The organism is Pseudoalteromonas luteoviolacea (genome assembly GCF_000814765.1).
GTDB classification, from domain to species: domain Bacteria; phylum Pseudomonadota; class Gammaproteobacteria; order Enterobacterales; family Alteromonadaceae; genus Pseudoalteromonas; species Pseudoalteromonas luteoviolacea_H.
Window position 1 is genome coordinate 298,358 of record NZ_JWIC01000010.1, and the last position, 230,686, is coordinate 529,043.

At 42.6% G+C, this 230,686-nt stretch carries 215 protein-coding genes, 19 tRNA genes and 1 riboswitch (1 of these 235 only partly in view); of the genes, 81 read left to right on the plus strand and 153 right to left on the minus strand.

From position 1 onward, the window contains the following. A protein-coding gene (locus JF50_RS22710) for a VOC family protein (RefSeq protein WP_039611609.1) crosses the window boundary here: on the minus strand, nucleotides 1-292 show its 5' portion. Its footprint begins 182 nt before the window's first position; only the first 292 of its 474 coding nucleotides appear in the window; its start codon is at nucleotides 290-292; the stop codon falls past the left edge of the window. A gap of 165 nt (nucleotides 293-457) precedes the next feature. On the opposite strand from JF50_RS22710, the gene JF50_RS22715 reads away from it, so the two are divergent. Together JF50_RS22715 and JF50_RS22720 are read left to right on the plus strand one after the other, a co-directional pair. Beyond that, nucleotides 458-1,213: a Nif3-like dinuclear metal center hexameric protein gene (locus JF50_RS22715; RefSeq protein ID WP_039611610.1), complete on the plus strand. Its 756-nt coding sequence runs from the start codon at nucleotides 458-460 to the stop codon at nucleotides 1,211-1,213. 4 nt (nucleotides 1,214-1,217) lie between these two features. Beyond that, on the plus strand, nucleotides 1,218-2,018 hold the full coding sequence (locus JF50_RS22720) for a methyltransferase domain-containing protein (RefSeq protein ID WP_039611611.1): 801 nt from the start codon (nucleotides 1,218-1,220) through the stop codon (nucleotides 2,016-2,018). Between the two features lie 170 nt (nucleotides 2,019-2,188). Here JF50_RS22720 and JF50_RS26505 read toward each other — a convergent pair whose 3' ends face one another. Both JF50_RS26505 and JF50_RS22730 read right to left on the minus strand, forming a co-directional pair. Continuing rightward, nucleotides 2,189-3,058 (minus strand): winged helix-turn-helix domain-containing protein, encoded by an 870-nt coding sequence (locus JF50_RS26505; protein ID WP_052262712.1) that lies wholly within the window; start codon nucleotides 3,056-3,058, stop codon nucleotides 2,189-2,191. A gap of 136 nt (nucleotides 3,059-3,194) precedes the next feature. Further along, the gene (locus JF50_RS22730; protein ID WP_039611612.1) at nucleotides 3,195-3,776 is read right to left on the minus strand and encodes a TetR/AcrR family transcriptional regulator; all 582 of its coding nucleotides are present in this window, start codon (nucleotides 3,774-3,776) and stop codon (nucleotides 3,195-3,197) included. Nucleotides 3,777-3,905: 129 nt separating this feature from the next. Here JF50_RS22730 and JF50_RS22735 point away from each other — a divergent pair, with 129 nt between their 5' ends. Next, on the plus strand, nucleotides 3,906-4,949 hold the full coding sequence (locus tag JF50_RS22735) for an alkene reductase (protein ID WP_039611613.1): 1,044 nt from the start codon (nucleotides 3,906-3,908) through the stop codon (nucleotides 4,947-4,949). 16 nt (nucleotides 4,950-4,965) lie between these two features. Here JF50_RS22735 and JF50_RS22740 read toward each other — a convergent pair whose 3' ends face one another. Next, on the minus strand, nucleotides 4,966-5,370 hold the full coding sequence (locus JF50_RS22740) for a rhodanese-like domain-containing protein (RefSeq protein WP_235423521.1): 405 nt from the start codon (nucleotides 5,368-5,370) through the stop codon (nucleotides 4,966-4,968). A 519-nt stretch (nucleotides 5,371-5,889) separates the two neighbouring features. Here JF50_RS22740 and JF50_RS22745 point away from each other — a divergent pair. The 3 genes from JF50_RS22745 (at nucleotide 5,890) to phaC (ending at nucleotide 9,081) form a co-directional block, all read left to right on the plus strand. Continuing rightward, nucleotides 5,890-6,639 (plus strand): SDR family oxidoreductase, encoded by a 750-nt coding sequence (locus JF50_RS22745; protein WP_039611614.1) that lies wholly within the window; start codon nucleotides 5,890-5,892, stop codon nucleotides 6,637-6,639. A 90-nt stretch (nucleotides 6,640-6,729) separates the two neighbouring features. Next, complete coding sequence (locus JF50_RS22750) at nucleotides 6,730-7,074, plus strand: phasin family protein (protein WP_039611615.1); 345 nt, start codon at nucleotides 6,730-6,732, stop codon at nucleotides 7,072-7,074. Between the two features lie 237 nt (nucleotides 7,075-7,311). Continuing rightward, entirely contained in the window at nucleotides 7,312-9,081 is a 1,770-nt protein-coding gene (phaC, locus tag JF50_RS22755) for a class I poly(R)-hydroxyalkanoic acid synthase (RefSeq protein ID WP_039611616.1), read from the plus strand. 44 nt (nucleotides 9,082-9,125) lie between these two features. Here phaC and JF50_RS22760 read toward each other — a convergent pair whose 3' ends face one another. Both JF50_RS22760 and JF50_RS22765 read right to left on the minus strand, forming a co-directional pair. Further along, a complete protein-coding gene (locus tag JF50_RS22760; protein WP_052262714.1) occupies nucleotides 9,126-9,905 on the minus strand; it encodes a hypothetical protein in 780 nt (259 codons plus the stop codon). Nucleotides 9,906-10,022: 117 nt separating this feature from the next. Further along, nucleotides 10,023-11,000, minus strand: a complete 978-nt coding sequence (locus JF50_RS22765; RefSeq protein WP_039612146.1) for an FHA domain-containing protein — start codon at nucleotides 10,998-11,000, stop codon at nucleotides 10,023-10,025. Nucleotides 11,001-11,237: 237 nt separating this feature from the next. Between JF50_RS22765 and JF50_RS22770 the strand changes: the two genes are divergently transcribed. Further along, nucleotides 11,238-12,020, plus strand: a complete 783-nt coding sequence (locus JF50_RS22770; RefSeq protein ID WP_235423501.1) for a substrate-binding periplasmic protein — start codon at nucleotides 11,238-11,240, stop codon at nucleotides 12,018-12,020. A gap of 93 nt (nucleotides 12,021-12,113) precedes the next feature. Here JF50_RS22770 and JF50_RS22775 read toward each other — a convergent pair whose 3' ends face one another. The 14 genes from JF50_RS22775 to JF50_RS22840 form a co-directional block, all read right to left on the minus strand. Beyond that, complete coding sequence (locus tag JF50_RS22775) at nucleotides 12,114-15,191, minus strand: ligand-binding sensor domain-containing diguanylate cyclase (RefSeq protein ID WP_039611618.1); 3,078 nt, start codon at nucleotides 15,189-15,191, stop codon at nucleotides 12,114-12,116. Between the two features lie 25 nt (nucleotides 15,192-15,216). Further along, entirely contained in the window at nucleotides 15,217-15,702 is a 486-nt protein-coding gene (locus tag JF50_RS22780; protein ID WP_039611619.1) for a phosphatidylglycerophosphatase A, read from the minus strand. 8 nt (nucleotides 15,703-15,710) lie between these two features. Further along, nucleotides 15,711-16,676, minus strand: coding sequence for a thiamine-phosphate kinase (thiL, locus tag JF50_RS22785; RefSeq protein ID WP_039611620.1), 966 nt, complete (start codon nucleotides 16,674-16,676; stop codon nucleotides 15,711-15,713). 44 nt (nucleotides 16,677-16,720) lie between these two features. After that, entirely contained in the window at nucleotides 16,721-17,131 is a 411-nt protein-coding gene (gene nusB / locus JF50_RS22790) for a transcription antitermination factor NusB (RefSeq protein WP_039611621.1), read from the minus strand. An 11-nt stretch (nucleotides 17,132-17,142) separates the two neighbouring features. After that, nucleotides 17,143-17,607, minus strand: a complete 465-nt coding sequence (gene ribE / locus JF50_RS22795; protein ID WP_039611622.1) for a 6,7-dimethyl-8-ribityllumazine synthase — start codon at nucleotides 17,605-17,607, stop codon at nucleotides 17,143-17,145. 115 nt (nucleotides 17,608-17,722) lie between these two features. Then, on the minus strand, nucleotides 17,723-18,835 hold the full coding sequence (gene ribBA, locus JF50_RS22800; protein ID WP_039611623.1) for a bifunctional 3,4-dihydroxy-2-butanone-4-phosphate synthase/GTP cyclohydrolase II: 1,113 nt from the start codon (nucleotides 18,833-18,835) through the stop codon (nucleotides 17,723-17,725). A 35-nt stretch (nucleotides 18,836-18,870) separates the two neighbouring features. After that, nucleotides 18,871-19,527, minus strand: coding sequence for a riboflavin synthase (locus JF50_RS22805; RefSeq protein ID WP_039611624.1), 657 nt, complete (start codon nucleotides 19,525-19,527; stop codon nucleotides 18,871-18,873). A gap of 8 nt (nucleotides 19,528-19,535) precedes the next feature. Next, nucleotides 19,536-20,651: a bifunctional diaminohydroxyphosphoribosylaminopyrimidine deaminase/5-amino-6-(5-phosphoribosylamino)uracil reductase RibD gene (ribD, locus tag JF50_RS22810; RefSeq protein WP_039611625.1), complete on the minus strand. Its 1,116-nt coding sequence runs from the start codon at nucleotides 20,649-20,651 to the stop codon at nucleotides 19,536-19,538. Beyond that, entirely contained in the window at nucleotides 20,651-21,100 is a 450-nt protein-coding gene (gene nrdR, locus JF50_RS22815; protein WP_039611626.1) for a transcriptional regulator NrdR, read from the minus strand. Before nrdR ends, ribD begins: the two co-directional genes overlap by 1 nt. Nucleotides 21,101-21,262: 162 nt before the next feature. Then, nucleotides 21,263-22,519 (minus strand): serine hydroxymethyltransferase, encoded by a 1,257-nt coding sequence (gene glyA / locus JF50_RS22820; RefSeq protein ID WP_023398518.1) that lies wholly within the window; start codon nucleotides 22,517-22,519, stop codon nucleotides 21,263-21,265. 257 nt (nucleotides 22,520-22,776) lie between these two features. Then, nucleotides 22,777-24,060 carry a threonine synthase gene (gene thrC, locus JF50_RS22825; protein WP_039611627.1) on the minus strand — a complete coding sequence of 428 codons (1,284 nt, stop codon included), beginning with the start codon at nucleotides 24,058-24,060 and terminating at the stop codon, nucleotides 22,777-22,779. A 10-nt stretch (nucleotides 24,061-24,070) separates the two neighbouring features. Further along, nucleotides 24,071-25,000, minus strand: a complete 930-nt coding sequence (gene thrB, locus JF50_RS22830) for a homoserine kinase (RefSeq protein ID WP_039611628.1) — start codon at nucleotides 24,998-25,000, stop codon at nucleotides 24,071-24,073. 9 nt (nucleotides 25,001-25,009) lie between these two features. Next, on the minus strand, nucleotides 25,010-27,427 hold the full coding sequence (gene thrA, locus JF50_RS22835; protein ID WP_039611629.1) for a bifunctional aspartate kinase/homoserine dehydrogenase I: 2,418 nt from the start codon (nucleotides 27,425-27,427) through the stop codon (nucleotides 25,010-25,012). Between the two features lie 291 nt (nucleotides 27,428-27,718). Further along, complete coding sequence (locus JF50_RS22840) at nucleotides 27,719-28,084, minus strand: response regulator (RefSeq protein ID WP_039611630.1); 366 nt, start codon at nucleotides 28,082-28,084, stop codon at nucleotides 27,719-27,721. Nucleotides 28,085-28,293: 209 nt separating this feature from the next. On the opposite strand from JF50_RS22840, the gene JF50_RS22845 reads away from it, so the two are divergent. Together JF50_RS22845 and rdgC are read left to right on the plus strand one after the other, a co-directional pair. Then, the gene (locus JF50_RS22845; RefSeq protein WP_039611631.1) at nucleotides 28,294-30,054 is read left to right on the plus strand and encodes a sensor histidine kinase; all 1,761 of its coding nucleotides are present in this window, start codon (nucleotides 28,294-28,296) and stop codon (nucleotides 30,052-30,054) included. A gap of 147 nt (nucleotides 30,055-30,201) precedes the next feature. Continuing rightward, on the plus strand, nucleotides 30,202-31,110 hold the full coding sequence (gene rdgC, locus JF50_RS22850) for a recombination-associated protein RdgC (RefSeq protein WP_039611632.1): 909 nt from the start codon (nucleotides 30,202-30,204) through the stop codon (nucleotides 31,108-31,110). 48 nt (nucleotides 31,111-31,158) lie between these two features. On the opposite strand, the gene JF50_RS22855 is transcribed toward rdgC, so the two are convergent. Next, a complete protein-coding gene (locus JF50_RS22855) occupies nucleotides 31,159-31,998 on the minus strand; it encodes an HDOD domain-containing protein (protein WP_039611633.1) in 840 nt (279 codons plus the stop codon). Nucleotides 31,999-32,217: 219 nt separating this feature from the next. On the opposite strand from JF50_RS22855, the gene JF50_RS22860 reads away from it, so the two are divergent. Continuing rightward, entirely contained in the window at nucleotides 32,218-33,903 is a 1,686-nt protein-coding gene (locus JF50_RS22860) for a dipeptidyl-peptidase 3 family protein (RefSeq protein WP_039611634.1), read from the plus strand. A gap of 12 nt (nucleotides 33,904-33,915) precedes the next feature. On the opposite strand, the gene JF50_RS22865 is transcribed toward JF50_RS22860, so the two are convergent. The 5 genes from JF50_RS22865 to JF50_RS22885 all read right to left on the minus strand — a co-directional run bounded on the left by JF50_RS22865 (nucleotide 33,916) and on the right by JF50_RS22885 (nucleotide 39,459). Then, nucleotides 33,916-34,311: an HIT domain-containing protein gene (locus tag JF50_RS22865; RefSeq protein WP_039611635.1), complete on the minus strand. Its 396-nt coding sequence runs from the start codon at nucleotides 34,309-34,311 to the stop codon at nucleotides 33,916-33,918. 87 nt (nucleotides 34,312-34,398) lie between these two features. Further along, entirely contained in the window at nucleotides 34,399-35,931 is a 1,533-nt protein-coding gene (locus tag JF50_RS22870; RefSeq protein WP_039611636.1) for a M17 family metallopeptidase, read from the minus strand. A 64-nt stretch (nucleotides 35,932-35,995) separates the two neighbouring features. Further along, nucleotides 35,996-37,693 carry a carbon starvation protein A gene (locus JF50_RS22875; RefSeq protein WP_039611637.1) on the minus strand — a complete coding sequence of 566 codons (1,698 nt, stop codon included), beginning with the start codon at nucleotides 37,691-37,693 and terminating at the stop codon, nucleotides 35,996-35,998. Between the two features lie 112 nt (nucleotides 37,694-37,805). Continuing rightward, complete coding sequence (dinB, locus tag JF50_RS22880) at nucleotides 37,806-38,861, minus strand: DNA polymerase IV (RefSeq protein WP_080760336.1); 1,056 nt, start codon at nucleotides 38,859-38,861, stop codon at nucleotides 37,806-37,808. A gap of 58 nt (nucleotides 38,862-38,919) precedes the next feature. Then, nucleotides 38,920-39,459 (minus strand): hypothetical protein, encoded by a 540-nt coding sequence (locus JF50_RS22885; RefSeq protein ID WP_039611639.1) that lies wholly within the window; start codon nucleotides 39,457-39,459, stop codon nucleotides 38,920-38,922. Between the two features lie 281 nt (nucleotides 39,460-39,740). On the opposite strand from JF50_RS22885, the gene JF50_RS22890 reads away from it, so the two are divergent. From JF50_RS22890 to JF50_RS22910, 5 genes are all read left to right on the plus strand, one after another. Continuing rightward, on the plus strand, nucleotides 39,741-40,793 hold the full coding sequence (locus JF50_RS22890) for an aldo/keto reductase (protein WP_039611640.1): 1,053 nt from the start codon (nucleotides 39,741-39,743) through the stop codon (nucleotides 40,791-40,793). Nucleotides 40,794-40,868: 75 nt separating this feature from the next. Continuing rightward, a complete protein-coding gene (locus JF50_RS22895) occupies nucleotides 40,869-41,390 on the plus strand; it encodes an NUDIX hydrolase (RefSeq protein ID WP_039612148.1) in 522 nt (173 codons plus the stop codon). 393 nt (nucleotides 41,391-41,783) lie between these two features. After that, entirely contained in the window at nucleotides 41,784-43,625 is a 1,842-nt protein-coding gene (locus JF50_RS22900; RefSeq protein ID WP_039611641.1) for a methyl-accepting chemotaxis protein, read from the plus strand. Between the two features lie 150 nt (nucleotides 43,626-43,775). Further along, nucleotides 43,776-46,454, plus strand: a complete 2,679-nt coding sequence (locus tag JF50_RS22905; protein WP_039611642.1) for a bifunctional acetate--CoA ligase family protein/GNAT family N-acetyltransferase — start codon at nucleotides 43,776-43,778, stop codon at nucleotides 46,452-46,454. 13 nt (nucleotides 46,455-46,467) lie between these two features. Beyond that, on the plus strand, nucleotides 46,468-47,415 hold the full coding sequence (locus JF50_RS22910) for an ion transporter (protein WP_039611643.1): 948 nt from the start codon (nucleotides 46,468-46,470) through the stop codon (nucleotides 47,413-47,415). Here JF50_RS22910 and JF50_RS22915 read toward each other — a convergent pair. From JF50_RS22915 to JF50_RS22925, 3 genes are read right to left on the minus strand one after another with little or no spacing between them, the layout of a single operon-like run. Next, nucleotides 47,412-51,866, minus strand: a complete 4,455-nt coding sequence (locus tag JF50_RS22915) for an EAL domain-containing protein (RefSeq protein WP_200890435.1) — start codon at nucleotides 51,864-51,866, stop codon at nucleotides 47,412-47,414. The two genes, JF50_RS22910 and JF50_RS22915, sit on opposite strands and share 4 nt — an antisense overlap. Then, on the minus strand, nucleotides 51,863-52,288 hold the full coding sequence (locus JF50_RS22920; RefSeq protein WP_039611644.1) for a GNAT family N-acetyltransferase: 426 nt from the start codon (nucleotides 52,286-52,288) through the stop codon (nucleotides 51,863-51,865). Before JF50_RS22920 ends, JF50_RS22915 begins: the two co-directional genes overlap by 4 nt. A gap of 2 nt (nucleotides 52,289-52,290) precedes the next feature. Then, a complete protein-coding gene (locus JF50_RS22925; RefSeq protein ID WP_023398497.1) occupies nucleotides 52,291-52,494 on the minus strand; it encodes a DUF3283 family protein in 204 nt (67 codons plus the stop codon). A 157-nt stretch (nucleotides 52,495-52,651) separates the two neighbouring features. On the opposite strand from JF50_RS22925, the gene JF50_RS22930 reads away from it, so the two are divergent. Further along, nucleotides 52,652-53,332 carry a substrate-binding periplasmic protein gene (locus tag JF50_RS22930; RefSeq protein WP_039611645.1) on the plus strand — a complete coding sequence of 227 codons (681 nt, stop codon included), beginning with the start codon at nucleotides 52,652-52,654 and terminating at the stop codon, nucleotides 53,330-53,332. Here JF50_RS22930 and JF50_RS26845 read toward each other — a convergent pair. The 12 genes from JF50_RS26845 to JF50_RS22985 all read right to left on the minus strand — a co-directional run bounded on the left by JF50_RS26845 (nucleotide 53,316) and on the right by JF50_RS22985 (nucleotide 55,496). After that, nucleotides 53,316-53,585, minus strand: a complete 270-nt coding sequence (locus JF50_RS26845) for a DUF1289 domain-containing protein (RefSeq protein ID WP_080760337.1) — start codon at nucleotides 53,583-53,585, stop codon at nucleotides 53,316-53,318. The two genes, JF50_RS22930 and JF50_RS26845, sit on opposite strands and share 17 nt — an antisense overlap. A gap of 355 nt (nucleotides 53,586-53,940) precedes the next feature. Continuing rightward, a tRNA-Thr gene (locus JF50_RS22935) sits at nucleotides 53,941-54,016 on the minus strand. Nucleotides 54,017-54,028: 12 nt separating this feature from the next. Then, nucleotides 54,029-54,104, minus strand: a tRNA-Phe gene (locus JF50_RS22940). Nucleotides 54,105-54,346: 242 nt separating this feature from the next. Beyond that, nucleotides 54,347-54,422 (minus strand) — tRNA-Thr (locus JF50_RS22945). Nucleotides 54,423-54,433: 11 nt separating this feature from the next. Further along, nucleotides 54,434-54,509: transfer RNA gene (locus tag JF50_RS22950), tRNA-Phe, on the minus strand. Between the two features lie 80 nt (nucleotides 54,510-54,589). Continuing rightward, nucleotides 54,590-54,665: transfer RNA gene (locus JF50_RS22955), tRNA-Thr, on the minus strand. Nucleotides 54,666-54,676: 11 nt separating this feature from the next. Then, a tRNA-Phe gene (locus tag JF50_RS22960) sits at nucleotides 54,677-54,752 on the minus strand. Nucleotides 54,753-54,863: 111 nt separating this feature from the next. Continuing rightward, nucleotides 54,864-54,939, minus strand: a tRNA-Thr gene (locus JF50_RS22965). 11 nt (nucleotides 54,940-54,950) lie between these two features. Continuing rightward, nucleotides 54,951-55,026, minus strand: a tRNA-Phe gene (locus tag JF50_RS22970). Between the two features lie 183 nt (nucleotides 55,027-55,209). After that, nucleotides 55,210-55,285, minus strand: a tRNA-Phe gene (locus tag JF50_RS22975). A gap of 48 nt (nucleotides 55,286-55,333) precedes the next feature. After that, nucleotides 55,334-55,409, minus strand: a tRNA-Thr gene (locus tag JF50_RS22980). 11 nt (nucleotides 55,410-55,420) lie between these two features. Further along, a tRNA-Phe gene (locus tag JF50_RS22985) sits at nucleotides 55,421-55,496 on the minus strand. Between the two features lie 253 nt (nucleotides 55,497-55,749). Here JF50_RS22985 and JF50_RS22990 point away from each other — a divergent pair. Next, nucleotides 55,750-58,758, plus strand: a complete 3,009-nt coding sequence (locus JF50_RS22990) for a hybrid sensor histidine kinase/response regulator (protein ID WP_039611646.1) — start codon at nucleotides 55,750-55,752, stop codon at nucleotides 58,756-58,758. Between the two features lie 56 nt (nucleotides 58,759-58,814). On the opposite strand, the gene JF50_RS22995 is transcribed toward JF50_RS22990, so the two are convergent. The 4 genes from JF50_RS22995 to JF50_RS23010 all read right to left on the minus strand — a co-directional run bounded on the left by JF50_RS22995 (nucleotide 58,815) and on the right by JF50_RS23010 (nucleotide 62,350). Then, on the minus strand, nucleotides 58,815-58,994 hold the full coding sequence (locus JF50_RS22995; RefSeq protein ID WP_039611647.1) for a hypothetical protein: 180 nt from the start codon (nucleotides 58,992-58,994) through the stop codon (nucleotides 58,815-58,817). Nucleotides 58,995-59,170: 176 nt separating this feature from the next. Beyond that, complete coding sequence (locus JF50_RS23000) at nucleotides 59,171-60,301, minus strand: sodium ion-translocating decarboxylase subunit beta (protein ID WP_039611648.1); 1,131 nt, start codon at nucleotides 60,299-60,301, stop codon at nucleotides 59,171-59,173. A gap of 11 nt (nucleotides 60,302-60,312) precedes the next feature. Then, entirely contained in the window at nucleotides 60,313-62,097 is a 1,785-nt protein-coding gene (gene oadA / locus JF50_RS23005) for a sodium-extruding oxaloacetate decarboxylase subunit alpha (RefSeq protein ID WP_039611649.1), read from the minus strand. Between the two features lie 10 nt (nucleotides 62,098-62,107). Continuing rightward, complete coding sequence (locus JF50_RS23010; RefSeq protein ID WP_039611650.1) at nucleotides 62,108-62,350, minus strand: OadG family protein; 243 nt, start codon at nucleotides 62,348-62,350, stop codon at nucleotides 62,108-62,110. Nucleotides 62,351-62,848: 498 nt separating this feature from the next. On the opposite strand from JF50_RS23010, the gene JF50_RS23015 reads away from it, so the two are divergent. After that, nucleotides 62,849-63,313: a YcxB family protein gene (locus JF50_RS23015; protein WP_235423502.1), complete on the plus strand. Its 465-nt coding sequence runs from the start codon at nucleotides 62,849-62,851 to the stop codon at nucleotides 63,311-63,313. A 45-nt stretch (nucleotides 63,314-63,358) separates the two neighbouring features. Here the strand turns inward: JF50_RS23015 and csrA are convergent, their stop codons facing one another. From csrA to JF50_RS23045, 6 genes are all read right to left on the minus strand, one after another. Then, nucleotides 63,359-63,547 (minus strand): carbon storage regulator CsrA, encoded by a 189-nt coding sequence (gene csrA / locus JF50_RS23020; RefSeq protein WP_023399613.1) that lies wholly within the window; start codon nucleotides 63,545-63,547, stop codon nucleotides 63,359-63,361. Nucleotides 63,548-63,637: 90 nt separating this feature from the next. Next, nucleotides 63,638-64,858 carry an aspartate kinase gene (locus JF50_RS23025; RefSeq protein WP_039611652.1) on the minus strand — a complete coding sequence of 407 codons (1,221 nt, stop codon included), beginning with the start codon at nucleotides 64,856-64,858 and terminating at the stop codon, nucleotides 63,638-63,640. A 3-nt stretch (nucleotides 64,859-64,861) separates the two neighbouring features. Then, nucleotides 64,862-67,465 carry an alanine--tRNA ligase gene (gene alaS / locus JF50_RS23030; protein WP_039611653.1) on the minus strand — a complete coding sequence of 868 codons (2,604 nt, stop codon included), beginning with the start codon at nucleotides 67,463-67,465 and terminating at the stop codon, nucleotides 64,862-64,864. Between the two features lie 59 nt (nucleotides 67,466-67,524). Then, nucleotides 67,525-67,986 carry a regulatory protein RecX gene (locus JF50_RS23035; protein ID WP_039611654.1) on the minus strand — a complete coding sequence of 154 codons (462 nt, stop codon included), beginning with the start codon at nucleotides 67,984-67,986 and terminating at the stop codon, nucleotides 67,525-67,527. Next, nucleotides 67,986-68,810, minus strand: a complete 825-nt coding sequence (locus JF50_RS23040; protein ID WP_039611655.1) for a BPSS1780 family membrane protein — start codon at nucleotides 68,808-68,810, stop codon at nucleotides 67,986-67,988. The genes JF50_RS23035 and JF50_RS23040 overlap by 1 nt, the downstream gene beginning before the upstream one ends. A gap of 186 nt (nucleotides 68,811-68,996) precedes the next feature. After that, a complete protein-coding gene (locus JF50_RS23045; RefSeq protein WP_039611656.1) occupies nucleotides 68,997-69,623 on the minus strand; it encodes a GTP cyclohydrolase II in 627 nt (208 codons plus the stop codon). Nucleotides 69,624-69,798: 175 nt separating this feature from the next. On the opposite strand from JF50_RS23045, the gene JF50_RS23050 reads away from it, so the two are divergent. The 3 genes from JF50_RS23050 to JF50_RS23060 are packed head-to-tail and all read left to right on the plus strand — an operon-like array spanning nucleotide 69,799 to nucleotide 72,999. Next, nucleotides 69,799-71,016 carry a hypothetical protein gene (locus JF50_RS23050; RefSeq protein WP_039611657.1) on the plus strand — a complete coding sequence of 406 codons (1,218 nt, stop codon included), beginning with the start codon at nucleotides 69,799-69,801 and terminating at the stop codon, nucleotides 71,014-71,016. Next, nucleotides 71,016-71,450, plus strand: a complete 435-nt coding sequence (locus tag JF50_RS23055) for a hypothetical protein (RefSeq protein WP_039611658.1) — start codon at nucleotides 71,016-71,018, stop codon at nucleotides 71,448-71,450. Before JF50_RS23050 ends, JF50_RS23055 begins: the two co-directional genes overlap by 1 nt. A gap of 22 nt (nucleotides 71,451-71,472) precedes the next feature. Then, nucleotides 71,473-72,999, plus strand: a complete 1,527-nt coding sequence (locus tag JF50_RS23060; RefSeq protein WP_039611659.1) for a sensor domain-containing diguanylate cyclase — start codon at nucleotides 71,473-71,475, stop codon at nucleotides 72,997-72,999. On the opposite strand, the gene JF50_RS23065 is transcribed toward JF50_RS23060, so the two are convergent. Beyond that, the gene (locus tag JF50_RS23065) at nucleotides 72,996-73,502 is read right to left on the minus strand and encodes a DUF3087 domain-containing protein (RefSeq protein ID WP_039611660.1); all 507 of its coding nucleotides are present in this window, start codon (nucleotides 73,500-73,502) and stop codon (nucleotides 72,996-72,998) included. The genes JF50_RS23060 and JF50_RS23065 overlap by 4 nt on opposite strands. A 115-nt stretch (nucleotides 73,503-73,617) precedes the next feature. Between JF50_RS23065 and JF50_RS23070 the strand changes: the two genes are divergently transcribed. The 3 genes from JF50_RS23070 (at nucleotide 73,618) to JF50_RS23080 (ending at nucleotide 75,533) form a co-directional block, all read left to right on the plus strand. Next, nucleotides 73,618-74,262, plus strand: a complete 645-nt coding sequence (locus JF50_RS23070) for an energy transducer TonB (RefSeq protein WP_052262716.1) — start codon at nucleotides 73,618-73,620, stop codon at nucleotides 74,260-74,262. Between the two features lie 87 nt (nucleotides 74,263-74,349). Next, nucleotides 74,350-74,907 carry a sigma-70 family RNA polymerase sigma factor gene (locus JF50_RS23075; RefSeq protein WP_039611661.1) on the plus strand — a complete coding sequence of 186 codons (558 nt, stop codon included), beginning with the start codon at nucleotides 74,350-74,352 and terminating at the stop codon, nucleotides 74,905-74,907. Further along, nucleotides 74,904-75,533: a hypothetical protein gene (locus JF50_RS23080; protein WP_039611662.1), complete on the plus strand. Its 630-nt coding sequence runs from the start codon at nucleotides 74,904-74,906 to the stop codon at nucleotides 75,531-75,533. The genes JF50_RS23075 and JF50_RS23080 overlap by 4 nt, the downstream gene beginning before the upstream one ends. Here the strand turns inward: JF50_RS23080 and JF50_RS23085 are convergent. Then, nucleotides 75,530-76,906, minus strand: a complete 1,377-nt coding sequence (locus JF50_RS23085) for a Na+/H+ antiporter NhaC family protein (protein WP_039611663.1) — start codon at nucleotides 76,904-76,906, stop codon at nucleotides 75,530-75,532. The two genes, JF50_RS23080 and JF50_RS23085, sit on opposite strands and share 4 nt — an antisense overlap. A gap of 295 nt (nucleotides 76,907-77,201) precedes the next feature. On the opposite strand from JF50_RS23085, the gene JF50_RS23090 reads away from it, so the two are divergent. Further along, nucleotides 77,202-78,050 carry a MurR/RpiR family transcriptional regulator gene (locus JF50_RS23090; protein ID WP_039611664.1) on the plus strand — a complete coding sequence of 283 codons (849 nt, stop codon included), beginning with the start codon at nucleotides 77,202-77,204 and terminating at the stop codon, nucleotides 78,048-78,050. An 18-nt stretch (nucleotides 78,051-78,068) separates the two neighbouring features. Here the strand turns inward: JF50_RS23090 and JF50_RS23095 are convergent, their stop codons facing one another. The 14 genes from JF50_RS23095 to xerD all read right to left on the minus strand — a co-directional run bounded on the left by JF50_RS23095 (nucleotide 78,069) and on the right by xerD (nucleotide 88,367). Continuing rightward, nucleotides 78,069-79,226 carry an exo-beta-N-acetylmuramidase NamZ domain-containing protein gene (locus tag JF50_RS23095; RefSeq protein WP_039612151.1) on the minus strand — a complete coding sequence of 386 codons (1,158 nt, stop codon included), beginning with the start codon at nucleotides 79,224-79,226 and terminating at the stop codon, nucleotides 78,069-78,071. A gap of 48 nt (nucleotides 79,227-79,274) precedes the next feature. Then, complete coding sequence (locus JF50_RS23100) at nucleotides 79,275-79,529, minus strand: hypothetical protein (RefSeq protein ID WP_039611665.1); 255 nt, start codon at nucleotides 79,527-79,529, stop codon at nucleotides 79,275-79,277. Between the two features lie 963 nt (nucleotides 79,530-80,492). After that, nucleotides 80,493-80,569: transfer RNA gene (locus tag JF50_RS23105), tRNA-Arg, on the minus strand. Nucleotides 80,570-80,627: 58 nt separating this feature from the next. Next, a tRNA-Arg gene (locus JF50_RS23110) sits at nucleotides 80,628-80,704 on the minus strand. Between the two features lie 58 nt (nucleotides 80,705-80,762). Then, a tRNA-Arg gene (locus JF50_RS23115) sits at nucleotides 80,763-80,839 on the minus strand. 58 nt (nucleotides 80,840-80,897) lie between these two features. Further along, nucleotides 80,898-80,974, minus strand: a tRNA-Arg gene (locus JF50_RS23120). Nucleotides 80,975-81,032: 58 nt separating this feature from the next. After that, a tRNA-Arg gene (locus JF50_RS23125) sits at nucleotides 81,033-81,109 on the minus strand. 58 nt (nucleotides 81,110-81,167) lie between these two features. Then, nucleotides 81,168-81,244 (minus strand) — tRNA-Arg (locus JF50_RS23130). 24 nt (nucleotides 81,245-81,268) lie between these two features. Beyond that, a tRNA-Ser gene (locus JF50_RS23135) sits at nucleotides 81,269-81,361 on the minus strand. A gap of 547 nt (nucleotides 81,362-81,908) precedes the next feature. Continuing rightward, a complete protein-coding gene (gene lysS, locus JF50_RS23145) occupies nucleotides 81,909-83,450 on the minus strand; it encodes a lysine--tRNA ligase (RefSeq protein WP_039611667.1) in 1,542 nt (513 codons plus the stop codon). Between the two features lie 27 nt (nucleotides 83,451-83,477). Beyond that, nucleotides 83,478-84,576, minus strand: a protein-coding gene (prfB, locus tag JF50_RS23150; protein ID WP_152614627.1) for a peptide chain release factor 2 whose coding sequence is annotated in 2 segments (ribosomal slippage) — nucleotides 83,478-84,500 and nucleotides 84,502-84,576 — 1,098 coding nt in all. Because the reading frame shifts where the segments join, the coding sequence is not laid out codon by codon here. A 205-nt stretch (nucleotides 84,577-84,781) separates the two neighbouring features. Further along, nucleotides 84,782-86,512 carry a single-stranded-DNA-specific exonuclease RecJ gene (recJ, locus tag JF50_RS23160; protein ID WP_039611669.1) on the minus strand — a complete coding sequence of 577 codons (1,731 nt, stop codon included), beginning with the start codon at nucleotides 86,510-86,512 and terminating at the stop codon, nucleotides 84,782-84,784. Nucleotides 86,513-86,645: 133 nt separating this feature from the next. Then, nucleotides 86,646-87,377, minus strand: coding sequence for a bifunctional protein-disulfide isomerase/oxidoreductase DsbC (gene dsbC, locus JF50_RS23165; RefSeq protein WP_039612153.1), 732 nt, complete (start codon nucleotides 87,375-87,377; stop codon nucleotides 86,646-86,648). 63 nt (nucleotides 87,378-87,440) lie between these two features. Next, a complete protein-coding gene (gene xerD, locus JF50_RS23170) occupies nucleotides 87,441-88,367 on the minus strand; it encodes a site-specific tyrosine recombinase XerD (RefSeq protein ID WP_052262718.1) in 927 nt (308 codons plus the stop codon). Between the two features lie 77 nt (nucleotides 88,368-88,444). On the opposite strand from xerD, the gene fldB reads away from it, so the two are divergent. Then, a complete protein-coding gene (gene fldB / locus JF50_RS23175; protein ID WP_039611670.1) occupies nucleotides 88,445-88,966 on the plus strand; it encodes a flavodoxin FldB in 522 nt (173 codons plus the stop codon). A 31-nt stretch (nucleotides 88,967-88,997) separates the two neighbouring features. Here fldB and JF50_RS23180 read toward each other — a convergent pair whose 3' ends face one another. Then, on the minus strand, nucleotides 88,998-89,507 hold the full coding sequence (locus tag JF50_RS23180; RefSeq protein ID WP_235423503.1) for a hypothetical protein: 510 nt from the start codon (nucleotides 89,505-89,507) through the stop codon (nucleotides 88,998-89,000). Nucleotides 89,508-89,547: 40 nt separating this feature from the next. Further along, the gene (locus JF50_RS23185) at nucleotides 89,548-90,246 is read right to left on the minus strand and encodes a tRNA1(Val) (adenine(37)-N6)-methyltransferase (RefSeq protein ID WP_039611671.1); all 699 of its coding nucleotides are present in this window, start codon (nucleotides 90,244-90,246) and stop codon (nucleotides 89,548-89,550) included. A gap of 67 nt (nucleotides 90,247-90,313) precedes the next feature. Between JF50_RS23185 and srmB the strand changes: the two genes are divergently transcribed. Further along, nucleotides 90,314-91,546 (plus strand): ATP-dependent RNA helicase SrmB, encoded by a 1,233-nt coding sequence (srmB, locus tag JF50_RS23190; RefSeq protein WP_039611672.1) that lies wholly within the window; start codon nucleotides 90,314-90,316, stop codon nucleotides 91,544-91,546. 155 nt (nucleotides 91,547-91,701) lie between these two features. Continuing rightward, on the plus strand, nucleotides 91,702-92,496 hold the full coding sequence (locus JF50_RS23195) for a hypothetical protein (protein WP_039611673.1): 795 nt from the start codon (nucleotides 91,702-91,704) through the stop codon (nucleotides 92,494-92,496). Here the strand turns inward: JF50_RS23195 and JF50_RS23200 are convergent. Continuing rightward, nucleotides 92,453-93,628 (minus strand): MFS transporter, encoded by a 1,176-nt coding sequence (locus JF50_RS23200; RefSeq protein WP_039611674.1) that lies wholly within the window; start codon nucleotides 93,626-93,628, stop codon nucleotides 92,453-92,455. The genes JF50_RS23195 and JF50_RS23200 overlap by 44 nt on opposite strands. A 203-nt stretch (nucleotides 93,629-93,831) precedes the next feature. Beyond that, nucleotides 93,832-94,611, minus strand: a complete 780-nt coding sequence (gene yaaA / locus JF50_RS23205; RefSeq protein ID WP_039611675.1) for a peroxide stress protein YaaA — start codon at nucleotides 94,609-94,611, stop codon at nucleotides 93,832-93,834. Nucleotides 94,612-94,901: 290 nt separating this feature from the next. Between yaaA and tal the strand changes: the two genes are divergently transcribed. Both tal and JF50_RS23215 read left to right on the plus strand, forming a co-directional pair. Then, entirely contained in the window at nucleotides 94,902-95,852 is a 951-nt protein-coding gene (gene tal, locus JF50_RS23210) for a transaldolase (protein ID WP_039611676.1), read from the plus strand. 455 nt (nucleotides 95,853-96,307) lie between these two features. Next, entirely contained in the window at nucleotides 96,308-96,499 is a 192-nt protein-coding gene (locus JF50_RS23215) for a DUF3545 family protein (RefSeq protein WP_039611677.1), read from the plus strand. A 79-nt stretch (nucleotides 96,500-96,578) separates the two neighbouring features. Here the strand turns inward: JF50_RS23215 and ung are convergent, their stop codons facing one another. The 21 genes from ung to JF50_RS23320 form a co-directional block, all read right to left on the minus strand. Continuing rightward, nucleotides 96,579-97,238 carry a uracil-DNA glycosylase gene (gene ung, locus JF50_RS23220; RefSeq protein ID WP_039611678.1) on the minus strand — a complete coding sequence of 220 codons (660 nt, stop codon included), beginning with the start codon at nucleotides 97,236-97,238 and terminating at the stop codon, nucleotides 96,579-96,581. After that, nucleotides 97,235-98,089: a cobalamin-binding protein gene (locus tag JF50_RS23225; RefSeq protein ID WP_039611679.1), complete on the minus strand. Its 855-nt coding sequence runs from the start codon at nucleotides 98,087-98,089 to the stop codon at nucleotides 97,235-97,237. Before JF50_RS23225 ends, ung begins: the two co-directional genes overlap by 4 nt. Further along, nucleotides 98,089-98,688 (minus strand): cob(I)yrinic acid a,c-diamide adenosyltransferase, encoded by a 600-nt coding sequence (gene cobO, locus JF50_RS23230; RefSeq protein ID WP_039611680.1) that lies wholly within the window; start codon nucleotides 98,686-98,688, stop codon nucleotides 98,089-98,091. The genes JF50_RS23225 and cobO overlap by 1 nt, the downstream gene beginning before the upstream one ends. A gap of 9 nt (nucleotides 98,689-98,697) precedes the next feature. Beyond that, nucleotides 98,698-100,167 (minus strand): cobyric acid synthase, encoded by a 1,470-nt coding sequence (locus JF50_RS23235; protein ID WP_039611681.1) that lies wholly within the window; start codon nucleotides 100,165-100,167, stop codon nucleotides 98,698-98,700. 2 nt (nucleotides 100,168-100,169) lie between these two features. After that, complete coding sequence (gene cobU, locus JF50_RS23240; protein ID WP_039611682.1) at nucleotides 100,170-100,706, minus strand: bifunctional adenosylcobinamide kinase/adenosylcobinamide-phosphate guanylyltransferase; 537 nt, start codon at nucleotides 100,704-100,706, stop codon at nucleotides 100,170-100,172. After that, nucleotides 100,703-101,479: an adenosylcobinamide-GDP ribazoletransferase gene (locus JF50_RS23245; protein WP_039611683.1), complete on the minus strand. Its 777-nt coding sequence runs from the start codon at nucleotides 101,477-101,479 to the stop codon at nucleotides 100,703-100,705. The genes cobU and JF50_RS23245 overlap by 4 nt, the downstream gene beginning before the upstream one ends. Nucleotide 101,480: 1 nt before the next feature. Next, nucleotides 101,481-102,536 carry a nicotinate-nucleotide--dimethylbenzimidazole phosphoribosyltransferase gene (cobT, locus tag JF50_RS23250; RefSeq protein WP_052262719.1) on the minus strand — a complete coding sequence of 352 codons (1,056 nt, stop codon included), beginning with the start codon at nucleotides 102,534-102,536 and terminating at the stop codon, nucleotides 101,481-101,483. Nucleotides 102,537-102,547: 11 nt separating this feature from the next. Next, nucleotides 102,548-103,540 carry a FecCD family ABC transporter permease gene (locus tag JF50_RS23255; RefSeq protein ID WP_039611684.1) on the minus strand — a complete coding sequence of 331 codons (993 nt, stop codon included), beginning with the start codon at nucleotides 103,538-103,540 and terminating at the stop codon, nucleotides 102,548-102,550. Beyond that, nucleotides 103,537-104,361, minus strand: a complete 825-nt coding sequence (locus tag JF50_RS23260; RefSeq protein WP_052262725.1) for an ABC transporter ATP-binding protein — start codon at nucleotides 104,359-104,361, stop codon at nucleotides 103,537-103,539. Before JF50_RS23260 ends, JF50_RS23255 begins: the two co-directional genes overlap by 4 nt. A gap of 83 nt (nucleotides 104,362-104,444) precedes the next feature. Then, a riboswitch (cobalamin riboswitch) is annotated at nucleotides 104,445-104,581 on the minus strand. A gap of 6 nt (nucleotides 104,582-104,587) precedes the next feature. Continuing rightward, the gene (locus JF50_RS23265) at nucleotides 104,588-105,187 is read right to left on the minus strand and encodes a histidine phosphatase family protein (protein ID WP_039611685.1); all 600 of its coding nucleotides are present in this window, start codon (nucleotides 105,185-105,187) and stop codon (nucleotides 104,588-104,590) included. Between the two features lie 47 nt (nucleotides 105,188-105,234). Continuing rightward, on the minus strand, nucleotides 105,235-105,447 hold the full coding sequence (nqrM, locus tag JF50_RS23270; protein WP_039611686.1) for a (Na+)-NQR maturation NqrM: 213 nt from the start codon (nucleotides 105,445-105,447) through the stop codon (nucleotides 105,235-105,237). 139 nt (nucleotides 105,448-105,586) lie between these two features. Continuing rightward, on the minus strand, nucleotides 105,587-106,618 hold the full coding sequence (locus tag JF50_RS23275; protein WP_039611687.1) for an FAD:protein FMN transferase: 1,032 nt from the start codon (nucleotides 106,616-106,618) through the stop codon (nucleotides 105,587-105,589). Between the two features lie 99 nt (nucleotides 106,619-106,717). Continuing rightward, on the minus strand, nucleotides 106,718-107,944 hold the full coding sequence (nqrF, locus tag JF50_RS23280; protein ID WP_039611688.1) for an NADH:ubiquinone reductase (Na(+)-transporting) subunit F: 1,227 nt from the start codon (nucleotides 107,942-107,944) through the stop codon (nucleotides 106,718-106,720). A gap of 19 nt (nucleotides 107,945-107,963) precedes the next feature. Continuing rightward, nucleotides 107,964-108,572: an NADH:ubiquinone reductase (Na(+)-transporting) subunit E gene (gene nqrE, locus JF50_RS23285; protein WP_039611689.1), complete on the minus strand. Its 609-nt coding sequence runs from the start codon at nucleotides 108,570-108,572 to the stop codon at nucleotides 107,964-107,966. A 10-nt stretch (nucleotides 108,573-108,582) separates the two neighbouring features. Further along, nucleotides 108,583-109,215, minus strand: coding sequence for an NADH:ubiquinone reductase (Na(+)-transporting) subunit D (locus JF50_RS23290; protein WP_039611690.1), 633 nt, complete (start codon nucleotides 109,213-109,215; stop codon nucleotides 108,583-108,585). Then, entirely contained in the window at nucleotides 109,215-109,961 is a 747-nt protein-coding gene (locus JF50_RS23295; protein WP_039611691.1) for a Na(+)-translocating NADH-quinone reductase subunit C, read from the minus strand. The genes JF50_RS23290 and JF50_RS23295 overlap by 1 nt, the downstream gene beginning before the upstream one ends. Then, nucleotides 109,954-111,153 (minus strand): NADH:ubiquinone reductase (Na(+)-transporting) subunit B, encoded by a 1,200-nt coding sequence (locus JF50_RS23300; RefSeq protein WP_039611692.1) that lies wholly within the window; start codon nucleotides 111,151-111,153, stop codon nucleotides 109,954-109,956. The genes JF50_RS23295 and JF50_RS23300 overlap by 8 nt, the downstream gene beginning before the upstream one ends. A 2-nt stretch (nucleotides 111,154-111,155) precedes the next feature. Next, nucleotides 111,156-112,499, minus strand: a complete 1,344-nt coding sequence (locus JF50_RS23305; RefSeq protein ID WP_039612158.1) for a Na(+)-translocating NADH-quinone reductase subunit A — start codon at nucleotides 112,497-112,499, stop codon at nucleotides 111,156-111,158. Nucleotides 112,500-112,866: 367 nt separating this feature from the next. After that, complete coding sequence (gene fabV / locus JF50_RS23310; protein WP_039611693.1) at nucleotides 112,867-114,057, minus strand: enoyl-ACP reductase FabV; 1,191 nt, start codon at nucleotides 114,055-114,057, stop codon at nucleotides 112,867-112,869. Between the two features lie 143 nt (nucleotides 114,058-114,200). Next, nucleotides 114,201-114,512 (minus strand): BolA family protein, encoded by a 312-nt coding sequence (locus JF50_RS23315; RefSeq protein WP_039611694.1) that lies wholly within the window; start codon nucleotides 114,510-114,512, stop codon nucleotides 114,201-114,203. 59 nt (nucleotides 114,513-114,571) lie between these two features. After that, nucleotides 114,572-115,153, minus strand: coding sequence for an alpha-ketoglutarate-dependent dioxygenase AlkB family protein (locus tag JF50_RS23320; RefSeq protein ID WP_039611695.1), 582 nt, complete (start codon nucleotides 115,151-115,153; stop codon nucleotides 114,572-114,574). Nucleotides 115,154-115,193: 40 nt separating this feature from the next. On the opposite strand from JF50_RS23320, the gene JF50_RS23325 reads away from it, so the two are divergent. Genes JF50_RS23325 through JF50_RS23340 form a run of 4 tightly spaced genes read left to right on the plus strand, consistent with a single transcriptional unit; the run spans nucleotide 115,194 to nucleotide 118,943 of the window. Continuing rightward, nucleotides 115,194-116,348 (plus strand): methyltransferase, encoded by a 1,155-nt coding sequence (locus JF50_RS23325; protein ID WP_039611696.1) that lies wholly within the window; start codon nucleotides 115,194-115,196, stop codon nucleotides 116,346-116,348. A 2-nt stretch (nucleotides 116,349-116,350) separates the two neighbouring features. Further along, on the plus strand, nucleotides 116,351-116,917 hold the full coding sequence (locus tag JF50_RS23330) for a YajG family lipoprotein (RefSeq protein ID WP_052262726.1): 567 nt from the start codon (nucleotides 116,351-116,353) through the stop codon (nucleotides 116,915-116,917). A gap of 15 nt (nucleotides 116,918-116,932) precedes the next feature. Then, nucleotides 116,933-117,556, plus strand: coding sequence for a peptidylprolyl isomerase (locus JF50_RS23335; RefSeq protein WP_039611697.1), 624 nt, complete (start codon nucleotides 116,933-116,935; stop codon nucleotides 117,554-117,556). 7 nt (nucleotides 117,557-117,563) lie between these two features. Further along, entirely contained in the window at nucleotides 117,564-118,943 is a 1,380-nt protein-coding gene (locus JF50_RS23340; RefSeq protein ID WP_039611698.1) for an AmpG family muropeptide MFS transporter, read from the plus strand. Nucleotides 118,944-118,985: 42 nt separating this feature from the next. Here the strand turns inward: JF50_RS23340 and JF50_RS23345 are convergent, their stop codons facing one another. Together JF50_RS23345 and erpA are read right to left on the minus strand one after the other, a co-directional pair. Further along, the gene (locus tag JF50_RS23345) at nucleotides 118,986-119,231 is read right to left on the minus strand and encodes a helix-turn-helix domain-containing protein (protein WP_023399554.1); all 246 of its coding nucleotides are present in this window, start codon (nucleotides 119,229-119,231) and stop codon (nucleotides 118,986-118,988) included. Nucleotides 119,232-119,815: 584 nt separating this feature from the next. Continuing rightward, nucleotides 119,816-120,154, minus strand: coding sequence for an iron-sulfur cluster insertion protein ErpA (gene erpA / locus JF50_RS23350; RefSeq protein WP_039611699.1), 339 nt, complete (start codon nucleotides 120,152-120,154; stop codon nucleotides 119,816-119,818). 214 nt (nucleotides 120,155-120,368) lie between these two features. Between erpA and JF50_RS23355 the strand changes: the two genes are divergently transcribed. The 5 genes from JF50_RS23355 to JF50_RS23375 all read left to right on the plus strand — a co-directional run bounded on the left by JF50_RS23355 (nucleotide 120,369) and on the right by JF50_RS23375 (nucleotide 126,934). Beyond that, on the plus strand, nucleotides 120,369-122,051 hold the full coding sequence (locus JF50_RS23355) for a chloride channel protein (RefSeq protein ID WP_039611700.1): 1,683 nt from the start codon (nucleotides 120,369-120,371) through the stop codon (nucleotides 122,049-122,051). Between the two features lie 21 nt (nucleotides 122,052-122,072). Next, complete coding sequence (locus JF50_RS23360) at nucleotides 122,073-122,507, plus strand: CopD family protein (RefSeq protein WP_039611701.1); 435 nt, start codon at nucleotides 122,073-122,075, stop codon at nucleotides 122,505-122,507. Between the two features lie 148 nt (nucleotides 122,508-122,655). Then, entirely contained in the window at nucleotides 122,656-123,672 is a 1,017-nt protein-coding gene (locus JF50_RS23365; RefSeq protein ID WP_039611702.1) for an aspartate carbamoyltransferase, read from the plus strand. Between the two features lie 16 nt (nucleotides 123,673-123,688). Next, complete coding sequence (hemL, locus tag JF50_RS23370; protein ID WP_039611703.1) at nucleotides 123,689-124,975, plus strand: glutamate-1-semialdehyde 2,1-aminomutase; 1,287 nt, start codon at nucleotides 123,689-123,691, stop codon at nucleotides 124,973-124,975. A gap of 117 nt (nucleotides 124,976-125,092) precedes the next feature. Next, a complete protein-coding gene (locus JF50_RS23375) occupies nucleotides 125,093-126,934 on the plus strand; it encodes a methyl-accepting chemotaxis protein (protein WP_039611704.1) in 1,842 nt (613 codons plus the stop codon). Nucleotides 126,935-126,937: 3 nt separating this feature from the next. On the opposite strand, the gene mrcB is transcribed toward JF50_RS23375, so the two are convergent. The 4 genes from mrcB to JF50_RS23395 all read right to left on the minus strand — a co-directional run bounded on the left by mrcB (nucleotide 126,938) and on the right by JF50_RS23395 (nucleotide 132,350). Further along, a complete protein-coding gene (gene mrcB / locus JF50_RS23380; RefSeq protein WP_419177527.1) occupies nucleotides 126,938-129,184 on the minus strand; it encodes a penicillin-binding protein 1B in 2,247 nt (748 codons plus the stop codon). A 187-nt stretch (nucleotides 129,185-129,371) separates the two neighbouring features. After that, nucleotides 129,372-130,601 carry an ammonium transporter gene (locus tag JF50_RS23385; RefSeq protein WP_039611706.1) on the minus strand — a complete coding sequence of 410 codons (1,230 nt, stop codon included), beginning with the start codon at nucleotides 130,599-130,601 and terminating at the stop codon, nucleotides 129,372-129,374. Between the two features lie 10 nt (nucleotides 130,602-130,611). Beyond that, entirely contained in the window at nucleotides 130,612-130,950 is a 339-nt protein-coding gene (locus JF50_RS23390; RefSeq protein ID WP_039611707.1) for a P-II family nitrogen regulator, read from the minus strand. A gap of 131 nt (nucleotides 130,951-131,081) precedes the next feature. Further along, complete coding sequence (locus tag JF50_RS23395; RefSeq protein ID WP_052262728.1) at nucleotides 131,082-132,350, minus strand: diguanylate cyclase; 1,269 nt, start codon at nucleotides 132,348-132,350, stop codon at nucleotides 131,082-131,084. A 246-nt stretch (nucleotides 132,351-132,596) separates the two neighbouring features. On the opposite strand from JF50_RS23395, the gene JF50_RS23400 reads away from it, so the two are divergent. From JF50_RS23400 to serA, 5 genes are all read left to right on the plus strand, one after another. After that, nucleotides 132,597-134,120 (plus strand): S10 family peptidase, encoded by a 1,524-nt coding sequence (locus tag JF50_RS23400; RefSeq protein ID WP_039611708.1) that lies wholly within the window; start codon nucleotides 132,597-132,599, stop codon nucleotides 134,118-134,120. A gap of 197 nt (nucleotides 134,121-134,317) precedes the next feature. Beyond that, nucleotides 134,318-134,860 carry a hypothetical protein gene (locus JF50_RS23405; protein ID WP_039611709.1) on the plus strand — a complete coding sequence of 181 codons (543 nt, stop codon included), beginning with the start codon at nucleotides 134,318-134,320 and terminating at the stop codon, nucleotides 134,858-134,860. After that, nucleotides 134,860-135,480 (plus strand): 5-formyltetrahydrofolate cyclo-ligase, encoded by a 621-nt coding sequence (locus JF50_RS23410; protein ID WP_052262730.1) that lies wholly within the window; start codon nucleotides 134,860-134,862, stop codon nucleotides 135,478-135,480. The genes JF50_RS23405 and JF50_RS23410 overlap by 1 nt, the downstream gene beginning before the upstream one ends. A 109-nt stretch (nucleotides 135,481-135,589) precedes the next feature. Beyond that, nucleotides 135,590-136,243 (plus strand): ribose-5-phosphate isomerase RpiA, encoded by a 654-nt coding sequence (rpiA, locus tag JF50_RS23415; RefSeq protein ID WP_039611710.1) that lies wholly within the window; start codon nucleotides 135,590-135,592, stop codon nucleotides 136,241-136,243. 12 nt (nucleotides 136,244-136,255) lie between these two features. After that, the gene (gene serA, locus JF50_RS23420; RefSeq protein WP_039611711.1) at nucleotides 136,256-137,485 is read left to right on the plus strand and encodes a phosphoglycerate dehydrogenase; all 1,230 of its coding nucleotides are present in this window, start codon (nucleotides 136,256-136,258) and stop codon (nucleotides 137,483-137,485) included. Between the two features lie 123 nt (nucleotides 137,486-137,608). On the opposite strand, the gene mdh is transcribed toward serA, so the two are convergent. Next, nucleotides 137,609-138,544 carry a malate dehydrogenase gene (mdh, locus tag JF50_RS23425; RefSeq protein WP_039611712.1) on the minus strand — a complete coding sequence of 312 codons (936 nt, stop codon included), beginning with the start codon at nucleotides 138,542-138,544 and terminating at the stop codon, nucleotides 137,609-137,611. A 241-nt stretch (nucleotides 138,545-138,785) separates the two neighbouring features. Between mdh and argR the strand changes: the two genes are divergently transcribed. Then, entirely contained in the window at nucleotides 138,786-139,253 is a 468-nt protein-coding gene (argR, locus tag JF50_RS23430; RefSeq protein ID WP_039611713.1) for a transcriptional regulator ArgR, read from the plus strand. Between the two features lie 2 nt (nucleotides 139,254-139,255). Here argR and JF50_RS23435 read toward each other — a convergent pair whose 3' ends face one another. The 5 genes from JF50_RS23435 to JF50_RS23455 form a co-directional block, all read right to left on the minus strand. After that, entirely contained in the window at nucleotides 139,256-140,185 is a 930-nt protein-coding gene (locus JF50_RS23435; RefSeq protein WP_039611714.1) for a Dyp-type peroxidase, read from the minus strand. 24 nt (nucleotides 140,186-140,209) lie between these two features. Then, a complete protein-coding gene (locus JF50_RS23440) occupies nucleotides 140,210-141,241 on the minus strand; it encodes an ABC transporter ATP-binding protein (RefSeq protein ID WP_039611715.1) in 1,032 nt (343 codons plus the stop codon). Continuing rightward, nucleotides 141,241-142,872: an ABC transporter permease gene (locus JF50_RS23445; protein ID WP_039611716.1), complete on the minus strand. Its 1,632-nt coding sequence runs from the start codon at nucleotides 142,870-142,872 to the stop codon at nucleotides 141,241-141,243. Before JF50_RS23445 ends, JF50_RS23440 begins: the two co-directional genes overlap by 1 nt. Beyond that, nucleotides 142,872-143,876 carry a Fe(3+) ABC transporter substrate-binding protein gene (locus JF50_RS23450; protein ID WP_039611717.1) on the minus strand — a complete coding sequence of 335 codons (1,005 nt, stop codon included), beginning with the start codon at nucleotides 143,874-143,876 and terminating at the stop codon, nucleotides 142,872-142,874. The genes JF50_RS23445 and JF50_RS23450 overlap by 1 nt, the downstream gene beginning before the upstream one ends. A gap of 708 nt (nucleotides 143,877-144,584) precedes the next feature. Beyond that, complete coding sequence (locus JF50_RS23455) at nucleotides 144,585-145,259, minus strand: tRNA-uridine aminocarboxypropyltransferase (RefSeq protein ID WP_039611718.1); 675 nt, start codon at nucleotides 145,257-145,259, stop codon at nucleotides 144,585-144,587. Between the two features lie 68 nt (nucleotides 145,260-145,327). On the opposite strand from JF50_RS23455, the gene JF50_RS23460 reads away from it, so the two are divergent. Then, nucleotides 145,328-145,867, plus strand: a complete 540-nt coding sequence (locus JF50_RS23460) for a GNAT family N-acetyltransferase (protein ID WP_039611719.1) — start codon at nucleotides 145,328-145,330, stop codon at nucleotides 145,865-145,867. Between the two features lie 37 nt (nucleotides 145,868-145,904). On the opposite strand, the gene JF50_RS23465 is transcribed toward JF50_RS23460, so the two are convergent. Genes JF50_RS23465 through folB form a run of 3 tightly spaced genes read right to left on the minus strand, consistent with a single transcriptional unit; the run spans nucleotide 145,905 to nucleotide 147,545 of the window. Then, nucleotides 145,905-146,708, minus strand: coding sequence for an undecaprenyl-diphosphate phosphatase (locus tag JF50_RS23465; RefSeq protein ID WP_039611720.1), 804 nt, complete (start codon nucleotides 146,706-146,708; stop codon nucleotides 145,905-145,907). 5 nt (nucleotides 146,709-146,713) lie between these two features. Continuing rightward, nucleotides 146,714-147,193, minus strand: coding sequence for a 2-amino-4-hydroxy-6-hydroxymethyldihydropteridine diphosphokinase (folK, locus tag JF50_RS23470; protein ID WP_039611721.1), 480 nt, complete (start codon nucleotides 147,191-147,193; stop codon nucleotides 146,714-146,716). A 1-nt stretch (nucleotide 147,194) separates the two neighbouring features. Then, nucleotides 147,195-147,545: a dihydroneopterin aldolase gene (gene folB, locus JF50_RS23475; protein WP_039611722.1), complete on the minus strand. Its 351-nt coding sequence runs from the start codon at nucleotides 147,543-147,545 to the stop codon at nucleotides 147,195-147,197. A gap of 105 nt (nucleotides 147,546-147,650) precedes the next feature. On the opposite strand from folB, the gene plsY reads away from it, so the two are divergent. Further along, complete coding sequence (gene plsY / locus JF50_RS23480) at nucleotides 147,651-148,247, plus strand: glycerol-3-phosphate 1-O-acyltransferase PlsY (protein WP_152614628.1); 597 nt, start codon at nucleotides 147,651-147,653, stop codon at nucleotides 148,245-148,247. Here plsY and tsaD read toward each other — a convergent pair. Genes tsaD through JF50_RS23495 form a run of 3 tightly spaced genes read right to left on the minus strand, consistent with a single transcriptional unit; the run spans nucleotide 148,244 to nucleotide 150,225 of the window. Beyond that, on the minus strand, nucleotides 148,244-149,260 hold the full coding sequence (gene tsaD, locus JF50_RS23485) for a tRNA (adenosine(37)-N6)-threonylcarbamoyltransferase complex transferase subunit TsaD (protein WP_039611724.1): 1,017 nt from the start codon (nucleotides 149,258-149,260) through the stop codon (nucleotides 148,244-148,246). The two genes, plsY and tsaD, sit on opposite strands and share 4 nt — an antisense overlap. Before the next feature lie 25 nt (nucleotides 149,261-149,285). Beyond that, nucleotides 149,286-149,885: a YjaG family protein gene (locus JF50_RS23490; RefSeq protein WP_039611725.1), complete on the minus strand. Its 600-nt coding sequence runs from the start codon at nucleotides 149,883-149,885 to the stop codon at nucleotides 149,286-149,288. Continuing rightward, a complete protein-coding gene (locus tag JF50_RS23495; protein ID WP_235423504.1) occupies nucleotides 149,878-150,225 on the minus strand; it encodes a putative signal transducing protein in 348 nt (115 codons plus the stop codon). The genes JF50_RS23490 and JF50_RS23495 overlap by 8 nt, the downstream gene beginning before the upstream one ends. A 35-nt stretch (nucleotides 150,226-150,260) precedes the next feature. Here JF50_RS23495 and JF50_RS23500 point away from each other — a divergent pair, with 35 nt between their 5' ends. The 3 genes from JF50_RS23500 to JF50_RS23510 all read left to right on the plus strand — a co-directional run bounded on the left by JF50_RS23500 (nucleotide 150,261) and on the right by JF50_RS23510 (nucleotide 153,262). Beyond that, a complete protein-coding gene (locus JF50_RS23500) occupies nucleotides 150,261-150,659 on the plus strand; it encodes a DUF2721 domain-containing protein (protein WP_023399523.1) in 399 nt (132 codons plus the stop codon). Nucleotides 150,660-150,716: 57 nt separating this feature from the next. Next, nucleotides 150,717-152,243: a DUF3369 domain-containing protein gene (locus JF50_RS23505; RefSeq protein ID WP_039611726.1), complete on the plus strand. Its 1,527-nt coding sequence runs from the start codon at nucleotides 150,717-150,719 to the stop codon at nucleotides 152,241-152,243. A 110-nt stretch (nucleotides 152,244-152,353) separates the two neighbouring features. Continuing rightward, complete coding sequence (locus JF50_RS23510; protein WP_039611727.1) at nucleotides 152,354-153,262, plus strand: LysR family transcriptional regulator; 909 nt, start codon at nucleotides 152,354-152,356, stop codon at nucleotides 153,260-153,262. Between the two features lie 55 nt (nucleotides 153,263-153,317). Here JF50_RS23510 and ubiA read toward each other — a convergent pair whose 3' ends face one another. Then, nucleotides 153,318-154,181, minus strand: coding sequence for a 4-hydroxybenzoate octaprenyltransferase (gene ubiA / locus JF50_RS23515; RefSeq protein ID WP_039611728.1), 864 nt, complete (start codon nucleotides 154,179-154,181; stop codon nucleotides 153,318-153,320). Continuing rightward, on the minus strand, nucleotides 154,178-154,717 hold the full coding sequence (locus JF50_RS23520; RefSeq protein ID WP_052262731.1) for a chorismate--pyruvate lyase family protein: 540 nt from the start codon (nucleotides 154,715-154,717) through the stop codon (nucleotides 154,178-154,180). Before JF50_RS23520 ends, ubiA begins: the two co-directional genes overlap by 4 nt. Before the next feature lie 155 nt (nucleotides 154,718-154,872). On the opposite strand from JF50_RS23520, the gene JF50_RS23525 reads away from it, so the two are divergent. Then, nucleotides 154,873-155,268, plus strand: a complete 396-nt coding sequence (locus JF50_RS23525) for a flagellar basal body-associated protein FliL (RefSeq protein ID WP_039611729.1) — start codon at nucleotides 154,873-154,875, stop codon at nucleotides 155,266-155,268. Here the strand turns inward: JF50_RS23525 and glpG are convergent. The 6 genes from glpG to JF50_RS23555 form a co-directional block, all read right to left on the minus strand. Continuing rightward, complete coding sequence (gene glpG / locus JF50_RS23530; RefSeq protein ID WP_419177525.1) at nucleotides 155,246-156,103, minus strand: rhomboid family intramembrane serine protease GlpG; 858 nt, start codon at nucleotides 156,101-156,103, stop codon at nucleotides 155,246-155,248. The two genes, JF50_RS23525 and glpG, sit on opposite strands and share 23 nt — an antisense overlap. Beyond that, nucleotides 156,067-156,384 (minus strand): thiosulfate sulfurtransferase GlpE, encoded by a 318-nt coding sequence (glpE, locus tag JF50_RS23535; RefSeq protein ID WP_039611731.1) that lies wholly within the window; start codon nucleotides 156,382-156,384, stop codon nucleotides 156,067-156,069. Before glpE ends, glpG begins: the two co-directional genes overlap by 37 nt. An 85-nt stretch (nucleotides 156,385-156,469) precedes the next feature. Next, the gene (gene tdh, locus JF50_RS23540) at nucleotides 156,470-157,498 is read right to left on the minus strand and encodes an L-threonine 3-dehydrogenase (RefSeq protein ID WP_039611732.1); all 1,029 of its coding nucleotides are present in this window, start codon (nucleotides 157,496-157,498) and stop codon (nucleotides 156,470-156,472) included. 42 nt (nucleotides 157,499-157,540) lie between these two features. Next, nucleotides 157,541-158,737 (minus strand): glycine C-acetyltransferase, encoded by a 1,197-nt coding sequence (locus tag JF50_RS23545; protein ID WP_039611733.1) that lies wholly within the window; start codon nucleotides 158,735-158,737, stop codon nucleotides 157,541-157,543. 309 nt (nucleotides 158,738-159,046) lie between these two features. Further along, the gene (gmhB, locus tag JF50_RS23550; protein ID WP_039611734.1) at nucleotides 159,047-159,595 is read right to left on the minus strand and encodes a D-glycero-beta-D-manno-heptose 1,7-bisphosphate 7-phosphatase; all 549 of its coding nucleotides are present in this window, start codon (nucleotides 159,593-159,595) and stop codon (nucleotides 159,047-159,049) included. Continuing rightward, nucleotides 159,592-160,635: a glycosyltransferase family 9 protein gene (locus tag JF50_RS23555; protein WP_039611735.1), complete on the minus strand. Its 1,044-nt coding sequence runs from the start codon at nucleotides 160,633-160,635 to the stop codon at nucleotides 159,592-159,594. The genes gmhB and JF50_RS23555 overlap by 4 nt, the downstream gene beginning before the upstream one ends. Before the next feature lie 128 nt (nucleotides 160,636-160,763). Between JF50_RS23555 and JF50_RS23560 the strand changes: the two genes are divergently transcribed. Continuing rightward, a complete protein-coding gene (locus tag JF50_RS23560) occupies nucleotides 160,764-161,489 on the plus strand; it encodes a 3-deoxy-D-manno-octulosonic acid kinase (RefSeq protein WP_039611736.1) in 726 nt (241 codons plus the stop codon). On the opposite strand, the gene hldE is transcribed toward JF50_RS23560, so the two are convergent. From hldE to JF50_RS23575, 3 genes are all read right to left on the minus strand, one after another. Beyond that, nucleotides 161,486-162,934, minus strand: coding sequence for a bifunctional D-glycero-beta-D-manno-heptose-7-phosphate kinase/D-glycero-beta-D-manno-heptose 1-phosphate adenylyltransferase HldE (hldE, locus tag JF50_RS23565; RefSeq protein ID WP_039611737.1), 1,449 nt, complete (start codon nucleotides 162,932-162,934; stop codon nucleotides 161,486-161,488). The two genes, JF50_RS23560 and hldE, sit on opposite strands and share 4 nt — an antisense overlap. Beyond that, entirely contained in the window at nucleotides 162,931-163,524 is a 594-nt protein-coding gene (locus JF50_RS23570; RefSeq protein ID WP_039611738.1) for a D-sedoheptulose-7-phosphate isomerase, read from the minus strand. Before JF50_RS23570 ends, hldE begins: the two co-directional genes overlap by 4 nt. Before the next feature lie 62 nt (nucleotides 163,525-163,586). Further along, nucleotides 163,587-165,026 (minus strand): capsule assembly Wzi family protein, encoded by a 1,440-nt coding sequence (locus JF50_RS23575; protein WP_235423505.1) that lies wholly within the window; start codon nucleotides 165,024-165,026, stop codon nucleotides 163,587-163,589. A 145-nt stretch (nucleotides 165,027-165,171) separates the two neighbouring features. Between JF50_RS23575 and waaA the strand changes: the two genes are divergently transcribed. Beyond that, nucleotides 165,172-166,434 carry a lipid IV(A) 3-deoxy-D-manno-octulosonic acid transferase gene (gene waaA, locus JF50_RS23580; RefSeq protein WP_039611739.1) on the plus strand — a complete coding sequence of 421 codons (1,263 nt, stop codon included), beginning with the start codon at nucleotides 165,172-165,174 and terminating at the stop codon, nucleotides 166,432-166,434. Further along, a complete protein-coding gene (locus JF50_RS23585; protein WP_039611740.1) occupies nucleotides 166,435-166,980 on the plus strand; it encodes a DUF1415 domain-containing protein in 546 nt (181 codons plus the stop codon). Between the two features lie 51 nt (nucleotides 166,981-167,031). Here the strand turns inward: JF50_RS23585 and JF50_RS23590 are convergent, their stop codons facing one another. The 4 genes from JF50_RS23590 to JF50_RS23605 all read right to left on the minus strand — a co-directional run bounded on the left by JF50_RS23590 (nucleotide 167,032) and on the right by JF50_RS23605 (nucleotide 171,666). After that, nucleotides 167,032-167,352, minus strand: a complete 321-nt coding sequence (locus JF50_RS23590; protein ID WP_039611741.1) for a YdbL family protein — start codon at nucleotides 167,350-167,352, stop codon at nucleotides 167,032-167,034. A gap of 11 nt (nucleotides 167,353-167,363) precedes the next feature. Continuing rightward, nucleotides 167,364-167,543: a YnbE family lipoprotein gene (locus JF50_RS23595; RefSeq protein ID WP_023399504.1), complete on the minus strand. Its 180-nt coding sequence runs from the start codon at nucleotides 167,541-167,543 to the stop codon at nucleotides 167,364-167,366. 15 nt (nucleotides 167,544-167,558) lie between these two features. Then, nucleotides 167,559-170,111 carry an intermembrane phospholipid transport protein YdbH family protein gene (locus tag JF50_RS23600; protein WP_039611742.1) on the minus strand — a complete coding sequence of 851 codons (2,553 nt, stop codon included), beginning with the start codon at nucleotides 170,109-170,111 and terminating at the stop codon, nucleotides 167,559-167,561. Between the two features lie 220 nt (nucleotides 170,112-170,331). Continuing rightward, a complete protein-coding gene (locus tag JF50_RS23605; protein WP_039611743.1) occupies nucleotides 170,332-171,666 on the minus strand; it encodes a hypothetical protein in 1,335 nt (444 codons plus the stop codon). A 560-nt stretch (nucleotides 171,667-172,226) separates the two neighbouring features. Between JF50_RS23605 and JF50_RS23610 the strand changes: the two genes are divergently transcribed. Continuing rightward, nucleotides 172,227-173,033, plus strand: a complete 807-nt coding sequence (locus JF50_RS23610; protein ID WP_039611744.1) for a DUF5694 domain-containing protein — start codon at nucleotides 172,227-172,229, stop codon at nucleotides 173,031-173,033. 593 nt (nucleotides 173,034-173,626) lie between these two features. Here the strand turns inward: JF50_RS23610 and purL are convergent. Next, complete coding sequence (purL, locus tag JF50_RS23615) at nucleotides 173,627-177,511, minus strand: phosphoribosylformylglycinamidine synthase (protein WP_039611745.1); 3,885 nt, start codon at nucleotides 177,509-177,511, stop codon at nucleotides 173,627-173,629. Between the two features lie 245 nt (nucleotides 177,512-177,756). Between purL and mltF the strand changes: the two genes are divergently transcribed. Continuing rightward, nucleotides 177,757-179,139 carry a membrane-bound lytic murein transglycosylase MltF gene (gene mltF, locus JF50_RS23620; protein WP_052262733.1) on the plus strand — a complete coding sequence of 461 codons (1,383 nt, stop codon included), beginning with the start codon at nucleotides 177,757-177,759 and terminating at the stop codon, nucleotides 179,137-179,139. Between the two features lie 91 nt (nucleotides 179,140-179,230). Continuing rightward, nucleotides 179,231-179,395, plus strand: coding sequence for a hypothetical protein (locus JF50_RS27460; RefSeq protein WP_023399498.1), 165 nt, complete (start codon nucleotides 179,231-179,233; stop codon nucleotides 179,393-179,395). On the opposite strand, the gene tadA is transcribed toward JF50_RS27460, so the two are convergent. Then, nucleotides 179,386-179,904: a tRNA adenosine(34) deaminase TadA gene (gene tadA / locus JF50_RS23625; protein ID WP_039611746.1), complete on the minus strand. Its 519-nt coding sequence runs from the start codon at nucleotides 179,902-179,904 to the stop codon at nucleotides 179,386-179,388. The two genes, JF50_RS27460 and tadA, sit on opposite strands and share 10 nt — an antisense overlap. Before the next feature lie 172 nt (nucleotides 179,905-180,076). On the opposite strand from tadA, the gene JF50_RS23630 reads away from it, so the two are divergent. After that, on the plus strand, nucleotides 180,077-181,381 hold the full coding sequence (locus JF50_RS23630) for an inosine/guanosine kinase (protein WP_039611747.1): 1,305 nt from the start codon (nucleotides 180,077-180,079) through the stop codon (nucleotides 181,379-181,381). Nucleotides 181,382-181,421: 40 nt separating this feature from the next. Here JF50_RS23630 and glsB read toward each other — a convergent pair whose 3' ends face one another. From glsB to JF50_RS23670, 8 genes are all read right to left on the minus strand, one after another. Continuing rightward, the gene (glsB, locus tag JF50_RS23635; protein ID WP_039611748.1) at nucleotides 181,422-182,339 is read right to left on the minus strand and encodes a glutaminase B; all 918 of its coding nucleotides are present in this window, start codon (nucleotides 182,337-182,339) and stop codon (nucleotides 181,422-181,424) included. 114 nt (nucleotides 182,340-182,453) lie between these two features. Then, the gene (locus JF50_RS23640) at nucleotides 182,454-183,017 is read right to left on the minus strand and encodes a phosphoribosyltransferase (RefSeq protein WP_039611749.1); all 564 of its coding nucleotides are present in this window, start codon (nucleotides 183,015-183,017) and stop codon (nucleotides 182,454-182,456) included. Nucleotides 183,018-183,238: 221 nt separating this feature from the next. Next, nucleotides 183,239-185,527: a DNA topoisomerase IV subunit A gene (gene parC / locus JF50_RS23645; protein WP_039611750.1), complete on the minus strand. Its 2,289-nt coding sequence runs from the start codon at nucleotides 185,525-185,527 to the stop codon at nucleotides 183,239-183,241. A gap of 18 nt (nucleotides 185,528-185,545) precedes the next feature. Next, the gene (gene parE, locus JF50_RS23650) at nucleotides 185,546-187,435 is read right to left on the minus strand and encodes a DNA topoisomerase IV subunit B (protein WP_039611751.1); all 1,890 of its coding nucleotides are present in this window, start codon (nucleotides 187,433-187,435) and stop codon (nucleotides 185,546-185,548) included. 33 nt (nucleotides 187,436-187,468) lie between these two features. Further along, entirely contained in the window at nucleotides 187,469-188,026 is a 558-nt protein-coding gene (locus JF50_RS23655) for a YqiA/YcfP family alpha/beta fold hydrolase (RefSeq protein ID WP_039611752.1), read from the minus strand. After that, entirely contained in the window at nucleotides 188,011-188,775 is a 765-nt protein-coding gene (locus tag JF50_RS23660; protein ID WP_039611753.1) for a metallophosphoesterase family protein, read from the minus strand. Before JF50_RS23660 ends, JF50_RS23655 begins: the two co-directional genes overlap by 16 nt. After that, nucleotides 188,762-189,199, minus strand: a complete 438-nt coding sequence (locus tag JF50_RS23665; protein ID WP_039612166.1) for a DUF1249 domain-containing protein — start codon at nucleotides 189,197-189,199, stop codon at nucleotides 188,762-188,764. Before JF50_RS23665 ends, JF50_RS23660 begins: the two co-directional genes overlap by 14 nt. Nucleotides 189,200-189,259: 60 nt before the next feature. Further along, nucleotides 189,260-189,880 carry an NUDIX domain-containing protein gene (locus JF50_RS23670; protein ID WP_039611754.1) on the minus strand — a complete coding sequence of 207 codons (621 nt, stop codon included), beginning with the start codon at nucleotides 189,878-189,880 and terminating at the stop codon, nucleotides 189,260-189,262. A gap of 211 nt (nucleotides 189,881-190,091) precedes the next feature. Between JF50_RS23670 and tolC the strand changes: the two genes are divergently transcribed. The 3 genes from tolC (at nucleotide 190,092) to JF50_RS23685 (ending at nucleotide 193,130) form a co-directional block, all read left to right on the plus strand. Then, nucleotides 190,092-191,441, plus strand: a complete 1,350-nt coding sequence (tolC, locus tag JF50_RS23675; protein ID WP_039611755.1) for an outer membrane channel protein TolC — start codon at nucleotides 190,092-190,094, stop codon at nucleotides 191,439-191,441. Nucleotides 191,442-191,566: 125 nt separating this feature from the next. Next, nucleotides 191,567-192,490, plus strand: a complete 924-nt coding sequence (gene lpxL / locus JF50_RS23680) for an LpxL/LpxP family Kdo(2)-lipid IV(A) lauroyl/palmitoleoyl acyltransferase (protein ID WP_039611756.1) — start codon at nucleotides 191,567-191,569, stop codon at nucleotides 192,488-192,490. A gap of 31 nt (nucleotides 192,491-192,521) precedes the next feature. Further along, nucleotides 192,522-193,130: a TcpQ domain-containing protein gene (locus JF50_RS23685; protein ID WP_039611757.1), complete on the plus strand. Its 609-nt coding sequence runs from the start codon at nucleotides 192,522-192,524 to the stop codon at nucleotides 193,128-193,130. Nucleotides 193,131-193,145: 15 nt separating this feature from the next. Here JF50_RS23685 and glnE read toward each other — a convergent pair whose 3' ends face one another. Beyond that, nucleotides 193,146-195,941: a bifunctional [glutamate--ammonia ligase]-adenylyl-L-tyrosine phosphorylase/[glutamate--ammonia-ligase] adenylyltransferase gene (glnE, locus tag JF50_RS23690; protein WP_039611758.1), complete on the minus strand. Its 2,796-nt coding sequence runs from the start codon at nucleotides 195,939-195,941 to the stop codon at nucleotides 193,146-193,148. Between the two features lie 80 nt (nucleotides 195,942-196,021). Here glnE and JF50_RS23695 point away from each other — a divergent pair, with 80 nt between their 5' ends. The 6 genes from JF50_RS23695 to ruvX all read left to right on the plus strand — a co-directional run bounded on the left by JF50_RS23695 (nucleotide 196,022) and on the right by ruvX (nucleotide 200,373). After that, nucleotides 196,022-196,915 (plus strand): hypothetical protein, encoded by an 894-nt coding sequence (locus tag JF50_RS23695; protein WP_039611759.1) that lies wholly within the window; start codon nucleotides 196,022-196,024, stop codon nucleotides 196,913-196,915. Nucleotides 196,916-196,954: 39 nt separating this feature from the next. Next, entirely contained in the window at nucleotides 196,955-197,437 is a 483-nt protein-coding gene (locus JF50_RS23700; RefSeq protein WP_039611760.1) for a hypothetical protein, read from the plus strand. Nucleotides 197,438-197,533: 96 nt separating this feature from the next. Beyond that, nucleotides 197,534-198,268 (plus strand): 16S rRNA (uracil(1498)-N(3))-methyltransferase, encoded by a 735-nt coding sequence (rsmE, locus tag JF50_RS23705; RefSeq protein WP_039612167.1) that lies wholly within the window; start codon nucleotides 197,534-197,536, stop codon nucleotides 198,266-198,268. Nucleotides 198,269-198,376: 108 nt separating this feature from the next. Next, nucleotides 198,377-199,336, plus strand: coding sequence for a glutathione synthase (gene gshB, locus JF50_RS23710; RefSeq protein ID WP_039611761.1), 960 nt, complete (start codon nucleotides 198,377-198,379; stop codon nucleotides 199,334-199,336). A gap of 19 nt (nucleotides 199,337-199,355) precedes the next feature. After that, the gene (locus JF50_RS23715) at nucleotides 199,356-199,913 is read left to right on the plus strand and encodes a YqgE/AlgH family protein (RefSeq protein ID WP_039611762.1); all 558 of its coding nucleotides are present in this window, start codon (nucleotides 199,356-199,358) and stop codon (nucleotides 199,911-199,913) included. A gap of 4 nt (nucleotides 199,914-199,917) precedes the next feature. Beyond that, nucleotides 199,918-200,373, plus strand: coding sequence for a Holliday junction resolvase RuvX (gene ruvX, locus JF50_RS23720; RefSeq protein ID WP_039612168.1), 456 nt, complete (start codon nucleotides 199,918-199,920; stop codon nucleotides 200,371-200,373). A 1-nt stretch (nucleotide 200,374) separates the two neighbouring features. Here ruvX and JF50_RS23725 read toward each other — a convergent pair whose 3' ends face one another. The 3 genes from JF50_RS23725 to JF50_RS23735 all read right to left on the minus strand — a co-directional run bounded on the left by JF50_RS23725 (nucleotide 200,375) and on the right by JF50_RS23735 (nucleotide 203,435). Then, a complete protein-coding gene (locus tag JF50_RS23725) occupies nucleotides 200,375-201,148 on the minus strand; it encodes a hypothetical protein (protein WP_235423506.1) in 774 nt (257 codons plus the stop codon). Nucleotides 201,149-201,245: 97 nt separating this feature from the next. Beyond that, entirely contained in the window at nucleotides 201,246-202,370 is a 1,125-nt protein-coding gene (locus JF50_RS23730; RefSeq protein ID WP_039611764.1) for a PilT/PilU family type 4a pilus ATPase, read from the minus strand. A 15-nt stretch (nucleotides 202,371-202,385) separates the two neighbouring features. Next, nucleotides 202,386-203,435, minus strand: a complete 1,050-nt coding sequence (locus JF50_RS23735) for a type IV pilus twitching motility protein PilT (RefSeq protein WP_039611765.1) — start codon at nucleotides 203,433-203,435, stop codon at nucleotides 202,386-202,388. A gap of 2 nt (nucleotides 203,436-203,437) precedes the next feature. On the opposite strand from JF50_RS23735, the gene JF50_RS23740 reads away from it, so the two are divergent. The 7 genes from JF50_RS23740 (at nucleotide 203,438) to JF50_RS23770 (ending at nucleotide 209,710) form a co-directional block, all read left to right on the plus strand. After that, entirely contained in the window at nucleotides 203,438-204,148 is a 711-nt protein-coding gene (locus tag JF50_RS23740) for a YggS family pyridoxal phosphate-dependent enzyme (protein ID WP_039611766.1), read from the plus strand. 16 nt (nucleotides 204,149-204,164) lie between these two features. Further along, nucleotides 204,165-204,986 carry a pyrroline-5-carboxylate reductase gene (gene proC / locus JF50_RS23745; protein ID WP_039612169.1) on the plus strand — a complete coding sequence of 274 codons (822 nt, stop codon included), beginning with the start codon at nucleotides 204,165-204,167 and terminating at the stop codon, nucleotides 204,984-204,986. A gap of 11 nt (nucleotides 204,987-204,997) precedes the next feature. After that, a complete protein-coding gene (locus JF50_RS23750) occupies nucleotides 204,998-205,531 on the plus strand; it encodes a YggT family protein (protein ID WP_039611767.1) in 534 nt (177 codons plus the stop codon). A 20-nt stretch (nucleotides 205,532-205,551) separates the two neighbouring features. After that, on the plus strand, nucleotides 205,552-205,992 hold the full coding sequence (locus JF50_RS23755; RefSeq protein WP_039611768.1) for a DUF4426 domain-containing protein: 441 nt from the start codon (nucleotides 205,552-205,554) through the stop codon (nucleotides 205,990-205,992). Nucleotides 205,993-205,996: 4 nt separating this feature from the next. Beyond that, entirely contained in the window at nucleotides 205,997-206,590 is a 594-nt protein-coding gene (locus JF50_RS23760) for an XTP/dITP diphosphatase (protein WP_039611769.1), read from the plus strand. Further along, a complete protein-coding gene (hemW, locus tag JF50_RS23765) occupies nucleotides 206,587-207,723 on the plus strand; it encodes a radical SAM family heme chaperone HemW (RefSeq protein ID WP_039611770.1) in 1,137 nt (378 codons plus the stop codon). The genes JF50_RS23760 and hemW overlap by 4 nt, the downstream gene beginning before the upstream one ends. 157 nt (nucleotides 207,724-207,880) lie before the next feature. Beyond that, complete coding sequence (locus JF50_RS23770; RefSeq protein WP_039611771.1) at nucleotides 207,881-209,710, plus strand: DUF885 domain-containing protein; 1,830 nt, start codon at nucleotides 207,881-207,883, stop codon at nucleotides 209,708-209,710. On the opposite strand, the gene JF50_RS23775 is transcribed toward JF50_RS23770, so the two are convergent. Both JF50_RS23775 and JF50_RS23785 read right to left on the minus strand, forming a co-directional pair. Further along, nucleotides 209,707-211,527 (minus strand): sensor histidine kinase, encoded by a 1,821-nt coding sequence (locus JF50_RS23775; RefSeq protein WP_235423507.1) that lies wholly within the window; start codon nucleotides 211,525-211,527, stop codon nucleotides 209,707-209,709. The genes JF50_RS23770 and JF50_RS23775 overlap by 4 nt on opposite strands. A gap of 543 nt (nucleotides 211,528-212,070) precedes the next feature. Further along, nucleotides 212,071-212,155, minus strand: a tRNA-Leu gene (locus tag JF50_RS23785). 248 nt (nucleotides 212,156-212,403) lie between these two features. On the opposite strand from JF50_RS23785, the gene JF50_RS23790 reads away from it, so the two are divergent. Then, nucleotides 212,404-212,901, plus strand: a complete 498-nt coding sequence (locus JF50_RS23790; RefSeq protein ID WP_039611773.1) for an RDD family protein — start codon at nucleotides 212,404-212,406, stop codon at nucleotides 212,899-212,901. 36 nt (nucleotides 212,902-212,937) lie between these two features. On the opposite strand, the gene lptG is transcribed toward JF50_RS23790, so the two are convergent. Beyond that, nucleotides 212,938-214,005, minus strand: coding sequence for an LPS export ABC transporter permease LptG (gene lptG / locus JF50_RS23795; protein WP_039611774.1), 1,068 nt, complete (start codon nucleotides 214,003-214,005; stop codon nucleotides 212,938-212,940). Next, on the minus strand, nucleotides 214,002-215,114 hold the full coding sequence (lptF, locus tag JF50_RS23800) for an LPS export ABC transporter permease LptF (RefSeq protein WP_039611775.1): 1,113 nt from the start codon (nucleotides 215,112-215,114) through the stop codon (nucleotides 214,002-214,004). Before lptF ends, lptG begins: the two co-directional genes overlap by 4 nt. A 195-nt stretch (nucleotides 215,115-215,309) precedes the next feature. Between lptF and pepA the strand changes: the two genes are divergently transcribed. The 3 genes from pepA (at nucleotide 215,310) to JF50_RS23815 (ending at nucleotide 220,317) form a co-directional block, all read left to right on the plus strand. Further along, nucleotides 215,310-216,821: a leucyl aminopeptidase gene (gene pepA / locus JF50_RS23805; protein ID WP_039611776.1), complete on the plus strand. Its 1,512-nt coding sequence runs from the start codon at nucleotides 215,310-215,312 to the stop codon at nucleotides 216,819-216,821. Between the two features lie 179 nt (nucleotides 216,822-217,000). Further along, nucleotides 217,001-217,447, plus strand: coding sequence for a DNA polymerase III subunit chi (locus JF50_RS23810; RefSeq protein WP_039612171.1), 447 nt, complete (start codon nucleotides 217,001-217,003; stop codon nucleotides 217,445-217,447). Between the two features lie 23 nt (nucleotides 217,448-217,470). Beyond that, nucleotides 217,471-220,317 carry a valine--tRNA ligase gene (locus tag JF50_RS23815; RefSeq protein WP_039611777.1) on the plus strand — a complete coding sequence of 949 codons (2,847 nt, stop codon included), beginning with the start codon at nucleotides 217,471-217,473 and terminating at the stop codon, nucleotides 220,315-220,317. 628 nt (nucleotides 220,318-220,945) lie between these two features. Here the strand turns inward: JF50_RS23815 and rpoS are convergent. The 10 genes from rpoS to JF50_RS23865 all read right to left on the minus strand — a co-directional run bounded on the left by rpoS (nucleotide 220,946) and on the right by JF50_RS23865 (nucleotide 228,046). Then, nucleotides 220,946-221,929: an RNA polymerase sigma factor RpoS gene (gene rpoS / locus JF50_RS23820; protein ID WP_039612172.1), complete on the minus strand. Its 984-nt coding sequence runs from the start codon at nucleotides 221,927-221,929 to the stop codon at nucleotides 220,946-220,948. Nucleotides 221,930-221,981: 52 nt separating this feature from the next. Further along, nucleotides 221,982-222,809, minus strand: coding sequence for a peptidoglycan DD-metalloendopeptidase family protein (locus tag JF50_RS23825; protein WP_052262734.1), 828 nt, complete (start codon nucleotides 222,807-222,809; stop codon nucleotides 221,982-221,984). Nucleotides 222,810-222,907: 98 nt separating this feature from the next. Next, nucleotides 222,908-223,546, minus strand: coding sequence for a protein-L-isoaspartate(D-aspartate) O-methyltransferase (locus tag JF50_RS23830; RefSeq protein ID WP_039612174.1), 639 nt, complete (start codon nucleotides 223,544-223,546; stop codon nucleotides 222,908-222,910). 5 nt (nucleotides 223,547-223,551) lie between these two features. After that, a complete protein-coding gene (gene surE / locus JF50_RS23835; protein WP_039611778.1) occupies nucleotides 223,552-224,301 on the minus strand; it encodes a 5'/3'-nucleotidase SurE in 750 nt (249 codons plus the stop codon). A 2-nt stretch (nucleotides 224,302-224,303) separates the two neighbouring features. Next, on the minus strand, nucleotides 224,304-225,335 hold the full coding sequence (truD, locus tag JF50_RS23840) for a tRNA pseudouridine(13) synthase TruD (RefSeq protein ID WP_039612175.1): 1,032 nt from the start codon (nucleotides 225,333-225,335) through the stop codon (nucleotides 224,304-224,306). A 16-nt stretch (nucleotides 225,336-225,351) separates the two neighbouring features. Further along, nucleotides 225,352-225,828 (minus strand): 2-C-methyl-D-erythritol 2,4-cyclodiphosphate synthase, encoded by a 477-nt coding sequence (gene ispF / locus JF50_RS23845; protein WP_039611779.1) that lies wholly within the window; start codon nucleotides 225,826-225,828, stop codon nucleotides 225,352-225,354. After that, nucleotides 225,821-226,525, minus strand: coding sequence for a 2-C-methyl-D-erythritol 4-phosphate cytidylyltransferase (gene ispD, locus JF50_RS23850; protein WP_039611780.1), 705 nt, complete (start codon nucleotides 226,523-226,525; stop codon nucleotides 225,821-225,823). The genes ispF and ispD overlap by 8 nt, the downstream gene beginning before the upstream one ends. Beyond that, nucleotides 226,518-226,802 carry a cell division protein FtsB gene (gene ftsB / locus JF50_RS23855; protein WP_039611781.1) on the minus strand — a complete coding sequence of 95 codons (285 nt, stop codon included), beginning with the start codon at nucleotides 226,800-226,802 and terminating at the stop codon, nucleotides 226,518-226,520. The genes ispD and ftsB overlap by 8 nt, the downstream gene beginning before the upstream one ends. 53 nt (nucleotides 226,803-226,855) lie before the next feature. Continuing rightward, the gene (locus JF50_RS23860; protein ID WP_235423509.1) at nucleotides 226,856-227,485 is read right to left on the minus strand and encodes a hypothetical protein; all 630 of its coding nucleotides are present in this window, start codon (nucleotides 227,483-227,485) and stop codon (nucleotides 226,856-226,858) included. 84 nt (nucleotides 227,486-227,569) lie between these two features. Then, nucleotides 227,570-228,046 carry a DUF2947 family protein gene (locus JF50_RS23865; RefSeq protein WP_039611783.1) on the minus strand — a complete coding sequence of 159 codons (477 nt, stop codon included), beginning with the start codon at nucleotides 228,044-228,046 and terminating at the stop codon, nucleotides 227,570-227,572. A gap of 87 nt (nucleotides 228,047-228,133) precedes the next feature. Here JF50_RS23865 and JF50_RS23870 point away from each other — a divergent pair, with 87 nt between their 5' ends. From JF50_RS23870 to JF50_RS23880, 3 genes are all read left to right on the plus strand, one after another. After that, on the plus strand, nucleotides 228,134-228,355 hold the full coding sequence (locus JF50_RS23870; RefSeq protein ID WP_200890437.1) for a DUF1653 domain-containing protein: 222 nt from the start codon (nucleotides 228,134-228,136) through the stop codon (nucleotides 228,353-228,355). Between the two features lie 65 nt (nucleotides 228,356-228,420). Continuing rightward, nucleotides 228,421-229,254 (plus strand): AAA family ATPase, encoded by an 834-nt coding sequence (locus JF50_RS23875; protein ID WP_039611784.1) that lies wholly within the window; start codon nucleotides 228,421-228,423, stop codon nucleotides 229,252-229,254. Beyond that, nucleotides 229,254-230,438: a vWA domain-containing protein gene (locus tag JF50_RS23880; RefSeq protein ID WP_039611785.1), complete on the plus strand. Its 1,185-nt coding sequence runs from the start codon at nucleotides 229,254-229,256 to the stop codon at nucleotides 230,436-230,438. Before JF50_RS23875 ends, JF50_RS23880 begins: the two co-directional genes overlap by 1 nt. Nucleotides 230,439-230,686 lie beyond the last annotated feature (248 nt).

Here is a 230,686-nt window from a genome sequence, read left to right on the forward strand (position 1 = left end):
CTTGTGAAAACACGAAATCCACATCGTCAACATAATGCATTAAGGAGACTGCTGTGCCACCCAACTGCTTTGGCCCCTTGAAATGCATATCAGGACATTCGTCACTGATCATAATATGAGAATCTCCAATTTTCAGTTCAGCATGTGCAATTAACCCATCAGGCATATTTAATTGCATAACGAGACTTGCGCTGAAGACTTTTTGGTAAAACTGGATAGCCTCACTTGCGCCTTGCACGATAAGATAAGGCGTTATTGCGTGGTATCCTTGGGGAATTGCTTTGACCGCCATTATTTCACTCTCCTGAGATATGATATGCCACTAAAGCTAGCTTAATATGACTAAAGTACAACTTTCTACTTAGCGTGCTCTTTGACTAAATAGATCTCAATATCCTGCTTTCCTTCCGCAAAAAAAACGCTAAACTATGCGTTTTTATCGCATTTTGGGGTCACTATGCAGCGCAAAAAATTAGTCAATCAACTTACAGAGTTACTTAAACCCTTTCAGATAAATGACTTTTGTCCTAATGGTTTACAAGTTGAGGGGAAATCAGAGATTAAAAAGGTCATTACTGGTGTGACTGCCAGCCAAGCTTTAATCGATGCTGCAATAGAGAAACAAGCCGACGCGATTTTAGTTCATCACGGTTATTTTTGGAAAGGTGAAGATCAACCAATAACAGGCATGAAAAAACGCCGGATCCAAAGTCTTTTAGCTCATGATATCAACTTATTGGCCTACCACTTGCCGCTTGATGTCCACCCAGAGCTTGGTAACAATGCCCAACTGGGAGAGTTACTAGATCTCGTTGTAGAACGTCCACTAGAGCCTTGGAATAAAAACAGTGTCGCCGTTAAAGGAAAGTTAAAAACGCCAATGACAGTCAGCGAATTTACGCAATTAATAGAAAACAAACTAGAGAGAACCCCCCTAGTAAACCAAGCTGGTGATCATGAGATTAAGACAATTGCATGGTGCACTGGTGGGGGACAAAGTTTTATTGATCTCGCAGCCAGCCAAGGTATTGATGCTTACCTAACCGGGGAAGCCTCTGAGCAAACAATTCATAGCTCAAACGAGCAGAGTATTCACTTTTTTGCCGCAGGCCACCACGCGACAGAACGATACGGTGTTAAAGCTCTGGGTGAATATTTAGCTGATAAATATGACCTCGATGTTGAGTTTATCGATATTAATAACCCGGTTTAACTTCATGGCAAAAAAGCAAGGCAAGCCAGTTGCCCAAGATCGTCACTTTTGTGATATCGCGGGTAAGTTCAAAAATAACATCTACGGCACGACCAAAGGTCAGATCCGAGAAGCCGTATTAAAGCGCGATTTAGATGATCTGATCCACGGTTATTTTGCCAACACGCCGCTAAAAATACTCGATGTAGGAGGTGGCCAAGGACAACTGGCACTCTATCTTGCTGACTGTGGGCATCAGGTCACCTTGCTTGATGTCTCCGCCCCTATGTTAGAACTTGCTCAAGAGCGAGCCGAGTCCAGTAACTTGTCAGAAAGTATGACTTTTATCCATGCACAGCTACAAGACCTACCAGCTTTGGATATTGGACAGTTTGATCTGGTACTGTGTCATGCCGTTTTAGAATGGATTGTCGAACAACAGCACGCTTTAGCCATATTAAAAAGCTGCTTAACCCCTCAAGGGGTTCTATCACTGATGTATTTTAACAAGGCTGCACAGCGTCTAGCCAACATGGTTTATGGCAACTTTGATTACGTATCAAATGGATTAAAAGTAAAACAAAAAGTTGGACTTAGTCCAAACCAGCCATTAGAAAGTGAAGATGTTGAACGTTGGCTCAATACGTTATCGCTACAAACCCTCAGTAAAACCGGCGTTCGCTGCTTCCATGATTATTTACGTGAATTAGATAAAGCACAAGATCAATTCGAAGCACTATTATCTCTTGAGCTTAAATATAATAAATCGGAGCCTTATGCATCGATTGGTAGGTATACACATTTGCTCTTGCAGATAAAAGAATGAGAGGAAAACGGCCTTAACAACCCAATACCCACCACAGTACGAATGTTAAGGCCAAGACATTTGCTGTAAGAGAGCAGCCATTAAACGTTGACATAGTTGCATGAATTTGTCCCTTGAATCGCTTTGAAAAAAAATGAAAAGCAAAATAATCAAAAACTTATAATTAACCTTTAAATTTTTTCATCATCAAAATGCAGTAATACATAGTCATATAAATCTTGTTTTTTAGTTGCGACGCCCTGCCCGCCTGCCGACAAAATCACTTCTTGCTGTTTTTTTGACTCGACCCAGGTGTAAACATAAAACGGCGTATCATCACCTGCCGCTCGCATTGCTCTGAGCAGCTTTAACCCAGCCAATGGTTCACCACTGCGTCCCATATCTGAAATAACGACGGTATAGTCATACATACTCAGGAGCAATAACGCTTCTTGCGTCGACGTTGTGTTATAAATGCCGATCTTTTGCTTTAAAAAGTATCCTTGCTCTTTTATGTTATTTTTAGGATTATCATCCACCCATAAGATGCGCCCTTTTGCATCTGTTGGCTCACTGGCCTTGAAACTTACATTTTGTTCGTGGACAAAAGCATGGTTAATTATCAGCCATATACAAGCACAACACATCACTAGGGTAACCCCTATCCAAAATTTAAGATGGGCGCCATCCGAATGATGCTCTGCTTTTAGCATTGCTAATTGTATCTGCACGGCATTTGTAGCTTGAGGGCAATGTACTTTCACTTCAGGATTAAACTTATACCCTTGGCCTCTTACAGTAAATATTAAGTCATGCTTTACGCCAATGCGCCTCAGCAGACTTCTAGTATCAGATATTAAACGGGGTAAAGACCATGAAGAAACGACAGAATCAGGCCACAAAAATGCAACCAGTTCATCTTGGGTACAAACTTTTGGGTGGGTATCAATTAAGTAGGCAAGTAGTTTAAAAGCGCGCTCTTCAAGTACCACTCTTTTCCCATCGACTTTGAAGCTTTGCTCTCTACTATTTAACACTGCATTGGAAAATTGATATTCCATATCTCTATGATTTCCATTTAATTAACTAACAACCATAAGAATTCATAGACTATACCAAACTCTTCAACAGAGCTAGACTCACTTGCTAGTAATAATGTCTAATAGTCTGCCAACTTACATTTCTGAATGCGTTAAATTAGCGGCAAACATCAATTAACAACTGATTTGCGATGCCTGAAATGACATCAGGATCTTTTTGTGCTTGAGAAAACGTTCTGAGACCATAAATACCCACAATTAAACTTTGAGCTCGCTGCTGAGGCGACCGTGGGCCAGTTATCACACCTTGTTGGCTTGCTTGGGAAAACACCTCTTTCATAAAACCTTGCCACATCACACACTGTTGGCTCAATACCGCTTGCGCTTGCTCATCTGTTTGTGCAATTTCGTTAATTGCTTTTTGGCTTAAACAAGATTGAGTTGGATCTCCACTTACGCACTCTGAAACGATACTGTCTAAATATGCCCTCAACCCACTAAGCGCATCACTTTGACCATTAAATATTGATTTAAGCTCTTCACTCCGGTCCAAATTGTACTGCTCCAATGATGCCAATAATAATCCTTTTTTATTTTCGAATGCACAGTAAATGGAGCCCGGATGCAATCCTGTGGCGAGCTTTAGATCTTGCATACTGGTTTTGTTATACCCTTTTTCCATAAATGCATTCATAGCCGCTCTTAGAACAACTTCTCTATCAAACTCTGCGCTTCTCATAAATAAACTCAGCTAAATACTTTATGAGTATCTTAAACAAATTTGAACAAATGTTCAAAAATACTATTGAATGATCGTTCAAATAAAGCTATCTTGAATAAACATTCAAAATAAAGAGAACGACAACCCATGACAGACATACTATTTCAGCCTTATAAACTCAATTCAACTATCTCATTGCAAAATCGCGTATTGATGGCGCCACTCACTCGATGTATGGCAGACGATGATCTCGTTCCGACTGATGATATGGCAGCCTATTATGCAAAACGCGCAGATACAGGATTAATCATTTCTGAAGCAACGATAATTCGTCCAGACGGACAAGGCTACCCAAATACGCCTGGGTTATTCACACCAGAGCAAATTACTGGGTGGAGAAAAGTCACAGATGCAGTGCACAATAACGGCGGTAAGATTTTTGCTCAATTGTGGCATACTGGACGAGTAGCACACCCACATTTCTATGCGGGAGACACTGTAATAGCCCCCAGTGCGCAGGGGGTAGAAGGCACTGTGCCCCGCATGAGAGAACTGACCTATCAAATACCTACACCAGCAACAACAGAACAAATTCAAGCGCTTGTTAATGACTATGCCCAAGCAGCTGCGAATGCTATTGATGCAGGTTTTGATGGCGTAGAGATCCATGGAGCAAATGGTTACCTCATCGACCAGTTTTTGCATTTTGACAGCAATAAACGCACAGATAATTACGGTGAAACCCCTGAAAATATGAGCCGCTTCGCATTAGAAGTAGTTGATGCAATTGTGGATCGTATCGGGCAAGATAAAACAGCATTGCGCCTTTCTCCAGGTGCCTATTTTAATATGGCTTCCGATCCTCGTGACAAGCAAGTATTTGATTACCTTTTACCTGAATTAGAAAAACGTGATTTAGCCTTTTTACATATTGGTATATTTGATGATGAAATGGCATTTGAACACTTAGGTGGAAGAGCGTCTGATTATGTCAGATCAAGATACAAAAAAACCTTAGTCGGGGTTGGTGGATTTACCCCGCAGACTGGGGCTGCTGCCATCGATGCAAATCGATTTGACCTACTAGCAATCGGCAGACCTTTAATTGCAAACCCCGATTACATTGCAAAAGTCAAAAATAAACAGCCATTAGTCGAATACGATGAACAGATGCTGGCGTCTCTCATTTAATCATTGTAGAGGGCTGCTACTTTATTAGTGGTAGCCCTTGTGCTTGCCAGCCCAACATATCACCTTCTAAATGCAATAATGTAAAACCGCGTTTACTTAACGCACTTTCAAAAATATGCGCCCGCCTTCCTGAACGGCAGTAGACGACCAATGTTTTATCTTTGAGTTCATTGAGTAGAAACGACTGTGCTTCTATTTGGTCATAGGGAATGTTTATCGCCCCTTTGATATGACCGCCAGTATATTCCTCTACTGTACGAACATCTATGATGGTATACGGTGTATCAGACATCTGATTGACCAACAGCTCACTGGCCTTAACACCCTGCACATTTGCACTCGCCCCAGGACTCAAAAATAACGACAACACAACCAAATACATTACAAAAGTGACTTTCAACGTGCGTCCTGACATTATCATAATCACATTCTCTCCCAAAACAGTAGCCAAAATAGCCTATATAACCAGCCTACCTGAAAACATAATTCAATACGAACAAAGTTGGTTGATTAAGATATAACCAAAAAAAATTATCGATTTAAAAATAAGCCAACAAATTGATTTTTAGGTAAAATTCATATTCTTTATCGAAAAAAATGCGTCTACTATCCTTTAGTCTAATACCGAAAACCCCAATACCGACTATTACTTACTGCACGCACGATTGGACAATTGGTTAGACAACTTATATTTGTTAAATATTGAGTTTTTAGTCTAAAGTTAAATTATATTGTGACTAAGTCGATCATCAATCGTGCCTGAAACACATACAAAATAATGAGTATTTGTCTTTTATATTAAACAAATTAGTTATTATTTCGTCACAATAGACATGAACAATAACGTTAGTTTTAACCCATCACTGACAGTAAACCACTTCAGTGATACGTGGCTTAGTTGTGCGGTCGTTTTGCCACTTTATGTTCGGAACAGCACATTATGGAAAATAAAAAAATAGCAGTAGTAACAGGCGCTTTAGGTGGGATAGGTACAGCTATTGCCCAAAAGCTTGTTGAAAACAATTACTTTGTTATTGCAGTCGCAAGCCCCAGACGTACCGAAGCAGACTTTGATACTTGGTGTAATGAATCCAATATCAACCCAAAATTTGTTTCACCCTTATTTTTAGATGTGACTGATGCGCAAGCATGTAGTGACAGCCTCGAAGCAATTATCGACAATCATGGAAAAATTGATGTGCTGGTAAACAACGCCGGTATTACTCGTGATGCTTCATTCAAAAAGATGAATGCACAGCAATGGCACGATGTCATCGATACAAACTTGAATTCGATGTTCAATATGACTCAACCACTTTTTGCCCATATGTGTGGCAACAAGTCGGGGCGTATCATCAACATCTCTAGTGTTAATGGTCAAAAAGGCCAATTTGGTCAAGCAAACTATGCAGCAGCCAAAGCAGGCATGATTGGCTTTAGCAAATCTCTCGCGTATGAAGGTGCAAGAGCCGGTGTGACCGTTAATGTTGTGGCACCTGGTTATACGGAAACACCTATGGTTGCCAAAATGCGTGAAGACGTATTGGAAAGCATTAAGGCACAAGTACCTATGCAGCGACTGGCGACGCCTTTAGAAGTTGCTGAAACAGTTAGCTTTTTAGCTTCTGATGGTGCGGCATACATCACAGGTGAAACACTTGCCTTAAATGGCGGCCTGTATATGAACTAAGAACTCACGATACCATTTAGAAAAGGCAACTTTTCTGTAGTAGATGGGTATTGCATTTTAAACGGATTATCTCTCAATAGGAAGCAAGCCATGTACAACGACTTTTTTAAATCAATCACAGAGCAAAGCGAAAAGTTTTTTTCACCTGCTATTCAGTTCAACCAACTTGTTGCAAAAAATATTGAGCAACTTGCTAAGATTCAACTAGATGCAGCGCATTCGTTCACAGAAACATCTGTTGAGCAACTTAAAACAGCGGCAGAAGTAAAAGACGTTAAGTCTTTTATCGACTTCAACGCAAGTCAACTAAGCGCTGTTAATAAGCTAAGCCAACAGCTTATCGAAGATGGTCAAAAGCTAACTCAACTAGGTCAAGAGTTCAAAGATAACCTAGAGACTATCTCAAACGAGACTGTTAAAGCGGCAAAAGTATAACGCGTTTATCAGCCTAGCCAAATTCACTTTGTGCTAGGCTGATCTGCATTATTCAATGCAAAAACCACTGACAAGCTTAATTATTTCGTCATCAAGACCGTGAGAATGAGTACTCGAATACATGTGTGCCAATAAACAACGTCGACTCAAACTCTCTTTTAAAAGTTTGTTCAGCACATGCAGCGCACCTTTTAAAGCAATGACTCGTCTGTCACACCTCCGACTAGGAAGCATAAAATGGATACCGACAATAAAGATTTTACTCAGACCATGACCGCTTGGTGGCAGTATAATCAAGATCTCTACAGTATTTTTTCACAAAATCTTTTTAATAATAGTCCGGTTCAAAAAGCGCTCAACGAACAAAGCGCCGAGGATTTTGGCCAGTGGGCTAAAGAGATCACCAAACAACCAGAACTATTCGCAAAACAACAAATTAACTGGTGGCAAGAACAATTAAAAATTGTTCAACAAACTTGGGAACAAACGCTCAACGCGTCTAGCGAAGAGGTTATTTCTACAGAGCGTGGCGACAAACGCTTTCTCGCCGACGAATGGCAAGATAACCCCTGGTTCAGCTATATCAAACAAAGCTACTTACTTTTTGGCCAATCATTGTTAGACTCAATTCGCCAGACACCTGGGTTAGATGAGAAGCTCAAGGAACGGCTTGAATTCTTTGCAAGACAGGTTATCAACTCAATTTCTCCCAGTAACTTTATTACCACCAACCCTGAATTGCTGAAATTAACCATCGAGTCCGAAGGACAAAACCTGATTAACGGCCTTGAATTATTCAAAAAAGATATGGCAAAAAGTGGGGACATGCTCCGGATCAGCATGACCAATGAAAATGCTTACGAGTTGGGTAAAGATCTCGCGACAACACCAGGCAGAGTCGTTTTCCAAAACCATTTATTCGAGCTGATCCAATACACAGCAACGACCAAACAAGTACACAAAACACCACTTCTATTTGTACCTCCTTACGTAAATAAATATTACATCTTGGACTTAAAGGAAGAGAATTCTTACGTGAAATGGGCCGTCGATAACGGTCATACCGTATTTATGATCTCATGGAAAAACCCCGATCCAAGTATGGCTGAAGTCGGTTTTGAGGATTACGTTGTCGATGGCGTCATCGCAGCTTTAGATGAAATAGAAAAGCAAACTGGCGAAGCCTATGTCAATGCCATTGGCTATTGTATCGCAGGCACACTGGTTGCAACCGCCATGGCGTATTTTACGTCTAAACGCATGAAACAAAAGATTAAAAGTGCGACACTGCTCACAACCTTACTAGATTTCTCACAGCCTGGCGAGTTAGGCGTATTTGTTAACGAAGGCACCATATCAGCACTGGAAGCTTACAACCTCCAAAATGGTGTCATGCACGGACATTTGTTAGGCGTCTCGTTCAGCATGCTTAGAGAAAATAGCCTTTATTGGAATTATTATGTAAATAACTACCTCAAAGGCCAACCTCCAATGGATTTAGATCTATTGTACTGGAACGGTGATAGCACAAACTTAACGGCTAAATGTCATAATTTTATGTTGCGAGATCTGTATCTTGAAAATAAATTGATCGCGACAAAAGAAGTAGAGGTCCGGGGTACAAAGATAGACTTAGCCAAGGTCAAGCAGCCTATCTACGCTCTATCAACACGAGATGACCACATTGCACTATGGCAGGCTACTTTCAAAGGCTTCCAATACACTAGCTCTAAAACCACATTTGTGTTGGGTGAGTCAGGCCATATTGCAGGGGTTATCAACCCGCCTAAAGCAAACAAATACGGGTTTTGGTCTGGTCCGGCGCCACAAGGCGACGCCAATGCATGGCTTGAAAAAGCAGATCATACCAAAGGCTCTTGGTGGGGTCATTGGGGCAAATGGATCACCCAATTCACCGACGAAAAAGTGCCCGCTCGCGCTGTTAAGACTAAAGCTAATCCTGGGATCTATGATGCTCCTGGAGAGTACGTAAAAGCGAGATTGTAACAACGACAATAGGTAAAGAGATGACTCTTTACCTATTACTCTTCCTATCGAGCGTATTGGTTGGATAAATAACGAATTTGTCGTTGTGAAATATTAGGGAAATCACCTCTTACACGATATGTCAGATAAAGAGGTATAAATACGTCAGCTTTCGCTAAATTATCTAATGCTGCTAAAAATTTAACTGCAGCATGGTTCGTGTTTGGCATGGTGCTTTTTTTACAACAAGTTTGATAGCGCGCTAAAAGCGCAGTCAAGTTATACTTGCTTCCCACGGCTTTTAGCTGTGCTTCTGACTCAATAAAAAATGCTGTGCCGCTCCAATACACTCGCTGATACGCACCCAACTGCCACATATTTTCAGACACTGTTGACAACTTGCCCTTGAATGTTTCCGTGGCGGCTTCACCGCGAGTAAGGCCAGCACGAATACGTTGTGTAAAGTCATCTTTGGAGATCATACCAGCCTGCAGCATAACGACATTTTGTAGGTAGGTTGCCAGCCCTTCACCAAGCCAACTATCACCATAGTCAAACAAAGGATGATACAAATGTGCAAGCTCATGATACAGCGTCCAATCTGCTTTTAGCTGAGCCAAAGATGCATGTTTATGAATATGAAGAGTAATACCATCTAAATCACCACGAACTACCTCACCCCAAGGTACAGGCTCATTGGCATATTCGTTAAGATGAATAGATACAGGTATAGAGGGCTGTTGCAAGTCTGTCAGTGTCGAAGTCACTTGCGCTAGACCATACTCTAGCCAATTCGACACTTTTTCAACGGTATGTCGCTCAGGTGGTCGACCATTTTGCCACATAACCTCAATGTCGGCGCTAATGGTTGTAAAGCTGAAGCTCGAAAGACATATTCCTATGATACAGCGGCACAATTGCCCCATATTATCGCTTTGCCACTATGAATTGAACTTACCCAATTATAGCGCCATTTGCATGCCATCGTAGGAAGCTTCTGTATGTGAGCCCTTTTTAATTGTAAAATGCTTACCACCAAAGCGGACTCGACCTCTCTTGCGTTCAATGATCTGCTCAGCTAGGCCTTTGTCATTGACCAAATCAACAAACTGCTTGCGGGCGCGATGTATCTGTATATTAATGTGACTCTCACTGATCCCCAAATCTTTCGAGAGCTGTGACACACTCACCCAACCTCGTTCGTTTTCCTCATCAACCGCCGCTTCATCACGGGCTTTATATCGCGCTAATAACGCCGTTAAATAATGGTGCGTCCTGATATCAAAATCTAACAATGCACCATTGTGATTCACCTTCAGCTCAGTAATTTCCTCATCTAAGCTGATGTCAAATACAAACTCAAGACTCGATTGATGTGTGTTATCAATTGGCATCGTGGCTTCCTGTGAGGCGGCCTCAACTTGGAATAAGTACCATAACTCATTAGCAACACAAAGATTATCACTGTCCGTCAAAGGCACAATTTTGCCACTTTCCAAGTGTTCATAACACCAGCAAAGCTTTTCATTGTCGTAAAATACAACCAGTTCAGGGTTCGTTTCTGACGGTAAGAAATGATATTTTTCCAATGGAATCACTTCATCAGGTTGTTCCTTACAAGATGGGATTAATAAGTCTTTAGGTGGTGAAATTGAGTCGACAATAAATGTTTTCGGGTGCATTTCAGAAAAGGTTATCTCATCATCTACTTTGAGATGTATCGCCTGATTGTAAGCAATGCGTTGACCATTTAACCATACGCCATTTTTGCTTAGATCACGAAGCTCCCAATCTTGACCATTATGTTCAATCACTGCATGAATGCGCGAGATTTCAACGCCACTGACATGAGTATCAACAGAGTAAGTTAATCTTCCAAAGCGGTGAAACGCTTTTAAGTAGATAACATCTGAACAATCCTTTACTTTAAGCTTAGCCATGGGTTCACCTATTCCTCTTTTGATACTCTGTATTGCGAAAATGATGAGAGAGGGATCACCTCTTGAATCACCCTCATAGTGTAACCTTAATAGTCCAACAAATAAATTACGCTTCATTACACGCTGTATACTCCTATCACACTTAGCGCACGTTTCAATATCACGCTCTCTGGTAATCTCAATCAAAATTGCCTAAAGTTATCAATGGCTGCCTTCAAATAAACTATTATATAAACTATGACGCGTCCCACGTTTGTACTGCTTGTGTTATTCATTGCTTTGTATCTACTTGTACCAGCCAGTGCAAATGGGGACACAAAACCGCGTGTGACAATTTTAGTCGACGATAGCTATCCACCATACTCCTATGAAAGTAATGGATATTTGTATGGGATTTATATTGAGCAAGTCAGGCTCGCAGCAAGACGTATATCCGATCATTATCAAGTAATTCTAGAACCTATCCCTTGGAAACGTGGCGTTGCAGCAATGGAAAATGGCGAGGCGTTTGCATTACTGCCTCCCTATATACACAAGGATAAACGGCCTTATATTTGGCCTTATTCCACTTCTCTCGGGGAAGAAGCGGTTGTTGCGTTTTGCAACCCGGATATCACGTTAGACAACATTCTTGCTCGCTCACCAAATCGTCCCCCTATTAATATCGGCATAAATGCTGGCTTTTTAATTCTTGATAAAGAACTTCTGACAGCGAAACAGAAGGGATTGATAAAAATTTGGGAAAATAAAGATACACTCACAAATATCAAAAAACTCTCTAAGTTTCGTCTAGATTGCTACGTTAACGATAGACTATCGACACTCATGGGGTTTGAGTCGGTAAAACGAGAGCTTAAAGAGTTAGATCTTAAACAATTCAAAGAAGACCGAGTTGTTTTAAGCCGGACCGCACATATAGGCTACACCAAAGATAACGGTGAGAAATTCCCATATAAATACGACTTTATTAAAAGAATGAATGAAGCATTGTTAAGTGTACAGCAGCAGATGAATGAATAGGTCGTGTTTAGGCGAAACCAGACTAAACATCATCAGAGGTTACCCCAAAGGGCACCTCTTTATGATGTTATTATCTCACTGGGAAAGTTGGTCTTAGCGCATCCATACTTTAATATCAGCTAAACCATTTGACTGTAGCAACTGCAGCTGAGACTCGACATTTTGACTTTGCTCAAACTCAAATGCATCTAATTCATCGTCAAATACCACCGTACCAGCCCCATCACCACCGCTACGTTTCACTTGGTGCAGCGCAATGTCTGCAAGGTTAACAGAGGCTTCCCAGCCAATCACATGACCGCCTAGCATTTGCAATGGATAGAATGACCATCCCACAGACACCGTCATCTTAGTCGATTTACCATTTGGCAGAGTAAAGTCGAATTCACCGACTGCTTTACACAGCTCTTTAACATATTGATCGACATCCGCACATTGAAAGTCTCGTAAGAGGAGCAAAAACTCATCACCACTCCAACGTGCAACATAGTCAGACCCTTGTGTTCGTGTATTAAGTAACGTCGCCAATTGTTGTAGGCAGCTATCACCGCCTATAGGGCCATTGGCGTCATTTATTTTACTGAACTTATCAATATTCAGGATCATCAACACTAGACTTTTACCCTGCGCTTTTAAAGAGTTTGCATTGCGCTGGTAATGTTCAATGTCTTTAGGCAATTGATCAAATAAGAACCTGCGGCTTTTCAGTCCGGTTAATTCATCTGAATGACTCACCAATTTTAATTGCGTATTGACCTTGTTGAGTTTTTCATTCGCTTTTCTCAATTCAGTCGTGCGCTCAGTAACCAGCTCTTCCAGTGCTGCTTGCTTGCGCCTTTCTTGTGCTCTAAACACCCAAAATACTAGGTAGAATAAGAATATAAATCCACAGGTGATAATCAGCCTAAAAAACACAGTTTCATCAAAGCGACGAGGTAAAGTGAGCTTTACCGTTTTAGAGTGTGCTTCTTGCCAATCTTCACCACGGCGTTTAACTTCCAATTTAAAGGTAAATTCGCCGGGCGGTAAGTTGGTGTAGATTGCCTCGCGGCGCGCTAATGCGTCTCGCCACTGCTCATCATGCCCTTCAAGTTTATACCGAAACTCAATACTTTGTGGAGCATAAAAATCAATCGCAGTGTAGCGTATAGTCAAGTCTCTTTCGTTGGTATCCAGTACAATACTTTCAACTATTTTATTCGGCGTAAGCTCTCTCGTTGGCGTAGTGATCCCTTCAAAGCGAGGTTCAAGTTCGCTGTCGCTGAACAACTTAACACTTTTCGGAATACGGACTACACCTTGTAAACTGGGATACAGTAATACGTCGTCGACTTCCACCACCGAGTCATGTCCAAGGCCTGTACAACACTGGCTCGGCATGCCATCAAGCTGGCGATCGAAGGGGTTGATAACTTGCTCAACCTTCAGGTTCTCAATTTCTTGAGTGAACTGCTCGATCGACATACGATAAACACCCTTCATAGAACTGACCCATATAAAGTTCTGTTCTTTATCAAAGTGTAAGGACAAGATTGGACCATAAGGTAAGCCATGAGAGGCATCTAATTGGAACCAATCACCAGACTCCGTGCGGTAGTAAAGCCCATCATAAAAAGTACCAACCAAAGTAGTATAATTTTCTACATGTAGGATACTGGTAACATAGGCAGTTTCTAATGATGTTTGTCCGCCAATTTTTTCGATGCCTCGTTCGTTATATTTGTAGGCACCTTTATCAGTCCCAATAAACCCATACCGCGGAAAATCCACAACATAAGTAACAAACTGGCTACCGAGAAACGCATTGTATGTAAAAGGCGTCAACCCATTGTAATCAAGGCGATATAACCCCCTACCAGTGCCTATCCACAACCCACCTTGATTAGAAGGGCTAATCGTAAATACTTGTGTCTGTCGGAATTCACGATTGGGTATGGCCAACAATTGACCATTGTCATAAATAACAACACCACGACCGGTACCTAGGTATAGGCGACCATCCAAAAACTCCATATCATGGACTTCAACACCTTTAAGCTGGGCTGGTGTAATAACGGGTTGGTAATTATCATCCTGATCAAGCATTCCCACCCCTTCGCGGGTAGCAACCCAAACATTACCTCGAGGGCCCATAGTCATCGCTGATATCGCTTGTTTGCCGCGAAGACCTGCCTGAAAACGCTCTACCCGACCTGAATGGGCGAGCCACAAACCTTCGTTAATACTTGCCAGCCATACATTATTGCTTTTATCTATGAATAAGTCGGTAAACCAAATCCCCTGATCCAATTGTACTAGATCAACTGATTGCCATTCACCACCACTTTCTTTATATAATAAGCGGCCGTAAGTAGAGACCCATAAGCCCCCTTGTTCATCACTTAAGAATTTATATACGGCACTATTGCCAATTTCATCAAATCGACGCAGTACTTCATCAAAGTCGAGGAAAAAAGCACCTAATTGAGATGCCAAAAAGAGCTTACCATCTACCCATGCAAGATCGTGGATATTAGTTTGTGCAAGCTGCCTTGGTAAGGAAATTTTGCTAGACAACTCCAGCCGCATACCATTAGAGCCAACAAATTGGGCTTCTCCGATACGTAATAAATGACGTTCGTTTACCACCCAAATGCCATCGGGGGATGGCGCCATTTTTGTCACAGCACCGACTATTTGGCTGATATGAGTAAGCGACAATTTGCTGTCATCTAAGTTGTTTTTATCCAACATTAAACGTTTTGCAGAGATGTAATAGAGTCCATTGGCCGCGACCCAAATATTACCGCTATTGTCTTCAATGATGTCCTTGACATCGGCTTGAATTTTGAACTTCTGCGCTTTCATGGTTTGAGGATCTATGCGCAATACACCTCGTCGCGTCCCTACCCACAACATGCCAAAGCGATCAACCACAAGCTTATTGATCGCATTACTCACAAGAAAATTGGTATTTTGAGTATTAAAGTTAACGAACTGGTGCCCATCGAACCGACTCAAACCAAATTGTGTGCCAAGCCAAATATAGCCCTGCTGATCTTGCACCACACTTTTAATACTTTGTGATGGTAAATCATTTTGCATATTCCACTGCTTTACAACATAGTCGTTAATCGCTGCATTCACATTGAATACGACCGCCATAATGAACAGTAGGAAAAACTTGTGCATAGACTCCCTCTTTCTCAACTTTAATTTAGCCGCCAAGGACCCCTGTTTTAAACAAAGCCTGAATACAAATCAATGAAAAAATGCCTGCCAATACATCATCGGCCATAATCCCACGACCACCATGTAACTTCTTATCTAACATCCTGATAGGACCTGGCTTCGCAATATCAAAAAAGCGAAACAGCAAAAAACCGACTAACAAGGATTGCCAATTAATTGCAGCGCCTATCATAGTAATGTAGAAACCAACGACTTCATCCCAAACAATAGCAGGATGATCATGGACATTAACGTCGCGTGCAGTTTTACCACAGACCCACACGCCAAATATTGTCATCAAAACCGCGAGACTAACCTGAAACCAAATTGGCAACGTCATCGTAGCAAATATGAAAGGTAGTGCTGCTAAGGTCCCAACAGTACCAGGGGCTTTAGGCGCAAGGCCCGTACCAAATCCCAATGCAAATAATTGATGTGGGCGTTTGAGATTGAATTTTAACGACTTATCCAAGCTCGCTCCTAATTAAAGTGTTCATAGCCAGCTTGCTCTAAAATAGAGTACTTCTCGCCATCTTTGTAAAGCTCTATGGAGCCAAGTGTATTTGTTACTTGCCCTATGCATGTTGCTTCAACACCATATTGCATTAATCTTGCTTCGACGGCACTTCTGTTGTTGTCATTGACAGTAAACAGCAATTGATAATCATCACCGTATGACAAACTCAGCATCTCTCTCAGAGCTGTGTCCTCTAACGCGCGTAAATCATCAGAGATGGGTACCTTGTTGATATCGATATCAGCCCCGACCATTGAGCGATCTACAATATGTTGCAAATCCGCAAGTAAGCCGTCAGAAATATCAATACAGGAAGTTGCAAGGCCTCTTAGAACTTGTCCTGCCGCAACGTGAGGTTTTGGATAGTGCAGTTTTTCTACTACGCGCTTGTGTTGATCGGGACTTAATTCAATGCCACGTTTACGAGACTCAATCGCTAAAGCAGCGTCGCCTAGAGGACCAGTAATATAAATCCAATCACCCACGTTAGCACCAGAACGTGTTAAAGATTTACCCTTTGGAATAATGCCTTTGGCGCAAATCGTGATAGTTAAAGGCCCCTGCGTCGTGTCTCCACCTATCAGCTGCACATTGTAGTACTCAGCAATTTCGTGCAACCCTTCAGTAAACTCTTCTAACCAAGCCATATCTACATTAGGTAATGTGAGTCCGATAGATATCCATGTAGGCTCAGCACCCATCGCAGCAAGATCACTCAGGTTTACCGCTAACACGCGGTGACCTAACGCTCTGGCAGGAATGTCGGGGAAAAAGTGTACACCTTCAACTAAGGTGTCTGTGGTTACTGCAAGTTGACAGTTCTCTGGAATATCAACAACAGCACAATCATCACCAATACCAACGGCAACATCACGGCGAGTTATGCCTCTGCCTTTGAAGTAATGATTAATTAACTCAAATTCCTTCATACATTAAAAAAGCCGGCCAACGCCGGCTCTCCTCATGATTCTGATTATTGGCGGATTTTCTTAACTGCTTTGTCCAACACGCCATTTACAAATTTATGGCTGTCTTCTGCACCAAACATTTTGGCCAGTTCAATCCCTTCGTTGATAGCCACTTTATATGGCACATCTTCACGGAACTTAAGCTCATACGCACTGACGCGTAAAGTCGCTAATTCAACCATGTCTAAGTCGTCAAATGGACGAGATAGGTGAGGCTGAATCGCTTCATCCAACTGTTTATGGTTTACTGCAACACCGCGTGCTAAATCTTTAAAATACTCCACATCTACTTTTGATACGTCGTTCTCGATTAGCATTTGCTGTTCAATATCAGCAATAGGGTTGCCACTTAACTGCCATGAGTAGACAGCTTGCAATGCAAGCACACGCGCTTTACGTCTAGCTGCTGGTTTCACTTAGATTCCTCTTAAATTTGCTCAAGTACGTTAACCATTTCTAGAGCACCAAGTGCAGCTTCGCCACCCTTGTTACCCATTTTAGTTCCCGCACGTTCGATAGCTTGCTCAATACTTTCTGTCGTCAATACACCAAAAGCAACTGGAATATCGTAGTCTAATGAAACGCATGCTAGTCCTTTATTTGATTCGTTAGCAACCAAATCAAAGTGTGGTGTACCACCACGAATAATAACGCCTAGCGCGATAATAGCATCATGCTCTTTTTTCATTGCAACACGTTTAGCTGCAAGAGGTAACTCAACTGCGCCTGGTACATAAACCACTGTGATGTCTTCATCTTTCACGCCACCAGTGCGCTTAAGCTCATCTACTGCACCTTCTAGTAAGCTGCTGCCGATGAAATCGTTAAAACGAGAAATGACAATGGCAAATTTTTTACCTGGTGCGAACTTGTTACCTTCAATTATTTTCATTAGATGATTCCTGATCAGTATTAGCAATAGCCAAATTGACGCGCATAATAGCACATCTTAAAGAAAAACACCTACTGTCCAACTAGACAGTAGGTGTAAAAAGTGATGACCGAAATTATTTCGGCTCTACATAATCGACAACTTCTAAGTGGAAGCCCGAAAGTGCGTGGTATTTCTTCGGCAAACTCATAAGGCGCATTTTCTGAATGCCTAAGTCCGCTAAAATTTGAGAACCCACCCCAACAGTACGAGAAGTACCTTGGAACTTACGATAATTGATTTTTTCGCCTTGATCTTCAGCAGCAAATGCCTTAACTAGCTGTTCTAAATCTTCGGTTTGCTCACTCTTGCCCAAAATAACCAGCGCGCCTTCATTTTCGGCAATGTGCTTCATTGCACCATGAAGTGTCCAGCTACGGTCTGCGCTTCTATCAGACAATAAGATGTCATTAAACGTACTTTGCAAATGCACACGCACTAATGTCGGTTCGTCTTCTTTAACTTCACCTTTAAGCAATACGTAATGAAGCTGATTATCAATAGTATCTTTATAAGTAACTAGGTCAAATTCACCAAATTCTGTTGGTAGTTTACACTTCGCCACTCTTTCTATCGTCGTTTCGTTTAAATTTCTATATTCAATTAAATCGGCAATTGTACCGATTTTAATATTATGTTCTTTTGCGAACACTTCCAGTTCAGGACGTCTTGCCATCGTGCCATCAGGATTCAAGATTTCGACAATCACCGATGAAGGCTCAAGACCCGCTAAACGTGCTAAGTCACAACCCGCTTCAGTATGGCCCGCACGAGTCAATACACCACCAGGCTGCGCCATAATAGGGAAAATATGACCCGGCTGAACAATGTCTTCTGGCACCGCGCCTTTAGCAACCGCAGCTTGCACAGTTCTTGATCTATCCGCCGCTGAAATACCCGTTGTGACACCTTTAGCCGCTTCAATTGACATCGTAAAGTTAGTAGAAAACTGAGCGCCGTTATTTCTAACCATCAGCGGAAGATCGAGTTGCTGACATCTCTCTTGCGTCATAGTTAGGCATATAAGACCACGGCCATAGGTCGCCATAAAGTTAATCGCTTCGGGCGTAATATGCTCTGCCGCGATGATTAAGTCGCCTTCATTTTCTCGATCTTCATCATCCATCAAGATAACCATTTTGCCGGCTTTAATGTCTTCGATGATTTCTTTTGCGCTGTTTAAGCTCATAATTTTCCCATTAATTACTTTGTTTGAATGGCCAATTACTTAATAAAGCCAGCTTGCGCCAACAAACTGGTTGTGAGAGTCGATTCACTTGGCGCGCTTTGATTACCTTGCACTAAACGCTCCAAATATCTAGCAATTTGATCAACTTCTAGATTCACCAATGTGCCCACTTTAAAATCAGCTATTGTTGTTTCTTGTGCTGTATGAGGCACTATGGTGAGTTTAAACTTATTTTCTTCAACGGCATTGACGGTCAAACTGATCCCATCAATAGCCACCGAACCTTTATACGGAATATACTTTAATAATGCATGTGGCACCGACAACCAATAATCGGTTGCGCGAGCATTTGCCTCTACAGCGACAATGCTTGCAACACCATCTACATGGCCTGATACTAAGTGTCCACCTAGGCGAGATGTTGGCTGCAGCGCTTTTTCTAAATTAACCTTTTGGCCAACTTTATATTCGCCAAATCGCGTAAGCGACAAAGTTTCATTTGATACGTCAGCTCTGAAGCCATCGTTGAACTTTTCTACCACAGTCAAACAAACACCATTGGTTGCGATACTATCCCCAAGCGCTACATCAGCCATATCCAAATTATGCGATTGCACTTTAACGCTCAAATCGCCTTGTTTTAAGGTCAGTTCGGTTAATGTGCCAGTTGCTTCAATGATACCTGTAAACATATTTACTCTTATTTATTGATTGCACTAATGCGGATATCTGTGCCAACTTGGACACACTCAGTTATTTCTAGTTCGGGGATCTGATCCATCTCAGTCAATACCGAGCTGTTAAACAACCCTCTCCCCCCTTCGCCAATAATTTTGGGCGCCATGTAAATGATATATTCATCAATTAAATTTTGCTGATGCATAGCGCCACACAAGGTCGCACCGGCTTCCAACCATACTTGGTTAATATTTTGCGCCGCTAAAAACGCCATCGCAGCATGTAAATCTAACTTACCTGACACCTCAGGTAAGCAGACTTGCTCTACAAAATGAGGCCATTGATGCTGATTATCAAGTTTGGTACGTAAAATAATGACTTTAGAATCATGACAAAATAAATTTAGATCCGGATGCAAGCGATTTTGAGTATCAATAATGACACGTACTGGCTGTCGCAATTTAGCCATTGACTCCACTTTACCAAAGTCACTGAATTCATTTGCCCGCACATTAAGTTTAGCATCGTCAATCAGAACCGTATCTGCACCGGATAAGATTGCACAGCTTTGTGCCCGAAAACGCTGAACATCTTGTCTAGCTTGCGGTCCAGTGATCCATTTACTCTGCCCATTGTGTAATGCTGTTTTTCCATCCAAACTTGCTGCTAGCTTTGCAATCACGTAGGGCTTACCTGTTTCCATTCTTTTGAGAAACCCTTTATTCAGAGCTCGTGCAGCGCCTTCCATTAAACCAGAAGCCGTTTCAATGCCCGCTTCTTCGAGCATCTTTAACCCGTTACCAGCAACTTGTGGATTTGGATCAACCATGGCACACACAACTCTTGCGACACCAGCATCAATCAAGCCTTTAGCGCAAGGTGGTGTTCGGCCATAATGGCTGCATGGCTCCAGCGTCACGTAAGCTGTCGCACCTTGAGTATTGCCAGCAGCTTCTCTGAGTGCATGCACCTCTGCATGAGGACCACCCGCTTGGATATGAAATCCCTGTCCAATGACTTCGCCCTCTTTAACAATGACGCAGCCTACGTTGGGATTTGGTGTTGTTGTGTATTGCCCTTGCTGTGCAAGTTCAATGGCCATTGCCATATAGTTATGATCAGCCTGCGTAAAGCCCATTAATCACCCAACCTTGCGATTTCTTCACCAAACTCTTTAATGTCTTCAAAACTGCGATAAACAGAGGCAAATCGAACGTAAGCCACTTTATCGAGTTTTTTAAGCGCCTCCATGATGCATTCGCCGATCATTTTACTGTCTACTTCACGCTCACCAGTTGCCCGGATCTGTGATTTGATTTGATGCACAACCTCTTCGACTTGTTCTGTACTGACTGGACGCTTTTCTAATGCTCTATGCAAACCATTAAGTAACTTATCTTCGTTAAAAGGCTCTCGCGTACCATCTTGTTTTATCACTCTGGGCATTAATAGTTCCGCCCCTTCAAACGTGGTGAAGCGCTCATGACATACTATACACTCGCGACGGCGTCGTACTTGATGACCCGATGCCACCAAACGCGAATCAATAACTTTAGTATCTTTTGCCGTACAAAAAGGACAATGCATATATTCTCACTGTTGGGTAATATTCTTAATGCAGCGTTTAAATATCTTCAATACCAAAACATAACTGGTTTATGCGTTTACAACGCGAAAATTAGAGATAACAAAAAGGCCGCATAAATGCGGCCCTTATAATATCAAAATTAACGCAAATTGTGAGTTTAATTATGCGTAAACAGGTAATTTAGCACAGATAGCTTTAACCTTTTCTTTCACTTCTGCCTGAACAGATTCATCGTTGATATTATCAAGCACATCACAGATCCAACCTGCTAACTCACCTGCTTCAGCTTCTTTAAAGCCACGACGTGTGATAGCCGGAGAACCAATACGAAGACCTGACGTTACAAACGGTGAACGTGGATCATTTGGTACAGAGTTTTTATTAACCGTGATGTTTGCGCGACCAAGTGCGGCATCCGCATCTTTACCTGTGATGTCTTTATCAATTAGGTCAAGCAAGAATAGGTGATTGTCTGTTTTACCAGATACAACTTTATATCCACGCTCTTGAAGTACCGCAACCATTGCTTGTGCATTTTTAACAACTTGAGTTTGGTATGTTTTGAACTCAGGTTCTAGTGCTTCTTTGAAAGCAACCGCTTTTGCAGCGATCACGTGACATAAAGGACCACCTTGACCACCAGGGAATACGGCACTGTTTAGCTTTTTATAAACATCTTCATCACCACATGCTGATACAATCAAACCACCACGAGGACCCGCCAGTGTTTTGTGCGTTGTTGTTGTTACAACGTGTGCATGAGGAACAGGGTTAGGGTATACACCAGCCGCTACTAGACCTGCTACGTGAGCCATGTCCACGAGTAAGTAGGCGCCAACTTTATCTGCGATTTCACGGAACTTCGCCCAATCAACGATGCCTGAATATGCAGAGAAACCACCAATGATCATTTTTGGTTTGTGCTCTAGCGCTAAAGCTTCTACTTGCGCGTAATCAATTTCGCCTGTTTCTTCATTTAAACCATACTGGATTGCATTGTAAGTCTTACCAGAGAAGTTAACGTGAGAACCATGAGTTAAGTGACCACCATGTGCCAGGCTCATACCCAGTACAGTGTCATGCGGCTGAAGTAGCGCCTGAAAAACAGCAGCATTTGCTTGTGAGCCAGCGTGCGGCTGTACGTTTGCATAATCGGCACCGAATAGTTCACATGCGCGATCAATAGCAAGCTGTTCAACCACATCTACGTGCTCACAACCGCCATAATAACGCTTGCCAGGGTAACCTTCTGCGTACTTATTTGTAAGTTGTGACCCTTGAGCCTCTAAAACACGCGGGCTACAGTAGTTTTCAGATGCGATAAGCTCAATGTGCTCTTCTTGACGAGTCGTTTCAGACTGGATCGCGTTAAATAATTCAGGGTCAAAATCTGCAATATTCATGTTACGTTCTAACATGGTTTCTCCTAGGTGCACGTATGATTAAATTTACCGAATGCAATTGTACGCAATTTACATCCAATTGCCTACGAAATCTGCGTGGCTCTATTTAAGCAAGGATTGAATTTATTTCACAGTGTTTCTGGGATGATATTTTTTTATTTAAATATAAAAAATATTTATATGAATTGACCATATCATTTAAAATTAAAATGTGCATACATTAAGCCACATTGGAAGAATGTATGCACGAACATAATAAACGCGAAATTAAACTAGCCTAATTTTTCAAATAGGCGCTGTTTTAGTCCGTCATAGTCTGCTTGAATAAATTCAGCTAGGCATGGCTTATTCAATGCATCTGAAAGTACCTGAGGCATGTCAAGTTGTTGTTCTAAAACACCTTCAACTGACTCTTTGAATTTAGCCGGATGCGCTGTTGCTAAAAAGATCCCAGTTTCATGCTCAGATTTATTGATTTGCAAACCTTCATAAGCAATTGCGGTATGCGGCTCTGCCACGTAACCTAGCTTGTTGACTTGTTTCATCACTTCTTGAGTACGAGATTCAGACACAGAACATGAATAAAAATCATCTTTACTAAATATTCCACTATTCAACATGCTTTCAACACGAGGCCAGTTATTAGGTTTACTCACATCCATCGCATTAGATAGAGACTCTAAAGTTGCGTTTGGAGACCAATCCCCTGTCGCCATATAACGAGGCACCGTATCATTCTGATTGGTCGTGGCGCTGAGTTTTCGAATCGGCAAACCAATTGCAGCTGCTATCATCGCAGCACAGACATTGCCAAAATTGCCACTGGGTACGGATACATGTACTTGCTCACGTTGAGACTGAGATAATTGTGCAATTGCTTCGAAGTAATAGCACACTTGAGCCAGTAAACGACTGATGTTGATTGAATTAGCCGAGTTTAAACCCAGCTTAGACTTAACTTCATCATCTAAAAAAGCGTGCTTTACAAGGGCTTGACAGTCATCAAAGCTGCCTTCTACAGCATAGCAATGAATATTGTTACCAAGCGTTGTGAATAACTTCTGTTGAGCCAATGAAATTTTGCCCTTGGGATACAAAATAACAACATCTACGTTTTCTTTGCCATAAAAGGCATGCGCCACAGCGGCACCAGTATCTCCACTGGTCGCTGTTAAAATCGTAACTCGCTCGCCTTGATTAAATAAACCGATGCACTCAGACATAAACCGACCGCCAAAGTCTTTAAAGGCAAGAGTCGGACCATGAAATAACTCTAAACAATAGGTATTTTGTTCAACTTCAACGATGGGGGCTGGAAAATCAAACGCGCGATTTACCATGTCATCCAGCGTATCACTTGGTAGCTCATCACCGATTAGATGCTGTAAAATTTTACTACTGCGGGCTTTAAATGGCATTGCTAGCAACGCATCAACATCTTTAATGGCCGCTAAATTTTCAGGAAAAAAAACACCTTGATTGCGCCCTAGGCCAATTTTCACCGCTTCTGAAAATGAAACCTGCTGCTCAGGCTCCATAAGATTAACTAAATTCATTTTTAATTCCTTAAACCAATTCTCTGGTACCCATGCTGTCTAATTGACAGATGTGACTAAAACCTTGCTCGTTCAGATAGTGTGATTGCAGCCAATTTTGACACTGTTGAGCAATCTCTAATGAATCGCATAACGCAAAAAGCGTCGGCCCTGCCCCAGATATACTGACCACGCGGGCCCCCAATTCTGGTAAACTCAGATTTGCCTCTTTGAAGCCTTCAATGAGCGGCGAACGACTTGGTTCTGCCACATTGTCTTGCATCAATGCAACCGCCTCATCAAATCGATTTAATTGCAACAAAGTACAAAATGAGGACATTCTCTGGGCAAACTCAACACTATCACTTAATGGGAGCGTCGCAGGTAAAACCGCCCTCGCCTTGGCTGTATTTAATGTAAATCCAGGATATGCCACCACAATATACCAGCTCGGGTCGACGGGTAATGCCAGTGCTCTGTCTGGTACTAATTCCGCTGTGAGCTGTAACCCTCCTAAATAACATGGCGTTATATTGTCATAATGACGCGCACCGCTCACTTTCGCTTCAAAGTCCGCCATCAGTTCAATCATTTGTGACTGAGACAATGCAGTGCTAGCAAAGGCGTTAAGCGCAGCAAAAGTCGCCACAACAGAACATGCACTGGACCCGAGTCCTGAGCCAACTGGCAGTTTTTTCTCTAATTTCAAAAAAACACTAGGCATATCAGGCTTAACATGCGCTCGAAAATGCGTTAAGCATTGAAACGCTAAGTTTTCTTGTGGATCTGCCGGGAGCTTGTGCGCGTATTCGCCAATGCACTCAAAACCGTCTGTATCGGCTTCTTGAATATGAACAACATCTCCTAATAATTGGCCATCAATCGGCGTGATTGCCGCGCCAAGCGAGTCAAAACCAACACAGAAATTACCAATAGATGCAGGAGCATAAAATTTTCTCATAGTGCCCCCCTAACGAGACAGTGTTTTCAAAATATCAGCAAATACACCTGCCGCTGTCACCTCAGCACCCGCACCGTAACCACGGATAACAAAAGGTTTCGGCTGATAATATTGACTCAAAATTGCCAAGGCATTTTCTCCATCGCGAATATCATATAGCGCATGGTCAACATCGACCGCTTCAATACCCACACGGCATACTCCATCTTTAATGCTGCCGACGTAACGTAATTTCTTACCTTCACTCGCCGCGCTTTGCACTCGATCGGCAAAGGCTGCATCTAATTCAGGCAATTGCGCCATAAAATCTTCGACAGAAGTACCTGCTGCAAACTGCTCAGGTACCACAGGTTCAACTTGAATATCGCTCAACTCCAGCTCCAATCCTGCCTCACGAGCAATGATCAGCAGCTTCCTAGCAACATCGGTACCAGATAAATCATCTCTTGGGTCAGGCTCAGTAAAACCATTTTGTTTCGCTTGAGTTGTGGCCTCTGAAAGACTTAAGCCATCCTCTATCGCGCCAAACATGTACGATAAAGAGCCAGACAAAATGCCACTGAAAGACAATAACTCATCTCCAGCCCCGAATAACAACTGCAAATTATCTAAAACAGGTAAACCCGCCCCCACGTTTGTTTCATATAAGAATTTACGTCCTGATGACTGAGCTGCCTGCTGTAATGCTCGATAGTAGGCCATATCGCCGGTGTTCGCTTTTTTATTCGCAGCGACCACATGAAAACCCGCCTTCAGAAAATCTGCATATTGATCCGCCAATTGCTCCGATGAGCTGCAATCAACAATGACCGGGTTGATTAGATGATTACGTTTTACAAACTGTTCAAGTTGATTAAGAGAAAATGCCGAGTTTGATTGCGAAAGCGCACTTTCCCATTGGTCAAATACCACTCCTTCTCTACTTAGAACACACTGCCTCGAGTTAGCAACGCCATATAAATTAAGCTTTATATTGCGGTTTGCTAGCCACGTCTGCTGTTTTTCTAACTGTTTAATCAACTCTTTGCCTACCAAGCCACAGCCCAGTAAGAAGACATCGATTGATGGCACATGAGTGAAAAAGTTCTCATGGCATACCTTCATCGCATCTTTACATAGATCGCCAGATATCACCGCAGAAATTGCACTCTCTGTTGAGTCTTGTGCGATTGCAACAACATTGACCTGCGCCTGCGCCAGTGACGCGAAAAATTTAGCGGCAAGGCCTTTATGCGACTTCATGTTGTCACCCACCAAAGTCACAATGGCGAGTTCTTTTCTCACTTCTACTGGCTCAATCAACCCAGCTTGCGTTTCTAATTCGAAAGCAGCTTCTAAAGCGTTCAACGCGAGTGACAAGTCCTGTTCATAGACACAAAAGCTAATACTAAATTCACAGGAAGACTGAGTAATCAGGACAATTGAGACATTATCATTGGCCAGCGCCCCAAATACCCTTGCTGCCATACCTACTTTCCCCTTCATGCCAGGGCCTGAAACGGTCAACATAGCAAGGTCGTCTAAACTAGATAAAGCTTTGACAGGGGCGTCACCTGTTCCGTTAGAAGAAATCAATGAGCCGGGTACGTCTGGATCATGAGTATTTTTAATTTCACACGGCACATTTGCTTTTGCACACGGCAAAATAGTTTTTGGGTGGAGCACTTTTGCACCAAAATAAGCGAGCTCCATCGCTTCTTTATACGAAAGGCGGTCAACTTTTGTTGCTTTTTTAATTAGCCTTGGGTCCGCACTATAAACACCATCAACGTCTGTCCATATTTGGCAAATATCTGCATTCAGACTTGCAGCTATGACTGCTGCAGAATAATCAGAGCCATTGCGACCTAGTGTCGTTAATTCATTTAATGCATTGCTACCAGTAAAGCCAGCCATGATATAAATACCGGCTTCTGCAATATCTACTTGTTTGTTTACAGCGTCTCGCGTGCTCTCCAGATCAACTTCAGAGTCTAAATACTCGGCACGCGTTTTAATACACTCTGTTGCTTCTAATGCTGTCGCGCCACACGCTTTTAACATAGTGACCATTAAAGATACGCTGATCCTTTCACCAAAGCTGATGGCGAACGCATTCACCGACGCAGGACATTGTTTCAACAGCTTCACGCCTTCTAATTTATCGCGAAGTAAATTTAACGACGGCCAATTAATTACTTCACCATATTGCGCTTCAACCTCATGCCTAAGCGCGACACTGCGAGATGCAAAAGCATCCCATTGCTGGCTAAAGTCTTCACCTTTTTGTGCGTGCTCGACCAATGATACCAAGTTGTCCGTCATGCCACCCGGCGCAGATAACACCACCACGGCTTTCTCACTGCCATAATTGAGAATGAGAGACCGAACTCGCTCCAAACATGCCATATCAGCAAGTGATGAGCCTCCAAACTTTAATACTCGCATAATTACTTTTCCTCATTCCAAAACCAAAAAAGGCCTGTGCTCTCAGTGAGCACAGGCCTTTTTAAATATGCACGGACCTATGCCACTATCCAGTAAGGATGGTGGTCGTAATAATAATTGTCGCGTTACATGTAATTGGGTTCATGGTTTATACGTTAACCTAAATAAAATTTGCTTATAAATTGTCTTCGTGAATTAGATTGCCCGATTTACAGTCAACCTGTCAAGACGATAAATGAAAATTAAATATGCAAAATGTTCAAGATACGTACAGGAAAGTGCAAAGCTTATCTAACGGATACCGTATTCACTGAGTAGAGAGAGTAATTGCTCAGGCTTGACTGGTTTTTCGAGAAACTTCAACGCTCCCAGCTGCGAAACCCTTAGCTTCATTTGATCTTGAATATCCGCCGAAATAACCACTACATAGGTTTCAATTTTTTTTGATTTAATCGCTTCAAGTACACCGATACCGTCCAGAATGGGCATGGTAAGGTCCAAACACAGTAAATCAACTTGCGAATTTTGCAATATTTCAACAGCTTCTTGGCCGTTTTTAGCCTGACTGATCTCAACATCTAGGTTGGAGCTCAAGCAACGCACAACTTGTTTACGTGCAACAGTAGAATCGTCACACACTAACACGGAATAGCTCATAAGAAGGTAAATCTTTATTGTTCTAGTAACAAATAAACGTTATTGTTGTCCTAATCTTATAACACAATAATCAACATCCAGTAAGTTTTTTATATTCGCTTATATGTTGTAAAGATAGCAAGATAAACATTTATTTTTAGCCATTTATTGGCTAACTTTAAGTTTAATACGCGTGCTATAACATGGTTGTCAGGAGCTAAGAACACTCCATGCTACAGAAAAGTCTGTCGAAAAAACTACTTACAAACGTTCTGTCAGTTTACTTTTTACTTACGTTCGTCGTCACTTGTGGACAAGTTGTCGCTGAGTATGTCAATACTAAAGACTATATCCGTAACGAACTGACTATGCTACAAAAAACATTTAGCCGAAGCCTGACTCGTGCAATTTGGGAGTTAAACACCAAACAGACAGTCACAACGGCGGAAGGTTTACTTGCGATCCCCATGATAGAGGGGATAATTGTACGAGACGACAGCGGTGAAATCATCTCCCAACTTGGTCGTTCCCTCAACATTCATGAATTATATAGCCAACAGCTCGTGCAAGAAGAAGCCTTAATTGAAGATACACCATCGGGGCTATTTGGTTACACTTTTCCTTTGATTTTCGAGTTTTCAGGTCGTGCCACCCAAGTGGGTGATGTCACGCTGTTTTCAAGCCGAGAGGTGGTTTTTAGCCGGATCATGATCTCTATCTACTTTTTGATAGGGAATGCGATGGTCAAAACGACATTCTTGATTATCTTATTTTTACTCGCTTTTAGAAAGCTCCTGACTGAGCCCTTAACTGATTTGACCGAACAAATTGAAGATTTCGAAGTAGACAACGTTGATGGCCATAAGATAGATATTGATACGACCGAACGCAACGAGCTCAAAGTAATGGAAGAAGCGTTCAACAAATTAATCGATAAAGTAGCAGAATATCGAAAGCAGTTAGATCAGACTCAAAAAGAACTCATTATTAGTAATGAGAAGCTAGATCAGCACAATATTCAACTCGAGCAAGAAGTCGCAAGAAAAACCTCCAATCTCAGCCAAGCTATGATGGATCTGCAACAACAAAAATATGAACTTGAGAAGCAAAAACTCACGTTAACAGAAGAAATCGACCTGAGGCGTCAAACAGAAGAAGAGTTATTAACTAAGCAAAATGAGTTAGAGAAGTATGTTGAAGAACTAAACATGGCACAAGAACGCTTGGTTGGCTCTGAAAAAATGGCCGCGTTAGGTGGCCTAGTAGCAGGTATAACACATGATATTAATACCCCTGTTGGAATAGGTGTGACTGCCACATCTTTTTTGCAAGAACGCTTAGACCAATTAGAAGCCGCTTACAAAGAAAAAACGCTATCACCAAAAGCGTTAGAAGAGTTTATGCATGAAGCGAAGCAAAGTGCAAGCTTGCTCACCAACAACTTGGCACGCGCTTCTGAGCTGGTGGCCAGTTTCAAACAAATTGCCGTAGACCAAGCAAGTGAAGCTGTTCGGACCATTAATTTTCAGCAATATTTAGAGGAAGTACTGCGTTCATTGCATCCCAAACTGAAAAAAACAGCACACGAGGTTAACATAGACTGCCCTGCTGATCTTACCCTCAACTTACCAGCGGGTGCCATCAGCCAAATATTTACCAACCTCATCATGAACTCGTTGATCCATGGATTTGAAGGCGTCAATAAAGGCACCATAGATATTCAGATCACAGATGACAACGACGATGTGAAAATCGTGTACAAAGACAATGGTAAAGGCGTATCAGCTGCGCAGCTAGAAAAACTGTTTGACCCGTTCTTCACCACCAAACGAGATCAAGGCGGTAGCGGTTTAGGAACGCACATAACATTCAATCTTGTGAAGCAAACCCTCAATGGCGATATTGAAGTCAGTTCCGAAGAAGGCCAAGGGCTTACTTACCACATTCGTTTTCCAAAAGAAATGAAAGCGCAACAGGCTATGTTTAGCTAACCGCATTCTCTTGGAGGGGAATAAGCCGCTTTATTCCCCCCAATAACCAGTCGCTTTTTAAAATAACCAGCTAGATAATTTTCGTTTTGCCCAGCCCAATAGGTTTGCTATGATGCAAGTCGATTTTTAACTTGGATATTTGAATATATGTGGTTCAGCAACCTGATCTGTTACCGTTTTAAACAAGATGTTTCGTACACACAAGAAGACTTTGAAAAAGCACTAGAGCAAGACATATTTCGCGCTTGTGGTAGCCAAGATATGAGCACCTTTGGTTGGGTAAACGCATTAGGGAAACACGGTCAAACCCTGTCTCACTTTTCACAAAGTAGCATTCTTTTGTGTGCTAAACGCGAAGAAAAAGTACTACCAGCAGCTGTTATCAATGACATGGTTGCAGAAAAAGTAGAGCAAATCGAGCGCGAAGAAAACCGCCCAGTTAAGAAAAAAGAAAAAGACGAGCTCAAAGAAAATATCTTAGCAACATTGCTCCCTCAAGCATTTAAAAAGTCCAGCTTACAATTTGCTTTTATCGACCAAGAAAGTGGTTGGGTGATCGTAAATAGCGCAAGCTTTAACAAAGCGGAAGAAATGATGGCTTTACTGCGCAAATCTTTGGGTACCTTGCCTATCGTGCCAGCATTTGCAAACTATGACTTAGATGTATTTTTAACTGATTGGTTAACTAAATTTGAGGCACCTGAGGGGTTTGCCATTGGCAATGATGCAGAGCTGCAAGATGCTGCCGATGAAGGCGCACAAGTTAAGCTAAAACAACATGACCTTGCTAGCGATGAAATTAAGCTTCACTTAGAAAATGGCAAGCGTGTTACAAAACTGGCGCTTGACTGGAAAGAACGCGTTCAGTTTTTATTGCAAAATGACGGGTCAATCAAGCGCGTCAGCTACAATGATGCACTAAAAGAGCAAAATGCTGACATTCCAAAGGAAGATTTGGCAATCAAACTAGATGCTGACTTTATCCTAGTTTCTGAAGAGGTCAAAGAGCTACTAGAAGATCTTACCAGAGAACTTGGTGACAAAGACGACCTATAAAAAGAAAAAGGGCCTTATTCAATTGGCCCTTTTTACTCCTATTTTCTATTAAGCAAACATCGACTTCACATCTGTCAGTAAGTCTAAATAGGCATCATCAGTAAACATATCTATGGAGCGGAGCACGCCTTTCTCTTCGTAAACTCCCAGCGCAGCGGCCTTGTCTGATACTTGTAAAATGCCCTCAACAATGGCACCAGCACGAATAAAATCAACGTAGCAAACATGCTCTGGCTTATAATTAGGGTTAGCCCAACTCTCTGCCACTTCAACAAAATCATCGGTAAATCCCCACTCGCGCATAATCGCACCGCCAATACGTCCAGCTAACTTCTGTATTGCATGTGCTAGAAAACTTGGATTAGCAAACACTTCAGGGTGTTTTTCAGCCTCTGTTAAAATCGGCAGCACGCCAATATTAAAAACCAAAGAAGCAAGTGTAATGGTGTCTTTATTCAGCGAAGTATGTTTATTTAAACGCAGATAAAACTCCATTGTTGAAATAGCCTGACACGCAACTTTTAGCGTCTTCTGCCACGCTTTATCCATATAGGTTTTGATCAATTTATTGTTTGAAACGAACAGCTGTTCCATCGCCATCGCTGTCGCGATATTTTTTATTTGCCTTAAACCAATCCGCGTCACAGCTTGGTTTAGCGTATTTACCTTAATCGAACGTCCCATAAAACCACTGTTCGCGACTTTTATCATCCGCGCGGCGAGTGCTGGATCATGTGAAATAACATCCGCCATTTGTAACAAGTTGACTTCAGGATCGTCAGCTGCTTGACGAACTCGAACTGCGACCTCTGGGAGCGTAGGCAAGACAAGTGTGTCATTATTGATTTTATCGACAAGAATCGTAAGTAATGCGTTTTCTGTAGACATATGGTCAAAGTCCTTTAAATTCGCCACTTAACTATGGCCTTATAATTTTTACTACTTTAAGTATTGTCTAACTTCTCGATAAAGTTAAGAAAAGTATAAAAATTATTCTGATCATTTCTGTACAAGAAAATACTTTGTTTGAACAGTTTGCTCAATTGATATTTTTTGAGCATCATAGGTACCTCACAATCATAATAACTAAAATCTCAAGGGTAAATGATGAAACTTTCTAAACTGTCCAGTGCAATTTTGGTCTCCTCTGGCCTGCTAGTAAGTGCATGCTCTCAACAAGCATCAGACACACCAAAAACCAATCAAGCAGAAACGCAAGCACCAGCGGTATATACTCTTCAGAATATCGACAAGCAGCATCTCAATATATATACGCCAGTTACCTTAACAAGTGACTTGAGTCACCTTAATGACAACCAAAAGAAGATGATTTCTCTGCTGATTGATGCATCGAAAATCATGGATGATTTATTTTGGAAACAAGCATTCGGCCAAAGCAAAGACAGCTTTCTTGCTGGTATAAAAAACGAACAAGTACGTCAATTTGCCGACATAAACTACGGTCCTTGGGATCGTTTAAATGGCGACCAAGTATTTCTTAGCGGGTTTTCTGAAAAAACGCCTGGTGCACAATTTTACCCACACGACATCACCAAAGAAGAGCTAAATCAGTCAGAGTTCAAAGACAGACAAGGCCTATACTCTATGGTGAAACGAGATGAACAAGGTCGATTATATGCTGTGCCCTACGCAACTGAGTTTAGAGCAGAGCTCGAACAAGCAGCGCAGCTTCTCAGAGAAGCCAGTTCATTGGCCGTTGATAAGCAATTTTCTCACTACCTAAATTTGCGTGCCGATGCTCTATTGAATAATAGTTATCAACCATCTGATTTTGCATGGATGGATATGAAGAATAACCCCATTGATGTCGTTATAGGCCCTATAGAAACATACGAAGACCAATTATTTGGTTATCGCAGTGCATTTGAGTCATATGTTTTAATTAAAGATCTGGCTTGGAGTGAACGTTTGGCCAAATTCGCTGCGTTTTTACCAGAATTACAAACAGGTCTGCCTGTTGCACAACAATACAAGCAAGAGGTGCCGGGCTCTGATGCAGATCTCAACGCGTACGATGTAGTTTACTACGCAGGACACTCAAACGCAGGCAGCAAAACCATTGCCATTAACCTACCTAACGATGAACAGGTTCAGTTAGAAAAAGGGACGCGCCGACTCCAACTTAAAAATGCGATGCGCGCGAAGTTTGACAAAATTTTAGTTCCTATCGCAGATGAATTAATTGTACCGGAACAACGTAAACACATTACCTTTAACGCATTTTTTGCCAATACCATGTTTCACGAAGTGGCCCATGGTCTAGGCATCAAAAATACCATCACAGGGAAAGGCACGGTGCGTCAATCTTTACAAGAACATGCCAGTGCGATAGAAGAAGGCAAAGCCGATATCCTAGGCTTGTATATGGTTGAACAGCTTTTGAAAAAAGGTGAAATTACAGAGGGTACATTAGAAGACTATTACGTCACCTTTATGGCTGGGATTTTCCGCTCAGTGCGTTTTGGTGCCTCAAGTGCTCACGGAAAAGCAAATATGATCCGATTTAATTTCTTTGAACAAGAGGGGGCGTTCTCTAAAAACGAGCAAGGCCTTTATCAAGTAAATATGGATAAGATGGGCGCAGCAATGGAAAAACTATCAAACCTTATTCTTACACTGCAAGGGGATGGTGATTACCAAAAAGTCGACCAGCTCATTGCAACCCATGGTGACATAAAAGCCGCCCTACAAGCCGATTTAGATAAACTTGCCAATGCAAATATTCCAGTAGATGTGACATTTAAACAAGGTAAAGCCGTATTGGGCCTTTAATGGCTAGAGGCGCTACAGTGCGAGCGCCTTTTTCAATTCTATGAGCTGCTCATCTGTATACGGTATTGCAGGATACAGACCCCAAACAGGTTTTGGCCACGCGACATCATGCGTAAAGCGCGCAATATGGTGTACGTGTAGTTGCGGCACCATATTACCTAACGCAGCAACATTGAGTTTATCTGGTGAAAATACCTCTATCAGCAGTTCACTTAGCTGCTTTGACTCCTGCCAAAACTGCTGTTGCTGATGCTCATTTAAATCAATGATCTCACGCGCACCGTCAACTTTAGGCACCAAAATAAACCAAGGGTATTGGCTATCATTCATTAAAAGCACCGTACTCAAAGGCCACTGCGCTAATTCAATACAATCTCTTTGTAATTCTGGGGCAAGTTCGAATGCCATGTTTTCTACTCCGATAAAAAAGCAGATAACGAGTATCTGCTTTAGGGTAATTTTATTTAGTTAGGGCACAAAAGACTCTATCAATGCTTACAGGCAATAACGTGCAAACAAACTGCTCACAGTGGCAGCCGTTGGCTTACCATGCTGCCAATCGCCGCCTTCGACACCGCTACCTGCAATATCCATATGTACATACGGTAAAGGTAGCTCAGAATCACAGCCATGTTTATCCAAGCCGCCAACAATCGCCAAAAACGCCATTGGGAACTGGTGACCACGCGCTGTTACAGCAGATGGCGCATTGTTACTTGAAAGCACATCATCCGCCAGTGTGCGAGGCTGGACAAAATCATAATCTTCACGGCGGCTACGCGATACTTCTGCGCAATCAGCCCAAATGTCGCCTTGATCAGCAATTTGGCGTGAAACCGCATTAGCTCGTGCCGGACCGTTTTCAACAAACGCACTGTATGGACCCATTGCTCGTGCCGCATGACCAGTCAACGTAGCAACGGTGAACAGCTCAGGGTTAACTTCTGATTTAGCTAAATCTTTCATTTCACTTAGCAAATCGCCCATCGCTAAACGCCCTTCTGCGTCGGTATTACCAATGCGCACGCGCACGCCCTCACGAGTTTCAATGATTTCATCTGGTACAAAACAATCAGAGCCAATTGAGTTTCGTACCACAGCCAAGTAAGCGATCACTTTCACGCCCTTAGGCTGATACTCAGCGACTGATTTCATGAAACCCGCCACTGAAGCTGCACCACCTTTGTCGCGGCTCATTCCTGCCATAAAGCCGCCTACTTTTAGGTCTGCACCACCCGTGTCATAAACAAGGCCTTTACCGACAAACATCAAGGTACGCTCAATATCACCTTCAGGTACGTATTCCATCTTAACTACACGTGGGTGATGGCGCTCAACGGCATACGATGCACGCGCCACAGTGCCAAGCATTGGGTAGTCTTTATCAATGGCATTGATGTCTGAGATCACCTCAACTTTGACTGAAGTGTTTTCAAATAATGAGACACAGTAGTCAGCAAAACGAGGCGGGGCCATGCGCTCTGGCTCAGTACCACATAAATCGCGTGCTGCATACTGACCCGCAGCAATTGCGTTGATCTGTGCGCAAGTCGCCTCATCAGCACCAACGAGGAAAATGCTTTCAACAGGCTCTATCTGCTCACCACGATATTCACGGGCTTCAAGCGGTTGCCAAAGTGTTTGACAAGCGCCTAAAAAAGCAACCTGTAGTGCATTTTGGTAACGCGTATCACTTGGTACACCCGCTAAAACGATCACAGGTTTCACAGCACCTGAGGCTTTTGCTTGCGCGATGCCAGCTTGGCCGGCAGCAAAAAAGCGGCGAACGTCATCATAATCACGATTAAGCGGACCTGTTGGCGCGATGATTAAACGTTGCCCTGGCACCTGAGGTGCTAACAAAACATTCGCTTGAGTGGCCAAACGCGCGTCAACGGCAATATACGGTGCGGCTATGTCATTAAGTTGCTGATCGCCTAAGTCGTTTACATCAGATGTGATGACAATTACCGCGTCAGCGTCGCTTTGCTGCCAATTCGATACTGGCAATGAGAGAGGAAAAGACATAAAAATGGCCCTTGTTCTTGTAATTTAAGGGCCAATTATCGGTTATTTAAACTCAAGAGCCAAGTTAGCTACTCGATTCTTCACTGTCCGGAGCAGCTTCCGCTGTACTTTTGAGTTTACTGACAACACTCCATGCTTCTAACATAACAAGAACACTCACCACTAAAACCACAATATCCAGACCAACCAGTAGCCAATTACCTTTTTCGTAGTACTCACCTAACTTAATAAGACCAGCAAAAAAGGCCATTAAAATAACGAATATCATAGGGATAAGGGTAAATTTTGCAGGCCTGCCAAGCTTGATTAAATACACAGAAATCACCAACAAGGTCAAACTTGCTAAGATCTGATTGGTAGAACCAAATAAGGGCCAAATGATCATGCCACCGCTTCCAGAAGCCCCACCGGCTCCAAACGCAAGCAATAAACAACACCCTACTGCAACCAAAGTAGCAATAATGCCATTTTTCAAAATAGGGAGTTTATAAATATCCCCCCACTCTTGAATTATATAGCGTTGTAAACGCACCCCTGAGTCCATCGTTGTGCCTGCAAACAACACCACCATCACCGCCAGTAAGGTAGAAGCTATCTCAGCAGACAACCCCCAACCTGTACTTATTAAGTTTGACCCACCTTGAATAAACGCCCCCACAGAGCCTGCGCCTAAATGACTATATATCTCATGCCACTCTTCTGGAGAAACCGCCAACATAACACCACTGACCGCCACCAGCGTGATCAGTGCCAAGGAACCTTCACCAATTGCACCTAGATATCCAACAAACCGTCCATCGGTTTCTTTATTGAGCTGCTTTGAACTTGTGCCAGAGGATACAATGCCATGAAAGCCAGAGACAGCACCACATGCAATCGTGACAAATAGGAGTGGGATAATACTTGGTGTATCTATTGCGGTTTGCGTGTTAAAAGCAGGTGCCGTGATATCCGGCATAACAACAAATACCGCACCATATAAAAGAACAAGACCAACGAGTAACTGCATCCCATTGATGAAATCGCGAGGCTGAAGCAACATCCAAACTGGCAACAATGAAGCAACCGCTGCATAGACAAATAAAATCAATATCCAGCTTGCTTTATCTGTTAGCCCAAACACATCACTTGGCAGCGCAATTGGCATCCCACTCCCCGCATAAATCGTTGCATACAGCACGACAACACCGACCAAACAGAGTGGAATTAAAGGCACTTTACGCTTTAACAACTGGCCGATGATAAGCGCCACAACAATAGCAGCCCAAGCTGGGAAAACCGCATTCGGGTTGGCTACAAATGAGTTTGCAATGACCACACCAAATACTGCATTAACCATCAGCAACACCAAAAACACCACTATCATAAAGAGTGAGCGAGTGCGCTTACCAATGACGGACTCAGACAACGCTCCCATCGACCTGCCTTTATGACGGGCACTGGCCCACAGTGCGCCCATGTCATGCACACCGGCAAAAAAGATAGTACCAAACACCACCCATAAAACAGCTGGTACCCAACCCCAATATACAGCGATGGCTGGGCCAACAATAGGGGCTGCCCCCGCTACAGATGTAAAATGATGCCCCCAAAGCACCACTTTGTTCGTAGGAACATAATCGACACCGTCATTCAATTCGTGGGCAGGTGTGACGAAATTATCGTCCATCTTAAAGATCTTCGTTGCGATAAACTTGGAGTACACAAACCAGCCAAACAGCATCCCCAAGATACCAAACAATACTATCATGATAGATTGCATGGGTTGTCCTCTGTGTTATTGTTGTATTAACACTACTCTAACACGGGAGATTGCAATTTCAGTTATATTTTAGTCGCACAAATGCCCTACAGTAGAAGTAACACCCCGATACTCAATTAAATAAGCCCATTTGGACCTGGTTGTTCGGCGTATCGCCCAGTCCAATTTGTACACCGACTAACCGAACAGGTTTATTACCATGGCGAGCAATAGCTTGCTCTAAAAGTGTGCACAGAATATCTTGATCAATGTGGCTACACTGGCATTCTTTCGTGGTTTGAGAAAAGTCGTAAAACTTCACTTTTACACCCAGCTTAGTAAAAGCTCTATCAGCTTGGTAACCTGCACTTCGACGAGTCAGTTCAGGCACCAGCTTGTCACATAAAATTGCCTTCAATTGACTTATATCTTTGATATCTTTTTCGAATGTAGTTTCTACTCCAACGGATTTGCGTATGCGCTCCGTTTCAACACCTCGTTCATCAATTCCTTGACAACGACGCCACAAAACCCGACCAAATTTACCAAACCGATGTGCCATTTCATCAAGACTTAAGCCTTTCACATCTTGACCATGCACTAAACCACACGCCAGTAGTTTTTCATGTGTTACTTTGCCAACACCTGGAATTTTGCGAAGTGGTAACTTATCAATAAAGGCATCGACACGATCGGGAGTGATCACGCATTGTCCATTCGGTTTGTTCTCATCACTGGCTATTTTTGCTAAAAACTTAATCGGTGCAATACCTGCTGATGCAGTAAGCCCAGTCTCATTAAAAATATCTTTTCGGATCTGTTGGGCAATTAACGTGGCGCTGCCGTGGCATTCATCACAATCAGTCACATCGAGATAAGCTTCATCCAATGATAAAGGCTCTATCAAATGCGTATATCGCGAAAAAATAGCACGAATTTGTTGGGAAACTTCTTTATAAACCTGCATACGCCCAGGCACAATCACAAGCTGAGGACAGAGTTGCTTGGCCTTATAATTAGACATGGCTGAACGCACACCGTATTGGCGTGCAATGTAATTGGAGGTTGAGAGTACACCTCGGTGGCTTCTGCCCCCGATTGCCATTGGTACATTAGCCAATGAAGGATCGTCACGCATTTCTACCGCTGCATAAAAGCAATCCATATCGATATGAATGAACTTTTTCATGAACGCCCCAAAGCACTGTTTACTTATACAGTATTTTGGCAGTTTTTTTCACGCTTGTCTAACGATGCACTTTTTTTATCTGAGATTTAGAAATAAATGTATAAAAAGAATAAGAATACATCGCCGCCAGTGTCACTAAATGTACGGACACCATGTAGTAATCTCTGAAATGAAACTTGATATAAACGTAATCAATAATCCAATATTTATAACAAATCACCTCAATCCACGTAATGAAATTAACCACTGCTGTTGAAGCCATTAACCAAAGTATTATCACTTCATATTTAGAAAGACCCTGCCTATTACCAACAATAGCAAAATACTCTCTCCCTGTTTTTCGGAAAATAAAAAGTGCAATCGGACGTCTTAACAGGATAGGAAACATAAACACAATAATGATCAGGGAGTTCATAATATAAAAGTGCGTTAACCAACTTCTGATCTCAAGATGTATGAGGTGATCAAGGGTTTCTAAAATTCCATAACTAATCAGTAACCATCTAGCATAGTAGCCGTGCCAAGCAATCATTAGACCCAAAATGATGATAATAAAGGGAGCATGATCTACTGCTTTTATTAAATATTGATACTCCAATCGAAAATCCCAATTCCCCTCACGTCAATTCGTATCAATATACAAAAATTATCGCTACAAATATATCTATTGAAAAGCTTTCATTACGGCACACTAAACCGACACTATAAATTTAAGTAAACTACAGTAAGCCTCTATGAACATGGCTTATCACCTTTGTTTATCTATAACAACAAACACCTGCACAATAAGAAGAAATGCTCTACACTGCTGTTAGTCGATATAAATCTTAGCGCTGCAAATTAGCAGTGTGAAATTGTCAGATTTTGCAAGGAGTATCTATGAAGTACAGCCAATTAGGCCACTCACCATTAAAGGTTTCGCGAGTTTGTTTAGGAAGTATGACTTGGGGTTTGCAAAACAATCAGCATGATGCGGATGAACAGATTAATTATGCTTTGAGTCAAGGTATTAATTTCATTGATACTGCCGAGATGTACGCAGTGCCTCCATCGCCTGATACCTACGGAAAAACCGAGCAAATCATAGGTGACTGGTTAAAACGTCATGAAGAGAAAAGATCAGAAATTGTTTTAGCTACAAAAATAGCCGGAGCTGGGCTAAGTTGGGTGCGAGATGGTAAACCCATAAACAAGCAAGCGGTAATCGAAGCTGTAGAACGCTCTCTCAAGCGATTAAATACAGATTATATTGATGTATACCAATTGCATTGGCCAAATAGAACATCACCTCACTTTGGCAAGCATTGGCATGGTATGTTGGACCTTCATGCTGTAAGCAAAGCGCAACAACTAGAAGAAATGAGTGACATACTCGAAGGTTTAAAAATATGTTTAGACCAAGGTAAGATCCGCCATTGGGGACTGTCCAATGAAACACCTTGGGGCATCCATACCTACCTTAGCTTGTGTGAGCAGCATAATATTGAAAAGCCTGTATCCATTCAAAATGAGTTTAATTTACTGCACGAAAAGGATTGGCCGTATCTACTAGAAAACTGTGTCAATGAAGATATCGCTTATCTGCCTTGGTCACCCTTAGCTGGTGGATTGTTATCTGGGAAATATTTAGGCGGTGCTAGACCTGAAGGTAGTCGCTGGACACTCATGCAGCGCCATGGCCTTTTCAGAGACACGCAGTATTCACAACAAGCAACAGCCGCATATCAAGAAGTCGCGCATGAACACCACCTCTCTACCGCACAACTGGCGTTGGCATGGTGTGATCAAGTTGATGGGGTAACGTCTACAATTATTGGGGCGACGTCTATGGCACAATTAAAAGAAAATATCACTGCCTTTGATAAGCCACTGCCCCCAGAAGCGTTGGCAGAAATCGATACCATACTGAAAACTTACCCTGTGCCTTTCTAAGCGAAAGGCCTTCATTCCATGAGAATGTAAATGTGGTACACTGCCAATTTGCATTCTTTATCAATACAACTATTTATGAAGCAACTCAATATTGAACCTGCTAAGCCACTGTCAGGTAGTCACTTTATCAGACATACCGCACGCGCTATCGTGACACGACAACAAGACATTTTACTGCTCTACACCGCAAGATATGACGACTATACACTTCCGGGCGGGGGTGTAGATGAAGGGGAAGAGATAGAAGTTGCCCTAGAAAGAGAGCTGTTGGAAGAGACAGGTGCAAAATCCATCACACACATAAAACCATTTGGTATTTATGAAGAGTTCCAGCGTTGGCACAAACCTGAGTTTGATAATGTACATATTATTTCACACTGTTTTGAAGTCGAGATTTGCGGTGCGTTCACAGCTCCTCAAATGGAGTCCTATGAACAAGCCAATGGCATGCGCCCTGTTTGGGTAAACATTCAAAAAGCCATTGCACATAACCGTGACACGCTGGCCAACAGTGATAAGAAAGGACAGTCTATTCAACGAGAACTAACCATTTTAAAGACTGTTGCGACAGATATTATGGGCTTGAGCTGTGACTAAACAGACAAGTCTCAAAATAAGCGCACTGAATTCATTTACCCGAATAAATATAAATAGTAACAGGACGAAATGCATAGTCCTGTTGCACAACAATCCAGGTATTAAACACATCGACTAGCGCCTTCTAATCTGGTGCAAAAAAGTCAACCGGTTGATACATCATCAAAACAGCCGATAACTCAGCCTATACCTCACTAACACCTTAGCCATACTACTCAAACACATGGGCACCGCTTAGGTATATATGTAATATAAATGTAACAAAAAGTGCATCTTACGTTGCGATGTAAAAGTGGTTGGACAAATAATCTCAATAAATTTCTTCACAGATTGGTAATTTTAAAATTCTGTTCTAAGTTTTGTGATGGGAGTATCGAAGCTAAGGAGTAGACTATGACCATCCGTCACACTTTCATTTTACTTTCTTCTCTAGTCATGATCGCACTGTTTTGTATGGTGGGCGTTTTGTGGTACGAAACAAGCCATATCGCCAATTTGGGACAGCGTCTGGCGACCAGCAAAGAAATTAGCAATGATCTGTTGATGCTCAGACGTCATGAAAAAGACTTTTTACTTCGCAAACAACAAAAATATATCGACAAGTTTGATACACGCATCAAACTCATGAGGCAGAACATATTACAATTAAGCGCCGAGCTTCCCACAGATCTGCAACAGGCGCTGATTGTTGCCGAAAAAGACTTAAGTAACTATGAGTTAAATTTACGTAATTTAGTTGCGCTGGACAAAAAAATTGGCTTAACCCCCAATCAAGGGTTGCGCGGAGAGTTCAACCAGGCAGAAATTGCATTGCATGAGTCACTCACCAATATTGGCGATATTACCGCCATGAGTAAAGCATTGAGGCTAGTGCTCCTTGAAAATGATTTCCAGACCAATTTAAACATGTCGACTAAAAATGAAGTGACAGAGCAACTCGCGGTCATGAAAGTCTATTTCAATGACCAATTTAGTGGCGGACAAAATGATCTCACCCTATTTGAGAGTACCGCACGTGCACTCACAAATGCACTTGTAGAACGAGGGTTAGATGCCAGTTCTGGCTTAAGAGGCGAGCTAAGAAGCAGTATCCATAAAGTTGAAGGGACCGTAAACCAACTTTCCACAGATATAGACCAAGGGATCCAACATGAACTTATTCATGCCAAAAACCAAGGCATGATACTCGCCGGTATACTGACTGTGATCATTGCCGGCTTACTCCTTTGGAAAGGTGCCCACATTGTTCAGAGGCTCAAAATTGCCAATGCCAATATGGCGACGATAAGTCATGGTGAAGGTGACTTGACTCACCATATTGAGCTGACTGGTCGTGATGAGGTCACCGAATTTGCAGGCTCCGTTAATCAATTTATAGATACAACCGCGGATATCGTTCGAGAGATAAAACATACTGGGGAAACCGTAGAGAGCGGTGCTCATCAGTCCGTGGAAGTGACGAAACGTTCACAGCAAGCCATTGAAGAGCAAAAAAATAATACACACGCCGTTAAAGTAGCTGTGAGTGAGTTAGTGCAGGCGGTGTCATTAATTGCCGAGAACAGTGTCGCTGTGCAAAATAATGTCAACGAAGCAGATGAAAATATGGCGCGTGGCTCTGAGATCATGCACAAAGCCCATCACAATATGTCTGAGTTGACAGGGCATATCAATGAAAACAGTCAACTGATGCAACAACTGTCCTCAGCCAGCAGTGAGATTGAGAGTGTCACGTCTGTTATACGGGGCATTACTGAGCAAACGAACTTACTTGCACTCAATGCTGCTATCGAAGCCGCCCGCGCCGGAGAAAGCGGCAGAGGATTCGCCGTGGTTGCAGATGAAGTGCGTACGCTGGCTAAACGCACTCAGAACTCCACCGTTGAGATAGAACGTATGATCCATGGCCTTCAGAGCTTAGTTCACGACTCAGAGCAAGCAATGCAAACCAGCTTGTCGCTGAGTGAGCAGATGTACGAAGGGATCACAGATGCACAACAAAGTATGGATGATAACAAACAAGCCATGGACAAAATCCGCGATATGGTTATTCAAATCGCAGGAGCAACGGAAGAGCAAATGGCAACAGTACAAGGGGTGGAAAATGCTGCTGCCAACATTTCAGTATCGGCAGAGCAGCTCTATGTCGACTCCTGCCAAAACTGTAAGAACTGTGAGGCGCTTGAATTTGATGCACATAAAATGCAAGAAGATGTCTCTCGATTTAAAGTATAAACATACGGCCCTTTTACCAACAGGCACTTTTGTATTGGCAAAAAGTGCCTGTGAGATCAAAGTTATTCTCTAATCTGCTCAAATTCCAATGTAAACATGTTACAGTCTGTGCAAGCAGCTAGCTTGATATAAGTAACCAAAGGAGTAGGCATGAGTGTTAAACGTATAGGTCAGTTTTTTAACCCCAAATCTGTCGCGGTCATCGGTGCCTCTAATAATCCGAATCGAGCTGGCAATGTGGTGATGAGAAACTTACTACAAGGCGGTTTCAAAGGCCCCATTATGCCTGTCACACCCAAATATACCGCTGTCAATGGCGTATTAGCCTACCAAGATATTGAACACTTACCCTGCACCCCAGATCTGGCCATTATATGCACCAATAAAAAGACACTTTGTCAGCTTATACAAGAACTCGGGTCACTCGGCTGCAAGCACGCAATTGTCGTTGCAGCAGGATTAAATAATGCGGAGAAACAAGCACTCAATCAATGTGCACAGCAAGCGGAAGTCACCTTGTTAGGGAGCAATAGTTTAGGGCTTATTTTGCCGCACATAGGCCTCAATGCAAGCTTCTCACACACCATTGCCAAACCTGGTAAATTAGCGTTTTTGTCGCAATCCGCTGCTGTATGTTCCACGATATTAGACTGGGCACAAAATAAGCATATAGGATTTTCACACTTTGTTTCTGTCGGTGATTGTCTAGACATCGACTTTGACGAGCTGCTCGATTATTTAGCTCGAGATAGCAAAACATCCGCCATCTTACTCTATATCGATAACATTAAAGATGTCAGACGATTTATATCAGCAGCCCGCGCTGCAGCGTTTAGTAAACCGGTGATCGCCATAAAAACAGGTCGAACCGTTGCAGGCGCCCGCGCTGCATACCACCATACTGGCGGTAAAACATCTGATGATGCTGTCTATGATGCAATGTTTCAGCGTGCTGGTATGCTGAGAGTGAATGATTTAAGAGAGTTATTTGCTGCAACGCAAACTTTGGCACTGCACCCAAAACTTCTCAAAGTAGAGCACCTGACGATTCTAACCAATGGGGGTGGTCCGGGCATTATGGCCGTAGATACACTCTTAATGCGCTCGGGCAAGCTCGCGCAATTGAGTGATAAAACCATTGCCGCGTTAAATGACATCGTTCCGCAATCGTCACAAACCGACAATCCGGTAGACATCTTTGGGGACTCATCACCCGAACGATATCAGCGAGCTTTAGAGGTGCTATTAAAAGCCGATGAAGTTAAAAACCTGCTCATCATCCACACTCCTTCAGCGCTGGCACCGAGCTCCGCTTATGCCAAAATCATTGCTCAGACATTAGATAAGATTCCTAAAATGGCACGACCTTTCGTCATGACCAATTTTATGGGTGAAGAAGCCGCGCGATCAGCACGAGATATTTGCGTACTGAGCAATATCCCAACCTATAGAACGCCTGAAGGGGCTGTCAGTGCATTTATGCACTTAATTACTTATCGTCGTAACCAAAAGCATTTAACTCAGACACCTGAGTCTATCATTCAAGATGAATTAATAAACAGCAGTGCAGCAAAACAGCAAATCGGCACCTTTTTACGTGCGGGGCATAAATACCTATCGACCCACTCTGCCAGTCAGATCCTTGCATGTTATGGTATAGACTGTATTAAAACTGAAGTCGCACTCACACCCAGTGAAGCCAAGGAACAGGCAGAAGCAATTGGTTTTCCTGTTGCGTTGAAATTAATCAGTGCCGCCATCCCGTCAAAATCAGAAGTCGGTGGTGTCGTACTCAACCTTAATGATGGAAATGAAGTTGAGCAAACGGCTTTTTCTATGTTACTGCGAATTAAAAAGTCCTACCCAGATGCAGAAATAGAAGGATTTTCTCTGCAAAAAATGGCTTCTCGAGCAGGCACTCAAGAATTGCGTATTGCAATTAAAACGGAGCCCGATGTTGGACCTGTCATTTTATTAGGTGAAGCCGGTACTGGGTTAAACTTTTCCCAAGCCGCCGTAGCCTTACCACCTCTAAACATGAACTTGGCCAAGTATTTAATTGCCGCAGCTCATGACAAGGGCGTGTTAAAAGAACGTACACTGCCTGATAAGGTAGATAAATATCGTTTATGTGCACTCCTTACGCGAGTTTCTCAAATGGTTATCGAGCAACCCGATATTCATAGCCTAGAGCTTAACCCTATTCTAGCAAGCTCTGGACAATTCTTAGTGTTAGATGCTCAAATTGGTCTGTCTCCATACCAGCCTAAAGCACACCGTAAACGTTTGGCCATTAAGCCTTACCCAAAAGAGCTGGAACGCGCAATCACACTCAAAAACGGCCAACAAGTGACTTTAAGGCCAATTAGACCTGAAGATGAACGAAACCATCAAGAGTTTGACCAATCACTCACCAAAGAAGATCGGTATAAGCGCTTCTTTGGTCAACTTCCCCAGTTCACGCATGATCAATTAGCCAAAATGACGCAAATTGATTACGATCGTGAAATGGCATTTATTATCAGTGAACGCCATAAAAGCGCATACCGAACGTTAGGGGTTTCACGCGTACTAATGGATCCAGATAATACACAGGCAGAATTTTCGGTCATTGTCCGATCAGACTCTCAAGGCTTGGGGCTAGGAAAAATCTTAATGAGTGCAGCGATTGATTACTGCCGAGAAAAAGGAGTGAATACCATTGAAGGCATTACCTTATTTGAAAACACTGGCATGATAAATCTAGCGAAACATCTAGGCTTTGATGTAAAACGAGATTTCGAAGAAGGGGCTGCCATTATGACCATGCCACTTCAAAATACGCATTGATAGCACGTATATTATGAGCTTAACGCTAAGACAAAAAGTAGCCGCCATTTTAGAAGGCAGCGGTAAATATCGAAAAGTAGCACACAGTTTAGATATCTTTTTAATTGCTTTAATTGTATTTAATGTCGTTGCGATTGTTTTAGAATCTGTTCCGACATTAACACAGCAGTACTACCAGACCTTTTTTTATATTGAAGTCATCTCCGTAGGCATATTTTGTATTGAGTATTTGCTTCGCCTTTGGTGTTGTGTTGATAAGCTGAATTTTAAAGACAAATCTAAAAGCAACTTCTACATTCGCTTAAAGTACATTCGCTCCCCACTCGCTGTTATCGACTTAATCGCCATTTTACCCACACTGCTGATGGTATTTTTTACATTCGACCTGAGATTTTTGCGCGTAGTGCGTCTGATGCGTATCTTTAAGCTCACCCGATACTCACGAGCAATGCAACTTCTATTAGCCGCCTTTAAAGAAGAAGCCAGCTCATTGATGGCTGCTTTTTTTATTATGTCTTTGGTCTTAATCGTTGCATCTTGTGGCATTTATCTTATTGAGCATGATGTGCAACCGGATAAATTTGGTTCTATCCCTGCTGCTATGTGGTGGGCCATGGCCACTTTAACAACAGTCGGTTATGGCGATGTTGTGCCAATCACTCCGCTCGGGCGGTTTTTTGGGGGGGTGATCACTTTGCTGAGCATGGGTATGGTGGCAATCCCAACTGGATTATTGGCATCCAGCTTTGCAGATCAACTTCGCAAACGTAGAGACGCATTTCATGAAGCGGTGCATCACGCTTTGGTCGATGGCGAGTTGGATGAGAACGAAGCTGAGCACCTTGAAGCGCTTAGGATAGAGCTTGGTCTAAGTGCGACAGAGGCCAATCAAGCGATTAAGCTGATGACCTCTGAGCGAGCACAAAGCCTTTATTGCCGACACTGCGGGGAAAAGCTCTAGCTTTTAAACATATCTTCCCAAGTATTGGCCATAAGATGAGCAATCATATCACCAGGTAAAGGTGGACTAAACAAATAGCCTTGAAAACGCTCACAACCAAGCATGCGTAAAAACCTCAGCTGCTCTATATTTTCCACACCCTGAGCGATGCATAACTTGCCTAAACTATGCGCTAATGACAATGTTGAGTGAATAATGCTTTCATGATCTTTATTTTTACCAATATCAACGATGAAGCCTTCATCTATTTTTAATGTCGTCACTGGGAATTGCGTCAGATACATCAGAGAAGAATATCCAGTCCCAAAGTCATCCATGAACACACGGCAACCCAGCGAGTTTAAAGCGTGCATTCGCGCAATAGACTGAGTCACATTGTGCATAATCACGGACTCTGATATTTCAAATACAAGACAACTCGCGGGTAGGTTGGTTTTTTTCAGTGTCGACTGTATACCTTCTACTAGACCTTCGAAATGCAAGACGTGCGCCGACAGGTTCACTGAAATATATAAATCAGGCCAAGTTAAATGCCATACCTTCAGTTCAATTAACGCCCGCTCAATTGTTTGTAAAACGACTTCAATACCAAGTCCCGTTTTTTCAGCTGCTTTTGCAAATTCATCCGCGCTAACAAGTGGATCATCAGGCCACTTCAGAATCACTTCAAACCCTTCAATATGCTCTCGAGTGGCATTTAATATTGGCTGATAATAATTGTACAGTAGCTCTTCGTTATACACGGCGGTGAGGCGACGCTCAATCTCAATATTGCGTTTTACCTGCTGATTAATATCGTGATGGTAAAACTGGTAGTGGCTCTTTGTGCTTTTCTTAGCATGGCTCAGCGCAATTTGTGCAGCTTGATTTAGCTCAAACGCGTCGCTAGCATCATCCGGATACAGTGAAATCCCCACATGGACATCAACATGCACATCTTGTTCATGCACTCGCATACCATCTTCAAAACGTGCGATTAAACAATGGATATATCGAGTCACAGCATCCACATTTTCGAGGTGTTCCATCAAGATATAAAAATCTCGTTCTTGACCAATCGCCAAGCTATCAACTTCTCTGAAGCAACACTGCAATGTTTTAGCCCCTTGACGTATTACAGCTAAGACAAAATCATCGCCAAAGGTATCTGCCAGCCGCTGTAAACGGCCAAACTTAATCGCCAAAATAGCCAAGGATTGCTCATTTTCTTCGCACTGTTCAATGCCATGCTGCACTCTATCCATAAACAGCACTTTATTTGGTAACTTGGTCAATGCATCATAATTGGCGAGTTGATAAAGCTCTTTCTCAGTGCGCTTTTGCTTGCTGATGTCCGTCAACACAATGATATAGTTTTGCCCATGCGTCGCCGTCACTTTAACCAACACGTGTCTCACTTCACCGCTGGGTAAACGTAGAACCTCTTCCGCACTATGATACTCCCCTTCAGCTAACTTGCTCATGGTGCGAAGGTAATGCATTCGAACGTGGCGCTCTAGCCCCAAACTCACGCTGGTACTCGAGAGCGGATTTGCTTCAACTGCAAACGCATCCTGCAATGCTTTGTTGCACGCCAAGATCCGAAAACGTCTATCAAATATCATAACCCAATCACGCGTTTGTTCGAATGCCTCCCCAAACAGGGCTGCCCGCTCTTCGAACACACGCTCCCTGGTCAAGTTGGTATAAGTACCCGCTACGCGCATTGGTATCGCCTCTCGCCAAGCCATCACCTTACCGTAGTCTTTATACCATCGCCATTGGCCCACTCTATTGCGTAATCGATACGTACAATCAATATATCCTTTTGCGGTGGAGACAAACTCCAACCACTCTATACGAAATAATGCGCGGTCTTGCGGGTGGATCAGTTCTAAGTAGTCATCTAAATTAATGTACTCATTTTTATAGCCAAGCTCATTCACCAACCTTGGTTGATAGACTAAATTGGAACCAGACTGCCAATCCCAAACACCTGAATTACTGCCTTCGAGGGCCATTTTAAGTCGCGTTTCACTATTTCGCGTCTCCTTGTGCGCTTCCATCAATAATTGTGCGACTTTATTTTTTCGATGAACCCAAAGCGCAAATAGCGCACTGGCTAAAACGAGATAGCATGCCAAAGCTAAAGGCGAGCGCCAAATGGGGTATTTGACGCGAATATTAAGCTCTGCAGGCTGAGTATAGTCCCCTGTCAGCGGATCTTTTGCCCATACTTTTAAGCGATAGTGGCCAGGGTTAAGTTTTGGAAATACGACTCGATTACTATTTCGACTCAGTATTCTCTGTTCACCTGAGAGTTGATATTCATAAACAATGCGCTCTTGCGCAGTAAATGCCATCGCAGAAAATGACACCTCCAAGCCTATATCGTCGTGATTAAGCTCTATTGAGGAGAATGATTTGAGTCCGGCGGGTTTAAGATCTCTAGACATTAAATCTACATTGGTGATATTAACACGTGTTAGTAACGGTCTGTTTGGCCTGTTAACCTCGGGATCAAATATGGTGATCCCCTGTAATGACCCATAAGCAATATGGCCGTTTTCTAATTTTACAGACGACCCACTATTAAATTCATTGCTCATCAAACCGTCATTTATGGTAAACCCTTGTAGGTGAAAGTTATCTGGATCCAACCGCCATATGCCTTGATGAGATGACATCCAGATCATGCCCGCGTTATCCTGCTGCATTTCATACAAGATAAAATTAGTAACGGATAAAGAATCTGTAGGTAACGGCAAAGGGTTATATCCATCAGCAGTTAGTCGTACCAATCCATGGGTCGCAAAAGACAGCCACAACACGTTATTTTTATCTATGGTATAACTCAGCAAGTCTACCGCTGATTGCTTATGTGCTTTGGGTACTTGGTAAATCTGCGTTAATTGTTGTCTTGGCCGATCATATCTAAATAAACGGCCTTCACTATAAAACACAGGCTGGGTAGGATGGCTAGATAACGGCGGAAAAAAGCCATAACTTAAGAACGGATCAAACTGATCGAAACTCGGACCAAGCGGCTCTAAAATGCCATTGTTCATATTAAATAAATAAAAACCTGAGTTACCATCAACAAAGTATAAAAAACCTGGCTCAACCAAAACGGCTCCTTTGACAAACCCCGAGAGTATCTCAGTTGACTCTGGGTTTTGCGCTTGCGGTCGAGAAATTGTTTCAGTTACAGGGTCAAAAACGAATAAACCTCGGTTACTTATCAGCCAAAGCTTATCTTGAAATGCGAACAGCTCAAATATCGAGTACTCTGGTAAAAAGCTCTCTCCCATATAACCTTGGAGTAACGGCTTGGCTTCACGAGTTTTTGGGTCGTATCGTGTTAAGCCATCTCGAGTTGCAGCCCAAATATACCCTTGAAATTCGACAAGCCCCCACACAGCACCATGAGAGAATTCCCCTTCAATTGACTCGTTTTGCACATTGTCAAAAATATGGTTATCTGGCGGCAAGTAAAATGCGCCATCCGTGCGAGTAGCAGCCCACACTCCGCCATTATTATCCTCGTTTAAATGAATAATGCTGCTATCAGAAATAGAAAAACGACTACTCAAAAGTCGCTTATCTGGTTCAACATTACCCGTGTGTGGTTCCAAGCGCATAAGTCCTTTGTCTGTGCCAAGCAGCAAATAAGCCTGCTGCTTTAGCATATGCCAGATATTAAACTCTTCTAATAATGTTTTATAAGCGGGCGTTGCATCAAAGTTGGTTTGTAACTCACTAATATCAAGCTCATACAGCCCCAGCACCGCCCCAACTAACAACGTCGAGTCATTCAACAACAATAACGATTTAGTATTGTGTTGAAACGGGTGCTCTGGATTGTCGATATGCTTAATCGGTTTAAGTCGTTTAGTGGGAATATGATACGCAAATAAATGCTCTGTCGTTGCGATGTAAAGTATGTCTTCAAATTGCAGGAGCGATCTGACCAAACTGCGATCATTCATACCTGGTATCGGAATGACTTCCGTTATTTCCCCTGTCTCTTTATTTAATACAGAGACATTTTTCGTACGACCCAACCACAACTCGTTAGCACTTTTCTCCAGCATTTGAAAAACACTATTTTGGATATAATCCTGCTCTGATGAAGGCGCTTGAATATACTGTCGGTAATGGTCTTTTTCGGGGTGATAACTAAACAGCCCAGCTCGACCTGAGGCTATCCAAATTTTGCCTGCTGGATCTTGATAAATACGATCAATCTGCATTTTATCAAGCGCTTTATTTGGGCCCATGACTTCAAGGACTTGATACCCATCATATCGATTTAAGCCCCCTTCCGTAGATAGCCAAAGATATCCTTTTTTATCAAATAGCAAAGTATTGACATAACTTTGTGATAAGCCTTCAGCAGGAGAAATACGAGAGACTTGTGCTGAACAAAAAGCACTAAAGGCAAATATCACTAAAACAATAAGATACTTCATGCATTTACATCCCTTTGAAAACACATCGCTGTTATCTCTCGGCCTTGCTTCGTATAGTTGACGAACATATTCCGTAATTTTTCTGGCAACGCATCTTGGCTTACGTTTATAAAGTCGAGTTGCAAATACAATGAAACAACATCTTGATAAGCAAAGGTATAAACAAGGTCTTCAGCTTCAATGGCTGAGGCTAATAACTGCGTCGCAACCCCCTTCCCTCTATATTCAGGGTCGACAAAAACGGTAGATAGAAATGCATCTTGTTCCACTTTTTGAACCCTGCACGCTGCAATCAGTTCCGTAAGTTTAACAACCCAAACTAGATCTTGCTTGGTCGCTCGGCCACGTACTCTGTTAGCCTGATAAAACTTATTAACTAATGGGGTTTGAATCGCAGGCAAACAAAAACAACTCAACTGCATAACTAAACTAACATAAGCCCCAAGTATTGCTCAAACTTAGCCTTTAACGTATCCCGTTCAGACAAGGGACGGCTATTAATCGCATCATAAATCGCTTCTCGCGTATTTTTACCACGCTTTATCTGATAAGCCCAAAAAGACGCTTCATACTCTAGTTGAACTTGATATTTTTCTGCTCTAGAAAGGTTACACAGATTATAAGACATCATACTGTACAATTATTGAAAATTATAAAAACAGTGTATCATATATGTACTCAGCAACGGCAGTATTGAATGATAAAGTTAAATATTACAGTGTATTTATTAATATTTTAAAATTGAGAAGACACGAGCTTCATTCACTGTAAACTAGGAGGACTATGTGAGAAATATCAAAATATTATGGATTCTTTTATTGTCACACTGCTCTCTAGCCCAAGCCAAAACGCTGTATTTCAATCGTCCTGCCGACACCCCGCAAGCCAGATATGTCGTCGAGTTATTGAGCCTGGCATATAAAGACATCGGCCACAGCTTAGAGCTAATAGATTTCGATCAACAAACAGCACTTATCGCTGCCAATGCTGGCGAACTTGATGGTCAACTTGGGCGGATTGCAGGTGTCACTGACAGCTATGCAAATCTCCTTTATGTCGACTTCCCTCTCTATTCATTCAACCTACAACTCATTAGCCACTGCACCTCCTGTTCATTTAATCAGATTGAATCAATGGCAGTGCAAAGCGGATACCTCGTTGCCTATCAATACATGATGGATAATCGCTATCGAGGTGAACTTGTCGAAGTAAAAAGTAGTGCAGCTCAACTCAACTTACTGATCCAGAAAAAAGTACAGGGGGCGCTAATCATTGATTTTCATTTACGTAAGCACTTGCCATACATGGATGTTGATACGATAAAAATTGAAGACCTAATGACCATAGACAGTTTTCATTATTTACACCAGAAACACGCTGCACTCATTCCTAAATTAAAAAATACTTTAAAAAAGCTAGAGCAAAAGGGCATAATTGAGGTATTAAAGGCTAAATATCGAATTTAAACAAATCATTTTGTGTTTGAGCTAGTTCATCACTTGTTGCTGTGGCTTTTTGTGATTGCTGTTTGCTGGCCATTACACGCTTTTTACGACGCTGGCACAGATCTATCACCATTTTTTTTTGATGCTCTGTCATTTGATTCCAACAAAAGCGCTCCTCTCGGCTGCGAAAACAGCCCTTGCAATAACCGCGATTGTTCACTTCACATATCCCCTGACACGGACTTGGGATCGTAAATATCTCTATTTGTTCCATACTAAGGGTCAATGATCAAACCTGCACATAAAATGGCCACTTCAATCAAAATACTACCTAACTTGGCCTCTTAATAAAATACTAGTTGAAATATCGTAAAGTCGCTAAAGCTTATAAGTATGAAGGAAAGTAAAATAGAGTAATCCAACCATCTAGGCGCTGAAAAACACTTAGAAAATTAAGCGAAAAAAAGATACAAAAAAGCCCAGCTAATACTGAGATTATATGATCAATGTTACCCAGAGGCGAAAGCGAACCACCGACACGAGAATTTTCAATATAATTCCAAATAATGTATACAAAAAGATATCTGAAAAGTATTTAAGTGCTGGTGTTTTTGGCTTTTATAGATGAGTGGTGCCGACTATCCGAGTCGAACGGATGACCTACTGATTACAAGTCAGTTGCTCTACCAACTGAGCTAAGTCGGCACACTATAAGAATGGTGCCCAGAGGCGGAATCGAACCACCGACACGAGGATTTTCAATCCTCTGCTCTACCGACTGAGCTATCTGGGCAAACAAGATTTTACGTGTATTAAAACTCTCTAGGGATTTTCAATACAATTCCAAAAAGCTCTACCGAATGAGCTATTTAGGCAAATAAATTTTTATCTGTATTAAAACTCTCTAGGGATTTTCAATACAATTCCAAAAAGCTCTACCGAATGAGCTATCTGGGAAAATAGAATCTTATGTATCAAAACTATCTAAATACTTTTAATACATTAGATACAGCAATTCGCTGATTTAAAATTAAATGGTGCCGACTATCCGAGTCGAACGGATGACCTACTGATTACAAGTCAGTTGCTCTACCAACTGAGCTAAGTCGGCACACTTAATAATGGTGCCCAGAGGCGGAATCGAACCACCGACACGAGGATTTTCAATCCTCTGCTCTACCGACTGAGCTATCTGGGCAAATAAATTTTTATGCGTATTAAAACTCGATAAGGATTTTCAATACCTTAGATACAGTAATTCACTGCTTTAAAATTAAATGGTGCCGACTATCCGAGTCGAACGGATGACCTACTGATTACAAGTCAGTTGCTCTACCAACTGAGCTAAGTCGGCACACTTAATAATGGTGCCCAGAGGCGGAATCGAACCACCGACACGAGGATTTTCAATCCTCTGCTCTACCGACTGAGCTATCTGGGCAAATAATTTTCACGTGTATTAAAACTCTCTGGGGATTTTCAATACAATTCCACACAGCTCTACCGAATGAGCTAATTGGAAAATATTATATCGTGTCACAAATTTTATAAATGGTGCCGACTATCCGAGTCGAACGGATGACCTACTGATTACAAGTCAGTTGCTCTACCAACTGAGCTAAGTCGGCACACTTAATAGTGGTGCCCAGAGGCGGAATCGAACCACCGACACGAGGATTTTCAATCCTCTGCTCTACCGACTGAGCTATCTGGGCAAATAATTTTTACGTGTATTAAAACTCTCTAGGGATTTTCAATACAATTCCACACAGCTCTACCGATTGAGCCACCTGGGTAAATACTAAACACATTTGAAATTAACTTGACACATTTCAAAAAATCTAAACCGCTTTTATAAGGCGTTTTAGTAAAATTCTTTATTTTACATCTTTAAGAGATGGTGCCCAGAGGCGGAATCGAACCACCGACACGAGGATTTTCAATCCTCTGCTCTACCGACTGAGCTATCTGGGCAACTAATTAGCATGGGATTTAATTCCAATGCAAAACCAACTTTATAAATGGTGCCGACTATCCGAGTCGAACGGATGACCTACTGATTACAAGTCAGTTGCTCTACCAACTGAGCTAAGTCGGCGCACCTAAAAATGGTGCCCAGAGGCGGAATCGAACCACCGACACGAGGATTTTCAATCCTCTGCTCTACCGACTGAGCTATCTGGGCGTGCGGCGTATTAAACGGGTTTTACCCTTTCAAGTCAACTATTTTTTTGCAATATAATTTGTTTGCGCACAATTCATGCAAAATTGACACAAATAGGCTACTAAAGGCTGATTTTTATACTTAAATCTCTCACTATGATCTTCTACAAACAATAATAAAGAAGTAAAAACGTAGAGAAATCATCCATTATAGGTGTTAGGATGTGAAGTTATTATAAAGCTCGATTTGAAAGTTACTTGTTCGGACTATTTCAATGGAAAAATCTTCACAAGCACAGATCAAAGGTTTCGTGCCCCTGTTTGTATTTGTCACACTAATCATTACCAGTATTGCTTCACTGGGTGCCTATCTTTGGCCCAAACAAGAAGTGAATACTACTTATAGTCAACCAGACCTCGCTTTACAGGCTCAGGATTTAGCTGCACCGCTAAGTAATACCATGATGAAGTTAGGTTATAACTACGCCAAGCAGATGCTCACATCCGTCAAAGCAGGCAACCCAAATATAGATGCCTACTTATATGCAGATAGTGGAATGGGCAAGCCTAGTCTGGTATTTCAATCGAGTGATAATCCTGTTGCGCCAATCAAGCAGCGCACCAAATTAACACTCAACGGACAAGTCATCGTTCACCAACCATTGACTCTCGATGACATTCCTGTCGGCGAGTTAGTGCTTGTATACAGCGAACCAACCATCACAGTGGCGACAAGCAACCCTCTGAGCTATGCATTGGCAGCGATTGCTCTGCTTCTCACGCTTGGCTTTGCAATATTTCTTAAGAAACAAATCGTAGGTAAGCTGGCCAAAGAGCTCAACTTATTAAATTCAGAGCTTGAGCATCTAATTAAGAAAAAAGATTATGATGTCCACGTCACAGAACAATTGAGTTTCGGCCTCTCCTCAACCGCCATCGGCATAAACTCCTTAATCAATCAGATCCGTGACATTATTAAAGGTAATAAAGCATCTCAGAACGAATTGAGGCAGTTGCAAACTAGCCTTGAAACTGAAGTTCAAGCTCGTACCTTGGCACTAGAAAAAGCAACGCTTAATGCCGAACGTGCATCTGAAGCTAAAACTACCTTTTTAGCAACCATGAGCCATGAAATTAGAACGCCGATGAATGGGGTTATCGGTACCATTGATTTACTTCGCCAAACTGAATTAGACGGAGCACAGCACAGGTTAACCACCATCATTCGCGATTCAGCCTTCTCTTTACTTGGCATATTGGATGACATATTAGACTTCTCTAAAATAGAAGCAGGTAAATTACAGATAGACAGCAGTGCTTTTTCTGTGTCAGAAACCATAGAAGAAGTCGCACGTGTACTTTCTTCTGTCGCCAAAAAACGTAAACTGGACCTCCAGTTAGCCATTGCTCCAGATATTCCTAGCAACTTGGTGGGAGACGCCGTGCGCGTGCGCCAAGTACTTTACAATCTGTGTAGTAACGCCATTAAATTCACTACAACCGATGAAAGTAGACAAGGCTTTGTAAAAATCTCTGTTGAAGTGGCCCAAAATACCTCTGAACACTATACCTTGCGTTTTAAAGTCACTGACAATGGTAAAGGGATGACTCAGGCCCAGCTGAGAGAGATATTTAATCCATTTATTCAAGCTGAAGGATCAATTACACGAGAATACGGCGGCACAGGTTTAGGTTTGTCGATTTGTAAGAGTCTTGTTGAGTTAATGCTAGGCTCAATTAATGTCAATTCAGATATCGGTATGGGCAGCGAGTTTATTGTCGAACTACCTTTCAGTATCAGTGGCAAAGTTGAATATGCCAATAAAGGTGTATTAGCTGGGCGAAAAGTGGTGACGTTCACGCATAACCCAAATAGGCGCGCTATTTTGGCTCGTTACTTATCATTTATGGGTGCAAACTCGGCCATTGTTGTCGACCCAAGTGAAATTGACGAACATCAATATGATCAAGATGTCGTTTGGGTACTCGATGGTCTCGATGGCATGGATAAAGTAAATCAGCAACTAAGAGATCTACTTTACTCTATCGAGCACAACAACCAGCAAGTCATTGTGCTCAGCACGATGGATGAATCGGCACTCAATCACGGCCACATATTCTATTTAAATGCAGCGCCTTTATGTAAAACAAGCTTTATGACCGCGGTGCTGGTCGCTGTAGGCCTGCATAAACCCAAACAGCTCAAGCCATCTCGTACAATGAACAGCTACTTGAATATTGAAGATGCTAAGGCTGAAAATAAATTAGTGTTGCTGGTCGAAGACAATGTATTAAACCAGCAAGTGCTTACCGATCAGCTTCATTTACTTGGTTATGGTGTTGAAGTAGCTGAAAACGGCGAAGAAGGCTTAAAAATGTGGCAACAAGGCCATTACGCAGTAGTGTTAACTGACCTACATATGCCTAAAATGTCTGGTTATGACATGGTTACCAAAATCAGAGATATCGCAGAACAATCACCTGACATCAATGCACAGCCATATATTATTGCTATCACAGCGAATGCACTCAAAGGTGAACGAGACCGTTGCCTCGCTTCTGGTATGAATGATTACATTACCAAGCCTGTAGAGTTGAATGTCCTAGAAGCGACATTGGAAAAATGGCAGAACGCCTCTGGACATAACGCCAAACCAGCGACGCAGCAACCTGAAACGAGTGCTAATACAGAGCACAAGACTGTATCAAAGGCTGATGTTGAACCTGAGACCACCATAATCCTTGATGAAAATATAAACGCCACAGATTCAAACGCATGCGTTGAAGCCATGCCAGTTTCTTCGGAAAGTGCCGCTCTGCCTAGCTTTACAGCAATGGACAATGCGTCTGTCGTTGAAGACGAAGCGCCTGTGACTGAAGTAATTGAGCCAGATGAAGTGAGTATCGCACCCGTAAAAGAAGAGCCAGCTGATGAACTTCCCATCAACATGGATCAACTCAATAAATACGTCAACGACGATAGTGCTAAACGACTTCGCTTCTTTAGAATGTACCTAGAACAGAGTAGCGAATTAGCCCGTGACATTAATGGCGCTGTTATTTCATCGAGTCAAAGTGAAATTATTGAGGCATGTCACCAGCTTAAATCCATCTCTCGTACCATTGGTGCGGAGCAAGTTGCTTTGATTTCTGAAAAGTTTGAATCAAGGTGTAAAACGGAAGAAATGAGCAGTGATCAATTGATTCAGTTACGAGATGAACTTGAAGAGTCATATATGAAAGCCACCGAGTTCATCCAAAAATACTTACAATCAGCCAATTAATATATGACTGAGTTTGCGCAAAGCCATTTCGATGGCTTTGCTTCATAACCACTTATTTAGCTTTGCATCATAGAGTGAATGATGTTAACAACCACCCCAAGCATAGCCAAAGGCAGTATATATTTACCGTACTTTTGCGCTTTATCTAGTCCCATTTTACCTTGATACTTTTCTAAAAGTGGAATAAGGATCAGCAACGCAGCGACTAAGCAAACTAATATCACAATAATATGCATGGTATTCCTTAACTTTGATCAGTTTATTTCTTTATAACACGAACACCGTCACTTGACCCGTTATTTATACAAGCGTGAACAAAGCCAAACGGCAAAAAAGTGAGCTGTACTTAGCTCACTATTGAAAAGAAAGAAAAGTGTGGGGCAAATGCCCCACTAAAGGTTGGAGAGTGTAGTTAATTCACTAAAGCAAGCAAGATACCTGCTGCAACTGCGCTACCGAGCACCCCTGCAACATTTGGCCCCATAGCATGCATTAATAAGAAGTTATGCGGGTTAGACTCTAATCCCACTTTATTTACGACACGAGCAGCCATCGGTACTGCTGATACTCCTGCCGCCCCCACGAGTGGGTTTATTGGATTTGACGATAAGCGATTCATGACTTTTGCCATGTAAACACCTGATGCAGTTCCGATACTAAACGCCAACGCGCCCAGTACTAAAATACCCAATGTTTCCACTGTCAAAAACTGGTCAGCGGCTAATTTCGACCCGACGGCTAAACCAAGGAAAATGGTTGTGATATTAATTAATTCGTTTTGCGCCGTATTACTCAACCTATCTACAACGCCTGATTCACGCATTAAATTGCCCAAACAGAACATACCTACCAAAGGCGCTGCGGCTGGCAAGAACAGCAAAGTTAAAGCCAATACCATCAATGGAAACAGAATTTTTTCTCGTTTAGAAACAACTCTCAGCTGCGGCATAGCAATACTACGCTCTTCATCAGTCGTCAATAAGCGCATAATAGGCGGTTGGATAATTGGCACCAATGCCATGTATGAATAAGCCGCAACTGCAATTGCCCCTAACAACTCTGGTGATAATTTTGAGGCCAAAAAGATGGCTGTCGGGCCATCAGCCCCGCCAATTATCGCAATAGCAGATGCATCTTGTAACGTAAACTCGAACCCAGGAATGAAATTGAGCAGAATAGCCCCAAACAGGGTCGCAAATATCCCAAACTGTGCTGCGGCACCTAACAATAGCATGCGGGGGTTCGCGATGAGCGCACTGAAATCAGTTAGCGCCCCTACGCCCATAAATATCAACAAAGGGAAAATACCACTATCAATCCCAATATAATAAACGTAGTACAGCAATCCACCCGGTTCAGACAGGGCTGCGACAGGAATATTCGTTAATATCGCGCCAAAACCAATCGGTACTAGCAACAGCGGTTCGAACTTTTTGGCGATGGCCAAGTACAACAGACCACAGCCCACGGCTATCATAGACAAAGCGGGAAACGTCAAATTTGCTACGCCCGTTGCATGCCATAAATTTAGCAATCCTTCCATCTCAAACGCTCCTAAGCCATTTCTATAATGGCATCGCCAGCGGAGACTGAGTCACCCTCGGAGACCAAAATATCTGCGATTTTGCCAGTTGAAGTAGCGCGCACTTCAGTTTCCATTTTCATCGCTTCCATGATCAGAACAACATCTCCTTGCACTACATCGTCACCAGGCCTTGCATGAACTTTGAAAATATTACCAGCCAGTGGCGCATTCAATGTTTCACCTGAGCTAACAGATGCCGATTGTGGCATCAGTTCACTGTCCTTAACGGCAATCTCTTGTAATTGGCCGCCTGAAGAGACCTCAACATCATAAACCTTGCCATCCACTCTCACGCTGTAGCGTTCATTTCCTTGCTTTTTAGCTGGAGCAGGTCTATTCGCCGCTTTATCAACAGCGGTATTCACCACTAAACTTGGGTTTGGCTCAAACGCTTCAGGGTTATACCTATTTTTCAAGAACTTTAAGCCAATTTGAGGGAACAATGCATAGGTCAAAACATCATCGACCACCTGCTCAGCTAATTCAATACCTTCCGCTTTTGCCTTAGACAACAAATCTGCTTCTAAGCTGTCCATTTCAGGTTTAATGAGATCTGCGGGTCTACAAGTTACCGGCTCAGCACCATCCAGTACTCGTGCTCGAAGCTGCTCATCAACAGGGGCCGGTGTTGCACCGTATTCGCCCTTTAATACACCCGAAGTTTCTTTCGTAATGGTCTTATATCGTTCACCGGTAAGCACATTCAGTACTGCTTGAGTACCTACTATCTGCGATGTGGGGGTAACCAATGGAATGTACCCTAGATCTTTACGGACATGAGGAATTTCACTCAAAACTTCATCAAGTTTATCGCCTGCCCCTTGTTCTTTAAGTTGGTTTTCCATATTGGTCAGCATGCCGCCAGGTACTTGCGCAGATAAAATTCGTCCATCGACTCCTTTTAGACTCCCCTCAAATGCTGCATACTTTTTGCGTACATCTCTGAAATACGCCGCTATGGACTCTAACTGTCCCAAATCAAGCCCAGTATCCCTTTTAGTACCCTCGACAATCGAAACAAGCGTTTCTGTCGCGCTATGACCATACGTCATACTCATTGACGAAATAGCGGTATCCAACATATCAATACCCGCATCAATGGCTTTTTGGTAGGTTGCGGTACTTAAACCGGTAGTCGCATGGCACTGCATTGCGATTGGCAAAGACACTGTACGTTTGAGCTCAGAAATTAATGTCTCTGCGTCATATGGGTTGAGTAACCCAGCCATATCTTTAATACAGATTGAATGACATCCCATTTCTTCAAGCTGCTTTGCCTGCTTAAGCCAACTTTCCAGGTTATGTACTGGGCTGACAGTATATGAAATGGTCCCTTGCGCATGTGCACCTACTTTGATGGCTGCGCGGATAGCTGTTTCTAAATTACGAACATCATTCATGGCATCGAAGATCCTAAATACATCAACACCATTTTGATGCGCACGGGTCACAAATTTTTCAACCACATCATCAGCATAATGACGGTAGCCTAGCAAGTTTTGACCTCGCAGCAACATCTGCTGCTTAGTATTTGGCATGGCTTCTTTGAGGGCACGGATCCGATACCAAGGATCTTCACCTAAATAGCGAATACACGCATCAAAGGTTGCGCCGCCCCATGACTCTACTGACCAGTACCCAATCTTATCGAGCTCTTCTGCGATTGGTAGCATATCTTCAAGGCGCATACGAGTGGCAAGTAAAGATTGATGAGCATCTCTTAGGACTAATTCCGTAAGTTTTAGTTTTGACATGAGATACCCCTTAATTATTTTGTCTAAATTGAGAAACCGCAGCACTTATTGCTGCAACATGTGCTGGTGGCACACCTGTAGATACTGCTTTTGATGATTTTTTATTTGCAGGTTGCTGTGGTTCTTGCTCCGTTGCAGCAAGCTTGGACAACCCCTTCACTGCAAAGATAAGAATTGATAAAAACAAAAATACCCCAATCATGCCTGTTAACATAAGATTGGCAGCCTGCGCTAGCAATTCGCTGATTTCCATTTCCGCCCCCTTAGTTGTTATTTATTTGTTTAAACCTACCCATACAAGGAAATAGATAGGCAACTTTTGTAAATATTTATTCAACCATCATATCAAACAAATCCTTCATGTAAAGGTGGTTGTAAATTGGTATTACCAATAAGTGTTTTTGTTGTTATTTCACACACTTAATCAACAATAATGGTAAATAAAAGTGAAAAACACCAAATAAATATGAAAAATACTCAAGATATAAAGGCGAAATATCGCTAATTACGAGGATGTAAATATGAGAAAAGTACTACACACCAAATAAAAACAATTGGTCTTACCTATAATGACATCTTAAATTTCGCAACAAGAGTAAATACTCAATAAATTAAGGTAGAACACCAGAAATAGTGACTTAAGTACGAATATAGGGGCAGCCCACAGTAAAAAGACATAGGGCACATTTTGAGATTTAAACGCCTTAGTGAAGATCGTATAATTAGGTATTAATCAACTTGAGGAATACTCGTGTTTCAAAGTGAATTCACCTTAGACAAGCAATATTTTCAGGAGTGCTTTGATGAATCGGTGGCACTGAGCCAGCATCATAAACCAAAATATGGCCTGATTGGCTTTCTATTGATATTAGGTGCTTTATCTCACTATTTAATCAATCAAGCTTATCTTGGAAACTTTTTATTTGTACTTGCGGCTATCGAAGGTATTTCTTTTTACTATCGTCGCCCATGGTGGGTCGCTCGCCAAATGGTCAGTAGAGCAAGTGGTTCAAAAGTCTCTCTTGAGATCGATGAGGAGGGCATTAAAGCACAAAACCCATATCGTGCATTTGAGCTGCGCTGGTTGGAAATCAATCAGGTAATAGAAACAAATAAAGGCTTGTTAATTGAGCACGCTAAATACCGACAATACATATCGCGACAAGCGTTATCCCAAGAAGCATATGACTTCATCTTACAGCAGACAAAAAAATAGCCACTCTTAGTGGCCATTTCTCGAACATAGATAACATCAAGTCTATTACATGTTACCTGTCGGATTAGACTTTTCCGCTTGAATTCGCATGTAGATTTCTTCACGGTGTACCGAAACATCCTTTGGTGCATTAACACCGATACGTACTTGGTTACCTTTAACACCAAGTACAGTCACTGTCACTTCATCACCAATCATCAGAGTTTCGCCTACACGACGAGTTAGAATTAGCATTCTCTTGCTCCTGTTATTCCAAAATTTAAAAGATTCCGCGTCAAATTCATTTTAATTAAAAGTTCATGTAAAAGTAAGCAAAATTATCGCTTATTCACCACTTTCTAAGCTAAATGCACTATGAAGTGTTCGAACTGCCAGCTCTAAGTAACGCTCTTCGACTAAAACAGAAATTTTTATCTCTGAGGTCGACACTAAAAGTGTATGAATATTTTCTTTAGCTAACGCATCAAAAAACGTACCCGCAACACCAGAGTGAGACTTCATGCCAACTCCCACTGCAGAGATTTTAGCAACTTGTTGATCACCCTCTACATTTGAAGCATCTAATTCAGATAAGTTGGTGGTCAATACGTCTAGCGCTTGTGCATACTCATTACTGTGTACAGTTAAAGCATAGTCTATTTTACCGCCTTGATGATTAATTTGGCTTATCATGTCCACTTCGATGTCATAATCAGCAAGTAGGCAAAGTATTTTCGCTAAAGAATGAGGATTTTCAGGTAATTGACGTACAAGCAACAAGGCTTCATCTTTTTGATAAGCAATACCAGATACGGTTTTAGTTGCCACTTTCGGCTCCTCATAGCTAATTAACGTGCCAGAATCTGGCTTAAAGGTAGATAAAACCCTTAAAGGGATATTGTACTTCCCTGCCGCTTCTACGGATCTGATCTGTAGTACTTTTGCACCTAAGCTTGATAACTCTAACATCTCTTCAAAGGTAATTTGCGCCATTCGCCGAGCGCGAGGCTCCACCCTCGGATCAGTGGTGTATACACCATCTACATCAGTGTAAATTTGGCACTCATCAGCACGAATTGCCGCCGCAATTTCCACCGCCGATGTATCCGTTCCTCCACGCCCCAAAGTTGTAATATTGCCTTCAATATCGCGACCTTGAAATCCTGCAACAATCGCTATCCTGTTATGTTCAAGCTCTTGTTGCAAACGGTTAACGTCAATACTCTGTATACGCGCTTTGCCAAAGACGTTATCTGTTTTTATACCTATTTGGTCAGCCAAGAGACTCACCGCTGAGTGGCCGCGTTTCACAATGGCCATGGCCAATAAAGCAATTGAAACCTGCTCTCCGGCAGTTAAAAGCACATCAAGCTCTCGCGCACTGGGCCTATCATCAATCTGCTTTGCCAACGACAACAAACGATTTGTTTCTCCTGACATCGCAGAGACAACCACAACAACTTGATGACCCTGCTGCTTAGCCCTAATAACCAAATCGGCGACCGCCTCAATTCGCTCTATCGAGCCAACCGAGGTGCCGCCAAATTTTTTTACAATTAAAGCCACAAGTTATTGCGTTTTATCATTCAACCACACAGGAACGCTTGCCAAAGCAGCTTCCAAGTTTTCAGGTTGTGAGCCACCAGCCTGTGCCATATCTGGGCGACCGCCGCCTTTACCACCAACTTGTGCTGCCATGTGGTTAACCAGCTCGCCCGCTTTAACTTGACCAGTCAGGTCTTTAGTCACACCGGCAATTAAGCTGACTTTATCACCATTAGCAACACCCAATGCAATCACACCTGAGCCCATCTTATTCTTTAAGTCGTCGACCATGCCGCGAAGTGCTTTAGACTCAGTGCCTGCAACGTTTGCAACTAGTAACTTAATCCCGTTAATATCGACCGCAGACTCAAGTAAAGATGCACCCGCCGCGCTTGCTAGTTTGTCATTCAACTGACCGACTTGCTTTTCTAGACCTTTAGCTTTTTCAATCAATGCAGCCACTTTTTCCAAGGCACTTGCACTGTCACCTTTTACCAGTGCTGCGATATCTGCAAGCGCTTGCTCTTGCTCGGCAACGTAATTTACTGCATCTTCACCAGTCACAGCTTCAATACGACGCACCCCCGCAGCAATACCGCTTTCAGAGACAATTTTTAAGAAGCCGATGTCGCCGGCACGTTCTACGTGTGTACCACCACATAACTCAATTGAGTAATCGCCAATTGAAACAACGCGTACTTCATCATCATACTTTTCACCAAACAGCGCCATGGCACCTTTGGATTTTGCATCTTCAATATCCATTAGCTGGGTATTTAACGCAAAGTTAGCACGGATCTCATTGTTAACCGTTGTTTCAATCTCTCTCAATTGCTCTTTTGTCACGCCCTCAAAATGTGAGAAGTCAAAACGCAACTTATCAGGCATGACCAATGAACCTTTCTGCGCAACATGCTCACCTAAAATTTGACGAAGCGCCTCGTGTAAAATATGCGTTGCAGTGTGATTTTTCTTGATACGTTCACGGCGTTGGGCATCAATTTGCGCATCAACTTTATCATTGATACCAATGCGCCCTGCCACATAACCGTGATGTGCAAACGCATTACCCAGCTTTTGCGTATCTGTGACAATAAATTCGCCACCCGCTACTTTTAAAACACCCGTGTCACCAACCTGACCACCTGATTCTGCGTAGAATGGAGTACGGTCAAGTACCACAATGCCTTTTTGCTGTTCTGTTAGCTCTGAGACACTTTCACCCTCTGCGAATAGCTCAACTACAGTGCCACTGTATTGAACAGCATCATAGCCTTTAAAATCAGTGACTTTTTCAGACTTCAGCTGTTCGTTGTAATCAGCACCAAACTTACCCGCTTGTTGTGCTTGCTTGCGCTGCGCTTCCATTGCCGCTTTAAAACCGCGCTCATCAATGGTCATGAACCGTTCACGGGCAACATCGGCAGTTAAATCTGCTGGGAAACCATAAGTATCGTATAGCTTAAATACTAAGTCACCAGGGATAACGTCCCCTTCCAGACCTGCTAAGTTTTCTTCTAAGATAGCCAAACCACGGTCAAGTGTTTTGCCAAACTGCTCTTCTTCAATACGAAGTACTTTTTCAATGATCGCTTGCTGTTTAATAAGCTCAGGGTATGCTTCACCCATTTGCTCAGCTAATGCACCCACTAGTTTGTGGAAAAACGCACCTTGCGCGCCCAATTTATTACCATGTCTTACAGCACGACGAATAATACGGCGTAATACATAACCACGACCTTCATTTGACGGCATAACACCATCAGCAATCAAAAACGCACATGAGCGAATATGATCTGCCACAACACGTAACGACTTATCTTCCAAATCTTGCGCACCTGTTACGGCTGCTGTTGCTTTGATCAAGGCCTGGAAAAGGTCAATTTCATAGTTTGAGTGCACCCCCTGCATGATGGCAGAAATACGCTCAAGACCCATACCGGTATCAACTGACTGATTAGGTAATGGCTCCATCGTGCCATCAGCGTGGCGATTGTATTGCATAAATACAAGATTCCAGATCTCAATAAAGCGATCGCCATCTTCTTCTGGGCTTCCAGGAGGACCACCCCAAATGTGTTCACCATGGTCGAAAAAGATTTCAGAGCACGGTCCACAAGGGCCTGTATCACCCATAGACCAGAAGTTATCAGACGTATCAATGCGAATAATGCGCTCTGCAGGTACTCCAACCTGATTTGCCCAAATGTCATAGGCCTCTTCATCAGTGTGATAAACAGTGACTAGCAGCTTCTCTTTTGGTAGCTGAATTACATCTGTCAAAAACGCCCATGCAAATTTAATGGCATCTTGCTTAAAGTAATCACCAAAGCTGAAATTACCTAACATTTCGAAAAATGTATGGTGTCTAGCTGTGTAGCCAACGTTTTCTAAATCATTGTGCTTACCACCAGCACGTACACAACGCTGTGAACTCGTCGCGCGGTTATATGGACGTTTTTCAGCGCCTAAGAAAACATCCTTAAACTGCACCATACCTGCATTTGTAAACAGTAGTGTGGCATCGTTCCCTGGTACCAGAGAACTTGATGGCACCACTTGGTGGTGTTGTTTAGCAAAGAAGTCTAAAAAGCTTTGCCTAATCTGTGCGGTAGTCATGTGCTGCATGTGATTATTCACCCTTTATTGCTGCTATATGCTCTCAATCACAAAGTAAGTTATCAATATTAACGGTCACTTTGAGATTGTATTGCAAAATCTATTTGGTCATAGCTAAAGCCTCGATACATCATGTACCTTACGCGCTTTGACCTTTCTTGATAGTCTAACTGTTTTGACGAGTAGCCGTATTTTTTCTCATAAGTTTGCTGAGCTACTGCGTACCAATCTATTTCTCTTTCTTCGATGAGCTGAGTCAAGTGCGTACGCTCTACGCCCTTATTCATAGCATCCATCAGTACCCGTTTTTCCCCAAGTCCTTTCGCAAGCTGGCGATTAAGGTAGCTTTCACAGTGCCTTAAATCATCTAGGTAGCCAATATCGCACAACCATTCAATCAATGAATCAGCATACTCATCTGATGCACCCTTTTGTCGTAACTTTTGACCAAGTAGCTTACGTGAATACTCTTGCCTAGATAACAACCAAACGGCGTAATTTTTTAACTTCTGTTTTTCTTTTTCATCCATCACGCGTCAAATCGGCCCGTTTGACCAGTTTCCTCTCGAGCGCTTTGAGTGTTGTTGTCTTCTGGCCCCGCCTTTTGTTCATTTTCCGGACTCTGATTTGCAAAAATCGCCTGGAAAGATACAAAAAAGCCAATATAAATGATGGGCATGATAAATATAAGCGGCACTAAGGATAATGGGGTTGACGCTATCATCAATAGCGCAGCAATGCCGCCAAATACAGACAATGGTGCCATATTGTAATAAAACACTTTAAGGGACTGTTTCATCGCACCAAAAATATTGGCCTGCTCTTTGAAGTAAACCAATGGTAATGCATAGGCAAAAGCCATCATTGCAAGTGACTGCAAGGCAATAAAAATCGCAATATCCGCTAGGCTAATCGCAGCGGCAATTTCCGCCATCACTACCTGTATATCTTGTTCTTGGGTATGGTTTTGCAACGCGCTAGTAACGGGCTCAAATAGCAGGCTCATGACCACCCCTAAAAGCAAGGCTACGCCGAGTTGATACAAACCCAAACGAAAAATGTTTAAACGGCGGCCCTTAGCCGAAAATGGTTTCAATATATCGGCAAGCATGATTGATTTACCGGCTTGTATATTCAGGGCGGCACTGTAAAAGCCAACAGTTAAAAATGGGCCAGCAAGTGCACATAACATCTGTACGATTGGATTAGGTAAGACAAAAGGAAACAGTCCCACTATCACAATAAAGATGTACATCATCATAAAAGTCAAAGGCTGCACTTTAAAGACCGCCCAACCGGCTTTAAACCAACTCACCCCAAAACTTGCTTTAAATGTTCGAAAATCTGCAGACATAAATGACTAACTTAGTTATAAAACAGGTTAATTATACTGATTCAAAAGAGTACTTGAAAGGCGCTTTGTGAGGCTAATCGCTAGTAAACGCAACAAAATGACCAAATACTAAGAAAATTATTGGTCAACATTGCGATTTGCCCTATCCATGAATCTACTCAATAGAGCAATTCGACGTCAACTCATCTATTTTGGCTTATTTATTTTTTCCATATCCAACATATGAGAACCATGCTTCACCTTAGTCTCTAAGTAACTACGATTACCCGAGTCTCCAGCTTTTACATGAGCTTGCGTGCCGACAACACTTTCAACCTCAATACCCGCAAGGCGGAGTGCGTTTAATTTACGTGGATTGTTTGTCATTAATTTTACATGGCTCAAGCCCAGCGCTTTTAACATCAGCACCGCATCAGAAAAATCGCGTAAATCATCATCAAAGCCCAAATGATTATTCGCTTCGTAGGTATTCATGCCTTGAGACTGCAGTACGTATGCATCAATTTTATTATATAAGCCGATGCCTCTGCCTTCTTGTCGAAGGTATAGCAGTACACCACCACTTTGATGCATTTCTTCGATACACTCGTTAAGCTGCTCACCACAATCACATCTTGATGAATGAAAAACATCGCCGGTCAGACACTCAGAGTGCATCCTTATCAATGGCACTTCTTGTTTGGTATCAGCACCGTTAAACACTAATGCCACATGCTCTTCACCATCTTTCAATCCTTCAAAAGATACAATCTCTGCGGGAATATGACTACGCTGCCCTACATTCAGCTCAACTCTTGCTCTAACTTCAGCCACGGCTTGAAAATACCTAATAAAAAAATGTGATAATATCACAAATATGGATATATCTGTTTATATGGTGACAAACAATCCAATTTACAAGTCAAAATACACAAAACTGGTAAATGTGTACATTAACGCTAGTCTTTATCTACAGACATAAATTATACATGGCAACAGCGGGTCATCAATGAGGCTGTTAAGCTTACTTTTTTTATTACTCTCTTTTTATAGTCTTGGTGAACAACTCAAGTTGGACGGCTTTGCTACCGTTGGCTTAGTTGTCACTGATTCTGACACCGCCGGAATAAGGCAACATATCTCCCAACCACATGCTACCTATAAAAGCGAGTTAGGACTCACGAACTCCTCGATTGGTGGCCAGATTGAGTGGCAAGCTAATAGTGCTACGCAATTAGTAGGGCAAGTATTACTTAAAGATAATGAAGAGCAAAACATAGATAACATTGTACAGATGGCTTTCTTACGTCATTCATTTAATGCAAACTGGCAAGTAAGAGTGGGCAGGACTGGCCTTGACTTGTTTATGATGACTGAACATCGAGATATCGGCTACACCTATACCTATGATCATCCCCCTACAGAATTTTATGCCATTGTTCCTCATCAAAATTTAGACGGCATCGATATCAAATATACTCACCCCCTACCTCATGGTCTGTTCAGTAGTAAGTTTTTTGCGGGTAAATCCACGGCTCCCATTGTCAGTGACGACAGTTTTTTTTGGGATGTCGAGTTAAAATCTCTTTATGGCCTTGTGCTCGAATGGCAATCCTATGACTGGACACTCAGAGCGAACTATACAGCGACGCAATCAGGTAATGAAAACGAACAGCAGAAACAGCTTCAGTCGGCATTAGCCCTTGTGCCTGACGCAGTTTGGCCACAAAAGGCCTCTTTACTTGATTCACTTAATATCATAGGTAAACGCTTCAATTACTCAGCCATTGGGGCACGTTACGACGACAGCCATTGGTTTTGGCAAAGCGAGATTTCTTATATTGATTCAAATTCACAGGTACTAAAAGCACTCACCGCAGGGTATATCAGTGCGGGCTTTTATATGGACAACCACACATTTATGGCGACCTTTGCACAGGCTAAATCAAATAATAGAACACCACAACGGCCGCTTATATCAACACCAGAGCTTGACCTTTTATACAATACGCTGATCAGACATACTAATTTTTATCTAGTTGACCAAAATACATTTTCATTAACGATGCGCTCTGAGCTCAGTCATTCATTAGCACTTAAAGTTCAGTTAGAGCATACCGCTGTGGATAGCTTACCCTCTGCTTTTTACTTGCATCGAAATTTAACAAGCGGAGACATTGACAATTCATTTAACACGCTGGGTATCAGCCTTAATTGGGTGTTCTAATGAATAAAGTTCTCCCAAGCCTAGCATCATTACTGATATTTATTTGGTGTAATTTGGTATCCGCAGACAATGATATTGTCATCGTAGTGAATAAACATAACCCGATTGAACATATTGATAAACGTCAGCTCATTGATATGTATATGGGTAAATATCTTGCGTTTCCTAACGGACATCTTGCGGTGACCTTAGATTACACTAAAGGGCACAACCTACGCAGTATATTCTTTGAGGCTCTAACAGGACGAAGCATCACCCAAATAAACGCGTATTGGTCTCGCGTTAAATTTAGCGGTAAAGCTTCTCCTCCTCAGGCGTATCCTACAATTGACGCTATAATTGATAAAGTAGTGACAACCCCAAGTGCAATTGCTTACATCCCTGCAACTGCAGTGACTAACGAACTTAAAGTAGTGTACCGTTTTGCTAAGTAGACAAAGCTTGATAATTAGGTTGATGATAATTTTAAGTTTTTCAACTTTTATTTTTTCTGCTGTCTACGCGTATATTTATTATAACTACATCTATGAGACCGAGTTAAAACACTCCGACGAAGCGGTATTACAAATTAGCCAAACAATCTCATCAACGGCATCTATAGCGGCATATTTAGAAGACAAAGACTTAGCAAATGAGGTGGTGAATGGCCTCGTGAGTAATGACATCATTCAGTCTGCAGCACTGACTAACCAGCAAACGGTATTGGCAAAGAGTATCTTGTTCACAGAGCGCGAAGCTCAATCCTTTGATTTACCTAACCCGTTCATATTGCATGAGAGTATAGGCTTTATTTACGTTGTACCTAACACACAATTTATTCGCCAAAACGCCCGTGAAATTGCACTTTCCTCAGTGCAAACCTTACTTATTGTGATAGTCCCAATGCTATTACTCTTTGCAATCTTGTCATTTTTTTTGATTTCAAAACCACTTGGACAGCTAAGCCAGCAACTCACGAGTATCATCCCTGGCAGCGCACACCGAATCGAAATCAATGAAGACCATGAATTTACAGAAATAGGTAAGATTGGGAAAAATATCAACGCAATGTTGAGCAATACTGAAATGCTTTTCGAACAAGAGCGCAGCTTGCGACTCGAAATAGAGCAACTTGAAAAAAGGTTTCGCTTGATGTTTGAGAGAAGTTCATCCCCCACTCTGCTTGTACGAGAGCAAGGGGATGTGACCTTAGTTAACGATGCCGCCAAAGATTTACTGGCAGGTATGGGGATAGATTGTGAAGAACGTTTCCCTGATAACTTAGGACAATACTGCAAAACCCCAGATATTTTATACACGTTTACCGAAAACAGCATACAGCAAAAACAAGTTATGCAGGCAGAGTTTGAATTTACGAATCCACTCACGTTATCATCGGTCTGGTTAAGTATCATTATCCTTAATACTGAAAGTGACGGACAATGGTATTTCCAAGTGTTCTTGGCAGACATTACTTCCCGTAAAACCATGCTCAATCAACTCAGTCATCGTGCACAAAGAGACAGTTTGACCAGCTTATATAATCGCTATGGCGCAGAGCTTACACTGGTAGATTGGATTGATACGCACACTGAGTTTAGTTTGTTGTTGCTCGATCTTGATGAATTCAAACCGATAAACGATATTTATGGCCATAATGCCGGTGATGAAGTACTGAAACATGTGGCACAAAGCATTTCTTATATTGTTTCTAACAGCGATTTGGTTTGCCGTTGGGGCGGCGATGAGTTTGTCGTCGCAATTAAAACCTCTGACAAACATACAATCAACAACATTGCCCAACAGCTTCTTGAAGCAATTAATACGCCGATACGATATGAGCGAGATGGACACCAGATAAATTTGCACGTTGGCGTCAGTATTGGTATCTCACACTTTCCTACACATGCTAATACTTTAAAAGGCTTGGTCGAGTGTGCCGATGTCGCCATGTACTCAATTAAAAAGACCTCCAAAAATCAGTTTACTTTTTATTCAACCTAAAAGTTTTTCAATATGTGTGCACTGTATTGTTTAACATCTAACGTTGTATTGTACTTCTTTGCCAGGTTATCGAGCTCAGCTTGCCACATGGCCAGCTCTTCCATGGTAATTGTATTGTCATCGAGGCCCCACAACTGCCGAGAACCGGTATAACTAAACTGCATGGCAAGCATGGCGTTCACGTCCCCTTGCTGAGCCGCCTTTTTTAATTTAGGCATTTTTCGTGTTACTTGGTTCAGCGCTTGTTTTAACTCCCACACATATACAACCTCAGTCATAAATGGGTGATGCTTAATTTTTTTCAGAAAAAGCGCGATGACCCCACATGTTATGATCACCCCAAGTAAGTTCCAGTGAAAATGACTGCCATCTGCATCCGGCAACAGATAGATCAAAAATTGTGCAAAACCTAAACTGCCAGCCGTTAAACTCACAATGCATACACCAATCACCCAATTGAGATGTTGTCTGTATCTTGATTTATCGATGTCTTGTAGCTGCATGACTTTTCCTATTAAGCGACTTAAGAGCATTTTAATGACTAATAAAAGAAAATAAAAAATATATCACCCCTTTTTTTGACCTAGTCCGTTTTACTAGCAAAAAGAGGGGAAAATTATGACGACTACCATCACAAATATGCAATTACCGGCTCCATACAAAGCCCTTAATAAACTCGTTTTATCATTTATTGGCGCACTGGTTGTGACGTTCTCTTTATTTGCGTTCATGCATCAATTAATTAGTCAGGACAAAGTATTTATCGCTGAACCTGCACCTATTATTGATGTTGTAATCTCACAGGATATTGAGGATAGTCCAGTAGAAGTACGTCGGGTACTTCCTCCTCCACCAAAGCCAGTGCAAAAGGCACCGCCTAAACCAAATACACCTCCGGCTGAGACCACTGGTGTGAACGTCGAGTTCAATATCACATCTGGCGTAAAATCGGCTCCAATTCAAATGCAAAATACATTACCAATGGGTGATACACACGCAGCCCCGATTGTGCGCATTGAGCCAACATACCCAGCAGTAGCGGCAAGAGATGGCATAGAAGGTTGGGTTCAATTGGCGTTTAGTATCTCACCTAACGGACAAGTGATCGATGCCCAAGTTGTCGACGCAAAACCTAAACGGGTATTTAACCGCGCAGCACTCAAAGCACTGAAACGTTGGAAATACCGCCCTAAAATGATTAATGGTAAGCCAGTAGTTCAACCAGGACAGTCTGTTGTGTTAGAGTTTAATTTAAACCAGTAAGCAAACAGCAAAAACCGCTGGGTAAAAACTCAGCGGTCAAAATATATGAATCTGTAAAAAAATAGAAAAATTAATCGCGGAGAGGCTATGCTACTTGCCATAAAAAATTGGTTTATCCAAGACAAAACAGACGCACATGATCCTCTGCATGAATTTAAACGCAGTGGTGAAAACCGTTATTTAGAACAGGCAATTGATAATTTTAATCCTGACCTTTATCACTACTTATGCACGCAAAGCGATCCGGAAACCGCCGAAGATATATGCCAGAAAACCTGGCTCTCAATTGTTGAAAAACGTCAATATTATCAAAGTAACCACACACCTAAAGCGTATATTTTTAAAATCGCACGTAACGCACTCATTGATGAATTCAGAAAGCAGAACAAACATATATGTGATAGCGCGGATACAGATATATGCACACAAGATGACGACAGCAGTTTCAACTCAGCCTGCTGCGAGCAGCTATACAGTGCAATTAAAGAATTACCTCAAGCCCAAAAAGAAGCCATCAGCCTTCAACTTGAAGGGTTTTCGCTGAAGCAGATTGCGCAGATCACCACGACTAACCAAGAAACAGTTAAAACACGCTTAAGATACGCAAAGCAACAATTGAAACACATTTTAGGAGATCTGACATGAACGACTCACAGCCGAAAATAAATGAACTCCAACAAGCGTATAGAGCAGCTAAAAGGCATCAAAAAATGTCGCCCAAGCAAGTGCGTAAATTGAAAAGACTAAGCCGACTTGAAAACCGTAAACACACAAGACAATTTTGGTTAAGAACGAGCCTATGGGCCAGCTCTTGCTGTCTAGTTGCGCTGATTGGCAGTTTGTCGTTGCAGAGTATTCTCAGTGACTTTGAAACTTTTCTTACACACCTTGAACCTCACTCATTTTCACCACAGCAGTACGATACTGTTGAAACACATACTATTATAGCGGGGAGTTACCAGACAACGATAGCACAACAAAAAACGCAATTAGACGATGCCCTGGCAGGCTCACAGGAAAAACTTAGAGAAGTCAGCCAGTTCTATGGAAAGTTGGTACACTCAGAAGAGGGAGTGTGGTTTATCGCTGACTGCAACAACCAGACTTTAATTGAAGTAAGAGAAAGCTTGCTCAATGAGCTAGTCGTGCCATCTGAGCGTGCATTTGACTACCAGCAAGGTCAGCTTTTAGCTTTAAGTAAAAATCAATCAGGGCAGCTAGTTAACATTACTGCCCCACCTTCAGAGGCCCCGCTTTACGCATGCCCTTAGAGCAAGATCATGCTCACTAAAAGATACCCGGCTAGCGCCAGTGCTCCCCCCGTCAGTGCGTAGGGGAGCTGAGTTTTTACATGAGTCAATAAATCACAGCCGGACGCTAACGCTGAAACCGCAGTGGTATCGGAAATGGGCGAGCAATGATCACCAAATACACCGCCACTCAAAATCGCTCCGATAACCAACGAGGGAGGCAGCCCCAAAGTTTGAATAAGCGGTACCCCAATAGGTATTAAGATGGCAAATGTTCCCCAAGACGTTCCCGTTGTAAAGGACACAATGGCCCCAGTTAAAAATATGGCAGGCACAATCAAATAAATGGGAAGATACGCCCCCACTAACTGCGCCACGAATACACCAGTTCCTAATTCTTTTAAACTGGCACCTAACGTTAACGACAAGAGCACAATACTCACTAAAGGTAACAACTCTCCCATCCCTTTAAACCCGATATCAACCAGCTGGTGATGGGTAAACTGTCGTTCTTTTAAAAGTAGAAAATAAGCAACCGTACACGCTAAAATGGTTGCATAAAGCACGGATTTAGATCCACTACCATGAGCAAGCTCGCCATTCCCTGTCCAATACATAAAACCGACCATACCAAAGATAAGCGTGCCCAAAGGAGCCAACATAAAACGCGCCTTAGAAGCCTGTGGGCCTGAATCCACCTCAAGCTGTTCTTGTTTGAGCTCCGATTCTGCAACTTTCATCGGGCCATGCACTTTATCGAACACAATTGTATAAAGTACAATCAATAAGGCGATAATCGCATAGAAGTTGAAGGCGACACTGCCCCATAAAATACTGACCGCAGATTGTTCCAAGTCATAGTTACTCAACAAGCCAAGTACATAAGCGCCCCAACCATTGAGTAGTATCAAAATACATACTGGCGCACTTGTACTGTCGATAATATAAGCAAGTCGGGCACGACTCATTTTAAATTTATCAAATAAACCTCGAGAAACAATCCCGGCGGTGAGTACGCTCATGTTCGATTCTATAAACACGGCAGTGCCCGTAAACATGGTGAGTAAACCTACTTGCTTTTTACTTTGTGCAACGCCTATATTCATCAATTTTTGCACTGTCGCAGACACCCCTCCTGACTCTCTGATAAAAGCCAGCAAAGCACCAATTACAATGCTAAAGATCAATATTCGACTATTCCCTGATGAGGTTACTACCCCAATTATTCGTTCAATACTATTAATAAATGTAACGAAAATAGACTGCGTTTCCCCTGTAATAACCAGTAAAAACTCTGATGAAATTAAAGCTAAGATTAATGCTAAAATGACTTCTTTTCGCCAAAAAACAACGACAATGGCTATCAAGGGTGGCAAAATAGAATACCAAGACATAGCTTTCCTTTTTTGTTTTAATTAGGTGAAAAGCACTGAAAACAGTAGCTAATTAAGGTTGCAAGAGGTAAAACCCCAACGACAACTGAACAAATTATCATCATGGTAGCTTAAACGCTTTGGTAAAAAAACCAAGTATTTCGGGCACATAATTTCACAAATGCAACAATAGTACCTTAACTAGAGCCGCATAAATCAAAAAACGCAATAATATTCCGAAACAATCTATCGCAACGTTCCAATTGAACCTATAATATGGACAGTTTAAGTTAGTTTTAGTTACCAGGTGATCCTCATGTCTACTTTTGTAAAAATAAAGGCTTTGAAGCCTTCACTGTCACAAAGTGAAGCAAAGTTAGCAGACTTTACGTTAAAGTCAGGTTCAAAAATTCGAGGCCTATCTTCGATAGAGCTTGCAAAATCAGCAGGTGTTAGTCAGTCAAGTGTTGTAAAGTTTGCTCAGAAACTAGGTTATAAAGGGTTTCCAGCATTCAAATTAGCTGTCGTCGATGCGCTAAATGAACAAACACAAGAAGATACGCCGCTATCAAATGAAATTGATCAGAATGACTCTATTGCCCATATCTCTGAAAAGTTGATTGCTAATCAGCAAGCAACTCTCGTTGCTACCAGCAAATTAAATACACCAGAGTTATTTGAGCAAGCGGTTCAGGCAATCAAAGGGGCAAAAAAAGTAATGGTATGTGCGATTGGTTCAACGCATACCATGGCACAAGATTTAACGTTAAAATTACAAAAACTAGGCGTGTGTGCTGTTACACATGTTGATGAGTTGAGTGCAGCCAGCTATGTGGCTACCATGGGCAAAGATGACCTATTCATTTGTTTGAGTAATTCTGGCGCGGTCAAAAGCATTGTTAAGCTTGCACAGCAGGCCAAAACAAATGAGTGCCAAATCTTAGCTTTGACACGTTATGGTCATAGTGAGTTAGCCAATTATGCCGATAACTGCCTATACTGCATTCAGGAAACAGAAGCTGTTAAACACTCAGCAGTGTTAACACGTGCATCGCTAGGATATTTAATTGACGTTCTATTTATCTCTTTAGCTCAGTCAAACCTACACTGGCAACGCCGTGCAGACCGCTCAAATGAATATATGAGCGATATGCTAAATATCTAGTAATTAATGCTATGTGCCTTATCTCTGATATAACAGATAAGGCACTCTTTTCTTTTCAAACTCTGCTATCTCTTGGCGCCAAATCGCTTCTATTTGATGTGCTTTCAAGCCTTGCTCTAATGCCAGCCTGATAATATTCGTGCCTGCTAATTTATCCAAAAACTTAGGTGATGTAAAAAAGCGCTGATTTTGTTGTTCAAACGCGGTGTATGCTTCGACAAACCAAGTGAGATCAAAACCTGTGTGAACGCTCTTGCGCAAATCCTGCCCCCAGACTTGCTCCCCTTCTAATTTTGGAAAGCGAGCAGCACCTATGATTGAACGAGGTGAAAAGCCAAATTCTCCAAGTCTAACTTGGTGATGCCCAAATACTTGGAAGGGAAAATCAGTTCCCCGCCCGATAGACACAGCCGTCGCTTCAAAAAAACACAATGAAGGATATAAATAAATCGCTTGCTGATTAGGCAAATTTGGGCTGGGTGCGACAGGCAAAATGTAGTGATCTAACGCGTCGTATTGAGCAACAGGAATAACATGCAGGTCCAGCTTGCTTGAGCCCGTTAACCACCCCTCTCCTTCAATCATTTGCGCAAGTTCTCCAACCGTCATACCATGCAAAACTGGAATGGGGTGCATACCTACAAATGAACGAAATGCTGTATCAAGCACAGGGCCACCAATATATTGAATGTTTGGATTAGGCCTATCTAGCACAATAAATGATTTTTGATGCTCCTTGGCAGCTTGCATCATATAGTGCATGGTACTGATATAAGTATAAAAACGCACACCAACATCTTGAATATCAAAAACGAGTACATCTACATCAATCAACATCTCACTGGTAGGGCGTTTTTGCTTTCCATACAAAGAGACAATAGGTAGACCTGTTTTTACATCAATACTGTTTTCAATATGCGCGCCTGCATCTTGATCCCCTCTAAAGCCATGTTCGGGAGAAAAAATTTTCACAACATGTACCTGATTATTAATCAAGAAATCAACTAAATGCGAATCTCTGACCTGTGAGGATTGATTAACTATCAACCCAACACGTTTTCCTTCTAATAAAGGTAGATACCTATTTGATTGCTGAGCGCCCACTTCTATCGCAACCGCTAGTTTTGTCTGTAATATAAGCAAGAGGATAAAAAATTTGACGTTGAAAGAGCGAATAGACACAGCAGTTCCTTAGGTAAATTAATGCCTTGAGAATATGCCTGATCATAAACCAAAAAAGAATCTTTTTTTGATTTTTACGTGCGCTTCAATTTGAATATTTTTTAGTAAAAAGAATGGTTTCACAATTTCCAATTGTGCTTTAGTAAGACACTTCTTTTTAAGTGCGACTAAAATTTCCTCTTGTGCTAGTGTCGCATCTTTAAAACCACAATCAACAAATACAGTACTTTCTTCATGCTGTAGCCTAATGTCTTGATATAGCAGCGCCAGCTGCGTCCCTGTGTAAGTCGAATTCATATAACTTCCCCTATTACTTAGCTAATTTTAAACACAAGCATAGTGAAGTGCTAGCCATAAATATTGGACAAATACGACATATTCATGACATTGGTTATCTGAGATGTACTTTTTGAAGAGTGAACCTCTGGGTGGCTCAAAATGCCTAGCGGCATTCAAATGTCTAAGTCTATTCAAATTTCAGACATAAAAAATGATATTCGTCGGTGTTTATCTCATGTTTTATTACTTGAGTGAAGTAAATTTATGTCATCTCAAAAGAGATGGCGGACGCGGGACGTACTTTTTGAAGAGTGAACCTCTGGGTGGCTCAAAATGCCTAGCGGCATTCAGATGTCTAAGTCTATTCAAATTTCAGACATAAAAAATGATATTCGTCGGTGTTTATCTCATGTTTTATTACTTGAGTGAAGTAAATTTATGTCATCTCAAAAGAGATGGCGGACGCGGGACGTACTTTTTTAAGAGTGAACCTCTGGGTGGCTCAAATTGCCTAGCGGCATTCAGGTGTCTAAGTCTATTCAAACTTCAGACATAAAAAATGATATTCGTCGGTGTTTATCTCATGTTTTATTACTTGAGTGAAGTAAATTTATGTCACCTCAAAAGAGATGGCGGACGCGGGACGTACTTTTTGAAGAGTGAACCTCTGGATGGCTCAAATTGCCTAGCGGCATTCAGGTGTCTAAGTCTATTCAAATTTCAGACATAAAAAAACCGACTTTCGTCGGTGTTTATCTCATGTTTTATTACTTGAGTGAAGTAAATTAATGTCATCTCAAATAGATGGCGGACGCGGGACGTACTTTTTGAAGAGTGAACCTCTGGGTGGCTCAAAATGCCTAGCGGCATTCAAATATCTAAGTCTATTCAAATTTCAGACATAAAAAAACCGACTTTCGTCGGTGTTTATCTCATGTTTTATTACTTGAGTGAAGTAAATTTATGTCATCTCAAAAGAGATGGCGGACGCGGGAGGATTCGAACCTCCGACCGCCTGGTTCGTAGCCAGGTACTCTATCCAGCTGAGCTACGCGTCCGCAATATCAGTTTTAACACTCGATAAGTGCCTCTTATATTTTTCCACTTAGAGATAAGTGGCGGACGCGGGAGGATTCGAACCTCCGACCGCCTGGTTCGTAGCCAGGTACTCTATCCAGCTGAGCTACGCGTCCGTCATATCAGTTTTAACACGTGATAAGTGCCTCTTTTATTTTTCCACTTAGAGATAAGTGGCGGACGCGGGAGGATTCGAACCTCCGACCGCCTGGTTCGTAGCCAGGTACTCTATCCAGCTGAGCTACGCGTCCGTCATATCAATTTTAGCACTCGATAAGTGCCCCTTTTATTTTTCCACTTAGAGATAAGTGGCGGACGCGGGAGGATTCGAACCTCCGACCGCCTGGTTCGTAGCCAGGTACTCTATCCAGCTGAGCTACGCGTCCGTCATATCAATTTTAACACGTGATAAGTGCCTCTTTTATTTTTCCACTTAGAGATAAGTGGCGGACGCGGGAGGATTCGAACCTCCGACCGCCTGGTTCGTAGCCAGGTACTCTATCCAGCTGAGCTACGCGTCCGTCATATCAGTTTTAACACATGATAAGTGCCTCTTTTATTTTTCCACTTAGAGATAAGTGGCGGACGCGGGAGGATTCGAACCTCCGACCGCCTGGTTCGTAGCCAGGTACTCTATCCAGCTGAGCTACGCGTCCAATTACAAAGATAACCATTATAAATGGCGGAGGGGGAGGGATTCGAACCCTCGATAGGGCTACAAACCCTATACTCCCTTAGCAGGGGAGCGCCTTCAGCCACTCGGCCACCTCTCCGTCTTTGTGGGGCGTATAATATAGAACAGAAAAAATAAGTCAAACACTTTTCTTGTAAAAAATGACTATCTGGTGACAGATTGAACACACTGTCTTTTTTTCTAACAAATTGCTCTAATCATAGTCATTTCTTGGGGTTGGAGAAGAAGTAAATTGGCTCATCAGGCGCTGCTTACGATCAAAAACCTCTTCAAGGTAGGAGTCTAAATAGCCTAGTTTCTGAAACTCGTTGATACACTGTCTGCAATATTCCCTTCTTGCAGCTTCATGCTTGATTTGTTCTTCATCTATTTTCGGCATAATTTATGTATTCTTATTGCTTATTATCTGTGATTCATCCTAAATGCCCACACAGTATAGGAATGCATAATTAAATTGCCAACTAAGCCACTTTAGAAATTTTGTTTTTATTTCAGAAACAAAAACAATAAAGCACTGTTTTAGAATATAAAGAAGAAAATTATTGCTAAATAATGAATTATTTTTGAGAAATGTCTTACACAGATAAAAGAAAAGCGCTCAATGGCGCTTTTCTTTCGATATTATTTTAGTCAGCTTGCGGGCGCATATGCGGGAACAAGATAACGTCTTTAATCGTTGGTGAGTCAGTAAATAACATCACTAAACGGTCAATACCGATACCTTCACCAGCCGTTGGCGGAAGACCATACTCTAGTGCTTGAATATAATCAGCATCGTAGTGCATTGCTTCATCATCACCAGCATCTTTCTCTTCTACCTGGCGTGCAAAACGCTCAGCCTGATCTTGTGCGTCGTTAAGCTCAGAGAAACCATTCGCCAATTCACGACCACCTACGAAAAACTCGAAACGGTCAGTGATGAATGGGTTTTCATCGTTACGACGAGCAAGTGGTGACACTTCCCACGGGTACTCAGTAATGAAAGTCGGTTGAATTAGCTTGTGCTCTGCGGTTTCTTCAAAGATCTCACATAAGAACTTGCCAGCACCCCATACACATTTTTCAGGGATCTTTACGTGTACTTTCTTCGCGTAAGTCACGAGCTCATCGAAGTGGTTTTCAGGATCTTTAAAGATGTGCGCGATTTCTTCAGCATCTGGACCATACTTGATGATGGCATCTGCCATAGATAGACGCTCAAACTGCTTACCGAAGTCATATTCGATAGTCTCAGTGACTTCGCCTTCAGCGTTCTTAACTGTGTTAATCACTGTTGTCGTACCAAGCACATCTTGTGCAACAGTACGTAGCATGTCTTCAGTTAAGTTCATTAGGTCATTGTAGTCAGCGTATGCTTGGTAGAATTCGATCATGGTGAATTCTGGGTTGTGACGCGTTGAAAGACCTTCGTTACGGAAGTTACGGTTGATCTCGAATACACGGTCAAAGCCACCAACGACTAAACGCTTAAGATAAAGCTCTGGTGCGATACGTAAATACATGTCGATGTCTAACGCATTGTGGTGAGTCACGAATGGACGCGCCGTTGCACCACCAGGAATAACCTGAAGCATTGGCGTTTCAACTTCCATGAAGTCACGCTCAGCTAAGAAACGACGAATGCCTTCAATCACTTTTGAACGAATGCGGAACGTCTCACGCGTGTCCATGTTCGTGATCAGGTCAACGTAACGCTGACGGTATTTTGCTTCTTGGTCTGTTAGACCATGGAACTTCTCTGGTAATGGACGTAGTGACTTAGTTAGTAGCTCGTACTGAACCATGTCTACGTAAAGGTCACCTTTACCAGATTTATGAAGTGGGCCAGAAACACCGATGATGTCTCCGATATCAAGTTGGCCATACTTTTCTTTTAGTGCTTTTTGCACATCTTTAGAAGCATACGCCTGAATTCGGCCTTTCATATCTTGTAATACGAGGAAAGGACCGCGCTTTGCCAGGATACGACCAGCTACTGACACCTGATGGTCTAATTCAACAAGCTCTTCTTTCGATTTATCACCAAACTTAGCCTGTAGATCAGCCGTATAATCTTCACGGCGGAAGGTGTTCGGGTGGCCATTGGCATCACAATTCTCACGAATTGAGTCCAATTTTGCGCGACGCTCAGCAATGAGTTTGTTTTCGTCTTGGATTTGATCTGTCATTTTATAGCTCTTAGTTTAGCTTGTTGATTAAAGGCCTGATTTCAGGCTAGCTTCGATAAATTTATCTAAATCACCGTCTAATACTGCTTGAGTATTACGGTTTTCAACACCGGTACGTAAATCTTTAATACGAGAATCGTCTAATACGTATGAACGAATTTGACTCCCCCAACCGATATCAGATTTGGCATCTTCTTGAGACTGCTTTTCGGCGTTTTGTTTTTTCATTTCAAGTTCAAACAATTTAGCTTTTAACTGCTTCATTGCTTGCGCCTTGTTTTTGTGCTGTGAACGGTCATTCTGACACTGCACAACAGTATTTGTTGGTAAGTGGGTAATACGTACCGCAGACTCTGTACGGTTTACGTGCTGACCACCCGCACCCGACGCGCGATATACGTCAATACGTAAATCCGCTGGGTTAATATCAATTTCAATATTGTCGTCAATTTCTGGGTAAATAAATGCAGAGGCAAACGAAGTATGACGACGACCTGTTGAGTCGAATGGGCTCTTACGCACTAAGCGATGTACACCAGTTTCTGTGCGTAACCAACCGTAGGCATATTCACCTGACACACGTACCGTTGCACCTTTAATGCCGGCAACGTCACCATCAGTTGCTTCAACGATTTCAACTTTGAAGCCTTTTGCTTCAGCCCAGCGCAGATACATACGCAGTAGCATGTTACACCAGTCTTGCGCTTCAGTACCGCCCGAACCTGATTGTAAATCGATGTAGGCATCGTTGGCATCCTGCTCACCTGAGAACATGCGGCGGAATTCTAGTTTTTCTAATTGACCAACTAAGCCTTCTACTTCTTGCTGTGCTTCAACGAAAGTATCTTCATCTTCCGCTTCTACAGCAAGCTCTACCAAGCCTTCAGCATCGTCTGCGCCACCAACAAGGTTATCAATGGTTTCAACAATCGCTTCTAGGTTCGATTTTTCACGGCCCAGCGCTTGGGCTTTTTCTGGCTCATTCCATACTGCTGGATCTTCAAGTTCGGCATTGACTTCCTCTAAACGCTCTTGTTTTAGAGCATAGTCAAAGATACCCCCGAAGAAGCTCAGTACGTTCGCGAATTTCCTTGATTTGGTTAATCACAGGATTCACTTCAAACATCTACATTACTCCAATTTACGCCTTTAACATCTAGCCCATACACCGTAATTTCTTCGCTATCCTACGGCGTTTATTAAGACAGGCTATCTAAACGGCCAATAGTAACAAAATTTACCACCATATATCAGCCCCAAAATACGATAATTTTGGGGTTTCGCATGGATAACTGAGGTCACTACGTTTGATCGCGATAAAATATCCTAAGCTAGTTTGTAACGGCTTGGATCTCACGCACAATCAACTGTAATGAAAACTTACCTCTAAACTCATTGATATCTAGTTGATACGCCACCTCAGCCAACTGGGCAGACATATTTGGCCACGCTCTCAAATCAACATTAAATGCGATAGCATCCACCAGCTTACCAGTCGGGTGTTTTAACACTAATTTAAGGTGTTTTTCGGCAACCAAACGTTGCTGTACCAACTCAAAGCGCTCACTAAAAATTGGCTCAGGGAATTGCTGCCCCCACGGCCCTGCCGCTTGAAGCATATTTGCAAAGTCCATATTAAAACACTCGCTCGGTAACGCGCCATCCGTCAGCAACACGCTTTGCTTCAATTCTTCAGTCAATTGCTTTTCAACTTCAGCTTCAAACGCTTCTTTAAATGCAGCAAATTGAGACTCATTGATACTGAGTCCGGCGGCCATAGCATGACCACCAAACTTCAGAATTAAACCTGGATTTTGAGTATTAATATGCTCGAGTAAATCCCGCATATGGATCCCTTCGATAGACCTACAAGACCCTTTGATCTGTCCATCATCACCTTGTGCAAAAATCACAGCTGGTCTGTGATACTTCTCTTTTAAACGACCAGCCAAGATACCAATCACACCTTGATGCCAGTCATCCTGATATAAACACACAGCCGTCGGTACACTTTGAGATTGATAGCTTAATCGTTCCAGCACAGCTTGCGCCTCTTGCTGCATACCCTGCTCTATTTCACGCCTTTCATGGTTTAAGCTATCAAGCTCGTTCGCAATCCGACGCGCCTGATATTCATCTTTCGCTAACAGGCAAGCAATACCCAAGCTCATATCATCCAAACGACCCGCAGCATTGAGCCTAGGTGCCAGCGAAAAGCCAAAATCACTGGCTGTGAGCCGGTTCATATTGCGATTCGAGACTTCAATTAGGGCTTTAATCCCAGGTCGTGTTTGACCATTTTTTATGCGGGCTAGCCCTTGGAAAACCAAAGTACGATTGTTCGCATCCAACGCAACCACATCGGCGACTGTGCCTAATGCCACAATATCGAGTAATGATGCTAAATTTGGCTCTCGGCGCTGGTGTGTCTCGAAATAAGATATAGAGCGCAAATGATGCCTCAGTGCAATTAACAAATAAAACGCAACACCAACACCCGCTATCGACTTTGATGGAAACTGGCAGTCATGTCGGTTGGGGTTAATAATCGCATCCGCATGAGGTAATTGCGCACCTTGTAAATGGTGATCGGTCACGATAACTTTGATACCTGCCGCCTTAACAATGTCGATACCTGCAATGCAGGAAATACCATTATCGACCGTAATCACCAAATCTGGTGCAAGTTGCACAATTTGCTCAGCCAACGCAGGACTCAACCCGTACCCAAGACTAAACCTATCTGGCACCAAATAATCAACATGATTAAAGCCAAATTCAGGCAACCCTTGCATCAACACTGCAGTACTGGTGGCACCATCAGCATCAAAGTCGCCCACAATCAGAATGCGTTGCTGAGCATCAAGTGCGCCTGCCAAAATATCACAGGCAACAGATATATCTTTAAATAGCTTGAAATCAAGCAGTGTTGCTGCGCTATTATTTAATTCTGCCGCAGATTGCACACCTCGCGCCGCATAGAGCTGTTTAATAACGGGATGAAGGTTATCCGGCAAGTAGCTATCATCAACATGCTGTCGAGGCTGGATCTTAGTTTGCATAGAACTCTGATTACTCTTTATCTGACTTTAGTTATTTCAGTTTGCAGCTACAAATAAGTGGTAGTTGACATTTGCAGGCACAAAAAAAGGCCTGACGGCCTTTTTATCATAATGGGTCTATTATACGTAAAGCTTAAGACTTTGCATTTCTTTCTAGTGAAGCAGCTAGCTCAGCAGCAGGCTGGTAGCCTGGAATGATCGTACCATCTTCAAGGATAATCGCAGGCGTGCCAGAAACACCAAACTTTTGACCTAACTGATAATGCTCAGCAACTGGTGCTGTACAATCTTTCACATCAGCAACCGGGTTACCCGCTTTCGCTTCAGTCATTGCCGTTGCCGCATCTTTTGCACACCACACATTCATTAAATCTTCATAGCCTTGGCTTTGGATACCGCCACGTGGGAATGCAAGATATTTGACCGTGATCCCAGCTTCTAGGTAATCCTCTAGTTCACGGTGAAGTTTACGACAGTAACCGCAAGTGATATCGGTAAAAATTGTCACCTGATGCTTTTCATTTTCAGCTTTGTAGACGATCATCGAATCTTCGTATTGCTTTAAGCCTTCTTTACGAACACCGCTTAATGCATCTTCGGTCAGATTTTTTCTGTTTGGAATATCGATCAATGCACCCTGCATTAAATAACGACCATCAGTACTTGAGTAGAAAACACCACGATCTGTGATCACGGTTTTCAATCCAGGAATTGGGCTATCTGTAATGTCATTCACTGATAATCCTAGACCCGCTAGTGACTGCTGGATAGGGTTAATTGCAAAAACTCCCTCTTTTTGCGTTGTTTCTTCTGCATAAGCAGAAGCACTGGCCGCAAGCGCGGCTGCTAAAAATAACTTTTTCATCTTTGTTCTCGTAAATTCGTTTTTCATTCATCACTAAGACCGTGAAACTTCAAAAAAATTCCATCAAGCCCGAGGATGGTGCTGCTCATGTAAAGATTTTAATCTCTCACTGGCAACATGTGTATAAATTTGTGTCGTTGACAAGTCACTATGACCCAACATCATTTGCACAACGCGTAAGTCCGCTCCATGATTCAGCAAATGTGTTGCAAATGCATGACGTAACGTGTGTGGCGATAACGGAGACTTGACATCAGCCAACATAGCATAGTGTTTGATTCTATGCCAAAAAGTTTGCCGTGTCATACCTATACCTCGTTTAGACGGAAAGACAAAGTCATTGGCATGCTTAACCATTTGAGGCCTGCCGACCTGCAAAAACTGTTCGACCCAACGCAATGATTCTTGACCCATCGGCACCATGCGTTCCTTGCCGCCCTTGCCTTTGACTAATACAACTGCTTGGCGTAAGTTTATTTGCTCTATCCGCAATCCAACCAGCTCTGTAACGCGCAAACCCGTGGCGTATAAAAGCTCCAGCATGGCCTTATCTCTCAGCCCCATCGCATCTTCAATATTAGGCGCATTTAACAAGGCTTCAACCTCTTGCTCTGAAAGCGTTTTTGGCAAAGATTGTACTGTTTTAGGTTGTGCAATATTTATCAGTGGACTTTGGGAGATTTTTTTGTGGTTTACCCAGTAAAGGTAAAATCGCTTCAAGGCACTAATCGATCTGGCTGTACTTCTTGGTTTAAGGCCCAGATCAACGCGATATGCTAAATAAGCCTCTACATCTGCCACGCTGATGGCCAATATGTCTTGGCCGTCAAGCTGCGTCTGTATAAAGCTTGAAAATTTCTCCAAATCTGTGCGATACGCAGAAATGGTATTGTCACTCAATCCCTGCTCTAAAAATAAGGCGTCTAAGAATGACTCTATCGGGTCAAAATCATCCTCGTCTATTTCTGATATGGTTTCTTGTTCGTTCACGGGCTGCCTGTATCAATTGATTAAACCTTAAGGTAGACTGCCCCCATATAATAACAGCCATTTGAGTGAAGAATACAATGCAAATCGGGTTATTTTACGGTTCAACAACCTGTTATACAGAAATGGCCGCTGAAAAAATACAAGAAATCATTGGTAAAGATGTCATTTCTTTACACAATATCAAAGATGAACCACTGAAAAACGCAGAGCAGTTCGACTTTGTGATCTTTGGTATTTCTACATGGGACTTTGGAGAGTTACAAGAAGACTGGGAATCTCACTGGGATGACATCGATGGTGTTGACCTAAGTGGAAAAACCATCGCCTTATTTGGCATGGGCGATCAGCAAGGTTATGGACAGTGGTTCCAAGATGCTCTGGGTATGCTTCATGATAAAATCGCACCTCAAGGCGCTAATTTTATTGGCTTTTGGCCCAATTCAGATGACTATGAATTTGAAGCATCAAAAGCATTAACAGAAGATGGTAAACACTTTGTCGGCCTTGCTTTAGACGAAGACAGCCAATACGACAAGAGTGATGAGCGCATTGCCACCTGGATTGAGCAGGTGATGACTGAATATGCTGAAACACTCTAACTCTGATTGAGCGGGCCCCCCGCTCACCCACTTAGACCCAAGACACCGTTCGGATCCAAGCCTGCATGTTGGGAAAGCCCTGCTCTGGACAACTCATTTGATAAGCACCTAATAAAGGGTGACCTATGCCGCCACCTTGTTCAAAAGCTTGAATCAGATTGTCGCTATTTCCTCTATATCCAGCGTCATGAAAGACAACATCGAGAGAAAAGCCAAGGAATTTGGCTGCGGCAACGGACCATGCTGTCGCCGCCATTTCTTCACCCATCATTTGCTGCTTTGGGCGCTGATGCTGAAGCCCTGTTTTATAAATATCTCCATCTAAAAGATGTCGCTCTTTAGGTTCACATACCGCATAATGCCCAGCTTCATGCAATATATCTCCAGGGTGACGCAGCTTAGCCAGATCGATTTCTAAGACACCGTGACTGTGTCTGAGCCCGGGTAAAAAAGTGTCACCAGTGAACTCTAATACCCGATATGGCAAATCAATTTCATTCAAAAAGTTTAATATCAGTTGCACTTGCTGTGCGTGCTCCATCACACTCTCCATTAATTATGCATTCGCTAATACACAACCTTTACATTTTCAAATAAAAATCACGACATAATCGCGTATACTCAGCGCTGTATTGATTATTGCCATCATAAATACACAAAGACTCTGTCACCAATGCCTGCTCTACTTTAGATAATTCGAACATGACCCGTGATACTGCTTTAGAGGGCGTCGTTTTCACGTCGCATTGACGAATCAAATAGAGTCCCTTTGCTTGTGCAAGCTCAATAAATATATGCGCTCCCTCTAAGGGCAGTATAATTGCCAGCCTGCTACTTTCTGAAGAAAGCCGCAAGAACGATGTAATTAAGTCTGCAAAGCTCAAACTATCTGTATGCCTTGCTAAATTTCTCTGCGCATTTTCCCCTTTCAAGCTTGCTTGAAAATAAGGAGGGTTACTGAATATTAAATCAAACTTCTCCGGCGACTCAAAATCTTGCACCGCTATACAATGCAATTGAATATCCGGCCACGGCGAGCGCGCAATATTAAGGGTCGCCTCATCGCTTGCCTGCTCATCTATTTCAATCGCCGATAATGCTAATTGGGGCGAACGTTGTTTTGCCATTAAGCTTAATAACCCGGTCCCCGCACCTATATCAAGTACATTTTTCGCATTATTTAGTGATAGCCACGAGCCAAACATGATCCCATCTGTTGAAACCTTCATTGCAGCGTGGTTTTGGTCAATTTTAAATTGTTTAAATGCAAAGCTTGCCATATTGCACCTTTTAGAAAACGCCAAGCACAAGTATAATTCCGCTATTGTCCTTTATTTGTGATGCATTATGCAATTTTCTGAATTTGATCTTGATGGCAAAGTACTCTCTGCCATAAAAAAAATTGGTTATACAACCGCCACCAGCATTCAACAGCTGGCTATCCCTGAAGCGCTACTTGGGCGTGACATTCTTGCATCAGCGCCCACTGGCACAGGAAAAACAGCCGCTTTTCTTATACCGGCGATTCAATACTTGTTGGACTTCCCAAGAAAAGACCCGGGGTTTGCACGTGTCTTAATTATGACTCCCACCAGAGAGCTGGCTTATCAAGTACACGATCAGTGTCAGGCACTTGCAGAAAACACTCACTTGAGAATTGGCGTTGTCACAGGTGGTATTAACTATGGTAGCCACAAAGAGATCTTCGAAAAAAACAATGACATTCTCATAGCCACCCCTGGTCGCTTAATGGAATATTTGGAAACTGAAAACTTCCATGCTGACAATGTCGAGCTACTGGTACTTGATGAAGCTGACCGGATGCTAGACATGGGCTTTAAAAAAGAAATGCTACGTATCTGTGAAGAGGCTAAAAACCGTCGTCAAGGCTTCTTATTCTCCGCAACACTTGAAGGTGATAGCGTTGAGTTATTCGCTGAGCGTATGCTCAATGACCCTGCATTGCTAGAAGCAGAGTCATCGAGAAAAGAAAAAGGCAAAATCCATCAGTGGGCTCATCTTGCTGACGACTACACACATAAATTAGCGTTGCTTACGCATTTACTAAAAAGCGAAGAAGTCGAAAAAGCCATTGTTTTTGTTAAAACTCGAGAGCGTCTAGAGCAGTTAATTGGTGAGCTGTATGCCAATGAAATCAAGACTACTTGGCTACGAGGTGAGATGCCGCAAGATAAACGTATGACAGCTATGGCAAGTTTCCACAGTGGCAGAACCAATATCTTAGTTGCAACAGATGTTGCTGCAAGAGGGATTGATGTTCCAGACATAACACATGTAATCAATTTTGATATGCCACGCACTGCAGATATTTATGTGCACCGTATTGGCCGTACTGGCCGTGCAGGCAAAAAAGGCACGGCTATCTCATTAGTTGAAGCACATGATGCTGAAATTTTGGGTAAGGTCGAGCGTTATACAGATCAAAAGCTTAAACGCCGCACCATTGAAGGGTTAGAGCCGAAGCACAAAGAAGCTAAAGCGCCGAAAAAGAAAAAAGACGCAGCAAAAATTAAAGCCAAGAAAAAAGCGGCTAAAAGTAAAAAGAAAAAGAAAAAATAATAAAAAAGCCCCGGTAGGGGCTTTTTTGTATCGCCTAGTTGCTGCTAATCTTAATTTAACTTTGTGTTGTTAACATACAAAACAATAGCGCATTTCATATTCCTGACGTGTTTAAATATCACACTTTACGAAGATCAATATAAAATATAATCATCATGAATGAGCAGCAACGGCAACAATTAGAAAGTCACTTGGCACACCTAAGGCTCGAAATCGATCCTGTATTAGCAAAACAATATCCAAGCTTTGCGGGAAAGCCCTACCCTCTGGGACGTTGCAAAGAGATTCGCAACGCCATACTTGATAAACTGCATATGCAATTAGCACAAGAGAAAATACCTGAAGCCATAAAGCCCCTTGCAGCCGAGCTAAGTGGTGGGCAAGCACTTAAGCCAATCTGGGGATCTCTCAGAGATGAATACTTCCAAAATGCCATTTTAATTGACGACTGGTATATTGATGCCGCAAACGATACCGTGAACCCAAACAAACCACGTGTAGAGGTGGTAAAACTTGAAAAAAGCGGCTTTAGTCCCATCTCAAGCTTTGAGCAGTTTTGTGCTATTGCACAACAATACTGGCAAGTTACTTTATATAAAAATGACGTATTTCCTGCACTTGCACCGTTTTTACCGCTGGTGTGTGTCAATCAGCAAGGCGCTTGCTGGCTGGGTGCCGCCAATGATGACATGATCTCATTGGCCAGGACATCAGAATTTACCTTAAGTGAGCGCGTATTAGCCACCTTGCCAAGCACACCAAATCACATAAAAACGGCTTGGTATACTCACTATAACCACCTGCCAGAGCACTTATTGCAACAAACACAGGTAGACCCAGTCACCTACTGTCAATCATACCGAATACAACATAAGTACTCAGACCTTCTGTTTCGAGATGAAATTGTTAAGGCTTATCTGCAATTGGCAAAAGGGGTGAGCGTCGTCTAAACCAAACGGATGCTATGAAAGCCAACAAAACAACAGGGATAGACCACACATTTAAAGCCTGCCAACCAATTTTGCTCTCTAGCCAACCTGCAAACAAAGACGACAGTACCACCATACTAAAAACCACAAACTCATTCGATGCTTGCGCCTTAGCACGCTCGTGCGGACGATAGGTCTCACTCACCAATGATGTGGCACTAATAAACATAAAATTCCACCCCACACCGAGCAAAAATAAGGCTATCAAAAAGTGCCAATGGCTCACTCCCAGTAGATTAATGATGGCGCAGCCCAGCATGAGTAAACACCCAATCATAATCACTACCACCGGTGTGTATTTTTCCACAAGCTTACCCGTGAAAAAAGAAGGTAAAAACATGCCAAGTACATGCCACTCAATTACCAAAGCAGAATCTGCTAACTCAAAACCATGACGATGCATCGCCAGCGGGGTTGCTGTCATCAATAAGTTCATGACAGAGTAACTGATCATGCCTATGAATGCGGCAATCATAAATTGCGGCTGAGTTATTATCAGTTTAATTGGCCTTTGTTGAAGAAGGCTTTGTTGATCTGATACCTCATTGAAAGCGACCAGTTGTAATAGTGTTAGGGCAAGTAAATACACACAGGTCAATGCCAAAAATGAATTTGCAAAATTAATCTCCGGTAAGTAGTGATTCACCCAAACTGCCAAGTTGGGCCCAAGTACTGCAGCAATAACGCCACTGGCCATAATCATCGAAATCGCACGTGCAGGTTTGTCACTGACCTCAATGGCCGCAAAACGATACAAGGTGGCGAAGCCAATACCGATACCAATGAGAAATGTGGCTAAACAAAACAAATAAAACTGACTATTTATCAGTGCCAAATACCCCAATATTGCACCAGAGGTACCAATCAGATTGCCCATACTAAAGCCTAACTTTCGACCGGTTTTAGCCATCACCAATGAAGCAGGTACAGTTGCAAGCAATAATCCCAACATTTGGGTCGCGATCGGCAAAGTGATCAAAGTGTCAGAAGCACTTAACTTTTGGCCAACTAAAGCACTGATTGTCACCAGTAAGATATTACCCGTGGTCATCAGCCCTTGGCAGCATGCCAATAAAAAGACATTTTTATTCATTGTTCAGTGTCCTTACTTTTTTGCAAAAATAGAAGGTTTCAGCTAAGGCTAGAAAGTAATATCGAAATGAAAACAGGGTGATAAACGAACAAGTCAGACAGTTACAGCCTATGTTACCTCATCACAGCGGTATAATGCGATGAGGTAATAATCACTAACTACTGCGTTGTGCATTCAGTGCCTTTTAGAGCTAAATACAATAACTAGGCTTGCTCTTCACGCAAAAATACCGGCTCATTCGCTTTTTGTGTCGCTTCTTCACTAAAATAATAGCCCGCGATGTCGAATGCTTTCAGTGACTCAATGTCTTTAACATTATTTTCCATAATATATCTGGCCATCATGCCACGCGCTTTTTTCGCATAGAAGCTAATCACTTTATATTGGCCATTTTTACAATCTTTAAATACCGGCGTAATAATGTCAGCATTAAGTGCTTTTTTGTTTACGGCTTTAAAGTATTCATTGGAGGCCAAGTTAATAAGCTGATTAGAGCCTGACGCTGACAATGCTTCATTCAGTTTTTCTGCGATAACCGTGCCCCAAAACTCATACAAATTTTTCCCGCGCGTATTCGCCAATTTTGTGCCCATCTCTAGACGGTATGCCTGCATAAGATCTAGTGGTTTTAGTACCCCGTAAAGGCCAGACAAGATTCTTAAGTGTTGCTGAGTGTAGTCAATAGCTTCTTCTGATAATGTGGTCGCATCCAGGCCAGTGTACACATCACCATTAAACGCAAAAATCGCTTGTTTTGCATTATCAGTTGTAAATGGCTGAGACCAGTCGGCAAATCTTGCCGCATTTAAACCAGCCAGTTTATCGCTGATTTTCATCAAACTACCGATTTCTTGCGGACTTAAGTCACGACAGACTGAAATTAATGCTTCAGAATGCGTCAATAACTCAGGTAGGGTATGGCGCGTTGTCGGCGCACTAGAGTCGTAATCGAGATTTTTTGCAGGTGAAATAACCGTGATCATTGATAGCCTATTGACTTAAATATTGATTAATGTCAATTTCAACACTATCCACAGTTGATCGCAAGCGTAAAATCTTCCGCCTTTGGGTGTTCAAACAAATAGCCGCAAGGTAAGACCGCACCTTTACTGTGGGTATACACAACTCACCTGAACATAACAATAACTAAACCGGCTATGTCGAGCCATATGATAATCCATCATAAGGACATTTGACCTATAAAAGCTGATCACGGTATTGCAACATAAGGTGTGTAATTTATTTAAGCTGCAAAATTAGGAATGAGGACAGCATGACTTCAGCATTAGATAGGCTAAAACAGCATTCATCGATCGTTGCCGATACAGGTGACATCGAAGCGATCCGTAAACATCAACCGGAAGACGCAACAACAAACCCTTCTCTTTTATTAAAAGCGGCGCAGACGCCTGCCTATCAGCCGTTTCTAAAACAAGCTTTAGATTACGCAAAATCACAAGAGCAAGATGAGCAAAAGCAAATCGAACTCGCTTGCGATTATTTCGCGGTTTTAATTGGTAAAGAGATTGCTAACATCGTACCAGGCTATATCTCGACAGAAGTCGATGCACGTTTATCATTTGATACTCAGGCGACGATTGCAAAAGCAGAGCAGCTGCTTGCGCTTTATGCTGAGCAAGGTGTAAGTAAAGATAAGATCTTAATCAAAATCGCATCGACTTGGGAAGGTATTAAAGCAGCTGAAGCACTTGAAAAGCAAGGCGTAAAATGTAACCTAACCCTGCTATTCAGCCAAGCGCAAGCGCGTGCATGTGCCGATGCAAACGTATTTTTAATCTCGCCTTTCGTTGGTCGTATCCTTGACTGGCATGTCGCCAATGGTGTTGATAAGCCAACTGATCCGCTAGACGATCCAGGCGTTCAGTCTGTTCGCACGATTTATGATTTCTACAAGCGTCATGGCTACAAAACAGTGGTGATGGGCGCAAGTTTCCGTAACACAGGTGAAATCGTTGCACTAACAGGTTGTGATAAGCTGACTATTAGCCCTGCGCTACTAGAAGAGTTAGGTGAATTACCAGCGACTGATGATTATCTACTAGAAAACGCACAAGCGTCAGCAGATAAGCCTGTGCCGCTTACAGAGAGTGAATTCCGCTGGTTACATAACAAAGATGCAATGGCCACAGAAAAGCTTGCTGAAGGCATCAGAGCGTTCGCTCACGCGCAAGAAATCTTAGAGTCTGAAGTTAAATCGCTATAAGATTAGTTGATAGAAAAGCTGAGTAAAGTTCGCTCAGCTTTTTACATTCTCATCAAAATACTCTTTCGGTTTATATTTCTTTACATTTATTTTAAGCGACGATTTCAACAACACTTCCCCACCTAAACTAGATAACCTTCGCCAGCAGCTAACATATCTGAACGCAGTGATTCCCCTGAATAGAAACTGTTGTATTTCAAGATAATATAGTTCAAAAATCCAACTCATTTAGCTACTCGATGTGCAATACCGATTAAGAGCGACATGTTTTTTCTCAAACATACAGACTCTTTGTTTGTCATCAAACTGTCACGTTGTTTTCACTTTAAAGACATATTTGTGTTTTATTTTTCTACTGTCTGTGGTATACCAGCATTACTCAAGTGTGTTTTTCATGCAAATGGGGTAATGCTTAAGCACATGTTTTGAGGTTAGTACATCAATAGGAGATATTCATGGATAGCCTAGACGATATGATTGAAGTTGTAGAAAGTCCAGAACCGAAAAAAAGAGCCTCTTCGAAGGGGAAAAAAAGAAAATGGCGTGAAATAGAAGCGCTAAAAGACCGACAACGCCTTCGTAAGGAATTGGAAGAACTAGATATATTCGCAGACAGTGTCGATTTAGACGAACTCGATTTTATATAGCAAAAAGGCTCTACTATAGAGCCTTTTTGTTTGTCTGTTTCAAATCCACTGACGTGCTTGGCACGTCAGTTATCTGCTTTCATATTTGCCAATCGATGGGAGATTTATCCATAGATTGTAGTAATGCGTTGGTTTTGGAAAAATGTTGACAGCCAAAAAAGCCTCTGTGCGCGGACAGCGGCGATGGATGTGGTGCATGTAAAACATGATGCCGTGACGTGTCTATCCCTTTACCTTTCTTTTGCGCGTGTGCGCCCCAGAGTAAAAAGACCACCCCCTCGCTGTGCTCATTTATGGTATTTATCACCACATCGGTGAAACGCTCCCACCCTAGCTGTTTGTGAGAGTGCGCCTGACCTTGTTCAACAGTCAACACGGTGTTTAATAACAAAACACCTTGCTGAGCCCAAGGTAATAAGTAACCATGCTCGGGGATCTCAAATCCATCTATATCGTTAGCTAACTCTTTATACATATTAACCAAAGAAGGCGGCGTCTTTACCCCAGGCAATACCGAAAAGCATAGCCCGTGCGCCTGGTTGGGGCCGTGGTATGGATCTTGTCCGAGAATCACAACCTTAACATCCTCGAGGGCCGTTTCTGAAAGCGCTGCAAACACCTGTTCATCTGGTGGGTACACTGTCACGCCTTCACTACGTCGTTGCGCAACATGCGCCAAAGTTTCCTGCAAATAAGGCTGCTGCTTTTGCGCTTCAATAAGCGTTTGCCACGATATCATAGTCGCTTTCCGTAATAGTTTCTTGATGCGTGGAGTTTATCACACATATCTTGCACCCCTTCTAGCATGCGTGTGCTAAAACGATGCAATAAATCTGCATCCACCTCAATATATTGCTTGTGTTTGACGGCGGGGATCTCTGTCCACTTTTGCCACTGGACTTGCTGCGGTTGTTTTACCGCTTTCTCGTTCGGAATAATGATAACCTGAGGGTGCTTGGCAATCACATTCTCGAGACTAATTTGCGGGTAGTCAGTCGTTGCCTCGGCAAATACATTGCGCACACCACACATATTCAGTGTCTGATGTATCCAAGTTTTGCCATTGATGGTCATCAATGGAGATGGCCAAAGCTGATAAAAAACATCCACGGCCACCTTATCATGATACTGGTTAATGATATTCTGATAACGTGTATTAAATTTATCAGCCAGTTGCTCTGCTTGCACTTCATGTCCTGTGAGTTTGCCGAGTTTAATCAATTCCGTTGGGACTTGGCGTATATCTTTAGACACACTGTATGCAATCGGAATACCCAGTGATTTTATCTTTTCAATATCCGCTTCTTTATTACCGTTTTTCCAAACGATGACCAGATCAGGCGCCAGCGCAAGTACTTTTTCTAGTTGGATCCCATGATATCCGCCTATTCGAGGGATGCGATTAGCTGCCTCTGGGTAATCCGCATATTCCACAGTACCGACTATTTTATCACCAGCCCCAATCGCATATAGATTTTCAACGATATGCGGTGCCAATGCGATGATCCGACTGGGCTGCTTCTTCTCTTGCGCGAAGCTGCTTGCAGACAATAGCAGACCCATAAACAGCCACCAAATATGTCTGGTCATTAGTAATCAAACCCTTTTTGCGCCTGAATACCAGCTTCAAACGCATGTTTTACATTTCTCACTTCACTCACTGTATCTGCAAGCTCAGTCAGCCTGCGGTGCGCACCGCGACCTGTGATGATCACTGACTGCATTTTAGGTCTATTACTGAGCGTTTCAATCACCTCATCAAGGTCTAGATAGTCGTAACTCACCATATAAGTCAGCTCATCTAATAGAACCAAGTCAATATTCTCATCTTGCAACCATGCTTTTGCATGCTGCCAAGTTGCTTGTGCAGCTTGTGTGTCGCTTTCTCTATCTTGTGTTTCCCACGTAAAGCCCGTTTTCATCACCGCAAATGGGACACCAGCTTGCTCTAGTAAGTTGCGCTCACCGCATTCCCATGTCCCTTTAATAAATTGCACCACAGCGGCATTCATACCATGGCCAACACAACGGGCAACAGTGCCAAAACCAGATGTAGATTTGCCTTTACCATTACCGGTTATCACCTGCAAGATGCCCTGCTCAATGTTCGCTTCAGCGACTTTTTGGTCTACTTGCTCTTTTACTTTTTGCTGTCGCTGTTTGTGCTTATCTTGATTCTTATCCGTCATACTGGACTCCTATACCTTGAGTTCAAAAATCTTATCTATATCTAAATGCTGCTCACACATATCCGCTAACCTATCAAGCTGCACTTCACGGTGCTGCGCAAGATCAAAGCCATCCAAATCAAACTGCTCATCACATGCCCATTGTAAAATCGCACGACTCGCGACAGGATTATCAAACAGGCCATGCAAGTAAGTACCCGCTATCAAATTGTCATTTGAAATAAAGCCATCTTTCTGTATACCTAATGGATGTTCATCAAAAGCGATAAACGGCTGCGCTAGCGCCTCTCCGCGACTTTGACCGCAGTGAATTTCATACCCAGAAATGGCGACTGCTTTGCCATTTAATAAGCATTGCCCAGACACATTGGTAAGCTGTTTTTTCTCACCAAGCTCTGTGGTCAATGCCGCCAACCCAAGTGCTTGGGTGCGGACTTGTGTTGACTCTATATTCAGCGGATCTGTAATTTCTTGCCCGAGCATTTGCAAACCACCACAAATACCCAACACCTTGCCTTGATACCTGATGTGCCGATTGATTTCTTTATCCCAGCCTTCGCTACGTAAAAAGGCCAAATCATTGATGACATTTTTACTGCCGGGAATAACAATAAGATCAACACTGCCGATTTTCTCACCATGACGCACATACCTTAAATCCACTTTTGAGTTTAATCTCAAACTGTCAAAATCGGTATGATTGGAAATGTGAGGTAACAGCAAAACAGCGACCCGTAACTGTGCGTCATCGGTGCGATTCTCAATAGTAATTGCATCTTCCGCATCCAGCGCCAAATCATGCAAATAAGGTAAAACCCCTAATACGGGCTTGCCCGTGTAGTTCTCTAACCAATCTAAACCAGATTGCAATAAACCAATATCGCCACGAAATCGGTTGATCACAAACCCCTGCACTAAATCCTGTTCCTGTTCACTTAACAATGCAAGCGTACCAACAAGGTGGGCAAATACACCGCCTTTATCAATATCAGCAATTATAATCACCGGGCATTCAACTTTGCAGGCAAACCCCATATTGGCAATGTCATTTTCTCGAAGGTTGATTTCAGCAGGACTCCCCGCGCCCTCTACCATGCAATATTGATATGCTTGCCCTAACCGCTCATGGGACTCAATCACAGCCTGCATCGCTACTGCTTTATAATCATGATACTTGCCCGCTTCCATGTTGGTCAGTGCTTGACCATGCACAATGACTTGCGCGCCCGTATCAGAATTAGGTTTGAGCAAAATCGGATTAAAATCAACACTGAGTGGTACCTTTGCTGCCATCGCTTGCAAAGCCTGTGCGCGACCAATCTCTCCGCCACAGGGCGTCACGGCGCTATTAAGCGCCATATTTTGTGGCTTGAAAGGGGCAACTTTAAGTCCCCTCCTAACCGCTACACGACACAGGCCTGCAACTAACGTGCTCTTACCTGCATCGGAAGTGGTGCCCTGTACCATCAATGTCTTCATTTTTATTCACTTTTTAAATTTAATGACAAACCAGCCATGACAAAATCAACATGATCTGCCACAGCTGCAATGTGTTGATGCAATCGACCTGACTCATCGACAAATTGGCGACTCAGCGCCCCGAGAGGGACAATACCATGGCCCACTTCGTTGCTCACCAGTATGACCTTGCCTTTCGTATCTTGAAGTGCTGTGAGCAACTGTGATTTTTGCTTCTCGTACACTGGGAACTCAACCTCACACAACCCATACGTCAGCCATAATGTTAAGCAATCAACTAGCGCGCATTGGGACGGTGACAACGAGTCAATAAGCGGGGCGATATGCCAAGGACATTCAATCACTTTCCAGCAAGAAAGCCTTGACGCTCGATGATGTGCAATGCGCTCGGCCATCTCCTCATCTTTGCTTTGCGCGGTTGCCACATAGATAAGTTCTGTCACTGTGCCACTTTCTAGCCAGTTTTGTGCTCTTTGCTCGGCAAGCTTGCTTTTCCCCGAGCGTGCACCGCCCAGAATTAACTCAACATGTCTAGTCATATAAGGCTTACAACCAAAAGGGTATAAATCATTAACTCTGAAATTTGCTGCGCTGCACCTAAGCAATCCCCAGTATAACCGCCCAGCTGTTTTTTAAACCAATACAGGCACACAAGGCGGGTGAGCCATAAAGTGACGATTAAAGCACTCACTTGCCATAACGTGAGCACTGAGCAGACACAAGCAGCAGCTAGCACGGCAATGCCTGTTAGGTATAAAACTGTACGGCAGGATAGCTGTAGGCTTTTTGCCACTGGCTTTACTTTACTCTGTGCATCTAGCTGTACATAAGGCAATCTGCCAATCAAACTCGTCGCGTTTAGGCGGCTCAACGATTGCGCCAACACAACCCCCCATAACAGTGCGAATAGGTTGCTGCTCAGAGTAAGCATCAGGTGAAATTTACTCAGCATTAAGATAAGCAGCGCCACACTGCCATAGGTGCCCAAGCGACTGTCCTTCATGATGTCCAACTTCTGCTGCTGACTCCAGCCGCCGCCAAAGCCATCCCACACATCTGCAAACCCATCTTCATGGAATGCGCCTGTGAGTAATAAGCTTGCACCGAGCGTAAATAAAATTGCGACGCTCATAGGCAAGACAAGCGACAAAGCCCACAGCAGAAGTGCCATCACCAAGCCAATGCAAACACCCACACTGGCAAAGTAACGACTAGACTGATTTATATCGGCATCCGTAACAGACGCCGTTAATTTAATCGGGATCCGAGTTAAGAATATCACGGCTAATTTAAATAAAGACCACTGGTTCATATCAGCCAACAACTTGGGTCACTTGCGCCTGAGAAAAGCTCGCCATATCGTTATAAATGGCCAATGCACTTTGAATGATAGGCAGGGCTAACGCCGCACCGCTTCCTTCACCTAAGCGCATATCTAACTGCAGTAATGGCTCTACATTTAGCCACTCTAACATCTTCTTATGCCCTTGTTCGTTGGAGCAATGCGCAAATACCATATATTGTTTCGCATTTGGCGCCATCGAAATGACCAGCATAGCCGCGGCTGTCGCAATAAAGCCATCTACTAAAATTGGCTTTTTCGCCTCAGCGACGGCGAGCATAGCACCAACCATATGGGCAATTTCAAATCCGCCAAGGCGTTGTAAAATCTGTTTCGGGTCGTTGCAGTCCAACTGATGAAGGTCAAGCGCCTGCTCTATTAACTGCTGTTTTTTCTCGACAATATCTTGGCTTACGCCTGTGCCCTGTCCGACAGTTTCTTTCGGTGATAAATTACATAGCGCAGAAAAAATGGCAGCAGCAGACGTAGTATTTCCTATCCCCATTTCACCAAACGCAAACAAATTACAGCCCACGTCCAACTCTGCTGCAACAAGCTGTTTGGCATTGTTCAAACCTTGCGCTAGCTGAGCTTCAGTCATTGCCGGTTGCAAATGCAAAGGCGCAGTCGTTACCCCAAGTCTGTTGTCAATCACGTGACTATTTTGAACAGGCTGAAGAATACCGCAATCCACTATATTTAGACGCCAGCCCAACTGACGGGCCAAGACGCAAATCGCAGCACCGCCATCGGCAAAGTTAGCCACCATTTGGCCGGTGACCTCACTCGGCGCAATAGAGACGCCTTCGCTGGCAATACCATGATCGCCTGCAAAAATACTGAGCGATGGGTTTGCAATGTTAAACTGCTGCGCAGTAATGGCCTCTTTCGACATGCCTTGTGCGTATATCAACACCAGCTGCTTTGCCAGTACCTCTAACTTACCCAACGAGCCTTGAGGTTTTGTTTTTAAATCTAGTTTTTGCTGAACAAAATCGCTGTGTGTTAAATCTAAAGCAGGGATCATACGTGCCTCTGTTAAATGCTTGCCGCTCGCTTGCGAAACATAAGTAAAGATAAGAAAAAGACGCTGCCAATGGCCGCAGTAATCACACCAATAGGCAATTCTTGGTTTTCTATGATTATTCGGGCTAGCACATCCACCCAGAGCATCAATAATCCTCCGCTTAAAGCCGTGACTAGCATGCCTAAGACACGTGCTTGAGAGATAAAAAATCGTACTATGTGTGGGATCATTAAGCCAACAAAGCCGACACCGCCACATGCCGCGACTAACACAGCCGTGATCAAAGAGCTCACCAATAACATGCCCAAGCGCAACCGGTGTACATTAACGCCTAAAGTTACCGCACTTTCATCGCCCAATAGCAACGCATTTAGATGCCGTCTAAAACATACAACGGTCATAATTCCACTTAGTACCACAACAGCAGGCAACCACATCCACACCCAATCAGCACGGCTGAAGCTACCTAAGCTCCAAAAGATAATCGCGGTAACCGCTTGTGGATCACTCCAATATAAGAGCAAGCTCGTAAACGCATTGAATAAAAAAGACAGTGCAACACCCGCCAGCAACATATTTTCGATTTGCGCGGTCCCTTTATGATACGCTATGAGGAGCAATAAGCTCATAGCGCCTATGCTGCCAAGCAAAGCTGCACCAGACATCGCCAAAGCGCTTTGCACACCGAATAAAGTCAATAGCAACACCACACCAAAAGACGCCCCCGAAGAAATGCCAAATAAATATGGATCAGCTAGGGGGTTGCGCGTCACGGTTTGCAAAATAAGTCCTGCTGTCGCAAGCCCTGCCCCGGCCAAAAACGCAAGTATGGTGCGCGGTAACCTCAGCTCGATAACAATTTTTTGTGCTAATTGCGAGTTGTCATATGACCATAAGGCCAGCCAAACATCGTAAAAGTCTACTTGTACAGCCCCAATGCTTAAAGCACACACAAAGCTAAATAAACATGCGAGTAACAATGCACTACTTGCAGCTAATCTCATACTCGTCCCCTCGATGACAGCGCCCCTTCGCTCGATAAGTGATATTGATAACGAATATGTGGGATTTCTTGCTCTCTCGCAGAACATGTTTGGAGGGTCACATCGGCTTTGACGCCAAAAACGTGTGCTAACATGGACTCACTCACCACCTCTTTGGGCGTGCCATGAGCAACAAGTTCACCGTGATTTAAAACTAACATGACATCACATAAGGCGGCAGCCAAGTTTAAGTCATGGAAAGAAGCGACTACAGTGATCCCCAATGACTTAGCTAACGCCATAATTTCGATTTGATACTTAACATCTAAATGACTGGTAGGTTCATCCATTAAGAGCAAACTCGGGCGCTGCACAATGGCTCTCGCTATCATCACCCGTTGTTTTTCGCCCCCAGATAAAGACTCATAAGATTGCTTTTGTTTATGGGTTAATCCGACCTTTGATAGCGCTTCTTGGATGGCCTGTCTGTCACGCAGCGAAACACTAGAAAACAAGCTTTTATGGGGTGTGAGTCCCATAGCAACGACATCGAAAACAGCAAGATTAAATTGACTTGGGATCTCCTGAAGCACAGCCGCGACTTTGCGAGCATAGCTTTGGCGATCATACTCGCTTAAATCTTTACCGTTTATACAGATCACACCCGATGTTGGACTCTGGAAACGGTATAGACACCTCAGTAAAGATGACTTACCAGCGCCATTAGGCCCGATCAAACCTATAAACTGCCCCTCTTCAACGGAGAAACTGATGTTAGATAAAATTGATTTATTATTGATAACTAGATGTAAGCTATCGACTGATATTGGTGTTGCCGCCATAATTCCTCTACATGGGGCACACATCAGAATACCACTGTATCATACATATGACTTGGTAAAATGACATGACCCAAGTGCGCCCGCTTAAGTCTTTATTCCAACCTTGGTATCTGGCTTTAAATGAGTAGTCATGCAATCATTTTTACAGTTGCGGGGACAGCTGAGGGTTTACACCTCATTCCCAAGTGATGTCGAAATAATTTTGTGTATTATGAAGTCTAGATGGCTAAAACACAACTTTCGGCCATGCTTTACCTTGCCCATCATAGAAAACAGACACCTGAATGACCTTCCCGTATCCAACTTCAAAACAATTTAAATGATTGATAGCGCCTTCAGGCAATGCAAGCCAGTGTGCCAGTAGCTGCTTCATAACCCCACCATGGGTCACAATGACGATTGTGTCATCACTGCTTTGAGATGTGAAAGTACGCCACCAAGCTTTAATTCGCGAATTAAAACAGGCCATACTCTCTCCTTGCGGCGGTGTTACTGACCAAGGGTTTTGCCAAAAGTCGCCAACACTCGGGGAGCAAGTATGCTGCCAAAGCCACTCATAGCTTTTACCATCCCAATCACCAAAGTTCATTTCTTGCAGTGCATTAACGACCGTGAACTCTGCATCCAGCTTTTCTGAAAATGCTTTTGCTACAACCTGACATCGCAGTCTTGGCGAGCTGAGCACACGATTTGGCTTGGGTAAACTATGGAGTGTTTTTAGTAATTGGTTTTGACTTTGTTCAGTTAAAGGAGGATCGGTTTGCCCTAATAACTTACCGGATAAGGTAGTTTCAGTATGACGAACAAAGTAAAGAGTTTGCAGCATATACTTGGGGGTAATAAAAACGCAGGCTAGCCTGCGTTTTTATCTAATTATAGAATTTGGTTTTCGCGCCAAGATTGCTCTTTGGCTAAACGCTTTTTACGCTTATCACATGGGTCATCACAATCACAGATTTTATCGATACCCATTGAGCCTAAACCACCACAGCTACTTGCCATTGATTTTTTCTGAACGATTACACCCACAGCCATAGCTGCAGCGATCAAGATAAGTAACCCAAAGGTAAGAATAAATAGTGACATAGGCAAAGGCCCCTCAATAAACTAGCTTGGTCAAGTTCCAAGCAACTGACGGTGTATTGACAATATTATATATCTAAATCCGTCAAAGTTGAATGAATTTACCACACTAAAAGCAATGATATTTAACCGAATCCACTGATTACTTTTTTACATCTAAATACGGCTTAAACGCAGTACTTGAGAATGTCTCTAGGCCAGCATCTGTTTTACTGATCAAGTACACGGGTAGATTATGTTCTTCAGCATAAGCCCTTGCTCGTTGCGTTCCCATGACTGTCAGCGCCGTTGCCAAACCGTCAGCTGTCATTGCTGAAGGATGTAACACCGTCACAGACACCAGATCATGACGAACCGGCCTGCCTGTACCCGGGTCAATTAGGTGCGTAAATACTTCGCCATCCATTTCGTAGAAAATACGATAGTCCCCTGACGTAGCAATGGCATTATTGCCCGGCTCTACAACTCGGTGAATTTGACGCTGTCCTGCTGGTGCATCTGGTTTTTCAATCGCTATTCGCCAAGGTGAACCATCTGGCTTTTTGCCAGAGATACGAAGTTCTCCGCCAATCTCTACCATATAATTAGATAAGCCTTTTTTCTCAATCAACTCTGCAACTTTGTCAATGCCGTAGCCTTTCGCCGTCGCTGAAAAAGATAATTCAAGATGTGGCAGTGATTTCGCCAGCCCTTCATCTGTCAGCGCTAACTTATTTACACCGATATTTGCTTGCATGGCTTCAATGTCAGATTGCGAAGGCCTTTTGGTCGGTCTTTTATCTGGACCAAAGCCCCATAAATCAATCAGCGGTCCCATAGTCACATCTAAGGTTTTAGTCGACTCACCTAAGCGAATAGACTCTGCGATCACGGCACGAAAATCGCCACTAATCGGCATTACTGTATTAGCCTCAAGGCGATTAAAGCGATTGATTTCTGAGTCGGGAATGTAGGTAGACATGGATTGGTTAACTGCCACAAGCGCTTCATCCACTTCTTGCTTAAAACGCTGCGCTTCTAAGCTCACCGGACCAGGAAATACTTTAATGTTATAGGTAGTTCCCATAGTTTTGCCGTTAATTTCAACCGGCTTTTGTTGAGTTTGCTGCTGTCCACAAGCGGACAAAAAAAACACCAAAAAAATAACAGAGAATAAATAGCTGAGTTTTTGCATCTACTTTTTAGTCCTTAAAGCATATAAAAAAACCCCTAGGGAATGCCCTAGGGGTTTAATCTTATTAAATACGATTTATCATCATATCTAAGTTCCTAATTAACCACCGAAGTCATCAAGTAGGATGTTTTCGTCTTCAACACCTAGATCTTTCAGCATGTTGATAACAGCCGCGTTCATCATCGGTGGACCACACATGTAGAACTCACAATCTTCAGGCGCTTCATGGTCCTTCAGATAGTTTTCTAATAATACGTTGTGGATGAAGCCTGTGTAACCTTCCCAGTTATCCTCTGGTTGAGGATCTGAAAGTGCTACGTGCCATTCAAAGTTTTCGTTGTCAGCTGCTAGGCCGTCAAAGTCTTCTACGTAGAACATCTCACGCTTAGAACGTGCACCGTACCAGAAAGACATCTTACGGTCTGAGTTAAGACGCTTAAGCTGGTCGAAGATGTGTGAACGCATTGGTGCCATACCTGCACCACCACCAACGAATACCATTTCTGCATCAGTTTCTTTCGCGAAGAATTCACCGAATGGACCAGAGATAGTGACTTTATCACCTTCTTTTAATGACCAGATGTACGATGACATCTTACCACAAGGTAGGCTTAGGTTATTTGGCGGCGGAGTCGCAATACGTACGTTAAGCATGATGATGCCAAACTCTTCTGGGTAGTTCGCCATTGAGTATGCACGGATTGTTTCGTCATCAACCTTAGATTCAAGGTTAAAGAAGCCGAAACGCTCCCAGTCGCCACGATACTCGTCAGGAATATCGAAGTCAGCGTATTTAACGTGGTGAGCTGGCGCTTCAATCTGGATATAACCACCTGCACGGAAAGGTACAACCTCACCTTCAGGGATACCAAGCTTAAGCTCTTTGATGAATGTCGCTTTGTTATCGTTAGAGATAACTGTACATTCCCACTTTTTAACACCGAAGATAGACTCTTCTACTTCGATTTCCATGTCAGTTTTAACTGCAACCTGACACGCTAGACGACAACCTTCACGTGCTTCACCTTTAGTAATGTGGTCAAGCTCAGTTGGAAGGATATCACCACCACCAGAATGAACATGTACGCGACACTGGCCACAAGAACCACCACCACCACATGCTGATGAAATGAAGATACCTGCATCAGCTAGTGAGCCTAATAGCTTACCACCTGGTGCTGAAGTAATTGCTTTATCTGCATCGCCATTGATGCCGATTGTGATGTCACCGCTTGGTACAAGCTTAGATTTCGCTGCGATGATGACTAGCACCAAGATCACAACGATAGCGATGAACATACTTACACCTAATACAATAGTTTCCATCGTATAGTTTCCTCGCTAATTAAAGTGAAATACCAGAGAATGACAAGAAGCCAAAGCCCATAAGACCTACAGTGATAAAGGTAATACCTAAACCACGAAGACCGTCAGGGATATCAGCATACTTCATCTTCTCACGAAGACCTGCTAGCAATACAATTGCAAGCGCCCAACCCACACCAGAACCTACACCGAATACGACTGATTCTGTTAGGTTGTAGTTACGCTCAACCATGAATGCTACCGCACCGAAAATCGCACAGTTTACTGTGATCAGTGGCAAGAAAATACCAAGTGCGTTATATAGCGCTGGGAAAAACTTGTCCAAAGTCATTTCAAGGATCTGTACCAGTGCTGCAATTACACCGATGAAAGTCAAGAATTTCAAGAAGCTTAAGTCAGCCTCTGGGAAACCAAGCCACTCTAGTGCACCTGGTGCTAATACTGCATGATAAACGATGTTGTTTACCGGTACAGCTACACCTAGTACGAAGATAACAGCAACACCAAGACCAAACGAGGTAGTTACTTTCTTAGATACCGCAAGGAATGTACACATACCTAAGAAGAAAGATAGCGCTAAGTTTTCAATGAAAACAGCTTTTACAAATAAGCTAAGATAATGTTCCATCTTTCTCCCCTTATGCCTTCGCTTCTACTTGGTCTTTCTTATAAGTACGAAGTACCCAAATGAAGAAACCAACTAAGAAGAATGAACTGAATGGCATAATTAATAGACCCATTGGCTGGTACCAACCACCGTCAGCAACAAGTGGAAGAATTTCAACACCAAATAGTGCACCTGCACCGAATAGCTCACGTACAAAACCAATTGTAATTAGAACTACTGAGTAACCAAGACCGTTACCGATACCGTCTAAGAAAGACATAAGCGGTGGCGACTTCATTGCATATGCTTCTGCACGACCCATTACGATACAGTTAGTAATGATCAGACCAACGAATACCGTTAGTTCTTTAGCCGTAGCATAGACAAATGCTTGAAGTGTTTGGTCAACAACGATTACCAATGATGCGATAATCGTCATTTGAACGATGATACGTACACTTGACGGAATGTGGTTACGGATCAACGAGATAAATAAGCTTGAGAACGCAGTTACCACAGTCAAAGCAAGTGACATGATAAGTGCATTTTTAAGGCTTGAAGTAACCGCTAGCGCAGAACAAATACCCAGTACTTGCAGAGCAATTGGGTTGTTTGCGAAGACTGGTCCTAACAAGACTTCCTTCATTTCTTTTGCATTAGCCATTAGTTCAATGCCCCTTCACGTACTTTCGCTAGGAATGGACCAAACGCTTTATCGCCTGTCCAGAACTTGAATGTGTTATCAACACCGTTCGAAGTTAGTGTTGCGCCAGATAGACCATCAACTTTGTGAATATCGTTGCCAGCTGTGCCTTTTACAATATCAACAGGTAGTTGCTTGCCTTCCCAAGTAGCTGTCCACTTAGGATTCTGGATTTCACCACCAAGACCAGCGGTTTCGTTATGCTGATAGAAGTTGATAGCTTTAATGGTTTTTGTATCAAGTTCAAGTGCGATGAAACCATACATGATGCCCCAAAGACCGTAACCTTGAATAGGTAAGATCACTGACTCAACCTGACCATTGCTGCCTTTAGCAAGGTATACAGGAGACTCATGAGTCATACGAAGTACGCCAGCTAAGTCTTCTTCTTTTGGAAGTGCAAAACTGCGCTCTGCATCGAACTTAGTCATTGTGAAATCGAATGAGTTAGGATCTGTGTCAACAAACTCACCTGACTTTAAGTCAACAACGCGTGCATCGATAACTTGGCTGTACTTTTGTGAAACGTTCTCAACGTCTTTAAAACCAGCTGCTGCTAGAATGTTACGCTGAACGTCTTCAATTTTGTTTGCCTGTTGTAGAGGGCGCAATTGAACTGCCGCAAAAGATACGACAATTGCACACACTAAACACAAACCAACAACAACGCCTAACGTTTTGCCGATAGTTTCATTGTTACTAGACACGTGCCAATCTCCTCTTCACATTTGACTGCACTACAAGGTGGTCGAATAGCGGTGCGAATAGGTTAGCGAATAGGATTGCTAACATCATACCTTCTGGGTATGCCGGGTTAACAACACGGATAAGAACTACCATAACACCAATTAATGCACCGTATGCCCATTTACCTTTATCAGTGAAAGACGCAGAAACTGGGTCAGTCGCCATAAAGAACATACCAAATGCAAAACCACCAAGTACTAAGTGCCAATGCCAAGGCATAGCAAATGTCGCGTTCGTGTCAGAACCGATCATGTTCAGTAGCGTAGACATCACAACCATACCTAGGAATGTACCTAGTACGATGCGCCATGACGCGATACGAACATACATCAAGAACAAACCACCAATTGCCAGTGCTAGCGTCGACGTTTCACCCATTGAACCTTGGATAAAGCCGTAGAATGCATCCCACCACAACTGCATGTTGTTGTAATCTAATGAACCGATCGCTGCTTGACCTAGGTATGTAGCACCAGAGAATGAATCTACTGCTGTCCATACTGTGTCACCTGAGATATCACCTGGGTATGCGAAGAAAAGGAACGCACGACCAGCAAGTGCAGGGTTAAGGAAGTTACGGCCTGTACCACCGAATACTTCTTTAGCTACCACAACACCAAAAGTGATACCTAGTGCAACTTGCCATAAAGGAATGGTTGCAGGCAGGATCAATGCAAATAATACTGAAGTTACGAAGAAACCTTCGTTTACTTCGTGCTTACGCACTGATGCGAATAATACTTCCCAGAAACCACCTACGATAAACACCGTACCGTAAATAGGTAAGAAGAAGCACGCACCATAAAACATTTTCGCTGCCCAGCCAGAATCTGCTGTCAGCTCACCACCTAGCGCTTGGAAAATACCAGCTTGCCAAGTAGATGCGATGTCAAAACCACTACCAATCGCTAATGCCGCTTGGTGACCGATGTTGAACATACCAAAGAACATAGCCGGGAACGTCGCCATCCATACCAAAATCATGATACGTTTCAGGTCGATGTTATCACGCACGTGCGTGCCGCCTTTGTTTACGTAACCAGGAGTATAGAAAACCGTCGCGATAGCTTCATAAAGCGCATACCACTTCTCGTGTTTTCCACCTGGTTCAAAGTGAGGTTCAATGTCTTCTAAAAATTTCTTTAAGGCCATTTTTAACCTTCCTTCTCGATAGTAGTCAGGCAATCACGTAGGATTAAGCCAAAGTCATACTTGCCTGGACATACGAAGGTACACAATGCTAAATCTTCTTCGTCAAGCTCAAGCGCACCTAAAGAGATAGCGCTATCTAGATCGCCTGCGATCAGATCACGAAGTAATAGCGTTGGTAGGATATCCAGAGGCATAACACGCTCATAGTTGCCGATTGGCACCATTGCACGCTTAGAACCACCAGTAGACGTTGTAAACTTGAACAAACGGCTAGGTGCTAAGTGTGAAATGAATGTACGTGTCACAGAGAATTTTTTACTACCTGGCGCAATCCAACCAAATAGTTCTTTCTCACGACCTTCAAGAAGAACTGAAACCTGTACGTGGTAACGACCTAGGAAACCATGAGGGCCGGCTGCTGTTTTACCAGCTAACACTGAGCCAGAAATGACTCGGTTATCACCGTCTTCAAGTTCACCAGATACTAAATCTGTTAACGACGCACCAACTTGAGTTTTAACTAAACGAGGATTCTTTACGCGAGGACCTGCTAAAGAAACAACTCGATCAGTGTAGATCTCGCCAGTTAGGAACAGCTTACCAAACGCGATAACGTCCTGGTAACCTAAGTGCCAAACTTGCTTGTCTGCACTAACTGCATCTAGATGATGGATATGAGTACCCACTAAGCCAGCTGGGTGAACACCCGCGAACTCATGTACTTCTACTTGCGATAGCGAAGAGCTTGGTACTTTACTACCAGACTGCTTACACACAAATACTTTGCCATCAGTTAGACGTGAAACCACAGCAAGACCCGCTTCAAACGCTTCAACGTTTTCAGCAATGATCACTGCAGGATCTGCGGCTAATGGGTTAGTATCTATGGCTGTCACGAAGATTGAGCTCGGCGTTGCGCTTGGAACAGCAACACGGCTAAATGGACGTGCACGTAGCGCTGGCCACTGACCAGATTCAATAAGCAATTCTTTAACTTTCTCACGATCTAAGTTGCTTAAATCAGCAGCTGCGACCTTGTCGAAAGTGATTTGCTCATTGCCTTGTACTTCAATCACAACAGACTGAAGAACACGCTTAGCACCACGGTTGATTTCTTTAACTACACCAGAGGCTGGCGCAGTAAACTTGACGCCAGGATTCTTTTTGTCTTCAAAAAGAATTTGGCCTTTTTTGACTTGGTCATCCACGCGAACATGCATGGTTGGACGCATACCAATAAACTCTTCACCAAGCACAGCTACGCGTTTGATGGCAGCGCCATCATGAATAGCTTGCTGTGGTGCGCCCTCTATGGGTAAGTCCAGACCTTTTTTTATGTTGATCATACGCACTTGCATTACATTAACGGAAAGAAATTGAAAAATCTTTAGTTATCACGGCCGCTATCTCATCGTGTTTTCAGTATCAAAGAACTCGCCTAATCAAAAGAGACTTGACAAAAGTCAAATCAACCAAAAACAAGCGTCGTGATATATAGTCCTCACATATTTCCGCAATTTTAACATTAATCGCCCTGACTATGCGAGTAGAATTATCAAATTAATACGACTTAACAATGGTTTTAGCTCAGTTCAGCTAATTGCGATTAATTCAATATAGACCAAAGTGGTATTGAATGAGAAAAAGATAGGTGTGTTTAGTGGGGTAAATATAAGGTGGTGCAGCAAATGTGCTTCACCACCCGTTCAATAATTAAACTAAATTATTGATTTCAGCAATAGTATTCACATCAGCGTCATAATCGACACCATCAACACCAAAACCAAATAATTTTAGGAACTCGTTGTGATAACCTTCATAGTCAGTTAATGCATCAATCGTATCCGTATCTACTGTGTCCCAAATATGCTGAATACGTGCTTGCACACCCTCTTCTAGCTCTTTGTAGTTTTGGAACAGGTGACCACCGTCATCAAAACGCGGGCTATCACTGTACAGACTTTCATTAAACAGACCATGGATCTGCTCAATAGTCCCTTCATATGTACCATCTTCTTTAGTTACTTTAAATAAAGCTGAGATATAAAGGGGCATGATTGGAATTGCAGAACTCGCTTGTGTCACAACTGCATTTAGAGAAGACACATAAGCTTCACCATTTAGCGCAGCTGTAGATGCTTTAATTGCCGCTGCAGCTCTATCTAAATCTTCTTTCGCTTTACCGATTGTTGCATGACCATAAATTGGCCATGTTAGCTCTTTACCGATATAAGTATAAGCTGTCGTCTTAAACTTATCTGCTAGCACATCTGCTTGTTTAAGCGCGTCTAACCAAAGTTCCCAGTCTTCGCCGCCCATCACTTTAACAGTGTTAGCGATTTCTTCTTCATTGGCCGCTTCAACACTCACTTCATCGATAACGCGCTTAGACGTGTTTAAGTTTTTAGTTGTAATTGCTTCGCCAATTGGCTTAAGTACTGAACTGTGTGTTTCACCTGTTTTAGGATCAGTACGACGTGGCGAAGCTAGGCTATAAATAATTAAATCAACTTTGCCCATATCCGCTTTAATCGCTTCAATGGCTTTTTCTTTTAGTTCAGTTGAAAACGCATCGCCATTAATGTTTTTAGACCAAAGGCCTGCTTTATCAGCTGCATTTTGGAAAGCTGCTGTGTTGTACCAACCAGCAGACGCTGTTTTTTTCTCTGTACCTTCTTTCTCAAAAAAGATACCCAGTGTTTTAGCACCAGAACCAAATGCCGCAGTAATACGAGACGCTAGACCATAGCCAGTAGAAGCACCGATCACAAGTACATTTTTTGGACCATCTTTTAACTCGCCCTGTTGCTTAACATAAGCGATTTGCTCTTCAACATGTGCAGCACAACCTGCTGGATGAGCATTTGTACAGATAAAACCACGGATCTTCGGCTTAATTACCATTATATTTCCTACTAAATTTTGAATTTGTCTCAAGTATTTAGGCCCATCATTTACCACAAACAACTGAGGGGTTAGAAAGATGGTGCCAGAAAAATTGCGTATAGTGTAATCTCTGATGACCTAAATACAGGTCTGATCAGCTATTAATCGAACTTAGAACCACCTAAGCAGTTTGGTGACGCTGGCACTTGCTCAGACTGCTCACTAAATTCTTCAGGTGTATGGGCATGAATAGCCAGAGCATGAATATCATTGGCTAATTCAGACTTTAGTACTTCATTTATGCGTCTGTGACGAGGTAATAAACGTAAACCAGAAAATTCTTCACTGACCACTATCACTTTGAAATGCGATTCAGTCCCGCGGCTGTGCATATGACTTTCATTGATCACCTCAAGGTGTGTGCAATGAATTGCGTCACTGAGTTTGGTGTGTATTTGTTGCTGCATAGACATGGGCATACTCTTTACTATCATATTGTTGAACATCGCATACTATACGCCCTAAACTAGGATTAACCAACCGTTCTAAATGTCAGATTGATTCGTCCCTGCTTAACTTTTGTTTGTTTAGGTAGACTGTGCTCATAATCGTGCTGACTGTCTTTTGACATAATCAACAAGCTGCCAGTTTCAAGCACAAAAGAAGTGACTTCTCGTGTTTGTCGATGACGTATTTTGAACAATCTTGGCGCACCCAAAGATATCGAGGCTATTAATGGCTTATTGCCCAACTCTTTTTCATCGTCACTGTGCCAACCCATGGTATCCATGCCATCACGATACCAATTAACCAGTAGAGCATTAAAAGCTTTATCATATTGATTTTTTAAGCGCTGGCGCATGGCATCCAATGCGGGCAGCCATGCAACATTATCCAATGACTTACCTGAGTAGCCATACTGTACACTCGGATCAGCAACAAAGCACTGCAACCGAGGAATACGATGGTATTTACCATAAACCTGAATTTGAGGTTGCTCCCAAGGCAAACTATTTACTAGGTGGTCATATAAAGCCAAGCTCTTATCAAATGAAATGACGTTAGGAAAATATGTAAAGCCTTCAGGCAAACATTCTTTGTTCAGCTGTGACATGGTATTATGCACCCACATTTTGTGTGATAAATATAGAACTATGATAACCGACGCGGTATTGGCTAATCGGCCATTCACTTTACATCGATTTCCTCTAGAACAAAAAAATCGCAGTTTACAGGCTTGGGATGCCGCAGACGAGTATCTGCTCGATCAAATCAGCGCAGATTACCCGAATAGACGCAAAATCTTGGTATTAAATGATAGCTTTGGTGCACTCAGCTGCGCACTATCCGTAATTTACCAACATGATGATCAGCTCCCCAACATTCACTTTGTCAACGACTCCTTTGTGAGCACCGCTGCATGTAAATACAACCTAGGCGAAAACCAACTACCAGACACCCATCTTTCTTTTTTAAATAGCTTGGATACGCTGCCCCATGACATCGATTTAGTGATACTGAAAATACCTAAAAATGCAGGTTATTTACAGCACCAGTTAGCAAAGCTCAGTCACTTACCCGCGGACATCCCTGTTGTTGCCGCCGGTAAAGCAAAAGAGATCCATACCTCAACATTAAAGTCGTTTAACCACTTTATCTACGAACCAAAAACCAGTTTGGCCGTTAAAAAGTCTCGGCTCATTTTTTCTAAAACGACCAACAAGCCCGTTGCTTGCAAGTTTCCAATATCTTGGTCATTAGAAAACACAGAGATGACTATCACCAATCATGCCAATGTCTTTTCACGTGATTCCTTAGATATAGGTGCACGGTTTTTCTTCAATTATTTACCTGCAGGTAAAAAGGCACTCAACATCATTGATTTAGGTTGTGGTAATGGCGTGATTGGACTGCAAACATTAAACCGTATGCCCAATGCAAAAGTCACCTTTGTCGATGAATCTGCGATGGCGGTGGCCAGTGCAAAAATAAATGTCGAACATAACTTGCCAGATAGACTCTCTGACTGCCAATTTATTCACAATGATTGCTTAACTGACTTTGCGCCGAACAGTGCGGATTTAGTGCTGTGTAACCCACCATTCCACCAAGCTCAAGCCATCACAGATCACATTGCATGGCAGATGTTCTTGCAGGCCAAACATACCTTGCGAAATGGAGGGGAACTCAGAATCATAGGCAATCGACATCTAGACTATCTAGATAAGTTGCAACGACTTTTTGGTAATTGTAAGGTGCTGGGCAACAATAAAAAGTTTACCGTATTAAGCGTAATAAAAAGGAGCTAATCATGGCAAAAATATTCTACTCTCTTGCAACGGCTGGCATTTTAACTGTGTTATCAGGTTGCGCAGCAGCCCCAAAATCAGTCATCATGAACCCTGAATATTCCGCAGGCCAAGTCGTACAGCTCAATATGCCTTTGAACGTAAACGTTGTCGACCTGAGAACATCCAAGTTCACCGTCAAAGTACTGGATACAGAGCCTGCTGTTTACTTACCTGATGCAAACTTGCCGGTCACTATTTCTAATGTATTTAAACAGGCCTTGGTAGCGAATAATGCAAACATTACTGCAGAAGCAAAAACAACAATTACACTGGAGATAAATAAGTTTTTAGCGCAAGTGACTGAAACATACAGCAAGCATGAAAGTAATGCCGAAGCTGAATTTAAAGTGACGGTCAATAAACCAAATGGTACTTTTAGTAAGTCATACACAGGGACTCGCGCGCTATCGGGCTCTTTAAAACACGACCAAGCCAAGGTGGAAGGTCAGCTTAATATGCTCGCACAGCAACTTGTTACTCATATAATTAAAGACAAAGAATTAATTGATTTCATCGCACAACAATAATAAGAGGCAGTCAACATGATCCGCATATTGGTTTTTGCTTTCATAATTGTGACAGCAAGCTTTGCACAAGCAGCTAATAAAGAAGGACGCTTCGTCCAAAAAGACAATCTGTTCCCTAAAGTTCAGATCAATACATCGCTGGGTAAAATCATCGTAGAGCTAGACCGCTCACGCGCGCCTTTGACGGTCAATAACTTTTTAACCTATGTTGTTAATGGTGACTATAAAGGCTCTGTTTTTCATCGAGTTGAACGTGATGAAGCCAATGAAAAAGACTTTGTGATCCAAGGAGGCGGCTACGACAAAGACTACGATGGCATGTTCGAGCGCAAACCCATTTTCAATGAAAGTGGTAATGGCCTTAAAAATGAAATGTACTCGGTCGCGATGGCCTACCAAGACAGTAAACCGCATTCGGGTACCCGTCAGTTCTTCTTTAATATGGATGACAATGACCATTTAAATCCAGGCAGAGGCTGGGGTTTTGCAGTATTTGGGAATGTCACCGATGGCTATGAAACATTGGATAAAATCATGCAAGTGGAAACGGGCTACAATCAAAAGTTAGGTTACTCATTTATCCCTAAGACTGCGGTTATCATTCATAGCGTCGATATCTTACCCGCTGAAGAGTTTTAACCAAACCATGATGACATCAGCCAGTATTTCCCAATACCTGAGTTATTACAAAGACAAACGACTGCTGACTGTATTTGCATTTGGTATGAGCCAGGGCTTCCCTTGGGTGTTGATTGGCTCCGTCATGTCTGCATGGCTAAAAGATGAAGGCCTTAGCCGCAGTCTAATTGGATTGTTTGGTATTGTTTTTAGCGCCTATACCATCAATTTTTTGTGGTCTCCATTGGTCGATAGACTAAAGCTCCCCGTGCTTGGTAGTATGCTGGGTCAGCGCAGGAGTTGGATTTTACTCGGCCAAATCGTTATTACGGCAAGTGCCGCATGTTTGGCATTCATTGATTTAAAAACGAGTCTGTTTTATGCGGCTCTACTGTGCTTTTTAATTGCATTGTTTGCTGCAACACATGATATTGCCATCGATGGTTATCGTATTGATGTACTACCCCAATCAGAAAGTGAAAAGTCAACGGCAGCCGCAGCCATGGCAACCTCAGGTTGGTGGAGCGGATATGCCTTGCTCGGCGCAATTCCTTTCATTGCAGCCGATCTGCCTAATATATCATGGTCAGATGTGTATATACTGCTTGCAGTGATAATGGCGTTACTCTGTATTGTGACATTGGTAGCCAAAGAGCCGGAGTCACACCGAGATACAGCACAAGCGCAAATACAAAAAGCATACGAAGAAAAACTCTCTCAACTTGGCCACTCCAAAACCAATAAGCTACTCGCTTGGCTTGGAGTGACACTGGTTGCGCCATTTGTCAGCTTTTTTAATAAAAATGGTGTCAAAACAGCACTCGCGCTTTTAACCTTTATCTTTTTATTTAAGATTGGCGAAGCGTTTTTGGCGCGTATGTCCATCGTATTTTATAAAGAAGTTGGATTTACAAATACGCAAATTGCGCAATTCTCAAAGCTCGGTACCGGGCTTATTACCATTGTATTTGCTTTCCTTGGCAGTATTTTTAATCATAAATACGGCATCGTAAAAGGTTTGTTTATCAGTGGTGTCGCAATGGCTGCCTCTAACTTGATTTTTTCTTGGATAGCCGTTGCTGGGCCAAAATTGTCACTTTATGCTCTGGCCATCGTTGTTGATGGTTTTACCCAAGCGTGGTCATTGGTTGCCATGGTCGCTTTCATTTCTATGCTCTGCGATAGAACCTTTAGTGCAACGCATTATGCGCTACTGGCATCATTAGGAAGTTTAGGCCGAACCGTATTGTCGAGTTACAGTGGTGTGGTTATTGATGACTGGCTAGGGGGTAACTGGGCAGTATTTTTTGTTATAACTGCGTTGATGGTGATCCCTTCTTTGGTCTTTCTATACTTTATCCGACATAAGCTCTATGCAATAGAGACTGATTATAAGAAACAAGACTAAGGTGCATTTCCCTGCACCTTGTATTCTTAATCCCGTAAAGGGTTATAGCTCTTCTTTGTTAATTAAAGATAAGCCTTCATACGGGTCAACTTCTAACGCTTCACAATAGCGTAAAAATTCAATCACATCTAAACGGCGCTCTTGGTTCTCAATCTTTCCAATAAAAGAATGTGGCGTCCCTAAAACTTGAGCAAGGCTGCGCATTGTATGACCTTTCTCATGACGCTTCGATTTTAACCATTTTGTTAACTTTCCGTTTTCTTCCGAAGAAACCGTTTTACCCATCATAAATAAACATCTCCTACTTGATGATTAATCTCAACTGGCCTCGTGAAATTTGCCCGTCTCACTCGGCTGGCTATTGTATTTTAAAAAATAATACCTCTGTAGGCCCTATAGGCCTTGCACATTTCCTGTATCAACAACAGGTGTGTTCCTATGTACCCAATTAGGTATAGACTATCTTACCGCTAAAACCTAATAAATTTTTGAAAAACTATATTCGTTTTTTTCATGTAGGGTACATACTACACTTTAACAAAAATTTTATATCTTGTACCAGTATTTGAAATAATTTATTTTTCTTTTAAAAATAAGCATTTACAGCTAATCTTAAAATTAACTTAAAAAAAGGGCTTCAAAATGTTCCGGATCTTATTTTTATTGCCACTTATTTTGTGCTTTGGATGGTATTACTTTTTGCGGGTCAACAATGTCCCCATTAAGCAAGGAAAACGCGGTTTTGTTTTTATTCTTTTATTTTCAGCATTTATCCTCGGTTTTTTTGTCTTAATGATGCATGTGACTAACCCGGCATAAAAAAGCCATGCTATTGCATGGCTTTTCCCAGTGATTTGAAACCGTCTCAGTTGTTACACACTGAAACTTGCACCACAACCACAAGTCGTCGTCGCATTTGGGTTGTTTACAAAAAAGCGTGCACCTTCTAACCCTTCAGTGTAATCGACGATACCATCCATTAAGTATTGAATACTCATTGGGTCCACCACCATGACCACACCATTTTTTTCGATTTCCAAATCGCCTGGATTTACCTTTTCATCAAACGTAAATCCATATTGAAAGCCAGAGCATCCCCCACCAGTTACGTATACACGAAGCTTTAGTTCAGGGTTTTCCTCTTCGGAAATCAATTCTTTTACGCGCGCAGCGGCTGCATCGCTAAACTTAATCGGTAACTCTTCTGACATGTGCATTCGACCCTTGTACAATAATTAGCGGAATTATCTAATACCCGACTATTTTAATCAAGTATGGTCATGTCCCTGAATTCTGACACGCCCAGTATGTACCCAAACTGAATAATCACTGTCATAAAAGTGTATAAAGCTAGATTTATGTCAGGGACTTAGTATTATTCTTTTGATAAAATACTGATGAAACTTCAACCTCAAGCATTGAATTATGACACTTGATCAAGTGAGGCGACGCCTTGCACAACCTCGAACTTCTGCCCAGCTTTGCCTGCTAGGCGTGTGTGCAGGATTGATTGCTGCAATCTTAATCATCTTATTCCGTTTGATGATAGAGTTTGTTCAGTCTACCTTTCTTGAAAGTCATGATGACTTTACTTCTTTAGCAGAACATCAAAGGCTACTGCTCCCTGTCGGCGCAGCTTTGGTTATCGCACTGTTCGCTAACTTAACGGGGTTTAAGCATTATCGACTCGGTATTCCTTTTGTTATCAACCGAATTAAGCACCATTATGGACACATGCCAATTTGGAACTCTGTGAACCAGTTTTTTGGTGGTGGTATCGCACTTATCTGTGGCTTTTCGGTTGGTCGTGAAGGGCCATCTGTCCACATGGGAGCAACGGGCGCAAGCGTCTTGACTGAACGCCTACATTTACCCCATAACGCAGCAAGAACACTGGCCGGCTGTGGTGTTGCAGCCGGCATTGCCGCCTCATTTAATACCCCTTTAGCGGCTGTTATTTTTGTTATGGAAGTGGTGCTTAGAGAGTATAAGATCCATATTTTTGTGCCTATTATGCTCGCTGCCGTCACAGGTGCATTGGCAACCCAATTTGTATTTGGGAACGTGTCAGAGCTCTCTTTGATTCAAATTGAAATGCTCAGCTTTTGGCACTATCCCTATCTCATCATATGCGGATTTGCACTGGGCGCTGTCGCCTTTGCATTCAATCAAAATCTGATGTTAATTATCAAAACTTTTAAACCAATTAGTATGTTTCCTCGTTTATTACTTGCTGGTTTAATTGCTGGATTAATTGGCTATATGGTGCCTGAGGCCATGGGTTCGGGTATGAGCGCCATTAAACTTGCTGTTGAGACGCCAGACAACTTGCAATTACTCACCACTATTTTCATTGCAAAACTACTCGCCACCTTATTTGCAATCGGTCTGGGTATTCCTGGCGGATTGATAGGCCCGGTGATAGGGCTAGGCGTTATCATGGGCACGCTTATGGCATTTTTTGCACAATTTATTTCACCAGATGTCAATGTCGCGGGTACCTATGGTGTACTTGGCATGGCAGGACTATTAGCAGCCACTTTGCATGCCCCATTGGCAGCTTTAACAGCCGTGATGGAACTCACCTCAAATCCACAAATTGTGGTGCCTGCCATGTTGGTGATCTCTACCGCTTATGTGACCGCGTTACAAGTTTTCGGTAATCGTTCTATTTTTATTCAACAGCTTGACTTTCAAGGCTTGCCTTATCAGGTGTCGCCTGCCAAAGAAGCGCTGCAAAAAGTCGGGATCGTCGAAGAGATGGAAGAAGACTTCAAATTGCTGTACTCAAATGACCCAGCGCAAATTAAAGCAACACTCAGTGCTGTCGATAGTCAAACTCCTCTGATCACTTACGATGAAGAAAATGGCTATCGTTTGGCAGAGTATGATTTAACCTTGGTGTCTGATGACAGTGCAACGATTAAGTATTTGCCACTACAAGGGCTCAGTACACAAGCAACATTGGCTGAGGCATTCGAAATATTGAAAGATAAGCGCTCTGGCGCAGTGTATGTTTACAACCAAAAAGATAGCTTACAAATAATGGGGGTTGTGCGTTGGGACAAGCTGCGCCATATCCTCACCATGAGAAACAGTTTACTTTAATCAATAACAATAAGGGGCATTATGAGCGCTTTGCTGATTTATAAAGCTTTGCACATATTTTTTATGGTCGCGTGGTTCGCCGGCATTTTTTATCTGCCAAGGTTATTTATCTATCACACCATGACAGAAGAAAAAGCCTGCTCTGCCATGCTAAAAATTATGGAGCGAAGATTACTCTACTTTGTCACACCATTTGCAGTTTTGACCACCGTCTTTGGTGTTTTGACTATCATGGAATACGGTAGAGAGTGGTTCAAGTACAACATGTGGCTGCACTATAAACTCGTGTTTGTGATTATTCTTTATATTTATCACGCTTATTGCTTCAAGCTCCTCGCCGATTTCAAACACGATAGAAATATTCGCAGCACGCGATTTTATCGCTTCTTTAACGAGTTCCCAGTGTTCTTATTGTTGCCTATCATCTTACTCGCAATCTTAAAGCCACTTTTTTAATAGAAATATGACGGTATCCTGCCGTCATGCTCTCCTGTTAGCGCGCAATTATGCTATCATATCGTTCCAGTAACCTACGTTGCCAAGGTTATCTCGGTTAGGAGCGCACCCTGCCTCCTGTTGTCAATCTGTGATTAGGAATCGCCGCATGCTAAGTTTCCAAGGTGAAAACATCCTTTCTGTCAATCAACTCGATAGAGAAGCCATTGAATTAATTTTTGACGTTGCAAAACGCATGGAGCCTTATGCTAAAAAGCATAAGCGTACTCAAGTGCTTGAAGGTGCTGTACTGGCAAATTTATTCTTTGAGCCAAGCACTCGTACCCGTGTCAGTTTTGGTACTGCATTTAACTTATTAGGTGGTTTAGTAAGAGAAACCACAGGTATGCAAAGCTCTGCACTGGCGAAGGGCGAGTCTTTGTACGATACAGCGCGTGTTATTTCTGCCTATGCTGATGCTGTTGCTATGCGTCACCCAGATGCAGGCAGTGTGGCTGAATTTGCCACAGGCTCTGACGTACCGGTTTTGAATGGTGGTGATGGGCCAAACGAACACCCAACTCAAGCACTATTAGATTTATTGACAATTGACCGAGAACTTAGCCGCTTCGACCGCACTGTTGATGGCATGCACATCGCGTTAGTGGGTGATCTAAAGTACGGCAGAACCGTACATTCACTCTCTAAGCTTTTGTGTCACTATAAAAATATCAAGTTCTCTATGGTGGCACCTGATGGCTTGCAAATGCCAGATTATGTCTTAGATGCAGTGTCCAATGCAGGACATCAGATTGAGCTTGTATCTCAAATGGAAGGCAACCTCGCTGCGGATATCGTTTATCAAACGCGTATTCAAGAAGAGCGTTTCCCTTCTCAAGAAGAAGCAAATAAGTACCGTGGCGGCTTCAGAATAAGCCAAGCAATTTACGATGCGCATTGTAAGCCTGAGTCAGTGCTCATGCACCCACTCCCACGAGATAGTCGTAGCGATGCAAACGAGCTAGATAACGATTTAAATAGTAATGATAACTTGGCAATCTTCAGACAAGTACAGAACGGTGTATTGATCCGTATGGCGCTTTTTGCACTGACGCTCGGTGTAGAAAACAAAGTACAGCAGTACGAAACCAACGTACCTTGGTTCAGCAGAAAACGTCAAAGTTAATCGAAAAGGATACATTATGACAATTAGCCAAGACTTATTTGAGCGTGCACAAACCTCTATTCCAGGAGGCGTTAACTCGCCAGTAAGGGCATTTAATGGTGTAGGTGGCACACCGTTGTTTATCACCAAAGCAGAAGGCCCATTTACTTTTGACGCTGACAATAACCGTTATATCGATTATGTTGGTTCATGGGGGCCGATGATCCTTGGCCACAATCACCCAGAAATCAAACAAGCAGTCTTAGAGGCTGTGGAGAATGGTCTAAGTTACGGTGCACCAACTGAAACTGAAATTTTAATGGCAGAAAAAGTCAAAGCACTGGTTCCGTCGATTGAAAAAGTTCGTATGGTGAGCTCAGGTACCGAAGCGACAATGAGTGCGATCCGCCTTGCACGTGGCTTCACCGGCAGAGACAAAATTTTAAAATTCGAAGGCTGCTACCATGGGCATGCCGACTCTCTACTGGTAAAAGCGGGCTCTGGCGCACTAACAATGGGCGTGCCAAATTCTCCGGGCATTCCTGCTGATTTTGCAAAACATACACTTACAGTGTCATTTAATAATTTGGATGAAGTCAAAGCAATTTTTGAAGAATATAAAGACGAAATTGCGTGTATCATCGTTGAACCTGTTGCTGGCAATATGAACTGTATCCCGCCTGTTGAAGGGTTTTTAGAAGGCCTTCGTACAGTATGTGATGAGCACAAGTCAGTACTTATCTTTGATGAAGTGATGACAGGCTTCCGTGTTGCCCTTGGCGGTGCACAAGCTTATTACAGTATCGAACCAGATCTGACTTGCTTAGGCAAAGTCATCGGTGGTGGTATGCCAGTAGGTGCCTTTGGCGGTAAGCGTGAAATCATGGATTACATCGCACCAGTAGGGCCTGTTTATCAAGCGGGTACGCTCTCAGGTAACCCCATTGCGATGGCTGCAGGCCTCAAAGCACTTGAGTTGCTCTCTGAGCCGAACCTACATGAGACGTTAGAAGCTAAAAGCAAAGCGCTATGTGCAGGTTTTCAGGCGGCGGCTGATAAGCATGGTATTCCACTGACGACTAACTTCGCCGGTGGCATGTTTGGCTTCTTTTTCACATCAGCCGAGCGCGTTGATACCTACCAACAGGCGACTGAATGTGACCTAGATAGATTTAAGCGCTTTTTCCATTTGATGCTAGAGGAAGGTGTGTACCTTGCACCATCCGCATTTGAAGCTGGCTTTGTCAGCACCATGCACAGCGATGAAGACATCAACAACACTATCGCAGCGGCTGACCGCGCTTTTGCAAAGCTCCTTGCTTAAATAAAAAAGCCCTTCATGGGCTTTTTTTCATCTTGAAGAAAAAATTTCTTTTCCATTGAACTATTCTTTGTATTACTCAGGTCTCTATCTCGTGATTCAATAACAAAGACTTAAATTATGACAGGACTCAGATCACTATGTAGCCCCGCCATTGCATTCATGGCACAATTAAAATACAAAACAAAAATTAGCCTCGTTTTTGGTATTTTGCTCTTACCACTGGCATTGAGTCTGTTTTTTCTTAATTCAACGTTGACTCACTCAATCCAAGTTAGCCAACAGCAGCAACAAGGGCTTAATCTATACCCTAAGCTACTAGAAAATATTATTAATGACAGACAACAAGATAACCAAAGGTTGCTTGACCAAAGTGGTTTTTCTATCAATGCAAAAGCGTCGAATACACCACTGGAGCAAGTTTCTATCGCATCCAAGTTGGCCATCGATAATGACTTAAGCCGCTCTTATTTAAATCGCTCATTGGTCGAGTCTCTGCCAAAAGTCGTGTATCAAATCAACGATATTGCGGAACAAGCAAATGGGATCATAAGTCGCGGACGATTTACGCCGGACTCCTTCATTGCACTGTCCAACCTCAATAAAGCATTACCTATCGTAAAATCACAATTGCTCGACAAGCTAGAGGTCGCCGCATTAGAGAGCCAGTTTGTAAAACAGCAACTATCAACACAAATTAATGCGCTTAATTCAGCATTAGATAGCTATCAGCAAGCCATTAAAACCAAGCTACTCGACCCCGATGATATTGAACTGACAGCCGGTGCATTTTCAACTGCACACCGCAATGTTCAGCGTAAAACACAAGATTTAGTTACTGTTGCTTTACCCACGCTCAAAGCCATGTTGCAGGAAAAGCTTGAAAGAGAGCAAACTATTCGTAATTTAGTGGCCGCTGCGTCTATTCTCAGTTTATCCATCGCACTTTACTTAATGCTAGGGTTTTATTTCGCGGTCGTAGATACGATTTCTGAGTTTTCACAATCAGCACAACGCGCTGCGCAAGGTGATCTGCGAGCTCGTGCAACTTCACATGGCAGTGATGAGCTCAATGACATCGTTGCTCAATATAACCGAGTACTCGATGCTTTTACAACGCTTCTTGGTGACGTGCACAACACCACCAGCGACTTACACCATGCCACAGATAAACTAAGTCATATCAGCCAAGATACACGTCATGATGTGGCACAGCAGCAAATCAAAATCTCTGGTATACATGCAGCTTTGTCAGAGATGGCAAGTGCCGCAGACTCTGTTGAAACCTCTGCACAGCATGCAACAGAGCTTGCAAGTACCGCTGCTGAGCAGGTAAAACAGGGCAGTCTAAATACCACAGAACTGGCGCAACATATGACTGTGCTACAAAGTGAATTTGAAGAAAGTCGACTCGCATTAGACAAGCTTGCTCAAGATAGCCAAAACATCAGCAAGGTGAGTTTAGGGATAAGCGAAATTGCTGAACAAACTAATTTACTTGCACTCAACGCGGCAATTGAAGCTGCTCGTGCAGGTGAGCAAGGCAGAGGATTTGCGGTTGTAGCTGATGAAGTGCGCACATTGGCAAAACGCACACAGCAACAAACTGAAGAGATCCATACCATCATCAAATCATTGCAAAATGCCTCAAATGATACGCAACAAAAAATGTTAAGTAGCGTTGAAAAAATGGAAAGAGGGGTCACTGCCGCAACCCAAACCAATCAGATATTAAGCGCAGCAGAACAAAGCATGACGGATATTGATCAGCAGGGGCATGTCATTAGAGAGCTTGTCCAACAACAGACGCAAGCAACACAACAAGCGCTCTCTGAATCTGGTGAAATCAGTGACCTTGCAGAGCACACATTGGGTTCTGCAGAAGCCACTCAAGATGATGCGCATCAACTCAGCAGCATGGCTGCCAACTTAAAGTCTGCAATGAGCCAGTTCAGAACTTAATCATCATTGACAGCTGGGGTTTGGATTAAACAACTCAGCTCGAAGTGGCAACTGTATCGCAGGGCCGCAATGCGGCGCTGCTTGCTGGCCCGTTTGCTTATTCACAAAAGCCCATTTTACTCCAGCAGGCCGTTCATCAACTATGGCTTGTGGATTGAGCGGTTTTAAATAACGAATATAGAGCTCAAGTGCACCTCTGCCGCCAGTTAATTTCGCTGGTTTATTATCATCTCGGCCAATCCATGTCACCGTAACCGTGTTGTGGTCAAACCCCGTAAACCAGCTATCTCGCATGTCATTACTTGTTCCGGTTTTACCTGCTAACTGTACCGAGGGGAAATGCTTATTTAAGCGCTTACCCGTACCACTCTTTGTCACACGTTTAAGGCCATATTTGGTCATATACACAGAAACAGGATCAAAACGTTGCGCACGCTCAGGATGATGCTTATATAGGGTCTTACCAGCAGAATCCGTGATCGCAGAAATACTGGTAAGCTCACTATAACGGCCATTGGCAGCCAATGTAGTATACATTTGCGCGACCTCGAAGCTCGATAGCTCAACAGCGCCCAATAACATCGAGGGGTAAGTTGGAATATCACTTTGTATGCCAAGCTCAGTCATCGTTTGTGCAACTTGATGCACCCCCACATCCAGCCCTAGATTTACCGCTGGTATATTCAAACTTTTACTGAATGCATCGTATAAAGGCACCTGACCTCTAAATTTGTGGTCAAAGTTTTCCGGAGACCAGGTTTTACCTGAAGCATCCGTTACTTGCAAAGGCGCATCTTCTATCAATGTCCCTAAATTATAATCTTGCTGCAAAGCCGTCAAATAAATCGCAGGCTTAACCAATGACCCCACGCTCCGTTTAGTGTCCAATACGCGGTTAAAGCCAGAAAACCGCATCTGTCTGCCTGCAACCAATGCCGAAACACCAGACTTTTCAGCATTGACTGAAATCATTGCAACTTCTAATCCAGAGGTACCAAAACGGCGCTCCAAATACGGCAGCCCAGATATGACAGCCTCTTCCATCGCGCTTTGTTTTTGTAACTCAAAATACGTAAATATCCGCACACCAGCATGAATAATATCGTCACTGGGGACTAGCTCTTTTAACTCTCGATTCACTAGCTCCAGATAACCTGGGTAAGACTGCAGTAAGCTCTCCTTCAGAGGCTGTATCTCTATTTTCCGCTCTAGTGACTGACGATATTCAGTGGTGGTGATGATGCCGTTTTCTGCCATTAAGCGCAGTACCAAATCTCGGCGCTCCATGGTTCGCTCTGGGTATCTTCGCGGATTATAAAACGAAGGCCCTTTAACCATGGCTACTAACAGTGCGATTTGATCAAACTCTAACTCATCAACCGGTTTTGCAAAATAAAACTCTGAAGCCAAGCCCATTCCATGCACGCCCTGATTATAGGCTTGGCCCAAATAAACCTCATTAAGATAGGCTTCCAAGATTTCATCTTTGCTGTATCTATAATCTAAGATTAAAGCGATGAACGCCTCATTTATTTTTCGAATGATTGAGCGCTCTCGAGTGAGGTAAAAGTTTTTTGCAAGTTGTTGCGTTAACGTACTTCCACCTTGTACCGTGCGGCCGGCGCGTATATTACTGTATAAGGCACGCATAATTGACCACACAGATACCCCGTGATGTTCATAAAAGTTACGGTCTTCAACGGCCAAAAGCGCTTGTTTTAACACATTTGGAAACTTAGCCAGTGGTACAAATTCACGATCTTGATTAGTTTCATTACCAATACGAGCAATTTGTACGGGCTCCAGTCGCTCACCAGAAATACGTCGACCACTTTTATCAACGATATTGGCCAATTTCTTACCTGCAAAGTTCAGCGTGAAGACACGAGATGACTCTGCGCCTTCATAAAACTCAAATGCACGTCGGAAAATGGTGATCGTACGCCCTTGTACAAGATATTGACCTGTGCCTTTGATTCTATTAACTCTTGAATAATTTAGCCGCTCTAACTCCCAAAGCACCTCTTCTTCTGAAAGATATTGGTCCGGATAAAATGACATAGCTCGCGCATAGACTTGCACAGGCAGTTGCCACTTATTTCCTTCAAATTGCTTGCTCACTTTGGCGTCTAGGTAAACCACATACATAGCGACTGCACAACAAACGGCAAGCCCCCCCTTCCAAAATAACGCCCAAAGTGTCTGCAATACACTTGATTTTAATATTCCAAGCCGCTGCTTTATTGACATTTTTTTAGGGTTAGGCGCTTTTTTTGTGGACCGTTTTGGCTTTGACTTATTTGCAGGAGTACGTTTTTTCTCTGACATTTACCGAAGCGATGTTTACCGTAATTACAATGATGCTAGATTAACTTAGATTAACTGTGACTGAAACTAAAAAAGCAGGCTTATACCTGCTTTTTTAACCGCTTACGTATTAGTGATTTCGTATTGTGACAAATTCAGGGTAAGCATCCACACCACAGTCATGTTGGTCCATGCCACTGAGCTCTTCTTCTTCGGTCACCCTGATCCCCATGGTTTTTTTCAAAAGTGCCCATACTAAATACGATGTGACAAAAACAAAGCCTAGAATCGACACCAATCCTATTAATTGCGACACGAAATTCGCGTCACTATTAGAGAAAGGTACCATCATCACCCCTAAGCAACCACACACACCATGAACAGATATCGCACCAACAGGGTCATCAATTTTTAGCTTATCCAGTGTGACGATGCTAAACACCACTAGGCTGCCACCAAGCGCACCAAGAATACACGCTAACAGAGGAGTTGGAGAAGCCGGTTCAGCCGTGATTGTCACAAGACCTGCCAATGCACCATTTAAAATCATTGTTAAATCTGCCTTTTTCCACATGATTTTACAAACTAACAGTGCCGATATTGCGCCTGCTGCTGCTGCCGCATTGGTATTGAGCATGATCTGACTCACCGCAATCGCATTTTCTTTATCCGCTAAAAATAACTGCGACCCACCATTAAATCCGAACCAACCCATCCATAAAATAAACGTACCGAGCGTTGCAAGCGGTAAGTTAGAACCTGGAATTGGGTAAATCTCTCCATGCTTACCATACTTCCCTTTTCTTGCGCCTAGTAGAAGTACACCAGCCAATGCTGCGGCGGCACCTGCACCATGCACAATGGCAGACCCTGCAAAGTCAACAAACCCGAGTTCAGATAAGAAACCCGCCCCCCAACTCCAATAACCTTGGATTGGATAAATAAGCCCAGTAAGTACCACTGTAAATAATAAAAATGCCCATAACTTCATCCTCTCAGCGACGGCGCCAGAAACAATAGACATCGCCGTTGCGACAAATACTACCTGGAAGAAAAAGTCAGACTCCAACGCGTGATCAGCATCCGTGGCAGCTTCCCCGATCAATGCGCCAAAACTTGGTACAAAGCCACCTTCCGAGTTGCCCACATACATTATGTTGTAACCAATTAACAAATACATAGTGCATGCAATAGCATAGAGCGCAATATTTTTAGTCAGAATTTCAGTGGTGTTTTTAGATCTCACCAAACCAGCCTCAAGCATGGCAAAGCCAGCGGCCATCCACATGACTAAAACACCTGATATCAAAAAATAAAAAGTATTGAGTGAAAATTGTAATTCTATGATTGTATTATCCATCAGGTGTTCCTCAAATAGCTTCTTCGTCTAATTCACCCGTGCGGATCCGCACGATTTGCTCTAAGTCATAAACGAAAATCTTACCATCACCTATTTTTCCGGTGTTTGCCGCTTGTGTTAGGGTATCGACGACGCGTTGGCAGTTTTCACTGTGAGTCGCAATTTCAATTTTAATTTTGGGGATAAAGTCGACTTGATATTCTGCGCCTCGGTAAAGCTCAGTATGGCCGCGTTGCCGGCCAAATCCTTTCACATCGACCACGGTCATGCCCTCTATTCCGAGCTCGGCAAGTGCTTCCCGCACTTCGTCCAATTTAAAAGGCTTGATTATCGCACTTATCATTTTCATTGTTGGCCTCCAATGGAGTGTGATTCCTGTTGTTGATGGAATACACAATCCAACCTTTATGCCAAAAAGATAAGTTTTTATTTATCAGTAAGATATGATTTTAAGGAAGAAGTAAAAGTTAAAAAGTGCACTCAGCTGGTGCACTGTTCAAGCATTTTGTTTGATTTGGTGCAAGCGGTAACAGCACTATTACGGCCTTGCGCTTTGGCCTGATATAGCGCTTTATCCGCATGGCGCATCACTTCACTTAAAGTTGAAAATTCACATTTTGCAATGCCGATACTCAAGGTACACCGCAGTCGATGCTCATCCACATGAAAAATGTTATCCGCAAACTTCATACGAAAGTTGTCAAAAACCGCTTGGGCTTTGCGCATATCACTCTCAGCTAACAATACCGCAAATTCTTCTCCGCCCACGCGTGATACTAGGCTATCAGAAAATGACTCATTCAGAAGCTGCGCCACTTGTGTCAAAATGCTATCCCCGCCCAAATGACCATATTGATCATTGATTTCTTTGAATAGGTCAAGATCAAGTAAAGCCAAGCAACTATGATCTAAGCCTGTTTTAAGTAAGCGATCCATTTGTTGACAAAAGTAACGTCGATTGTATAAACCAGTCAGATAATCTCTGTGAGCATAGTCTTTTATCTCAGCAATCAAGTTAAGTTGTTCCATGGTTTGCATTACACGGCAATGGAATTCTTCATTCATAAATGGCTTCATCAGAAAGTCATTTGCACCGTATTTAATAAACTTTGCAGACAATCCATGGGTCCCTGCACCAGATAACCCAACTATGGCCAAATCATCTCTACCACGGAAATTACGAACCGCTTTTACGAGTTCAAAACCGTCCATCGTAGGCATCGCATAGTCAGTTAATAGCAGTTTCACATCATGATCAGCCTTAAGCATAGTGAGTGCTTGCTCACCATCTTGAGCCTCAAAAACGGTAAAAAGTTGTTTTTCTAGCATTTGCCTCATAACCGCTCGGCTAATCATCGAGTCATCGGCGATCAGTGCCTTGCAACCTTGGTTACGCAATAATCGGCTAACCAGTTTAATTGCATATAAGTAGGAATCACGGTTATCTTTGATCACATAGTCGACTACACCCATTTCCAGCATTTGTTGTCGACTGTACTCATCAATTTTAGAAGTCAGTACTACTGTGGGAACGTTCTGGCTCAAAGTTAATTGCACCACTTCGGCGTCCATTGCATCGGGCAATGTTAAATCTACCAAGGCCAAAGTGTAGCGATTACTCGCAAGTAGCGCTTTACTTTCCTTGAGAGACCAAGCAAAGTCTATGTCGACATTTAAATATTGTGATGCCAAATGGCGTAAGATTTGTTGAACAACCTTACTATCTTCAACAATTAATACTTTTTGCATGGAAACTTTCTCTAATGACTACAATGAGAGCGTAGTTAAACAAGAATTTAACAGAGCTAAATACTTTAATACTACAGACATAAGGGTGAAATATACGCGATTTTTGTGACAAAAAAAACCTGCATCGCCCCTAAATGGTAAACAAATTGTAATGGGCTGCAAATATTGCGGTTTAGTCTCATTGACTTTGAATTCAGCATTAAAAAAGCTTTAAATGTAAGCTGGAAGAGAATACCGAGGAACCCCATGACAGCCGTACCCAAAATAATATCAGGTCTCATATTACTGTGTATCAGTACGCTCAGCAGTGCAAATAGTAATACAAACGCTCAATTAAGCTTTGACATAGATCATCAGGTCACGACAAAACATAAAACAACCATCAATGGTTCAAAACTAAATTACTCCGTATCAACAGGCACGCAGCCATTGTGGGATAATGAAGGCCACCCTATTGCTTCTTTACACTATACCTACTACAAAAAAGATAAAGTAAAAGACATAGCTAAGCGTCCACTGCTTATTTCATTCAATGGCGGACCTGGCTCAGCGTCAGTCTGGATGCATATCGCTTACACTGGCCCACGCGTGCTCAAAATAGACGATGAAGGCTACCCGCTGCAACCGTATGGTTTAAAAGATAACCCCTACTCCGTTCTAGACACAACCGATATTGTTTTTGTTAACCCAGTTAACACGGGTTATTCAAGAGTATTGCCTGACAAACAAGGTAAAATGCCAAGCAAAGAGTTTCAACAAAAACAATTTTTTGGCGTCAATGCGGACGTAAAATATCTTGCAGCGTGGCTCAATACCTTTATCAATCGTCATGACAGAGCACTGTCCCCTAAATTTTTAATTGGTGAAAGTTATGGTACAACACGCGTTGCAGGACTAGCGCATGAGTTACAAAATCAGCAATGGATGTATTTAAATGGTGTGATTTTAGTTTCTCCTACAGATATTGGGATAAAACGCGATGGTCCTGTCAAAGCAGCTAATCGCTTACCTTATTTTGCTGCAACAGCGTGGTACCACAACGCGTTAGATAGCCAACTTCAAAATAAAGACTTACTTGAAGTGTTAGAAGAGGTGGAAGCTTATACGCTTAATACCTATCTGCCTGCACTTGCCAAAGGCGCGATGATCAGTGCTGAAGAAAAACATGCCGTTACCGCTCAAGTTGCTAAATATTCTGGCTTAACAGAACGATTTGTCGCACAGAATAATTTAGATATCCCAACAGCAGCATTTTGGAAAGAACTGCTTCGTGATAGAGAGTTAACCATCGGTAGACTCGACTCAAGGTACTTGGGCATTGATAAACGTGCTGCCGGTGACATCCCTGATTACTGGCCCGAGCTCACTTCTTGGTTGCATTCATTTACGCCAGCTATTAACCACTACTTCCGCCAAGAGCTCAATTACAAAACAGATATAAAATACAATATGTTTGGCCCTGTCCGCCCATGGGATAGAACCAAAAATACTGTGGGTGAACGCTTACGTTTAGCGATGGCACAAAACCCTTATTTGCACGTGATGGTGCAATCAGGGTATTACGACGGCGCAACTAACTACTTTGATGGTAAATATAATCTATGGCACTTAGATCCGAGTGGTAAAATGAAAGATAGACTGAGTTTTAAAGGTTATCGCTCTGGTCATATGATGTACCTTCGCTATGAAGATCTAAGGCTTTCTAACGAAGACTTAAGAGCATTTATAAATCAAGCTTTACCGAAATCAGGTCAAGCTGCCAAGTATTAATGTTGTCGAAGTGGAGGCCTTCCCTCCACTTTCTTGCTCCAATCCACTGTTCAATACATTTCTTATACCATCCTCGACCGGTAGACAGCACTCATTTCAAATACGTCAATTGCGATAAATCACTCTCGTAGATTTATTCAATGCTTCCGATGGCTTTTTGGGTATACTCTTCCTATTAGAAAAAAATGAGATCATCTATGAGTGACCAATTTAGAGTTGTTTTTGTCGGATTTAATGCTGATACAGACAGCCAAAATGCGATGGAAAGCTTAGCCACAAAGCTAGGTGTGTCAAAGCAAAAAGTTATTGCATTTACGCAGGGAAAACCACTATTTGGTGCAACTGATAAAAACAAGTGTTTAAAGCAAGCTAAACTTTTAGCCATTTACGGATTTCAAAGTAAAGTACAGCCTCAGCAAAGCAATATGCAGAGTGCTCCAGTTGCTAATAATGCAGCGAATGAGCGTGTATTTGAAGCCCTCGATTATATCACCAGTAGCCTAATCAGAATTGAAGAAAAGCTAGAAGAGCTTGAGCAAAGAATTGATGGGAATGAAAAAAGCGGTGATGAAAAAGAGGAAGAGCAATGGCAAAGTGATGAACTTTTCGATGAACTTGACTTAGATACCGAGCCAAAACCAAAGTCCAAAAGACTGCTTTATGTACTACTTGCCATTTTATTTATCTTACTCATCATATTGGGTTTCAGTTTGGCTTTCCCTGAAATGGTGCAGTTCTAATGAAAGAAAATTCAAGTTGTAACTTGGAAAAGGCACAAGTAAGAAAAAAAATTCGTACATCTATACGAAAAAAAAGAAATTCTCTGGATGAAAATTTTCAATCTAAAGCAGAATATGACTTAAATATTAATTTTGTTCAACATATAACCCCCCCAAAAAACACCCGGATTGGGGTCTATTTACCCAATGACGGAGAATTGAGAACAAACCTTTTAATTCAATCACTTTGGGATAATAAAACGGATGTTTTCCTACCTGTAATTCACCCTTTTAGCGGCACAACTTTACTGTTCCAAAAATATGAAAAAAACTCAACCATGAGCCAAAACCGCTATGCTATCTTAGAACCTAAATTGAATTGTAGTGAAATTTGCCCATTAGAGCAGCTAGATTATTTGTTAATGCCATTAGTCGCATTTGACGGGCAAGGCAACAGGTTAGGCATGGGTGGCGGCTATTACGACCGAACACTTGCCAATTATTATAATCAGGGGTGGAGCAAGCCACAGTTAATTGGATTAGCGCATGACTGCCAGAAGGTCAGTCAACTGCCGGTTGAGGCGTGGGATGTGCCTTTACCCGCAATATTAACGCCTAGCCAATATTACCAGTGGCGATAAGTGTATTTGTTCCTGAAATTCACGCTTAAGAGTGTAATTATTTGTCATACAATTCGAGTGTTTAAGCGTATAATCTCAACCAATTAAAAGACAACAAAGTGATTACGTTATGACACAAGATGAAATGAAAAAAGCAGCTGCGTGGGCTGCACTAGAGCATGTAGAAGAAAATACCATTGTTGGTGTGGGCACAGGGTCTACTGTGAATCACTTTATTGATGCTTTAGGCAGCATCAAAGATGACATTAAAGGCGCCGTTTCTAGCTCAGAAGCATCAACCGAGAAACTCAAAGCACTCGGTATTGAAGTTTTTGAACTGAATGATGTTACACAGCTTGATGTGTATGTAGATGGTGCTGATGAAATCAACGAGCATGGACACATGATTAAAGGCGGCGGCGCTGCACTGACACGTGAAAAAATCGTTGCTGCGGTTGCAAAAAAATTCGTATGTATCGTCGATCAGAGCAAACATGTTAGCACGCTGGGGAATTTCCCACTGCCAGTAGAAGTGATTCCGATGGCACGCAGCTATGTTGCTAGAGAGTTGCTGAAGCTTGGCGGAGATCCAGTTTACCGCCATGGTGTAACTACCGATAACGGTAACGTCATTTTAGACGTTCATGGATTAAATATTACGGATCCGAAAGCGTTAGAAGAACAGATCAACCAAATCGTCGGTGTTGTCACTAATGGGCTATTTGCTCACCGAGGTGCAAACACCGTAATTACAGGGACACCACAGGGTCCACAAACTAGGTAATAGGAATGAGTCATGAGTAAGGTATCTTTGTCTAAAGATAAAATTAAAATATTATTGTTAGAAGGCGTGCACCAAAGTGCCGTAGAGACATTAAAGCGCAATGGATACAGTAATATAGAGTACCTCAAGACATCGCTACCTGAAAATGAATTAATCGAGCGTATCAAACACGTTCATTTCGTCGGTATACGCTCGCGCACACACCTTTCTGAAAACGTATTAAATGCAGCAGAAAAACTTGTCGCTATTGGGTGCTTTTGTATTGGTACTAACCAAGTTGACTTAGATGCGGCTAAACGCCGTGGTATTGCTGTCTTTAACGCTCCATTCTCTAACACCCGCTCAGTCGCAGAATTAGTGTTGGGTGAAATCTTATTATTGCTTCGTGGTATTCCAAAGCGAAACGCAATGGCACACCGCGGTCAATGGTTTAAATCAGCAATTGGCTCTTTCGAAGCGCGTGGAAAAACATTGGGCATCATTGGTTATGGTCACATTGGTACACAGCTTGGGATCATGGCTGAAAATATCGGTATGAAGGTCGAGTTTTACGACATAGAGGATAAACTGACACTCGGTAACGCACAGCAAGTTCAAAACCTAACACAATTACTCCAACGTGCAGACGTGATCAGTTTGCATGTACCTGAAACGCCACAAACTAAAAACTTGATTGGTATGGCTGAAATTGAAGTCATGAAACAAGGCGCAATCTTGATCAATGCATCACGTGGTACCGTCGTGGATATCGACGCACTCGCAGAAGCTCTTCAACATGAAAAGCTCGCTGGCGCTGCCATCGATGTATTCCCTGTTGAGCCCAAATCAAATGATGAAGAGTTTGTATCTCCACTTAGAGAGTTCGACAATGTCATTTTGACACCTCATGTAGGGGGATCAACCCAAGAAGCACAAGAGAATATTGGTATTGAAGTTGCTGGAAAGTTAGCCAAGTATTCTGACAACGGCTCAACAGTCACGGCAGTCAATTTCCCTGAAGTATCACTACCAGAACTGTCAAATCGTAGTCGTTTATTGCATGTCCATGAAAATAGACCTGGTGTACTTACGCAAATCAACCAAGCCTTCGCACAGCATGGTATCAATATCGCTGCACAGTATCTGCAAACAGATGACTGTATTGGTTATGTTGTTATTGATGTTGATAGTGATCACTCAGAAGTTGCTTTAAAAGAATTGAGTGCGGTAGAAGGGACTATTAGAGCACGTATCCTGCACTAAGTTTCTTCATACAAATGAACATAATCAAGCTGGTAAATCGCCAGCTTTTTATTGCCTCAATCAATGAGAAAAAACAAAAAAAGCTGCCTTAAAAGCAGCTTTTTTTAGTGTAATAACTTGGCATTAAGCCATGAAATCAACACCTTCTTTGATGTCTTTTTCTAGCGTCGCTAGCATGTCGTCTTTTGCTTTTTGCTCAAACGCACTTAGTTCACCGTATGGTAAAAGCTCTTCAACACCATTTTTGCCTAGACGGATAGGCTGTGCAAAGAACTCAGCATCGCCAGTGTTACCTTCAACATATGCGTACTCAAATACGTTTTCTTCGCCTTGAAGACCTTTAACAAGTGAGAAGCAGAAACGTGCTGCAGCTGCACCCATTGAAAGCGTTGCAGAACCGCCACCCGCTTTCGCTTCAACAACTTCAGTACCTGCGTTTTGGATACGCTTAGTAAGAGAAGCAACTTCCTCATCAGAGAACTCAACGCCTTCAACTTGAGAAAGTAAAGGTAGGATTGTCGTGCCAGAGTGACCACCAATAACTGGTACTTTAACTTCTGATACGTCTAGACCTTTAAGCTCAGCGATGAATGTTTCAGCGCGGATAACGTCAAGTGTAGTTACACCGAATACGCGTGCAGCATCATAAGTGCCCGCTTTTTTGAATACTTCTCGTACAATTGGTACTGTGCCATTTACTGGGTTTGTGATGATACCAACAAACGCTTTAGGACAGTTTTTAACGATACCTTCAGCTAGAGTTCTAACGATACTCGCGTTAACGTTAAACAGATCCGCACGGTCCATACCAGGCTTACGTGGCATACCAGCAGGGATCAAAACGATGTCTGCACCCGCTAGAGCAGGATCTAGGTCATCTTTACCGTAACCAGCTACTGATACAGCTGTTGGGATGTGAGAAAGATCAACCGCAACACCAGGAACAACTGGTGCAACATCATATAGTGCTAGCTCAGAGCCTGCAGGCAAACCGTTTTTAAGCAGAAGTGACAACGCTTGACCGATACCACCAGCGGCACCTAATACAGCAACTTTCATTATAATTCTCCATATATTGAAGGTAGGAATTTTGTGTGCTGTAAAGATAATGAAAAGCGAGAGTAAAGACAAATTTATCCGCGTTATTTTCGAGATTTTTTCGACTATAGTTGTAAACAAGAGACAACTTTTTGCAATTTGTCTTTACGATACACCATGAAAATTACTCCATCGTGAAAATTTGGGTAACGGTTGGGATTTGTGTAAAATCGGACAACCAAAATTAATTGAAGAGATGTATATGCAAGCGCAAGACAAACAAGAAGCCTTAGTTAAAGCCTTTAAAGCACTTTTGAGAGAGGAAAACTTTGGTTCTCAGGGCGAAATAGTTGATGCGCTAAAAGATCAAGGCTTTGATAACATAAGCCAAAGTAAAGTATCACGAATGTTAAGTAAGTTTGGCGCGGTACGGACCAGAAATGCCAAACAAGAAATGGTTTACTGTCTACCCGCTGAGATGGGTGTACCAACTGCAAAAAGTCCGCTTAGGCAACTGGTTATCGACATCATGCACAATGAGATGATGATTATCATAAGAACCAGCCCAGGTGCGGCGCAATTAATCGCAAGGCTACTTGACTCATTAGGTAGTGCCGATGGGGTACTTGGCACAATTGCTGGTGATGACACGATTTTTATTGCCCCAGCAAAAGTATCTGAAATTGACGAGACTTTAGATAAAGTAAAAACGTTATTCGATAACGTGTGATCTTAATCGTCCTTCACTGTTTGCGCCATCTCTGTCAAAAATTGCAAAGATGGTGCAAAAAAAGATGCACCCATATCTGCTTCAGAGTAATCAAGTAGCGGGTCATAGCAATCTTGCCCTGACAATAAACCAAAACGACTCATCAACACTGTCTCAAAAGCATTACCATGGGCTGCACAACTCAAATTTATGCTCCCTTGCTCAAACACATCCCCAAATGGCATGCTTTGGTCTAACAATAACACCAACCCTTCAGCATCCTTCAATTCTGCTCTACTGGCGTGACTGAATGCTGCTTTAGGCTCAATCAGCTTATTGTCCAAACGCGTGCGCCCCATTAAAGTCTCTTGCTCTTCAATGGGCAGTTGTTGCCACCGAGACAAATCAAACTTTACCCGTTGAATGTGGATATAGCTCCCTTGATGGTCCATGCCTTCTGGATTATCGACTAAGGCGACTTTACGCTTGAAGCGACCATGAGGCGATTCGCTCGCGTAAATAAAACCATTAAAATTTCGCCCGTCCAAAAAACGGAAACCGCGTACGTGCGCGACGAGCTCGACACACCCACCCAGCATATGTATGACGCTTTGTGCAAATAAATGATTTACATCTTCTCTGTCCGAGCGAATGACATACAACAAATCAAAGGGCTGACTATGGATCAAATGATCAGTTGAACGAATATGAGGAAAGCTTTTCAGCTCTGGTGGTATGAATTCTGGATAGATATGTGGCCAGTACTGAGCGCCAATTGCAACAAAACTGCTGAGCATTGATTCAGAGAATCGATCGCTTAACTCATCTTGTAATCGCCCAGCCTGTGCTAATGCTTCTCGCACAGCTTCATCTTGCCCTTCAAGTACATTGAAGAATAAATGTAAGCCATGCAAATTTGCTTCTGCACAAATCCCCGATTGCGGTTGGGCCATACCTTTTCCTTATCGTTAATCGCTCTAAGAAAAGAAATTTACCGCATGAGGCTTAATTTTTAAAGAGATAGGTTTAGACAAATCTAACGGATTGTCTGCAGGCTTGGCAATTTCTAACTGCTGACCTTGCAATTCGATAGCGTATAAATACTCTGTACCCACAAACCTCTCTTGATTGACTTTTATTTCGCCATGGTCGGTATTAAACAATTCAATATGGCTTGGTCTAACAAATATTTTGCCTTTATGCTCCACATCGCTTTGCTGTGTTAGTGAACTCACTTGCCCAAACTGTGTGCTAAATGCGCCATTGCCCGCATGTGTCGCGTCTAGATAAATTCCCTGACCTAAAAACTCGGCAACCACCTGATTTTTAGGTTGATGAAACAGCTCTGTTGGACACCCTAATTGGGCAATTTGGCCTTGATGCATAATGGCCAACCTATCTGAAAAAGCAAATGCCTCATCTTTTGAGTGGCTAACAAAAATCGCAGAAACTTTTTGATCTTTAATAATACTTCTTATATCACTGATCAACTGAAACCTAACTTGCGCATCAATATTTGAAAACGGCTCATCTAACAACAATAAACTCGGCCGATATGCCAACGCCCTAGCAATTGCAACACGTTGTTGCTGACCACCAGAAAGCTCATGAGGAAAACGCGCAGCATAGGCACCTAAATGTACAAGCTCTAACATTTCAGATACGCGAGCTTGCTTTTCATCACGACTCAACTTCCCCAAACCAAAGGCCACATTTTGTGCAACCGTTAGATGCGGAAATAACGCATAATCCTGAAACATCATACCAACATTTCGATGCTGTGGCGCGACAAAGCGCTTGCCATCATTCACCGTATTTTGGCCGATGGTTATCACGCCTTGCTGTGGTCTGATCAAACCCGCAATGGCTTTTAGAGTGGTTGTTTTACCGCAACCACTGGCCCCCAATAAACAGACAATTTCATTTTCTTTCACCTGTAGATCAAGGTTATCGATCACGGCATGTCCATCGTAACTATATTGCAAGGATTCAATAGCAAGGCTGTACATTATGATTGCTGCTCCATTGAGCGATTGACTAAATAAAGAGGAATTAATCCAACCAGTACGATAAACAATGCTGAGATGGAAGCCAGCTCTAACTGTTCATCACTGACAAACTGAAAAACATGTGTCGCAAGTGTCTCAAAATTAAACGGCCTGAGCAGCAGCGCTGCTGGTAATTCTTTCATACACTCAATAAAAACCAGTAAACCTGCGGTCAGTATGCCACGCTTCAACAGCGGAATATGTACACGACCTAAAGTCTGTAGATTATTTTTCCCCAAAGAGGCGCTGGCCATATCAATACTTGGGCTTATTCGGACAAAACTCGCCTCAACGGCACCTTGAGCAATGGCGTAAAAACGCACCACGTAAGCAAACACTAAAGCGAAAATAGTACCGCTAAATAACAGCCCTGGCTCTAATCCAGTGCCATCTAACCAGCGATTTAAGTAATCATCAAATAAAGTCAGAGGCAGTAGCACGGCTATCGCCAAAACTGTACCGGGTAGCGCATACCCCATACTCGCCACTTTGCCGGGAAAGCTCTTTGTCTTTTGCTCTCCAATTCGCTGATAAAACACCACCAAAATACTACAGCAAATTGCAATCGCGCTTACATACAGACTGATCTTCAAACTTTGCCATGCGTAATTAAAAAACGCATCATTCCAAGCCTGGTCAAAATAATCGATGGCGTAACTTAACAGGATCCCAACTGGAATAAAAAATGCCAAAATCAATACTAGACTACAAAATGCGGTCGCTAACCAACCACTTTTGCCACTTAATTCATACAAACTCGTGTCATTCACACTGCTTTGCCGTTCATGCACGACTTTGCTTCTGCGGCTCATTTTTTCTAGCGACAGAGCGATAAATAAAAAAAGTAACATAATACCGGAAATTTTAGCTGCAGCTGTCAGCGAGTAGTAGCCTAACCAGGTATCATATACTGCGGTGGTGAGCGTACTAACCGCAAAATAATGTACCGTCGCGAAATCAGCCATGGTTTCCATACTTATCAGTGCAAGAGCTGCCACAATGGCACCACGAGATAATGGCAGACTCACTTTAAGAAAGCTCTGAAATGGCGACAGTCCCATTAATTGGCTTGCTTGAACCAATTTAAAAGATTGTTCTCTAAGCGCCGTTTTAAAAATCAAATATAAATAAGGGTAGAGTACAAGTGCTATCATGACGATAGCGCCGGGCAAAGTGCGGATATCAAAAAACCAATAGTCATCAGGGCTCGTCCACCCAAACCAGTCCCTTAAAAATATCTGTACTGGCCCCGCATAATCAAGTAAGTCAGTATACACATAGGCGATGATGTAGGTAGGCATGGCAAGCGGCAGCATCAGGGCCCACTCAAATATTCGCTTGCCGGGGAAATGGCAATACGCCGTTAGCCACCCAAGTGGCAGTGCAATGACAGCACTGAGTAACAAGACACCGGCTATTAACCACACTGTATTGCTAATATAATCCCAGAGAACAGTATCCCAAAGATGCGAGAATACTTCAGATTCTCCTTGCAATGATTCAAAAATGAGAAATGCCAGCGGGGTAGACAGGCAAATGCCGATCACCCACGCTGTTATCTGCCAATTCGACAGTTTATTTTTTAGCTGCATTAAAGGTCAAATTTTACCTCATCAATTAGCTTCAGAGCCAACGGACGGTATTTACTAATTTCAGCAAGTGGTAAGCTGTCTTCCTTAAACGCTCCCCATGACGCTACCATTTTCGATAATTCGACGCCCGGTTTGACCGGATATTCCATATTCGTCGATGCGTACATATTCTGCGCCTTATTGTCCGTCATAAACTCTATGAGTTTCAAGGCATTTTCTTTATTTTTTGCGTACTTGGTTAGAACAACACCGGAAACATTCAAATGAGAACCGCGGTTCTTTTGGTTAGGGAAATTGATGTAAACAGAATCAGCCCAAGACTTTTGTTTCTCATCAGTCATCATTTTTCCAAAGTAATAACTATTGCCCAATGCAATATCACACAGCCCCTCTTTCACCGCTTTCACTTGTGCGCGATCATTACCTTGAGGTTTACGTGCCAAGTTATTCTTTACACCAACCAACCACTCTTTAGTTTCTGTCTCACCGTGATGTGCAATCATAGAAGCCACAAGGCCTAAATTATATGGGTGTTTTCCCGAGCGAGTACAAATTTTACCCTTGTACTTAGGATCAGCCAACTCTTCATAACTGAGCGTTTCTAACCTGCCGAGTCTTGATTTAGATGAGTACACATTGCGTACACGTTTGGTCAATGCAACCCACTGTCCCTCTGGATCTCTAAATGACGCAGGGATGTTACTTTCAACCGTTTTACTGGCGATCTTTTGAGTTAAGCCTAAATCTTCCAACTGGATCATGGCACTAAAGTTTGAAGTCAGAACCAAATCCGCACGAGAGTGCTTGCCTTCTCTTTTAACACGCTCTATCAAGCCTTTTTTTGCAAAAACAACATTCGTTTTTATTCCTGTCTGCTTAGTAAAATCATCAAGGATAGGCTGAATTAAAAACGGTTGGCGAAATGAATAGATATTTACTTCATCCGCTGCGAAAGCTGGCATACAGGTCACAGCGGTCAATAATGTGGCGATAGCTCGTTTCATGAAGACTCCAAATCCAAACAATTATTATTATCAACTAATTCTAACGCGATTATACATAAATTACAGCCCACTGACTCGAGTGACTAAAATTATTATTGCCGCTTATCGACAATTTATCTGTAAGAGATGTCTCACTCTACCTGTCGATATCGAGTAATCTGTTATAGATTTCACCGCCCTCAAATTAGGAACCTATTGTTATTTAATAATTTTTATTTATCAAATAGAACATAGTCTTTTTTTTATAATCTTCAAGCCAATGTTTTCCAGCCCAAACCGACATATACTTTATCTGTCTCTTAGGGAGAGGCATTGCAAGGATAAAGGATGTAAAACGCAATACATGGATAGGTTCCCGGTATTGGAATATGGAACTCGGATTATGCTGTATTTGCAGGACGCAAATATTTAAGTAAGGATGTTTACATTTTCAGGATGTCAGGACTAGATGGAGTTAGGAAGGGTAATGGAATAGCCCATAAGGATTAATTGCAGGGTGATATCAAACGAAGGATAAGTTTGATGCAAACTAGGACGGGGTTAGGACAACCCAAGTGGATTTGTACAGGAAGTGCAATAATTCGCAGAACCAAAACACCAAGCGAATTGTATGGAAATGAATTAGGGAGTTGAGTTATTCAACATGGCAGGATGCTGTTTAGAAGATTCCGTCAAGCGCGACTCGAAAGAGTCGCGCTATCTTCATGTCTAAACTTCCACGAATTTGCTTCGTTTACCTCTTAAATACGCATCTCTAAAATCGACAAAGTGGGCAGTTAAATTCTCTGCGGCCTCTGCTTCACCATTTTCGGCAAACACAACACAAGCCACTTCGGCTGTGCCTAGTTGATGCTCATGCGGTGCTACCCGCAATTTATAATTAGACAAGCTTTGTGGAGAGACAGATAATACTGGGAATCGATCTAGATAGGGACTTTTCCTGAACATCTTTTTTGCTTCTCGCCAAGTACCATCGAGAAAAATAAACAGCGGCTTTTTACCGTCAATACGTTGGACGGACTTGATCACTCGCTGCGGCTGAACATTCTCTTCAGGAAAAACGACGATTGGTTGATAATTCGGATTGTCCAAAAGCGCCAGCAGGGCTTCACTGGGTTCGGTTCTGTCCCATCTAAAGGCATAATTATCAGGAACAATATCAGCAATTAATCGCCCAGTATTTGATGGCTTAAAACTTTCGTTATGATACATTAATAAACACACGGCACTTGAACACTGGGCCTGTCTGATACCTGCACAGATACATAAAGGCTCAGCGAGCAAACAAGCCTCGCAGCGAGTAAGTTTTGAACCACGTGCTTTAAATTCTCTCTTCGATTCAGAAATTTGCTGTGCACGAAGTGCCAATACTGAGTTGCCCAAAATATTCTCCCAACAAAAAAGACAGGCCATTGTACCAAGTCTAACAATAAAAGGATAAAGCTATTATTATGAGAGTTAATCAGACAAATCGACTAACCTATCGCCTGCTCACTCCGAACGATGCGGATCTGCTCTTTGCATTAGATCAGAACCCTGAAGTTATGCAGTTTATCAATGGTGGTCAAAGCACAAGTCGAGACGATATCAACTCGATATTCATTCCTCGCCTAAAGCAATTTTCTAACCAAGAGAAAGGCTGGGGGCTATGGGGCTGCTTTTTATTGGATAGCAATGAGTTTATTGGCTGGATACTCGTGCGCCCGATGGACTTTTTTACAGATAAACGAGATGACTCTAATTTGGAGATCGGCTGGCGATTTATGCAATCGAGCTGGGGAAAAGGCCTCGCATCAGAAGCCGCTTTGCAGATAGCAGACACTTTGACCGAGTATAAAGTCGCAACAAAGCTCACTGCACTTGCTCATGCTGACAATCAGGGCTCGATTAATGTCATGAAAAAAATTGGCTTAGAATACCTTAAAACAGCTATTCACACTGAACCGCTAGGCAGTGCAGAAGTGGTCGTGTATGAAAAAACACTCGATTGAAGAAAAAATCTGGGGCCAAAAAGCCCCAGATTTGTATTTACATCGACAAATAAATCACTAAGAACACGCCTAATGCCAGTCGATAAATAACGAATGGCAACATACCCATCTTCTCAATGACTTTTAAGAAGTAATGGATACATGCATAGGCGGCAAAAAAGGACAGCACAGCACCTGTCACGATATCTGCAATATTAAACTCATCACCTTCTGAAATAAGTTTATAGGTCAGATAACTCCCCGCAGCGGCAATTACAGGGATAGACATTAAAAACGAAAAACGCGCTGCACTTTGCTTGTTCAATCCCATCATCAGACCAATTGTCATGGTGATCCCGGAACGAGATGTGCCTGGTAACAACATCGCAACTACCTGAGATAGACCAATGCACAACGCCATAACCCAGTTGATTTGATAAATAGTTTTAATTTGTTTTGCTGTTTTATCTGCGTACCATAGCAATAAACCAAAACCAACCGTTGTCCCTGCAATGATCCAGGCATTACGCGAATACGCTTCGACCAAATCTTTAGCAAAATAGCCAATAACCAGCGATGGCAATGTCGCAAGTAAAATAAACCAACCTAGCTTACTGTCGTCCGTGGTCCCCTGCGCGCCAAATGATTTAAACCACGCAGTCAGAATTTCCGCCACTTCTTTACGAAAATAAATGACGACCGCAAACAACGTACCTACATGTACCGCGACATCAAATGCCAAACCTTGGTCTTGCCAACCAAAAACTTGAGACGGTAATATCAAATGAGCGGAACTCGAAATGGGTAAAAACTCCGTTAAACCCTGAATTAATGCTAGAACAATTATTTCTATAAGACTCATTGTAGTTACAACTCCACTTTCCATAGCTTTTGACACGGGTTACTGTAGTTTTGCCAAATGGCAGAGATGGTTTCACCAGTAGTCGGCAGTGTGACATGTCCTCCTACCTCAGACAAAGGTAAAAGCACAAACGCATTTTTGGTAATTTCATCACGAGGCAGTTGCGCTGGTTGTTCGCATACTAAATCGTCATATAGCAACAGATCGAGATCTAAAGTCCGAGGACTAAACTTTTTATCTCCATGTGTTCGGCCGTTGTCCCGCTCAATTCTTTTTAGTAGCTTGCAAACTGCTTCTACTGACATATCTGTTGAAGCTGCAAAAACAGAATTAAAAAAGTTGCGACCATTAAATCCAACCGGCTCACTTTCATATACATTTGAATGCTGATAGTCAGGAAAGTATTCTATCAGGGCAGTCAGACCGTTTTTAAAATGTCGCTCTCTATCTACGTTAGAGCCAATACTAATGTAAATTTCTGCCATGTTATTTTTTCCGGTATATTTCAATACCTACAGTAGCCGCTTGTGCGACAGCTGCGGGTTTGCTGACTTTAATTCGAACATCACTCACAGCAAACTCGCCTAAAATCATGGCAGCCAACCTTTCTAACAAGGTCTCTAAGAGCTCAACTTGGATAGATTCCGATAACGTAATGACACGCTCGCTCACCTTTGCATAATCGACGGTAAGATTAATGTCGTCAGTTTGCGCTGCTGGGATAATATCTGTAGACATTTCAATATCAAAATAAAGGCTTTGTTTACTTTCTTTCTCAAAGTCGTAAACTCCTATTATGGTCTCGACGTGTAATTGCGAGATATAGACCTTGTCCATGTATACTCCTAGCATGACTAAAACGGGGTCGGCGAAAAATATTAGGCCGTGTAAAAAGAATCGCGATCATAGCCCAAAACAAAGCAATAAAAAATAAGGAAGCTTGTGTTAGTCATTTTAATGTGTATTTGTGCTTATTTATTTGGTTCTATTTCCTCTGCAATTTTAATCTCGAGGCTTTTTTCGCTGCCTGATCCACGCTTTTCTGGTTCAAATAACCCAGGCGCAACCAATGTTTTGCGTATTGGAGGTAAAGTACCCGCCGCATTGGTACTTATTTTTGACGTATTAAAGGGAACTATCCCAGTTTGGGGCGCTTACTTTTTAAACATCGAACCTATTTGGCTTGGTGCTGTCGCTGTAAGTGCGTGTCTTGGGCATATTTATCCGATTTTCTTCCATTTCAATGGTGGAAAAGCAGTTGCGACCGCATTTGGCGCACTGCTACCAATTGGTTTGTCTCTCGCGGGGTTACTCATTTTAACTTGGCTGACTGTGTTGTGGGCCTTTCGGTATTCGTCACTCGCCGCTATCGTCACAGTAACGGCAGCACCGCTTTACACATGGCTAATAAAACCTCAATACACATTGCCAGTTGGCTTTTTAACGCTGTTGATTATTTTCAGGCACCGAGCAAATATCTCTAGGCTCCTGCAAGGAAAGGAGCCTAAAGTCGGCAACAAAGCTGCCAAAAAAGGTTAAGAGATGGCTGGTAGACTGTCTAATGGCCAACGTGGCTGCGTCTTCATATCCAGTGGCGCGGTGTGGCCCGCCTTGAGACGCTGCATACCAGCAAACGCTATCATTGCACCATTATCTGTACAAAACTCAGTACGAGGGTAATAAACTCGACCTCTCATCCCCTGCATCATTCGCTCAAGCTTTGTTCTTAGTTCAACGTTGGCACTGACACCACCGGCAATCACTAAGCGCTTAATTCCTGTCTGCTTTAGCGCGCGTTTACACTTAATGGCCAATGTATCAATCACTGCACTTTGGAATGCATGCGCAATATCAGCCTTAGTTTGTAAATCATCACCTTCATTTTTTATGGTATTAGCAGCTGCGGTTTTGAGACCACTAAAACTAAAATCTAGACCAGGCCTATCTGTCATCGGCCTAGGAAATACAAATTTCTCAGGTGTCCCTTGGGTTGCTAACTTTGCGAGTAATGGTCCGCCAGGATAATCTAAGCCTAACAATTTGGCTGTTTTATCAAAGGCTTCACCTGCTGCATCATCAACTGATTCACCTAAAATCTCGTACTCACCGATCCCAGCCACTTTAACCATCATGGTATGGCCGCCAGATACAAGTAATGCAACAAAAGGAAATTCTGGTTTGTCATCCTCTAACATTGGCGCCAGCAAGTGCCCTTCCATATGGTGTACTGCAACCGCAGGTATGTTCCAACCAAATGCTAAAGAGCGCCCAATAGAGGTGCCCACAAGCAAGGCACCAACAAGACCCGGACCTGCGGTATACGCAATACCGTCTAGAGATTCAGGGCCGCACCCAGCCTGCTCAAAAGCCGCTTCGATTAATGGGATAGTTTTGCGAACATGATCTCGAGAGGCAAGCTCAGGAACAACCCCACCATAATCGGCATGCACTTTAACCTGACTGTATAGCTGATGGGCAAGTAACCCTTGTTCATCGTCATAAATAGCTATACCTGTTTCGTCACAGGAAGATTCAATACCTAAAATACGCAATCTTATTCTCCACTACATTCTTTAACTACATATTCTCAATGGCTAAACCAATATTGGTTTGTCCATCGATTATTGCTTGCGCTTTTAATTGCTTCACATTTTCAGAAGTAATACGCCCCATCTGCTCAACAAAGTCGATAAGCTCACCCAATACTTCAATTTCATATTGCATGAGCGGGTGCTCACGAACTTGCTTATTATCTGGGATAACATCTTCTTGGGCGAAGAGAAATTCAATGTATCGCGCCACCGTGGCCTGCGAGATTTTTGCAACATTGACAAACTCAATCTCATCTTTAGTCATGAGCCCTTGAATAAATCCCAATAGTGCCGTCGAAACATCAATCGCGGGGTAAGTACCAAACATATCAAAATCAGATAACTCTGGTACATTGGGTTCTATTTTTTCAACTTGCTTTTCTAGGCTAATTTTACTTTTAGGCAATAACAGCTTTTCCCAGCATAAATTCAACGCATTTCTAAATACTTGCTCATCACCAAACCCTGTAGCCTCACTAAACAGCCCATAGTTAGGTGTCATTCTCTCCAAAATAGCAGCCGCTAATACTGCTTTTTGTAAATAGTTCAGCTCACGAATGCGCTGAAAGTTGTTTGCTTTACTCATATTCTTTTCCACAATGCCAACAATACTCAAACGCTGAGCCGTTGAGCTCATTGCAGTGTTGACACTGCCAATCTAATTTTGATTTTTTCTGGCGATAGTTTACCAATATTTCTTCTCCAAGGGGCAACTTTATCGCAGGAACAAAGATCTTAATGGTATTGTCGGCAAAAGGCAGCTCACCCAAGGTTGAAGACAGCGCCTCACCTTGCATGCTGGTTTTAATGCGAGCCTGATGTAATAGGCCATTTACCAAGTGGGCTTCGATCATATTATCTGTACTGAAAATACAGCACCATTGTTCTAATTCAACCATCACACTCAATGCTAATTTTGCTATCATAAACAATATTGTAGTGTGTAAATTGGAAGAGCTCTATGACGCTTACCACCCCAGGGTTATTATTTCCCGCTATTTCACTGTTGTTACTCGCCTATACCAATCGCTTTTTGGTACTTGCGCAGTTAATAAGAGAGCTAAACGCACGTGAAGGAGATACCTTGCGTCCTTTAGTCGTACAACAAATAAACAACCTAAAAAAGCGTATTAAGCTCATAAGGCTCATGCAAGTATGGGGCGTATTCTCATTCATCTTATGCACTTTATCTATGTTTGCACTGTTTATCGATATTAACTTACTTGGCATAATCTTATTTGGCGTCAGCTTATGTTGCCTCATCGGATCACTGATGCTGTCTTTATACGAGATCCACATTTCATGTGACGCAATAGAAATCGAACTTAATAATATTGAAAAAAAGCCACTGCAAGAGTAAGCAACTCGTATTGACCTTACTATACTGACAATATCAACGATTAAAGGTAGGTCATGTGTGAGCAGTTTTCTTTTTTCAAATGAGCAACTAAGGGAAGAAGCTTCACAGCCTGAAGAGCACGCTTTTTGGGACGTGTTGGTTGTAGACGACGAAGAGGATATTCATCAGGTTACCAAATTAGTTTTGTCTGACTTTAAGTTCGAAGAAAAGTCACTACGATTTCATCACGCTTACTCCGCCAAGCAAGCCATGGAAATTTTGGAAGATCAAGACTGTATCTCCGTTGGCCTGATTGATGTGGTCATGGAAAATAATCACGCGGGGTTAGATTTAATCAAATTTATTCGCAATGACATGGCGAACCATGACATTCGATTAATTCTCAGAACGGGGCAACCAGGCGAAGCCCCTGAAGAATCCGTGATACGTGACTATGATATCAACGATTATAAAAATAAAACCGAACTCACCGCTGTAAAACTTAAAACATTGCTGTATTCGGCACTGCGCTCTCATCGAGACATTCAAACCATCGAGTTGCACAAAAAAGGATTAGAGAGGATCATTGCAGCATCTTCGAGTTTTTTAGAGTGTGACAATGTACAAGATTTTGCATCGACTATTTTAGAGCATGTCGCACAAGTACTTGGACTCTCCGATTCAGAAATTTATTGTGCAGCAGCAACTAATCAACAGACTGACTCAGGTTCTCAGTTCAAATTATTAGCAGCATCAGGAGAAGGTGTAGAGCCGAGCTCAGATAAAATTCCGAGTAACGTCAGAAATTTATTCATCGAAACGCATAATAGAAAAACTTCTTGCAAGTCTTGCAATGAATATGTTGGCTACTTTACGTCCAAAGGCGGACTTGAAACCATGCTATACGTCAGTAAAGAGAGCTCACTGCGTAGTACTGATTGCCAACTGCTTGAATTTTTTGCGAATAACATCGCTTTGGCCCATGACAACATCAAATTAAGGGAGACAGTCAAAGAATCTCAAAGGGAGCTGTCTTACATTTTAGGGGAAGCCGTTGAAAAACGCTCCAAAGAAACTGGCTCACACGTCAAACGTGTTGCGATGTACAGCAAATTACTTGCAGAGTTGTATGGGATTAATAGTTACAAAGCTGAAATAATTAAAATGGCTTCGCCTTTACACGATATCGGCAAAATAGGCATCCCAGATGTCATTCTGAACAAACCCGGAAAACTGACCAATGATGAGTGGGAAATAATGCAAACGCATGCGCAACTCGGCTATGACATATTGAAAAAATCCACGAATGAAATACTGCAATGTGGTGCAACAATTGCTCACCAGCATCACGAAAAGTGGGATGGTTCAGGATATCCACAAGGTTTAAAAGGAGAAGATATTGATATTGTTGGAAGAATTACTGCAATCGCTGATGTTTTCGACGCTTTAGGGAGCAAACGCTGTTATAAAGCCGCTTGGACCCTAGAAAAGGTACTTGAAGAGATAAAATCTCAGAAATCCAAGCAATTTGATCCCAAATTAGTTGATTTGTTTATAAATAATCTGGAACAATTCATTTTAATTAAAGATACCTATCCCGACTAAAACTTTGTAAGCGAAATGTAAAAAATTCACTTGGATGTTTCCTTAATCTGTATTAGTATTAGGAAATCAACGTCATGATTGCATTTTTGTTGAAATAAAAGGAATTTCAAATGAGATTTGAACAACTTGAGCAGTTTGTTGCTCTTGGCAACCTTCGTCATTTCAGACAAGCTGCCGAACAAACCCAGATTAGTACATCAGCTTTAACTAGAAGCATACAAACTCTGGAAGATGAGATTGGTTGTGAGCTAGTAAAGCGCTCTACACGCTCAGTGAAATTAACAGAACAAGGTGAGCTGTTTTTAAATTACTGTAAAGCCACGCTAAGTGAGCTTGATGTAACAAAAAACACCATCAAACAAAGCCTATTTGGCAGAGATCAGCAAAAGCTTGTCGTGGGATACACCGCAAAAGCAAGCGAGATTGTCCCCATGTCTTGTGGCCGATTCTTGGCAGACTCGCCAAATGTTAAAATTGAGATGCAATTGCTGGATGAGCACGAGCTGACAAGAAAACTTCAACTTGGTGAAGTAGATATCAGCGTGTATTTATCATCTGCAACAAGCTTGATCAGTGATATTCATTTGCCTGACCAGCTTATTTTATTTGTGTCCAAACAACACCCTCTTGCGCAACAAGAGTGTATTCGAAGAGGTGAATTATCACAGTACCCTATGTATAGCTGCTTCTCTCAGTCTAAGCAGGTTCAGAGTATGCTAAATGAAGCGGTTGAAGGTTTAAACAAATCAACAAGTGTGAAAATTGGCAACATCACACAAGTAATTGATGGATTGAAGAACAGTCAGAGCTTTGCAATTGCAAGTATTGAACACTCTAAAACAATTGCACAGGACCCTGAGTTGGTACTTCTTAAAACCAACAAAGACAACAGCCACGAACAATTAGTCATCAATACCAACCACCAATTAAGCGGCAATAGCCACGTTAGTAGCTTACTTCAGTTGATTGAAAAAACAGCCTCTCAACTGCAGGTAAACGGTGCGCCAGTGCATTCTTAACCCCTCTCCATACTCGACGCGCTACGCCCACACTTTTCAGTGTGGGCCAAATTACTCAACTGACCACAACCCCAATAAAGAGTGCAAGACCAACATAGTTATTGTTTAAAAATGCTTTGAAGCAAGCTTCCCTACTGCGAGTCGTAATTTCACGCTGTAGATACACCAGCATGAGACAAGCAATCGCAAGTGAAATCCAATACCAGAGGCTCAAATCAAAATATAAGCCAGCCGCTAACATGCACAGCAAAAAACTAATATTCAATAATGCAATAATGTGCCTGTCCCACTTACCAAATAAAATCGCCGTGGATTTAACGCCAATTTTAATATCGTCATCTCTATCAACCATGGCATACATGGTATCGTATGCCACGGTCCACAGCAGATTTGCTATAAACAACAGCCATGCGATCATAGGTACTTCCCCTGTTGCCGCCATAAAGGACATCGGGATCCCCCAGCTAAATGCAGCGCCTAAAACCACCTGAGGCAGGTGTGTATAACGTTTCATAAAGGGATATAAAGCAGCTAAGACAACTCCCCCTACCGACAGTGCTATCGTTTGCCAATTTAAAGTGAGTACAAGTGCAAAAGAAGCCAAAATGAGCGCAAAAAACAGTGAAAGCGCTTCACGCTCTGAAACTGCACCGCGAGCCAGCGGTCGCATTGCCGTTCTTTTCACTGAACCATCTACTTTTCTATCAGCATAATCGTTAATTACACACCCAGCACTGCGCATTAGGAAAGTGCCCAGGGAAAATACAATTATGTGCAATAAGCTGGGCATACCTTCTGAGGCGAGCCACAAGCTCCACATAGTGGGCCACAACAGCAAAAACGTGCCAATTGGCTTATCAAGTCGCATCAACTGTTTATATTCAGAAATGTTTGCATATTGCAACGAGACACTTTTCATTTATTTATGATCTCACTGTTAAAAATCTCACACACCAAAACTTTAGCAGAACCTTTCGTAAATACGCTACGTCGAGCAAACACAGGGCTCTCTTCTACACCAAAGAGTTCGCATAACTGTGCCCGCGCTTGCAAATCATCAACACAGCTCACCTCCAACTCCCCTCGGTGCCATATTGACTGTTCAAATAACTTCTCACCAAGGGGTTTATCACCTAGATTTTGCAAGCCGTGCTCGTTTGCTTCCAATGAAATCCAGCTTTGTGCATATACATGTGGCTGCTCATCACAAAATAATAAAACCTCTCGGCATATCGCCAACTCCGTTTGCTCTCCTAAGGCCTCCCTGATGTACTGAGGTGGCACGAGCGGTTGCTCTCCCAATACGCCGACTCTAAAACTGCTACTCTGGCTTTTTAGTAGTGCCGTCAAAGAGCCTTGCTCAACGAGTCGCTCATGTATTTGTACTGGAGCTTTGTCAATAACTTGGGTAAAGCTCCCCCAATTAAAATCTAAAGAAATAGGACTTTTTAACAATTCGATAATTCATTCAAGACTAAACCAAAGCCATGATAACAAAGCTTAGCAACGCAAAAAAGTTCGTGATTATCTTATTGCTGCCTGTTCATGCTTTAAATTTAAGTATAAACTAACGATATTGTTGACATTTAGTTACGTATTTTCAGACGATTATGGTTCGTACTCTCTTATTAATTGCGGCACTCATGGCAAGTACTACAAGCTTTCAACTCAAAGCTGAGTCTAGCGTGGGTTATTATGGCTTTGAGCCAGACATCATTACGAACTATATTGGCCAGTCAAATAAAAAGTTAGGCTATGTTCGTGTAACGATAGACTTGATGTTAGACGATATTGCAAATATTGCTGTGGTTGAGCACCATACGCCCCTGCTAAGAGATGCCATCGTACAGATCTTGAGTAAAGAGCCAGAAGAGACCATAAAATCTTTGACGGGTAGAGAAGAAATAAGAAAACGATGTGCAGCAAAGTTGAAATCTCTATTGAAAGACGAGACTGGTCAAGAGATCATTAGAGAAGTATTATTTACGAAGTACCTGTATCACTAGTCCGATACATCATTGCGGCAAGGCTCATTCCTATTAATAAACCAATTAGATGGGCCCAATTTGCCATACTGATAAATAACACATCTGTAAACCCCAGTACCATCCACACTAGCATAAAACCAATAATAGGCTTAGACAAAATAGCCTGCTCATGCTTATTTAGGCGTGAGTAAATCCAACAAAACCCCATTTGTGCATAAACAACACCACTGAGCCCACCAAAGTTTTCATCTACAAGTAAAAACTGAGCCCAATTACTCAATAATGCACTGGCGGTAAAAAGAGAGAGTAAAATGATAAAACCTGCTCTGTTGACAATTTGGTTACCCAAAAAAATCCACCAGCTTAAGTTAAACAATAAATGTACAGCACCAAAGTGCATAAAAGCAGGAGTTAGCCAACTCCATGGGTGATTAGTATCAAATTTGAGGGCTTCAAACACAGCATTAGGCGTAAAATAATAAAAACTGACATAAACAAGCAAAGCAATCATTGCGACTGCCTGTATGAGCCAGTTTAGTCGAATAAAACGTTGGAATAAATTTAGCTGTGTTCCTTGATATTTTAATGCGCCATCCGTCTGACCCACTTGCCAAGACGCATTGCTGTATTTTTCATGGTAAGGGTTTTTGAGAAACTCGTGCCAAACAGCTTGAGCTGTCTGCAAGTCACTCTCTTGTACCCAAACTGACACAGTCCGTCCATCTTCACTGTATAACTGGCTCTCTATCCCAAGTGTTCTCAGATAATCAACGGCTCCTTGAACCGCTCTAGGGTCTGAAAAGGAGCCAAGCAGCTTCATTTTTCTATGTGTTCTGGGAGTGTTTGCTCCCATTGGGTAAAGCCACCATCCATACTGTAAACATCTTCAAAGCCTTGCTCAACTAAATAGTTCGCAGCACTTTGAGAGCTGATCCCATGATAACAAACAATAATAATGGGCTGTTCAAACTCTTTTTCCTGCATAAAATGGGCTAAATTTTCATTTGAAAGGTGCTCTGAACCAGGAATGTGTCCCGCAGCAAACGAGTTAGGGTCGCGGATATCTGCAACAACCACGTTATTTTGTGCGATTAATGCTTGTGTTTGTTCAATACTAATATGTTTAAAAGCCATATCTCTCTCATTAAAAAAGCGGCTCAATTAATACAATACCTCATACAAAGGAAAGTACAATTTAAAGCCGCCTGTTGGACTTAAATTACTTTGTCCAGTCTAAAATCACTTTACCAGACTGACCTGAGATCATTGTATCAAAGCCTTGCTGGAAATCATCCACATTAAATTCATGGGTAATGATAGGTTCTAGGTTCAAACCAGACTGAATCAAACTTGCCATCTTGTACCAAGTCTCGAACATTTCACGTCCGTAAATGCCTTTGATAACCAAGCCTTTAAAAATGACTTGGTTCCAATCAACAGCCATATCACTTGGTGGAATACCCAACATCGCAATTTTACCGCCGTGATTCATGTTGTTCAGCATGCTATTGAATGCAACTGGTACACCCGACATTTCTAGGCCTACATCGAAGCCTTCTGTCATACCTAGTTCTTCCATCACATCTTCAAGGCTTTCACTTGCCACATTGACAGCCTTAGTAGCTCCCATCTTACGTGCAAGGTCTAGTCGATATTCATTCACATCGGTTATGACAACATGGCGCGCGCCTACATGTTTAGCAACCGCTGCCGCCATAATACCAATTGGACCTGCACCAGTGATGAGTACATCTTCACCAACCAAATCAAATGATAGAGCCGTATGTACAGCATTACCAAATGGGTCAAAAATCGATGCTAATTCATCTGAAATATTATCAGGTATCTTAAATGCATTATAAGCCGGGATCACTAAGTATTCAGCAAATGAGCCTTCTCGATTAACCCCTACACCAATGGTGTTGCGACACAAATGTACTCGACCGGCTCTACAGTTTCGGCAATGTCCGCAAGTAATATGACCTTCACCTGAAACACGATCACCTACAGAAAAGCCTCGAACCTCTTGGCCCATATCGACAATTTCACCCACATACTCATGGCCCACGACCATCGGGGTTGGAATTGTATTTTGAGACCACTCATCCCACTTATAAATATGGACATCGGTGCCACAAATTGCCGTTTTACGGATCTTGATCAGTAAGTCGTTGTGCCCCATTTCAGGTTTTGGCACATCGGTCATCCAGATCCCTTCTTCAGCTTTCAACTTGGATAATGCTTTCATAATGTTCACTCGTTAGAAAGTAGGTGCGGTAGCACCTAGCAATTAAATCACACCTAAATCTTTACCAATGCGGATAAACGCAGCAATCGCTTTATCTAATTGTTCTTTAGTGTGTGCCGCTGAAATTTGCGTACGAATACGAGCTTGACCTTTAGGCACGACAGGGAAAGAGAAACCAATCACATAAATCCCTTCAGCAAGTAATCTATCTGACATTTCAGCAGCGACTTTTGCATCACCAAGCATAACTGGAATGATTGCGTGATCTTTACCTGCACACGTAAAACCAGCGGCTTCCATTTCATTGCGGAAGTAAGCTGCATTTTCCCATAGTTGATCACGAAGCGCTTTACCATCTTTAAGCATATCAAGCACTTTAATTGATGCCGTCACGATTGATGGTGCCAATGAATTAGAGAACAAATATGGACGTGAGCGTTGACGTAACCACTCTACAATTTCTTTTTTACCTGATGTGTAGCCACCCGATGCACCACCCAGTGCTTTACCAAGCGTACCAGTGATAATGTCCACTCTGTCCATAACACCACAATATTCAGCTGTACCAGCACCATTCTCGCCAACAAAGCCAACTGCGTGAGAGTCATCGACCATAACAAGTGCATCATACTTATCCGCAAGATCGCACACAGCAGCTAAGTTACAAATAACACCATCCATTGAGAAAACACCATCAGTGGCTATCAGCTTAGTTTTAGCGCCCGCCTCGGTTGCAGCAATCAGCTGCTTCTCTAAATCAGCCATGTCATTATTTGCATAACGGAAGCGTTTAGCTTTACACAGACGCACACCATCAATAATAGATGCGTGGTTCAAAGAGTCTGAGATAATTGCGTCTTCTGGGCCAAGGATCGTTTCAAATAAGCCAGCGTTAGCATCAAAGCATGACGAGTATAAAATCGTATCTTCAGTTTTCAAAAACTCACTGATTTTTTCTTCTAACGTCTTGTGAATATCTTGAGTACCACAAATAAAACGTACAGATGCAACGCCAAAACCATGATCAGATAAACCGCTTTGTGCTGCGGCAATCAGATCTGGATGGTTAGCCAAGCCTAGGTAGTTGTTTGCACAAAAGTTAATAACGCTTTCACCTGTTGATACAGCGATTTCTGCTTGCTGTTGTGATGTAATAATGCGTTCTTTTTTATATAAGCCTTCAGCTTTCACTTCTTCTATTTGTTGTTGAAGTTGGCTGTAAAATGCCGCTGATCTCATGTAGAGTCTCCATTGGTTGCACGGAGTGTGTACGCCTAATTTTGCTTCTGAGGTGAACACACGACTATGATGCCTCGAATACTGCATAGTTTATTTAACTCAATGCAATGTTGTTTCGATTCGATAGACGTTGAAACTCAGGTTAAATCAATTAAAAGGATACACACCAAATGAAAAGTCATACTCAAGCCAATTACCCACTTGTTGTATGAATGAGTTAAATTACTTGAGTATATTTTAAAAGGTTCGCAAGCTAAATGCACGGATTGTGATTATCTTGTTTTATGTGAGCGTAAAGCTAAATGGGCGTTAGCCTAATTTTTGGGGCAGCTGTGCCAAAGAGTCACAAACAAAATCTGCAAATGATTCATCCTCGATAGTGAACTCTTGTCCTGAACGCACCAGTATTTTGGTCTTCACGCCTGCCGCAATGGCAGCCTTCATATCTGACGCTTTATCTCCAACCATAATGCTGTTTTTCGGATCGATATCATGCTCTTCAATCGCTTGTAATAACATGCCTGGCTTTGGTTTTCGACAGTCACAATCACGCAAATACTGCGGTAATGCTTTTTTAGGGTGATGTGGGCAAAAATAAACCCCTGAAATATCAACACCTTGCCTATTAAATTGCTCACACATCCACTGCGTTAAGCGCTGAAACTGAGCTTCATCATAATATCCGCGACCAATACCAGATTGATTCGTCACTACGACAAGCTTATAGCCTAACCTTGTAAAGTATTGACATGCCTCAAACACGCCGTCGATGAACTCAAAGTCTTCAATGGCATGTACATAAGCATGATCATGATTGATCACACCATCTCTATCTAAGAATACTGCTTTAGATTTCATAATTTCTCTTGCTGAACGACTTTATCAAACATCGCTGTCACATCATCAACGCTAATTTGTGCCATTAAATCTGCGCCTTTTACTCGAGTGCCCCACGGCAGCTCACTGACAGGCTTACCTTTTTGCTTAAGCACATTTTGATGATACACCTCAACAACATAGTGCTGATACAAATACGGCCCGGTACGTTTAGGGTTTGAATGTGCATACAAACCGATAACAGGCGTGCCAACCGTCACAGCCATATGAGCAGGACCTGTGTCAGGTGCAAGCACTAACTTTGCTTCTTTAAGCACACACAATAATGTTTTTAATCCCGTTTTGCCGACTAGATTTAAAATATTGCACTGTGCATGTTTCACGATAGCCGCACTCAAACTGGCTTCTAATTCAGTTGGGCCACCTGTTAGAACCACGTTAAACCCCTGCCCTGCAGCATAATCTGCAAGCGCAGCATACCGCTCTGGCAACCAATTTCGTTCCTGTTTACTTGCAGCCGGTGAGATAACAAACACCCGTTCAAGACCATTTAACAGTGATCTTGCCTGCTCCTCATCCTCTACTGTATATGGCATTTTCCATGTCGGTCGTTGAGACTCAACCCCTATTGCCTGCGCAAAATGGTGGAAGCCCTCTAATACATGAGGCTCCGTTTGACGTGTGATACGTTGATTGACGACTAACGAGTGCAGCTCTTTTGAACGCGCACTATCAAAACCTATCTTCACCTTCGCAGGAATACACAGCGCCGCAACATTAGACCTAAAAGCCACTTGCATGTGCAATAATACATCAAATTGTGTCCCTTTAAAGTGAGCTCTCAAATCCTTAAAAGCCGCTTTGCCGCGTTTTTTATCAAACACCACAAAATCAACGCCCGGTAAGTCGGCCAGTAACATCGCCTCTACTTTACCAATCACCCAGGTTATCTTCGCTTGAGGATGTGCTCGTTGAATCGCTTGAACAGCTGACACTGCATGACAGACATCGCCGATAGCTGATAGCCGAAGCACGCAAATAGAAGAAATTGTTTTTGACACTCGTCTTACCCAATCAGTTTAAGAACGCATGATCTTAAATTAATCGTCTCGATTTGCAACACTTGTGCATTTCACTCTAGAGAAAAAGTCGCTAAACTTGCCGCATATTACCATTTTGCAAGCCTCTTATGCTCAAAATAGACAACACTGACAATCATTTCATATTAACGCCACTAGACAGCGAATTAAACATTACCCGCGACTGGTTTAATGTTGAACATTGGCGACAAAAAGATGCGGTCGTTAATAGCAAGCTGGGCCGTGCCCCAGCTTGGTTTATTCAATATCAGAATGATAATATTGCCGTTTTAAAACACTATTGGAGAGGCGGTTTAATCGGCAAGTTACTCAGTGACCAGTACTTATTTTTAAGTCTCGAAAAGACCAGAGTGTTTAAAGAGTTTAAACTTCTCACACAACTTAAAGAGTTACAGCTCCCCGTACCAGTGCCTATTGCAGCCTATGTCAAAGTGACGTTTGGTATTTACCGCGCGGACATACTAACTCAGGCGATCCCTGGTGCACAAAGTCTGTGTGAAAAACTTAAGCAAAATTCTGCAACAAAAGACGAGCTCATGGCTGTGGGCAAAACCATCGCGGATTTTCACCGAAAAGGTGTTTATCATGATGATCTCAATATCAATAATATTCTGTTCGATGACCAAGGACACGTTAACCTGATTGACTTTGATAAAGGTGATATACGTCATATCGAGGGCACTTGGCAACAAGCGAATATAGACAGATTAGCCCGTTCATTTAAAAAAGAAGCCGGCAAGTGGCCGACTTTCTTTTTTGAAGAGGCAGATTGGCAAACGCTCAGTAGTGCCTACCAAACACATCTAAAAAGCTAACTTTTACTTAAGCGTGCTTTTTTAATGACATTTGAGGTTGAGCAGCCGTCTAGAAAAGACAATACCTCAACCTGACCACCTTGTGCCAATACATGATCAGCGCCAGCGATTTCTTCAACCTTATAATCGCCCCCTTTGACCAATACATCAGGGCTGATCGTCGCTATTAAGTTAGCAGGGGTATCGCCTTCTTCTTCTTTCCCAAAAGGAACAACCCAATCAACCGATGCCAACGCTGAAATCACCATCGCACGCTCGTTTAATGGGTTAATTGGCCTGTCCGCACCTTTTAAGCGAGAAATCGACTCATCATTATTTAACCCAACTACTAAACGGTCTCCCATCGCTTTAGCTTGCGCTAAATAGCGCACATGGCCTGCGTGTAAAATATCAAAACACCCATTAGTAAACACAATTTTCTCGCCACTTTGCTTAGCAAACGAAATGTGCTGTAACACATCTTCAAATGGGGCTTGATAGTGCTCGCCTGTTTCCCTCAAGTATTGACTCAGCTTCGCACTGAGTTCCTCAGGAGAAACTGTTGCAGCGCCCAGCTTTCCAACGACAATACCTGCCGCCAAATTTGCCATTTCTACCGCATCTTTCGCATTCATCCCAGCGCCGAGCATCGTCGTCAGTGTCGCAATCACGGTATCGCCAGCGCCAGTCACATCGCTAACCTCTAGCACCTGTGCAGAAAAGTCATGCTTATCATCAGCAGAGATGAGTGACATCCCTTGCTCAGAGCGAGTCAATAACATTGCACCAATGCCTGCCTCAGAGATAAGCTGCCTTGCACTGTTAGTGAGTGCTGACTCAGTACTTACATCCCCGCCTGCCAACTTAAATTCATTGAGATTTGGAGTAATAAAATCAGCACCACGATAAACAGATAAATCGCTCATTTTAGGGTCTACAAGCACCGTTTTTCCTGCTTGTTTTGCTACCTCGATCATCTCTTTGATATTGGCAAGCGCACCCTTATTGTAATCAGAGAACAGAACATACTCATAGGCCTCAATAACTGACTTTAACTTCTCAGTGAGTAATGCACTATGCTCAGGTAAGAACTGCTCTTCCATATCCAGCCTAACAACCTGCTGATGACGACTTATCACGCGCATTTTGGCTATCGTCGGCAAGGTATCAACACTAACCAACTGAGAATCAATACTCTCATCTTCTAAAATACTGTTGAGCTTGCGACCATTTTCATCTTGGCCAATCAAGCCTAGTAACCCTACTTTGCCGTCCAAGTGCGCTATATTTTTCGCAACATTAGCCGCGCCACCCGCTTTATCTTCTAAGCTACTCACTTTAACAACTGGAACAGGTGCCTCCGGAGAGATCCTGCCAGTATCTCCATGCCAGTATCGATCTAACATCACATCACCCACAACCAAAATTTTAGCGTTGTGAAGGTTTTGTAAGGCAGCTAAGTTCATTGATTTTGCTCCGCAATTGACAGGTCCACAGCCTCACAAAGCCAATGCCCAATAAACATATGTGCTTCTTGAATACGCGCTGTTTCGTCAAAATTAATGATAATTGGTAATTTAGCGATGTCTTTAACTTCACCACCTTGGCGGCCAGTTAATGCCACTGTGAACGCACCTATTTCGTTAGCGGCAGCCAAAGCCAAATTGATATTCTCACTGGTACCAGAAGTTGTCAGTCCAATAACCAGATCCTCTGGTTTACATAACGCCTGAACCTGTCTTTCGAACACGGTATTAAAGTGGTAGTCGTTACTATGTGCAGTTAAAATAGATGTATCTGTCGTCAACGCGATTGATGCCAATGGTCCACGTTCTAATTTGTATCGAACTACAAACTCTGCAGCAAGGTGCTGCGCATCCGCCGCACTGCCACCATTGCCAAACCAGATAACCTTTCCGCCCGCAGCAAGCGTTTTCTGACACGCCTCTAAAAGTGCTACCGATTCTTGATGATAATTGGCCATATTGGCAAATAATGCCATGTGGCGTTCTAAACTGTCCAAGTAGCTATTTGCAATTTGTTCATTGACTGACATAGTGAACCTTCAATTTCTTACAAGCCCAAAAATTGTGCTATTTCTTAATTATTACCCGTGTATTACCAGTATACATTGACTGACAGCCAAGTGTAATTTTCTCCAAACACATCTTTGCCCACTGTTAGGCTTGTTTCTAGTTGATAGTCATCAATTTTTCTAGAATTAGAGAGCTGGATTTCATTTTGCTTTTTGTAATCATATTTCTCATTATTCTGGTTATCTACTGTGGTCCATTTTAATCGCCACAATGAATCAAAGCTCTCTGCATAAGTGACTTCAATCACTTGACTCTGCGTCGCTACGCCATGATTAAATACTCGGTGATTACTTGCAAAATGACCCAACACGAAATCATTGATACTATTACCTTTCGCAGGGTAGATATGGTGTGTATACCAAAGCTCACTAATATCTGAAAACTCATAGCGCATCGAGACATCTTTCGTTAATTCTGGCATGTAAAAGCCATAGCTGGTCACAGAGTTACCAAATAAATAGTTTTTATGCTCTCGGGTATCTTCACCGCCATGCTCGATATACCACTCAACAGGTGTATACCAATCAGTTTTAAAAGACGTAGTGACTGTCGCCCATTGATCGCCAAGTTCGCTGTCAGTGCCACCGGTTAATGCGTTATTATCGTTGCCTGCAGGGTCAAAAAATGCTTTCAACACATCCTTACCAGACACTTCCCTTGGACCACCTCCGAATTGCATCATTCGGTTAATACCTATTTTCCAGTTGGTCAGCGGCTCAATACTCACATGTGTACCTGCCAATTTAGGCGTACCATCGTGTCGTTTGTTTTGGTAATGAATGCCTTTCTCAACATGCTCTAGTTCTGCATAGAAGAATTCAAAATCTAAGTTCCACCAATTACTTAGTGGTGAGTTGAGCCCCAAAGAGACAGATAAAGGCGTCTGAGCGTTTGTCGAATACACTTGAGCTGAATGTTTAAAGGGCGAAAACCAATGCTCTTTGTAACCTATATTCAGTTGCAAATTCTCTCCACCCAGCGCATAAAAAGTATTATAAGGCACTAACCTGCCAGCTTCGACGCGATACTCAGCGCCAAACTGTAATAAAGAATTATCGCTACCACGATAAATACCATCTAGCGAAATCTCAGCATATTCGCTCGAATAATTACCTCGATCATTGGCAATTCTTTGCTCTTCGCCTGAATCTATTCGTAATTTAATTCCTCTGCGAGTGATCGCATCGGTTTGAAGATAGGGTGCAATTCGCGCTCGAATACTTGCTTGCAATGCAGGATCTATGTTGCCAAGCTTTACAATGTGTTGGTTAATTTCTGAAATGCGATAAGGCTTACTCATCGGAGTGACAGCCGTCAGCGTGAACATCTTTTCGATCTGATATTCTAAAATATTATCTTTACCAATAGGGAGATAAGCCGTAGGCATCGCAAACGCCGTTTGAGCGACAAAAGACAAGGGTAAAGAAACAGCAAACAACAACTTCTTATAAATTGACAACATTATATTTCTTTCAAAAATAATCAGGGGCGAGCATACTAGCAAATTTAGTGCTTTTGAGCACGTTCCGATATGTGTAAAATTGTTATGGTAATTTCCATTAAGCAACAAGCGCGTTAAACTATGCTTTTATTTTTGCCCTGACACTATGATTCGACTTATTTACTCCTTAATTTTAATTTTTCTTGCGCCACTTATTGCGTTTTACCTATATCAGATCAGGGGTAAAAAAAACGTCGGTTACAAAGCGCATTTTAGTGAACGTTTTGGTACCGCAAATCCGCGCCTACCGCGACAGGCCATCATCATTCATTGCGCATCAGTTGGTGAAGTACTCGCAGCCGTACCATTGATTAAAAAAGTAAGCGCACAATACCCAAGTGATTCAATCATCGTTACCTGTAATACACCAACTGGCCGTGATGAAATTACTAAACAATTTAAAGATTCAGTCTCTGTCTGCTACCTCCCCATTGATTTTGGATTTGCAGCTCGCCGCTTTATCAAAGCGCTAAAACCAAAGTTACTACTTGTCTTAGAAACTGAATTGTGGCCAAACCTATTCTATTATGCCAATCAGCACCAATGCCCTATTGCCGTCATCAACGCTCGGCTGTCTGAAAAATCATACCGAGGCTATCAAAAAGTCGCGCCTTTAACTCGACATATCATGAGTCACATCACGGTGCTGGCAAGTCATAATCAAGAAGATGCACACAGATTTGTCGCGCTTGGCCTGCCGCCAGAGCGCGTATACACTACAGGGTCAATTAAATTTGATGTCACACTTGATGACCATGATCTGCAACGGATGCATGATTTAAGCGCTCAGTTGGGGCAACGGCCAATTTGGATAGCCGGTTCAACGCATCCAGGTGAGCATGAACAAGTCATAGCCGTACACAAAAAAATACTAGAAAAGATACCCGAGGCTTTATTGCTCATCGCGCCACGTCACCCTGAGCAATTTGACCCTGTCGCAGACTTATTAAGCGACGCTGAGCTTCGTATTAGCCGTCGCAGTAAGGCATATAATTCAAACTGCCAAGTTCTCCTCGCTGATACCCTCGGTGAACTGAAGTTTCTATACGGATGTGCCCAAATTGCCTTTATCGGGGGGAGCTTAATTGAACGAGGTGGCCATAACCCTTTAGAATCAGCAGCAAGTGCCGTCGGTGTATTAAGTGGACCTAGTACCTATAATTTCTCTCATATTTATCCGCAGCTCATTGCTCAGCAAGGCGCACAAATTTGCTCAGATCAATCTGAGTTGCTTGCGCATGTAAACAAATATTTAACTGATCCCACTGCCTCGAAGTCACTTGGCGAACAGGCGCATGCATGCCTGGCACTAAACCAAGGCGCAATCAGTCGCACCCTCAATATTATCGATTCACTACTGGAGCAGTAAATGAGTGAACACATAATCAATACGATGAAAAACTGGGTGAGTAATGTCATCGTCAAATACAACTTTTGCCCCTTTGCCAGAAAAGAAGTGGAACAGAACGCCATCCATTATCACATCAGCGAGGCCATCAGTCATGACGATGCAGTCATGGATATGTTGGAACAATGTTTTGAGCTGAATCAAAACGCATCGAGAGAAACCACTCTGCTGGTTTTTTCACATGGCTTTACTGACTTCGAGTCATTTTTAGATTTGGTTGATTTGGCAAATGCACTACTCTGTGCACAAGGTTTTGAGGGCGTTTATCAAATTGCTAACTTTCATCCAGACTATGTTTTTGCGGACAGCGATGAAGATGACCCTGCCAACTATACTAATCGCGCCCCCTACCCGACATTGCATCTGATCAGAGAAGTGAGTATGGCGGCTGCACTGGAAACCTATGAAGATCCAGAATCCATCCCAGACAATAATATTCGTCTGGCTAGGCGTAAAGGTGAAGCGTTTTGGCAACAATTACTGGTTAGCTGCACGCACAAAAAGTAAAACGTTCAATAGAATAACTGCGCTATTTGGCGCAGTTATTCCAAACTGACACTACTTTTTCACCCACTTACCATTCACTTGGATAAAGTGCCCAGAAGAAGTCTTTTTATACGTTTTCTCCGCAGCAAGTTTTTCTACCTGTGACAAGCTAATCCCGTTTTTCTTCGCTAATTGCTGATACTTCGCTTTGCGCTTTTTATTGATATCCGCAACAAGCTTCTTCACGTCGCTAGAGCCTTTAATTACCCCTAAATAACCTGCTGCATTTTCGCCCACCATCCCTTGTGATTTTGCTTCATTTAATGACAAGGCCATCACAGAAAAGCTCATACATGCAGCTGCGATTGTGGTCAATATAATTTTTGCTCTCATGTTCTCACTCCTTAGAATAATTCGCTATCATCACTAAACAAGTCGTCTAGCTCTTTGTCTACTTTCACACGAATTTCGTGGTCAACCTTTACATTTAAATTGATGGTAATCGGTTCTTTTGTCTCAACCTGCACTTTATGCGTACAAGCTGAAGTGACTAAAACCAGCATCAAAGTTAGCATCCATTTCATGCCTTATTGCTCCTGTTAGTTTAATGCTTTTTCAACTTCTTTAGTGATTTCATCGCTCAAACGCAACGCCCTAAATAGCTGAAAAATATTTTCTTTGTGTGTGTAATTAAAGTTAATTGGTTGCCCTTGTTGCTCATTGACTCCGGTTATTTGCACGCCTAAGTCTAGCCAACCATCGGACGTCATATTCACATCACTTGATAGCTTTTCGATGTTCAACCTCTCCAACATACCAAAAGCAGTTTCCAAGCTCGGCTGCTGTGCTTTCAACGCCTCAACTGACTGGTTATTTTCAATACTCAGTAAACCCACATCAATGTTATTCAGCTTACCATCATGGATCTCTAGTTTTCCATCGATTACCGTCACAGGTAATTGCCCATAAACACGTCCACTTAGTTCAACGCCTGCATTTTTTGCCGCATTGGCAATCACTGCAAGATCCCAGTTCTCAGCCTCGACTAAAAAGCGTTGATCATCTGTTGAGAGACTTACCTGCTCAGCACTAAGCTGGCCATCAAATATGTACGCACTGATGTTACTCAACATCGGCTTGCCTCCATAAGATGATAAGATTGCTTGCACATTTTCAATGACAGCGCCAGAACGGATCTCTTGAATACCCACTAGAGACTCTTCAATCGTGATTTGATCAGCTTGCATTCTGCCTGTAATAGGCATATTTATCCCACTCAAATAATGGGAATCATACAAAATACCGCCTTCTTCCAAGGTCATATCAAAAAGATAGGTACGTGCTGTCATATCCCCTTTCAACTTGGCTGAGATTGTCCCTTCACTAAGTTGTAATTTAGGGTCAAGTTGTTGAATTATTGGCTGTAAAGTTAAAAAGCTTTGATCCGGTATCGTCACATCCAGCTCATTCAACTGTGGCCCTATTTTCTGCTTCGCTAATACCTCTAGTTCATCGAGGTGAAGGACATGCTCTAACGTTAACAGATCTGCAAAACGCCCCGTTGAGGTTAAAACACCATGCCTAAAAGATAACTGAGGTGTGGCCACTAAGCCAAGATGCGTTTCTCCATCAAATTGCACGGCAAATTCAGTCTCATTAAGATCACTGTTAAATAGCATGGTATGTGCAATGTCTTTACCTCTAAGCTGTGCTCGCTTGAACGACCCCACTTCAATATCAAGCGCCCCATTCAATTTTTGCTGCGCATTTAAATTAAGTTTACCCTCAATTAAAATGTGTTTGCCCGATACGTCTTCAAATCGATAGCGCTCTGCGGTCATGTCTGTTTTCAATAGTTCCACTTCAAACGCTTGATCCAACTCTGTTTCCAAATGACCCATGTCCACGGTGAAGCGCGTATCTACATTCAACTCAGTGTTATCAAAGCCCGCTTGCGCTTTTGTCAGCTCACCGATCGATGTGTGTGTTGTTAAATAAACCTTGATAATTTCTCCAAGTTTGCCTGACAAGGAAAAATTTCCTTGGCTAACCATATCTTGGACCGTTACAGCATCGTCAAAGCCCAGCGATGCGCTACTGATTAGCCAATCCCCCTGAGTTGATAGGCGACTGTCCTCAATTTGCAGCTTTGATTGAAGCGCCAACCAACCCAGCTCATGTTGATGGCTCACTTTCAGATTGGCAGAGAATGTTTGTTGGACCATGCCAAGCAATGCGTTATTGAGTTCTATTGAGGACTTATCATTGTGGTCATTCAAGCGAAGCTCGGGAATTTCAAGTTGGCTCATGGTTGCTGAAAATGGTTTAGGCACGGACAGCTGCCAACTCGTGCTCAACACATCTGCCGGGAGAGAGTGTTGGAGACGCATCACCCCCTTGCACGCTTTACCATTGAGACGCATATCTAACATCGATAAATCAATATTGGCACCGAGTGTATTTACATTAACGCGGCTAGACACGCCTCCACTGAGATGCGCCTCAACCGGACAATCTGCGACGCTATTATCTACAATATGCGCTTTCAAGTTGGCTGCTAGATCGGCTTGTATACCATCGAATGTGACCGATAATTGCCCCGACACGCGCTGAATTTGCGCTGGAAAATACGGCGTAAAACCGGCACTTGATAAATGAGTATTCACCTTAATGGTGTCTGATGCGACGGTGACTTGCGCGAATACATCGCCCTTGATATCAAATGTATTGAACGCTGTTTCATTGATTGAGATATTCAATGGCTGACGCAGCTGCGTTGATTCTATAACTGCATTGTTTATCAACAACAGTGGTCGAGCATTCAACAAAGGCAATGAAAGTTTTTTTAAAGGCTTAGACGGCTGCGTCGAGGTCTCTGAGACTTGCTCAACCCTCAGCGACTGGACTGCGATTAAGTCAGGCGTTAGGGAGATATTCTCACCGACTACATTGGCTTGCTCATGCCTGAAACACACCTTGCTAATGTGTATTTCAGAGAAGCCTGTGACAGACCACTCTAAACAATTTAGCCGACCTTGATCTTGTGTTAAATACAGGTTGGCAACCGCAAGACTTAAAGGCGATCGAAAAATAAAAGCCGTGATCAGTAATAAGCAGCAGCTTATCCCAACGTATACTAAAAAACGTCGCATTCGTTCCTAAACTATTTTCCATCAGAAAGATTAGTTTAAGCCATCATGCACACAATGTAATGTAGAAGAGCGTAAGAAGTTGTAAAATTAGCAAAAGTTATAGTGATACCGTTAACTCTATATATATTTTGATTTTTAAACAGATAGTTATCTCACTCACATAAGATTTTAAATGACCGTCAAAGAGCAAAAAAGGCCACCTTAGTGACCTTTTGCTGTATTAGTCAAACTCGACTAACGCCCTCGTATAAATAAGGTTGTTAAATTCGGCCCGATGTCGAGACTCTCCCTTTGCGATAACGTCTAACAACTTCGCATATGTCTCGTTGTCAGTTTCGTTACCTAGATACCCGTATAGGTATGCACCGAACTCTTCCAACTTTGTATCTTCTTCTGGTAGTTTAAACACATTTCCAAAGGTCAACTGTGGGATAGTCCCTTTAACTCCACCATTGATCTGCCAGTCATAGCGTGTCTCAGCATTGTCACTGACCAAATAGCTATATCTAAACTCAACGCGGGTCAAATCACCATTTATTGTACTGAAATCATACGTCGCGTTTTCTCGACCAGACACACCCAGTATCTCGTCATTCAAACTTCCAGATAACAGGGGTATTTCATTCTCGCCGAACTCATGTTCTGTGTTTGCTTTGCTTCTAGCTGATGTCCATACCTTAAATTGAGCCACCTCTGTCGTGGTTTGCTTGAACTCTATTTGGTGGTAGTAACTGTGCTCCACTGCATCAGGGAAAATATATAACGGCATCGTTTCATCGGTTGTTTGTCTTTGATTAAATACCAATGAAGATGCGTCTGATGCAGCACCAAAAGCACCTATTACTTGGGCTGTATCACTGATCTGTTTGTCCACTGTCACGCCATGATGAACAAAGTCCGCGTCAGAAATTTTGATCGTTTGCGGGCTATCTGGCAATGAAATAACCGCCGCTTTTGCATCGTTATGTTCACGTGAAATCGCCGCTAAATATAGCGTTTCACTGCCGTCACACACCGCTATGTTACCATTGGATGGCAAGGTGCTATTAGAAAGAAGGTAGTATCCGTTTTGCGTTAAGGTTAAATCCGAATCATCCACTTTATACATCTCACAACTGCACTCCTTAGATGTTCTAAAATAATAAGTCCCTAAGTTCTCTCGATGTTCAATATCCAGTTCTGTGCGGATATACTTGTACTCACCGTCAACACTGTCGTCCACTTCACCAATCACAGAAAGGTGCTTTGTACCTACTGGAAGTTCTCCTGAGAAATTACCGTTTAAGTCAGTTTGAGCAGCGCCTAACGATGCCCCATTCTCATCGTGAAATACAATATCAACTTGCTTAGGTTGATAACGCCAACATTCTTCAGACTCTGCTCTTAAAGTAATTGTTTGTGCTTCAGTCTTGTTAACTTGCTCAGCGCCCTCTGTGTTAGTTTGTTGGGTTTGGTTTGCTGCCTGAACAGTATTATTCCCACCTGAAGATCCGCCACAGGCAGCCAGCGCAAGTGTGATTGACGCAGCTAAAGTGGGGTATAACAGTCTCGTCATTGCTTCTTCCTTTTTTATTATGAATCTTAGCGATTGAAAAGCTTGGTCAATTTATCCTGAACTAAGCGAATGATAAACTCAGATCCGCATCTTATGATTATGTTTATCGGGGACGCTAGATATGACAGACCTCGTTTGCTCCTGAGCATGTAGTTCGAGGTGCTTTTAATATGCTTTTGCTTCTCTGACAGATATAACGACAGAAGCCACAAAAAGGGGTGATATTTTTGTCTGAAATAACAATGATATATTTTATGATCGATCGTTGACCCGATCTTGCCAAAAAGGTCACGCCAACTCAGATACACGGTCATCGTAAACCTTAAGTGACTATATCAATAACAGCACACCATCAATGCAGACAGCACTTGCAAACACAATATTTACAACTCTCTCCTAGCCAACCTGACATTATTTCAACAACCGAAACATATGAATGCGTATAAGAATCAATTATATTATGCTGATTAGTACCTAATTTAACTATTAATTCACGCAGATCGCTATGTTTTAAAACCGCCTTACTCATCTGTTTTAGGCGTTTCTTTGGAGATATAAAAATGAAAAAAATCACTCTGTGTATCATTGCCCTGTTACAGTCATTTTCAATCATGGCTAAAGAGCCAACACAACCAGATCCCGCGCAACTCATGCTCATGGGTGTATTTCACTTTGCAAACCCGCAAGCAGATACCGTAAAAACCAAACAAATTAATGTTATGACACCCGAAAACCAAAGCTATTTAGAGGCACTCGCTAAGCGGATCAGTGACTTTAAACCAACAGTGGTGCTACTTGAATATAATAAAAAGTATCAAGAGCAAACTCAGCAGGAATATACGCAATACTTACAAGGGCAATTTACTTTAAAAAGTAATGAAATCTACCAACTGGGATTTAGAGTCGCCAAACATGCAGGCCTGAGCCATGTGTATTTATACGATGAGCAAGAAATCCACTGGCAATCTAAACCTTTGTTTGAGTACATGGCACAACATGACGCCAATACGCAAAAGCGTTTTGGGGCATTTATTGCTCAGCTCACCCAAAAAATGGAACACAACCAAATGACCAAGTCATTAAAAGAGCTACTACTTATCAGTAACAGTACTGAATGGGACAACCTCAATAAGTCTTTATACTTTAAAACCAACCATGTGGGAGCTGGAAAAGGATTCGAGGGCGCAGATGCCGCCGCCAGTTGGTGGCACAGAAACTTCCGCATGTATGCCAATATTCAACAATATGCCCAACCGGGCGAACGCGTGTTAGTGATCGGCGGTCAAGGCCACACATCAATATTTAAAGACTTTTTAAAGTTAGACGCTGAGCGTCAAGCGGTGGATGTCACTGAATATATTAAATAGTAATTAATGTAATGGCTGACACACTCAGCCATTACTGCAAGTCGCAATAGCGATACACCCATTATGCATAAATTTTATTTAGTGCAAAATACAGGCTGCGAAACAGCGAGTACTTTTACACAAGGTTAAATGAGCTAATTTAACAAAGCTAAACCTATTAACTCCAAAATAAGGCTGTCGTCGTTCCACTCTTATCAAAGGCATCGCTACCAAGAGTTAGCCTTCTTCAAAAACCAAAAAGGCCGCTTTCACGACCTTTTCTTTAGAGTAATATATTACTCAATTAACCCACGTTTTTACGTGCATTGCGAAATATACGCATCCATGGGCTGTCCTCTTTCCACACTTATCAAAGGTATCGCTGCCAAGAGTTAGCCTTCTCAAATAACAAAAAAGGCTGCTTTCGCGACCTTTTCTTTAGAGTAATATATTACTCAATTAACCCAAGTTCTTACGTGCGTTACGGAACATACGCATCCATGGGCTATGATCGATCCACTCTTATCAAAGGTATCGCTGCCAAGAGTTAGCTTTCTCAAATAACAAAAAAGGCCGCTTTCGCGACCTTTTCTTTAGAGTAATATATTACTCAATTAACCCACGTTTTTACGTGCATTGCGGAACATACGCATCCACGGGCTGTCTTCTTTCCATTCATCCGGGTGCCAAGAGTTAGCCACTGCACGGAATACACGCTCAGGGTGCGGCATCATCACTGTTGCACGACCATCAGTGGATGTAATACCAGTAATACCTTCAGGTGAACCATTCGGGTTGTTCGGGTATTGCGTAGTCGGCTGACCAAAGTTATCAACGTACTGAACTGCGACTGTGCCAGACTCTAGTGCAGCTTTCACTGCTGCGTCGTTTGCAAACTCAGCGTGACCTTCACCGTGAGATACCGCGATTGGCATGCGAGAACCAGCCATACCTTGGAAGAATACTGACGGGCTTTCTTGTACTTCAACAAGGCTGAAACGTGCTTCAAAACGCTCCGACTTGTTAGTTACAAAACGTGGCCAGTGCTCAGTACCTGGGATAAGCTCTTTTAGAGTTGATAGCATTTGACAGCCGTTACACACACCTAAGCTGAACGTATCTTGACGCTCAAAGAATGTTTGGAACTGGTCGCGTGCCATGTCATTGAATAAGATTGACTTAGCCCAACCTTCACCAGCACCTAGTACGTCACCGTAAGAGAAACCACCACATGCTACAAGGCCTTTGAACTCTTCTAGCGTTAAGCGACCTTCAAGGATGTCACTCATGTGAACGTCAACTGCTGCAAAGCCTGCACGGTTAAATGCCGCTGCCATTTCAACGTGCGAGTTAACACCTTGCTCACGAAGGATTGCCATCTTAGGCTTGGCACCTGTTGCAATGTAAGGTGCAGCTACGTCTTCGTTCAGATCGAAGCTTAGTTTTACGTTAAGACCTGGATCTTTTTCGTCAAATTTTGCATCAAATTCTTGCTTAGCACACTCTGGGTTATCACGAAGTGCTTGCATCTTGTACGTCGTTTCAGCCCAAATAGTACGTAGTTCAGTACGTGTATTTGCAAGTACTGCTTCGCCGCCACGGTTGAAGATAACTTTGTCTTCAGCGTTTAGCGCACCGATAGTGTGACTGATTGCACCAAGGCCGTTGTCAGCCAAAATAGCTTCAACAGCTGCAAGGTCGTCGTTGCGAACCTGAATCACTGCACCTAGCTCTTCGTTGTAAAGCGCTTCGATGTCAGAGCCTGTTAGGCTATCAAGGTTGACAGTCACACCTGTGCGACCTGCGAATGCCATTTCAGCGACAGTTGTGAATAAACCACCGTCTGAACGGTCATGGTAAGCAAGTAACTTCTCGTCAGCTACTAATGCTTGCATCGCGTTGTAGAAACCTTTTAATAGCTCTGGGCTATCAACATCAGGCGTCTTATCACCAAGTTGCTTGTAAACCTGTGCAAGGCTTGATGCACCCATGCGGTTTTGACCTGCACCTAAATCAACTAGGATCAGGCTTGAGTCACCTTTATCAGTGCGAAGCTGAGGCGTGACTGTTTTACGGATGTCTTCTACACGGCCAAATGCAGTGATCACAAGAGAAAGTGGCGCGGTAACTTCTTTGTTTTCACCATTCTCTTCCCACTTAGTCTTCATCGACATTGAGTCTTTACCAACTGGGATAGTTAGACCAAGTGCTGGACATAGCTCTTCACCAACAGCTTTAACCGCTTCGTAAAGACCCGCGTCCTCACCTGGGTGACCTGCTGCAGCCATCCAGTTTGCAGATAGCTTGATGTTCTCAAGGCCACCAATGTTTGCGCCAGCAATGTTCGTTAGCGCTTCTGCTACTGCTAAACGTGCAGATGCACCATAGTTTAGAAGTGCCGCAGGTGTACGCTCACCCATTGACATGGCTTCACCGTGATAAGTATCAAACGCAGCTGCTGTTACAGCACAGTTTGCTACTGGTACCTGCCAAGGACCAACCATTTGGTCACGTGCAACAAGACCTGTCACCGTGCGGTCACCGATGGTGATAAGGAATGTTTTCTCAGCGATAGTCGGTAGACGAAGCAAACGCTTAGCAGCTTCTTCTACGTCGATGCTCTCTGTTTTAAGTGCTTCACCAGATACTTGCTTTGACTCAACGTCACGGTGCATCTTAGGTGCTTTACCTAGTAGTACTTCAAGTGGAAGATCTACTGGGTTGTTATCAAAGTGGCTGTCTGCAACGGTTAGGTGACGCTCTTCTGTTGCTTCACCAATTACAGCGTACTGTGCACGTTCACGCTTACAGATTTCTTCAAAACGTGCGAAGTCTTCTGCCGCTACTGCCAATACGTAACGCTCTTGTGATTCGTTACACCAGATCTCATGTGGTGCCATACCCGGCTCATCGTTCGGGATGTTACGTAGTTGAAATTTACCACCACGGCCACCGTCGTCAACTAGCTCAGGGAATGCGTTTGAAAGACCACCCGCACCCACATCGTGGATAAATGCGATTGGGTTTTCATCACCTAACTGCCAACATTTGTCGATAACTTCCTGACAACGACGCTCCATCTCTGGGTTTTCACGCTGTACAGAAGCAAAGTCTAGGTCTTCGTTTGACTGACCAGATGCCATTGATGATGCAGCACCACCACCCAGACCGATGTTCATCGCAGGACCACCAAGGGCTACTAGCTTAGCGCCAACTGGGATTTCACCTTTTTGAACATGCTCAGTACGAATGTTACCAAGACCACCTGCCAGCATAATTGGCTTATGGTAACCACGTACCTCTTCACCGTTGTGGCTGTTAACTTTTTCTTCGTAAGTACGGAAATAACCAAGTAGATTAGGACGACCAAATTCGTTGTTAAACGCTGCACCACCTAGTGGGCCGTCAATCATGATATCTAATGCATCAACGATGCGACCTGGCTTGCCGAAATTTGTTTCCCATGGCTGCTCAAAGCCAGGAATGCGAAGGTTAGATACAGTAAAACCAACTAGGCCTGCTTTTGGCTTAGAGCCACGGCCTGTTGCACCTTCGTCACGGATTTCACCACCAGAGCCTGTCGATGCGCCTGAGAATGGTGCGATTGCAGTTGGGTGGTTATGCGTTTCAACCTTCATCAAGATTTCAATGTTTTCTTGATTGTAGCTGTACTCGCCTTCTTTATTTGGGAAGAAACGACCCGCTTTAGACCCCTTCATAACCGCTGCGTTATCTTTATAGGCAGACAGGACATTTTCAGGGTGCGTCTCGTAAGTATTCTTGATCATTTTAAACAGCGACTTAGGCTGCTCTTCACCGTCGATTGTCCAATCGGCGTTGAAAATTTTGTGACGACAGTGCTCAGAGTTCGCCTGTGCGAACATGAATAGCTCGATGTCGTTCGGGTTACGACCTAGCTTTGTAAAGTTTTCTACAAGGTAGTCAATTTCGTCGTCCGCTAATGCAAAGCCTTGCTCAACGTTTGCTGTTGCAAGTGCTTCACGGCCACCGCCAAGAATGTCAACAGATGACATTGGGCGCGGCTCTTCAACACGGAATAACTGTCCAGCATCTTCTAAGTTGCTGTGTACAGACTCTGTCATGCGGTCATGAAGTAACTTAGCCACATCCACTAATTGCTCTGCGCTTAGTGCGCCCTCAACATAGTAAGCGATACCACGCTCAACACGGTGAACCTTATCTAGACCGCAGTTGTTCGCGATGTCAGTTGCTTTTGAAGCCCATGGAGAAATAGTTCCAATGCGAGGCGTCACTAAAATAAGTGTTCCCTCAGGCTTGTGCTCGACGGCGGTAGGCCCATACTTTAATAACTTGCTTAGCTTGTCGAGTTCTGTCTCTGAAAGGTCAGCTGTTACATCCGCAAAATGCATAAATTCAGCATATACGCCTGTAACAGGTAACTCTGCATCCGCGCAGCTTTTAAGGATCTTTTGGACTTTAAAATCAGAAAGTGCAGGTGCACCACGTAGGATTAACATAGATATTTCATCCGGGGTTAAGGATTGAACGATATTTTGGGCCGCCATTATAGTCGAATTGACGCACAGATTTAACTCAAAATTGTCATTTATCGAAAAAAACCCGCTTCACAAATAGGTATATACTTGAGAGCATACGATTAAAAGTTTGATTTTGCTTTTAGTGCACACCCACATCGCGTGCAAACACAATGTATCTCAAAGAATTAACACATAACTTAATAAAGTTCATATATGGAAAAAGCATGATACAAAACAAGCTAAAGGGTTTATTAAGCATTGTAATATTTTTTCTCTTGCTCGTTGGCTGTGACAAAGCGCCTCCAAATCAACTTCAACAGATCAAAAACAGGGGGACATTGAATGTTGGGATTTTGGTCGGCCCTGCGACCTATTATCAGGGCAACAACGAGGAAGAAGGCTTCGAATATGAATTGGCGGGTATGTTTGCCGATGAGCTCAACGTCCACCTTAACATCATTCCATTTTTCAACTTAGCAAAGCTCTTTGAACAATTAAAACGAGGCGATATAGACATCATTGCCTCAGGGATCAGTTACCATCCAAAGCGCGCCGAACATTTTCGTTTTGGCCCTTTTTATCGAGATATCAGTCAAAAGCTGGTGTACAAGCAAGGAAAAAAGCGCCCTCGACACTATGGCCAATTATCAGGGCCTGTCACAGTACTTGCCAATAGCCATCACGTACTTTCGTTACAGGCGGCGAAACAAGATTATCCTGCGCTACAATGGCAAACGACCCAAGCCTTAGATCAAGAAGAACTACTACAAGGTATTTTATCAGGTGACATTGAATACACCATCGTTGACTCTCACTCGCTGGCACTCTTTCGGCGTTATCACCCCAACCTCAGCATTGCGTTTTCTGTCACCCAATCCGATCCTATCGCTTGGGTGATGAAAAAGCATAATGATGACTCTCTCTATGCTTTGCTGCTGCCATTTTTTGCCAAGATACAAAGTAACAACCAGCTTGCCGCTTTAGAAGAAAAGTACTTTGGTCATGTCGAGCAGTTCAATTACGTGAATACTGTGGCGTTTGTCGAAGCAAGCAAAACTGTACTGCCTCAATACGCGCCATGGTTTATCGAATATGCACAGAAATATAATGTAGACTGGCGACTACTGGCAGCGCTGAGTTATCAAGAGTCTATGTGGAACCCCAGAGCAAAATCACCCACCGGCGTTCGTGGCATTATGATGCTGACTCAAAGTACAGCCAAGCGTGTTGGTGTTAAACACAGACTTAAACCGGAACAAAACATCCGTGGCGGCGCAAAATACCTTGCGAACTTAATTTCACGGGTGCCTGAGGGCGTATCAGATCCAGACAGAACTTGGTTGGCCTTAGCTGCGTATAACGTAGGTATGGGGCATGTCAGAGATGCATTAAAACTGACAAAACAACAAGGTGGCAATCCGAATAGTTGGGCAGATGTTAAAAAACGACTACCACTGCTGACTAAAAAACGCTACTATCGAAGTACAAGATATGGATATGCGCGTGGCGATGTTGCTGTACATTATGTCGATAATATACGCCGCTACTTCGACGCTCTGGTCTGGTTAGACGAAAACGGAGCGCTTCCTTTCAGTTCCGGTAATTAACGGCATCCTAGTCTCGTTGTCATAAGCCTGTCATATAAAGCAGGTATCTCTGTCATGCGTAAAGTTTTTCTCTCACAGTAAGGAGGTTCTGATGTTAAGAAGACGTCGAACTCATCAATTTAAGCGCAATACTCGTAACACGAACCCAAATCGCCGCCGTGTCATGCTAAAAAACATACATAAGAAAATTCTCCTGCGCCGCCGTATCTACTCTTTATTACAGCTTGCCGCAGATGCTAAAACGGCTCAATCTTGAGCCGCATTATTACTTTGCAATTTTCGCGCTTTTTTCGCAGCCTTGTGCTCTTTTCTTCTACGCCTAAAAAAGTTTGATAACTTTTCACTGCACTCCTGAGCAAGTACGCCTGAGCACACCTCTGGCTGATGATTTAATTGCGGTTCTTGTAATAAGTTCATGACCGACCCTGCCGCGCCAGTTTTAGCGTCATGCGCACCAAAAACCACACGTTTAACTCGGCTATGTACCAACAGCCCTGCGCACATTGGGCACGGCTCCAGCGTGACATATAAGGTACAATCGACTAAACGATAATTTTTCACTTGCTTGCCCGCTTCACGGATAGCCATCATTTCTGCATGTGCAGATGGGTCGTGGCAACCAATTGAGCGGTTCCAGCCCGCAGCAATCAGTTCACCATCTTGCACAATCACAGCTCCAACAGGAATTTCATTCTCTGCCTCTGCTTTGTCAGCATATGCCAGTGCTTGTCGCATCCAATATTCGTCTAATTCTTGGTTATTCATACTAAAATTAACAGAGTAACTATGAAGCCTAGTATACCAGCTTGCGCTGTAGAAACCCCTTGGTTACAGAATTATTGCTAAAATTACCAAATTACCATGGCTCACCAATATAAAATTAGGCTATAATTCGCCGCTTTTTTTATTTAATGAGCTCAAAACACACGGGTAAAACATGAAATTTCCGGGACACCGTAGGCATAAGCATTATTTTCCTGTGGAAGATAAGGACCCACTTATCAACCACTTAAATGCTGAAGATCGCTTGAAGCGTAACTATATTTGCGGCATCGACCAAATCGTTGTCGACATCGAAGCGAAAGTCGACCAAGCTTTTTTGGATGAATTCCACCTGCAGCGTGGTATGTCACAAGTCATAGACAATGATGTCACCAATGCGCTTTATGAGCGTTTAAAACGTGATGACATGATTGACTACGAATTTGCTGGCGGCACCATTGGCAACACCATGCACAACTATTCAGTACTGGCTGACGATCGCTCAGTGCTATTGGGTGTTATGAGTGAAAGTATTGAAATCGGCAGCTATGCATATAAGTTTTTATGTAATACATCAAGCCGCGTCGATCTAGACCACCTTCAGCCAGTTGCAGGTCCCATTGGCCGTTGCTTCACACTGATTGATGATAGCGGTGAGCGTACCTTTGCTATCAGTGCAGGTTTAATGAACTACTTGCGCCCAGAGTCAATTAGCCAATCATTGATCGAAAACGCATCTGCCTTGGTGATCAGTGCGTATCTCATGCGTACCAAAGGCGATGAGACAATGACACAAGCAACCATGCAAGCGGTAGAATATGCTAACAAAGCAGGCGTACCAGTTGTACTCACTTTAGGTACCAAGTTCTTAATTGAACAAGATCCGCAGTGGTGGGCTAAATTTGTCGAAAAACACGTTGATATTCTCGCGATGAACGAGGAAGAAGGCGAAGCTATCACAGGCTTTGATGACCCACTGATGGCGGCAGATAAAGCACTTGACTGGGTTGATTTAGTGATCTGTACAGCAGGCCCAACAGGCTTGTATATGGCAGGTTATGTGGAAGATAGCATGAAGCGTGAAACCGAATACCCGCTACTGCCAGGTGCTATTCCTGAATTTAACCGCTATGAATTCTCGCGCGCAATGCGTAAGTCTCACTGTGATAAGCCAATTCGTGTATATAGCCATACAGCACCATACATGGGTGGTCCAGACACCATTAAAAACACCAATGGTGCGGGGGACTGTGCACTCGCTGCGGTATTGCATGATTTGTCAGCTAACGTTTACCATCGTTTGAACGTGCCAAATTCTGCTAAGCACGAGCAAGCTGCAATTACCTATTCTTCACTTGCACAGATCAGCAAATATGCAAACCGCGCAAGCTTTGAGGTACTGGTGCAGCATTCACCGCGATTATCTCGTGGTTTACCAGAAAGAGAAGATTCTTTAGAGCAATCTTACTGGGATCAATAAATTGATTTGCGCACATGTAGTGTGCGCAAACTGTGCTGCGTTAGAAAATGGCTGTTCCGAGCTCTTCAGCAAGAAACTCTAACGCGGCAATTCCTGCAACTGAATTTCCCACTTTATCAAGACCAGGTGACCAAACAGCTATCGTAAAACGACCCGGTACTACAGCAATAATGGCACCAGATACACCCGACTTTCCTGGCATACCAACTCGATAACCAAAGTCGCCCGCAGCATCATACAACCCACTGGTAAATAACAATGAGTTAAGCTGTTTTATCTGTTTGGCTGGTAAAATTTGCTGCTGTGTTTGCGTGCATACACCACCATTGGATAAATATGAAAAGCACTTCGCCAATTCCGCAGCATTCAATTCAATCGCACAGAAGTTAAAATAAGACCAAAGCACTTCTTCAACTTCATTATTGAAGTTACCAAACGACTTCATCAGGTAAGCCATCGCTGCATTGCGATAACGGTGTTCAAATTCTGACTGTGCAACTACTTTGTTGACACCCAGCTTAGGGTTACCGGTTTGCATTCGGTAACTTTCTAACATGGTGTGAATAGGCGCGCTTAAACGCGAGTAAAGTGCATCACACGTGACTATCGCGCCGGCATTGATAAAAGGATTTCTTGGAATGCCATTTTCAAACTCTAACTGTGTTAATGAGTTAAATGCAGTGCCAGAAGGCTCCTTCCCTACCCTTTGCCATAAGTCATCACCATAGCGCTGTAGTGCTAATGTCAGGGTCATCACTTTTGAGACTGACTGCACAGTAAATTTAGCCTCACAGTCGCCCGCACTAAATGTCTCACCATTTTGTGTTTGGATCGCAATAGCAAACTGACCTAACTGCTGCTCTGCAAGGGCTGGAATGTAATCAGCGACCTTACCATGGTGTAACAAAGGCTGAACATGTCGCACTGTGCGCTCTAAAATAGATTGATAGTCTGTCATAGTAAAAATGCAAAAATCACAATGAGCGGAGTGTAACAAAAGCGCTATCACCCGGCCATAAAAAAGCCGTTGAAAACGGCGTTTTCAACGGCTTTTCATAAAATAAGTAATGACTTATTTGGCAAACAAATCTTTAATATTTGCCAAGTCTGACTTGCCCTCAATTAACTCATCAGGCGTTAAGCCTGATAACTCATGTGGGAATACTAGCCACTCATCAGACTCATGAATATAGTAGTCTGGCGTCATCGGCACTTTTTTGTTTGCTGGTTTATAGTATGGACAAGCCACACGTATATCTTTAGGCAAGTTTAGACGCATTAGCTCTTCTAGCTTTTCTTTTAACGCAAAAATACTGCGGCCAGAATCAAATACATCGTCAACAATCAATAAAGAGTCACCTGCATTAGCATTTTCTATGATGTAGTGCAGACCGTGAACTTTGATCTCTTTCGACTGCTTGCCAATCCCATAGTACGAAGATGTACGCACTGCGATATGGTCAGTTTCTATGCCTTTGTAATCATAGTACTCTTGCACAGCGATACCAATTGGCGCACCACCTCGCCAAATACCGATGATAAAATCCGGACGAAACCCATCTTCATACACTTGAGCCGCTAAACGAAATGAATCCTCTAGTAGCTGTTGCGCCGTGATATAGCACTTATCAGACATAAAAACCCCGTATTGTCAGTGCGAGTGGCACCTGATCATGTGTCACTCTGAACAAGAATAACTTATAACCGTGTATTCTAGCTGAGTCGGGTAGAAATTGCTTGCGGTACATCAGAGTTTTTACGACAAAATGACGGAAAAAAGACGTTGAAATGAAAAATAGTCGAAAGATGATTAGCGATGATTAAATCGTGAGCGGGCAAAGCCCGCTCACCACTGTATTATTCTGGCGTATCTACTTCTGAGTCGTCTTGTTCAATTAACTCAATTTCAAAGTTATCAACGCGTTGTAGACCTCGAGGTAATTTATTTCCACGACGCCCGCGCTCACCAAAGTAGTGCTCTAAGTCAGAGTTCTTGAGCGTTAATTTACGCTTACCTGCATACAGCGTCACTGCACGCCCATCTGGTACCACAGCGAGCACCTTAACAAACTCTTCTCTTGCCTGTACCTTAGCACTTGGAATTGAGATGATTTTATTACCTTTACCCTTGGCAAGTTTCGGTAAGTCTCTGAGTGGGAATAGTAACATGCGCCCTTCATTAGAAATCGCCATACAACGATCAGTGGCAACATCATTCACTGAGATTGGCGCTATGAGTTCAGCACCCTTAGGAATACTAACCAATGCTTTACCGTTTTTGTTTTTACTGACTAAATCATTAAATTCAGCAATAAAGCCATAACCTGCATCGGTTGCCATTAAATAAAGTTCTTGCTCCTCACCCATCACGACATGTTCAAAGTTCACGCCCGCTGCGAGGTTAAAGCGCCCAGTCATAGGCTCACCTTGGCTTCTTGCCGATGGCAAACTATGCGCATCAGTGGCAAACGCACGGCCTGAGCTATCCAAGAAGACTGCTGGCTGATTACTCTTACCTTTAGCTGATGCCTTATAGCTGTCCCCTGAACGATAATTTAAGCCTTCAGCATCGATGTCATGACCTTTTGCGAAACGCGCCCAGCCCTTTTCAGATAACACCACTGTAACGGCTTCAGATGGAATTAAGTCTTTTTCACTCAGTGCTTTCGCTTCTTGACGTTCAATCACAGGTGAACGCCTTTCATCACCATATAACTCTGCCGCTTCTTGAATTTCTTTTTTCATCAAAGTCGACATGCGACGCTCTGAGCCTAAAGTAAGTTCAAGCTTGTCACGCTCTTTGCTCAGCTCGTCTTGCTCACCGCGGATCTTCATCTCTTCAAGCTTCGCCAAGTGACGAAGTTTCAGATCCAAAATGGCTTCAGCTTGTGTTTCTGATAAACCAAAACGTTTTATAAGCTCCGCTTTTGGATCATCTTCATTTCTAATGATTTCAATCACTTCATCAATATTCAAAAAGGCGATCATCAAGCCTTCTAGAATATGCAAACGCGCTAAGACTTTATCTAGGCGATATTGCAAACGTCTGCGTACTGTCTCACGACGGAAGATCAACCACTCAGATAAAATTTGTTGTAGATCTTTAACCTGAGGGCGGCCATCTAGCCCGATCATATTGAGGTTTACACGGTAGTTTTTCTCAAGATCTGTGGTCGCAAACAAGTGCGCCATCAACGGCTCAGACTTCACCCGATTGGAGCGAGGCACGACGACAATACGCGTCGGATTTTCATGGTCTGATTCATCACGTAAATCTGCTACCATAGGCAGCTTCTTCGCGGTCATTTGCGCTGCAATTTGCTCCAGCACTTTTGCACCTGATGTTTGATGAGGCAGCGCTGTAATAACAATTTCGCCCTGCTCTTCATGGAACACTGCACGCATCTTAATTGAGCCACGACCCGTGGTGTAGATTTTACGAATATCGTCTTTAGGTGTGATAATTTCCGCTTCAGTCGGATAATCTGGCGCTTGAACAACTTCTAACAACTCTTCTAGCGTTGTTTTTGGCTTGTCTAGCAACATACAACAAGCAGAAGCTAATTCATTGACATTGTGTGGCGGAATGTCCGTCGCCATACCAACGGCGATACCAGTGACCCCATTTAATAAGATGTGTGGCAGTCTTGCAGGTAATACTTGCGGCTCTTTCATTGTGCCGTCAAAGTTAGGCACCCAATCCACTGTACCTTGCCCCAGCTCTTTGAGCAATACCTCAGAGAATTTAGACAAGCGCGCTTCTGTATAACGCATTGCCGCAAATGATTTAGGGTCGTCAGCAGCCCCCCAGTTACCTTGACCATCGACCAAAGGGTAACGATAAGAGAATGGCTGTGCCATTAATACCATGGCTTCGTAACACGCACTGTCGCCATGTGGATGGTATTTACCTAGTACATCACCGACTGTACGTGCTGACTTTTTATATTTTGCAGCAGCTGATAAGCCCAATTCGCTCATCGCATACACAATACGACGCTGCACAGGCTTGAGGCCATCACCAATATGTGGCAATGCTCGGTCCATGATCACATACATGGAATAATTTAAGTAGGCGTCTTCAGTAAAACGCCCCATAGGTAATTGTTCTATGCCCTGTAAAGAGAGGGCCTGTGGATCAGTCATGACTCACCTTACTTCTTGTTATACCTCGGCTTTATCGCCATGTTGCTCTAACCAAGCCTTTCTGTCACCAGAGCGCTTTTTCGCCAACAGCATATCCATCATTTCTAATGTTTGCTCTTGCTCATCTAGTGTAAGCTGAACCAAGCGACGAGTATTCGGGTCCATTGTCGTTTCACGTAGTTGCATTGGGTTCATTTCACCCAAGCCTTTAAAGCGCTGTACATTCACTTTGCCGCGTTTCTTCTCAGCTTCAATACGATCTAAAATGCCCCGTTTTTCATCTTCATCCAGGGCGTAAAAGACTTCTTTGCCAACATCGATTCTAAAGAGCGGTGGCATGGCAACATACACATGACCTGCCTGTACTAAGGTTGGGAAGTGCTTAACAAACAACGCACACAACAGCGTTGCAATGTGCAGTCCATCAGAGTCCGCATCGGCAAGAATACATACCTTGCCATAACGTAACGTCGATAGATCTGTTGAATCAGGGTCGATACCAAGCGCAACAGAAATATCATGCACTTCTTGCGAGGCAAGAATTTGACCCGAGTCCACTTCCCACGTGTTTAAGATTTTACCACGCAATGGCATAATGGCTTGAAATTCTCTGTCACGTGCTTGTTTGGCTGACCCACCCGCTGAGTCACCCTCTACTAAAAATATCTCAGAGCGCTCTGTTTCACTGCCCGAACAATCGGTGAGCTTACCAGGCAGCGCCGGTCCACTGGTGACCTTTTTACGCACCACTTTTTTTGCTGCACGTAAACGTTTTTGTGCGTTGCTGATGCACAACTCAGCCAACAGTTCCGCCGTTTCAGTGTGCTCATTAAGCCATAAACTGAATGCGTCTTTCACTATTCCTGAGACAAACGTTGCGCATGAACGCGACGACAGTTTTTCTTTGGTTTGACCAGCAAATTGAGGATCTTGCATTTTAACAGATAAAACGTAACTACATTTATCCCAAACATCATCTGGCGTAAGCTTTACGCCTCTTGGTAACAAGTTACGAAATTCACAGAACTCTCGCATTGCTTCCAACAAACCTTGCCTTAAGCCATTCACATGCGTACCGCCCTGTGCAGTTGGGATCAGATTCACATAACTTTCAGCAATGGACTCACCGCCTTCTGGCAACCAATGTAGCGCCCAATCAACCCCTTCTGTCGAGCCGCTAAAGCTGCCTGTAAATGGAGACTTAGGCAGCACCTCTAAATCTTTAGCGCTGTCGCTTAAATAGTCTTCTAAGCCAGACTCATAATGCCATTCTTGCGTCTCTTTGGTTTGTTTATTGATAAAACGGATACGTAAACCTGGGCATAAAACAGCTTTGGCCTTAAGTAAATGATTTAGCTTGGTCAAAGAGAAATTAGCAGAGTCGAAGTAGCTCGCATCTGGCCAAAATTGCACAGAAGTACCGGTATTGCGTTTACCCACGCTGCCAGTGACTTCTAGATCTTGTACTTTATCACCGTTTTCAAATGCGATTTCATATTGCTGAGCATCTCGCTTAACCGTCACTTCTACACGGGTAGACAGTGCGTTCACAACGGAAATACCTACCCCGTGCAAACCACCGGAAAACTGATAGTTTTTATTTGAAAATTTACCACCCGCATGGAGCTTAGTCAGGATCAGCTCAACACCAGGGATGCCTTCTTCAGGGTGCACATCCACAGGCATGCCTCGGCCATCGTCAATCACTTGCAATGAGTTATCTTCATGCAAAATCACGTCAATTTTGCTTGCATACCCTGCCAGCGCTTCATCGACACTGTTATCAATAACTTCTTGGCCCAAATGATTGGGTCTAGTGGTGTCTGTGTACATCCCAGGGCGGCGTTTAACCGGCTCTAAGCCATTCAACACCTCAATGGCTTCTGCGTTATAATTTTGCTGACTCATAAATGCTACTGACTAATTTTAGTTCTAACTGTTTTATTTAATTTTAAGATAGTTGGCAATGCGGCTAAAGTGCCTCTCAAAGCCGACGAAACTATGGTCACCACCAAACTCTATTATTGATGGGCAGTCTCGGTAATAGTTCACAGCCTCTTGATAAGGTAATACTTCATCTGCTGTTTGCTGCAATAGTAAAAGATTACTTGGCATTGATGGCTTTGCAATATACATGCGCTGCAATGCACTCATATGCTCTATTGTAAGTTCATAATTCAATTCTTGATAGGGATTATACTGAGGACCAAGGTAATCCCATAGTAATTTGTCCGGTCGCACTGCCGGATTGACCACTACCGCGCGTAAATTAAACGTTTGTGATAAGTATGTGGCAAAAAAACCACCCAAAGAACTGCCCACCAGCGCACACTCATCATCAATCATACTTTCCAACTGAAGTATTGCAACGCGCGGATCATAATGTAACCGAGGAACAAGGTATTCACAACGGTCTTTAAAATATTCCCCCAGTTGCTGGGCCTTAAATGACTTTTCTGAACTATTGAAACCGTGAATATAGATTACTTTGTTAGCCATTTTACCTCTGTCTGCACCCCGCCTTCTGACCAGTTAATTATGCGATACCCTGCACCGGGATTTTCTTGCTGCCAATCATTTGTAAATTTCTTAAACTGGATGGAGGTCGCGGGGGTGGCGTATACAGGCAGTTCTCTAAATCTAAAGACGTACTCATTGTGTACATGGCCATGAAAGAGCGCGATAACATTTTGCGAGTCGACTAAACGATTGAGTAATTGTGGACCATTTTCCAGCATGTGCTTATCCAAATAGCCTTGAATAGCAAGTGGGTTATGGTGACAAAAAACCAGACTTGGCACGACACACTGACCTGTTACTTCTTCTAAGTGTGCTTCACTAACCCACCCTGAGGGAGTCGGCCCTTTACTATCCAGTAAGAGTACTTGACCTAATGCAAAGCTAATCTTTTTCGCCGATATAATTTGTCCCTGGCTTATTTCATTTAAATAGCCAATATCATCGTGATTACCTGGCAGCCAAAAAACGGGACATGTCAGTGCAGACTCATCAATTAAACGAGCAAACAGCTGATAAGAAGCAAAAGTATGATCCTGAGTAAGATCCCCCCCAAAAATAACTGCATCTAGATTTTGTAACGCCAAATCTGCCAACACACGCGTGAAATGCTCGGCTGTATTGACTGAAAAGTATTCCCCATTACTCTGTTCAAACAGGTGCGTATCCGTAATGTGAGCGAGCTTTAACTGCGATTGGTTAAATTCAAATCTTGCATTAAACCATGCCATTATTTACATCCCAGTCTAACGGTACACGACCATTTTCAACACAGGCAACTAACCAATCGCCTAAAAAAGCATTAAGTTGATACTTTTCATCTTTGTGGTGCATGCTTGGGTTTGGGTATCTATACGAAGGTTTAACGCGCTGATGATAATTATGCTGAACGACCTCAGCAACTTTAGCATCATGATAAAGTCTCACAGCTAACTGAAACTGACCGAGGTGGTTGCTCAAATTATGCTGCTGAGTCACTTTAATGTCCGTTGTGTACTTTTCTACTGCTTCAACGGCAATGAAAAAGTCCATAGAACCTATCTTAATCTGACGACACGCACCAATTACCTCTTCAGGCAACACTTTGAGTGCACGTAAATAGTTACGTTCACACAATGTGATGTACTTAGGCAAGGACTGTACATAACCGCTCATACGCGCTTTTTCATTACGCTTGTTTTGGTGGATCAAGTCAGACAAAACGACTCCCGTTTACTACTTAAATGACAGTTTTGATTTGTTTAGCGCTAACCATTGTAGACTAATCACCGTGGCAGCGTTATCTATTTCCTCAGTTTCCAATCTACTCATAGCATCATCAAATGACAGTACATGTGTTTTAATGTCCTCTCCCTCCTCCGGCAAGCCAAAGGTCCCGCCTTGATAGTCACGCAAATTGACGTGTGCAAGATACAAATATAAACGCTCAGTTGTACCGCCGGGACTAGACAAATAAGAACGCATATAATGCAACTCACCCAAATCCAACCCCGCTTCTTCTTGCGCCTCTTTGCGCGCAATCGCTTCCAAGTCTTTACTGCCTTCAGCCATGCCCGCAATACACTCTAATAACCAAGGCGTGTCTTTCGTCGCCAATGCACCAATCCGGATCTGCTCAATTAACAGAACCTGATCGCTAACCGGATCATATGGCAATACTGCCACCGCATGCCCTCGTTCAAGTATTTCACGACGTATCGGCTCACTTACCCCGCCTTCAAACAATGCATGTTCAAACACATATTCTTCAATTTTGAAAAAACCATCATACAATACCTGATTCGGTGATGCCTTTAACATCACATGCTCTCGATTGTATTGGCTAATTTCTTTCATATTTCATCCTACATTCATCAAAAGGGGTTTAATCTAGGCTATTTTATCCCCATATCGCTCTTAATTAACGTGAATATACTTACCATGTGAACTTACTAAGTATTATATTCTGTTACACTTGTTTTGCCTTTATCTCTTTTTAGCCGTTGGGATTTTGTTTTAAAACAAGGTAACATGCTGACATCAAAATTGTCTAAGGACTGCACAAATAATGAAAAAAACCATTTTATCTATGCTGGTTGGCTTGAGCTGTGCTTTGTCAAGCAATGCCGCTAACGCAGAAGACTTACTACAAGTATACGATATTGCCACTGCAAATGATCCTGCTGTTTTACGCGCAAAAGCAAATGCAGACGCACAAAAGTATGCCCAAGACAGTGCACTTGGTGAACTTCTACCGTCTTTAAACTTGAGCTTCAGCTACTCTGACACAGACACGACTGGTGCGCCTGCCACACAAAATGATGCAACTGGCTACCAAGTGACGGACAGCTGGAATGATTCATTCGGTCGCACACTCACACTGAACCAAACCATTTTTAACATGGGTATCTGGGAAAGCTTATCCATTGCAGAAAAACGCGCAATGCAATCTTTAACCCAATACGAACAAGAAAAGCAAAATTTGATTGTACGCATTGCTGAAGGTTATTTTGACGTACTAAGTGCACTTGATAATTTAGAGTTTGTCCAAGCTGAAAAACGTGCCATTGAACGTCAACTTGAGCAAACAAAACAGCGTTATGAAGTAGGGTTGACGGCGATCACGGATGTCCATGAAGCACAGGCTCAGTTTGACCAATCTGTGGCGAATGAAATCGTGGCACAGAATGATGTTGAAACTGCCCGTGAAACACTTCGTACTATCACTGGTAAGTACCACTCTAAGCTGAGCGCACTAAACACTGACAAGTTTTCTACAGTAAAACCGAACAGAAAGTCAGATGGCTTCATTGATATTGCAAAAGAGAAAAACTTAGCACTTCAAGTTGCAAAAGCGTCATTAGAAGTAGCGGAAGATCAAATTGATTTAGCACAAGCAGGCCACTATCCAACACTCGCTCTGACAGCGACTCATGGAGATACGCTCACTAACTCTCCAAACAGAGAGCTTGCGCCACGCGGTGACACAACAAATATTCGCTTAGACTTAAGTGTACCAATCTATTCTGGTGGTCGCACCGTGGCTGCAACTGATCAAGCGAGAGCACTTTATGTTGCTGCAAGTGAAGATTTGGAAGCATCCATGCGTAACGTGACCCGCTCAGTCATCACATCTTATAACCAAGTGATGTCAAACGTTGCAACATACCGTGCCCTAGAGCAAGCAGTTGTTTCAGCTGAAAGTGCATTGCAAGCAACGGAAGCTGGTTTTGAAGTAGGTACTCGTACAATTGTAGATGTACTGGTGAGCACACGTAACCTGTATAGCGCAAAGAAAAACTTAGCCAACTTGCGATATCAATATATCATCTCAACGCTACAATTGAAGCAAGCATCGGGCGAATTGAGTCGCGCAGACTTAGAGGCAATCAACAAAGGCCTTCAAGCAACACTTTAAACACCATGTTTATCAGATCAGCTCTTCGCTGGTCTGATATTTCCCTCCATTCCTCCCCGCCACTTGAGCATCACAGAAGTTATCGATAAACTACGCTCTTTTAAAGCTGTACGAGAGCATCTCACTTGGTCCACAATCCAACATTTAAACTGCAATTTTTGGCACCTAAGTTCTGGCTAACTTGGATAGGTGTTATCATTTTATATTCACTCTCTTGGTTACCCCAAAGTGTACAGTTTATGCTGGGTCGACTGCTGGGCAGACTCGTGCATCGCTTTTTAAAGAAGCGCCGTAAAATTGCCGAAGTGAATCTTAAGCTTTGTTTCCCCGACATGGATGCCCAACAGCGCAGCGCCATGGTATTAAAAAACATGGAAAATACCGGTATTGCAACTTTCGAGACGGGAATGGCTTGGTGGTGGCCTGAGTGGCGTATCAAGCGCGCAGTGGGCTCTATATCAGGATTAGAACATTTTGAAGCCGCAAATAAAAACGGCAAAGGCGTTTTGCTGCTTGTGCCCCATATGTTACACCTAGAAATGTTAGGAAGAGTACTTGGCACACACACACAAGGTATCGGCTTTTATCGCCCACACAATAACCCTTTGATGGAATACTTCATGACTAAGGGGCGTCTTCGCTCTAATGAATTTCTGATCGGCAAGCGCGATGTTAAAGGGCTACTTAAAGCCCTTCAAAACAAAAAAGTATGCTACTACTTGCCAGATCAAGACTATGGTAGAAAGCGCTGTGAATTTGCACCGTTTTTTGCAGTGCCCGATGCAGCAACAACCACAGGTACACTGCTATTTGCTTCTAGTAAAAAGTGTGAGACATTGAGCTTAGTTGGTTTCCGTGATAAACAAGGTAAATACCACATCACGATTCAACCAGCGATGGCTGAGTTTCCAAGTGACAATGAAAACCATGATGTCACACGGGTTAACCAGCGCATGGAGCAATCGATCATGGAAGCACCTGAGCAATATATGTGGTTACATAGACGCTTCAAAACTCGACCAGATAAAGATGCGCCTTCGTATTATTAGAAATTAAACAACGACGTCGAACTAAAATAAAATGGCTAGAAAAAATAAAAAACGTATATCGGCAATGTGGTTTTGGACCAGACACCTGACACTGGGCGTGGTACTCGTGTGGGCTGCGTATTATTTTTTATACGGTAATATTCCAAAAATGGAGTTCAAGGAGACGACAAATGCCGCAGCGCAAGGCTTGTCACAGTTTTACGCGAATTACAGAAACCGCGTTAATGAACGTGACACTGAGCGGGAGAAATTTGTGATGGATATTGGTAAACCCACTTTCCCACTCGACGATGCACTTGCTCAACGTGGGCTCGTTGTTAAGCCAACGCATCAAAGGTGGACTGGAGAGAGCCAACCGCGTCGTTTTGAGATGGGTAATACTCTAAAAAGTGTGCTCACCAATTATGCTAAACAAGAAGACATTGAGCTATTTTGGTACCTGAGTAAAGATTACGTTGTAAAACAGAATTTCCGAGTTGACTCTGACTTTGTCAGCGCACTGTACCAAGTGGGCAAAGCCATTAATGACGACTTCGAATTTGAAGTGTACACCTTTTTCTGTCACCGACAGCGTGCAGCTGTGATCACAGAAAACCCATCAATGTTCGTCCGAGAAAACTGCCGACGTCTAACCAATTAATTTTTCATTTCAGGCCTACTCTAAGTAGGCCTGCCAGATTGCTTTAATACTCGCGCTTTGTGCAGACAATAACGCCGCATCCACAGTTTTCCCTGAACCATTCAAACTATTCAAATGATAATGTTCTCGTAACTGGCAATACACCTGTGCTAATTGCGCTTGAGAGTCACTGCTCAAAACAGACTCTTTGTTCGCAATCTCAAAAATTCGAATATTGTCTGAGTAACGTGTTAAAGCGGGGTAGTCATAAGCAAAAGCCAGTACTAAATACTGTGCTAAGAACTCAATATCTGTCATACCACCAGCGCCTTGTTTTAAATCGAATTCTGCCTCTGAGTCTTTTGATAAGTGCTGGCGCATTTTTTCACGCATGTTGACGATATCTGATTGCAGCTCACTCGTATTACGCTGCTGACACAAAATATCATGACGAATAGTGTGGAAACGTTTCACCAATACATCTTCACCCACTATCATTCTAGTCCTGACTAACGCTTGATGCTCCCACGTCCATGCCTGCTCTCGAAGGTATTGATGATAGCTCTCAATATTGATCGCCAGTAGCCCTGAGTTGCCCTCCGGCCTTAAGCGCGTATCTAACTCATATAAAATGCCTGACAGTGTGCGTGTATTGAATAAATGCATTAGGCGCTGAGCTAATTTTAAATAAAACTGTCTCGATGCGATGGCTTTATCACCTGTAGTTTTACTTTGACCATCGCAATTGTGTACAAACACAAGATCCAAATCAGAGTCATACCCCAATTCAAAACCACCTGCCTTGCCATACGCAATCACTGCAAACCCTTTCTCTTCTGCAGAGGTCCCTTGCGGTGCGCCATACCGGCTAGTCATTTGCCCCCAAGCGATCTCCACCGCCTTTGCCACAATTGACTCAGCAAGAGCTGTAAGGTGGTCACTGACTTTCATAATGTCGAGCACACCTGTCGCATCGGCAGCCGCAATTCTCAGTTGCTGCGTTTGCTTGAATTGACGTAGCGCTTCCATTTGTAACTCTAAATCTTCGGGATCGATACGTAAGAAATATTGCTGAATTTCATTGTAATACGCATTAAGCGGCAGTGGTCGATACAATACTGCGGGGTCGATGAGTTCATCTAGTAATATAGGGTATCTGGCAATTTGCTTGGCTATCCAAACGCTGTGTGAACACAATTTAATAAGCTGTTTTAGTGCCCCCAGATTTTCGTAAAGCAGCTCAAGATACGCAGTGCGAGAAGCGACTTTCGCAATCACGTTCAAAACCCTTTCTAATACCTCTGGATCTTTTAATGGCGTAATTTCGCTAAGTACAAGCGGCATCAGTTTATCTAACACATCTCGCCCTCGCACACCGATTTGTTTTTTTGTGATATCAGTATGGAATACATTTAATGTGTCTTGCCATTTCGAGTGAGCCTGCTCGTCCAGTTCAATATCAAGATAGCTGACATCCTGATATTCCCAAGCCGATACAAAGCAAGCCTTTAAAGTTTGAGCGTCATGGGCCTCTTCTCCGATAACTTGAGAGAACTCTTGGCGAATTTGTGCTTGAACTTGCTCTATATACACCACCAGCTGTCCATAATCTGAGATGCCCAATAACACACACAAACGACTTTGATTGGTCACATCAATGGGTAATGTTTGAGTTTGCTCGTCATTAAATGCTTGTAAATACTGCTCCACCCTGCGCAACAGTAAATATTGTTTCTCTAGATCAGCAGCCACACTTTTTGGGATCACATCTTGGCGTGCCAACACATTTAACGCTTGCAGTAAAGAAGGAGTCTGTAAATCAGGCTCTCGCCCACCTCGGATCATTTGTAAAGCTTGGACAATAAATTCAACTTCTCGGATCCCGCCCGCACCTAATTTAATATTATTGATGAGCCCTTTTCGTCTGACTTCCTGTGCGATCATATGTTTCATTTTGCGCAGTGATTCAATCACAGAAAAATCAATGTATCGACGAAATACAAAAGGCTTAATGAGTGCTCTAAACTCATCCCAATAGTGGTTAGGCTGGCCCAGCAAGCGCGCTTTTAACATCGCATAGCGTTCCCACTCGCGCCCTTGATCTTGATAATAATCTTCCATTGCAGAAAAACTCATGACCAAAGGACCACTTTCTCCAAATGGTCTGAGCCTCATATCAACTCTAAACACCTGACCATCAGCTGTACGCTGATCCAATGCGGCTATCAGCTTCTGAGCGACTTTGGTATAAAATACTTGTGCTTCTATGCTTCGCCGCCCGCCTTGCGTTTTAACTGACACAGGATAAGTAAAAATCAAATCAATATCAGATGAAAAGTTAAGCTCCTGCCCCCCCAGCTTCCCCATCCCCAGTACTAGCATCGGCAATGGCAGATTTGATTCATCTAGAGGTACTCCATTACTTTTAGCAACCTGCTCAAACGCCCACTGATTAGCACTATCAATCAACTGCTCGCTCAATTTTGATTGATATTCAATACTGTCTGCAATGTCATTACCTAAAATAAGATCAAGCCACATCAACTTAAGCCAGTACCGCTTACGATAGCGTCTCAGTTGCGCAAAGCAGTCACTATCTGACAGAACTTTAAAGTCTCCGCTCAAAGCAGGTTCAATATGGCGGCTTTTCATCGCGTCCTGGTCCAGTAGCCACTTCAGCCAGTCAGGATGCTGAGCCAATATTCGATAAGCAAAATCACTGAGCGCCAATAGTCTCAACACCTGTGCACTTGCCGTATGCTCTGGAAACAACTCTGTAAAACGCTGCTGTGCTAAAGCGAATAACTCGGGACTCAATTGGCCTTGTTCCATAGAAAAACCTCCTGTGCTTTGTGGCTCATTTGTTGTGCGGTGTTATAGTAACGCTAAATAACAACAACCTTACACTGAGCATGAGTTACTTGTCTTTAGAAAACAGCAATTTTTTCACCCTGTTAAGCGGTATCGCCCTCGCTTTTATGGCGTTAATTAGCCTGCGTGTCATAGTTCAAGTGCGCGCAAAGAAATTACTACAAAAAGAATTGGCACAACACGATAACTTTGCACTTGGTATCAATTACGCTGCAAAAGTGGCCGTTGTATGCGGCAGTGTCGGCTATTTCTTTGGTCACTTAGACGCCTTTAACCTTGCCCATGCCCATTTCCAAGTTCTCCTGCCTATGGCACTCATATGGGTTTATATTTGTGTTGGCCAAGCCATTCATCGCAAATGGATCTTATATCGCTTTAACGAGACACAAGCGATTTTGAAACAGAATGTCTGTGCCGCTTTAGTCGACTCGGGAATGTTGATTGGAAATAGTATTTTGGTACTAGGCTTGTACCATTGGCTAGAGCCTAATACACCGCAAGCCTTGCTTATTGTCACTATTTGCTTCGTTTTTCTACAAGGCGTCTTTGCATTAGATAGCAAAATTAGAGAGTCTCGTTTTGCAAAAAAAAATCAAGGCGCGTCTTTGCAATATAATTTTAATCTTGCCAATACCTCAATAGGGATCCGCTATGCGGGTAAAACTATCGGGCTCGCACTAGCTATCTACGCGGGGTTACACAGTGCACCGAGTTATCCCGATAAAATTGTCGATAACCTGCTCTTAGTCGTGACACACTCTGTCTTTATGTGGTTTTTGCTCTATGTTTTTAGCCGTTTGATGATCCTCATCGTATTACCCAAAGTAGATATTGGTCTAGAGGTCGACCATCAAGATAATATTGGGATTGCCTGCTTAGAATTTGCTGTTTTTTGTAGCATGGGCTATTTACTAATAAACATGTTTTCAATTTAACACCTAACTAGATTATGGATATCTTATTCCTGGAGACTTATATCCTTGAAATTAGATAACTTTTTACTTGTTGACAGCAATTGGGAGTTCAGTCAGGAGTTTGTCGAGTTTGTTAAGTCACTCTCTCCTGACACGTCAAGCCAATTAATAATCGCTGGTGACAATACCAAGCAAATGCTCAAAATGATGTTTAAGGATCAGATCAAAGATTACAGTTACTGTGACTTTGACAATGAAATAAGCGTCTCTGAACTTGCAACTTACTTACACGAACACCATAAAATTCAAGGGGTGCTCATCTATGCGCTCGACTATAATCTAGCCGATGAAAAGCAAAAGTTTATTTTTAACTCCTTACATGCAGAGCGTTACACCATAGAGCAGTTGCCTAATGGTTATGACTACCATCGTATTAATGACCCATTTAATAACAACCATTTAACTTGCAACTCTAGTTTGGCTGCAACCAAACATGATACCTTCAGCGAATTCGTTGTTTTGAAAACTGATACGACCGACTAAACTCGCTAACATGCTGTCGGTTATCTAACGACTCTATGGACTCAGCGCAATGAAAACTTTAACATGAGCGCATATCCAATTGAGACGTTCAACACTATGCGAATTCCACATATTTACCAACCTTCAGACTTAGTCATTAATCAACCTGCGACTTTAGATGAAGATGCCGCAGGGCATATTGCACGTGTACTCAGGATGAAAGAAGGTGAACACGTCAGTCTGTTTAACGGACAAGGCGGTGAATACTTAGCTGAAATCACCGCTATCTCAAAAAAAACCGTTGAAGTAACCCCTTTCGAATTTGTCGATAAATGTGTTGAGTCACCGCTCAAAGTCCATCTTGGTCAAGGCATATCTCGTGGTGATAAAATGGACTTTACGATCCAAAAATCCGTGGAGCTTGGTGTCAGTGAGATCACACCACTATTCACAACACGATGTGGCGTGAAACTCAGCGGCGAGCGACTGGCCAAAAAACACCAGCAATGGCAAAAGATAGCGATTTCTGCCGCCGAACAATCAGGTCGAAACTACGTGCCTGTCGTTCACCCGCCTATCACGCTTGAACAATGGTTAAGTCAGCAAAGTGACGAGTTAAAGCTCACTTTACACCCAAGGGCTGATCACTCCATCAAAACTCTGCCAGTCCCAAGCCAAGGTGTACGATTTTTGGTGGGCCCTGAAGGTGGTTTTACCGATGAAGAAATGACTAACACGACAGAGCAAGGATTTATCGATATTAAAATTGGGCCTAGAGTATTGCGCACCGAAACCGCCGCCTTAACCGTTTTAAGTGCCTTACAATTACAGTTTGGTGATTTGGCCCTTTAAATCCTTTTATAAGCCCTCATATCATAGATAATTTGCAGTCAATCTTGACCGTTTGACTGCTGAGCACTTTGCTCCTACACATCGAAAATAACACATAAGGTAACGGCGATGGCAGTCAAACTTGGAATAGTCTCAGATCCAATCAGTGGTTTTAATATCAAAAAAGATACCGGTTTTGCCATGATGATGGCAGCTCAACAACGTGGATTTGAGCTCTATTACATGGAAATGGACGACCTGTATATGTACCAAGGGGAAGGTCGAGCGACAGCCGCTAAAACCCGCGTGTTTAATGATGAAAGCCACTGGTATGAGTTAGATGATAAGCAAGACATCGCGTTGAGTGAACTGGATGTGATTTTAATGCGTAAAGATCCGCCCTTTGATACCGAATATATTTACGCAACTTACATACTAGAGCGTGCCGAGCTAGCCGGCACTTTAGTTGTCAATAAACCGCAAAGCTTAAGGGATGCCAATGAAAAGCTGTTTACAGCTTGGTTTAGTGAGCACACACCTGACACATTAGTCACCAGAAGCGCAAGTCAGATCAGAGCCTTTTTAGATAAACATCAAGATATTATTTTAAAACCGCTTGACGGGATGGGTGGCGCTTCTATTTTCAGAGTGCAGCATAGCGACCCAAATATTGGGGTGATCTGTGAAACACTCACCGAACATGGCAGTCGCTTTGCAATGGCACAAAATTACATCCCTGAGATAAAACAAGGGGATAAACGCGTATTAGTCGTTGACGGCGAAGTCATTCCATACTGTTTAGCTCGTATCCCACAAGGTGGTGAAACCCGAGGTAACCTAGCCGCCGGAGGTCGAGGTGAAGCTAGACCTATTAGCGATAGCGATCGCAAAATTGCAGAGGCCGTGGCACCAACATTAAAGGAAAAAGGGTTGCTGTTTGTCGGCTTAGATATCATTGGCGATAAGCTAACCGAAATCAACGTGACCGCCCCGACTTGTGTTAAGGAAATCGAAGCTGCGTACGATATATCTATTATGGACAAGTTTTTTGATGCGATTGAAGCAAAACTCAACCATACTGAAAGTTAAATCATAGAAGGGGTCTCGCATGCAATCATTAGCTAATCACTTTCTTATCGCAATGCCCAGTTTGCAGGACCCGATGTTCAAACGCTCCGTCACCTATATCTGTGAACATAACGAGGAAGGCGCAATGGGATTGATTGTCAATCATCCCATTGATGTCACTGTGGGTGAACTTCTCGACCAGATAGAAATCGATAATGACAAAGACAGCAGCGCTGCTGATCAAACGGTTTTTGCTGGTGGACCGGTGCACACGGACAGAGGGTTTGTGTTACATACACCCAAAATTGGTTATGCATCGAGTAAAGAACTCAGTTCTGACATCATGATCACGACCTCCAAAGATGTCTTAGCGTCTTTAACCTTCCACGACAGTCCCGATGCATTTATCATTACCCTTGGGTACTCTGGCTGGGAAAAAGGCCAGCTAGAAAAAGAAATTATGGAAAACTCTTGGCTTATCATTCAAGCCGACCCGGAAATCATATTCAGTACACCTCCAGAAAAACGCTGGGAAAAAGCGGTCAGTATGTTAGGTATTGATATCGCACAGCTGAGCAATCAAGCAGGACATGCATAACAAAATGAGTAGTAAAAAGCCAAAAACCCCAAAAGGTCAGCGCACTGTAATGGGGTTTGATTTTGGTACAAAAAGCATTGGAATGGCCATAGGCCAAGAAGTAACGGGGACTGCCACCAGTTTAGGGGCGGTAAAAGCAAGGGATGGCATCCCTCACTGGCCAGATATTGAGCAACACGTTAACGAATGGAAACCTGATCTGCTCGTTGTTGGTTTGCCATTAAACATGGACGGTACTAATCAGCAAGTGACTTTTTCTGCAAAAAAGTTTGCTAATCGATTACACAATAACTATCGACTCCCTGTTGAGACGCAAGATGAACGCCTAACAACAACCGATGCCAAAGCCAGATTATTTGATCAAGGAGGCTATCGTTCATTGGCTAAAGACAATGTTGATGGTATGTCTGCTGTGATTATTTTAGAGAGCTTTTTCGAACAGATGTGGGAAACTGACTAACTCACTTTCCTTTATCATCAAATACATTGAGTTGCTTGTATTTATTCATATCTGGGAATAGTCCTGCTTGGCGATATGCCGCTTGGATTTTTCCCTGCTTTCGTAACTTTTGTAAGCCTTTTTGCAACGCTTCAAATGCCCGTTCACCATCTGGGTGTAACCTAGAAATCACAAAATGACGGCTGCTATCAAGTAGAATAACCCATTTGGGGTGTGAGACAAGATTGATATTTGCCAGTTGAAAATCATTCCCTAACACCGGCATTAAATGTATTAACATGAAATCAGCCCACTGTTTATTTACAATCTGAGCTTGAGAAGACCATGTAGGCTCATCGACTAACTCTTTTAAAGGCAATGCACTCAACGTATACCAGTCTACTGGCCAGCGGCTAGAGGAGACTGCAGTCAACTTGTTTAAGTCTTCTATAGATTGAATATTGGCAACTTGTTCATTATCTCTCGCATAATACAGACCAGCATAAAACTCACCTTTTCTTATAACCGGATCACTGACAAACAATTTGTCTGCCTTAAGTTGTGCTTCTTCATACCAATAGGTATCAAAGCTCAACAGTTGCTTACCTTGATCTAATAAGTTGGAATCTCTGAAATTGACATTGCCAGGGCGGTATCTAAACGGCTTGTCAAACCCGCCTAAAATCAAAGCTTGATGTAGCAATACCATATCAACCACATCGCGTCGCACAAACTGTCCACCGAAGTTGTCTACATCAAGGGGGGAGCGACCCGATAGCAAAGTTGTATAATTCATATATACATCATCTCTAATGTATATATCGACGTACTCGGTCTGAGCCCAGCAATCATGTGCTAGGCTCAGTTGGTAAAAAGCAAGGAAGCTAAAAAGCTTAATTTTTCTTGCTTTCCAGACCATCAATCGTGACCCCTTGCAAAAATCCAGCGCCTTTTTGCTCATTATTCTGCAATTTAATCATTAAGCGTAAATCATTCGGAGAGTCAGCGTGATGAAGCGCATCAGCATAGTTGATACGCTGTGCTTTATACAACTCAAATAAAGCTTGGTCGAACGTCTGCATCCCCATTTCCTTCGACTTTGACATTGTTTCTTTAATAGAACCTATGTCCCCTTTTTTAATTAACTCCGCAACCATAGGAGAGTTTAACAAAATCTCAATCGCAGCAACGCGCCCCTCTCCTTTAGAGGTCGGCACCAACTGCTGTGCGACAATCGCTCGAAGGTTCAGTGCCAAATCATATTTCAGCTTGTCATGCTTCTCTTTAGGCACCAAATGCATGATCCGGTCGATGGCCTGATTTGCATTGTTGGCATGTAAAGTGGCCACACACAAATGGCCTGTTTCAGCAAAACTCAGAGCATATTCCATGGTTTCCTGAGAACGGATCTCACCGATCAAAATCACATCTGGCGCCTGACGTAGCGAACTTTTCAATGCAGCTTCGAAGCTCTCAGTATCCAGCCCAACTTCACGTTGTGTAATGATGCTTTTTCGGTGCTCGTGGACAAATTCAATCGGATCTTCAATGGTCAGTATATGACCTCGCTGATTGCGGTTTCTATAACCCAGCAGCGCTGCCAGTGAAGTCGATTTACCAGTGCCCGTTCCACCCACAAACAGGACTAAGCCACGTTTAGACATAATCACATCAGTTAAGACCGAAGGCAGGCCGAGCTGATTAACATCAGGTATGTCCGTTACGATCCGTCGAATAACCATGCCCGCACAATCTCGCTGCCAAAATGCAGACACGCGGAAACGTCCAGCATCGTTTGCTACAGCAAAATTGCATTCTTTTTCAGCATGAAATTGCTGTTTCTGTGTCTCTGACATCGCAGACTCAACCATGGCCAAAGCGCCATCACTGTCCAGTATGTCTTCATCCAGTGCGCGCAGCTCACCATCAATTTTTGCACTCACTGCCAGCCCTGATGACACGAACAAGTCTGATGCTTCTTTGTCTACCATCAATTGTAAATAATCTAATAGCGCCATTATTTAAACCCCGTATTAAAACCCAGCAGCACCAAATTGATTTTTGTCATGCGCTTTTGAATGTGCATCTTGCGTGGTGATAAGACCATGGTTAACTAAATTCATCAAGCATTGATCCATTGTTTGCATACCATGTAATGCGCCAGTCTGGATAGCTGAATACATTTGGGCAATTTTATCTTCGCGGATCAAGTTTCGAATGGCAGGTACACCCAGCATAATTTCATGGGCAGCCACGCGTCCCCCGCCTACTTTTTTAATTAAAGTTTGCGAGATAACCGCCTGCAAAGATTCAGATAACATAGAACGAACCATGTCCTTCTCTTCTCCAGGAAAGACGTCAATAATACGGTCAATGGTTTTAGGGGCTGAAGTCGTATGTAACGTACCAAACACAAGGTGGCCCGTTTCGGCCGCGGTCATTGCCAGTCGTATTGTTTCTAAATCTCGCAGCTCACCGACTAAAATCACATCAGGGTCTTCACGTAATGCACTGCGCAAGGCGGCATTAAAGCTGTGTGTATCACGGTGAACTTCACGTTGGTTAATCAAGCTCAGTTGGTTTTGATGCACAAATTCAATGGGATCTTCAATGGTCAAGATATGATGATGTTTAGTACTATTAATATAATCCACCATCGCTGCCAACGTGGTCGACTTACCTGACCCAGTGGGACCGGTTACAAGTACCAAGCCGCGTTGATTTTCCGCAATTTTCTTAAAAATATCTGGTGCGCCTAACTCATCAAGCGTCAATACTTGGCTGGGGATAGTACGAAATACCGCAGCAGGTCCTCGACTGGTGTTGAACGCATTAACACGAAAACGAGCCAAATTAGGTACTTCAAACGAAAAATCCACCTCAAGGTTTTGCTCATAGTCCTTGCGCTGGTTATCATTCATAATATCGTAAATTAAACTATTTACGTCCTTCGCTTCTAAAGCGGGTATATTTATGCGACGTACGTCACCATCGACACGTATCATCGGTGAAACTTCCGACGAAAGGTGTAGATCCGACGCTTTATGTTGCACACTAAAGGCTAATAATTCAGTAATATCCATCTATGACTCCACTACGAGCAAATAATAATATGGTTACAATAGCAGAACGGCTAAATAACGCCTATGATCGCATTACAAAAGCAGAGCAAAATAGTCATATTTCTGACCCTGTTCAGCTTTTAGCTGTATCAAAAACAAAACCAATCGACTTGATCCAGCAAGCTTATGAAGCAGGTCAGCGCCAATTCGGTGAATCTTACGTCCAAGAAGCGGTCGATAAAGTGATTCACTTCAAGCAATATCGAGATATCGATTGGCATTTTATCGGCCCTATTCAGTCAAATAAATCTCGTCATATCGCTGAGCACTTTAGTTGGGTACAAAGCGTAGACCGAATCAAAATTGCCAGACGCTTAAGTGAACAAAGGCCGAACAACCTAAAACCATTGAATATCCTTATTCAAGTTAATATCAGCGGTGACGAAAAAAAGTCGGGCTGTATGCTCGAAGAGCTCACTGAACTGGCCGAGTTTATTGATGGTGCCAAACAATTAACTTTAAGAGGGTTAATGACCATCACAGCACAAACCGACGATGTCGATCAGCAACTGCAATATTTTGAGCAAATGAAAGATTGCTTTGATAAACTAAAGACCCAATATCCACATATCGATACTCTTTCAATGGGCATGAGTGGCGATCTAGAACCAGCCATTGCAGCTGGTGCCACCATGGTAAGGATTGGTACTGATATTTTTGGAAAAAGACAATAAAGGCTATAAAGATAATATGTCTAACAAAACAATTGCATTTATCGGCACTGGAAATATGAGTTATGCCATTATCGGCGGCATGCTCAACAATGGATTTAGTGCCAACAATATTATTGCTACTAACCGCAACCAAGAGAAGCTAATGAAGGTTGCAAATGACTTCAATGTTCAAACTACCAGCGATAACCTAGATGCGATCGCTCGGGCTGATGTTGTTGTATTGTCGGTTAAGCCCCAAATGATGGAAGCGCTGTGTGACACATTCAAAGCCGCGCAAATCGATTTAAGTAGTAAAGTCATTGTCTCGGTTGCAGCTGGTATTACCCTATCTCGTTTACAAGAGATGCTACAATGTAAAACCAAACTAGTTCGCTGCATGCCTAATACTCCCTCGCTAGTAGGTCTTGGCGTCTCAGGCTTGTTTAGCCATGATATTGATGAACATGAAAAAGCATTTCTTGATCAAGTTTTTAGCGCCACAGGGATCACCGCTTGGCTCACAGAAGAAAGCCAAATAAATGATATCATTGCCGTTACTGGTTCTTCTCCTGCATACTTTTTCCTGTTTATGCAAGCCATAGAAGAAAAAGCCCGTAACCTTGGATTTGATGAGCAACAAGCTCGCCTGTTAGTGCAACAAACTGCGCTTGGTGCTGCACAAATGGCCGCTTCACAACCAGAAATCAGCCTTGAACAATTGCGTGCTAATGTCACCTCAAAAGGAGGGACGACCCACGCAGCCATCGAGTCCATGAAAGACAATCAATTACCTCAGGTCGTAGCAAATGCAATGGATGCGTGTATTGCTCGCGCAGAGGAAATGGAAACACAGATTTAAGGACCTAACACATGAGTGCTATATATTTTTTAATTGAAACCCTTTTTAACCTATTTTTAATGGTCGTTTTGCTACGCTTTTGGATGCAATGGGCACAAGTTGACTTTTATAATCCGGTTAGCCAAGCCGTGGTAAAAGCAACCTCTTTTGCCGTAAACCCGTTACGTAAAGTGATCCCTGGTTTTGCAGGCATGGATATCGCCTCATTAGTACTTGCTTTTATCGTTGCAAGTGCCAAAGTTTCAGTATTAATGCTCATATTCGGTGGCTATTGGGATGCTGCTAAAGCCGCAATAGACGGTTTATTGACCCTGCTAGGAGAAGCTTTTACCCTCGTCTTTTGGATTTTAGTGATCCGCGCTTTATTAAGCTGGGTTGTTCAGGGCTATAACCCTGCCGCCGCAGTTTTCGAACAATTGACCGAACCACTTTTACGACCAGTGAGAAAGGTTATTCCTCCGTTGGGTGGGTTGGATTTATCCATCATGGTTGTGGTGCTTGGCATGATGTTTTTACAACACTTGGTCATGGATTTTATGCGTTAAGTATATGTGAGTGAGGTACTATGCGATTAGTTCTGATAGCCGTTTTTTTGATATTCAGTGCATCTTATAGCCATGCCCAAAGCACACAGTCGGGCGGCCAATTTAAGATGCTAGGTGAGTGGGAAGTGCATTATATCGCTTTTCCATCCACCTTTATCCAACCAAGTGTAGCTAAAGCTTATGGCGTTATACGTAGTGAAAACAAAGCATTGATTAATATTTCTGTCTTAGCGACTGACCAAGCGAAGACCGCGCAGCAAGTGCAAATCTCTGGCTTTGCTAAAAATTTGCTGGGGAATAAAAAGCAACTCACTTTTAAACAAATCGTTGAAGGTGACGCGATTTACTACCTCTCTCAACTTGATTATTACAATGAAGATGTTTATCGCTTTGAGTTAAATATTAAACAAGGCAATGAGCAACAGGTTCTTAAGTTTCAACAGAAGTTTTACGTAGATTAAAGATATGACAAAACAAATCGTGCTCGCCACTGGGAATAAAGGCAAAGTAAAAGAGCTTGGAAATATGCTCGAGTCGCTACAAATAGAAGTGCTACCACAAAGCCAATTTGAAGTTTCTGATGTGGAAGAAACTGGCACAACTTTTGTGGAAAACGCCATCATTAAAGCGCGACATGCGGCCAAAGAAACAGGCTTACCCGCCATCGCAGACGATTCAGGCATAGAAGTTGATGCACTCAACGGTGCACCCGGCGTGTTTTCCGCTCGTTTTGCAGGTGCCGACGCCAGTGATCAGCAGAATATCGATAAATTATTGGTTAGTCTTGAAAATGAAGCAAATCGTACAGCCCGTTTTTGGTGCGTACTGGTCTATATGCGACATGAAAACGACCCCACACCAGTGATTTGTCAAGCCAGCTGGGAAGGTACCATTGCTGTGACACAACATGGAGACGGTGGTTTTGGATATGATCCAGTATTTTGGATTGAAAGCCTGCAAAAAATGGCAGCAGAGCTCACTAAGGAAGAAAAAAATGCGATCAGTCATAGAGGGAAAGCACTGCAACAATTAATGACCCACTTTAAGAGTACCCTGTGAATCTCCCTCCATTAAGCTTATATGTGCACGTACCTTGGTGCGTGCAAAAATGTCCCTATTGCGATTTTAATAGCCACAGCCAAAAAGGTACGATCCCAGAACAAGAGTATATTGGCCACTTATTAGATGATCTCAAAGCAGATTTACACTTAATACAAGGCCGAAAACTTCACAGTATATTCGTAGGAGGTGGCACTCCAAGCTTACTCTCTGGTGATGCCTATGTTTATTTATTAGAACAAATAGAAGCCCTTATCGGCTTTGAAGATGGCATTGAAATCACCCTAGAAGCCAACCCTGGAACTGTAGAAAGCGACCGGTTTAAGCACTATGTTGAAGCCGGTATTAATCGGATCTCCATCGGCGTGCAAAGTCTGCAAAGTGACAAGCTCAAAGCGCTTGGCCGTATTCATGGTGAAGATGAAGCCTTAAATGCTGCAGCAGAGGCACATGACGCAGGTTTAAATAGCTTTAATATGGATCTGATGCATGGACTGCCCAATCAGTCGTTAGAGGATGCCTTAAGTGATTTGCAAAAAGTCATCGAGCTCAACCCTCCGCATATATCTTGGTACCAACTGACCATAGAGCCCAATACGCAATTTGCTTCAAAGCCACCTAAATTGCCAGAAGATGAAACCTTATGGGCAATACAAGAAGCAGGACAAACTTTATTGGCAGAACATGGCTATCAACAATATGAGATTTCAGGTTATGCCAAACCTGGTTATCGCTGCAAACACAATTTAAATTATTGGCGGTTCGGTGATTACCTAGGTATCGGATGTGGTGCACATGGAAAAATTACCCTACCAGAAAAAAACGAAATATTGCGTACAGTCAAAGTCAAACATCCGCGTGGGTATATGGATCTGACCAAACCCTATCTGTATGACAGTTGGAAAGTGGCACCAGAAGACAGGCCTTTCGAGTTTTTTATGAATACATTTCGCCTATTAGAGCCCACATCAAGAGCAAACTTTAAGGCATTCACAGGGTTGCAAGAATCGGATATACAAGCACCACTGCAAAAAGCGATTGCGCTAGGCTTGATAGAAGAGCGACCTGCTTCATGGTTTGTAACAATTAAAGGCCACAGATATTTAAACGACCTGTTAGAATTATTTGTCTAGTGTCAGGCATCAACAGCGAGAGTATTGCGCCACAAGCCAACACAATGCGCACATGTTCTAGCAGTAGCTCGCTGCATAACATATAATAGCCTACACTGAGAATGTATCTCAAATAGGCTAAATAAAGTCTATGAATATAAAAGAAAAAGGGTAAAACATGCGTAAACTTACCATCATCGCTGCTGCAATATCAGCAACGTTATTGGCAGGCTGCCAGCAAACAGCTGAGCAACCTAAACCAGTTTCTCCTGTGCAACAAGTTGTTCAAAGTGAAGTAGAAAAAGCAAATGCTCTGTTTGAAGAGTCATTCAATCGCAGTGTTATGCGTAGCCCTATCTACCAAACATACCTCGGTATTAAAACAGACTATGACAAATGGGACGATGGCTCTGAAGCACGTCAATTAGAAGATCTTGAACTCACTAAGCAAGATCTTGCCGCGATTAATGCCATTGATCGAAGCAAGTTAGACCTGCAAACTCAAGTAAGTTACGACCTGTTTAAACAAGGTTTAGAAGAAGAAATCGAAGACTTTAAATGGCGCCGTTATTCTTACCCTGTGAATCAAATGTTCGGAACACATTCGATGATCCCAGCATTTTTGATTAACCAACACCAGATTTCTGACGTCAAAGATGCGCAAGCCTATATTTCTCGTCTCAATGGCGTAACGAACGTTTTTGATCAACTCGTTGAAGACTTAGAAAAACGTGCAGAAGCAGGTATTATTGCTCCTAAATTTGTTTTCCCTCATGTTATTGAGTCCAGCAAAAACATCATCAAAGGCGCGCCATTCTCAGCAGGTGATGATTCTACACTTTTAGCTGATTTTAAGAGAAAAGTTGCAAAACTTGAGATCGCTCAAAGCGAAAAAGATGCATTAATTACCCAAGCAAACAACGCTTTAACCTCTGCTGTTAAACCATCATATAGTAAATTGATCAGCTATTTGAATAAGCTTGAAAAGCGTGCTGACAATAGAGATGGTGTTTGGAAGTTCCCTGATGGTGAAAAGTTCTTCAATGTTGCACTTGAGCGTACTACAACTACAAAACTTTCTGCTGCCGAGATCCACAAAATTGGCTTAGAGGAAGTTGCGCGTATTCATGATGAAATGCGAGAAATCAAAGAAAAAGTTGGTTTCAAAGGCGACCTAAAAGCATTCATGGCATTCATGAGAACAGATAAGCAATTTTACCTGCCAAATACCGAAGAAGGTAAAGCAAAGTATCTTGCCGATGCCACTGCAATGATCGACAACATGAAATCTCGTCTTGACGAGCTATTCATTGTTAAACCAAAAGCAGACATGATTGTCAAACGTGTAGAAGCATTCCGTGAAAAGGCGGCAGGTAAAGCATTCTATCAGCAACCAACACCTGATGGCTCTCGTCCAGGTATTTACTACGCAAACCTGTATGATATGGAAGCGATGCCAACGTATCAGATGGAAGCGTTGGCTTACCACGAAGGTGTACCAGGTCACCACATGCAGATTGCTATTGCACAAGAACTTGAGAACATGCCTAAATTCCGTAAGTTTGGCCGCTATACCGCTTACACAGAAGGTTGGGGACTCTATTCTGAATTAGTACCAAAGGAAATGGGCTTATACGAAGACCCTTATTCTGACTTTGGTCGTCTAGCTATGGAGCTATGGCGTGCATGTCGTTTAGTTGTTGATACAGGTATTCACGCAATGAAGTGGACGCGCCAAGAAGGTATTGATTACTATGTCAACAACACACCAAACGCTAAGTCTGATGCTGTTAAAATGGTTGAAAGACACATCGTTATGCCAAGCCAGGCGACAGCATACAAAATCGGTATGATCAAAATTGTAGAGCTTCGTGAAGCCGCGAAAAAAGAACTAGGAGATAAGTTCGATATCCGCGAATTCCACGATGTTGTACTTAAGAATGGACCTGTTCCACTTAATGTACTTGAGCAATTTGTTGACCAATGGGTTGCGAGCAAACAAAGCTAATTTTCTTCCAATTGAAAAGATGTATTAGCCAAAATAATATGTAAGCAAGCCCCGCCGTGTGCGGGGCTTTGTATTTTTACTTCCCCATTTAACTTTTGTGTGACCAAGTTATAGATAATACTTAGCCCTAGGCCAATCCCCCCCTTATTGCGTTGAGTCGTGATGAATGGCTCAAAAATAATGGGCAGTAGCTCTTTGTCGATACCTTTTCCATCGTCTTTCACATATAGATGGATATAGTCATTCACTACCAAAGCCGATATAACAATATTGAGTACTCGACCCTCTTGCTTCGCATGCTGAATACAGTTGCCAATGCTATAGGTGATGATTTGCACAAACACATTTGGAAAACTTGTCAGCATCAATTGCTCTGGGATCTCAACCTCCAATTGATAGTCAGGTTTACTCAACTCGTGCTGATAACAGTCCAGTACGCCACTTACCAAAGCTTTCAGATTAAACTCTTGAATTTCATCATACTCTTGCTGTACTGATACTTTTTTAAAGTCATCGATCAGCGACGCGGTTCTCAGTAAATTATTCTCTAATAAAGACAGTGCTGATTCTGCCTCTGCAATGAGATTGGTTAATGTTTGTTTTTGCAGCTGCCCTGATTCCAGATCTTTTTTCAGCACTTCAACTTGCTCTTTAAGGTGAGATTGACTGGTAATTGCAACCCCTAATGGCGTATTAAGCTCGTGCGCGAAACCACTGACCATATTGCCTAAGCTGGCCATCTTGGCTTCTTCAATCAGCCTTTGTTGAGCCGCAGTTAGGCGCTCTAACAAGGTCTCAATAAACGCCAATAAACTGTCCAGATGATGGGCTATCTGGGCTATCTCATCTTCACCATTAATATTCACACGGATCGAAAAGTCTTCGTGTTGTGCAACATTTTTAAGTACTCGACTGATAGAAATTATATGCTCAGAAATGCGCGTATTGAGCACAAACAGTAACAACAAACTAAAACAGCTGATGGAGACGATGATCACTAAGCAAGTTAAAATCAAGTTTTGTTTTTCTGTCAGGTCTTCATTAAAAAGCTGTTTTGATACGACTTCAAAATGACCTCTAATTGAAAGCTTTAATTGGTGCAATTCAGCCCGCACCCCTTGGCTGTGATCTAACCCCTGCTTTTGAAGCACGCTAATATAAGTCTTAAAGCCTTGCTGATATTGATTAAGTATGGACATCAATTCTTGCGCTTTATCGGGGAACTGTGAGGTTATAAGCTGTTCTGTGCGTACTAATAGGTCTTGGTGCATAAGTAAATAATTAGGATCAAGCCGGAGTAAAAAGTCTTTTTCTCGGCGACGCAGCTCCAGTAAGAGTATTTCAAGCTGAGGGTGTGATGTTTGCTTGGCAATATCTTGCAAAGCATGAGCTTGTCGCCTAAAGTTGCCATAAACGCCCTCTTCCTTGTCATAGCCCAATAAGGCTTGCATCGACGCCAGCTGCTCATACTTGAGCGTAAAACGCTTGACCTCTTCATCGAGCTTGAATAACTGATCTAAGTCTCGTTGCTGTGCAACCAACATATTTAATAACAGGCTATAGCTTTCTCGATATGAAAACCTATCATCCTCAATTGATGCCAAACTATCGCGCTGACGCTCTATCAAAAAGCGTTCTTCTTGGTCCAGTAGACGTTGAATTTGAGTTTGGAGTTGAAATAGATGGTCGTTTAGCGCTCTGGTTTGTTGCAACTGAACATATAAGAACCAACTGGCAATCATTATCACAATTGCAGAACCCACAGCCGCTGTTTTAAAAAGTAGAAGTGATTGCTTTAGCTGCACAAATTTACCCATATTGTATTTTGCCCCAACTTTAGTTTAGTCGAAGAAAATTAATATGGTATTTCTTAAACTAAGTGGGCAAATCTAACGCTCATTATGAGTAATATGAGATGACAGTCTTTTTATGAACTATTTTATGCCAACACTTGTCATCATCTTTATTACTTCAATATGCGAGACCAAAAATGGAAATTTTCATAGCCTTATTCATATTACTGCTGCTAATACTGCCTGCTGTCATTTACATAACTTATGTCCAACTTTCCACTCGAAATAAAGTCCGTCTTGCAGACTCAATTATTTATATGATTAAGCACGATGAGCCAGTGAAAATAGAGATGGAAATCTTAGAAGGACTGAAACTTTCCCCAAAAGAGAAAAGCTACCTGCTGAGCGTATACAAAGCACCTATAAAAAGCACACAAGTAAACTAAGAAATTAGACTAAGTAGCTGAACTATCGCGACATAAAGTTCGTTTGGAAGGCTATGAGACTCAAGAATAAATAATCTTTTAGAAATAAAAAAGCCTCAGAATTCTCTGAGGCTATAAAAAGTGGTACCAGTGGGCGGACTTGAACCGCCACGCCCGAAGGCAACGGATTTTGAATCCGTCATGTCTACCAATTCCATCACACTGGCATCATTTTTCTTTAATCTTCTAACTTTGAGAAGATAAAGAAAAACCACTTTGAGCTTAGGCTTTGTTTATTTGCCTTCGTCTCTATGCCCTGCATTATACAAATATGTGACAGCCCCGCAAGCAGTTTTTTTAATAAATATGTTCAAGTGCTGAGTATTTGACCAAAATCATAAAATATCGAGGTTTAATAAATTTGGGCCTATATTATGTGTAGAATATTGCTATACAGGTTTATATAGGTTTTTAAATGTCTACATTTCCCCGAGCAGGGTTTATTCGAAGGGTTGCATCCTTAATATATGATGCGCTCGTTGTTATTGCTTTTGCGATGCTTACCACTATTGCATTTTTAGGAGTCGTTCAAGGTATGTTGTCTTTGGGCTGGTATTCCTTAGGTGGCCATGAAGATGTTTCTGCACTCATTCAAGCCACTCCTGCCTTGTATTACAGCCGTTCAGCACTACTAATACTTGTCGCTGTTTTGTTCTTCGCGTATTTCTGGACTAAAAGTGGTCAAACTATTGGGATGAGAGCATGGCGACTAAAAGTGCAAAATACAGATGGCACACTACTCTCTTGGCCTCAAGCAATTTTGAGAAGCTTAGCTGCATTATTAGGCGTAGGCAATTTGCTCGTATTAATTGACGTGAAGCAAAAACGCGCATTACAAGATTTAGTATGTCAGACAGAAGTTTTGATATTAACCAAAGAAGAAAATAAAAAAGTATACGATAGCCTCGACTAGGTATTAACCATAAAAAAGGCGCTCATCGCGCCTTTTTTATTGCCTTCTTTGCAAAAAGTACATTGCAACCAATGTAAACATTATACTGGGCATCACCGCGCCAATGAATGGGTGGATTTGATAAACCATGACAATGGGCCCAAACACTTCATTACTCAAATGGAAGGTTAAACCGGTTACTACCCCCATGATGATCCTTGCCCCCATACTCACAGATCGCAACGGGCCAAAAATAAATGACAGTGCCACTAACAGCATAACCGCAATCGTTACCGGCTGGATCACCTTACGCCATAGCGCTAGTTCATAGTTACTCGTATCCTGTTCATTCTGCTCTAAATAGTTTAGATAAGACAGCAACCCACTAAAAGATAAAGATTCTGGCTCAAATGAAGCGACGCCTAATCGGTCAATTGTAAGCTGCGAACTATAAAGTTTACTTTGGGCATAATATGTACTGACCTGTTGGTCTGTGATCTGCACTTCTTCAACAGCCTTTAGCATCCACCCCTCATCTGAGGTTACAGCCGACTGTGCTCTGGTGATTTTTTCTAAACTCAAATCATCGGCGAAGTGGTAAATATTAATATCTGTTAGTTCTCCTGACTTCTCTACATTTGCAATATTAATGAAGTTATTACCATCTTTAGCCCACAGCCCTTTTTGAGCATCGTACACCTCTCCACCATAAATAGCTTGGTTTCTTAGCTGCTTTGCAGTGCGCTCAGCTTCAGGCGCGCCCCATTCGCCTAAAATCATCATACATATTGCCAACACGATGGCCGTCTTCATCACTGAGCCAATGATTTGCAACCGCGACATACCAGCAGCTTGCATGACCACCAGCTCACTGCTTGAAGCCAACACCCCCAAGCCCGTTAAACCACCTATCAACGCCGCCATAGGAAAAAATACAACAATGTCACTCGGCACGCTATAAAGTGTAAAAAGCAGTGCATCGGAAACTTCATAAGAGCCTCGGCCAACAGAACGAAGCTGCTCTATAAATTTAATTAAGGTATTAATGCCTACAAATACCAACAAAGCAAAGCTCGTAGTTTGTAAAATACTTCGACCTAAATACCAATCAAGCATCTTCATCATGCGACAGCCTCCCTCTTTTTCCAAATAGACCTGAGCCATACGCCAAAAGGCCGGCCTTTAACAATGAGGTATGCACCAATAAATAGGACCGATAGATGGATCCACCACAAGCCGAGAGAGGGTGGAATTTTACCCTCTGCAACTAAATATTTTCCGGCATTGAGTAAAATAAAGTAACCTAAATAAATACCAATAGCCGGTACCAATTTAGCAAACTTGCCCTGCCTTGGGTTAACAACACTCAAAGGCACAGCCAATAGTGTCAAGAGGATAATGGAAATTGGTGTCGCTATACGCAGCTGAAATTGTGCTGCTGCCTCTGGTGTATTTAACTCCAGCAGTCGACTCGATGGTAAATCTTCTAACTCTCGCCTTCTTCGCTCAATTTCTTGCTCTTGGATCTGCACCTGATAACTGCCAAATTCGGTCTTGTTTAACGCTTGACTAAACCCATCAGTTTCGTAGCGCTTGCCATCTTTCAAGATCAGTTGCTGCTCTCCTGATTCACCTTCTGCCACTTCTCCCTGCTGGGCATACACGATGCGAGCAGCATTGTTAGATTCTTTTTCAGGTAGCTGCGCAACAAACACCTTATTTAATACAGAACCTTGATCACTGGTATTGTGGATAAACACCACTGCTTTTTCATTACCGGTTTGTTGAAATCGACCAGCACGCAACTGCGTCAAACCCGACTCTGCGTTTGCTTGTTCGCGTAATTGATTTTGTTTTTCGCCAGCCCACGGGGCGACATACAAACTCACTGTAGCTGCAATTAACGCAACAAAGAAACTTGAAATGAGTGTTACCCGAACCACATACCACTCACTTACGCCACATGCCTTCAATACTGTCATTTCACTGTCAGCATAAATCCGGCTGTAAGCCAGTATAATGCCTAAAAAAACACTTAGCGGTAGGATATATACGGCTAATTTAGGTAAATTAAGCGCTAAAAATGACAATACGAGTTTTCCTGGAATTCCTCCGCCGGAAGCTTCGGCTAAGATTTTGACAAATTTTTGGGAGAGAAAAATCGTCATTAGAGTAAGGAAAACGGCGACCTGCGATTTTAAAACTTCAGCAGTCAAATATCGAAAAATTAGCAATGTTCGCCCCTATAAAACGTCTCATTTCACTGGAATAGTAGGAAATTTTGAGTAAACTGGTTATTTTAGTCACTTTATTATATGCCATCAAAATCAAATATCCTACTAGTGCGGCAGCACTAAAGTAACTTAGTTAACTTGATGTAGGGTGGCATTTAAAGTTTGAAATGGCATAACTTAGACTTAGGAGTCGCAATGGAATTCAGCGTTAAAAGTGGTAGTCCAGAAAAGCAACGCAGTGCTTGTATTGTTGTTGGGGTGTATGAACCACGTCGTTTATCGCCGGTTGGTGAGCAGCTGGATAAAATCAGCGAAGGCTATATTTCCAATTTATTGCGTCGTGGCGACCTAGAGGGTAAGCCAGGACAAGTACTGTTATTACACCATGTACCCAATGTATTGAGTGAACGTGTTTTATTAGTTGGTTGTGGTAAAGAGCGAGAGCTTGATGACAAACAGTACAAGCAAATTATCTCAAAAACCATTAACACGTTAAATGAAACAGGCTCTATGGAAGCGGTCTGTTTCTTAACTGAGCAGCATGTGAAAGGCCGTGACACTTACTGGAAAGTAAGGCAAGCTGTTGAAACAACACAAGATTGCTTATATACATTTAACCAACTTAAAAGTAAAAAGAGTGAAGCTAGACGTCCACTACGCAAAATTGTCTTCAATGTCCCAACTCGTAGAGAGCTGACTATTGGTGAAAATGCTATTGAGCATGGTTTAGCAATTGCAGCGGGTGCGAAACTCTGCAAAGACGTTGCAAATATGCCACCTAATATTTGTAACCCTCGCTATCTTGGCGAGCAAGCTGAGCTACTAGCTAAAGAGTTTGATAACGTCACTGTAAACCTAGTTGGTGAGAAAGAGATGGAAGAACTTGGCATGCACTCTTATCTTGCTGTTGGTCGCGGCAGTGAAAATGAGTCTGTGATGTCAGTGATCCACTATAACGGCGCATCGGAAAAACAAGCCCCTATCGTGTTTGTTGGTAAAGGCCTCACTTTTGACTCAGGTGGTATTTCACTTAAGCCAGGTGAAGGCATGGATGAGATGAAGTACGATATGGGCGGCGCCGCTGGCGTACTTGGTTTAATGCGTGCCGTTGTCGAAATGCAGCTACCACTTAACGTCATTGGCGTATTAGCAGGCTGTGAAAATATGCCAAGTAGTCGTGCATATCGCCCAGGTGATATCCTTACAACTATGTCAGGACAAACCGTTGAAGTACTCAATACCGATGCGGAAGGTCGACTAGTACTGTGTGATGCTTTAACTTATGTCGAAGCATTTGAACCAGAAACCGTTGTAGATGTTGCCACCTTAACAGGTGCCTGTATTATCGCACTCGGTCACCATGCTTCTGGTTTATTATCAAACCATAACCCGCTTGCACACGACTTGCTTAAAGCGTCTGAGCAAAGTGGTGACAGAGCTTGGCAACTGCCGCTTTGGGATGATTACCAAGAGCAGCTGAAAAGCCCGTTTGCTGACTTTACCAATTTAGGGGGCCGCCCAGCAGGCACTATTACGGCCGCATGTTTCTTATCTAAATTTACGAAGAAGTATAATTGGGCACATATTGATGTTGCAGGTACGGCTTGGCGCAGTGGTGCCAATAAAGGCGCAACCGGACGCCCAGTACCAATGTTGATGCAATATCTGCTTAATCGTGCAAACATTACTGAAGGTTTGCAAGATTAAACATCAGCTAAACATAGATGGATTTTTGAAGGGACGTTAAATAACTCGTTTCAAGGCCCACAGTAGATTGATGAGAGCCGCATTCTGTGTCAGAATGCGGCTTTATTTTGAACGCTGTTCAGGCACGAAGTATTTTTATTTGGTGTCCTGTGATCAGTACTGAAGATAAGTCACATGCCATGTCAATCAATGCACATTTTTTAGTGTTAAAGCATGACCAAGAGCCTAGCCATCACGTCCCGGCTCACTTTGATCTTGCAGCCCGAAGTGCTGCTAAACTGTACCGCGCAGGGCAACGTGTATTTATATACGTGGATACGGTAGAAAATGCCCATGCAATTGACGAACATTTGTGGCAGTTCGACGCTGACAGTTTTGTACCACATAATCTGCAAGGAGAAGGCCCAAAAGGCGGCGCTCCTGTAGAAATTGGCCAAATGCCCCCTGTAGGGCGACGTACAATACTTATAAACCTTGCCACACATATCCCGGATTTTGTCCGACGATTTGAGCAAGTATATGACTTTGTCCCTGTCGAGCCGATGGCCAAACAGGCTGCACGGGAAAGGTTCAAACAACTGCGCGCGATTGGCGCCAATATTTCAACTAAAGAAATTGATAACTAAAGTATTTTTTAAGGTTCTGTGTAATGGATAAAACCTATAATCCACAAGATATTGAACAGTCTCTATACCAAGACTGGGAAGAAAAAGGCTATTTCAAGCCTTCTGGGCAAGGCGATGCATACTCAATCATGATCCCGCCGCCAAATGTCACAGGTAGCCTGCACATGGGCCACGCGTTCCAAGACACCATAATGGACACCCTTACGCGCTATCAGCGTATGAAAGGTAAAAATACTTTATGGCAAGTAGGTACAGATCACGCTGGTATCGCAACACAAATGGTTGTTGAGCGTAAACTTGCAGCCGAAGAAGGTAAAACAAGACATGACCTTGGTCGTGAAGAGTTCATTGACCGCATCTGGAAATGGAAAAACGAGTCAGGCGGCACTATTACGAAGCAATTGCGCCGCTTAGGTGCCTCTGTCGACTGGGACCGTGAGCGCTTTACGATGGACGAAGGCTTATCAGAAGCTGTTAAAGAAGTATTTGTTCGCCTTTACAAAGAAGATCTGATCTACCGTGGTAAGCGCCTAGTAAACTGGGATCCAAAACTACATACCGCAATTTCGGATCTTGAAGTTGAGAACAAAGACAAACAAGGTCACATGTGGAACCTACGTTATCCACTTGCTGATGGCGTTAAGACTCAAGACGGCAAAGATTACATCATCGTGGCGACAACCCGCCCTGAGACTATGCTTGGCGACACAGGTGTGGCAGTAAACCCTGAAGACGAGCGTTACCAAGATTTAATTGGTAAAGAAATTTTACTTCCAATCATTAATCGTCGTATCCCTATCGTAGCCGATGAACATGCTGATATGGAAAAAGGCACGGGTTGTGTGAAAATCACACCTGCTCATGATTTTAACGATAATGAAGTCGGTAAGCGCCACCAGCTTCCAATGATCAATGTCTTTAACAAAGATGCCGCGGTACTAACTCAAGGTGAAAGCTACACCTTTGATGGTAAAGAACTTACTCTAGATGCACCAATTCCAGAGCGTTTTCACGGCCTAGATCGCTTCGATGCAAGAAAGCTTATCATTGAAGAGTTTGAGCAAGCAGGTCTATTAGAGAAAATTGATGATCACAGCCTCACAGTACCCTATGGCGATCGCTCAGGTGTTGTCATTGAACCTTTATTAACCGATCAATGGTATGTGCGTGTTGCACCGCTTGCTGAACCTGCAATCAAGGCAGTTGAAGACGGTGACATTGAGTTTGTGCCAAAGCAATATGAAAATATGTACTTCTCTTGGATGCGCGACATTCAAGACTGGTGTATTTCTCGCCAGCTTTGGTGGGGCCACAGGATCCCAGCATGGTACGATGCACAAGGTAACGTTTATGTCGGCCGCGACGAAGCTGAGGTTCGTAAAGAAAATAACCTTGCTGATGATGTGGTACTTTCACAAGATGATGACGTACTGGATACTTGGTTCTCTTCTGCACTTTGGACCTTCTCTACACAGGGCTGGCCAGAAAATACAGAAGATCTGAAAGTATTCCACCCTTCAGATGTGCTAGTAACTGGTTTTGACATCATTTTCTTCTGGGTTGCTCGCATGATCATGATGACGATGCATTTCGTTAAAAATGATGATGGTACACCACAAGTTCCATTTAAGACGGTTTATGTTACAGGCCTTATTCGTGATGAAAATGGCGACAAGATGTCAAAGTCAAAAGGTAATGTGCTTGATCCGCTGGATATGATTGACGGTATTGACCTTGAAAGCCTAGTAACAAAGCGTACAGGCAACATGATGCAGCCTCAGCTTGCGAAAAAGATTGAGAAAAACACACGTAAAACGTTTGCTGACGGTATCGAAGCACATGGCACAGATGCGCTCCGATTCACGCTTGCCGCGATGGCATCAACAGGTCGTGACATTAATTGGGATATGAATCGACTGGAAGGTTACCGTAACTTCTGTAATAAACTATGGAATGCAAGCCGTTATGTTCTGATGAATACAGAAGAGCAAGACTGTGGTTTTAACGATGCCCCTAGGCAGTATTCGCTTGCTGATCGCTGGATCTTAGGCCAGTTCCAAAACACTGTTCAAACATTCACTGAGCATTTAGATAACTACCGTTTTGACCTTGCTTCAAATACCATATACGAATTCACATGGAACCAATTCTGTGATTGGTATTTAGAGCTAACTAAACCGGTACTATTCAAAGGCAATGAAGAGCAGCAACGAGGCACCCGTCATACGCTGATCACGGTATTAGAAGGTTTATTACGCCTAATGCACCCGCTAATGCCATACATTACAGAGACGATCTGGAAGCGTGTAGCGCCATTAGCAGGCCTTGAAGCAAATACGATTATGCTACAAGCTTTCCCTGAGTTTGATGAGTCACAAGTTGACGCACAGGCAATGGAAGATCTTGAGTGGGTTAAGCAGTTTATTCTTGCTATTCGTAATATCCGCGGTGAAATGGACATCAGTCCAAACAAACCTCTGAGCGTACTACTTGCCAATGTGAGTGAACAAGATCAACGACGTTTAGATGAAAACCAAGCATTCTTAAGCTCACTAGCTAAGCTAGAAGCATTTACTGTACTTGCCAATAAAGATGATGCACCAGCGTCTGCAACGGCATTTATCGGTGATTTAGAGATTATGATCCCAATGGCTGGTTTAATTGATGTCGATGCTGAATTAGCCCGTATTGGTAAGCAACTAGAAAAGGCAGAAAAAGGCCTTGCACAGGTAGAGAAAAAGCTAGCAAACGAGAAATTCGTCAACAATGCACCTGAAGCAGTTCTTGAAAAAGAAAAAGCGAAACTGACTGAGTTTAGTGACGCTAAAGCAAAGCTACTAGAGCAAAAAGCGAAAATAGAAAGCTTATAATCACTGTCTAGGCCACCTTTATGGTGGCCTATGCTCTCCTAGGTTCAGCCTCTCTCAAGTCTCTAATATTACTGCTACTTCGATAGCTTCCTTACAGCCTGAAGAACATCATCACTTTTCAAGTTGGACGAAAAACTGTCACCGACTTTACAATCAAAATACACCTAGTGAATCCGAGAGAATGAGGCGCTTAAAAGCAATGAATGCTTAGCAAGACCTGTGTTCTAATCCAAGCTGTGATACTACTCCCCATTATGCTTACGATAACCCCATGACTTTTCTCAATTAAAGAAAAAACTCAAGCGCATTAAAAGGCGGTATTATGTACTATTGGATACTTGCCTTATTTCATCAAAGATGTCTTGAGATGCGACTAGATTACACGTGTATATGGTGAAATTAAGTAAATTAGTGACACTGGTTTTGTGACATTTGAATATGACCTATTTCAACGCTATAAAAGTTCGAGACAATAAAAAACCACATCCTGGAATGTGGCTTTTTATTCAGGGTTTCAGATCAGTAGGCAAGTATCAAAGCTCATTAGTTACTTTGTATTAACTGTTAAGCTCTTCGGTGAACAACGCATACTTTTCTAAAATCAATATATTAATAATGTCAAAAATGGCTACAACTGCTCAAACAAACTGTCTGTACTAAGCCCTTCATGTTGGAGAATATCTTTCAGACGACGCAATGCTTCTACCTGAATTTGTCGAACTCTCTCACGAGTAAGACCAATCTCTCGACCTACATCTTCCAAAGTGGAAGGCTCATATCCTAGCAAACCAAAACGCCGTGCTAAAACTTCACGCTGCTTAGGATTTAACTCGCCAAGCCAATCAACTATATGACGGTTGATGTCTTTATTTTGTACTTCACTTTCGGGTTCATAACCACGCTCGTCTGCAATAATATCCAGCAACGCTTTGTCGTTATCACCACCGATAGGTGTATCGACAGAAGTGATTTTCTCATTTAAGCGAAGCATTTTGCTGACATCTTCCACAGGCCTATCAAGACATTCAGCAATTTCTTCTGCAGTCGGCTCATGGTCTAACTTTTGGGTTAGCTCCCTCGCAGTTCTAAGGTACACATTCAGTTCTTTAACAACATGGATAGGTAAGCGAATAGTGCGGGTTTGATTCATAATGGCACGTTCAATGGTTTGGCGGATCCACCATGTCGCGTAGGTTGAAAATCTAAAACCTCTTTCAGGATCAAACTTCTCTACTGCCCTGATAAGGCCTAAATTACCTTCTTCTATCAAATCAAGAAGTGCTAAGCCTCGATTGTTATAGCGACGTGCTATTTTAACTACGAGCCTTAAATTACTTTCAATCATTCTTTTACGAGACGCTTCACACCCTTTTAGTGCTTTTCTCGCAAAATATACTTCTTCTTCAGCACTCAGTAGTGGAGAAAAACCAATCTCTCCTAGATAGAGCTGAGTTGCATCCAGGTTTTTAACCGTTTCATCTTTTGAAAAAACCTCTTCATCACTGTCAATGTCTTCCAAAAGCTCTTCGTTCGGACCATCTTCATTCACCCCGTCAAACTTATCGTCTAATTCCGGGTTCACTTTACTTTTCTGTTTTGCTGTTTGAGCCATAAGCATCCTCCCAAGCGAATAAGTGATAGTGTTCCATCAATACGTCGATACGCTATTTTTTAGGCAGATACCTAATTGGGTCTACGGATTTACCTCTGTACCTTACTTCAAATCGTAAAGCAACTGAGCTTGCATCCGAACTACCCATTTCGGCAATCTTCTGCCCCACTTTAACCTGCTGCTGCTCTCTTACTAGCAATTTGGAATTGTGGGCATAGGCACTTAAATAATCATCTGTATGTTTCAGAATTATCAAGTTACCGTAACCTCGTAATGCACTCCCTGCATATACAACAATGCCACTTGCCGCAGCTTTTATCGATGTCCCTGTTTTGTTTGTGATCTGTATTCCCTTGTAGCCATTTTCTTTAATAGAAAAGCGTCGTGTCACTTTACCTACTGCGGGCCAGTTCCACCGTACCTTTTTATTCAACAAAGCATTGGTGTCATTGGTTTTTTTATTGGCTTGACTTTGAACATACTCTCGTTGCTTGGGGGGATCAAGCTCTTTTTTTGAGGGTTTGTTATTTAAAGGTTTATTACTTGTATATTTTTTGGTTTTTTGCGCTGTATTTTTAGCCGTTTTGTTAGATTTTTTAGGATAGCTTAGTAAAATAGTTTGACCAGGGTAAATGGTGTAGGGAGGCTGGATTTTGTTGATTTTGGCAACCGTTCTTACATCTTTATTTGCGCTAAATGCAATGGAAAATAGCGTGTCGCCTTTTTTCACTTTATAACGATTATTTTTTATATGAATTTTTTTTGACACCTTGGTCTTACCTTTAGTAAGGCTCACCACAGGTGCAGGTTTATGGACAGATGAACAGGCTACTATTGAACTGCACAGTATACCTACTATAAAAAAGTTCGCACTTTTCACCCACACTCCATTAAATCCCATTATTTAATTACATATGCATACTTAAACCACTAATAAAAGACAATTTATCAGGGTTGCAAATATATTTCCTCAATTATTTATGAGATTGGCCCAGCAACAAGCGGCACAAACTTTACAGCAGCAATGTCCTGTCTCGATATTTTCCCTCCTTGATTCACAAATAGCGTTAATATCTGCTCATCCACTCCGACGGGAATGATCATAGCGCCGCCATCAGCTAATTGCGCTAACAGAGATTCAGGAACAACCGATGCGGCCGCCGTCACTATAATGCCATGAAAAGGCGCCTTCGAATGCCACCCCTGCCAGCCATCACCATGCTTCATAGAAACATTATATAAATCGAGTTGATGAAGTCGCCTTTTAGCTTGCCATTGAAGGGCTTTAATTCTCTCTATACTAAACACCTTATCAAACAGCTGCGCTAATATGGCTGTTTGATATCCAGAACCCGTTCCTACTTCTAAAACGTTGTCATGAACACCAACCTGACGCAACACCTCTGTCATTTTAGCTACTATGTATGGCTGGGATATTGTCTGCCCCTGACCAATAGGTAATGCAGTATTCTCGTATGACTTGTGCTTTAGTACATCATCAATAAATAGGTGTCTTGGGGTGTTGAGCATTGCCTGCAAAACGGCTTCATCTTGAACCCCTTGCGCTCTCAAGCTGTTGACTAATTTATCAGCACTGCGTTGATAGTTATTAAGCAAAATCATTACTCCTGAGACGATAACCAAGTAGCCAAACGCTCAAGACTCTCATGGGCAGTCATATCAACAGTTAATGGTGTAATGGCGGCATAACCCTGCTTCACAGCATAAAAGTCCGTCCCTTCACCTGCGTCACTTTCTGAACCCAAAGTACCATACCAGTATATATCCCGATTCCAAGGATCTGTTTGCTTAGTCATTGTATCGGCTTTATGTCGTGCGCCAAGGCGAGTGACTTGAATGCCCTTTAACTCAGACAGGGGGATATCAGGCACGTTAATATTTAATATTTGATCTTGTGGTAATGGGTGGCTATCAAGCGCCTTAATTATTTTTAAGGTCACTGCCGCAGCAGTTTCATAGTTCGCCTCTTTTTTAGAGCATAGAGAAACAGCTATCGCAGGTAACCCCAAGTGGCGACCTTCGGCAGCAGCCGCAACAGTACCAGAATACAGTGTATCATCGCCTAAATTGGCACCATTATTTATCCCTGCCACCACCAATGCTGGAGGCTCATCAAATAATTGGTTCACCCCAAGGTGCACACAATCTGTAGGCGTACCATTGACTGAAATAAACCCATTTTCCAATGTACTCGTACGCAGTGGATTCATGAGTGTTAAAGAGTTACTCGCACCACTGCAATTCCTATCAGGCGCAATCACGGTCACATCAGCTAATTCACTGAGCGCTTTGTAAAGCACCTCTATTCCTTTTGCACTTACACCATCATCATTGCTCAGTAATATCTTCACACTTATTGCTCCCCAGATTCTTGTTTATCTCTCAAGCTCACATCTTTATGTTTAATCAGCTCTCTTAGTACAGAAGTCGCATAACACCCTTTTGGTAAATCAAAACTCAGCTGCAAGGTTTGATTGTCTATGGTTTTAACACTGAGTGATTTAGGGATCACTCTCAAGCTTCTTCGCTCATTCTTCAAGCCCAGCTCCGCAAGTCCCTGATGCCAAGAAGCGTGCTCCTCCAGCCAAGACTTCTCAAGCTCAGTAAGCCCCTTCTCACCTTTACCAACCAGTGGCGCAGATAAAAGAATATCCCCTTGATTTAAACGTTCAACAACCTCATCGTTTAAGTCATCTTCAAAAAACGCATTACTACCGGACAATAAAAAGATCTCTCTATGCCAGGTTTTAGCTAAACCATGCTCTTTTACTCTTTTTGACACGATGTGATTGAAAATATGCGATCTCGCAGCTGATATCACAATACCTCTGAGCTTTTTGTCACGAATATGTTCACCATTAAACAACCGTTCTGCCATTATCAAATTATGGCCATCATGACCAAATCGCTGTTCTGCAAAATAATTTGGCACACCTTGCCTCACTGCATTTATGCGAGCAAGCACATCCAAGTGATTGGTCACATTCCTGAGCGTTATCACAAAGTGATTTCCACGGTGACAGCCCGTTTTTAATTTTCGGTTATGCCGCACTTGTTTAATCACGACCATAGAGTCTGAGTTTAACTGCGAAAAGTCTATGTGCTTTTTGATGGGAACCGGTACGCTAAACCACTGCGTGCAGACACCATGACGATCTTTTAGCCCAGCATAGCTCACATCTCTAGGAGCAACACCCGCGAATTTAGCAATTTGCTTGGCCAAATACGCAGTGTTTTCTCCGCGTTTAATAATCTGTAAGCAAACATGCTCACCTTTACCGGTGAACTCAATATCCAGTATTTCTTCAACTACAAAGTCTTCTGCTGTTTGCTTAAAGTCACCTTTAGACAGAGGCTCGCCATAAAGGTAATTTAGCGAAGCTATAGCATCAATCACTTAACTACCCCTTCATAAGTAGTGCGACGGCATGACTTGAAATGCCTTCTTTGCGACCTTCAAAACCAAGCTTTTCCGTTGTTGTTGCTTTGACATTCACTTGATCGAGTTCAATTTGGCAATCAGCGGCCAAATTTGCTCTCATTGCATCAATATGCGGTCGCATTTTAGGCGCTTGGGCAACAAGTGTGACATCAATATTTCCTACTGTGTAGCCCAATTTCGTTACTTGCTCAATCACCCTTCTTAATAAAATGCGACTATCTATGTTTTCAAACTCACTATCCGTATCAGGGAAGTGCTTCCCTATATCTCCTAACGCAAGTGCCCCTAACAATGCATCGCAAAGAGCATGAACTGCTACATCACCATCCGAGTGTGCAATAAAACCTTGTTCAAACTCTATTTTCTCGCCACAAATAACTAAAGGCCCTTTGCCGCCAAATTTGTGTACGTCAAAGCCATGACCAATTCTAAACATTCTCAATACTCTTTTGCTGTTGTGCCATTAGAAAACATGCCAGTGCATGATCCTCTGGCGTGGTAATCTTTATATTGTCAGATCGCCCCGAGACTAGTACCACAGGCAGCCCCACCCTCTCCATAGCGGAAGCTTCATCGGTGACCATCGCCCCCTCACTCAATGCGCTTTCCAGTGCACTCAAAAGCGCTTGATAAGGAAAAAGTTGAGGCGTTAAAGCTTGCCATAGCTGATCTCTGGGCACTGTCTCTTCTATGTATTTATCGCCTTTTTTAATCGTGTCTTTCACTTTACTTGCAAGTATTCCGCCTTCACCAGTACCTAAGCAAGACACAATCAGTTTCTCGATATCTTTAATATCGACAAGTGGCCTGGCAGCATCATGCACTAAAACCCACTCAGGAGGATGTGCCTGCATAGACTTCAAAGCATTAAGCACTGAATCAGCCCTTTCTTTGCCACCAGGTACACGGGTTGTATTTAGCTCAGTTAAATCTAAACCATCGAAGTAGCCATCATCTTCGCTCACTGCAACATAGATATGATTAATATGTTCAACATTGGATAACTTTATTAACGTATGCTCTAGGATGGTCTTTTCACCAATTTTTAAATATTGCTTTGGGTGATTAAGTCCCATTCTGGAACCCACACCAGCTGCAGGAACAACTGCCGCTAATGAAATTGCTTTATTCATAATGCTTCTTAGGTAATACGCGGATAAAAGTTTCATTAGGCTTGATCATGCCTAGCTCATGCCGAGCCCGTTCTTCAACGCCTTCTAAACCTAATTTTAGGTCTTCAATATCTGCTTTAAGTAATTTATTTCTTTTTAGTAATTCGGCATTCATTTGTTGATGGGTATTTACCGTTTCGGTGATCCTCCGATAGTCCTGCAAACCATGATGGCCAAACCACAGCTTATACTGTATGTAGGCACACAGGCAAAATAGCGCCAACTGAAAAAAACGCATAAAATATACCCTACTAAATGAATGATGTAGTCACGTCGACAACAGGATAATTGTCAGCCTGATACTAGTTTCTTTTTTGCTACATTGCGCCAATTGATGCTACTTGCAAGCAGCATCTCTCTTAGGCCAAGTAATCTCGGTGTTATCATTTTATGATATTGCCATCGGTGACCACAACAGGCGGCTGTCATTAAAGCTTTCGTCGGTTTGAGTATACTTATATGACCATTATCTAAGCCATGTCCTTCATTGGCGAACCAACCATATTGATTGCAATGTATTTGTGATTGATTCACTTGATCTATCATATCAATACAAAGGATGGTTTCATGGTCCTGATTGATAGCAACTGGCACAACTAGCCCCACTTCAGCGTGTTTTTCGAAATAGAGCCGAATTTTATCAGATGATTGCGATGGAACCCGCCTTTGCGTTGCCACCCAACACCCATTATGACTATCTAACTGAAGAGGCACTTCACCCAAGACAATATGCGTTGCCGCACGTTCAACATAATAAGGTAAACTGCTTAATACTCTTTTCAGTCTGTTCGGATCCGCTTCTGTAGATAAGCGCGTAATTTCTCGAGTATAAAATACATTAACAAGCTCAGCGTAGACAAGCCGTAAAGCTTCATCTTGCCAAATAGTCGTCTGCTGCTTGCCTGTATTATGCTCTCTCAAAATCCCTCCCATTAAGGGGTTTTATATCACCGCGCCATACCTGAATACAATCAGTCTATTAAATATTATAAGCGGGGTCTATTTTCATTTCGGACGTTTACCAAGTTTAGCTTCACCAGTCTCTAAAAACTGTACTGCCGCATCTCGCTTCTTGCCAAGTAATAAACTGCCATCAACTAAAAACATAAAGTTTTGCCAGCAACGCTTGAATACGCCAAACTGGGTTTCAATTACATGTTCTCTTGATAAGCAAAAATAGACCGTCGTATTATCTTCCCAGCCCAAGTAGTCCGAGATCTCCAAAGGCAATAGTGCTTCACCTTCTTCCCACTTATTCTCCCACTCTACAACTTCTTCCCAGTTATCTTCTTTACCTGCCCAGTCATGTGGAGTAAAAAAGTCTGGGTGGTCTTGCTCTCGGCTAACCATCGTACTCCAAAGAACAGCTGCACGCTGCGCTGTCATCGGCTTAATCTGGGCCAAATCTGCGTCGTCAATCGGGAGGTCCTTATGCCTGAAAACCCATGCTTTCTTGAAATCGCCAAGCGCAATATAATTCATGTATTAAAACCTTATTTCATAGATAAACGAGCATCTGTACTCGTCTTTTAATAAGCCAATTATACCCAGTCATATGAGGACTCAACAATGCCTATCGAACTTAAAAAAGGGATATACCGCCATTACAAGGGTAAAGAATACCAAGTGTTGTTTATTGCAACCCACAGTGAAAGCGAAGAAGCCCTCGTGATCTATAAAACGCTATATGGTAATTACGACCATTGGGCAAGGCCTCTGAGCATGTTTGTTGAAGATGTCACTATTGACGGTAAAACACAGCCTAGATTTCAATTTGTGCGAGAAGAATGATATTTGGTAGTGAAAATGGAAGTGTGGCAAACTGATAGCATGATCTCCTCAGACCACAAGAAACAATGTTCACAGGTACAAGCAAATATATAGCAACAGCAGCACTACAACAGGCGGTTAATGCCGCCATTCTGTTAGAGAAACCACTACTAATAAAAGGTGAGCCTGGTACTGGTAAAACCCTATTGGCGGAAGAACTCGCTCAAAGTTTAGAGACTGACTTGATTCAATGGCACATAAAGTCTACCACTAAAGCTCAGCAAGGACTTTATGAATACGATGCCGTATCACGACTTCGCGATAGCCAACTGGGCGACGAACGTGTTCATGATGTAAATAACTACATAATAAAAGGCAAATTGTGGCAGGCATTTTCAGCGAACAAGCGTCCCGTTCTTCTTATAGATGAAATAGACAAAGCCGATATCGAGTTTCCTAATGACCTACTGCTCGAACTAGATAAAATGGAGTTTCACGTTTATGAAACGCAACAGCAAGTAAAAGCAGATACCCGACCTATCGTTATCATTACGTCAAATAATGAAAAAGAGCTGCCAGACGCGTTTTTGCGCAGGTGCTTTTTCCATTACATCGACTTTCCATCAATTGAAGAGATGAAAGCCATTGTGGATGTTCACTTCCCTGATATAAAAGCAACACTACTTAATCAAGCATTGGAGGTATTCTTTAATTTACGAGAAATTAGAGGCCTTAAGAAAAAACCCAGTACCAGCGAGTTACTCGATTGGCTAAAGCTATTACTTGCCGAAGATATTGATGCCACAACATTACATGACAAAACACACCAAGGCGGCCTTATGCCATTATTTGGAGCTTTATTAAAAAATGAGCAAGATGTGACCTTGATTGAAAAACTCGCTTTTATGAGTAAAAGATAATGCTCATTGAGTTCCTGTTTACTCTTAGACGACATGGTATCAAAGCAAGTCTCAGGGAGCTGCTAGATTGTCTTTCGGCGCTAGAGCAAGGGCTCTGCTTTGGTAACATCGATGATTTTTATACGCTCAGCAAAGTGATATTTGTTAAAGATGAAACTTTGTTCGATAAATTTGACCGTGCGTTTGCTGACTATTTTCAGGGTGTAGCGCAAGTAGACCTTGCCAATGCAATACAACAGCAAACCTTACCTGCAGACTGGTTAAGAAAAGACTTTGAGAAGCAGCTCAGCGAAGAAGAAAAAGCCAAACTGAAAACCTTAGGTGGGCTAGATAAACTTATGGAAGCACTTAAGCGCCGCCTTGAAGAGCAGCAAAAAAGGCACGCTGGTGGTAACAAATGGGTAGGCACAGGCGGCACATCTCCCTTTGGGGCATATGGATATAACCCTGAAGGCGTACGAATTGGCCAACACGAAAGTCGCCATAGGCAGGCCGTCAAGGTATGGGATAAGAGGCAATATAAAAACCTCGACAAAGATGCAGATCTCAGCAGCCGAAATATGAAATTGGCAATCAAGCAACTGAGAAAATTCGCCCGCAGCCATGAGAGCGAAAAGCTTGATCTCAACAACACTATTGAAGCAACAGCAAAACAAGGCGGTTTGCTCGATGTTAAAATGGCCCCACAAAGACACAATGCTATTAGTGTACTCATGTTGTTCGATATTGGAGGATCAATGGACGATCATATCCAAATATGCGAACAGTTGTTCAGTGCTGCTCACTCTGAGTTTAAACACTTAGAGTTTTACTATTTTCACAACTGTGTATATGAGCACGTCTGGAAAGACAATGAGCGCTTAAACGATTCCCTACTTGATACCTATCAACTCATTCATAAATTCGGCAAAGATTACCGCTTAATATTTGTTGGTGATGCGACAATGGGCCCTTATGAAATTACCTACCCAGGGGGGAGTGTAGAGCATTGGAATCAAGAACCTGGTAGCGAGTGGTTAAAACGGCTCACAGATCATTTCGACAAAGTGGCGTGGCTGAACCCACAACCGAAAGATTACTGGCCGTATTACCAGTCAATAGGACAAATTGATAAATTGATGGAAGGCAGAATGTATCCGCTCACCTTAGAAGGTATCGCCCAAGCAGTTAAAACACTGACTTAATTCGGTGTTTTTAGAATTCAAAAGCCCATGCAGTTCGGTCAGTCATGGGCTCAATTTCGTGTGCCGTCCACCATTAGGTATTGTCCTTATTGAAAAGTAGGGAAGTATTAATAACAGTGAGCAAGGTGATTAACGTGCAAAATGTAACGATAACGAGCGAAGCGAGTACGTTCAATTTGCGCAAGGTGAGTATCGTGCAAAATGTAACGACAACGAGCGAAGTGAGTACGTTCAATTTGCGCAAGGTG

What these genes read in the sequence shown, in the direction of transcription:
- JF50_RS22715 (WP_039611610.1), top strand. Translation starts at nt 458, where the DNA reads ATGCAGCGCAAAAAATTAGTCAATCAACTTACAGAGTTACTTAAACCC.
- JF50_RS22720 (WP_039611611.1), top strand. Translation starts at nt 1,218, where the DNA reads ATGGCAAAAAAGCAAGGCAAGCCAGTTGCCCAAGATCGTCACTTTTGT.
- JF50_RS26505 (WP_052262712.1), bottom strand. Translation starts at nt 3,058, where the DNA reads ATGGAATATCAATTTTCCAATGCAGTGTTAAATAGTAGAGAGCAAAGC.
- JF50_RS22730 (WP_039611612.1), bottom strand. Translation starts at nt 3,776, where the DNA reads ATGAGAAGCGCAGAGTTTGATAGAGAAGTTGTTCTAAGAGCGGCTATG.
- JF50_RS22735 (WP_039611613.1), top strand. Translation starts at nt 3,906, where the DNA reads ATGACAGACATACTATTTCAGCCTTATAAACTCAATTCAACTATCTCA.
- JF50_RS22740 (WP_235423521.1), bottom strand. Translation starts at nt 5,370, where the DNA reads ATGATAATGTCAGGACGCACGTTGAAAGTCACTTTTGTAATGTATTTG.
- JF50_RS22745 (WP_039611614.1), top strand. Translation starts at nt 5,890, where the DNA reads ATGGAAAATAAAAAAATAGCAGTAGTAACAGGCGCTTTAGGTGGGATA.
- JF50_RS22750 (WP_039611615.1), top strand. Translation starts at nt 6,730, where the DNA reads ATGTACAACGACTTTTTTAAATCAATCACAGAGCAAAGCGAAAAGTTT.
- phaC (WP_039611616.1), top strand. Translation starts at nt 7,312, where the DNA reads ATGGATACCGACAATAAAGATTTTACTCAGACCATGACCGCTTGGTGG.
- JF50_RS22760 (WP_052262714.1), bottom strand. Translation starts at nt 9,905, where the DNA reads ATGTGGCAAAATGGTCGACCACCTGAGCGACATACCGTTGAAAAAGTG.
- JF50_RS22765 (WP_039612146.1), bottom strand. Translation starts at nt 11,000, where the DNA reads ATGGCTAAGCTTAAAGTAAAGGATTGTTCAGATGTTATCTACTTAAAA.
- JF50_RS22770 (WP_235423501.1), top strand. Translation starts at nt 11,238, where the DNA reads ATGACGCGTCCCACGTTTGTACTGCTTGTGTTATTCATTGCTTTGTAT.
- JF50_RS22775 (WP_039611618.1), bottom strand. Translation starts at nt 15,191, where the DNA reads ATGCACAAGTTTTTCCTACTGTTCATTATGGCGGTCGTATTCAATGTG.
- thiL (WP_039611620.1), bottom strand. Translation starts at nt 16,676, where the DNA reads ATGAAGGAATTTGAGTTAATTAATCATTACTTCAAAGGCAGAGGCATA.
- ribE (WP_039611622.1), bottom strand. Translation starts at nt 17,607, where the DNA reads ATGAAAATAATTGAAGGTAACAAGTTCGCACCAGGTAAAAAATTTGCC.
- ribBA (WP_039611623.1), bottom strand. Translation starts at nt 18,835, where the DNA reads ATGAGCTTAAACAGCGCAAAAGAAATCATCGAAGACATTAAAGCCGGC.
- JF50_RS22805 (WP_039611624.1), bottom strand. Translation starts at nt 19,527, where the DNA reads ATGTTTACAGGTATCATTGAAGCAACTGGCACATTAACCGAACTGACC.
- ribD (WP_039611625.1), bottom strand. Translation starts at nt 20,651, where the DNA reads ATGGGCTTTACGCAGGCTGATCATAACTATATGGCAATGGCCATTGAA.
- nrdR (WP_039611626.1), bottom strand. Translation starts at nt 21,100, where the DNA reads ATGCATTGTCCTTTTTGTACGGCAAAAGATACTAAAGTTATTGATTCG.
- glyA (WP_023398518.1), bottom strand. Translation starts at nt 22,519, where the DNA reads ATGTTAGAACGTAACATGAATATTGCAGATTTTGACCCTGAATTATTT.
- thrC (WP_039611627.1), bottom strand. Translation starts at nt 24,060, where the DNA reads ATGAATTTAGTTAATCTTATGGAGCCTGAGCAGCAGGTTTCATTTTCA.
- thrB (WP_039611628.1), bottom strand. Translation starts at nt 25,000, where the DNA reads ATGAGAAAATTTTATGCTCCTGCATCTATTGGTAATTTCTGTGTTGGT.
- thrA (WP_039611629.1), bottom strand. Translation starts at nt 27,427, where the DNA reads ATGCGAGTATTAAAGTTTGGAGGCTCATCACTTGCTGATATGGCATGT.
- JF50_RS22840 (WP_039611630.1), bottom strand. Translation starts at nt 28,084, where the DNA reads ATGAGCTATTCCGTGTTAGTGTGTGACGATTCTACTGTTGCACGTAAA.
- JF50_RS22845 (WP_039611631.1), top strand. Translation starts at nt 28,294, where the DNA reads ATGCTACAGAAAAGTCTGTCGAAAAAACTACTTACAAACGTTCTGTCA.
- rdgC (WP_039611632.1), top strand. Translation starts at nt 30,202, where the DNA reads ATGTGGTTCAGCAACCTGATCTGTTACCGTTTTAAACAAGATGTTTCG.
- JF50_RS22855 (WP_039611633.1), bottom strand. Translation starts at nt 31,998, where the DNA reads ATGTCTACAGAAAACGCATTACTTACGATTCTTGTCGATAAAATCAAT.
- JF50_RS22860 (WP_039611634.1), top strand. Translation starts at nt 32,218, where the DNA reads ATGAAACTTTCTAAACTGTCCAGTGCAATTTTGGTCTCCTCTGGCCTG.
- JF50_RS22865 (WP_039611635.1), bottom strand. Translation starts at nt 34,311, where the DNA reads ATGGCATTCGAACTTGCCCCAGAATTACAAAGAGATTGTATTGAATTA.
- JF50_RS22870 (WP_039611636.1), bottom strand. Translation starts at nt 35,931, where the DNA reads ATGTCTTTTCCTCTCTCATTGCCAGTATCGAATTGGCAGCAAAGCGAC.
- JF50_RS22875 (WP_039611637.1), bottom strand. Translation starts at nt 37,693, where the DNA reads ATGCAATCTATCATGATAGTATTGTTTGGTATCTTGGGGATGCTGTTT.
- dinB (WP_080760336.1), bottom strand. Translation starts at nt 38,861, where the DNA reads ATGAAAAAGTTCATTCATATCGATATGGATTGCTTTTATGCAGCGGTA.
- JF50_RS22890 (WP_039611640.1), top strand. Translation starts at nt 39,741, where the DNA reads ATGAAGTACAGCCAATTAGGCCACTCACCATTAAAGGTTTCGCGAGTT.
- JF50_RS22895 (WP_039612148.1), top strand. Translation starts at nt 40,869, where the DNA reads ATGAAGCAACTCAATATTGAACCTGCTAAGCCACTGTCAGGTAGTCAC.
- JF50_RS22900 (WP_039611641.1), top strand. Translation starts at nt 41,784, where the DNA reads ATGACCATCCGTCACACTTTCATTTTACTTTCTTCTCTAGTCATGATC.
- JF50_RS22905 (WP_039611642.1), top strand. Translation starts at nt 43,776, where the DNA reads ATGAGTGTTAAACGTATAGGTCAGTTTTTTAACCCCAAATCTGTCGCG.
- JF50_RS22910 (WP_039611643.1), top strand. Translation starts at nt 46,468, where the DNA reads ATGAGCTTAACGCTAAGACAAAAAGTAGCCGCCATTTTAGAAGGCAGC.
- JF50_RS22915 (WP_200890435.1), bottom strand. Translation starts at nt 51,866, where the DNA reads ATGAAGTATCTTATTGTTTTAGTGATATTTGCCTTTAGTGCTTTTTGT.
- JF50_RS22920 (WP_039611644.1), bottom strand. Translation starts at nt 52,288, where the DNA reads ATGCAGTTGAGTTGTTTTTGTTTGCCTGCGATTCAAACCCCATTAGTT.
- JF50_RS22925 (WP_023398497.1), bottom strand. Translation starts at nt 52,494, where the DNA reads ATGTCTTATAATCTGTGTAACCTTTCTAGAGCAGAAAAATATCAAGTT.
- JF50_RS26845 (WP_080760337.1), bottom strand. Translation starts at nt 53,585, where the DNA reads ATGGAACAAATAGAGATATTTACGATCCCAAGTCCGTGTCAGGGGATA.
- JF50_RS22990 (WP_039611646.1), top strand. Translation starts at nt 55,750, where the DNA reads ATGGAAAAATCTTCACAAGCACAGATCAAAGGTTTCGTGCCCCTGTTT.
- JF50_RS22995 (WP_039611647.1), bottom strand. Translation starts at nt 58,994, where the DNA reads ATGCATATTATTGTGATATTAGTTTGCTTAGTCGCTGCGTTGCTGATC.
- JF50_RS23000 (WP_039611648.1), bottom strand. Translation starts at nt 60,301, where the DNA reads ATGGAAGGATTGCTAAATTTATGGCATGCAACGGGCGTAGCAAATTTG.
- oadA (WP_039611649.1), bottom strand. Translation starts at nt 62,097, where the DNA reads ATGTCAAAACTAAAACTTACGGAATTAGTCCTAAGAGATGCTCATCAA.
- JF50_RS23010 (WP_039611650.1), bottom strand. Translation starts at nt 62,350, where the DNA reads ATGGAAATCAGCGAATTGCTAGCGCAGGCTGCCAATCTTATGTTAACA.
- csrA (WP_023399613.1), bottom strand. Translation starts at nt 63,547, where the DNA reads ATGCTAATTCTAACTCGTCGTGTAGGCGAAACTCTGATGATTGGTGAT.
- alaS (WP_039611653.1), bottom strand. Translation starts at nt 67,465, where the DNA reads ATGCAGCACATGACTACCGCACAGATTAGGCAAAGCTTTTTAGACTTC.
- JF50_RS23035 (WP_039611654.1), bottom strand. Translation starts at nt 67,986, where the DNA reads ATGGATGAAAAAGAAAAACAGAAGTTAAAAAATTACGCCGTTTGGTTG.
- JF50_RS23040 (WP_039611655.1), bottom strand. Translation starts at nt 68,810, where the DNA reads ATGTCTGCAGATTTTCGAACATTTAAAGCAAGTTTTGGGGTGAGTTGG.
- JF50_RS23050 (WP_039611657.1), top strand. Translation starts at nt 69,799, where the DNA reads ATGAGGCTGTTAAGCTTACTTTTTTTATTACTCTCTTTTTATAGTCTT.
- JF50_RS23055 (WP_039611658.1), top strand. Translation starts at nt 71,016, where the DNA reads ATGAATAAAGTTCTCCCAAGCCTAGCATCATTACTGATATTTATTTGG.
- JF50_RS23060 (WP_039611659.1), top strand. Translation starts at nt 71,473, where the DNA reads ATGATAATTTTAAGTTTTTCAACTTTTATTTTTTCTGCTGTCTACGCG.
- JF50_RS23065 (WP_039611660.1), bottom strand. Translation starts at nt 73,502, where the DNA reads ATGCAGCTACAAGACATCGATAAATCAAGATACAGACAACATCTCAAT.
- JF50_RS23070 (WP_052262716.1), top strand. Translation starts at nt 73,618, where the DNA reads ATGACGACTACCATCACAAATATGCAATTACCGGCTCCATACAAAGCC.
- JF50_RS23075 (WP_039611661.1), top strand. Translation starts at nt 74,350, where the DNA reads ATGCTACTTGCCATAAAAAATTGGTTTATCCAAGACAAAACAGACGCA.
- JF50_RS23080 (WP_039611662.1), top strand. Translation starts at nt 74,904, where the DNA reads ATGAACGACTCACAGCCGAAAATAAATGAACTCCAACAAGCGTATAGA.
- JF50_RS23085 (WP_039611663.1), bottom strand. Translation starts at nt 76,906, where the DNA reads ATGTCTTGGTATTCTATTTTGCCACCCTTGATAGCCATTGTCGTTGTT.
- JF50_RS23090 (WP_039611664.1), top strand. Translation starts at nt 77,202, where the DNA reads ATGTCTACTTTTGTAAAAATAAAGGCTTTGAAGCCTTCACTGTCACAA.
- JF50_RS23100 (WP_039611665.1), bottom strand. Translation starts at nt 79,529, where the DNA reads ATGAATTCGACTTACACAGGGACGCAGCTGGCGCTGCTATATCAAGAC.
- lysS (WP_039611667.1), bottom strand. Translation starts at nt 83,450, where the DNA reads ATGACAGATCAAATCCAAGACGAAAACAAACTCATTGCTGAGCGTCGC.
- recJ (WP_039611669.1), bottom strand. Translation starts at nt 86,512, where the DNA reads ATGCAAACTAAGATCCAGCCTCGACAGCATGTTGATGATAGCTACTTG.
- dsbC (WP_039612153.1), bottom strand. Translation starts at nt 87,377, where the DNA reads ATGAAAAAGTTATTTTTAGCAGCCGCGCTTGCGGCCAGTGCTTCTGCT.
- fldB (WP_039611670.1), top strand. Translation starts at nt 88,445, where the DNA reads ATGCAAATCGGGTTATTTTACGGTTCAACAACCTGTTATACAGAAATG.
- JF50_RS23180 (WP_235423503.1), bottom strand. Translation starts at nt 89,507, where the DNA reads ATGGAGCACGCACAGCAAGTGCAACTGATATTAAACTTTTTGAATGAA.
- JF50_RS23185 (WP_039611671.1), bottom strand. Translation starts at nt 90,246, where the DNA reads ATGGCAAGCTTTGCATTTAAACAATTTAAAATTGACCAAAACCACGCT.
- srmB (WP_039611672.1), top strand. Translation starts at nt 90,314, where the DNA reads ATGCAATTTTCTGAATTTGATCTTGATGGCAAAGTACTCTCTGCCATA.
- JF50_RS23195 (WP_039611673.1), top strand. Translation starts at nt 91,702, where the DNA reads ATGAATGAGCAGCAACGGCAACAATTAGAAAGTCACTTGGCACACCTA.
- JF50_RS23200 (WP_039611674.1), bottom strand. Translation starts at nt 93,628, where the DNA reads ATGAATAAAAATGTCTTTTTATTGGCATGCTGCCAAGGGCTGATGACC.
- yaaA (WP_039611675.1), bottom strand. Translation starts at nt 94,611, where the DNA reads ATGATCACGGTTATTTCACCTGCAAAAAATCTCGATTACGACTCTAGT.
- tal (WP_039611676.1), top strand. Translation starts at nt 94,902, where the DNA reads ATGACTTCAGCATTAGATAGGCTAAAACAGCATTCATCGATCGTTGCC.
- JF50_RS23215 (WP_039611677.1), top strand. Translation starts at nt 96,308, where the DNA reads ATGGATAGCCTAGACGATATGATTGAAGTTGTAGAAAGTCCAGAACCG.
- ung (WP_039611678.1), bottom strand. Translation starts at nt 97,238, where the DNA reads ATGATATCGTGGCAAACGCTTATTGAAGCGCAAAAGCAGCAGCCTTAT.
- JF50_RS23225 (WP_039611679.1), bottom strand. Translation starts at nt 98,089, where the DNA reads ATGACCAGACATATTTGGTGGCTGTTTATGGGTCTGCTATTGTCTGCA.
- cobO (WP_039611680.1), bottom strand. Translation starts at nt 98,688, where the DNA reads ATGACGGATAAGAATCAAGATAAGCACAAACAGCGACAGCAAAAAGTA.
- JF50_RS23235 (WP_039611681.1), bottom strand. Translation starts at nt 100,167, where the DNA reads ATGAAGACATTGATGGTACAGGGCACCACTTCCGATGCAGGTAAGAGC.
- cobU (WP_039611682.1), bottom strand. Translation starts at nt 100,706, where the DNA reads ATGACTAGACATGTTGAGTTAATTCTGGGCGGTGCACGCTCGGGGAAA.
- JF50_RS23245 (WP_039611683.1), bottom strand. Translation starts at nt 101,479, where the DNA reads ATGAACCAGTGGTCTTTATTTAAATTAGCCGTGATATTCTTAACTCGG.
- cobT (WP_052262719.1), bottom strand. Translation starts at nt 102,536, where the DNA reads ATGATCCCTGCTTTAGATTTAACACACAGCGATTTTGTTCAGCAAAAA.
- JF50_RS23255 (WP_039611684.1), bottom strand. Translation starts at nt 103,540, where the DNA reads ATGAGATTAGCTGCAAGTAGTGCATTGTTACTCGCATGTTTATTTAGC.
- JF50_RS23260 (WP_052262725.1), bottom strand. Translation starts at nt 104,361, where the DNA reads ATGGCGGCAACACCAATATCAGTCGATAGCTTACATCTAGTTATCAAT.
- JF50_RS23265 (WP_039611685.1), bottom strand. Translation starts at nt 105,187, where the DNA reads ATGCTGCAAACTCTTTACTTTGTTCGTCATACTGAAACTACCTTATCC.
- nqrM (WP_039611686.1), bottom strand. Translation starts at nt 105,447, where the DNA reads ATGTCACTATTTATTCTTACCTTTGGGTTACTTATCTTGATCGCTGCA.
- JF50_RS23275 (WP_039611687.1), bottom strand. Translation starts at nt 106,618, where the DNA reads ATGCAAAAACTCAGCTATTTATTCTCTGTTATTTTTTTGGTGTTTTTT.
- nqrF (WP_039611688.1), bottom strand. Translation starts at nt 107,944, where the DNA reads ATGGAAACTATTGTATTAGGTGTAAGTATGTTCATCGCTATCGTTGTG.
- nqrE (WP_039611689.1), bottom strand. Translation starts at nt 108,572, where the DNA reads ATGGAACATTATCTTAGCTTATTTGTAAAAGCTGTTTTCATTGAAAAC.
- JF50_RS23290 (WP_039611690.1), bottom strand. Translation starts at nt 109,215, where the DNA reads ATGGCTAATGCAAAAGAAATGAAGGAAGTCTTGTTAGGACCAGTCTTC.
- JF50_RS23300 (WP_039611692.1), bottom strand. Translation starts at nt 111,153, where the DNA reads ATGGCCTTAAAGAAATTTTTAGAAGACATTGAACCTCACTTTGAACCA.
- JF50_RS23305 (WP_039612158.1), bottom strand. Translation starts at nt 112,499, where the DNA reads ATGATCAACATAAAAAAAGGTCTGGACTTACCCATAGAGGGCGCACCA.
- fabV (WP_039611693.1), bottom strand. Translation starts at nt 114,057, where the DNA reads ATGGTAATTAAGCCGAAGATCCGTGGTTTTATCTGTACAAATGCTCAT.
- JF50_RS23315 (WP_039611694.1), bottom strand. Translation starts at nt 114,512, where the DNA reads ATGTCTATGCAGCAACAAATACACACCAAACTCAGTGACGCAATTCAT.
- JF50_RS23320 (WP_039611695.1), bottom strand. Translation starts at nt 115,153, where the DNA reads ATGTCACAGCTGAACAAAGAATGTTTGCCTGAAGGCTTTACATATTTT.
- JF50_RS23325 (WP_039611696.1), top strand. Translation starts at nt 115,194, where the DNA reads ATGATAACCGACGCGGTATTGGCTAATCGGCCATTCACTTTACATCGA.
- JF50_RS23330 (WP_052262726.1), top strand. Translation starts at nt 116,351, where the DNA reads ATGGCAAAAATATTCTACTCTCTTGCAACGGCTGGCATTTTAACTGTG.
- JF50_RS23335 (WP_039611697.1), top strand. Translation starts at nt 116,933, where the DNA reads ATGATCCGCATATTGGTTTTTGCTTTCATAATTGTGACAGCAAGCTTT.
- JF50_RS23340 (WP_039611698.1), top strand. Translation starts at nt 117,564, where the DNA reads ATGATGACATCAGCCAGTATTTCCCAATACCTGAGTTATTACAAAGAC.
- JF50_RS23345 (WP_023399554.1), bottom strand. Translation starts at nt 119,231, where the DNA reads ATGATGGGTAAAACGGTTTCTTCGGAAGAAAACGGAAAGTTAACAAAA.
- erpA (WP_039611699.1), bottom strand. Translation starts at nt 120,154, where the DNA reads ATGTCAGAAGAGTTACCGATTAAGTTTAGCGATGCAGCCGCTGCGCGC.
- JF50_RS23355 (WP_039611700.1), top strand. Translation starts at nt 120,369, where the DNA reads ATGACACTTGATCAAGTGAGGCGACGCCTTGCACAACCTCGAACTTCT.
- JF50_RS23360 (WP_039611701.1), top strand. Translation starts at nt 122,073, where the DNA reads ATGAGCGCTTTGCTGATTTATAAAGCTTTGCACATATTTTTTATGGTC.
- JF50_RS23365 (WP_039611702.1), top strand. Translation starts at nt 122,656, where the DNA reads ATGCTAAGTTTCCAAGGTGAAAACATCCTTTCTGTCAATCAACTCGAT.
- hemL (WP_039611703.1), top strand. Translation starts at nt 123,689, where the DNA reads ATGACAATTAGCCAAGACTTATTTGAGCGTGCACAAACCTCTATTCCA.
- JF50_RS23375 (WP_039611704.1), top strand. Translation starts at nt 125,093, where the DNA reads ATGACAGGACTCAGATCACTATGTAGCCCCGCCATTGCATTCATGGCA.
- mrcB (WP_419177527.1), bottom strand. Translation starts at nt 129,184, where the DNA reads ATGTCAATAAAGCAGCGGCTTGGAATATTAAAATCAAGTGTATTGCAG.
- JF50_RS23385 (WP_039611706.1), bottom strand. Translation starts at nt 130,601, where the DNA reads ATGGATAATACAATCATAGAATTACAATTTTCACTCAATACTTTTTAT.
- JF50_RS23390 (WP_039611707.1), bottom strand. Translation starts at nt 130,950, where the DNA reads ATGAAAATGATAAGTGCGATAATCAAGCCTTTTAAATTGGACGAAGTG.
- JF50_RS23395 (WP_052262728.1), bottom strand. Translation starts at nt 132,350, where the DNA reads ATGCAAAAAGTATTAATTGTTGAAGATAGTAAGGTTGTTCAACAAATC.
- JF50_RS23400 (WP_039611708.1), top strand. Translation starts at nt 132,597, where the DNA reads ATGACAGCCGTACCCAAAATAATATCAGGTCTCATATTACTGTGTATC.
- JF50_RS23405 (WP_039611709.1), top strand. Translation starts at nt 134,318, where the DNA reads ATGAGTGACCAATTTAGAGTTGTTTTTGTCGGATTTAATGCTGATACA.
- JF50_RS23410 (WP_052262730.1), top strand. Translation starts at nt 134,860, where the DNA reads ATGAAAGAAAATTCAAGTTGTAACTTGGAAAAGGCACAAGTAAGAAAA.
- rpiA (WP_039611710.1), top strand. Translation starts at nt 135,590, where the DNA reads ATGACACAAGATGAAATGAAAAAAGCAGCTGCGTGGGCTGCACTAGAG.
- serA (WP_039611711.1), top strand. Translation starts at nt 136,256, where the DNA reads ATGAGTAAGGTATCTTTGTCTAAAGATAAAATTAAAATATTATTGTTA.
- mdh (WP_039611712.1), bottom strand. Translation starts at nt 138,544, where the DNA reads ATGAAAGTTGCTGTATTAGGTGCCGCTGGTGGTATCGGTCAAGCGTTG.
- argR (WP_039611713.1), top strand. Translation starts at nt 138,786, where the DNA reads ATGCAAGCGCAAGACAAACAAGAAGCCTTAGTTAAAGCCTTTAAAGCA.
- JF50_RS23435 (WP_039611714.1), bottom strand. Translation starts at nt 140,185, where the DNA reads ATGGCCCAACCGCAATCGGGGATTTGTGCAGAAGCAAATTTGCATGGC.
- JF50_RS23440 (WP_039611715.1), bottom strand. Translation starts at nt 141,241, where the DNA reads ATGTACAGCCTTGCTATTGAATCCTTGCAATATAGTTACGATGGACAT.
- JF50_RS23445 (WP_039611716.1), bottom strand. Translation starts at nt 142,872, where the DNA reads ATGCAGCTAAAAAATAAACTGTCGAATTGGCAGATAACAGCGTGGGTG.
- JF50_RS23450 (WP_039611717.1), bottom strand. Translation starts at nt 143,876, where the DNA reads ATGAAACGAGCTATCGCCACATTATTGACCGCTGTGACCTGTATGCCA.
- JF50_RS23460 (WP_039611719.1), top strand. Translation starts at nt 145,328, where the DNA reads ATGAGAGTTAATCAGACAAATCGACTAACCTATCGCCTGCTCACTCCG.
- JF50_RS23465 (WP_039611720.1), bottom strand. Translation starts at nt 146,708, where the DNA reads ATGAGTCTTATAGAAATAATTGTTCTAGCATTAATTCAGGGTTTAACG.
- folK (WP_039611721.1), bottom strand. Translation starts at nt 147,193, where the DNA reads ATGGCAGAAATTTACATTAGTATTGGCTCTAACGTAGATAGAGAGCGA.
- folB (WP_039611722.1), bottom strand. Translation starts at nt 147,545, where the DNA reads ATGGACAAGGTCTATATCTCGCAATTACACGTCGAGACCATAATAGGA.
- JF50_RS23490 (WP_039611725.1), bottom strand. Translation starts at nt 149,885, where the DNA reads ATGAGTAAAGCAAACAACTTTCAGCGCATTCGTGAGCTGAACTATTTA.
- JF50_RS23495 (WP_235423504.1), bottom strand. Translation starts at nt 150,225, where the DNA reads ATGATAGCAAAATTAGCATTGAGTGTGATGGTTGAATTAGAACAATGG.
- JF50_RS23500 (WP_023399523.1), top strand. Translation starts at nt 150,261, where the DNA reads ATGACGCTTACCACCCCAGGGTTATTATTTCCCGCTATTTCACTGTTG.
- JF50_RS23510 (WP_039611727.1), top strand. Translation starts at nt 152,354, where the DNA reads ATGAGATTTGAACAACTTGAGCAGTTTGTTGCTCTTGGCAACCTTCGT.
- ubiA (WP_039611728.1), bottom strand. Translation starts at nt 154,181, where the DNA reads ATGAAAAGTGTCTCGTTGCAATATGCAAACATTTCTGAATATAAACAG.
- JF50_RS23525 (WP_039611729.1), top strand. Translation starts at nt 154,873, where the DNA reads ATGGTTCGTACTCTCTTATTAATTGCGGCACTCATGGCAAGTACTACA.
- glpG (WP_419177525.1), bottom strand. Translation starts at nt 156,103, where the DNA reads ATGGGAGCAAACACTCCCAGAACACATAGAAAAATGAAGCTGCTTGGC.
- glpE (WP_039611731.1), bottom strand. Translation starts at nt 156,384, where the DNA reads ATGGCTTTTAAACATATTAGTATTGAACAAACACAAGCATTAATCGCA.
- tdh (WP_039611732.1), bottom strand. Translation starts at nt 157,498, where the DNA reads ATGAAAGCATTATCCAAGTTGAAAGCTGAAGAAGGGATCTGGATGACC.
- JF50_RS23545 (WP_039611733.1), bottom strand. Translation starts at nt 158,737, where the DNA reads ATGAGATCAGCGGCATTTTACAGCCAACTTCAACAACAAATAGAAGAA.
- gmhB (WP_039611734.1), bottom strand. Translation starts at nt 159,595, where the DNA reads ATGAAATCTAAAGCAGTATTCTTAGATAGAGATGGTGTGATCAATCAT.
- JF50_RS23560 (WP_039611736.1), top strand. Translation starts at nt 160,764, where the DNA reads ATGCTCAAAATAGACAACACTGACAATCATTTCATATTAACGCCACTA.
- hldE (WP_039611737.1), bottom strand. Translation starts at nt 162,934, where the DNA reads ATGAACTTAGCTGCCTTACAAAACCTTCACAACGCTAAAATTTTGGTT.
- JF50_RS23570 (WP_039611738.1), bottom strand. Translation starts at nt 163,524, where the DNA reads ATGTCAGTCAATGAACAAATTGCAAATAGCTACTTGGACAGTTTAGAA.
- JF50_RS23575 (WP_235423505.1), bottom strand. Translation starts at nt 165,026, where the DNA reads ATGTTGTCAATTTATAAGAAGTTGTTGTTTGCTGTTTCTTTACCCTTG.
- waaA (WP_039611739.1), top strand. Translation starts at nt 165,172, where the DNA reads ATGATTCGACTTATTTACTCCTTAATTTTAATTTTTCTTGCGCCACTT.
- JF50_RS23585 (WP_039611740.1), top strand. Translation starts at nt 166,435, where the DNA reads ATGAGTGAACACATAATCAATACGATGAAAAACTGGGTGAGTAATGTC.
- JF50_RS23590 (WP_039611741.1), bottom strand. Translation starts at nt 167,352, where the DNA reads ATGAGAGCAAAAATTATATTGACCACAATCGCAGCTGCATGTATGAGC.
- JF50_RS23595 (WP_023399504.1), bottom strand. Translation starts at nt 167,543, where the DNA reads ATGAAATGGATGCTAACTTTGATGCTGGTTTTAGTCACTTCAGCTTGT.
- JF50_RS23600 (WP_039611742.1), bottom strand. Translation starts at nt 170,111, where the DNA reads ATGCGACGTTTTTTAGTATACGTTGGGATAAGCTGCTGCTTATTACTG.
- JF50_RS23605 (WP_039611743.1), bottom strand. Translation starts at nt 171,666, where the DNA reads ATGACGAGACTGTTATACCCCACTTTAGCTGCGTCAATCACACTTGCG.
- JF50_RS23610 (WP_039611744.1), top strand. Translation starts at nt 172,227, where the DNA reads ATGAAAAAAATCACTCTGTGTATCATTGCCCTGTTACAGTCATTTTCA.
- purL (WP_039611745.1), bottom strand. Translation starts at nt 177,511, where the DNA reads ATGTTAATCCTACGTGGTGCACCTGCACTTTCTGATTTTAAAGTCCAA.
- mltF (WP_052262733.1), top strand. Translation starts at nt 177,757, where the DNA reads ATGATACAAAACAAGCTAAAGGGTTTATTAAGCATTGTAATATTTTTT.
- JF50_RS27460 (WP_023399498.1), top strand. Translation starts at nt 179,231, where the DNA reads ATGTTAAGAAGACGTCGAACTCATCAATTTAAGCGCAATACTCGTAAC.
- tadA (WP_039611746.1), bottom strand. Translation starts at nt 179,904, where the DNA reads ATGAATAACCAAGAATTAGACGAATATTGGATGCGACAAGCACTGGCA.
- JF50_RS23630 (WP_039611747.1), top strand. Translation starts at nt 180,077, where the DNA reads ATGAAATTTCCGGGACACCGTAGGCATAAGCATTATTTTCCTGTGGAA.
- glsB (WP_039611748.1), bottom strand. Translation starts at nt 182,339, where the DNA reads ATGACAGACTATCAATCTATTTTAGAGCGCACAGTGCGACATGTTCAG.
- JF50_RS23640 (WP_039611749.1), bottom strand. Translation starts at nt 183,017, where the DNA reads ATGTCTGATAAGTGCTATATCACGGCGCAACAGCTACTAGAGGATTCA.
- parC (WP_039611750.1), bottom strand. Translation starts at nt 185,527, where the DNA reads ATGACTGATCCACAGGCCCTCTCTTTACAGGGCATAGAACAATTACCT.
- parE (WP_039611751.1), bottom strand. Translation starts at nt 187,435, where the DNA reads ATGAGTCAGCAAAATTATAACGCAGAAGCCATTGAGGTGTTGAATGGC.
- JF50_RS23655 (WP_039611752.1), bottom strand. Translation starts at nt 188,026, where the DNA reads ATGGCTAACAAAGTAATCTATATTCACGGTTTCAATAGTTCAGAAAAG.
- JF50_RS23660 (WP_039611753.1), bottom strand. Translation starts at nt 188,775, where the DNA reads ATGGCATGGTTTAATGCAAGATTTGAATTTAACCAATCGCAGTTAAAG.
- JF50_RS23665 (WP_039612166.1), bottom strand. Translation starts at nt 189,199, where the DNA reads ATGAGCGGTTATGTACAGTCCTTGCCTAAGTACATCACATTGTGTGAA.
- JF50_RS23670 (WP_039611754.1), bottom strand. Translation starts at nt 189,880, where the DNA reads ATGAAAGAAATTAGCCAATACAATCGAGAGCATGTGATGTTAAAGGCA.
- tolC (WP_039611755.1), top strand. Translation starts at nt 190,092, where the DNA reads ATGAAAAAAACCATTTTATCTATGCTGGTTGGCTTGAGCTGTGCTTTG.
- JF50_RS23685 (WP_039611757.1), top strand. Translation starts at nt 192,522, where the DNA reads ATGGCTAGAAAAAATAAAAAACGTATATCGGCAATGTGGTTTTGGACC.
- glnE (WP_039611758.1), bottom strand. Translation starts at nt 195,941, where the DNA reads ATGGAACAAGGCCAATTGAGTCCCGAGTTATTCGCTTTAGCACAGCAG.
- JF50_RS23695 (WP_039611759.1), top strand. Translation starts at nt 196,022, where the DNA reads ATGAGTTACTTGTCTTTAGAAAACAGCAATTTTTTCACCCTGTTAAGC.
- rsmE (WP_039612167.1), top strand. Translation starts at nt 197,534, where the DNA reads ATGCGAATTCCACATATTTACCAACCTTCAGACTTAGTCATTAATCAA.
- gshB (WP_039611761.1), top strand. Translation starts at nt 198,377, where the DNA reads ATGGCAGTCAAACTTGGAATAGTCTCAGATCCAATCAGTGGTTTTAAT.
- JF50_RS23715 (WP_039611762.1), top strand. Translation starts at nt 199,356, where the DNA reads ATGCAATCATTAGCTAATCACTTTCTTATCGCAATGCCCAGTTTGCAG.
- ruvX (WP_039612168.1), top strand. Translation starts at nt 199,918, where the DNA reads ATGAGTAGTAAAAAGCCAAAAACCCCAAAAGGTCAGCGCACTGTAATG.
- JF50_RS23725 (WP_235423506.1), bottom strand. Translation starts at nt 201,148, where the DNA reads ATGAATTATACAACTTTGCTATCGGGTCGCTCCCCCCTTGATGTAGAC.
- JF50_RS23730 (WP_039611764.1), bottom strand. Translation starts at nt 202,370, where the DNA reads ATGGCGCTATTAGATTATTTACAATTGATGGTAGACAAAGAAGCATCA.
- JF50_RS23735 (WP_039611765.1), bottom strand. Translation starts at nt 203,435, where the DNA reads ATGGATATTACTGAATTATTAGCCTTTAGTGTGCAACATAAAGCGTCG.
- JF50_RS23740 (WP_039611766.1), top strand. Translation starts at nt 203,438, where the DNA reads ATGACTCCACTACGAGCAAATAATAATATGGTTACAATAGCAGAACGG.
- proC (WP_039612169.1), top strand. Translation starts at nt 204,165, where the DNA reads ATGTCTAACAAAACAATTGCATTTATCGGCACTGGAAATATGAGTTAT.
- JF50_RS23750 (WP_039611767.1), top strand. Translation starts at nt 204,998, where the DNA reads ATGAGTGCTATATATTTTTTAATTGAAACCCTTTTTAACCTATTTTTA.
- JF50_RS23755 (WP_039611768.1), top strand. Translation starts at nt 205,552, where the DNA reads ATGCGATTAGTTCTGATAGCCGTTTTTTTGATATTCAGTGCATCTTAT.
- JF50_RS23760 (WP_039611769.1), top strand. Translation starts at nt 205,997, where the DNA reads ATGACAAAACAAATCGTGCTCGCCACTGGGAATAAAGGCAAAGTAAAA.
- JF50_RS23770 (WP_039611771.1), top strand. Translation starts at nt 207,881, where the DNA reads ATGCGTAAACTTACCATCATCGCTGCTGCAATATCAGCAACGTTATTG.
- JF50_RS23775 (WP_235423507.1), bottom strand. Translation starts at nt 211,527, where the DNA reads ATGGGTAAATTTGTGCAGCTAAAGCAATCACTTCTACTTTTTAAAACA.
- JF50_RS23790 (WP_039611773.1), top strand. Translation starts at nt 212,404, where the DNA reads ATGTCTACATTTCCCCGAGCAGGGTTTATTCGAAGGGTTGCATCCTTA.
- lptG (WP_039611774.1), bottom strand. Translation starts at nt 214,005, where the DNA reads ATGATGAAGATGCTTGATTGGTATTTAGGTCGAAGTATTTTACAAACT.
- pepA (WP_039611776.1), top strand. Translation starts at nt 215,310, where the DNA reads ATGGAATTCAGCGTTAAAAGTGGTAGTCCAGAAAAGCAACGCAGTGCT.
- JF50_RS23810 (WP_039612171.1), top strand. Translation starts at nt 217,001, where the DNA reads ATGTCAATCAATGCACATTTTTTAGTGTTAAAGCATGACCAAGAGCCT.
- JF50_RS23815 (WP_039611777.1), top strand. Translation starts at nt 217,471, where the DNA reads ATGGATAAAACCTATAATCCACAAGATATTGAACAGTCTCTATACCAA.
- rpoS (WP_039612172.1), bottom strand. Translation starts at nt 221,929, where the DNA reads ATGGCTCAAACAGCAAAACAGAAAAGTAAAGTGAACCCGGAATTAGAC.
- ispF (WP_039611779.1), bottom strand. Translation starts at nt 225,828, where the DNA reads ATGTTTAGAATTGGTCATGGCTTTGACGTACACAAATTTGGCGGCAAA.
- ispD (WP_039611780.1), bottom strand. Translation starts at nt 226,525, where the DNA reads ATGAATAAAGCAATTTCATTAGCGGCAGTTGTTCCTGCAGCTGGTGTG.
- ftsB (WP_039611781.1), bottom strand. Translation starts at nt 226,802, where the DNA reads ATGCGTTTTTTTCAGTTGGCGCTATTTTGCCTGTGTGCCTACATACAG.
- JF50_RS23865 (WP_039611783.1), bottom strand. Translation starts at nt 228,046, where the DNA reads ATGAATTATATTGCGCTTGGCGATTTCAAGAAAGCATGGGTTTTCAGG.
- JF50_RS23870 (WP_200890437.1), top strand. Translation starts at nt 228,134, where the DNA reads ATGCCTATCGAACTTAAAAAAGGGATATACCGCCATTACAAGGGTAAA.
- JF50_RS23875 (WP_039611784.1), top strand. Translation starts at nt 228,421, where the DNA reads ATGTTCACAGGTACAAGCAAATATATAGCAACAGCAGCACTACAACAG.
- JF50_RS23880 (WP_039611785.1), top strand. Translation starts at nt 229,254, where the DNA reads ATGCTCATTGAGTTCCTGTTTACTCTTAGACGACATGGTATCAAAGCA.